This window comes from Longimicrobium sp. (assembly GCF_048594345.1).
Lineage (GTDB): Bacteria > Gemmatimonadota > Gemmatimonadetes > Longimicrobiales > Longimicrobiaceae > Longimicrobium.
Map to the genome: position 1 here is coordinate 1 of NZ_JBMDXM010000054.1, position 166,799 is coordinate 166,799.

A 166,799-nucleotide genomic window follows, 5' to 3' on the forward strand; every position below is an offset into this window, starting at 1 on the left:
CAGTTATCCGTAGCGCGGCGGTGCGTGTGTGCGAAAAACAAGCTTCCGGCGGAGTTATCCACAACCTGCTGCGGGGAGCAACGCGTGGGGGCACTCTCCTCGCAGCCCGTGGATAACTCCGGAATAACTATAAGGAACAGGGAAAGCCAGAGATGCAGAGGAAAACATCTCTCTCTGCATCTCTGGTTTTTGTCTGTTCCTCTGTACCCCCCAGCAGTTCGCCCGATTTTCGATGGGTACGCGTCGTCCGAAGCGGCGATGTGCTTCTGGCGTAACTCGTTTCAGGCACGGTAGATGCAAAACGCTCCCGCCCACGCCCGCCGCTGAATGCGGGCACCGGCAGACGCAGGAAAACGGGAGTGATCCGATGTATGCCAGACGCATCTTCGCCGCCGCAGCGATCGTGATCGCAACCGCGTCGGGAGCGGCCTGCGACGGGAACAGCCCCACGGCGTCCAGCAACCTGACGGACAGCGGCACGCCCCAGCTTCCGGACGTGCCGCCCACCGACACCACGGGGTTCGTTCCGCCGCCGATGTTCCCCTGACCGGGAGCACGGCGCGGCGGCGAGCTACTCCGAGGCGCCCGGCCCTTCGCCGGGCGCTTCGCGCGTAAGGTCCAGGGCGCGCAGCCGCTTTTGCAGGCTCTGGCGGTGCAAGTCCAGCGCGCGGGCGGTGGCGCTCACGTTGCCGCCGTGCCGCTCCAGCGCGGCCGCCAGAAAGCGCCGCTCCCACGCGTCCAGCGCCCGGTCGCGCGCCTCGGCGAACGGCAGGTTCGCCAGCGCGGCATCCACCGGACCCACGGGCGCGCGGCTCTCCGCCAGCTGCGCCGGCAGGTCGCGCGGCTCGATCTGCTCCCCCTCCGCCATCACGGCCGCGCGCTCCGTGGCGTTCCGCAGCTCGCGCACGTTCCCCGGCCAGTCGTACGACAGCAGCAGCCGGCGCGCGCCCTCGCTGAAGCCGCGGACCTGGCGCCCGTACTTGCCCGCGAAGTGCGCCAGAAAGTGCAGCGCCAGCGGCATCACGTCCTCGCGGCGCTCGCGCAGCGGGGGGATGTGCAGCGGAATCACCTGAAGGCGGTAGAGCAGGTCCTCGCGAAAGGCGCCGCCGGCGGCCATCTGCTCCAGCGGCCGGTGGGTGGCGGCGACCACGCGCACGTCCACGGCGACGGGCCTGGTAGATCCCAGCCGGGTGATCTGCCGCTCCTCCAGGGCGCGCAGCAGCTTGGCCTGCGCGGCGGGGGCCAGGTCGCCCACCTCGTCCAGGAACAGCGTTCCGCCGTCCGCGGCCTCGAACAACCCCTCCGCGCCGCGGTCGGCGCCCGTAAAGGCGCCGCGCAGGTGGCCAAACAGCTCGCGCTCCACCAGCTCGCCGGGGAGGGCGGAGCAGTTGAGGGCCACAAACGGGGCCGCACGGCGCCGGCTCTCGCCGTGCAGCGCCCGCGCGACCAGCTCTTTGCCGGTGCCGCTCTCGCCGGTCACCAGCACGGTGGCGTCGGTGGGCGCCGCGCGGCGGATGACGCGCACCGTCTCGCGCAGCGCCGCCGAGTCACCAATCAGCCCGCGGAACTCCCCCGCCACCTCCGTCCGCAGCCGTGCGTTCTCCGCCCGCAGCGAAAGCACCTCGCGCGCGCGGCGGACGAGCGCGCGGATCTCCTCGTTGTCGAACGGCTTGGGAACGTAGTCGTACGCGCCCTCGCGCAACGCACGCACCGCCGTGCGCTCGTCGCCGTGCGCGGTGACCAGGACAAAGAGGGTGGCGGGATGGCGGGCGCGCACCTCCTCCAGCAGCGCCAGGCCGTCCATGGCGGGCATGGTGAGGTCGCTCAGCACCAGGTCCGCCGGCGCCTCGTCCAGCGCGGCGAGCGCGGCCGGCGCGTGCTCCGCCTCACGCACGTCGTGCCCGTCGCTCTCCAGCAGCTCCGCCAGCGAAAACCGGATCGCCCGCTCGTCGTCAACGACCAGGATGCGCATCAGTGGGGGCGGAGTGAAGGGGTGTGGATGGACGAAAGCCCGCCGATGGCTCGACGGGCTGGCTGAGTGGGACGGAGCGCAAGCGCGGGCAGCTCGGCCGCGCGGCTGCCGCTCAGCGTGAGCCAAGCGATTGTCTTCGGCGGGCTTCCGCAAAGATTTCCTTAACGGAAAGATCGCGTTCATGAACATCGCGTTCTTCCGTATAATTTCCGTTGCCAGCGGTGAACTGGCTGAGGAAGCGCAGCGTATTCGCTACGCCCATCTCACGGCTGAGGATGGCGATCGCCTCCTCGGTGATTTCCGTCAGCGGCTTCACAGTCGTACTCATCGTTTTACCTCCTGAATCAACTCTAATGGACTTACCACGCGCGTCAAGCCGGTTTCCAACTTTCTCGCCCGGCGCAGGAACCTGTAGTCACAGGTGCACAAGAAGTCCACTCCCGCCTGCACGGCGCACGCCAGGTGTGCTGCATCAAGCTCCTTTAGCCCGAGCATCTGATACGACTCCGTGCGCTGATCTACGGCTTCGTCAATCTCAACGACTTCAGTGGCTAGCGCGAGCACCTGCGCACTTGCTCCTCGGCGCATACGGTTACGATTGCGCTCGTGCTCGATCTTCAACACGGCGGAGCTTACAAGTTGCACCTCACCAGCTTCAATGAGCGCAACCACTTCCGTGATCGCCTGCGCCTCCAGCCGAACGTTAGCTTCCTGCGTCTCGTCGGTCGGGCGCTGGATCGTGCATGTGTCAAGATAGATACGCATGCACCGAATGTAAACAAAGCATACAGGTGAGACAACGAGACTTCACCCGCCACCGCACGTACGGATCTGACCATCAGCGGCGTGGCAGAAACGGCTCCGCGATGCGTCCCACCTCCGCCTCCACGAAGTCGGCGGGGCCGTTGGCCAAGACGGCGATGGCGACGTCGTGGTCGGGATACAGGAGCAGAAAGGCGCGCAGCTGATGCGTGCGTCCGCCATGGTGCACGATGCGGCGGCCCGCGGCGTCGCGGCCCACGCGCCAGCCGATGCCGTAGCCCGTGTCCTCGCCCGCGGCGGTGCGCTGGGGTGTCCACATCACCTCCAGCGTTTCGCGCCGCAGAAAGCTCCCCTCCAGCAGCTGACCGCCAAAGCGCGCCAGGTCGATGGCGGTCGACGTAAAGCCGCCGCCCGCCCAGGTGCCTGCGTACTCCACGTACGGCGACGGCGCGCAGGCGGCGGGACACCCCGCGTACTGCACGGCGCGCCTGGGATCGAAATCCTTCAGCGGCTCCACGCCGGTACGCTCCATCCGCAGCGGGGCGAAGACCTCGTCGTGCATCAGCGGCAGGAAGCCGCGGCCGGCGGCGGACTCCATGGCGGCGCTCAGAAGCACGTAGCCGTAGCTGGAGTACGCGTGGCGCGTCCCCGGCGGCGCGACGAGTGGATCATCCGCGAAGATGGCGACCGCCTCCGTGGCCGTACGCGGCCGCGTGGCGCGCCCAAAGTCCCGCGGCTCGTAATGGCGGATGCCGCCCTGGTGCCCGGCCAGCTGCCGGATCGTGACGGGCGCGTCCTTGTCCGGAAAGGACGCGGCGTAGCGCTGCACCGGCGCGTCCAGCTCCATCGTTCCCCCTTCCACCAGCCGCATCAGCGCCGCGGCGGCCAGCGGCTTTGACACGCTGCCGATGCCGAAGACCGTCGACGGCGTCGCTCGGACGCTGTCCGCCACGTTCGCCCAGCCGAAGCCTGCGCTCCACGTCACCTGACCTCCCTGCGCGATCGCGACGGCCATCCCGGGCACCCCGGCCGACTGCCAGAGCGCGTGCGCCCGCTCCGCCGCCATCGTGTTCGAAGGGGGCAGGTGCGGCTGCGCGTGAATAGGAACCGCGGCAAGAGTGATCAGCATCAGCACGCACGCAATCCGGGGAGCGATTCCAACTACGGCACTCGTTCCCGCATCCAACCGCCTGTCCCGTGGCTCGTCGCGGGAGAGTGGCGGCCGCACGGCCCGATCCGTCCGTATCCTGACCTCCTTCTCTTCAATCGAATGATCCGACTGCTGATTTCCTTCTGCCTGCTCGCGCCCGTGGCTCTCCACGCGCAGACGCCCGCGGCCGAGCCTGACTATCGGACGGAGGAGGTGCGCTACGCGAACGGCGACGTGGCGCTTGCCGGGCTGCTGATGCTGCCGGATGCCCGGGGCCCGGTGCCGGGCACCGTCATCATCCAGGGTTCCGGGCGCAGCGACCGCACCAATCCGTGGGCGCGCGCCATCGCCGAGGAATTGGTGCGCGCGGGGGTGGCCGTGCTGCTCACTGACAAGCGCGGGAGCGGCGCCTCCGGTGGCGACTGGCAGATCGCCGGCTTCGACGACCTGGCTGGCGATGCGCTCGCCGGCCTTGCCGCGCTCCGCGCCCGGCCGGAGATCGACCCGGCGCGCGTGGGGCTGGCGGGGCTCAGCCAGGGCGGATGGATCGCGCCGCTGGCCGCCTCGCGGTCGCCGGACGTCGCCTTTGTGATCGACGTGTCCGGCGCAGCGGTGAGCTACGCGGAGCAAAGCTTTCACGAGATGGGCAACACCGCGCGGCAGGCCGGCCTTTCCGACGCGGCCGTCGCCGAGGTGCTGGCGCTGAACCGCGCCGCCGGCGAGTACCTGATCGACGGCGACTGGGCGGCGTACGAGCAGGCCCGCCAGCACGCGCTGGGCACCGACGCCCGCCCCGTGGCCGAGGGCTTTCCCGCCGCCCGGGACGCGCGGATCTGGACCTTCCTCCGCAAGTCGTACGCGTACGATCCCATGCCGTACTGGATCGTGCTGCGCCAGCCCGTGCTGGTGCTGCTGGGCGCGGATGACGAGCAGGACAACGTCCCCGTCGCCACCAGCGTCCAGCGGCTGCGGAGCGGCTTTGCCAGCGCCGGCAAGCGCAACGGCCGCGTGGTCGTGATCCCCGGCGCCGGACACTCCTTCATCGACGATTCCACGCGCGAGCTGATGCCCGCGTTCACGCAGGCGCTGGCGGAGTGGGTGCGGACGGAGGTCGTCGCCGCGCGCTGACGGCCTCATCGGGGGGCAGACACCGGGGCGGGATCCGTCGAGCGGGCGGCATCGGCGGGAAGGGCGGTGGGGATGACGATGCGGAACTCGGCGCCGCCGCCGGAGGCATCGTCCACATCCACCGTCCACCCCTCCTCCCGCGCGACGCGGCGCACGACGGCGAGGCCAAGCCCGGTTCCGCCGCCGCCGGTGTGGAACGGCTCCCAGATGCGCTCCCGCTGCTCGCGCGGCACGCCGGGCCCCTGGTCGCGCACGGCGATCGCCGTCCCGCCCTCCACCGGTCGTGCGGCGAGGGAGACCGTGCCGCCGGCGGGGGTGTGGTCGATGGCGTTCAGCAGCAGGTTCAGCAGCGCCTGGGCAAGCGGCTCGCGGGAGGAGTGCGCCGCCACGCCGTGCGCATCCACCAAAACGCGGACGCCGGCCTTTTCCGCGCGGCCCGTCACCAGCAGCGCCAGGTCGTCGAAGAGCGGGGCCAGCGGCGTGCGCGCATCGGCATCCCGCACCCGCGGCGCCCGCTTCGCGATGCCCAGCAGGTTGGCGACCAGGCGCTCCACGCGGCCGACTTCCTCCAGGATCACGGAGGCGTAGCGGCGGCGCTTGTCCTCCGGGATCTGCTCCTCCGCCAGCCGCTGGGCCAGCGAGCGCACGCCGGTGAGCGGGTTGCGGATCTCGTGCGCCAGCGACGCGCTCAGCTCGCCCACGATCGCCAGCCGCTCCTGCTCCGCCGCCGCGGCCGCCAGCTCGCCCGTGCGCACGGCGCGGATCTCGATGTCGTAGAATCGCAGCCGCGCCACGCCGTAAAAGAGCAGCCCCTGGATCCACACCATGGCCAGCGGCATGATAAAGACGCCGGTCTCGCCGCGCGTCAGAATGCCGCCCACCACGCCCACGGGCATCACCATCGTCATCAGGATCAGCACCGTGCGGCCGATGCGCTTTTCGCGCGGGGTGCCGGCCTCGTGCTTCATCTTTCGCACGAACAGCAGCGTGGCCACGCTCCACGCGCCCACCGTCCACGCCAGCAGCACCAGCTCCGACGCCCGTGCGTTCACGGACGCCAGGTCCAGCGGCAGCAGCGCCAGCGCCAGCAGGATGGCCGCCACCGCGCCGAGATTGGACGCGCGGTTCTCGTGGATGGAAAAGGCCAGGAACAGCCCCGGCGCCATGTGCACGGCGCCGCTGACGACGGGCCCCAGCCAGTCCCAGCCGTCCGTGGCGTACGCCCACCCCTGCGCCGCCAGCCACACCATCAGCGAGAGCTGAAAGAGGGAGAACCAGCGGACGGAGGATGCGCGCGGGTTGAAGAGCAGCAGCAGCGCCGTGCCCATGAAGGTGACGCCCAGGGCAAAGAACGCCACCGCCGCGGCGAGCGTGTTCATCAGAAGGTGAGCCCCAGGCCCAGGACAAGGGTGCGCCGCGAGAAGTACGAAAGCGTCGGGCGGCGCTCCGCGAAGCCGGCGCCGTAGGTATACCCCGCGACGTTCTTCGTGTCCAGAAGGTTCAGCGTCTCCAGGTACACCACGCCTACGCCGGCGCGCATGGGGACGTAGCGCGTGACCCGTGCGTCCAGGCGGCGGTAGGTGGGGAGCCGCGCCCCGTTCGGCGCGCCGTAGACGGGGACCACGCGGCCGTCCGCGTCCTCGCCGCCGCCGGTGATGGCGGTGAACGGCTTGCCCGATCCCACGCGCAGCGTGCTCCCCAGCTCCCAGCTGGGGCGAAAGCTCCAGCGCGCCACGCCCGTCAGCGAGTGGCGCACGTCCACCGCGCTGGGCGCCGTCCGCCCATCCGCCAGCTCCACCTGGCCGTCGAGGTACGAGTAGGTGATCCACCCGTTCAGCCGGCGCTGCTCGCTCCAGCGTACGATGGCGTCCACCCCGGCGACGCGCCCCGCCTCGATCCGCGGCCCGTCGCCGTCCGGCACGTAGTCCCCGTAGCGCTTCACGTACCCTTCCACCTTCAGCGACGGCTCGCCGCCCCGCTCCGCGCCGAGCACCAGGTGCCGCGCGCTCGTCGGCGTGCCGGCGGGGGAGCCGGCCTCGGGCACCCGGTACTTCGTGCGCCAGCGGCCCTGGTGAAACGCGCCGCCGCCCAGCCGCAGCGTCCAGCCGCCCGCACGATAGGCCAGCGCCAGCCGCGGATCCGCGCTCCACGCGTCCTCGCCCGGCAGTTGGTCGGCGCGCATCCCCGCGATCACCGCCAGCGACGGCGAAAGGGCGCGTTCCGCCTCCACGTAGCCGCCCACGTGCCGCGCGTCCTCGCCCCTGTCCAGCGGGTCAGCGGGCGAGCCGGGGGCAAGGCGGTCGGTGGAGGGGACGATGCCGGCCTGCGCGTTGTCCATCCAGGCCCCTTCCGCGCCAAAGGAGACGCGCCCGCCGCCCGCCAGCGACACGTCCGCATCCACCCGCGCCGTGGCGCCGCGGTCCGTGCGCTCGCGGTCCAGCACGCCGAAGCGGAACCGCGTCTGCCGCCGCGACGCCGAAAGGGCGCCGCGCAGGGCCACCCGCCCCTCGCCCAGCAGCGTGCGGCCGCTGAGCGCGGCCAGGCGGTTGGACCCGCGGCTGCGGAACGGGCCGGAGTAGCCGTACGCGTCCACCTCGCGGGCCAGCGCGTCCTCGTCCGCCATCGCCGTCAGCTTGACCTCGCTCCCCGCGCGCGGCTCCCACACTACGCCGGCCATCCCCTCCAGCGCGGCGGGTGCGCGCGCAAACTCGTCCGCGCGGCCGTGCATCGCCAGCATGAGCCCCGCGTCCGTGCCGCGGACGCTCGCCCACGCACCCACGCTGGGAGCCATCGGCAAGCGCAGGCTGGTGCCCAGCTGCACGGTGTTGGCGTTCAGCGCCAGCGTGCGCGTGCCCGGCCGGCCGATGGTCCGTACGTCCAGCACGCCGGAGAGCGCGTCGCCGTAGCGTGCCGAAAAGCCGCCGCTGCTGAAGTACGCCGCGTCCAGCACCTGGCTGTCCAGGATGCCGAACGTTGCCCCGTTCAGCGTCTCGTAGCGTCCGGGATAGAACAATCGCGCGCCGTCCACGAACACCGGCGCCTCGGCCGGGTCGCCGCCGCGCACGTACAGGTCGCTCCCCTCGGATGCGCGGGTGGCGCCGGGGGCGGTCTGGAACGCCTGCATTACGTCCGCCGTGCCGCCCGGCGTGGTCAGCACGTCCACACGCTTCAGGGCCACCGCGCTGCGCGTGTCGTCCATCCGCGTGCCGCCCTCCACGGTGATCGCCTCCATCACCACCACGCGGTTGCTGTCCCGCGCCGCCGGAGTGGATGCGGACGCGCCGCCGCCCGTACCCAGCTTCTCCGCGAAGCGTCCGTCCGCCGGAAACAGCGCCGCCCCGCGCCGCCAGAGTGCCGTCGCCTCGTCCACGCGGCCGGTGCGGCGGTACAGGTCGCCCAGGTACAGGTACGTCTCCGCGAAGTGCGGCTGCGCGGCGTCCCCCTGCTGGCGCAACAGGGTCTCCAGGTGGCGGATGGCGTCGGGTGTGCGCCCCAGGAACTCCGGCGTGTGAAAGTGGTTCATCGCCAGACTGAAGCGCGCCTCCCAGTGCGTGGAGTCGATCTGCAGCGCCTCTTCCAGCAGCCCGTTGGCCTGCCCGACCAGCGAGCCCGCGCCCATCATGTCGGTGAACGGGATCTCGCACCGCACGCGGACGGCAGCCAGGCGCACCCGCGGCTCCACCCCGCGCGGCTCCGCCTGCATCCACTCGCGCAGCAGTGCCGTTGCCTGCGTGATCGCCGGCCGCGCCGCCGTCTCGTCTTTGCGGGCGCCGGCCGCCGTGCACTCCGCCACCGCCGCGCGCACCTGCGCCGCCTTTTCAGCCGGGAACGCCTGCGCCCCCGCCTGTCCCGCCCAAAGCGCCAGCGCCGCCATCACGCCCGCCGCGCCAAGAATGGTCTTGCTCCGCATCCGTCCAGCTCCGGTTGATTTCGGTCGATGTCGATCGCGTCCTGCGCCGACCGACAAAGCAACCGCGGGACCGGATTCCATCAAATGCCAAGTTGTTGATATGGATACGTTTAGCGGATTGATGCGGACGGATGAGGTGCAGCCGATCGGCTCCAGGTGCAGCCGCGCGGCTGCACCCTGACGTTGCGCTCCGACGATTTAAGACGCAGCGGATGGATCTCGAGATCGCGCATCAGGTGGTGCATGCCGCCTGCTTCCGTGTGCCGCGGAAGCGCATCCACCGATCCGCATCCCTCCTCAAAAAAATGCGGATGGCCCCCTGCCGCATTCCATCTACCTCCCGTTCCCGACACCCTTACAAAAGATTGTGCCTCGTCGACATCCCACACCCGCACCCGACACCAGGAATCTGCCCTTCGAAGCGTGAGTCAGAAGAAACGCACGAGAAAACTCTGCTAACTCTGGTAACTCTGCGTGAAACCCATTCTTCTCCCGAACCGCGAGATCAGAGGAAACGCCACGAAAAAACTCCGTTAACTCCGTTGACTCCGTGTGAGGCCCAATCCTGTAATGCCGGCCCCTACAACGAACTCAGCCCCCTCGCGCACCAGGCGGAGGGGGCTGAGCGATGTAGCTGAAAGCGAGCGATCAGGCGCCCTGGGCGGCCATCGCGTCGCGCAGGCTCTTGGGACGCATGTCCGTCCACACTTCCTCGATCCAGGCAAGCACCTCGGCCTTCAGGCCGGGCTTGCCGACCGCCGTCCACCCCTGCGGCAGCTCGCGGTCCGCCGGCCAGATGGAATACTGCTCCTCGTGGTTCATCACGGCGGTGTAGATCGTGGTATCTTCGCGCTCTTCGCTCATTGCTGCCTCAGGTTGTGTTGAAAGCCGACGGGTGTGACCGCACGCCGGGTAATAGGTGCGGAATCGGTTCCACGAAAGTGGCGGGTTCCGGTACTTTAGCACATTCGGCGGCTTCTTTCAAGTCCCGCTCCCCATCGGGATGGTTCGCGCCAAGCGGAGCGCTCACCCCGTGCCGCGGTAGCGCCGCACCCGGCACCCTTCAACCATCCGGATGCGAAACCCGTCATCCTTCTCGGGACGACGGGCGCTGGCGCGAGGTTCGGGGATTCCGTTCACCGCCCCATCCCCCGCGCGGCAGAGGCGCACTCTGTCACCATCGCGCCCCGGCTGGTAGATTGCCCGCGAATCCCCCTGCAACCACAGCACGTCCGCTGGTGCACTCAACGTCATCGACGCAGCACGCCACCGGGAGCCGGGCCGGCGCATGAAGGTAGTCTACTTTACCGAGAGCCTGCTCCCGCACGTGGACGGCGTGTCGCGCACGCTGGCGCAGCTCTTCGGCTTTCTGGAGCGGAACGGGGTCGACTTTCGCGTCTACTCGCCCTTCGTCCCCGGTCCCGACGTGTCGTGGAGCGGACGCGTGCGGCCCGTGCGATACGTCCGTTTTCCCCTGTATCCCGACTATCGCGTCACCCTTCCCGTGCTGGGCTCCATGGGGCGCCAGCTGGACGAGTGGAAGCCGGACCTGGTGCACCTGGTCAGCCCCACGCCCATGGCGTCGCGGGCGCAGGGGTGGGCGCGCAAGCGGGGGATTCCCGTCGTCAGCAGCTTTCACACGCACTTTGTCTCGTACTTTCGCTACTACGGCGTACCCTGGGCCGAGGGGTTCGGCTGGCGGCAGCTGCGGAAGTTCTATGAAAAGTGCGAGCGGGTGTACGCGCCGTCGGACAGCATCATCGCCGAGCTGGCGGAGCACGGCATCACCAACACCGAGCTGTGGTCACGGGGGATCGACCTGGCGCGTTTTTCTCCTGATCACCGCGCCGCGGAGCTGCGCGCGCAGGCCGGCGCGGACCCCGATACGCCCGTTCTGCTGATGGTAAGCCGGCTGGTGAAGGAAAAGGACATGGCCGACCTGGTGGAGATGGACCGCATCCTGCGGCAGCGCGGAAACATGTACCGCCTGGTTCTCGTAGGAGACGGGCCGATGCGAGGCGAGCTGCAGGCCGCGCTGCCCGACGCGCACTTTGCCGGGCACCAGAGCGGCGAGGCGCTGGCACGGTGGTACGCCAGCGGCGACGTGTTCGTCTTTCCCTCGACCACCGAGACGTTCGGCAACGTGGTGCTCGAGGCGCAGGCATCGGGACTTCCCACCGTCGTCGTCGACAAGGGTGGCCCGCCGGACCTGGTGCAGCCGGGGCGGACCGGGTTCATCGCCCGCCCCAACGACCCCGCCCACCTGGCGCAGCAGTGCGAGCGCCTGCTGCGCGACGCCGACGAGCGCGCGCGGATGGGGCACCAGGCGCGAGACGCGGCCCGCGAGCGCGACTGGAGCGCCATCAATGGAAGGCTGACGGAAAGCTATCGCCGCGTTATCGACCGCCACCGCCCCACCCCGCGCCGATGAAGCCCAGCACCGCCCCACCCGACCCGAGCGACAACGGAGGCCTTGGCCGCAGCTTTGACCGCGTGCTGCGGACGGCACTGTTCCTGGTGCCGTTCGGGGTGCTGGGCAACCTGGCGCTGTCGTGGTTCGCCACCGACCACGACGTGCTGCGCAACCTGGGCGACCTGGACCGGCGCTACCTGTACCTGGCCCTTTTCCTGGCCCTGTTTCCGTGGGTCACCAACACGCTGCGCCTGCTGGTGTGGGCGCGCTTCATCGGGCACCGGGTCAGCTTTCGCGACATGTTCCGCGTCACCCTGGGCGCCGAGCTTTCGTCCAGCGTGTTCCCCACCAGCTCCGGCGGCGAGGTGTTTCGCTGGGGGATGATGGTGCAGAAGGGGATCTCGCAGGGGCACGCGGCGTCCATCGTGACGCTGGGCTACATCGAGGACATGCTGTTCTTCGCCACCGCCATCCCCCTCTCCATCTTCCTATCGCGCGCGTGGGAGCTCCCCGTGCTGCGCTCGCTGGGCAGCCAGCTGCGGGGGCAGGCGCTGCTGGTGATCGTGGTCGCCATCCTGGCCATCGTGGCGCTGCGGCTGCTGTTCAAGGCCGTGCTGCGCGGCTTTCTGGGCGAGGCGCTGCGCCGGCGGGGGCTGCGGATCGCGGGGCGCTTCAAGCGGCGCTCGCGCAAGACCTGGCACGACTTCAGGAGCGTGCACGAGCTGGTGATCAAGCGCGGCAAAAGCCGGTTCCTGCTCACCTACCTGATCACCGCGGTGCAGTGGACCTGCCGCTACTCCGTCGTCACGGCCCTGGCGTACTTTCTGGGCGCCCGTGTGGACCCGGTGCTCTTCTTTCTGCTGCAGTGGGTCATCTTTACGGCGATGATGTTCATCCCCACCCCCGGCGCGTCGGGCGGTGCCGAGGCGGCGTTCTACCTGGTGTACCAGGCGCTGCTGCCGGCCGGGGTGATCGGAATCGCCACCGCGGGATGGCGGATGCTGACCTTTTACTTTCAGCTGGCGCTGGGCTCCATCATCTTTCTCATCTTCAACATAGCCGATGCGCGCACCCGTGCCCGCAGGCGCCGCGAGCAGGTTGAGGCAGAGGCGTAAACACCAGATTAACAAGAAGTTAACCACTGCCGGGAGTTGATGCGGACCCTCGACAAACCGCGTTGCAACAGTTAGATTCATCGCCATGAAGACTGCTATCGATCTCCGCAGCACGGCCGCGCTCTTCGAGGCGCCGCGGCACACCCCGACGGGTGTGCGGCCGGACCGCATGCGTCTTGGCAGCCGCCAGCCCGAGGCGCCGGTGCTGCACGATATGGCGGACGAAGACCTGTTTCAGCGGTACACCAACGGCGAGGAGGCGGGTTTCCGCGTCCTGGTTGAGCGCTACGAGCCCCGCATTCAGGGGTTCCTGCGCAAGCGTCTGAACGACGAGGAGCGCGTGGCCGACCTTACGCAGGACACCTTCCTGCGCATTCACCGCGCGCGTGAAAGCTATGATCCGGGCCGCAAGTTCTCGACGTGGATCCACACGATCGCGAACAACCTGCTCAAGAACGAGTTCCGCAACCGCTCGCGCCGCCGCGAGACGGCGTTCAGCGAGCTGCGTCCCGACACCACCACCAGCGGCGCGCCGGCCCGTCCGGTGGAGTTCGCCAGCGGCGCGGCCGATCCGTCGCGCGAGGCGTACCGCAGCGAGCTGCGCAAGGCCATCGACGAGGCCATCGAAAAGATGGACGACCACCACCGCATCCCGTTCGTGATGCGCGAGGTGGAGGACCGCACCTACGAGGAGATCGCCGAGGAGATCGGCATTCCGGTGGGCACGGTCAAGAGCCGGCTGAACCGCGCGCGCAACTCCTTCCGCACGCTTCTGCCCGTCCCGGTGTGATCCGGCGGCGGCTGGGGATTCGGTAGATCGGTTCGGTTGATGAGAATGGCCCGCCTCGACACCCTGTCGAGGCGGGCTGTTTTTGTCCAATCACTGCTTCCGTGGCGACGGCGTTTCCCACCTGGCGCGTCCCAGGATGAACGCGGAGACCAGAGCGACCACGTCGAGGCCGAAGATGATGGTTCCTTCGACGCCGTGGCCGGTGGCGATCAGATAGGTTCCACACCCAAAGCCGACCAGGGCGATCAGGAGCGCGCACGCCAGCCCGAATCGTTCGCTCGTGATCGCCGCGTCCAACTCTTTCTGGTCCATGACTTGGCCGCGCTGCTCCATCTTTCGGCGGTGTGCCGCCTGCGCCTGGAACTCCGCAAGAATGATCGCCGGTGCGTCGGGATGCGCTTCGCCATACCGCACCAGCTCGTCGGCATCCGGAATGGGGCCGTGACGGAGCTCGAAGGACGGGACGTGCGCGAGATCTGTTCCCAGGCTGGCGGAATCAGAAACGGGGAGTGGCTCGTCGCCACCCCCCGTTCTCTTGTGCTCCCGCTCACCCACCGCCGGCGATCCGCCGGCGCTAGCAGGGCCGGGATCACCCATCACGCCTCCCGCGTTGCTTTACGCGTTCGTAGGCGCCGGCCAGGTCCTGGAACACCGCGGTCCAGTCGGAGGCCATCGCCGCACCGTCAGAGCGGTGCCATTCGCGGCGCGGGGAGTACCGCCGGCCACCGGAGCCCCGCAGGTCGAGCGCTCGCCCGAAGCCCCGGAAGAAGTATCGTGAGGTGAGGCCCTGGATCATGGTACCTGCTCCTGGAATCGGAACGGCTGCAATCACGAATGCCGTACCTGAATGGTAAACAAAGAGAACATCCCCGTCCAGTCCCACGGGCGTACTGGGGATCCGGTTGATCGGTTGGATCGATGAAACGGCCCGCCTCGACATCACGTCGAGGCAGGCCGTTTTCGTCTACGCGACTTCGGAGGCGGCGGTGTTCATCGCTTCGAACCGGCAACGTGCCGCCCGCCTGCAGGAGCGAATAAATTCGCCGCCATCAATCCACACCGGTTTTCGCTGATCACCCGCAAAGCTGCACCGCGCAATCGTTTCCGGGTTCCCATACTCGCTGCTGTTTCGAATGACGGAGACGGAGGTGGTCGTCACCACGTGCGTGCACTTCCGCCATCATCCACGGCACTGGCGAACCGATTGATCCGTATCGGGCGCAAAAAGCAAACGGGGGCTTCCATCAGCAGATTGATGAGAGCCCCCGTTTTGCACACCAAGCCGTGAATCAGTCGGGCGCGGCTTCGACGATCATTACGAAGCCCATGGCGCCGGCGGCGCAGACGGAGATCATGCCGAACTGCTTGCCGCGGCGGCGCAGCTCGTTCAGCAGGGTGATGGTCAGGCGGCCCCCGGTGGCGCCGAACGGGTGGCCAATGGCCAGCGAGCCGCCCATCACGTTGATCTGGTCCTCCGGCGGCAGGCCGATCGCCTTGTCACGCCCCAGCCGCTCCTTGGCGATCCTGTCGGAATCGAACCACTGCAGGTTGCTAAGCACCTGCGCCGCAAAGGCCTCGTGCACCTCCAGCAGGTCGATGTCCTTCATCGTCAGCCCGGCGCGGTCAAACGCGGTGGGCGCGGCGTAGACGGGGCCCTGCAGCAGCTGGTCGCCCGGGTCCAGCGCGGCGTACGCGTAGCTGCGGATGTAGCCCAGCGGCTTGTACCCCAGCGCGGCCGCCTTTTCCTCGCTCATCAGCAGCACCGCGCTGGCGCCGTCCGTCAGCGGCGACGCGTTGCCCGCGGTCACGCTGCCGTACTTGCGGTCGAACACGGGCTTGAGCGACGCCAGCTTTTCCAGCGACGAGTCGCCGCGGATGCCGTTGTCGCTGGTCACCACCTTGTCGTACTTGGGCGGCACGTAGAACGGCGCGATCTCCGCAGTCAGCCGGCCGTCGGCCGTGGCGGCGGCGGCCAGCTGGTGCGAGCGCAGCGCCCAGCGGTCCTGCGCTTCGCGGCTGATGCCGTTCTGCTTGGCCATCTTTTCCGCCGACTCGCCCATCGTCTCCCCCGTCGTGGGCTCGGCGATGGCGGGGGTGATGGGGGCCAGGTGGCGCGGCCGGATGGCGCGGAACGCCTGCAGCCGGTCGCCCAGCGACCGGGCCTTGCTGGCGCGCACCAGCGCCTCGCGCATCTCCTTGCTGAACAGGATGGGCACGTCCGTCAGCGACTCCGCGCCGCCGGCGATGACGATGTCCGCCATCCCCAGCGCAATCTGCTCGGCGCCGGAGGTGATGGCCTGGTTGCTGGACGCGCACGCCCGGCCCACGGTGAACGAGGGCACGCGCGGCGGGATCCCGGCGCCCAGCGTGACCTCGCGGGCGATGTTGGGCTCCTGCACCGACTGCACGACGGTGCCGTACACCACGTGGTCGATCTGCTCCACGTCCAGCTCCGTGCGGGCGATCAGCTCGCGCACCGCCGCCTTGCCCAGCTCGGTGCTGGTGACGTCCTTGAAGTCCGTCCCCGACTTGGCGAAGGGCGTACGGCACCCGTCGATGATGGCGACCCTGCGGCTGATGTTGTTCATGTGCACCCGTCGTTCGCGCGGCGTAAGTCGTTCGTGGGCGCGATAATCTCAGCCTGAACGGTGCTCATAACAAGGGATGCGGAGTTCGCGGCCGGCCGACGAGGTGCAGCGGCGACCGCAACGGCGCTATGCAACGGTGGATCGGAGCGATCCACAGGGCATCGAACTGGCGCCGGACGGTGCCCCTCCCCCGGCCCTCCCCGTTCGTTCCTCACGGAGAGGGGAGAAACCGATTTCGCTGCGACAGGCCTTCCGCCGTTCTCCCTCCTCGCGGACGCAGCTGAAAGGCGATCGGGCCACCCGTGTCCTCAGCCTCCCCCAGGGCTTTTTGGGGGAGGTGGGCGAGTGGTGCTCGCCCGGAGGGGGCGCAGCCCGGGCGCCCCCATCCTCCTGCGCGCGACCCAATCTTCCCCTCGCGAGTATCCATCCGCGACATGCGCCGGTGAACGCGGATGGGACCCGATTGCCTTCGCAGGCGTGAGAGGATACATTCCGCCGCCTTCACCACCCCCCGTTCAAGAGACGTAGATCGTGGATAGATCAGCACTTACCCATACGGATACCTTTGTCCGCCGGCACGTGGGCCCGGACGAGGCAGAGATCCAGCGGATGCTGGAGACCGTCGGCTACGGGTCGCTGGACGCGCTGGTGGACGCCACCATCCCCCGCAGCATCCGCCTGGACCGGCCGCTTGCGCTGGGCCCGGAGCGCAGCGAGTACGAGCTGCTGCGCGAGCTGCGCGCGATGATGTCGAAGAACCGCGTCTTTCGCAGCTGCCTGGGGATGGGCTACCACGACTGCATCACCCCGCCCGTCATCCAGCGCAACATCCTGGAAAACCCGGGCTGGTACACGCAGTACACGCCCTACCAGGCCGAGATCGCGCAGGGACGGCTGGAGGCGCTGCTCAACTTTCAGACGGCCGTGGTGGACCTGACCGGCCTGCCCATCGCCAATGCGTCGCTCCTGGACGAGGGCACCGCCGCCGCCGAGGCCATGGCCATGGCGTACGGCATCGGCGGCGGGGAGCAGAAGAACACGTTCTTCGTCTCCTCGCTCTGCCATCCGCAGACCATCGACGTGGTGCGCACCCGCGCCCGTGCCCGCGGCATCGACGTCGTGGTGGGCGACCTGGAGCAGTTCGACTGGGCGGCGCCCGTCTTTGGCGCGCTGCTGCAGTACCCCGCCACGGACGGCGAGGTGAGCGACTACCGGCCGTTCACGCAGCGGGCGCGCGAGGAAGGGATTGTCGTGGTGGCCGCGGCGGACCTGCTCTCGCTGGTCCTGCTCACCCCGCCGGGGGAGTGGGGCGCCGACATGTGCGTGGGCACCACGCAGCGCTTTGGCGTGCCCATGGGCTTCGGCGGGCCGCACGCGGCGTTCTTCAGCTGCCGCGACGAGTACAAGCGCCAGATCCCCGGCCGCATCATCGGGGTGAGCGTGGACGCCAACGGCAACCCCGCGCTGCGCATGGCGCTGCAGACGCGCGAGCAGCACATCCGCCGCGAAAAGGCCACCAGCAACATCTGCACGGCGCAGGTGCTGCTGGCGGTGATGGCGGGGATGTACGCCGTCTACCACGGCCCGCAGGGGCTGCGGCAGATCGCCGAGCGCGTGCACACGCTGGCGGAGCTGCTGGCGGCCGGCGCGGAGCGGCTGAACTACCGCGTGGTGCACGGCGCCTTTTTCGACACCGTGCGCATCGACGTGGGCACGCGGGTGGGCGGAATCCTGGCCGCGGCGCGCGACCGCGGCATCAACCTGCGCGGCTACGACGAAACCTCCATCTGCATCGCGCTGGACGAGACGACGAGCGTGGAGGACGTGGAGGAGATCCTGGTTTCCCTCAACCGCGGCTCCCCGCTGGGCTTTAGCGCGGACGAGCTGCTGGACGGGCTGCACTCCGGGATCGCGGACGGCTTTCGCCGCAAGAGCGACATCCTCACGCACCCGGTGTTCAACCGGTACCACAGCGAAACGGAGATGCTGCGGTACATCCGGACGCTGGAAAGCCGCGACCTGTCGCTCACCCACAGCATGATCCCGCTGGGCAGCTGCACCATGAAGCTGAACGCCACCGTGGAGATGATCCCGGTGACGTGGCCCGAGGTGAGCCGCATCCACCCGTTTGCCCCGCCGGAGCAGACCGCCGGCTACCAGGAGCTGTTCCGCTCGCTGGAGGCGGACCTGGCCGAGATCACCGGCTTTGACGCGGTGTCGCTGCAGCCCAACGCGGGAAGCCAGGGCGAGTTCGCGGGGCTGCTGGTGATCCGCGAGTACCACGAGGGGCGTGGCCAGGGGCACCGCAACGTGTGCCTGATCCCGCAGTCCGCGCACGGCACCAACCCCGCCAGTGCCGTCATGGCGGGGATGAAGGTGGTGGTCGTCGCATCCACGAACGAAGGCAACGTGGACCTGGACGACCTGCGCAAAAAGGCCGACCAGCACGCGGACGACCTGTCGGCGCTGATGATCACCTATCCCAGCACGCACGGCGTGTTCGAGTCGGAGATCCGCGAGATCTGCGACATCGTTCACCAGCGCGGCGGGCAGGTGTACATGGACGGCGCCAACATGAACGCGCAGGTGGGGCTGTGCCGCCCCGGCGATTTTGGCGCGGACGTGTGCCACCTGAACCTGCACAAGACGTTCTGCATCCCCCACGGCGGCGGCGGCCCGGGGATGGGACCCATCTGCGTGGCGAAGCACCTGGCGCCGTACCTCCCGGGCCATCCGGTCATCCCGGTGGGCGGCGGCGAGCACGGCTCGATCTCCGCGGCGCCGTGGGGAAGCCCCAGCATCCTTCCCATCTCGTGGGTCTACATCCACCTGATGGGCGGAGAAGGGCTGACGCACGCGACCCGGGTGGCCATCCTGAACGCCAACTACATCGCCCGGCGGCTGGACGAGCACTACCCCGTGCTGTACCGCGGCGCCAACGGCACCGTGGCGCACGAGTGCATCGTCGACATGCGCCAGCTCAAGGGGAGCGCGGGGATCGAGGTGGAGGACATCGCCAAGCGGCTGATGGACTACGGCTTCCACGCCCCCACGGTCAGCTTTCCCGTTGCGGGGACGATGATGATCGAGCCCACCGAGAGCGAGGCGCTGGCCGAGCTGGACCGCTTTATCGAGGCCATGGTGATGATCCGCGACGAGATTCGCGAGATCGAGGCGGGGATCGCCGACCGGCAGGACAACCTGCTCAAGAACGCCCCCCACACCGCCGCCGCCGTCATGGCGGATGCATGGACGCACGGCTACGGCCGCGAGCGCGCGGCGTTCCCCGCGGCGTGGGTGCGCGAGCGCAAGTTCTGGCCGCACGTGGCGCGCGTGAACAACGCCGCCGGCGACCGCAACCTGGTGTGCAGCTGCCCGCCCGTGGAAGAATACGCGCAGGTCTGACGCTCGCCGCTTTTTCGTTGGATGACGATCGGCCCGGCGCTCCCCGTGAGCGCCGGGCCGATCTGCGTCCGCGGGGGATGAAAACGCGCACGGATGTCTGGCGCCGCGACCATCTACCCACGATGATGGATCAGGTCGCCAACCCACCTCCACCCTGAGGGAGCGCGCGCATGAGCGTCGTCATCGTACGTGGTACCTACCGGACCGGAGGCGGGACGGTGCGGCTGGAGGTGGTCGTCGGCAACGGCCACCGCGGCGAAACCGACATTTCCCAGGGCGGCGCCGTCGTCGCCAGCGGAGGGAGCCGAACGTCCGCCGACGCGTTGACGGCGGGCGCGGTCGAGGTGGACACGACGGCCAACCAGACGGCCAAGCAGTCCATGACCCTGCTGGTGAGCTACACCTTCTCCGGCGGACCTGACGGGACCGTCACCTTCGAGGGCCGCCGCGTGGTGACCACCTTGGGCGAAGGCGCCGACTTCTTCGGCGACTTCGCGCTTACCTGAACCGGGGATCCCGATGACAACGTCGTTCTCGAAACGGGCCGCGGGATTCCTGTGGGCGCTGGCCGCGACCGCTGCTCCGCTGCACGCGCAGCAGTCGTTCACGCTGGAGAGCCTCAAGACGCCCACCTCTCCCGCATTCGTGATCCTGGGGATCGAGCCCACGTCGGTGGAGCGGCCGACGACGCCCCGCGCGTTCGCTCTCGGCCTGCTGGCGCCGGCCACGGAGCCGGGCGCGGGGCTGATTCCCCAGGACTATGCGGCGGAAGTGGCTCCGTACTGGATGGCTCCGCGACGGCAGCTCACCTGGGAGGAGTACTTCAACCCGTCCGTCATCCAGTCCATCCGCCAGACGATCAGCGTCTCGCTGGCTACGCATACGTTTTCAGCAGCCGACACCACCACCGGCATCGGGATCGGGGTGCGGCTGACCCCGTTTCCGGGGCACGCCAGCAGCACCGCCGACAGCCTGGCGCGAGCGCTCGGCACGTCACAGCGCGCCCGGCTCCCCCTGCTGCGCGCCCGGCGGCGGGCCACCACGCCGGACGACGTCGTGGAGGCCGATTCGGCGCTGAGCGTGAACGCGGCCGCATCGCAACTGATCGCCCAGCAGCTGCAGGCAAACGACGAGCGGGTGGGACTGCGGCTGCAGCTGGCCGGCGCGACGGCGGCGTTCTATCCGGGAAACGACTTCCAGGCGGGGAAGATCGGAAGCGTGGGCGTGTGGAGCACGCTTGGATACAGGCTGGAGCGACCCGGGGTGGATTTGCTGGCGCTGGGCCGGTACCTGCGCAGCCAGGAGGGCGCGCAGCAGGACGTGTGGGACGTGGGTGGCCGCGCGGTGCTCCTGGCCAGCCGCTTTTCGGCCTCGATGGAGTGGGTCGCGCGGTCCGCGTCCGATGCGGGCGGATCGGGTCCCGGCGGGCAGGCCGCGCTCGATTCCGGGAACCGGATCGTAGGCATGTTCGAGTATCGCGCGACCGACGACCTGTTCGTCAGCTTCAGCTTTGGACAGGACCACCCCAGGGCGGGGGACGATGGCCAGCCCCTGGTCGCGATCTTCGGCGGCCAGTTCAACTTCGGCGCCAAACCCCTGGTCTCGCTCCCGACGAACTGACCTCTCGCCTTTCGGCAACCCATCGGCCCGGCGCTCCCTCGAGCGCCCGGCCGATGCTCGTTTTGGGGGCTGGCGCACCTTGCACTATCTGTCTATCTTGATCTGTTCACTCTACACACTTAGCGTCTGCAGATCACTTGCGCTACAGGTAGCAGGATGCTACCATTGGAGGGCGGATGGGGAGAGGGGAACCGAAGTATGATCTGCACGAGCTTCAGCGGCTGATCGGGCAGGGGCCTGTTTCATCTACAGTTACGTTAACGGCTGAAGCGGGTGCCACTGAGCTGAGCTTTGCGCTAGAAGCCATCACGGAAGCTGTTCTGGAGCTGTCGCCAAGGCATTTCTACAAGAGTATGGAATCCGAAATGGTTCCCGGGTTGTGGCAGGATGTCTATCACATGGAGTTTCGGGGCAAATGGCTGTACATCAAACTGCAACTAGGTCCGGACGGACGCGCGGTAGTCATTCAATTCAAGCGGAAGTAGAGCCCGCTCGCGAGGTGATGTGCTCAATCTGTGGTGGACCTGCCGTGCTGGTGGAGGAGTCGCACACGTTGAAAATGGGCGACCGGCCTGTGACCTTCATGGATCGGTTCTACCGATGCGGCCGTTGCGGAGAGGGGTTCTTCCACGGCGAGATGATGGACGATTCGCTGCGCCGGGCGACGGCGGTCATCCGCGCGGAGGATGGGCTGCTCGCGCCGGACGAGATCGTGGCGCTGCGAAAGAAGTACGGGCTTACGCAGGCGCAGCTGGAGCGGCTGATCGGGGCTGGCGCAAAGACGGTGGTGCGGTGGGAGTGCGGAACGGTGGCGCAGAACAAGACCGCCGACACGCTGTTGCGCGTGCTGCTCGACCATCCCGACGTGGTTGCGGCGCTCAAGCGGCAGAACGGCCTGGTCAAGCCAGCCCGCCGCAGATCGTCCCCGGCAGCCGCCGCCCCGAAGTCGAAACGCGCCTCGGCGGCCGCGAAATAATCGCCCGCCATCCGCAACGAAAGCGCCGCCTCCAGCGTGGAGGCGGCGTTTCGTATGAAGATACTGACCTTCCCGTCTACCGCCGCAGCCGGTTGCGTGGCTCGTGATCCCGGGGCGGTTCATCCAGATCGTCGTCCGTATCGTCATCCAGGTCGTTGCCGGCGAACGCGTCCAGCCGCGGTGGAGCGGAGCGGCGCACCACCTTTGCCGCGGGCAGCTCGCCGCGCCGGTGGGCGGCGGCCTCTTCCAGTCCTTCGATCAGCAGCTCTCCGAAGTTCTCATCGGTCACCATGTGAGCTCCTTTGCGTGAAGGGTAAAGGCCCGGCTCAGCGCTCGGGCGCCATCATCATCACGGCTGCCATGGACTCGATGCCGTCCCACAGGTTCTGCAGGCGAAGGTTCTCGTCCTCGGCGTGCTGGTTGTTGTCGTGGTTCACCAGCGGGACGCTGATGGTACGCGTGCCCAGCGCCTCGCTGATGATGGAAAGCGGCAGGCTGCCGCCCAGCGTGGGCACGGCGTACACGGGCTGGGCGGGCGTGGTGGACTGCACCGCCTGAAGCACCGCGCGCGATACGGGAAGGTCCATGGGCGTGCGCTCGGCGTTGTAGCCGCCGCCGCGCACGCGCACCCACGCCAGCCGCGGATGCCTGCGCCGGTCGTCGAGCGTGGGCTCGCCCTCCAGGAGGTGAAAGCCCATCATCCGGATGTGGTCCACCAGCTTCTGCACCTGGCGCTGGTGGTCGTTGCCGCGCACCAGGCGCAGGTCCAGCACCGCCGTGGCCTCGGTGGGGATCACGTTGCGCGCGCCGGCGCCAATGCCGCCGCTTTCGAAACCGTTCACGTTCAGCGAGGGAAGCGTGATGAGCTCCGCCAGGGGCGGACCGCTGATCTCCGGCAGCGCGACCCCCAGCTCCTGCATGAGTTCGGCGTCATTGAGCGGCAGGTTGCGGATGGCCTCGCGCTCGGCCTCGCCCAGCGGCTCCACGTCGTCGTACCAGCCGGCGATGCTCACGCGGCCGTGGCTGTCCTTCATGGTGGCCAGCAGCTGGGCCAGCAGCATGGCCGGGTTGGGCGCCCAGTTGCCGTAGTGCCCGGAGTGCAGCGGCCGCACGGGGCCGTACACGGTCACGTCCACGTTCACGTCCCCGCGCACGCCATACGACACCTGCTTGTGGCCGCTCTGGTGCACCGGCCCGTCCGCGATGATCCACGCGTCCGCGCGCAGGACGTCCGCGTGGCGGCGCAGCAGGGCAGCCAGGTGCGGCGAGCCGTCCTCCTCCTCCCCCTCGAAGAAGAACTTGAGGTTCGAGGTGGGGGCCAGGCCGCTGGCCCGCAGGGCGTCGACGGCGGCAAGGATCGCCATCACCCCCGCCTTGTCGTCGGCGGCGGAGCGGGCGTACAGCCGCCACTCGGGGTCGATCGGCTGGCCGGGCGCGGGAAGGGGGACAATCTGGCCGCCGCGGTCCAGGCGCGCCGTGCGAAAGACGGGGCGCCAGGGATGGCTGCCGTGCCACGCCAAGCTGTCCGTGGGCTGGCCGTCGTAGTGGGCGTACAGCACCAGCGTGCGCGTGGCGCCCGGTACCGTCCACTCGCCGTAGACGGCGGGGGGCGAGCCCTCGGACTCCAGCAGCCGCGGATTCAGCCCGCGGCGCCGCATCATCTCCGCCAGGTGGGTGGCGTTGCGGCGGATGTCGGCCTCGCGGCTGGCCAGGTTGGGGATGGCGACAAAGTCCACGTACTCGCGCAGCAGGGCGTGCTCGTTGGCCTGCCGCCACTGGCGCACCTGCGGCGTCTGCGCCTGCGCGCGCGGCGCGAGGGCGACGGACAGGGCCATGACGAGCGGCGCGAAGCGAAGGATCGGCGAGCGGCTCATGGACGCGAATGGAAATGGGGATGGACGGGACCGCCGATGAGGAGCGGTCCGGACGCACGGGAGAATGGTCGCGCTGCGGGCGGCGTCGCGCAACGGCAGGGGCCCGAGGGTGTGGAACGACGGCGGAGGGAGGCCGTCAGCGCGGGCGGTGAAGCGGCCTCCGTCCGCCGTGCACGGCGCGATCAGAAGCCCAGCATCCTCCACACGGGCCGGGTGATGACGACGAGGAGCGCGATGCCGCCAACGAGCAGGAACCCCGCGCCCAGGCCGGCGATCGGGCAAGGCCCGTGGCCGCGGTCACCCATGCGTGCCGATAGAAGGGAACGCAGAAGATCGAACGCGTGAGGGATGCGCGCCCGCAGGGCCGAGAACCCGGCGCGCATGCACGGGCGCGGAGGAAACGCTTCGAGGCTGGTGAGCGCCGGGGGCTCGGCGCCGTTGGCAACAGTCGTATCGTTGCCGACGGCGCGCGCAGCCCGGCCCGGAGCGCAGCGGAGGGACACGCCCCAACCCGCCGTTCACGTTCTTTGGCTCAACCCACGCGGAAGATGGCGGTGCGCGCCTCGTAGCGGCGCGACGGCAGCCCCAGCAGCCGCACGAAGAGGCGCCGCACGCCGCGCTCCACGCCGCGCGGGTGGCGCCCGGCTTCGGCGGGGCGGGCCTCGCCGCGCAGCCAGCGGCGCAGCTCGTCGACCTCGTCCAGCGACAGCGTCTCCACGTTCAGCCGCACCAGGTAGTAGTGCCGCCCGCCCGTGGCCGGGTGCAGCGTGGGGGCCAGCGCGCCCTGCAGCGCCCGCTCCGCCGCCTGCATGCTGGAATAGCGGCGCTGCACGCGGCCGTCTTCCAGCGTGTACCCCTCGCCCAGCGGGGCGCGCAGCAGGGCGCGCGACATCTCCTGCACCCCCACCAGCTGGTCGAACGGCTCGGCCTTGAGCCACATCTCCACCCGGCAGTGAAAGCGCAGCGGCAGCCCGTTCTGCAGGGCGTCGCGCAGAGCCTGGTCGCGCAGAATGCCGTTCAGGCGCACCTCCGGCCGCCAGCGCACGGACGCGCCGCCCACCGACACGGTGAGCGGCCTGCGCGACTGCGCGTGGACCGGCGCCGGCTGAAGCAGCGCCAGCGCCAGGAACAGGGCGAACGCCAGGCGGGCGGCGAAGGTCAAAAGCGCGGTGCCAGCCGGATGAAGAAGCTGGGGCCGCCGCGGTTGTAGACGTCGCGTACCGGCGTGGCCACGTACACCCCCAGGTCGCCCAGCAGAATGCCCGCGCCCATGTCCACGGCGGCCGGCTCGTCGTGGTGGTTCTCCAGGCTGGTCCATCCGCCGGCCGCATCCACGAAGAACACCCAGTTCAGGTCGGCGTCGAACATCCGCATGCCGGCCCATCCGCCATCCCCCTCCCCGTCCCCCTGGCCCGCGCCGGACCGGGCGCTTCCGCCCAGCGGCAGGTGCAGCGAAAAGTCGCCGCGGTACTCGGCCTGGAACAGGGCAAAGCGGTCGCAGCCGTAGCCGTTGAAGAAGCGCGTTCCGCCGCCCCCCATGGTGCGCGTGCCCGCGTACAGCCGCGCACCGCAGTCCAGCGACAACAGCCCGTAGCCGGGAACGCTCCCCGCGCCGCCCAGCGCGTGCTGCCGCTGCGGGGGAAGCGGAAACACCGACATGGAGCCACCCACCGCGATGCGCATGTTCAGCCGCTGCGAGGGGCTGATGCGGTTGTAGCGGCGCAGGTCCACCAGCCCGCGCGTGTACTCGCCAAAGCGGTTGGAGGGGACCACGTACGCGTCGGGGTGCGACGACACGTAGGTGGGGCGGATCAGGTCGGACCCCAGCGTGTGCTCCACCTCGGCGCGCACGTACCAGCCGCTGGAGGGGTCCCACGCCTCGCTGCGGGTGTCGATGACGGCGGTGGCCATCAGCGCCCGCAGCGGCCCCTCGGCCACCAGCGGCTGCATTCGCCACGCCTGGTCGTTGTCCAGCAGTGCCCACGGGCTGGCCGGCGCCACGCTGCGGTGGTGCTCCCACAGCAGCTCGCCGGTCACCGTGACGGACGATCCGGGGGGGGTGACCATGGCGTACGCGCTCCACCCCTCGCGCACGTAGTGGTCGCGGTAGTCGCGGTGCAGCACAAAGGTGGAAAGGCTGTTCTCCAGGTCCGTCAGGTGCCACCCCTCGATGGGATCGACGACGGAGAACGCCCGCGCGCCCACCCGGAACGCCTGGTATCCGCCGATGAACTGCTCCACCCGCACGTCGTATCCCACCGTCTCCGCGCCGAGCGACGATTCGGGGTTCGCCGTGCGCAGGATCCCCATCGCCCGCACCCGCAGCGGGTTGCCGCCGCCCGTCCCCAGCTCCCCGCCCAGGTGAATCGGCAGCCCCTCCACGCGGTTGTAGCTGCGCCCGGGGGAAAGGATGAACTCCGCCGTCCCGCGCTTGGGACGCGTCTGGTCCTGGGCGCGGCGCTCGTCCGCCGCGGCCGCCCAGGGCCCGTCGGGCCGCACCGGGGCGGAGAAGGCGCCGCAGCCGCCGCTCACGTCCACGCGCCCGTCGCGCCGGCAGTGCGACACGGGCTGGTCGAACACCACCATGTCGCCGCTGACCCTGGCCTCCTGCTCCCCCGCGATCTCGCCGCCCACCACGATCACCCCGCCACCCACCTCCGCGCCCGGCACAAGCTGCAGGTTGCCGTTCACCACCACCACGCTGCCGTCCACGCGCCCGGCCAGCCGCAGGTCGCCCTCCAGCACGGCCAGTCCCGACGCGACGGTGCGCCCCGCCTCTACGGCGGTCTCGCCCTCGTGGCGCTCCGTGGCGGGGTCGTTCAGCACTTCGGTAATCCGCTCGGCCAGGTCCCGCGGCAGGGCGCCGGGTTCCTGCGCCCGCGCCGCCGCCGGGGCGGCGAGCGCCAGGACGGCGATAGCGGTCAGCGCATGGATGCGCATGGTTCCTCCAGAAAGGGATGTGCGGTGGCGTGCCGGTGTGCGGCACACGCCGCGGGGCGAAGCGCATGCCCGCGCCGCCCGATCCCGCAAGACGTTGGATGATGGTGACTTACCCGTTTCGCCGGCGTTCGGCGGACGGAGAGATGGCGTAGCGATGTGACACACTTTAACGCCGCCGGTGTCAACGCGCGACATCCAGGCGCCGCATGCGGCGGTACAGGTTGGCGCGGTCCGTCCGCAGCTTGCGCGCGGCCTCGGCCACGTTGCCGTCCGCGAACTCCAGCGCGCCCAGCAGCAGCTGCCGCTCGTAGTCGTCCAGCCGGTCGCTCAGCGAGCGGTCGTCGTTGTCGCGGTAGACGGCGGCGTCCACGGGGATCGGCCCGTCCGACGCCAGGATGGAGCGGATCTCCGCCGCGCCCACCTCCAGCCCCGCGTGAAGGATGCTCACGCGCTCCAGGATGTTGGCCAGCTCGCGCACGTTTCCCGGCCAGGGGTGCCGCACCAGCGCCTCCATGGCCCCGGGTGAGATGCGCGGCGGCCGCAGCCCGTGGCGGCGCTGGTTGCGGCGGAGAAAGTGCTCGATGAGCAGCGGCACGTCGCCCGCGCGCTCGCGCAGCGGCGCAAGGTGCAGCGGGATCACGTGCAGGCGAAAGAACAGGTCTTCGCGAAAGCGTCCCGCCGCCACCTCCGCGCGCAGGTCCTTGTTGGTGGCCGTGAGCACGCGCACGTCCACGGGGATGGGGCCGCTGCCGCCCACCCGCTCCACCTCGCCCACCTCCAGCGCGCGCAGCAGCTTGGCCTGCGCCTCCAGGCTCAGGTCGCCCACCTCGTCCAGAAACAGCGTGCCCCCGCTGGCCAGCTCGAAGCGGCCGCGGCGCCGGTCGGTGGCGCCGGTGAACGCGCCCTTCTCGTGGCCAAACATCTCCGACTCCACCAGGTCGCGCGGGATGGCGGCGCAGTTGAGCTTGATGTACGGCCCGCCCACCCGCTGCGAGCCGCGGTGGATGAGCGACGCCGCCACCTCCTTGCCCGTCCCCGACTCGCCGGTGATGAGCACGCGCGCGTCCGTGGGGGCTACGCGGGCGATCATCTCGCGCACCTTTTCCACCGCGGCGCTGCGTCCCACCATCTCCTCGCCGGTGCCCAGCTCCTCCAGCAGCACGCGGTTGATGTCGCGCGAGCGCCGCAGCTCCAGCGCGGACGCCAGGGTAAGGAGCACCGCCTCGGGGGTGAGCGGCTTTTCGATGAAGTGGTAGGCGCCCAGCCGCGTGGCCTGCACGGCGTCGCCCAGCGAGGCGCGGCCGCTCATCATGATCACCGGCAGGTCCGGCGCCGCCTCGCGCAGGCGGGGAAGCGCGTCCAGCCCGGTCTCGCCGCCCTCCATGTACAGGTCCATCAGCACCGCGTCGGGCTGTTCGCCCTGCACCTCGGAAAGGGCGGCGCGGGCGCTGCCAGCCTCGCGGGTCTCGTACCCCTCGGCACGCAGCAGGCTGCCCAGCATCCGGCGGATGTTGGGCTCGTCGTCAACGATCAGGATGCTGGCTGGCATCAGCGAGGCGCGGGGGTGCGGAAAGGCGTCGCGGTCCGACGGTGTGTCATGGTGACGCGCCTTGTACGCCACGCCCGCCGCCCAGGTTTCCCTCGGGGCCTCCGCCGCGCGGCGTTCCGGGCGATCACCGGCTAAAAGGTGTGAATGGCTGGATCGTGACGATGCGGCGGAGCGGGATCGGCCGACAACCCGCAGAGCGGCCGGGATCTGTCTCGGGCGGTTGAAACCGCGGCTGGAACGTCACGAAGTCCGCCTACGCGGAATGCAAGGCGGACCCTGGTGACCGGCGGACGATTCAGCGCGAGAGGCCGGCGCCCCCCTCCCCGGCCTTCCCCCACAAACTGCGTGGGGGAGGGAGAACGGCAGAAAGCTCGCCGTAGCGGGATCGAATTCTCCCCTCTCCGTGAGGAACGAACGGGGAGGGGCCGGGGGAGGGGCCCCGCGTCAGCGCCGCGCCTGCCCCTGCGCCGCGGGCGCCGTCACCGCCGGAGCCCCCGCCGGGGCCGCCGAATCCCCCGGCGCCGGGGGCGGCGCGGGGCGCCAGCGGATCGCCTGCATCACCGAGTCGATGGCGGCGGGATTCTTCAGCTCGCCGGTGCGGCTGTAGATGGTGCGGCCCTGCTCGTCCAGCACCAGCGTGACGGGCACGGTGCCGGCGCGGTACATCCCCGCCACCTTCTCGTCCGGAAAGCGCACCGTGGGATACGGCAGCGCGTGCTTGGCGATGTACTGCCGCGTCACGTCCACCGAGTCCAGCGACACGCCGTAGACCGCCGCGCGGATGGAGGTCATGGTGTCCGTGACGGCCTTGATCTGCTTCCACGCGGGGATGCTGCTCAGGCAGTACGGGCAGGTGGTGGTGTACATCAGCAGCACCTGCCTGCCCTCCCCCGGCACCTCGCCGATGGTGGCGGGTTGGCCCTCGATCGTCGGCGCCTGGAAGGCGGGCATCCACATCCCCCGCATGGGCTGGGTGCGGGCTTCCACCAGCTGGGACCGCGTCTTTTGCACCTCCTCGATCAGCGAGCGCTTCTGCTGGCCCAGCACCACCACCAGGACCGCCGCGGCGGCCAGGGCAAGGTAGGGAAGACTGCGAAAAAAGCGGTCCTGCATGGTCTTGGCTCCGTTCTGCCGTGAATGGGCACGTGCTTGCCATGCAATTTACGTCGGGGAACGAATGATTCAAGGTCCGCGCTTTCCGCTCCCCGCCCGCCGCGCTACAATGCGGCGCCGGTCCCGTAGCGAAGTTCACGTCCGCGGAAGCTCCCGATGCGCATGCACTCCCTCGCCGTCGCCCTGCTCCTGGCCTGCGCCTGCGCGCCCTCGGCCGGCGCGCAGACGGCCGTCCTGCGCCCGGGCGACGCCGTGGTGCGGGCGGAAACGGTGGGCGGCGGCGTGCAGGAGTTCGACCTGGTCGAGGAGGATGGTAGCTGGGAACCGGTCGGCCGCATGGTCATCCGCACCCGCATGGTGCCGGTGGACGGAACGCCCGTCATCGTGCGGACGGAGGCGATCTGGATGGACGACCAGCTGGTGCAGGTGGACTCGTTCACGCTCGACCGGCGGACGCTGGCGCCGCTGGCTTTGCTCTCCTCGTCCATCGAGACGGGCGTACAGCTGGATTTCTCCCCCCGGCACGTCCGCAAGGTGGACAATGGGGACTGGGGCGCCGACACCTGCGACGTCGCGCTACCGGAGCCCGTTTTTCTGGGCGGCACCACCGACCTGCTGCTGGGCTCGCTGCCGCTGGCCACCGGCTACACGGCGAAGCTCGCCGTCTTCGACGCGCAGGACGGGATCGACACCATTTCCGTGGAAGTGGAGGCGATGGAAGACGTCGCGCTCCCCGAAGGCGGCGGCGTGTCCGCGTGGCGCGTGGCGGTGACGGAGGGGTGGCTGGTGTCGACGTACTGGATGGACCGGGAATCGCGTACGCTGGTGCAGTTCGAAAGCGCGGACGGCAGCTTTCGCATCGTCCGCTCGCGAGGAAGCCGCAGCCGCGCCCGCCCCACCCGCTGAACCCCGGACCGCACCATGAGCGACGCCACGTCCACCGTCCGCATCTCCCTGAACGCGCCGCCGGAGGGCGACGTGGAGGAGCGCGACATCCGCGAAAGCCTGTCCGCCGTGGTGCAGACGGGTCCGCACCTGTGGCTGGGGTGCGACGAGACGGCCACGCTGGAGCGCGTCACGCGGCTGGAGGACGGGCGCTACGGCGACCACCGCACGTACCGCATCGAGGACGTGCTGGACCTGCCCGGCGGCGGCAGCGGCGAGGTGGACGTGGAGGGGCTGGCCTGGGCGCCGCCGTACCTGTGGCTGGTGGGCTCGCACGGACGCAAGCGGGGCAAGGCGAAGCCGGAAGAGGGGGTGGAAAAGGCGTTCGCGGAACTGGCGGACGTGGACCAGGACGACAACCGCTACCTGCTGGGCCGCATTCCGCTGGAGGAGGATCCCCAGGGCGGCGGCCTGGTGCCGCGGCGCGCCTGCGCGGATCCGCGCGACCCCTCCGCCACCCTCACCGCCGCGCGCCTCAAGGGCAAGGGGCGGCAGAGCGCGCTGATGCTGGCCATCGCCGACGACGAGCACCTGCGCCGCTACCTCAAGATCCCCGGCAAGGACAACGGCTTCGACGTGGAAGGCCTCGCCGCGTCCAACGGGCGGCTCTTCCTGGGCCTGCGCGGTCCGGTGGTCCGTGGCTGGGCGGTGGTGCTGGAGGTGCAGCCGGCAAAAACCAGCCGCCCCGAGCGCCTGAAGCTCAAGCGCATCGGCCCGGACGGGCGCCGCTACCGCAAGCACCTGCTGGATCTGGACGGCCTCGGCGTGCGCGAGATCACGGCGGACGGCGACGACCTGCTGGTGCTGGCGGGGCCCACGATGGCGGTGCGCGCGCCCGCGACGCTCTTCCGCTGGCGCGGCGCCGCGAAGCTGGAGGCGGATTCCATCACCGGCCGCGACCAGCTTGAGCACCTGCTGGACCTGCCGCACGACGTGGACGGCGGCGAGGACCATCCCGAGGGTATCTGCTGCCTGGAGACCGAGGGGTCGCGGACGCGGGAGGTGCTGGTGGTCTACGATTCCGGCGGACCGCGGCGCCAGGACGGCGACGCCGTGGTGGCCGACGTGTTCCCCATCGCCCCCGGCCGCGGCGGCAGCCCCATGGAAGCCCTTTTCCCCGCCCGCGACGGTGGGGACGGGGGCGGCAACGAAGAACGGGACGAACGGAACGGAGGACGGGGCGAGGAATGAGCGAGCCGTATCACGTGTTCATCAAGCCGGGCGATTCCGTGCGCGAGGTAGAAACCGCGCTGGACGCGCTCAAAAAGCGCGGCGTATCACGCAACGACGCCGGGCTGTACAAGTGCATGTACGTCACCCGCGCCAACCAGACGGTGCTGATGACGGAATCCCGCGACACCGCCCTGGCGGCCGAGATGCGCGGACGGCCCGGCTGGATGGAGCCGGGCGACGAGCCGCTGGACGCGTAGCCGCCGGTGCTGCACGTCACCAACGGCGACAGCGCCGCGGAGCGCATCCGCGCGGCGGGGGTGGAGGGGCCCATCCTCCCCTGGCGCGACGTCCTGCACGACGGCCCCGTCCCCCCCGGCCTGCCGCTGGAGGCGCTGAGCGAGGTGCGCGCCGGGTTCATCGCATCGCGCGGGTGGGGCGCGGCGGACGAGGTGCGCGCGTCCTTTGCCGAGCGCGACCGCACGCTCGCCGCTTCGCGGGATGAGGACGAGGTGGTGCTCTGGTTCGAGCACGACCTGTACGACCAGCTGCAGCTCATCCAGCTGCTGGACTGGTGCGCGGCCCATCCGCACCCGCGGCTCACGCTCATCAATCCGGCCGAGTACCTGGGGATGATGGATGCGGCGCGCATCCGCGAGCTGTTCGACGACCGCGCCACCGTCACGCCGGAGCAGCTGGCGCTCGGCAGGCGAGCGTGGGATGCGTTCCGCGCCCCGGACCCGCGCGGCCTGGAGGCTGTCATCGCGGGCGGCGGGGACGCGATGCCGCACCTGCCCGCGGCGCTGTTCCGGCTGCTGGAAGAGTATCCGGCGGTGGGCAACGGCCTGTCGCGCTCCCAGGAGCAGATCCTGATCGCCTTCGCCGGGGGGCCGAGCACGCTGAGGGAGGCGTATCCCGCGTCGCATCACCAGGTGGAAGACGCGATCTGGATGGGCGACGGGAGCTTCGCCGGGCTGGTCCAGGCGCTCGCGTCCGGCCCCACGCCGCTCCTGGCGTTCGAAGACGACGGAGACGGGGCGGATGGCGGACCTGGCGCGGCGATGGACCGGCGCGCGGCGCTCACGGACGCGGGGCGCGAGGTGCTGTCGGGAGGCGCGGATGCCGTGCGGATGAACGGCATCGACCGGTGGATCGGCGGCGTGCACCTGTCCGGCCGCGACGCCCGCTGGCGGTGGGACGCGGACGAAGAACGGCTCGTGGAAGCGGGCTGACGATCCATCCGCCGAATCCCGGAGCACCCCGTTCCGCGTAGAGTGGCACGCATCCTTCACGAAGCGGGGCAGATCCGTTTCCGCTGGGCATCATGCACTCGCAACCGGGCACGTTCGCTTGGATATCGGCCGGCTGACCCTTCCGCCGCTGCGCGACGAAGAAGAAAAGCGCACGCGGCTCATCAAGATGAAGCGCCTCGCCACGGGGCTGCTGGTGTTCGCCACGCTGGTGTTCATCGTCACCAGCATCCTGGAGCACCGCTGGCCCGGGCTGGGCTACATCCGCGCGACCGCCGAGGCCGCCATGGTGGGCGCCATCGCCGACTGGTTCGCGGTGACGGCGCTGTTCCGCTATCCGCTGGGGATCCCCATCCCGCACACGGCCATCATCCCTAGCCGCAAGGACAAGATCGGCATCAGCCTGGGCAACTTTGTCCAGAACAACTTTCTGTCGCCGCCCGTCATCGTCGCCCGCATCCGCTCCGCCAACGTGGCCCGCAAGCTGGCGGAGTGGCTGGCCAACCCGGAGCACGGCGACACCGTGGGCAAGCACGCGGCCGCCGGCGTGAGCGGCCTGGTCCAGGTGCTGCGCGACGAAGAGATCCAGGAGATCATCGAAACCAGCGTCGTAAGCCGCGTCCGCAAAACGCAGGTGGCGCCGCTGATGGGCAAGGTGCTTTCGCTGGTGACGGCGGAGAACCGGCACCAGGAGCTGCTGGACAGCGCCATCCGCCTGTTCGAGCGGCTGTTCGACGAAAACCGCGAGGCGCTGCGGGCCAAGATCAGCCGCGAAACGCCGTGGTGGATGCCCACCGCCGTGGACGACCAGATCTACCAGAAGCTGGTCCGCAGCGTGGAAAAGACGCTGCACGAGGTGACGGCCGACCCCGAGCACCCGCTGCGCCACCGCTTCAACGAGGCCGTGGGCGAGTTCGTGGAGCGGCTGCGCAGCTCGCCGGAGATGATTGCCCGCGGCGAAGAGCTCAAGGAAGAGGTGCTGCGGCACCCGGCCGTGCGCGAGTACTCCGGCAGCCTGTGGGCGGACGTCAAGGGCTCCGTGCTGCGCCACAGCGCCGACCCGCAGAGCGAGTTCCGCCGCCGCGTGGGCCACGCCGTGACCCGCTTTGGCGCGTCGCTGCAGCAGGACGAGGAGCTGCTGGACAAGGTGAACGGGTGGGTGGAGCAGGCGGTGCTGTACGTGGTGGACCAGTACCGGCACGAGGTGGCCGCGCTCATCGAAACCACCGTGTCCGCCTGGGACCCCGAAGACACCACGCAGAAGATCGAGCTGCAGATCGGCCGCGACCTGCAGTACATCCGCATCAACGGCACGCTGGTGGGCGGCCTGGTGGGGCTGCTGATCTACACCTTCGCGCAGCTGTTCGGGGCGTAGGAGAAGGACCGGAGGGGGCGAGTCGGCGGATCGGGGCCGCCGGATCGGGCCTCGTCGAACGGGATCGAACGGGCGTCCGACGGGGGGCCCCTCCCCCGGCCCCTCCCCGTTCGTTCCTCACGGAGAGGGGAGGAATCGATCGCGCGCGACAGGCGTCGAACGCGCCCGCCGGCATTCCTCCTCGGCCCCTCGCCCTCGCGAAGAGAAGGAGCCGGTCCGGGGCGCATTTACAGCGACTGGCCGAGCAGGCGCTCCAGGTGTGCCTTGCGGCTGCGGCTCAGCTTGAGGCGGGTGCCGTCCGCCAGCACCACCTCCCACTCCCCGCGGTGCAGCTCGCGCAGCTCCTTGACCCGGTCCAGGTTCACGATGGCGCCGCGGTGGATGCGCGCGAAGCGGCGGCCGTCCAGCCGTGACTCCAGCTCGTGCATGGGGGTGCGGATGAGGTACGACTGCGCGCCCAGGTGCAGCCGCGCGTACACACCGTCCGCCTCTACCCAGTCCACTGTCTCCGCCGCCGCCAGCCGCACCCGGTCGCCGGTCTTGAGGACGATGCGGTCCAGCCGCCCCGCCGGTGCCTCGGCCTGCGCCGACAGCGGCGCCGGGGTGCCACCGCCGCGCGCCAGCCCCAGCGCCGAGCCCAGCTGCGCCGCGGCCGCGCCCAGCCGCTCCTGGCTTATGCGCCGCCGCACGCGCGCCAGCGTGGCCGCGAACCGCTCGTCGTCGAACGGCTTGACCAGGTAGTCCAGCGCCTGCGCGTCAAACGCGCGCAGCGCGTGCTCCTGGTACGCGGTCACGAATACGATCAGGGGAAGCCCGTCGGGGCCCAGCTGCTCCAGCAGCGCCTGCACCACGCCAAATCCGTCGCGCCCCGGCATCTGCAGGTCCACGAACGCCAGCTCCGGGCGCTCCTGCACAATGCCGCGCACCGCCTCGTCGCCGTCGCGGCACACCAGCGTCACCTCCAGGTCCGGCTCGGCCTGCACCAGGCGCCGCAGCCGCTCGCGCGCCAGGCGCTCGTCGTCCACGATGGCCACGCGGATCGGCGCGCTCATCCCGCCCACCCCCCAACGGCGGCCGCGGACACCCCTGGCTCCGCCGGTGCCGTGCGGAAGGGCAGGCGCAGCAACGCTTCCGCGCCGCCGGCGGGCGCGGCGCGGAGCACCACGTCCTGGCGGTCGCCGTACAGCGTCCGCAGCCGCTCGCGCGTGTTGCGCAGCCCGATGCCGCCGGAGCCGCCCGGCACCGCCGCGTCCGGACCGGGACCATCATCGCGCACCACCAGCCGCAGCCACGCGCCGTCGCGTTCTGCCCGCACCTCCACCCGTCCACCCTCCGGACGCGGCTCCACGGCGTACCGGATGGCGTTCTCCACCAGCGGCTGCAGGATCAGCGGAGGTACACACGCGCCCAGGGTCTCCGGCGCGATGCTCATCTCCACCCGCAGCCGCTCGTCAAACCGGATCTGCTGCAGCTCCACGTACCCCTCCATCCACTCCACCTCGCGCGCCAGCGAGATCTCCGCCCGCTCGCTGGCCTCCAGCGCCGACCGCAGCAAATCGCTCAGCCGCGCCAGCATCCGCCGCGCCTCCGCCGGCTGCCAGTCCACCAGGGCCGCCACCGCGTGCAGCGAGTTGTAGAGAAAGTGCGGATGGAGCTGGGCCCGCAGCACCTCCAGCCGCGCACCGGAAAGCTGCGCCTCCAGCCGGCTGGCCCGCAGCGCCAGCGCCGCCGCCTCGCGCTCCCGCGCCAGCGCCCGGGCGTGACCCGCCAGCAGCAGCGCGCCGCCGGCGATCAGCGCGTAGATGGCGACGGTGCCGGGGAGGATGGAGGCCAGGCCGGGCCACCCGGGTGCCAGGTTGAACTTCAGCCCGGGGAGCGGCAGCCGCGTCCGCAGCGAAAAGTAGAGCAGATTGAACGCCGCCCCCGCAGCGATCTGCGCCGCCGCCCGGACGGCCGGGTGCGCGCGCCAGGCAGCGATCCGCACGACCACCAGGACGATGAGCGGGCTCAGCAGCGCCCACCAGGCGTACGCCGCCAGGTTGTCCACAAAGATCTGGCGGGCGGGGATCACCTCCACGCGCCCGTCGGCGACGATGGCCCGGCCGCCGCGCACCGCGGACAGCATCGACACCAGCACCCAGAGCACGGGAACCAGCAGCCACGCGGCCCGCGGGCCTCCCGCCTTGCTCTCCCCGTCCGGGTGCGTGGAATCCCCCGCGTCCGTCGTGCCGATCACCGCCAACGCTCAGCTCCCGTCCGCTTCGCCGCCGAACGCCCACGCCAGCGCGTCCGGAAAGTACGTCTGCCACATCGCCCAGTCGTGCCCCGCCACGGGCTCGCGCAGCACGTGCCGAATGCCCAGCGGGCGAAACACCTCCGCCCACGCCACCGCCTTCTGGTGGAACGCCGGCTCCAGGATGCCGCCCAGCAGGTAAAAGGCCGCCGCGCGTTCCGGCGTGGTGGCGCTCTCCACCGCGGCGTCGGCGCCGGCGGGCGAGAACGCCAGCACGCGTCCAAAGCGGCCGGGGTGGCGCAGCCCCATCTGCAGCGCGAACGCCGCGCTGTTGGAAAAGCCGAACACGGCGCGGCGGGCCGCCTCCCGCGGCACGTCGTACGCCGCCTCCGCCCAGGGAAGCACCTCGTCCACCACGAAGCGCTCGTGGGCCAGAAAGCGCGTGTCGCCGTCCAGAAATCCCGTCAGGTACTCCGCGGCCCGCCCGTCGTCTTCCGGCCGGGGGCCCCGCACGGTGTCGGCGTGCATCCCCACCAGCAGCACGCGCGGCAGCCGCCCGGCCGCGATCAGGGGGTCGATGGCCTTGCCCATGGCGTCCGCCGCGGCACCGTCGCCCATGAACACTACGCCCGCAACGGGCCGCGTGCCAACCGCGGGCGGCACGTAGACGGTGACGCCGCGCCAGGCGCCCAGGTGCCGGCTGCGGATGGAGTCGCGGATGATGCGTCCCGCCAGCGCCGCGGAGGTGTCGGGCAGGGGCGGCGCGAGCGGGCCGGTCCAGCGTTGCGGGACAAAGCGCCGGCCCCGCGGGTCGCCGCCCGTGTTGGGGATGAAGAAGTACGAAACCATCGCTTCGTCCAGGCGGGGCACGCGCACGGTCAGCACCCACAGGTCCGTTCCCACCAGGCGTGAAAGCGGCCCCTGGATTCCGCCCCCCAGCTCCACGCCGCGCGCCTCGCCCCGGTACGCAAAGGTCAGCTCCCCGCCGTCGCGGGAAAGGGCGTGGCCCGCGTCCAGCCGCGCGCGCAGCTCGCCGGCCGTCCAGCCCTTTCGCACCCGGCAGATCGTGTCCACGGCCGTATCCGCGAGGCAGTCGCCCAGACCGCGGTGCGGGTTCAGCCGCGCGTAGTCGATGGAATCCGCCGCCGGGGCCTGCAGCGGTGCCGCCAGGGCGTCGGCGGGGCGCGCCGCGCCGGCGGCGGCCATCGCGAGAGCGGCCACCGCGGCCGCGGGAAGACGACGGGTGAATCGAAACCGGTGCATCGGGTCCTGGCGGTGGAGAGGAATGGCCGCGGGGCAGGGATTCAGCCGCCGCGGACGCTAACGATGTCCCCGCCGCACCCTCCCGTACATCATGAGGATGCGAACGGCTCCCGGCGCGTCGCGAGCTGCGCATCCGCCGCATGAACGGGCGCGGGCGCATTCCCTTCCTCACATCACCCCGGCGAGGGATCCGGTTGATGCGATCCGCCCCGCCCCGCCGCGCCACGAACCCGGTGCAGACGGCACGGGAAACGGCCGCTGGCTCCGCGCGGTCCAACCTGGGCGCTCAAATCCCGTCACCTTGACGGGCACACGGTCCGCGCTCTAATCTCGCACCCCATGCACCCACAACCCGCGGCGGCGGCGCGCGCGCGCTGGCGTCTGGTGGACACGCCGCCCGCGCCCGGCGCGTGGAACATGGCCGTGGACGAGGCGCTGGCCGACAGCGTGCGCAACGGCGGCCCGCCCGTGCTGCGCGTGTACCGCTGGAGCCCGCCCTGCCTTTCGCTGGGCCGCAACCAGCCGTCGGACGGGTACGACCGCGACGCGCTCCGCCGGCGCGGGATCGACGTGGTGCGCCGGCCCACCGGCGGGCGCGCCGTGCTGCACCATCGCGAGCTCACCTATTCCGTCGCCGCGCGGGAAGACGAGCTGGGCACGCTGCGGCAGGCGTACGCCGCCATCAACCGGGCGCTGGTCGCCGGGCTGCGGCGGCTGGGGGTGGACGCGCGGCTGCACCCCGCCGGTCCGGAGCGCGCGCCGGTCCCGTCGCTGGCCCCCTGCTTCGAGCAGCCGGTGGAGGGCGAGGTGACCGCCGGGGGACGCAAGCTGATCGGCAGCGCGCAGCGGCGCGAGCGGGGGGTGATGCTGCAGCACGGCTCGCTCCCCATCCACGACGACCAGTCCGCCGTCCCGGAACTCATGCTCCCCGGCCACGCCGTCATCGCCGGGGACGCGCCGGCCACGCTGGCGGCGCTGCTGGGGCGCGAGCCGGCGTGGGACGCGCTGGTGGATGCGCTGGCGGAGGGGTGGATGGAGGTGTTGGGCGTGGCGCTGGAGCGGGGCGGGATGACGGCGGTGGAGGAGGAGCGCGCGAGGGGTCATCGGGCGCGGTACGAAGACCCGGCATGGACTTGGCATCGTGAGGCGCCCTCTGGGGGGCCGGCGGTGTAGCCGGCGGCAACGCACCGATCATTGGGGAGGGGGAGGAATGAACGCATCCATCGCCAGGCACCTGCTTGCGCTCGTCTGTGCCGCGGGGCTCGCGGCCTGCGGCGGGGGAGACGGCGGGGGCGGAGCGGGCGGCGACAAAGCGGGCGAAAAGGGCGGCACCCCGGTGGAGGGGGGCACCGTCGCCATCGACATGCTGGCCGACTTTCAGGCGTTCAACCCCGTCACCAACACGCACCTGACCACGGACGACGTGGTCAAGCACATGCTGTTCACCCCGCTCATCCAGTACGACGCCAAGCTGCAGCCGGTGCCCTGGCTGGCGGAGCGGTGGGAGCTCACCGACAGCGCCGTCACCTTCTTTCTGCGGCGCGACGTGATGTGGCACGACGGCAAGCCCGTCACCGCCGAAGACGTGAAGTTCACCTTCGACATGGCCAAGGACCCGGCCACCGCGTCGCTGCTGGGCTCCGCGTACATGAACATGGTGCAGTCGGCCACGGTGGTGGACCCGCACACCGTCCGCTTTTCCTTCGTGGCGCCGCACGCGCAGGCGCTGGACGGCTTCTGGTGGCCGCCGCTGCCCAAGCACCTGCTGGGCACCGTGCCCGCCGCCGAGCTGGGCCGGCACCCGTACAACCGCAACCCGGTGGGCAGCGGACCGTTCAAGTTCGTGGAATGGCGCGCCAACCAGTCGGCCACCTTCGAGGCCAACCCGAGCTTTCCCGCCGCGCTGGGCGGCCGCCCCAACCTGAACCGCGTCGTCTTCCGCGTCACCCCTGAGGCCACGACGATGGTCACGGAGCTGATCAACGGGACCGCGGACATGATCGGCTACACCCTGCTGCCGGACCAGGCGGCACAGATCAAGAACCAGAGCGGGGTCGAGCTGCGCCACTACCCGTCGCGCGAGTTCACCTTCTTTGCGTGGAACAACACCCGCCCGCTCTTCGCCGACGCGCGGGTGCGGCGGGCGATGACCATGGGGATCAACCGGCAGCAGATCATCGACGGCCTGCTGCAGGGCTTTGGCGTGCCGGCCAGCGGGATGATCCCGCCCTGGAGCCCCATGTACACCGAGCTGGCCCCGCTGACGCACGACCCCAACGGCGCAAGGGCGCTCCTGCAGCAGGCGGGGTTCGCCGACGCCAACGGCGACGGCATCCTGGAAAAGAGCGGGCAGCCGCTGCGCTTTACACTGACGATCAACTCCAGCAACCGCCTGCACGCCGACATCGCGCAGGTGGTTCAGCGGCAGCTGCGGCAGGTGGGGGTCGACGTGCAGATCCAGCCGCAGGAGTTCCAGTCCATGCTGCAGCGCTACAAGGCGCGCGAGTACGACGCGGTGCTCGCCAACTGGTCGCTGGACACGTTCAAGGTGGATCCCAGCCCGCTGTTCAGCTGCGCCCAGGCGCAGATCAAGAACTCCGCAAACCGCACCGGCTACTGCAACCCACGGGCGGACGCGCTGATGGAGCAGGGGCTGCGGGCGACGGACCCCGCGCAGGCCAAGGGAATCTGGGCGCAGCACAGCCAGGTGCTGCACCAGGACCAGCCCATCACCTTTCTGTACTGGTCCGAGGACATGGCCGGTGTGGGCCCGCGCCCGCGCAACGTGGAAACGGACGCGCGCAGCAAGATCGTAAACATCCGGGACTGGTGGATCCCGGCCAACCGGCAGCGCTGACGGAACTGGCGACGCCACAGGCAGGTACATCGAGGGATGGGCCCCGCTCCGCCGGGGCTCGTTTCCCGTGTTGTCACGCACTGCCCGGCGCACCGCCGGTTTCCCCGACGCACCGACCATACGCCATGAAGACCAAGCAGCACCTTGCCCTGCTGGCGCTCGCCCTGCTGGCCGCCTGCGGCGGCGGCGGCGACGCCCCCGCCAAGGGCGGCGCGGAAAAGCGCGCCGCCAACGAGCCCGACGTGCCCGAGGCGCAGCGCTTTGGCGGCACCATCGTCGTGGGCGCCATCGGGGCCATCCCCGACATGAACCCGCTCACCAGCTCGGACCACACGGCCAACCAGGTGCAGCAGTACGTGCTGTTCATGCCGCTGATCACCTACAACGAGAAGTTCGAGCCCATCCCCTGGCTGGCGCGCTCGTGGGAGGTGAACGCCGACACCAGCGAGCTTACGTTCCACCTGCGCAACGACGTCTTCTGGCACGACGGAAAGAAGACGACCGCGTACGACGTAAAGTACTCGTACGACATGGCGCGCAACCCGGAAACGCTGTTCCCCAACACCGCGTTCTGGACGCACTACCGCGACGCCACGGTGGTGGACTCGTTCACCATCCGCATCGGCATGCGGCCGCACGCCGACTTCATGGATCCCTGGCGCTCGTTCTCGCCCGTGCCCCGGCACGTGCTGGAAGGGACGGCGGCCTCGGCCATGAAGACGCACCCGTTCGGCACCAAGAGCCCGGTGGGGAACGGGCCGTTCAAGTTCGTGGAGCACCTGCCCGGGCAGCGCTGGGTGTTCGCGGCCAACGAGAACTTTCCCAAAGAGCTGGGCGGGCGCCCGTACGCCGACCGGCTGGTGTACCGCATCATCCCGGAGCCCACGACGCTCATGGCCGAGCTGCTGCGGGGAAACCTGGACTACTACATCGCGGCCACGGCCGACCAGGCCTCGCAGATCGAAGCGTCGCCCGCGTCGCGCATTCTTTCCTTTCCCGACCGCCAGTTCCTGATGGTGGGGTGGAACGAGAAGCGCGAGATGTTCAAGGACGTGCGGGTGCGGCGGGCGCTCACCATGGGGCTGAACCGCGAGGCCATCGTGCAGGCGGTGCGGCGCGGCTACGGCGAGCTGGGCAACACCACCATCCCGCCCATGTTCTGGAACCACGACCCGCAGGCGGGCGCGGAGCTCAAGCACGACACGGCGGCCGCCAAGCGGCTGCTGGCCGAGGCGGGATGGCAGGACCGCAACGGCGACGGCATCCTGGAGAACGCGCAGGGGCAGCCGTTCCGGTTCACCATCATCACCAACCAGGGCAACCGCGAGCGCGAAGACATCCTCGTCATCCTGCAAAGCCAGCTGCGGGCCCTGGGAATCGACGTGCGCACGCAGCTGATGGAGTGGGGCAGCCTGCTGGACAAGATCCAGGACGTGGAGAATCGCGACTACGACGCGGTGCTCATCGCCTGGGTCACGGAGTTCCGCATCGACGACACCGACCTGTTCCACTGCGACAAGCTCAAGGACCCGTACCAGTGGGTGTCGTACTGCAACCCCGAGACGGACCGGCTGCTGGACACGCTTCCCACCATCGTGGACCGCAACGCGTCGCGGCCGGTGTGGAACCAGTACCAGCGCCAGATCGCGCAGGACCAGCCGTACTCCATTCTGTACTTTACGCGACGCCTGGAGGGGGTGCACGAGCGCCTTCGCAACGTGAACCCCGACGCCCGCGGCGACTGGGTGAACATCAGGCAGTGGTACCTGCTTCCCAACATGCGCGCCAACCGCTGACACACGGACGGACCGGATGAACGCACGGGGCTGGAGGGGCGCGGCGGCGGGCCGCGCGGGAGTGCTCGCCCTGCTGGTGATGGCCGCCGCCTGCGAACGGGGCGGCGGAGGAGAGGAGCGCTCCGGCGGCACGCCGGGCAAGGAGGGCGAGCCCCGCCGCGGCGGCACCGCGGTGGTGGCCGAGCCCGCCGACGTGCAGCAGCCGTTTCCCCTGTTCTTTACGAGCGGGCTGGACTCGGACATGATGGACATCATGTACATGGGCCTGACCCGCGGCGCCTGGCGCGACGGGCGGCTGGTGGCGCTGCTCTCCGACCAGTCGCCCATGGCCATGGCCTGGCACTGGGAGTACGCCAACCCCGACTCCTCCAGCATCCGCTACCGCATGCGCAGCGCGCTGCGGTGGAGCGACGGCGAGCCCATCACCGCGCACGACGTGGTGTTCACCTACGGGCTGTACGCCGACACGGTGGTCGCGTCGCCGCGCCAGCAGAACGCGCAGCAGATCGACTCGGTGGTGGCCGAGAACGACTCCACCGTGACGTTCCACTTCAAGCGCCGCTACCCCGAGATGGTGTTCGACTCGGGACTGGGCATCATCCCGCGCCACGTCTACGGGGACGTGGCGCCGGGGGCGCTGAGCACGCACCCCAGCATCAGCCGGCCGCAAAGCCTGGTGGTGAGCGGGGCGTTTAGCATCGGCCAGCACCAGCCGGGGGCGCAGATCACCCTGGTGCCCAACCCGCACTTTTCCGTGCGCCCCCTGCTGGACCGCATCGTCATCCGCATCATCCCCGAGCCCACCACGCGGCTGGTGGAGCTGCGCAACGGCGCGGTGCACTGGTCGCGCGGCGTGACCTTCGACCAGATCCCCGCGCTGCGGCAGCAGGCGCCGCAGCTGCAGTTCGACGCCGAGTCGGGGCGCTTCTGGGAGTTCCTGGGCTACAACGCCCGCCGCCCCATGTTCGCCGACGCCAACGTGCGCCGGGCGCTGGGAATGGCGATCGACGTGCCGGCGATCATCCGCCAGCTGCGCATGGACGAGTGGGTGCAGCAGGCGTCGGGTCCGTTTCCGCCCATCCTGAAGGACTTTCACGACCCGCAGCGGCTTCGGCCGCTGCCGTACGACACGGCGGGGGCCAGGCGGCTGCTGGAGGCCGCGGGGTGGCGCGACACCGACGGCGACGGCATCCGCGAAAAGGACGGCAAGCCGTTCCAGTTCACGCTGCTCACCAACACCAGCAACCAGCGCCGCGCCGACGTGTCGCAGATCCTGCAACGGATGTGGCGCGAGGTTGGCGTGGACGCGCGGCTGCAGCAGATGGAGTTCGGCAGCGTGTCGGAGCGGCAGTTTGGCGATCGCAACTTCGACGTGATCCTGGGCAGCTGGGGGGTGGAGCTGTCCGGCGCGCTGGGCCCGCTGTTCGGCAAGGACACGCAGCTCAACTTCGTGGGCTTCGACGATCCCGAGGCGCTGCGGCTGATCGCCCAGGCCGAGGCGCAGCCCACGCTGGCGGCGGCCGCGCCGGTGTGGCGGAGCGTCGCGGAGCGGATCGTGCAGACGCAGCCCTACACCTGGCTGTACTACTACGGACCCGTCACCGCACGGGACCCCCGCCTGCGGGGCGTCAGGGCCGACGCGTACGGCGCGTACCAGGACATTTGGAAGTGGTGGCTGGCCGGCGGGGCCGCCGGCGCCGCGGACGACACCGCGAAGAGGGACACGGGACGGTGAGATGATCGGCTACCTGCTGCGGCGGCTCCTGGGCGCCATCCCCCTCCTGCTGGGGATCCTGACGCTCATCTTCTTCGTGATGCACCTGGCCCCGGGCGACCCCACGGACCGGATTTTCAGCAATCCGAACGTGAGCCCCGAGGTCATCGAGCAGATGCGCAAAAACCTGGGGCTGGACCAGCCGCTGCACATTCAGTACGGCCGCTGGCTCTGGTCCTTCATCCGCGGCGACTTCGGCTACTCGTTCGGGCAGATGCGCCCCATCAACGAGATCCTGCCCGTGGTGCTGTGGAACACGCTGCAGCTCACGCTGATCTCGCTGGTGGTGATCTTCGTGGTGGGGATGCTGATCGGCATCGTGCAGGCGGTGCGGCAGTACAGCATCGCCGACAACGTGCTCACCTTTCTGGCGCTGTTCTTCTACTCGATGCCCAGCTTCTGGTTCGCCCTGATGCTGATCCTGATCTTCTCGCTGCGCGCGGGGCAGGAAGGGTGGCCCATCCAGTTCCCCGCGTCGGGGATGACGGGGATCGAGTACGAGTACATGGGGGCCGGCGGCAAGCTGATGGACCGCGCCCGGCACCTGTTCCTGCCCGCGGTGGCGCTGGGCATCGGCTCGGCGGCGGGCGTCGCGCGGTACATGCGCGGCGCCATGCTGGAGGTGATTCACCAGGACTTCATCCGCACGGCGCGGGCAAAGGGGCTCAGCGAGCGCACGGTGATCTTCAAGCACGCGCTGCGCAACGCGCTCATCCCCATCATCACCCTGCTGGGCCTGTACCTGCCCTTCCTGCTGTCCGGCGCGGTGCTGGTGGAAACCATCTTTGCCTGGCCCGGGATGGGGCGTACCATCGTCGAGGCCATCCTGGCCCGCGACTACCCGCTGGTGATGGCCACCAGCTTCGTCATCGCGGCCATCGTGGTTCTGGGCAACCTGCTGTCGGACGTGCTGTACGCCGTGGTCGACCCCCGCATCCGGAACGAGTAGACAATGGTGCGCGCTTCTCCTGACGTTGAGTCCGTTCCGCCCGAGCCCATGCCGCCCGCCGTGCCCGAGGGCGGCGGTGCGCCCGTCCGCGCCGGGGGCGCGGCGTGGGCGCGCATCATCACGCTGGTGCTGGCGTGGGGGTTCCTGTTCTCCATCGTCTACCTGTCGCTGGCCAAGATCCGCGGGATCCCCGGGATGCGGCGGGTGGGGGTGGACATCTACCTCGCGCTGGCCACGCTGCTGGTGCTGGCGCTGCTGCTGCTGCGCTCCACCTGGCGGTCGGTAAGCCCGGCGCACCTGGCCCGCGGCCGGGTCAAGGGCGACAGCCAGTGGGCCATCGCGGCGCGGCACTTCAAAAAGAACAAGCTGGCCATCGCGGGGCTGGTGGTGATGGTGCTGCTGTACGTCATCACCCTCATCACCCCGCTGATCGCGCCGTTCGATCCGGCGGCGCAGGGCGACATCATCACCTCGCGCTACCTGCCGCCCAGCGCCGAGCACCTGATGGGCACCGACAAGTTCGGGCGCGACATCTTCAGCCGCGTGCTGTACGGCGCCCGCATCTCGCTGTCCATCGGCTTTGTGGCGGTGGGGATCAGCGTGACGCTGGGCACGCTGATCGGGGCGCTGGCCGGCTACTTTGGCGGCTGGGTCGATTCGGTGCTGATGCGTTTTACGGACATGATGCTGGCCTTTCCGCGCCTGGTGCTGCTGATCGTGGTGATCGCGGTGTTCGAGAACCAGAGCATCTGGCTGGTGGTGGTGGTGCTGGGCCTTACGGGGTGGATGGGCACGTCGCGCATCGTGCGCGGCGAGGTGCTGAGCCTGCGCGAGCGCGAGTTCGTGCAGGCGGCGCGGGCGCTGGGGATGGGCGACTGGCGCATCATCCTGCGCCACGTGGTCCCCAACACCATGGCGCCGGTCATCGTGTCGGCCACCCTGGGCATCGGCCTCACCATCCTGACGGAGGCGTCGCTTTCCTTCCTGGGCCTGGGCGTGCAGCCGCCCACGCCCAGCTGGGGAAACATGGTGTCGGACGGCCGCGACGCGCTTACGCAGGCGTGGTGGATCGCCACCTTTCCCGGCCTGGCCATCGTGCTGACGGTGGTGGCGTTCAACCTGCTGGGCGACGGCCTGCGCGACGCGCTGGACCCGCGCCTGCGGACGTGAGGACGTGATGGCTACGTACGCGCCGCCGGTTCAGGTCGACGGGCCTGCCATGTCGTTCGAGGAATATCTCGAGGCGTACGACGGGGTGCATGCGGAATGGGTGGACGGGAGGGTGTACGTCGTGAGTCCGGGAAACGAACCTCAGGGACGGCTGAGCCGCTTTCTGTCATCCATCATCCAGTACTGGTCGGACGTTCACGACGGGCTGGGCGAAACGTACGTCAACGCCTATCCGGTCCGCCTGAACGAGGAGACGGCACGCGAGCCCGACGTCTTCTTCATCCGCAGGGAGCACGCGGACCGGGCGCACGGCACGTTCGTGGAAGGCGCGGTGGACCTGGTGGTTGAAGTCGTCAGTCCTTCCACGCGCGCGGTGGACCGGGGCGTGAAGTACTACGAGTACGAGCAGGCCGGCGTCCCCGAGTACTGGCTGGTGGATCCGTTGCGGGAGCGTGTAGAAGCGTATCGCCTGGGTACCGGCGGCGTGTACGAACCCGTTGCGCTGGACGAGCCTCCGGTGCTGCGGAGCGAGGCCGCCCTCCCCGGGATGTGGATTCCGGTCGCATGGCTCTGGCAGAATCCGCATCCGCGACTGCCGTTGGTGATCGAGGCGTGGAGCAGCTCGCCGGGCCAGAAGGAGCAGCCATGACGTGGATGGGAGCCGAGCGCCCGGGGCAGTGGGCGGCGTACAGGGAATGGGGGCTGATTTGAAGGAACGGGACATCACGGGCTCGGCGGCGCGCGACGCGGCGGGCGGGCCCATTCTGCAGGTGGAAAACCTGCGCACCTGGTTCACCACCGACGGCGGCGTGGCGCGCGCGGTGGACGGCGTGTCGTTTCACGTAAACCCCGGCGAAACGCTGGGGATCGTGGGCGAGTCGGGAAGCGGCAAGTCCGTCACCTCGCTGTCGGTGATGCGCCTGATCCCCCAGCCGCCCGGAAAGATCCAGGAGGGGTCGCGCATCCTGTTCCGCGGCGCGGACGGTGGGATGGAAGACCTGGCGCAGGCCACAGAGGCGCGCATGCGCCAGATCCGCGGCAACGACATCGCCATGATCTTTCAGGAGCCCATGACCTCGCTGAACCCCGTGTTCACCGTGGGCGACCAGATCGTGGAGTCGCTGCGGCTGCACCAGGGGCTCAACAAGAAGCAGGCGCGCGACCGGGCCATCGAGATGCTGCAGCTGGTGGGCATCCCCATCCCCCACCAGCGCGTGGACGAGTACCCGCACCAGCTGTCCGGCGGCATGCGCCAGCGCGTGATGATCGCCATGGCGCTGGCGTGCGACCCCAAGCTGCTGATCGCCGACGAGCCCACGACGGCGCTGGACGTGACCATCCAGGCGCAGATCCTGGAGCTGCTCAACCGGTTGCAGAGCGAGCTGGGAATGTCCATCATCCTCATCACCCACGACCTGGGGGTGGTGGCGGAAACCTGCGACCGCGTGATCGTGATGTACGCCGGGCAGGTGTTCGAGGAGGGGCCGGTGGACGACGTGTTCCACAACCCCCAGAACCCCTACACCGAGGGGCTGCTGCGCTCCATGCCCAAGCTGGGCGGTGAAAAGACGCGGCTGGCGGTGATCCCCGGCGTGGTGCCTTCGCCGCTCAACTGGCCGGTGGGGTGCCGCTTTCACGACCGCTGCCCTTACGGCTGGGAAAAGACCGAGAAGGAGGCGCCGCCGCTGTTCGAGATCGGCCCCGGCCGCAAGAACAAGTGCTGGCTGGTGAAGTATCCCGAGCGGCGCGACGAGGTGCGGCGCGAGACGGGCGGCTTTACGCCCGACGGCGCGCTGACGGGGACGGGCGCGCACACGCCGGTGGCCGGTGACCCGGACTTGGCGCCCGACGTGGACGCGGGCGGGGAGGAGGTGGTCTGATGGCGAACACGCCGGAGGGGCGCACCCCCGCGGGCGGGCACGGCGCGGCGGACGGCCAGCGCAGCGGCGGCGAGCGGCCGCACACCGGCGCGGAGCCGCTGATCGGCGCGGGGATGGAGCGCGCCGGGGCGGACCCGGAACGGGTGGACGCGGCGGCGCGCGCGGTGGCCAGGGACCCGGGCGAGCGCGACCTGCCGCTGCCGCCGGCCAAGGGCGACAGCGACCTGCGCGGGCAGACGCCCGACGACATGGAGCCCCCGCAGGACGCGCTGCTGGTGGTGCGCGGGCTGAAGAAGTACTTCCCCATCAAGAAGGGATTCTTCAACCGCCACGTGGGCGACGTAAAGGCGGTGGACGGGGTATCCTTCTTCCTGCGCAAGGGCGAAACGCTGGGGATGGTGGGCGAGTCGGGGTGCGGAAAGAGCACCACGGGGCGCGCCATCCTCAAGCTGATCGAGCCCACGGCGGGGATGGCCCAGTTTGACGGGACCAACATCTTCGAGATGGGCAAGGACGAGCTGCGGCGCATGCGGCGCCGGGTGCAGATCGTCTTTCAGGACCCGTACAGCTCGCTCAACCCGCGCATGACCATCGCGGACATGCTGCGGGAGGTGCTGGCCATACACAAGATCGCGACGGGGCAAAAGGCCAACGACCGCATCGCCGAGCTGCTGCGCATCGTGGGGCTGCGGCCGGAGCACGCGGTGCGCTACCCGCACGAGTTCAGCGGCGGGCAGCGGCAGCGCCTGGGCATTGCCCGCGCGCTGGCGGTGGAGCCGGAGCTGATCGTGTGCGACGAGCCGGTGTCGGCGCTGGACGTGTCGGTGCAGGCGCAGGTGATCAACCTGCTGCAGGACCTGCAGAACCAGTTCGGGCTGAGCTACCTGTTCATCGCCCACGACCTGTCGGTGGTGGAGCACATCAGCGATCGGGTGGCGGTGATGTACCTGGGCCGCATCGTGGAGCTGGCGGACAGCGACGAGCTGTACCGCAACCCGCTGATGCCGTACACGCAGGCGCTGCTTTCCGCGGTGCCGATTCCGGACCCGCGGATCCGGCGCGAGCGCATCATGCTGCAGGGCGACGTGCCCTCGCCGGCCAACCCGCCGCCGGGATGCCCGTTCCACCCGCGCTGCCACCATCCGCTCAAGGACGCGGACTGCGCCCAGATCGTCCCGCCGCTGGCGGACAAGGGCGGCGGTCACTTCGCGGCGTGCATCAAAGTGCCGCTGGGCGCCGGCTTCGATGGAAAGGCCGCCGGCGCGCTGCCGGTGCTGCAGTAGCGAGACATCTGCCGGAAGAAGAAGCGCGGTCCACCTGGGCCGCGCTTCTTCTTTACGCTCCCGCCTGGGCCGGATCCGGAGACCGAAGATCTCACGCGGAGACGTGGAGGGTGCGGAGACACGGAGAATACACCCTTCCTCCGCGCCTCCACGTGATGATCATGATCATACCGAATCCGGAAGAACAACATCGGAAGGTACAGAGGGACGGAGAACAGCCAGAGGAACAGAGGTGATCCGCATTCCTCCTCTGTTCCTCTGGCTGTTCCCTGTTCCTCTGTACCCTGACCTCTGTTCTTGTAGTCCGGCTTGAGGTGAGGTGTTTTGCTGGATTTGGTATGAAAGCCGTTTTTCTCAGTTTGTCGCTGCAGCCGAGCCTGAGTTCTTCCGCAGAAAAGTGCACGATTGACAATCGATGTCCGCTTTGTCACCTTCATAAGCTTGGCACTGGGCCGCCCAAGCCCGTGCTGATCACCACACTGCGGCCGACTTTCTGCGACGTCTAGGAGCGTTGTAATGAGCGTACTCAGCCTCAGACTACGGGACTCGCTGCACAGACAGGTGAAGGAGCTCGCGTCGCGCGACGGGATCTCGATCAATCAGTTCGTGGCGACGGCGGTGGCCGAGAAGATGTCGGCGCTGATGACCGAGGACTACCTGCGCGAGCGCGCCGCCCGCGGCAGCCGCGGCCGGTACGAGGCAGCCCTGGCCCAGGTACCCGACGTGGAGCCGGACGAACGCGACCGCGTCTGACCCTGCCGCCGCCGCGCAGACGCAGGAGAGTGGCCGTCCCGTACGGGGCGGCCACGCTTGCTTGTACGCGGGGGCGAAGCCGGGGCGCGCGGCACGGAGATCGCGTGAATCATTTGTTTGAGCCCGCGGACAAACGCCTTGTCCGACCGGGCATTCGCCGCGTACTATCCTCGCCGCCACGCTGCACCGGCGCCCCGGACGGATCTCGCGTACGTCTCTCCACAGCGCGCTTCACCATCAGATCGGATCGGAACCATGGCCGAGCCCACCAGCGTCATTCCCGCCATCCTTGCCGAAGACGAAGCCGCGCTGCTGGAAGAGTGGATCGGTGAGCAGACGGCGGGGGTCACCACCCGCCGCGACCTGCTGTCGGAGGTAGAGCTGCGCCAGCAGTCGGCCGAGTTCCTTGCCCTGGTGCGCGCCGCCGCGGCGCAGGGGCGGCTGGACGACCCGTCCGGCGCCTCGTGGGAGCCCGTGCGCGACCTGCTGGACCGGCTTTCCCGCGCGCGGGCCATGCAGGGGTTCAGCCCGTCGGAGACGGCGATGTTCGTCTTTTCGCTCAAGCGCCCGCTGTTCGCGCGGCTGCGCGCCCGCGTCCCCGACACCGCGGCGCTGGCGCGCGAAACGTGGGCGGCCACCACGCTGCTGGACCGGCTGGGTCTCTACACCACCGAAGTGGCCCAGCGCAGCCGCGAGGACGTGATCGCGCGGCAGCAGCAGGAGCTGCTGGAGCTTTCCACCCCGGTGGTGAAGATCTGGGAAGGCGTGGTGGCCGTCCCCCTCATCGGCACGCTGGACAGCGCGCGGACGCAGGTGGTGATGGAAAACCTGCTCACCCGCATCGTCGAGACGGGGGCGTCGGTGGCCATCATCGACATCACCGGTGTGCCGACCGTCGATACCCTCGTCGCGCAGCACCTGATCAAGACGGTGGCGGCGGCGCGGCTGATGGGGGCCGAGTGCATCATCAGCGGCATTCGCCCGCAGATCGCGCAGACCATGGTGCACCTGGGGGTGATGCTGGAGAACGTAACCACCAAGGCCACGCTGGCCGACGCCATCGCCGTCGCGCTCAAGGTGACGGGGTACACCGTCGCCCGCGTGCGTGCCTGAGCCATGGAGCGCATCCCCATCCTCAAGATGGGCCGGGTGCTGCTGGTCACCATCCAGGTGGACATGCACGACCGGCTGGCCCTGGCGCTGCAGGACGATCTTACCGAACGCATCGTCAAGGACGGCGCGCGCGGCGTGCTGATCGACATCTCGTCGCTGGAGATCGTGGACAGCTTCATCGGCCGCGTGCTGGGCGACATCGCGGCCATGTCGCGCGTGCTGGACGCGGTGACGGTGGTGGTGGGAATGCAGCCGGCGGTGGCCATCACCCTGGTAGAGCTGGGCCTTTCGCTTCCCGGCGTGCGCACCGCGCTGAACGTGGAGCGCGGGATGGAGCTGCTGCGCGGGGTGATGGAACCCGAACCCGATCCGGTGGACGATGCGGGTTCGGAAGGATGAGTCGCGCCCGCTGCGCGCGGAGGACGACGTGGTGCGCGCGCGGCAGGCGGTGCGCAGCTGGGCGGTGGAGATGGGCTTCAGCCTGGTCGACCAGACCAAGCTGGTGACCGCGGCCAGCGAGCTGGCGCGCAACACGGTGGTCTACGGCGGCGGCGGCACGCTCCTCATGGAGGCGCTGGAGGACGGCGCCCGCAAAGGGCTGCGCCTGGTGTTCGCGGACCAGGGGCCCGGCATCCCCGACGTGGAAACGGCGCTGCGCGACGGCTACACCACGGGCGGCGGCCTGGGCCTGGGGCTGGGCGGGGCCCGGCGGCTGGTGAACGAGTTCGCCATCGAATCGGCGGCCGGACAGGGCACGCGCATCACGGTGGTGAAATGGAAGTGACGGGCGGCTTTGCCCTTTCGGTGACGGACCCCTCGGGGGCGGGCGACGTGCGCCGGCGCGCCGCCAGCCTTGCGCAGGCGCTGGGGCTGGACGAGACGGACGCGGGGCGGGCCGCGCTGGCGGCCACGGAGGCGGCGACCAACCTGGCCAAGCACGCGCCCGGCGTGGGCGTGGTGATCGTGCGCCCCTGCGGCCGGGGCGCGGCGCGCGGCGTGGAGCTGCTGGCGGTGGACCGCGGGCAGGGGATGCGCAACGTGGAGCAGTGCCTGGCGGACGGCTTTTCCACCGCGGGAAGCCCGGGAACGGGGCTGGGCGCGCTGTCGCGGGTGTCGGACGAGTTCGACGTCTTCTCCACTCCCGGCAAGGGGACCATCGTCCTGGCCCGGGTCTGGGGGGGCGAGCCGGGGGCGCCGGACACCGCCGTTTCCGTGGGCGGGGTGAGCGTGGCCAAGCCGGGGCAGACGGTGTGCGGCGACCACTGGTCGGTGGCGCACTCCGGCCGCCGCTGCATGCTCGTCTGCGCGGACGGCCTGGGCCACGGGCCCGACGCGGCCGTGGCGGCGCAGGGCGCCACCCGGGCGTTTGACGAACATTCCGCCGAGGCGCCGGAGCGGCTGCTGGAGCGGATGCACGGGGCGATCCGCCACACCCGCGGCGCCGCCGTCTCGGTGGCGGAGATCGCGCTGGACGCGGGCGTGGTGCGCTACGCCGGCGTGGGCAACGTTTCCGCGACCCTGTGGACGCCGGGGCAGAGCCGCACGCTGGTGACGCACGCGGGGATCGTGGGGAGCGAGATGCGCAAGGTGCAGGCGTTCGAGACCGCCCTGCCCAACCCCTGGGTGCTGGTGATGCACTCGGACGGCATCAGCGGGCGGTGGAGCCTGGACGCGTACCCCGGGCTGGCCCGCCGCGACCCGGCGGTGATCGCGGCGGTGCTGTACCGCGACTTTTGCCGCGGCAGCGACGACGCCACGGTGGTCGTGGCGCGGGAGGTGGGTGCGTGGTGAGCGCGCCGGCCGCCCCGCTCTGCACGTTGGAGCTGCGCGCGGACGCGGACGTGGTGTCCGCGCGGCAGCGGGCGCGCGAGGTGGCGGTGCGGCTGGGGCTGGACGGGCAGGACCAGGTGCGCTTTGCCACGGCCGTAAGCGAGGTGGCACGCAACGCCGTCCGCTACGCGCGCGACGGCCGCATCGCCTTCGACGTCCGCGGCGCGCCGGGGGAGCAGCACCTGGTGGCGCGGGTGTCCGACGCGGGGCCCGGCATCCCCCACATCGACGAGGTGCTGGACGGGCGCTACGTCTCGCGCACGGGGATGGGGATGGGGCTCATCGGCACCCGGCGATTGATGGACCGCTTCGAGGTGCGGACGGCGCCGGGCGAGGGAACCACCGTGGAGCTGGCCAAGCGGCTGCCGCGCGGCGGAGCCGTGGACGCGGCGGCGCGGGCGCGGATCGTGGCGGAGCTGGCGGGGCTGCGGCCGGCGGACCCCGTACAGGAGCTGCAGCGGCAGAACGCGGAGCTGGTGGCGGCGCTGGCGGAGGTGCGCGCGCGGCAGGAAGACCTGTCGCGGCTGAACCAGGAGCTTGAAGACACCAATCGCGGCGTGGTGGCGCTGTACGCCGAACTGGACGAGCGGATGGAGCAGCTGCGGCGCGCCAACAAGCTGCGCGCGCAGTTCATGTCGTACATGGGGCACGAGTTCCGCACGCCGCTGGACAGCATTCTGGCGCTGAGCGGGCTGCTGCTGAACCACGTGGACGGCCCGCTGGAAGAGGAGCAGGAAAAGCAGGTGGGGTTCATCCGCCGCAGCGCGCAGGACCTGCTGGGGCTGGTGGACGACCTGCTGGACACGGCCAAGGTGGAGGCGGGAAAAGCCGCAGTGCGCCCCACGCCGTTCACCGCGGGCGAGCTGTTCAACGCGCTGCGCGCCACGTTGCGGCCGCTGCTGGCGGGGGAACGCACGCAGCTGTGGTTCGACGACGCGTCCGCACTGCCGCCGCTGCTGACGGACGAGCCCAAGGTCGCCCAGATCCTGCGCAACCTGGTGTCCAACGCCCTCAAGTTCACCGAGGCCGGCGAGGTGCGCGTTTCCGCGCGAATGGCGGACGGGGACCGCGTCCTCTTCCGCGTGGCGGACACGGGGGTGGGGATCGCGGCCGAGGACCAGGCGCGCATCTTCGAGGACTTTGCCCAGGTGGACGGCCACGTGCAGCGCCGCCGCCGGGGCACCGGGCTGGGGCTGCCGCTTTCGCGCAAGCTTGCGGAGCTGCTGGGGGGGACGCTGGGGGTGCAGAGCGAGCCGGGACGGGGCTCCGTCTTTACGCTGGAGCTGCCGCGCGAGTACCACGAGCCTGCGGGGCGCAGCGGGGGAGAGGAGGGGGATGATGACGGACGTTGAGCCGCGCGCCGCCGCTCCCGTGCGGCGCCACGCGCTGGTGCTGAACGTGGACGACTACGAGGCCGGCCGCTACGCCACCTCGCGCGTGCTGCGGCAGGCGGGCTTCGAGGTGGTGGACGCCGCCACGGGCGAGGAGGCGCTGCGCCTGGTCCGCAGCCAGGACCCGGACCTGGTGCTGCTGGACGTGAACCTGCCCGACCTGGACGGGTTTGAGGTGTGCCGCCGCATCAAGACGGCGCCGGAAACCGCCACCATCCCCGTCCTGTACCTTTCCGCCGCCTACCGCACCCCCGAGCACCGGGTGCAGGGGCTGGACCTGGGCGCGGACGGCTACCTTACCCAGCCGGTGGAGCCGCGCGTGCTGGTGGCCACGGTGAACGCCCTCTTGCGCGCGCGCGAGGTGGAGGCGGCGGTGCGCGAGAGCGAAGAGCGCTTCCGCTCGCTGGTCGCGGCCACCAGCGCCATCGTCTGGACGGCGTCGCCGGAGGGGATGTTCGTCACCGAGCAGCCCGCGTGGACGGCGTTCACCGGGCAGGCGCCGGAAAAGTCCCTGGGCGGGGGGGCGATGGCGTGCGTGCACCCCGACGACCGTGAGCGCGTCCGCGCCGCGTGGTCGCGCGCCAGCGAGGAGCGATCCCAGTTTGCCGCGGACTATCGCCTGCGCCGCCACGACGGCGAGTACCGCCACGTCTCCGTGTCCGCCATCCCCCTTCTGGACGGCGATGGCCGCGTACGGGAGTGGGTGGGGATGCACACGGACGTCAGCCATCGGCGGCGGGCCGAGGCGTGGCAGGCGTTGTTCGCCGACGCCGGCGCCGCGCTGGCCTCGTCGATGGACATCCCCTCCACGCTCCCCCGCGTGGCCGAGCGGCTGGTGGACACGCTGGCGGACTGGTGCGCGGTGGACCTGGTGGACGCCGAAGGGCTGCGCCGCGCGGCCGTGGAATGCTGCCGCGACGCGGAGCTGGCGAAGCGCGCCGCCGCGTTTGACGCCGCCTTTGCCGCGGACCACCCGCGGTCGGCGCCGTTCCAGGCGGCCCGCACCGGCCAGACGGTGCTGGTGCACGACACCGCGCGGGCGGAGGGCGAGCTGGCGGAGGCGCTGCGCGCGGCGGGGGTGCGCTCGTACCTGTCCGTGCCGCTGTTCGCGCGCGGCCAGGTGGTGGGCGCGCTGACCGCCGCCGCGGGCGACGGTCTTCCGCGCTACACCGCCGACGACGCGGCGCGGCTGGAGGAGCTGGGCGGGCGCGTGGCGCTGGCGGTGGACAACGCGCGGCTCTACGCCGAGGCCATCCACGCCAACGCGGCCAAGGGCGAGTTCCTGGCCGTGATGAGCCACGAGCTGCGCACGCCGCTCAACGCCATCATCGGCTACGCGGACCTGCTGGACGCCGGGGTGGCCGGCGACCTGAACGCGGCGCAGCGCGAGCAGCTGTCCCGCATCCGCGTGGGCTCCAAGCACCTGCTGCGGCTGATCGAAGAAGTGCTGCTGTTCTCGCGGCTGGAGGCGGGGCGCGAAGAGGTGCACCTCGAAGCGCTGGACCTGGGCGGCCTTACCCGCGAGGCGGCCGAGCTGGTGGAGCCGCTGGCGCGCGAAAAGGGGCTGGCGTTCCGCGTGCAGGTCCCCGCCCACCCCGTCCCGGTGGAGACGGACAGCGGCAAGGTGCACCAGATCGTGCTGAACCTGCTTTCCAACGCGGTCAAGTTCACCGACGAGGGCGAGGTAGCCGTCTCGCTGGCCGCGCACGACGGCCACGCGGTGCTGCAGGTGCGCGATACGGGGATCGGCATCGCGCCGGAGAACCTGGAGCGCATCTGGGACGCGTTCAGCCAGGTGGAGCAGGCACCCACCCGGCGCGTGGGCGGCACCGGGCTGGGGCTTAGCGTGACCCGCAACCTGGCGCGGCTGCTGGGCGGCGACGTGGTGGTGGAGAGCGCTCCCGGCCAGGGCAGCGCCTTTACCCTGCGCCTGCCGATGCTCGCCCCGCCCCGCTGAAGGGTGAGCGGCCGGGGCGAAGCGCGTCTTTTCGGCGGGTGGATGAAACTCCTTGCCCGGCGGGCGCGTACCACGCTTCGACAGTAGCCGCGGAGGCGCTTCGGGATTACGTTTACGTGCCCGCCCCATCCGCAGGCCCCCGTTCCGGAAACTTCCGCAGGAGTTCATCTTCCATGACCAACGTCCTCGCCGCGCGCATGCCGCGCGTGTTCGTCCGTGTGCTGGCGCTGGCCGGCCTGTCCCTTGCCGCCGTCGCGGCCGACGTGTCCACCGCCGCGGCGCAGCCGGGCCAGGGCATGGAAGCCATCCAGCAGATGTTCCGGGATCCGGCGCTGGCCAACTACCGCCTCACCAGCGGCAACCTCGACAAGTTCGTCCGCGCCACCAACGCGCTCAAGGAGCTGGAGGACGAGGACATCGACATCGAGGACCATGTCGACATGGACAACCCCTCGGACATCGACCTGGGCGAGATCGCGGCGGCGTTCGACAACGAGCCGCGCATCAAGAGCGCCATCAACGGCGCGGGGATGACGAGCCGCGAGTACGTGACCTTCCTGTTCTCCATGATGCAGGCCATGTTCGGCCACATGATGGTGCAGATGGGTGGTGAGCAGGCGCTCGCGGGGATGCCTGGGGGCACGCTGAAGGAGAACATCCAGTTCTTCGTCGCCAACCAGGCCGCCTTCGAGGCGCTGGACGACAACTGACGCTCGGCGGATCGGATCACCTGGATCCGAAAAGAGCAAAAGAGGATGGGGTACAGAGGGACAGAGAAAGCCGGAGGAACAGAGGATCTTCTCTGTTCCTCCGGCTTTTCCCTGCTCCTCTGTACCCCCTCCTCTTTGTTTTCGTACCCGAGCGTAAACGAGCGGATCAGGAGCCGCCGAGCGCCTGGCGGGCTTGGTCCAGCGCGGCGGCGGCGGCGGTAAAGCGGGTGGCCAGGTCGGTGATCTCGCGCTCCGTCAGCGCACGGTCCTGGGCGCGGATGGCCTCGGTGACGGAGGGAAACACCACGTTGCTGTAGCCGTTGTTCTCGTCCGCGGCGTAGATCAGGCCGCGGAACCAGGGACGCGTGCGCAGGCCCTCGGGACGCGTGAGCGCGCGCTCCACCCGCATGAGCGCGGCGTTGGTGCGCGCCAGGACGGCGGCGGCGGGGGCACCGGAGGCCAGGCGCGCATCCCGCGCCTGCTGGAACGCCGCCGCCGCCGTCTCCATCCGCCCGATCGCGTCCGACAGCGGCTGCATCGACACGTCCCAGCCGTGGCGGGTGGCGGCGGTCTCCATCGCGGGGACGTAGCGCCGCATGGTGCGCGCGAACTCCGCGTAGTCATACGGAAGCACGTCGGCGTTGGCCAGGCGCAGCATCAGCGCGGCGCCCACGCTGGCGGTGGCGGCGTGGCGGGTGAACTGCGGATCGCCAAAGCGCTTCATCCAGGTGAAGTTGTCGTACTGCGAGTGGTACACGCCGTACGGGCCGCCAAAACCCCAGTCCAGGTGCGGAATGCCCAGGTGGTTGTAGAACCCGGCAAAGTCCGACCCGCCGCCCGGATCGCCCATCTCCGGCTCCAGCGAGTCCGCCGCCACCGCCTGGTTCCGGCGCCACGCCTGATAGACGCTTCCCTCCCCGCCCGGATCGGGGACCACGCGCGCCACGTCGCGCAGGGTTTCGCGCAGTGACGGCGACCCGCCTCCGCCAAAGTCGGGGCCGAACGCCGAGGCGTCTTGGTTAAGGTACGCCACCCCGCCTCGCGTGAGCCGCGCCGAGTCGTCCTCCACGTACTCGGTGCTGCCGATGAGCCCCCACTCCTCCGCGTCCCACGTGGCAAACACGACGGTGCGGCGCGGCCGCTGCCCGGCGCGCGCCTGCTCCGCCAGCGCCTGCGCGGCCTCCATCACCGCCACGGTGCCGCTCACGTTGTCCACGGAGCCGGGACCCCAGGCGTCGCGGTGACCGCCCATCATCACGATCTCGTCGGGAAACTCCGTCCCGCGGATGATGCCGAAGGTGTTGTGGATGTCCTTCCATCCGCCGGTTGCCGCGTCCGTGGTCACCTGAATGCGCGCCGTGACCGGACCGGGACCGATGTGGTAGCGAAAGGGAAGGCCGCCCTGCCAGTCGCCGGGCACGTCGGTGCCGCGGACGCCGCGCAGCAGCTCCGCCGCGTCACCGTACGCCATGGGGACGACGGGGATGTGCGGGATGGTCATCTGCTCGACCGGGACGTGCCGCGCGTCGGCGTGGCTGGCCCATCCCGGCGTGGCGGGGTCGCCGTTGGTGTTCATCACACTCCCCCGCTGCACCGCACCGTCGGGCCGCATGGGGCCTTCGGGATACACGTCGCCCGCCATGTACCCGTCGTCGCGCGGGTCGCTGTAGATGATGAGCCCCACCGCGCCGTTCCGCTCCGCCTCGCGCGCCTTGATGCCGCGGAACGACCGCCCGTAGCGCGCGACGGCGATCTTGCCGCGCACGCTGATCCCCAGCGAATCCAGCCGCCGGTAGTCCTCGATGAGCCCGTAGTTGACGTAGACCACCTCGCCCGTGGCATCGCCCGCCGCGGAGTAGCCGTTGACGGTAAGGTACTGCTCCATCGCGCTGAACGGATCGCCCGCAATGGCCGGCTCCGCCAGATCAAGCTCGACGGGATCGGGGGAGATGCGCCAGGCGCGGACGGAGGTGGCGTGGGGAAGCCAGATGCGGTACGTGCGCACCTCCGTCTCCAGCCCCATCTCGCGCATCTGCGCGATCACGTAGTCGGCGGTGCGGCGCTGGGCCGGGGTGCCGGCCACGTGCGTCTCGGCGGAAAGGACGCGCGCGTGGCGCTCGGAGCGCTGCGGGCTGGGCGCGGCGACGGCGGCGGCCTCGGCGGCGCGCTCGCGCGCGGCGGCCTGCGGCGCGTAGCCCGTCATGGCCTTCTGCGCGCCGAGCGCCGCCGGAAGCAGGAGCGACAGAGGAAGGATGCGTCGGAGCACGGTGGTCTGCCAGTGGAGGAAGACGGGTTCGAGCGGATGGCGCAAACTACGCCGCCACGCCCGCCACGCAAAGCCGCCTTCCCGACACCACCCCCATCGGTCGTACTTCCGGCGCGGAGCAGGTCGGCCAGCAACATCGGTCCGGCTAGCAGGCCCAGCAGCTGGTACGAAGCCGATCAGAACGTGTCGCAGCTTACCTTTGCGGCCTGCAGCGCATCCAACAGAAAACGTCCCGCATCGTTGGCTCGACGCGGGACGTTCGGTCGGCTAGCGTAGTCTCACACTCCTGGAAGGCTAGGCCGCGGACTTGCCCTCAGGCCGGTGATCGTGCCGGCTGATCAAGCGATCAGCGAACTGCTTCTGATACTCCAGATAGTACGCCAGCACCTTGGCTGGATCACGGTCACACCGCTCGAAGATGCGCCTGCGCGCTTCATCCAGCTCTTCCAGGAGCGGATCCTTGTTTTCAGGCACGATCATCCTGCCCTCCGAGTAGCTGGCGTGGCGTTGCGATAAAAGGCACCGGCAGCCCCAGTCCGGTATTCACCATGCGAATGTGCTCCAATTTATTCGCATTCGCGAGATGGTTGTAGTTCCACGTAGCCAGCACATCGCAATTGTAATGCGAGGCAAGGGCGAGGTGCAGCGCATCACTGGGTGGATTGGACGGCATCAGCTTTCGATGCATGTATACGTCAGCTGTGCTGTAGACCGCCGGGGTTAGGTCCAGCAGATCGAGGTTTCGCACAAGCGATAGCCGAAACGGCACATGCTCCGAGGTGCCATCCCGCAACTCGCCGAGAACGACGGCACTTGCGACGAGTTCACAATTACCGACTGCTTCCTTCCACCACCTCCGCGTGATCTCACGGCGCTCAACCATCTCGGGAGCCGTTCGATTGGTATAGTACGCGCTGGGGATCGTGGTCTCGACATAGATTCGTTGGCTTGGCATCCCGCAAGATAATCGCTTCCGTCCAGAGTGGAAGGTTGCGTGCGAACTCCGCCAACTGCGGCACGCGCGTGACCACCTGTGGCTCAAACTGCCTGAGAAGTGAACACAAAAACGCCCCGCATCGTCGGTCGATGCGGGGCGTCGCTCGTTCGGTGGATCTCAGTAGCCAACGTACGGCGGCGCGACGAGGCGGCGGCGGGTGAGGCGGGCCATCACGAAGCTGGTCACCACCTGCATGCCGAACATGGCTGTCAGGATGATGGCGGGATCGGTATCACGCCCCACGTAGTACACGGCCGTCGCGGTGGCGATGATGGAGCCGAAGAGCACGAAACCGTAGCGCCCGCGGCGGCCCGTCAGCCGGTGCACGGCCAGCGGCGTGAACAGAACCGAGGCCGCGGCGCCCGCGTACACCTGGTCCTTGCGCCCCTGCATGACCCCGTTGGCCGCCAGCGCCCACGCACCCACGAACAGCGCCATCACCGCCGTGGTGACGGTAAAGTTCCACAGGCCGCGGAAGAAGCGGCGCGCCATGCCTTCCTGCGGCGGCCGCGTCATCCCCGCCGCGGCGGCCTGTGCGGGCGAGGGGGCGAACGCCGCGGGAAGCTGCTGCGCCAGCGGCTGCACCGGCGCGGGCTGGGGCGGAACGCTGGCCGCGCGCGGAGCGGCGAATGCGGGGAGCACGGTAGGCTCGCGCACGGCGGACTTGCGGGGCGGCTGCGCGGTCTGCAGGCGCGTGCCCTCGTCCGGCTCAGGCTCCACCGAAACGGCGCCTAGCGACGGACGCACGTGACGCATGGGAATCTGCGCCGACGCGGCAACGGCGGCGGCTGCGGCCGGCGCGGAGGAGGGCGCGCTCTCGTTCGTCAGCGCGTCGGCCAAGGCGGTGGCGTCGGAGAAGCGCGCCAGGGGGTGGATGGCGAGCGCGCGCACCAGCGCGTCGCGCACGTGCGGCGCAAGGCCGGGGGCGCGCCGCGGCAGCGCGGCCACGGCGTCCGCCGTCTCCTCGGCCATCCGCATGGGATCGGACGAGGTGAACGGGCGCACGCCGGTGAGCAGGTTGTAGCCCACCGCGGCCAGGCTGAACACGTCGGACGCGGGCGTAAGCCGGTCCTCCCCGCGCATCTGCTCCGGCGAGGCGAACGCGGGCGAGAACGGCGAGCGGCCGAACTCCGTCAGGTGCGTTACGGTGCCCTCTTCGCCCGACACCTGCGCGATGCCGAAGTCCAGCACGCGCACGTGCGGCTCGTCGGGGTGGTCGCTGGTTTCCAGGAACAGGTTGCCGGGCTTTACGTCGCGGTGCACCAGCCCGGAGCGGTGTCCGGCCGCCAGCCCGCGCGCTGCCTGGCGCAGGATGCTGAGCGACACGTGCATGGGCGGCGGACCCGTGCGCGCCAGCCGCACCGCCAGGTCCTCACCCTGCAGCAGCTCCATCACCAGAAAGTCCAGCCCGACGTCCGGATCCGTGCCGAAGTCGTACACCGACACCACGTTGGGATGGTGCAGCGCGGCCGCCGCGCGCGCCTCGCGTAGAAATCGTGCGAGCAGGCGACCGTGTTCCTGCGAGTCGGCCGCGGTGATGCCGATGACCTTTACGGCCACGGCGCGGCCCAGGCGCTCGTCCGTCGCGCGGTACACGGCGCCCATACCGCCGCGGCCGATCACCGCTTCGATACGATAGCGCCCACACAGGGTGCGTCCGGTCAGCAGGCCCGCGATCCCGTACATCTGGGATGGTTTACCGCGTTCAGGTGGATGAGTTGGATGCGATTGCGCAGACTGAACTTACGAGAGACGAGGCCGATGGGTTTCGGCACCGGCTACCAGATGGTTTCCACCTGCGCGGCGGCCATAATCTCATGGTCGCGGGTAATCAACGGGTAGCCGAGCTCAAGGGCTGTCGCCGCGATCAACCGGTCGCCCCGCTCCGGGATTGCGTACAGTTCTTCCGCCCGTTGTACAATGGCCCACGTAAGGTCTACGGGGAAAAAGCGCCCGGATGCAAACAAACGTTCAACCCAAACGGCAAAGCCGCCCGGAGGGTCCACGTCACCATCATGCGCCGCCTCGGCCAGTTCCACGAGGGCAAGCGCGGGAACAAAGATGGCGCCGTTTCCCTCCTCCACACGCTCCAGCACACGCCGCGCATCTCTCCCAAGCCGGTTCAATCGTCCCGCGCAGAACCAGATGAGCGCATGCGTATCGATGACGGCGAGAACCGCCATCAGAGCTCTGCCCGCTTCGCCGCGGCAAGTTCCGCCTGCCGCCGTCTCCTGGCGGCAATGCGCAGTTCCAACTCGTCATCCGAAACCAGGATCTTCAGGCTGCCCACGACCTGAAACGGCTCGCCAGGCGGGTGATCAACCAGATCGGCTTTGCGCATCAGGATCTCGTAATGCGCGGCGTCCACGAGCACAGCTGCATTCTTGCGGTCCCGGCGAGCGATGTAGATCGCTCTTCCCGGGTGGACGCTTACCTCTTCCAGCAGCGATGAAAACTTTGCCCGTGCCTCGGAAGCCAGCAGTTTCTTTCCCGAGCCGAATCTGACCATCGTAGCCTCCCGATTTGTACAATTCAGTTGTACAAATCTACCCGGAGATGCCAATCCACTCAAGTCCCGGTCTTCACGTCCACCTCATCGGACGCCAGCGCATCCCGCAGGCGCGCGGCGGCTTCGGGGGGATCGGAGGCGCGGAGTTCAACGCGCGGGGTGCCGTGCCAGCGGGCGCATTCCTGTATCGCCGCGGCGACCTCGCGGATCAGGCGATCGGTCAGGCGCACGCCGGGCTCGAAGTGGATCTTCTTCACCTCGAACACGCCTTCCTTGCGGTGCGCCTTGGGATCCAGCCGTCCTACCAGCTTGCCGCGGTGCAGGATCGGCAGCACGTAGTAGCCGTAGACCCGTTTGGGCGCGGGCGTGTAGACCTCGATGCGGTACTCGAAATCGAACATCTCACTTGCCCGCGTCCGGTCCCACACCAGTGGGTCGAAGGGCGAGAGCAGCGTGGTCAGCACGGGCTTGATGCGGCCGGCGGCGGCGGCGCGGGCGGTGTCCGCGTGGTCGGGATGCACGTAGCCGGGTTCGCTCCATCCATCCACCGGCACGCGCAGCAGGTCGCCGGCATCCGCCAATCGCTCGGGCAGCTTTTTCGTCGACGTCTTGTCCATGCGAAAGTAGTCCGCCACCCACTTTGCCTTGGCGACGCCCAGCGCGCGGACGGCGTTGAGAACCAGCGTGCGCCGCACCTCATCCGCCGTCGGCAGGCGGGCGTCGTCCCAGGAAGGGAGGACGCGCTCGCGCAGGTCGTAGATGCGCTGGAATCCCTCGCGCCGCGCGATCATCAGCTCGCCGGCGGTGAACAGGCTTTCCAGCATCCGCTTTTCGGGCTTCCAGCTCCACCAGCCGCCAGGAGTGCCCGCGCGCTCAAAGTCGGTGGAGCGCGCCTCGCCGTGCTCGCGCACGTGTTGCAGCAGGCGCTCGGCGTCCTCACGGTGCGCGTCCATCCACTTGTGCGCGTACCGCCAGCCGGCCCACGAGTGGTCCAGCATGCGGTGACGGTAGAGCGGATAGTCCTCCACGGGAAGGAAGCAGGCCTCGTGCGACCAGTACTCGAAGATCTTTCCCGATGCCAGCAGCTCGTCCAGCCAGCGCGGCTGGTAGTCGCCCACGCGGCTCCACAGCACCAGGTACGGGCTGCGCGCCACGACGCTGATGGTGTCGATCTGCAGCGCGCCCATGCGGCGGATGGCGGCCAGCACGTCCGCCTTTTTTGCGCGCCGCCGGGGCCGCCGGTCCAGCCCCTGCGCGGCGAGCATCAGGGCGCGGGCCGCCGGGAGGTCGAGGTGAAGGTCGGGGGTCACGGGTGGGGGAAGTGCGTGAGTGCGTGAGTGCGAAAATGCGAAAGTGCGAAAGTGCGAAAGTGCGAAAGTGCGAAAGGAACTTCGGGTGATGTACGGGCGAGGGGAAGATGGCGACAAGGTGCGGTGCGCGCGAGGTCTGCGGCTCGCCGGCAGGCATCGAACTGCGGCCGCGGCGCCCCCTCCGGGCGAGCACCACAACCAACCTCCCCCCAAAAACCCTGGGGGCGGTTGGTTGTGCGGGAGAGATCGGAGGGGCGTCGATTCCCTTCCCAGGAAATTACAGTTCCGATGCGATCAGGTTTGCGGCGGCGCGCGGAGGGCGTAGGTTGCTGACGGATCCCGATCATCCACCCGACCAACGACCGCGCGAATGATCCGCAGAACCTCCGTCTCGATCGCCGCGACGTGCGCATGGCTGGCCGGCGCGGCAGCCGGCTGCACGGGCTCACGCTCCCTGCCCGATCCGGTGCTGTATCCATCACCCGCGATCGCGGATTCGCTGTCGACGCGGCCCGAGCGCACCGGCTTTCGCGAAACCAGCAGCTACGACGAGGTGGTGGCGTACATGCGGCGAGCAGCCGCGCTGTCGCCCCGGATCATCCACCTGACCACCTTTGGCACCACCAACGAGGGCCGGCCGCTGCCGCTGGGCGTCGTGGGGCGCGTGACGGACGCGTCGCCGGCGGCGGTGCGGGCGAGCGGAAAGACGGTGGTCTACCTGCAGGGCAACATCCACGCGGGCGAAGTTGAGGGAAAGGAAGCGCTGCAGATCCTGCTGGGTGACATCCCGGTCGGCCTGTACGACAAGCTGTTCGACGAGCTGGTGCTGCTGGTGGCGCCCATCTACAACGCGGACGGCAACGAACGCATTGACGCCGCCAACCGGCCGCGGCAGCACGGGCCCATCGGCGGGATGGGGATCAGGCCCAATGCGCAGGGGCTGGACCTGAACCGCGACCACACCAAGCTGGAATCGCCCGAGGCGCGCGGGCTGGCGCGGATGCTCACGGAGTACGATCCGCACGTCATGATCGACCTGCACACCACCAACGGCACCTACCACGGCTACCACCTGACGTACGCGCCGCCGCTGCACCCCAACACGCCGCCGGAGATCGACCGCATGCTGCGCCGCGAGTGGCTGCCGGCGGTGACGGCGGGCGCGAAGGACGCGGGCTGGCTGCTGTACTACTACGGCAACGTGCCGTCGGCGGAGGATGGAAATCCCGAGGTGGAGCGCGGCTGGTACACGTTCGATCACCGGCCGCGCTTTGGCACCAACTACGCCGGGCTGCGCAACCGCTTCGGTATCCTGAGCGAGGCGTATTCGTACCTTACCTTTGAAGAACGCGTCCGCGTCACCAGCGACTTTGTGGACCGCTCGCTGGCATGGGCGCGCACGCACGCCGCCGACATCCGCCGCGCGACGGAAGCCGCGGACCGCGAGGACCTGCGCGGCCGTCCGCTGGCGCTGAACGCGCGGCTGCGGCGCGAGGGGCCGGTGACCATCCTGATGGGCGAGGTGCGCGAGGAGGCCAACCCCCTCACCGGGCACATGATGCTGCGCCGCGTCGATACGGTGCGGGAGGAGCGGATGCCCGAGTGGCAGTCGTTTGACGCCGGTGAGACGGAGCGCGCGCCCGCCATGTACCTGCTGCCGCCAGGGATGGACAGCATTGTGGACCGGCTGCGGATGCACGGGGTGCGGGTAGATTCCGTCTTCGACGTGCCGGCGCAGGTGGAGGTGTTCCGGATCGATTCCACCAGGGTCGCCGAGCGCGCGTTCCAGGGCCACCGCGAGCGCCGCGTCTGGGGCCGGTGGGAAACGCAGACGCCGCGGATGGCGCCGAGGATGATGGGCGTGCCGATGGACCAGCCCCTGGCCCGCCTGGTGTTCACCCTGCTGGAACCGCGCTCCGACGACGGCTTCGCCGCGTGGAACCTGCTGGACCGCTGGATCGAGCCGGATCGCCGCTACCCCATCATCCGCGTTCCCGCGCAACCCTGACCGGGTGCTCCTGTCCCCTGCCTCGTGATCGCGGAATCCCAGTCATCCTGAGGGAGCGCACCCGGGGAACCGCAAGAAAGACAACCGCTTGCGCGCGACCGAAGGACCTTCTCTCCGCTCGCGAGGGGCTGGCGATCCCGTTGGCATCCAGCCCCGCGGCTCTGCCGGCAAGGTCCTTCAGCCGGCGTCAGGCTGCATCGTACCGGCAGGGTACGAGGCGGCGCCTCCTTCAGGATGACTGCTCGCGCGTGCGTCCGGCGCCACGCTCCAAGGCACGCCAAACCGGGCCGCCGCTTGCGCGCGGCGGCCCGGCGGACGAAGCTTCCTCCATCCGCAGCAACCGAATCCATCCCTCGCACGCCATCCAAACATCCATGCAGGATCATACCACCGCCGCGCCCGAGGCACGGCTCATCCGCGCGCTGGGCGTGTGGGGGCTGGCAGCTGGCATCATCAACGTCACCATCGGCGGCGGCATCTTTCGCCTTCCCTCCGCGGCGGCCACGCAGCTGGGGACGGCGGCGCCCATGGCCTACATCGTCTGTGCGGTGGCGATGGGGCTGATCGTTCTCTGCTTTGCGGAGGCGGGAAGCCGGGTGGAGCTGACCGGCGGGCCGTACGCCTACGTAGAGGTGGCGTTCGGGCCTTTTGTCGGCTTTCTGGCGGGGGTGCTGCTATGGGTGGTGGGGACGCTGGCGCTTTCGGCCGTGACGGCGCTGTTCGCGGACTCCGTGGGCGCACTGGTGCCGGCGCTTACGGGCGGGGCCGCGCGCGTCGTCCTGCTGGTGGCGGTGCTGGGGATGTACGCGGCGATCAACGTGGCCGGCATCCGGCAGGGGAGCGCGGTGAACACGGTGGCGACGGTGGCCAAGCTGCTGCCGCTTCTGCTGCTGGTGATCGTGGGCGTGTTCGCGGTCAAGGGCGGCAACCTGGCGTGGACGGACGCGCCGGCCGCGGGCGACGTGGCGCGCGCATCGGCCTTTCTGATCTTCGCGTTCGCGGGGATCGAGAGCGCGCTGGTGCCCAGCGGCGAGGTCAAGGACGTGGCGCGCACCGTCCCGCGCGCCATCCTGATGGCGATGGTGGGGATCACGCTGCTGTACATCGCCATTCACCTGGTGGCGCAGGGGCTGTTGGGCGGTGCGCTGGCGGGGCATCCCACGCCGCTGGCCGAGGCGGCGGGGCGGGTGATGGGGCCCACGGGGCGCACGCTGCTGCTGGTGGGCGCCTCCATCTCCATGTTCGGCTACGTGGGCGGGATGACGCTGGCGGTGCCGCGCGCGCTCTTCGCGCTGGGCCGCGACGGCTTTCTTCCCCGCGCGCTGGCGTCGGTGCATCCGCGGCACCGCACGCCGCACGTGGCCATCTGGACGCAGGGGGTGATCGTGATTCTGCTGGCGCTGACCAGCGGGTTCGAGCGGCTGGCGATCCTGGCCAACCTGGCGACGCTGCTGCTGTACGGGGCGTGCTGCCTGGCCGCCTGGGAGTTGCGGCGCAAGAACGTGCAGGCCGGTGGCATCCCGTTCAAGGTGCCGGGCGGCGCGGTGGTGCCCTTTCTGGCGCTCGCCGCCATCGCCTACCTGCTCTCCAGCATCACGCTGGGCGAGTGGGCGACGGCGGGCGCGGTGCTGGTGATCGCCGCCATCCTGTACTTCGTCACCGCGAACGCGCGGAAGGCGAACCCGGCCGTGCGGTAGCTTGAAATCGCCGGCGCGCGCCGGGGAACGAGCCAGCCCCTTTCACCCGGAGCCCGCGATGACTGGCTTATCCCGCCGAGGCAACCTGCGCCGATGGTTGGGCGCGGCGCTCGGCGCCCTTCTCGTCTGCGCCGCGCCCGCCGCCGCGCAGACGCGATACGCGCCCGAGCCCGTCGTCGTGCTGGTGGTGCCGGACTCCTCGGGCGGCGAGCAGCCGCCCCGGCTGCACAGCCTCACGCGCCATCCTTCCGGGCGCATCTATCTCACCGCGTCGGGTGTTCCGGCCGTCGTCTTTACGCCGGGGACGTCCGTGGGGTCGTACCTCCGCACCACGTCAGGATACGGGGTGTTCGGTGGGTCCCTGAACTGGCTGGGTGATACGCTCGCCGTCGGTGGCTTTCACACGTGGCAACTGTTGCACGCGGACGGGACTCCCCTGGAATGCCGTGCGTTCGAGCAAATGCACAGCGAATTCGCCACGCAGGTGTTCCCGCGCCACGCCCTTGCCGGCGGGTTGACGCTCGGCGAGCTCACGCCGCCCTATCCGGATCCACGGTTTACGGAAAACCTGGTTGTCTCGCGCGGCCAGACGGTCATCCGCACGCTGCACCGGCGGCCGTCCGGGCCGTATTACGTGGACGTGCCCTTTCCCTGGGGCGGGGGAGCGTCGTCGGTCGTGGTGCCGTACACCGCCGGGACCCTCTGGACCGCGTCGGACGACGGCCGGCACGTGGTCGTGGTGGAGTCGCAACAGCCCGCTGGCCCCGACCCGCACCCCGTACGCGTGCTGCGGATGGATCTGGAGGGAAGGACCGCGTACGATGTGCGGCTTCTCCTTCCCACGCGTCCCGTTCGCGAAGACGAACGGGAGCGGCAGATCGCCGAGTGGGCGGCCCACATGGCGAGCGGCACCATCCCGCGCGACACCGCGGCAGCCGCGCGCGCGTTCCGCGAGAAGATCCAGTTCCCCGCCTACCACCCCGCCGTGACGGAGGTGCAGGTGGCGCGGGATGCTGCCGCGTGGCTGCGCCTGGCGGATGAGGACGGCGCGGTCTGGCTTCGGCTGGGCGCGGAGGGCGCCGAGCAACTGCGTCTGCAGGTAGACGCCTCGTTCCAGGCGGCGTACGCGGATGCGGATGCGCTCTGGGGCGCGTTGCGCGGGGCGGATGGAAGCCTGGGGGTGGTCGCGTACCCGCTGCCCGGCCGGCCGCCGATCTTCCCAGCCGGGTTCGCTGGCTTCGCGCGTCCCACCGTACAGCCCTCTTTCCCGACTACCATCATCCGCGGCGAATGCTGATCCGATCGCGCCCGGCATTTGCCACGGTACGCCGGGTGTTCGACGTGACGACGGCGGAACGTGAAGAGGAGATTGGATGGAGGCGGTAATCCTGGTAGGGATCCAGGCGTCGGGAAAGTCGACGTTCTACCAGCAGCGGTTTTTCGACACGCACGTGCGCATCAGCCGCGACCTGCTGCGGACGCGTAACCGCGAGCGGCTGCTGCTGCAGGCGTGCCTGGAGTCGAAGCAGCCGTTGGTGGTGGACAACACCAACGTGCTGGCGGAGGAGCGGGCGCGGTACGTCGCGTCCGCGAAGGCGGCGGGGTTCCGCGTCGTTTGCTACTTCTTCCGCACCGAGACGCGCGCGGCCATCGCGCGCAACCGGTTGCGGCAGGGCAAGGCGGTGGTCCCCATCCCCGGCATACTGGGCACCTACAAAAAGCTCGAGGAGCCGCGGATGGACGAGGGCTTCGACGAGTTCTACACCGTCACCCTCACCCCCTCCAACGAGTTCATCGTGGAGCCGTTCGTCAGCGCGGCAGATGGATAGGCGGAATGAGCATGCTCACGTCCCCGTGCCTGGCTCCGCAGGGTTCACCGGCAATACCTTGGCGTAGATCCGCCGCAAGGGGATCTTGATTCCCAACGAGGTGAGTTCCAACGAAGCATCGAGATCATCCACGGAGTTAAACTGCCAGAAATCCCCGTCGCGGACGTATCGCTCGACCAAGCATTCCTTTTGAGAGAAAAGCACGTACTCCCGCAAGGATTCGATACGACGGTAGTGCGTGAACTTCTCACCCCGGTCGTATTTCTCCGTGCTCTCCGAAAGGACTTCAATGATCAGCACCGGCGTAAGGAGCACATCCGCGTTACCATCTTCAAACCGAGGAGCGCAGGAGACGCAGAGGTCCGGATATACGTACCGTCCTGATGCACCGACCTTGACCTTCATCTCAGTCGGATAGGTCTCACACGGGCTGTCCAGCAACCGCACCCCGATCTCGCGATCCAGGTTGTGTACGATCAGTATGTGCGGACGCGGAGCGCCCGCCATCGCGATGATGCGGCCGTCGATGTACTCGCTGCGGAACTCCGCGTGGCGCTCGAGGGCGAGGTACTCTTCCGGGGTGTAGCGGTTCAGGGCTGCCGTGGCCATGCTCTCCTCTCGGGCCGGGTGAGGCTCCGAGTGTAAGGTTGCAGCGCGCAAACGCACAAGTGGCCTGGAGTTGGGCGCTACGAATGCGCCAGCCGCGTGCACAAAGTGGTGAGCGCCATCCGATGTACGATACGTAGACGCCAAGTTCAGCGGAAGTGCGGCGTTGCGGCGCACGAGCCCACCCAAAGAAGGAGGCCGCAGACGCCAGTGCGTCCGCGGCCTTCGATTGCAATGCGCCAGATCGGGATTTACTACCCTTCCTGCCCGGGGCGAGCCCCGCCTGCCGTCATCACTCCGGGGCCTCCAGCACGTCCTCTACTACGAAGTCCGTCCGGCGATAGATCTCCCGTATCGGGAAGGAGCACGCGACCGATTGGAAGTCGATCACCGCGTTCAGGTCGGTGATGGCGGTACATCTCCAGAAATCGCCCTCCCGCTCAAAGTGCTCGACCAGCACTTCGTCCTGGGCGATGAGCACGTACTCACGCAGCGTTTCGATGGCCTTGTACCGCTCGAACTTTTCGCCGCGATCGTACGCTTGCGTGCTCCTGGAAAGCACCTCCACGATGAGCGCGGGATTCGTCAGGACGTCCGCGTGCTCGTCTCCGCGTGCCGGCCTCCCGCACAACGCCATCACGTCCGGGTACGTGTAGTTGGTGCCCCAGCCGAAACGGACTTTTACGTCGGCGAAAAAGACATGGCAAGGCCGCGCGGCAAACCTCGCAAGCAGTCCCGCGTAGATGTTCCCCACGATGTAGTTGTGCGTAATGCTCCCGCCCGTCATCGCGATGATGCGGCCGTCGATGTACTCGCTGCGGAACTCCGCGTGGCGCTCCAGGGCGAGGTACTCTTCCGGGGTGTAGCGGTTCAGGGCTGCCGTGGCCATTCGCTCCTCTCGGACCGGGTGAGGCTCCGAGTGTAAGGTTGAAGCGCGCAAACGCATAAGTGGCTTGGAGTTGGCCGCTACGAATGCGCCAGCCGCGTGCACAAAGTGGTGAGCGCCATCCGATGTACGATACGTAGCCGCCAAGTCCAGCGGAAGTGCGGCGTTGCGGCACACGGACCCACCAAAGGAGAGGCCGCAGACGCCGGTGCGTCCGCGGCCTTCGCTTGCAATGCGCCACTGCGGTGCTATCGATCTCGCGCTCTCGCAACACCGCCGCTCTGCGACTGCGCCCTACCACACCGACGTCGTCACGTTGGCTTGTCCGGCAGTCCAGTGCGTCCGTCACGCCTGTGGATGCTACTCCCCCGCCTGCACGGCGCGCGGAACTCTGCGGGTAGGCGTCAGCGCCTTCCGATAGAGCCGCCGCAGTGGGATCTTCAGCCCGAGAGACGCGAGTGCGATCGAGCTTTCCAGATCAGTGACCTCGGTCCGGGCCCAGAAATCACCCTGGCGGACGTACTGCTCGACGAGAACATCCTTTTGCGAGATCAGCACGTATTCGCACAGCGTGTCGATGCGCTTGTACAGCGAGAACTTCTTCTCCCGATCGTGGCGCGCGGTAGAATCGGAGAGCACCTCGACGATCAGCACGGGCGTGAGAAGGTTGTCATTGCCCCCTGCTTCGAACTGCGGATCGCAGGATACGACCACGTCCGGGTAAAGGTAATCTCCCGACGCGCTGACCTTGACCCGCTGGGTACTTGGATAGACCTCGCACGGGCCGTCCATCAGGTGTCCCTGCAGCTCATAAACGAGGGCCGCCACGATCAGGTTGTGCGGACGCAGCGCGCCCGGCGACATCGCGATGATCTGGCCGTCGATGTACTCACTGCGGAACTCGGCGTGGCGCTCGAGGGCGAGGTACTCTTCCGGGGTGTAGCGGTTCAGGGCTGCCGTGGCCATGCTCTCCTCTCGGACCGGGTGAGGCTCCGAGTGTAAGGATACGGTGCGTAAATGCGCAAGCGGCTTGAATTTGGGCGCTACGAGTGCGCCAGCCGCGTGCACAAAGCGCTCAACGTCGCCGCAGGTACGATACGCAGCCGCCAGGTGCAGCGGAAGTGCGGCGTTGCGGCACGTCGATCCCCAAAAGGAGAGGCCGCGGACGCTTGTGCGTCCGCGGCCTTCGCTCGCAATGCGCCACAGCGGCGCTACTCGCTCTCGCAACGATACCGTTCCGCGACCAACGCGCTTACCACGGCGACACCGTGACGTAAACGGTGGCTTGTCCGGTAGCGCCCAGCGCATCCCTCACGCCTACGACCAGGATTCCGTTTTCATAGAAGGAACCCTCCCACACCGCTCCATCCGCCGTGCCAGACCCGGACAGGGTGTGGAACCATGAGTACTGGTACGGTGGCGTGCCGCCGTAAACCACCGTTTCCCAGCTGTTCCAGTCGGTGGACCGCACCGTGGTGGGACCCATGAGGACGACTCCCAGCGCATGTGCCTGCGCACTTGCCGTTGCCGCTTCGACCGGCGTGGGCGGCGCGAAGCCCGGTGCGGCGAGCAGCAGGAACAACAGGGGGATCAGACGCTTCATGTACAGCCTCCGGGAGAGAGGTGTTTGACAGCCGTGGGAAGAACGCCGTTGTCAATACCTTAATACGCAATTTTTTAGCCATAGAAAATACATGACACCGTGTCCACTGGCGTGCTCAGCCGATCTCGATTCGCTTCGTTTAAGGCTTTACAGTGTATCGGTGAGGATCGGTGTAAAAGACTGCGAAGATCCTGCGTCCATGACCTTCGCATGCAGATGCGCCTGCTTGTCGACTGCCTGCTTTCGCGCACGATGGGTTCCGCGCCTCCGCTTCACGCGCGAGAGGCGCATCAGCCCCCAACGGGGTTCCGCCGCCGATCAGGTGTTGCAGGCGGGAGCGAGCGAGTAGACGGTCACCGCGTGTGTGTCGGTCGCCGTCTGCCCCAGCGCATCCGTCACCGTAAGCGTGATCGTGGCGTTGTTGGAGAACGACCGGAAGTACCACGAATTGTAGGTATGAACCGTCGTACGGCTGTCGGTCCAGTCGTACGCGTACGGCGCGACGCCGCCCCACACCACGGCGGACCACTCGCACCCGGCATCGTAGGATTGAACCTGGGTGCGCCCGCCGATCGAAACCGAGAGTGTGCTGGAGACAGTCGTGTTCGACAGGTCGGAGCGACTGCCTGCCAGCGTGGGCGCGTCGCCGCAGGCCGCGGCCAGCGTGGCCAGCGCGAGTGCCGCAAACGTACGTGTGCGCTTCATTGCTTTACCTGCGCGTGATGATGGTCGGCTAAGGTAAGCTGAATTTGGCGCCGGAGGATCGGCCGGACAAGAGAAGCCGGAACCGGCAGTCACCGGTCCCGGCTCGTTTCATGTCATCGCCGGACGGTTTCGCGCGGATCCGTCCTTTACGTCTAGACTCCGACGGGCTCCGCGACGGCCGGACGCGCCGGGTAGTGGCTCTCCACGTAATCGTCCAGGATGCGCTTGAACTCTTCGGCGATGTGGTCGCCCTTGAGGGTGACGGTGTGCTCGCCATCCACGTACACGGGCGCCTTGGGCTCTTCGAAGGTGCCGGGAAGGCTGATGCCCAGGTTGGCGTGCTTGCTCTCGCCCGGCCCGTTCACCACGCACCCCATCACCGCCACCTTCATCTCCTCCACACCCGGGTGCGTATCGCGCCAGACCGGCATCTGGTCGCGCAGGTACCCCTGGATGCTCTCCGCCAGCTGCTGAAAGTACGTCGACGTCGTTCGCCCGCAGCCGGGGCAGCTGGTGACCTGCGGGCTGAACGAGCGGATCTCCAGCGACTGCAGGATCTGCTGCGCCACGTGCACCTCTTCGGTGCGGTCGCCGCCCGGCTTGGGGGTAAGCGAGACGCGGATGGTGTCGCCGATCCCCTCCTGCAGCAGAATGCTGAGCCCGGCGGCGCTGGACACGATGCCCTTGGTGCCCATCCCCGCCTCGGTGAGGCCCAGGTGCAGGGGGTAGTCCGAAAGCGGCGCCAGCTTGCGGTAGACGCGGACGAGGTCCTGAACGCCGCTTACCTTGGCGCTGAGGATGATGCGGTCGTGCGGCAGGCCGCACTGCTCGGCGAAGGCGGCGGAGCGCATGGCGCTTTCCGTCATCGCGTCCATCATCACTTCCTTGGCGTCCTTGCGCTGGAACTCGGGAAGGAGGGCGTTGGCGTCCATCATCTCCGTGAGCAGCGCCTGGTCCAGCGAGCCCCAATTTACCCCGATGCGCACCGGCTTGCCGAACTCGATCGCCCGCTCCACGATGGCGCGAAAGTTCTCGTCGTGGCGCTTGGCGCCCACGTTGCCGGGGTTGATGCGGTACTTGGCCAGCGCCCGCGCGGTGTCGGGGTACTTCGCCAGCAGCTGGTGGCCGTTGTAATGGAAGTCGCCCACGATGGGAACGTCCACGCCGCGCGCCTGCAGAAACTCCACGATGTACGGCACCGCGCGCGCGGCCTCGTCGTTGTTGACGGTCACGCGCACGATCTGGCTGCCGGCGCGCCACAGGGCGGCCACCTGGCGTACGGTGCCCTCGACGTCGGCGGTGTCGGTGTTGGTCATGGACTGCACCACCACCGGGTGCGCGCTCCCCACGGGAACGCCCCCCACGTTCACGGTGACGGTGCGCCTGCGCTGTATGCTCTGCATCTGCTTGTCGGCTGCATGGTTGCGACTGCGGTACCAATCTAACCGCACCGCCACTTTGCGGTAAAGAGCGGGTGCGGCTCCTCGCCCAAACGTTTGCGTCCCCGGATCGGCGGCGGTAAACTGGCGGGGTTTCCCCTACGCGGCGTACCCGGCGCGCCCGCATCCGCTGTCCCGATTACATCATCCATCCCATGACGTTCCCACTTCGCCGGCTGATGCTGGCCGCGCTGCCGCTCGCCCTGGCGTTCGCCCTCCCCCGCTCCGCCGCCGCGCAGACGGGCACGGTGGCGGTGGCGGCGGACAGCCTGTACGTCATCACCCTTACCGACGGCTCGGTGCTGCACGGCCAGGTGGAGGACGCCGGCGCCACCGTAATCGTGCGCACGCAGGCCGGGGTGACGGTGCGGCTGGAGCGGCAGCAGATCCGCTCCATCGAGCGTGCGCGGCCGGGAGCGGTCGCCAACGGGTTACCCAAAGATCCCAACCACACGCGGCTGTTCTTTGGCCCCACGGCGCGCGCGGTGGGCGGCGGGCGCGGCTACCTGGGCGTGTACGAGGTGTTTTTTCCGTTCCTCACCTATGGCGTCACCAGCAAGTTCTCCGTCTCCGGCGGCACGCCCATCCTTCCCGGCGCCGTAGGCGAGCTGTGGTACTTTGCGCCCAAGCTCACGCTGCTGGAGACGGAAACGCTGGCGGTGGCCACGGGCGTGCTGGCGCTGGCGGTGGAGAACGAGACGGCCGGCATCGTCTACGGGGCCGGCACGTTCGGCGGCAGCGACCAGGCGGTGACGGCGGGGATCGGCTGGGGGTTCAGTGACGGCGACCTGCACAACCAGGCGGTGGTGATGGTGGGCGGCGAGCTGCGCGCGGGCCGCAACACCAAGCTGATCACGGAAAACTACCTGATCCCCGGATTCGACGGGAGCGACGGCTCCATCCTGTCCGGCGGCATCCGCTTCTTTGGCGAGCAGCTGTCCGCGGACCTGGGGATTGCCGTGTCGCCCACGGACTGCGAAAGCGACTTCTGCTGGATCCCGCTGGTGAACTTTGTCTACAGCTTCTGACGGGGACACGAACTCCGAAAGCTCGTTGACATCCCGGGAAGGGTGTTGCCAGACCTCACCGGATCGCGCCTGTGGCCAGCTGTCATCCTGAGGGAGCGCACACCCATAAGCTTCATAGACACAATCACTTGTGCGCGACCGAAGGATCTTTGTCGGGTCGCGCAAGGCCCAGCCCTCGCGAGCTGTTCAAGTCCGTCGATCAGGCAGACGAGATCCTTCGGCCGGCGCAAACCCTTTGCGTGTGCAGCACTTTATGCAGCGGCGCCTCCTGCGTGAAAGCAAGGCCTGGGGCGATTTTTCGACACGCTCTGCCTCCGCGGGAAGGCCGCGGCTTTGCATCGGCCACGCCTTCTGACGCACGGCGGGATGGAACGGTAGATTGGGAGCGGGAGGGCACGGTGCCGTCCCGCTCGTTTCGTTTCTCCGCTTTACCGAGGGTGCTCATGCAGGTGGATTTCGACGGGATGGTCCGCACGCTGGGCGAGCTGGTGCGCATCAACTCCATCAACCCCGCATTCAGCGGCGGCACCACGGACGAGCGGCAGGTGGCGGCGTACGTGCGGGACGCGATGGAGGCGCTGGGGATGGAGACGCACGTGCACGAGCCGGTGCCGGGGCGCGCCAGCGTGGTGGGTCGGCTGCGCGGAACCGGCGGCGGCCGCTCGCTGATGCTGTACGCGCACCACGACACCGTGGGGATCGAGGGGATGCCGGACCCCTGGTCCGCCGAGGTGCGCGACGGGCGGATGTACGGACGCGGCGCGTATGACATGAAGTGCGGGCTTGCCGCGTGCCTGGCCGCCGTCCGCGCGCTGGCGGAATCCGGAACCCGCCTGGCCGGTGACCTGATGATCGTCTCCGTGGCCGACGAGGAAGAGGCCAGCCTGGGAATGATGGACGTCCTTCGCCACCACACGGCGGATGCGGCCATCGTCACCGAGCCCACGGAGCTGGCGATGGTGGTGGCGCACAAGGGCTTCTGCTGGATCGAGGTGCAGACGGAGGGGCGGGCGGCGCACGGCAGCCGCTGGCAGGAAGGGGTGGATGCCAACCTGCGCATGGGCCGCGTGCTGCGGCAGGTGGAGGAGTTGTGCGCCAGCCTGGTGCACACCGATCCGCACCCCGTCGTAGGGGCGCCATCTCTGCACGCCGCCACGCTGCAGGGCGGCAGCGGGTGGAGCACCTACGCCGCCAGCTGCCGCCTGCAGATTGAGCGGCGGACGATCCCCGGCGAGACGGAGGCGTCCGTCGTTGCGCAGATCCAGGAGCTGGTGGATGCGCTCACGGCCGAGGATCCCACCTTCCGCGCCACCGTGCGTCCCGTGCTGACGCGCCAGGCGTGGGAGGCGCAGCCGGGGTCGCGCATCACCGAGACCGTGGGCCGCGCGGCGCGGGGGGTGCTGGGGCGGGCGCCGGAGCGCATGGGCGCGCCGTACTGGATGGACACCTCGCTGCTGGGTGCTGCGGGGATCGACACCATCGTCTTTGGCCCCTTGGGCGAGGGGGCGCACGCGGCGGTAGAGTGGGTGGATCTCGATTCGGTGCGGCAGACGGCGGAGGTGCTGGCGCGCGCCGCGATCGACTTCTGCGGCGAGACGGCGGGCGGCTGAGAGGGTGTTGCCAGACTCACCGGCTCCAAACGGAGGCGCGGTGTCATCCTGAGGGAGCGCACACCCGTAACTTTCAGAACCATAGAAGCTTGCGCGCTACCGAAGGATCTGTGTCGGGTCGCGCGAGACCCAGCCGCCGGGAGCCATTCAAGTCCCTCAGTCAGGCAACCAAGGTCCTTCGGTCGGCCCCAACCCTGTTCGTGAAAGCAGCTTGCGGAGCGGCGCCTCCCTCAGGAAGTCAACGCCGTGGCAACGATTCAGCAGCACCTTCCGCAGCAAGCCGCCCCCGCTGGCGCATCTCGTGGAATTTGAACAACTTTGGGGCAGACGGCCGCTCGTCCCCCGAAACCAGCGCGGGCCGGCTGCCGTAGCCGGGACCACGCCGGATGAGCGGCGTATATCAATCGAACTCCAGCAGGACTGAACTTTCGATGAAGCGTTTCAACCGGATCGCCGCGGGGCTGCTCGCGGCCGGCTCCCTGGCCAGCGCCAGCGGCGCGGTGGCGCAGGACGCCCGCACTCTTCTTTATCGTGTGGAAGGCGCCAGCGGCGCGACGGTGTACATGCTGGGGTCCATCCACCTGCTCAGCCCCGACGCGTACCCGCTGCCGGCACCGGTGCAGACCGCCTACGCCGACGCGGAGCGCGTGGTCTTTGAAACCAGCCTGGACAGCCTGATGGCGCGCCAGCAGGAGATGGCCATGCGCGGCATGTACCCGCAGGGCAAGTCGCTGCGCGGCGAGATTCCGGCGGATCTGTACGCGCAGGTGGAAGCCGCGGCGCCCGCGCTGGCCGCGCTGGGGCTTAGCATGCCGATCCTGGACCGCATGGAGCCGTGGCTGGTGGCGCTGATGTTCCAGTCGGTGGAGTGGCAGAAGGCGGGCCTTACGCCGGAGCACGGCGTGGACATGCACTTTTCCGGGCGGGCCAAGCAGGACGGCAAGCCCACGGGCGGGCTGGAGTCGGTGGAGTTCCAGCTGGGGATGTTCGACGGGATGACGCCGGACGCGCAGATCGGCTTTTTGCGCCAGTCGCTGGAAGAGGCGCCGCAGACGGCGGAGCAGATGCGGCAGATCGTGGCGGCGTGGCGGGCGGGCGACGCGGCGCGCATCGACGCCATCATGAACGAGTCGATGGACGAGTCGCCGGCGCTGTACGCGCGCATGCTGACGGACCGCAACGCCGCCTGGGTGCCGCAGATCGAGCAGATGCTGCGCGGCGGCGACGACGTGCTGGTGGTGGTGGGCGCCGCGCACCTGGTCGGCGAGCAGAGCGTGGTGAAGATGCTGCGCGACCGCGGCTACACGGTGGATCAGCTGTAGGGGATTCCCACACCCGCGGCGGCCGTAGACGTAGCCGCCGCGGGCGAGGCGCGAGGGTAGCAGAGACGCCCAGGAGGTTTTCCGGGTGAGCCACCAGTGGGCGCGAGGCCGGGTAGGAGGACGTCCCGCGCCACATCTCCCGCGCAAGCCACCCCGGGAAACGCGAGGGTGCAACGGCAAGCCCCGCCCTTGGCCACCACGGGTTAAACCCGCGGCTGGAACGGCCATAAGCCCCGCCCTGGGCTCGCGGAGCTCGCCCGGCCGGGCTTCACCTGCTCGTGTGGGCCACGCCCGGCGTGATGGGAAGCCTCCACGTGCACCACAGCCCTCCTCACCTCCTGCCCGCCAATCCGCGAAGGCGGATTTCGTGTAGTTGTTGCCGCGAATTTATTCGCCCTTCCCCCGCCGCGGTTCCGAGCGACACCCTCACACCCTCACGCCCTCACACCCGCTCACCCGTTCACCCTCACACCCTCACACCCTCACACCCTCACACCCTCACACCCTCACACCCTCACACCCTCACACCCTCACACCCTCACACCCTCACACCCTCACACCCGTTCACCCGTTCACCCGCTCACCCTCACACCCGCCCCACCTCCCGCGACGCACCGCGCCGTGCTATCTTCCCGCCCTCAAACAACCTGACCGGGGCCTGCGTTCGCCCCTGACCGACATCCAGCCGACCCGGACTGATGAGCAATCTCGATACGTCGCGGTTCATCTACGTGATGAAGGAGCTGCGGAAGGTGGTTCCGCCCAACCGCGAGATCCTCAAGGGGATCTGGCTCTCCTTCTACCCCGGCGCCAAGATCGGCGTGGTGGGCAGCAACGGCAGCGGCAAAAGCTCGCTGCTGCGCATCATGGCGGGCGTGGACAAGGACTTCAACGGCGAGGCGTGGGCGGCCGAGGGCACCCGCATAGGCTACCTGCCGCAGGAGCCCGTGCTGGACCCCGCCCTGGACGTGCGCGGCAACGTTGAAGAGGCGGTCCGCGCCCAGCGCGACCTGCTGCGCCGCTTTGACGAGGTGAACGCCAGGTTCGGCGAGGTGAGCGACGACGACGAGATGAACAAGCTCCTGGAAGAGCAGGTAAAGATCCAGGACGCCATCGACGCCGCCGACCTGTGGGAGCTGGACCGCAAGATCGAGATCGCCATGGAGGCCCTGCGCCTGCCGCCCGCCGACGCCCGCGTGGAGAACCTGTCCGGCGGCGAAAAGCGGCGCGTGGCCCTGTGCAAGGTGCTGCTCGAAGAGCCCGACATGCTGCTGCTGGACGAGCCCACCAACCACCTGGACGCCGAGTCGGTGGCGTGGCTGGAGCACCACCTGGCGGAGTTCAAGGGCACCATCGTGGCCATTACCCACGACCGGTACTTTCTGGACAACGTGGCGGAGTGGATTCTGGAGCTGGACCGGGGCGAGGGCATTCCCTGGAAGGGCAACTATACCAGCTGGCTGGAGCAGAAGCAGGAGCGTCTGCGCAAGGAAGAGAAGCAGGCTTCCGCCAAGACGCGCACGCTTGAGCGCGAGCTGGAGTGGGTGCGCATGGCGCCCCGCGCGCGGCAGGCCAAGAGCAAGGCCCGTCTGGACGCCTACGAGCAGATGCTGGGGGAGGACCCGCGCGAAAAGCTGAACCGCGCCGAGATCGTGATCCCCAACGGCCCGCGCCTGGGCGACGATGTCGTCATCGCCGACCACCTGCAGAAGGCGTTCGGTGACCGGCTGCTGATGGACGACATGAACTTTCGCCTTCCCCGCGGCGGCATCGTGGGCATCGTGGGGCCCAACGGCGCCGGCAAGACCACGCTGTTCCGCATGATCACCGGGCAGGAGACGCCGGACGCCGGCACCCTCAAGGTGGGAAGCACGGTGGAGCTGGCGTACGTGGACCAGAGCCGCGACGCGCTGGACGGTGAAAAGACGGTGTACCAGGAGATCAGCGGCGGGCAGGACAGCATCAAGCTGGGCCGCGGCGAGGTGAACGCGCGGGCGTACTGCTCGTGGTTCGGCTTCAAGGGGAGTGACCAGCAGAAGCTGGTCAAGGTGCTCAGCGGCGGCGAGCGCAACCGGGTGCACCTGGCCAAGACGCTGCAGCGCGGCGGCAACCTGATCCTTCTCGACGAGCCCAGCAACGACCTAGACGTGGACACCCTGCGCGCGCTGGAAGACGCGCTGCTGGAGTTTGCCGGGTGCGCGGTGGTCATCAGCCACGACCGCTGGTTCCTGGACCGCATCGCCACGCACATCCTGGCCTTCGAGGGCGAGAGCGAAGTGGTGTGGTACGAGGGCAACTACCGCGAGTACGAGGCGGACAAGAAGCGCCGCCTGGGCTCCGCCGCCGACGTCCCGCACCGCATCAAGTACAAGAAGCTCGTGCGGGCGTGAGAACATTGGGAGGGGCAGCATCTGGATGCTGCCCCTCCTTTACTTTTTGCTCCCCAGGTTCGAATGGATGCTTGGAAGGAGCTAGAGCAGATCGTCGCCTATACAACAAGCAGTTCCGGAAGGGACGGAGATGAGATGCGCGACGAATACGATTTTCACCCGTGAGCAGCTGCGCAACGCGCTTCGCGGGATAGATGCGGCGCGCTTTTGCGAGGGCGTGAACCTCGTGCCGATCAGTCCAGACCTCACCGAAGTATTTCCGGATGCTGAAGCCGTCAATCAGGCGCTCCGCGCGCGGGAAGCGGCAGACTGAGTCGCGAGTGAATACAGGAGCGATGAAGAGCCGACCCCGCTGAGGCGAGGTCGGCTCTTTCGCTTGCCTGGACGCATTTACCCGCGCGGCGAGACCAGGGGGACGGTCCACTCGCGGAACATCAGGCCGACGACCAGCAGCACCAGCGCGAGCACGGCGAAGATCATGATGGCGTACATGCAGCCGGTAAAGCCGCATCCGCCGGGGCCTTTGTACATCTCCGGCGGGATGGGCTTCATCCCGGGCGACAGGTCCGTCCACTCGCCATCCTCGCCCGTCCCGTCCTTCCGTTCCTGCTCCGCCATCTACGCTCCGCCCATCCCCGGGATCTCCTCGGACTCCACGACGCGAATGCCGCGTGTCCGCTCCTTTGCCAGCCGCACCATCGCGCGGGCCACGTTGCGCGCGTCCACGGCGCGGGCGCGGCGTAGCGGGCCCACCAGCATCCACGCGACCGCCGGCGCCACCCGCTGAAACAGCGCCTCGCTGGGCCGCCGGTCTTCGCGCGGGCCCAGGATGAGCGACGGACGTAGGATGACGATGCCCTCGAACGGCTGCGCGCGCACTCCCGCCTCCGCATCCCCCTTGACGCGGCTGTAGAAAAAGCGCGACGTGGGGCTGGCGCCGGCGGCGGTGACCAGAAGATAGCGCCGTGCGCCCGCGGCCGCAGCCACGCGCGCCGAACCCACCACGTAGTCGTGGTCCACGCGCCGAAACGCGTCCTGCGATCCGGCGGCGCGGATGGTGGTGCCCAGGCAGCAGAACACGTCGTCCACGGCGAACAGCGCGGCGTGCTCGTCCAGCCGCCCCAGGTCGGCCACGTGCTGCTGGAGCTTGGGATGCTGGCGGTCGACGGCGCGCCTTCCCAGCACCACGACCCGGCCGTACGCCGGATCGCCGAGCAGAAGGTCCAGCACGTGGCCCCCCACCAGCCCCGTGGCGCCCAGCAGCAGGGCGCTCGCGAGGCCGGCGGACGGCGCGGCGGTATCGGTCACGTGGCTCCTTAGTTGGCCGGTGCGGCGGCGCCCAGCTGCGGGCGCGCCTCGCCAGGCTTCTTGTCGGCTTCCATCCCGGCGGTGACCCGGTTGGCCAGCGCGTCGGTGTACACCTGCCGCCACTCGTTCAGCTGGCGCTGCGCGGTGGTGTCGTCGGGATCGGAAAGGCCGGTCAGGCCCAGCAGCCCGCCGCTGGCAAAGGCCACGGCGGTCCACATGTGGTCGGTCACGTTGGGCCGGGCGCGGTGCAGCACCTCCAGGTTGCGCGCCACGGCGCCGGTGCCGCCGCGCAGCTGCTCCCGCGCCTGCCGCTCGCTTTCCTCCGCGTTCTTCAGCATCTCGTCGACCGTGGCGTCGTCGAAGCCGGGCTGGCCGCGGTACTGCTCCGCCTGCTGGCGGATGGCCTGCGCCGAGGTGACGGATGCCTCCAGCATTGGACGCATGGCAAGAAAGCCGGCCACCTCGCCCATCCGCTCGCGCACCCACTCCATCTCCGCGGGGTTCTGGCCCTGCGAACGGGCCGCGCGCACGTAGCTGCCGCCCACCAGGTCGGTAAAACCCACCACCAGCCCGCCCGCGTCCACGGCGTTGCGCAGCCCCGCCACCAGCCCGTCGCCGCCCTTTTCCGCGCGCTGGGCCATCTGCGTGGCGCGCTCGTGGTACTGCCTGGATTCGGTGCGGATCAGGTCGTACTGCAGCAGCGTCACGCGCAGAAACGCCTGCACCTGCTGCGGCGTCAGCACGCTGTCGCGGGGCGCCTGGAAGCTGGCCAGCTCGCGCTCGGTGGCCGTGGGTGACGTCGTCTGGTCTACCTCCTCCACGCGGGCGGCCTGGGTTTCCTCCGCCGCGTCACCGCCGCCGCAGGCGGCCAGCACGATGAGGGCGGCCGCGGAGACGCGGCGAACGGAGCGGGTGCGGGGAATGGAATGCTGCATTGCTCGCCTCGCTTCGGATAAGCGTGGGGATGGGCCGGCGCGGGACCGCGCCGTGGAAGGAAGTCCGCCTTCCGTGGCCGGAGGGCAGGATGCACACGGTGCATCGCGAGCCGGGCGCTGTCAAGCGTTTCGGCGCATAATCCCTTGACTCGCTTCGCTTTGCGTCCTGCCCGGCGCCTGGATACGAGTGATGTGCCGAATCAGTTTCGATCGACCTCGATCGTCGAAGTTCTCCCCTCTCCGTGAGGAACGAACGGGGAGGGGCCGGGGGAGGGGCACCCCCGCGGCCGCGGTTCGATGTCCGTCGTCGACCCCATCACCCGTTCACCCGTTCACCCCATCACCCGTTCACCCCATCACCCGTTCACCCCATCACCCGTTCACCATCACCCCTGCGGCAGCCGCACCGTGAACACGCTGCCATCCCCCGGGGCACTGGCGACGTGGATGTCGCCGCCCAGCAGCCCCGCAAGGCGCCGCGCGATGCTCAGTCCCAGGCCGCTGCCGCCCGCGCGGCGGATGAGCGGGTGCTCGGCCTGCCAGAAGGGGTCCCAGATCTTCTCCATGTGTGACTCGTCGATCCCGATCCCCGTATCCGTGACCGTAACCGCCACCCACCCCACCTCGCGCCGCACCGCCACCTCCACGCGGCCGGCCTCGGTGAACTTGGCGGCGTTGCTCAGCACGGCGCGCAGCAGCTCGCGGCAGCGGCGTGGGTCCGTCTCGGCGGTGGCGCCGTCTTCGCGCAGCACCTCCAGCTGCACGCCGCGGCGCCCCAGCGTCCCCGCGAACTCGCGGGCCACCTCGTCCGCCACGGCGCACACGTCCACGCGCTCCAGGTTGATGCCGCTGGCGCCGGAATCCAGCCGCGTGTAGCCCAGCACGTCTTCAACCATTCGCTGCAGCTGCCCGCTGTTGCCGCGAATGCGGTCCAGGTGCTTGCGCTGCACGTCGGACAGCTCGCCGGCCTCGCCGTCCAGCAGCAGCTCGGAAAAGTTGACGATGGCGTTCAGCGGCGTGCGCAGCTCGTGGCTGACGATGGAGAGAAAGTCCGTCTTGGCCTGGTTGGCCGCCTCGGCCTCGGCGCGGGCCACGCGCTCGCGCAGCAGCAGCGAATCGCGCTCCGCCGCCGCGCGCAGCCGCTCGCCGATGTCCTCGCCAATGCAGTACACGCCCAGAATGCCGCCCTGCACCACGATGGGCACCAGCGTGACCCGCACGTCCACGCGCCGCCCGCCGCGGTGCACCAGCGCCGTCTCGGCGCCACCCGGCTCGCCCTGCGCCGTGCGCGCGAACAGGCCGCGCATCCGCTCGCGGTCGTCGGGCGCCACCAGCGACCAGAACGTGGCGGAGCGCAGGTCGTCGGCGTCATAGCCCGTGAGCGACTCGGCGGCGGGGTTGGCGGTGCGCAGGGTACCGTCCAGATCAAACGAAAAAACGGCGTCGGGGTTGTTGTCGAAGAGCGAGCGGTAGCGCTGGCGGCTTTCCTCGTAGCGCTCCGCCACCTCCTTGCGCTCGGTAAGGTCGCGGGTTATCTGCCCCAGGCCAATGAGTTTTCCGCCGGCGTCAAAAATCGCGGTGAGCACCACGCTCACCCACAGGCGCGAGCCGTCCTTGCGCACGCGCCAGGCAACCGTCTCGCACCGGCCGTCGCGGGTGACGGTGCGCAGGTCGCGCACGGGGGTTTCGCGCTCCACCTCGTCGGGCGGGTACAGGATGGCCAGCGGCTGGCCCAGCACCTCGTCCTCGTCGTAGCCGAACATCCGTCCCGCACCTTCGGTCCAGGTGGTGACCCGGCCCTCGGGGCTGAGCAGGATGATGGCATAGTCGGTGACGTTCTCCACCAGCAGGCGGTAGAGCTCGTCCGTTCCGGGGAGCGCCTGCGCGCGGGCTCGGGTGCGGTGCGGCATGAGTGCTCAGGATCTCGCGGGGAGCGCCGGCGGCGCGGTGCGGATGTGGACGCGTGCAAAATGTCCGCCGGGAGCGTGAGGTTTATCCTGCTTCGTGGCGCGGGCGGGGGCAAGGGGCGGGGACGGCAGGGACAGGGACTAGGGAACAGGGACTAGGGAATAGCCTGCGGACGGAATACATTGCCGCGTGCGGCCCGCCTGCGGATCCACACCGGCCGCGGACGGCTGGATCCCCGGAACGCCGCACACGGCCGGGCGGCCGAGCCCGCGCAGGCGGACTTTGTGAGGTTCCAGCCGCGGTTTCAACCGCCCGGGATGGCGTCGGTCGCGCGCGCGGCTGCGGACGGCCGGATGCCTGGGACGCCGCACACCGCCGGGCCGCCGAGTCCGCGCAGGCGGACTTTGTGTAGTTGTTGCCGCGAATTTATTCGCCCCGGCGACGGCGCCACGCCGGCTTCGGCGGATCCACACCGGCCGCGGACGCGTGGATGCCCGGGACGCCGCACACCGCCGCGCCGCCGACGTCCGGATGGACGAACTTGGTGACGTTGTAGCAGCGGGGATTTCGCTCCCTCGGCGGATTTCGTGATGTTTGCCGCCGCGGTTCCAACCGTTCGGAGGGAATCCGGGTCCAAGCGATGGGGGGAGCGGGTTCACCGGCGGAATTACTTCTGGAGATGCATATGATCCGGATCGGCGTGACCGGAACGGACACCGGCGTAGGCAAGACGTACCTGAGCACCCTGCTGCTGGCCATGCTGCGCCGCAAAGGGCTGAACGTGGCCGCCATGAAGCCGGTTGAAACGGGGGCCAACGGCGACGACCCGGCCAGCGACGCCGCACGGCTGCGCGCCGCGGCCGGGGCGGCTGACGCGCTGGATCTGGTGCGCCCGGTGCTGCTCTCCGAGCCGCTGGCGCCGTGGGTGGCGCTGTCGCGCGCGGGCGGCGGCGGGGTAGACGTGGGCGCGCTGGACGCCGCCTTTCACGCCCTCTCCAGCGGTCGCGACGCCATCCTGGTGGAAGGCGCCGGCGGACTGCTGGTGCCGTTGACCCGCGACCTGGCCTACGACGGGCTGTTCGTGGGATGGGGGCTGGACCTGATCGTGGTCGCGGGGAACCGGCGCGGCACGCTGAACCACACCATGCTCACCGTCCGCGCCGCCCACGACGCCGGCCTGCGCGTGCGCGGTGTGATCCTCAACGCGCTGGGCCCGGACCGCAACGGCATCGCCGAGCGCACCAACCTGGAGGCGCTCACCGATCTGCTGGAGCCCGTGCCCGTGGTCCATTTCCCCTGGATCCGCAAGGACCGACCGCTGGAGTACGCGCTGGAGATCGCCGAGGAGAACGGCTTCGACCGGCTGATCGCGGACCGCGTGGCGCCCAGCCTGACCCCCGAGCCGGAAGCCGCATAGCGCGGCCTGCATCTTCTAAACAGATGGATATCGCGTGGGGACGAACCAAAGGAGCGGACAAACCGGGATACGCCATGCGTTCTGCATCCCGGTGCTACAAGCCAGCGTATCACAAGCGGATTCGCCACCCTCACGGCCATGACGGAGCGTCACAATCCAATCCGTTTTGGCCGCGGCGGGGCGTAAAATCTCCGAAGTAGCGACGCGAAATAGTTCTTGCACATCCCCGGGTGCCCGATTATCGTACGGGCTCCGGTGGAGGTCTTCGCCGGCTCCCGGGAATCTCCTTCCCTCTCCGGGACACACCCACACAGCTCTGGCACGGCACCCTGGTGCCCAAGCACCTGCCGCGTCCAGCACGCAGCAGCGGCGGCTTCTCTCCGCGCCGCAACGGGAGGATCTTCCTCCCCCGATTACGCGAGGTGAGACGGATGCCTACGAAGAAGATGGACGAGAGTTCCGAGCAGCAGGCCCCGGCGGCGGTGGATCGCCGCGCGTTCCTGGGCAAGGGCGCGGTGATGGCGGCCGCGGCGGTGGGCGCCCCCGCGCTGCTGGCCGCCTGCGATGCCGAGGCCACGGCCCCCGAGGCCAGCCGCACCCCCACGGCCGCCGGCACCGCGCCGTCCGAGGTATCGGGCACCATCGGATCGTGCGTGATGCACGTGAGCCGCCAGCCGTGGTGGGCGCTGCATTACACGGTGGCCGGAACCATCGGCTCCACCACGTACGTCAAGGTCCCCACCCTGGAAAAGGGCACCTACGGCTACATCCAGCGGGTGATCACCGACGACTCGCGCATTGGCACGGCGCTGGCGACCATCCTGCGCACGGACTACAAGTGGGACAACGGCAGCGCCACGGTGGTGGTGCAGGACAGCCGCGGCAAGCGCTGGACGCGCCGCAGCATCGCCACCAACGCCGACCTGGCGTACGCCATGAAGGACGCGCTGGCCACCAACACGCTGGCGTACGGCGTGCTGCGCGACAGCCTGACCAAGGGCAACAAGGTGGTGGCGATCGTCAAGAGTTCCATCATCCAGTACCAGGACAGCGTGGCGAGCGACTACTGGGGCAACCGCCTCAAGCCGTCGGCGTGCGCGTTCTCCGGCATCTTTGCCAGCGCCGTGAGCGACATCGCCATCACCACCACCATCTACGACCGCACGCGCTGCTGATCCGTCGCGGATGATCGGACGCAGCAGAGCCCTCCAGGTTCCGCGCCTGGAGGGCTCGTCGCATTCCTCCGAAAAAATGGGCTCACGCAGAGTTACCAGAGTTAGCAGAGTTGCTTGGAGGTGCAGCCGGCTCGATTCCGTTCATCCACACAAAGAGGCGGAGAAACAAAGAGCTGGTTCTTCTCCATCCCTCCTCTTGTCTGTTTGAGCAATCTGGCGGACGCTGAGATAGTCTGCTTCACGGCAAGAGAAAACTCTGCTAACTCTGGTAACTGTGCGTGAGGCCATCGTTTCCTGTGCCCACGTCGCGGATGGCGTTGACGACGAGATTGAGATGGGGCTCGTGCAGGATGGTGCCGTGGTTGCCGGTCACGGGAACCACGGTCACGCTCCCCGCGCGCGAGCCCCAGAACGCGTCCGCGGACGCCTGCAGCGGCGCCTCGGCGGAGCCTTCCGTACGGAAATAGGTCAGGTGGCCGTCCCAGGGGCGCAGGTCGTACGTGGCCTGCGCCTGCAGGTTGCCGCTGCGCACGCGGGTAAGGGAGAGGATGACGTCGGCGCGCGACTCGGGGAGCAGGCGCGCGTCGTCCACCTGGCGGATCATGGCGATCGCCATCTCCCGCGGCGGCAGGTGGCGCACCTCGTCCATGCGGATGCGCTCGCCGGCCATCCACCCCGCGTATCCGCCAATGGTCTGCATCATCACCTCCGCGGGGTCGCGCGGATCGGCTTCCATGGCCTCGGCGGTCAGCGGCGAGGTGTCCAGCATCGCCAGCAGGTCCACCGTCTCCCCCGCCGCGGTGAGTTGGCGCGCCATCTCCCACGCCACCACCCCGCCGAACGACCATCCCCCCAGCCGGTACGGCCCGCGCGGTCGAAAGCGGCGGATGGCGTCTACGTAGAACGCCGCCATCCCCTCCAGGTCGCTGATCGGCTCGTTGCCATCCTCCAGCCCCCGCGGCTGCAGCCCGTACACCGGCTGGTCCGGCGCCAGGCTCACCGCCAGGCCGCGATAACAGATCACGTGTCCGCCAGCCGGGTGCGCCAGAAAGAGCGGCGGCCGATCGCCAAAAGTCTGCAGGGCGACCAGCGGCAAGCGGACCGATCGGTCTCCCGCTTCCACCGCGCGGGCCAGCGCCTCCACCGTGGGCGCCTGCATCAGCATCCCCACCGGCACCTCGATCCCCACTTCCCCGCGCAGGCGCGCGACCAGGCGCGTGGCCAGGATGGACTGGCCGCCCAGGTCAAAGAAGTCGTCGTGCGCACCCACGCGCTCCACCCCCAGCACGTCCTGCCACACGGCGGCGATGCGCGCCTCCAGCCCCGGCTTCGGCGGGACGAACTTCGCGCCGTCCGTCCCCCCGTCGATCGCCGGCAGCGCGCGGCGGTCCAGCTTGCCGCTCCCCGACCTCGGCAGCGCGTCGATCCAGGCAAAGACGGCCGGAACCATGTACTCCGGCAGCCGCTCGCGCAGCCAGGCGCGCAGCTCCGTCCCCGCCGGCGTCTCCGCACCGGCGCGCGCGACCAGGTAGCCGGCCAGCCGCTGACCCGCCGCGCCATCGCCGCGCACGGCGACGGCGGCGTGGACGATGGACGGATGCGCGGCCAGCGCCTGCTCCACCTCTTCCAGCTCGATGCGGTGGCCGCGTACCTTTACCTGCGCGTCCATCCGCCCCAGGTACTCCAGCGTGCCGTCCTCGCGCCAGCGGCCGCGGTCCAGCGTGCGGTACATCCGCGACCCCGGCGGGCCATGGGGATCGGGGATGAACTTCTCCGCCGTAAGCGCGGGCCGCGAGGCGTATCCCCGCGCCACGCCGGCGCCCGCCGTCCACACCTCCCCCGGCACGCCGATCCCCGCGTGGCGCAGCGCGGGATCCAGCACGTACACACGCCCGCCGGGGATCGGCCGGCCGATGCCCACGCGGTCGTTCCCCGGCTCCAGTTCCGTCCAGGTGGTGTACGCCGTGTCTTCGGTGGGGCCGTACAGGTTCACCACGCGCGGCACCCCCGCCTCCACCAGCGCGCCCACCAGCGGCGGGGGCAGCGCCTCGCCCGCCAGCAGCAGGGCGCGCACCCCGGCGGGCAGGCGCCCCTCGCGCAGCAGCTCGGCCGCCGCCGTGGGCGTCATGGGGGCGGCGCGCACGGTGCGGCCGCGGGGGAGCGCGGCCAGCGCGTTCTCCACCAGCACCAGCGTGCCTCCGCGGCACAGCGTGCCCCACAGCTCCGCCACCGAGACGTCGAAGGTGACGGGGGTGGAAGCCAGTACCGCCGCGCCGTCTTCACCCAGCACCGCCGGCATCCACGCCGCCACGGCCGCCAGCGAGCGGTGCTCGATGGCCACGCCCTTGGGGCCGCCGGTGGAGCCGGAGGTAAAGATGACGTACGCCAGGTCGCGCGGGCCGGCGCGCGGCGCGGGATCGTCGTCCCGCTCCGCCTCCAGTTCCGCGACGGTGAGGGCGATGGCGGAGGACAGCTCGCCCAGCGCCGCGCGCGACGCCGCGTCCGTGATCACCCGCCGCGCGCCGGAAAGGGCGAGCGCGGCGCGGTGGCGGGGGGCCGGATGCGCCGGATCCATCGGCACGTACGCGGCGCCGGCCTTGAGGATGCCCAGCATGGACGCGATCAGCGCCGGCGTGCGCGCCATGCAGATGCCCACGCACTCGCCACGCTCCACGCCGGCGGCGATCAGCCCGTGCGCGATGCGGTTGGCGCGCCCGTTCAGCTCGCCGAACGTCACCTCCGCGTGCCCGTGGACGAGGGCGGCGGCGAACGGCCGCTCCCTCGCCTGCGCTTCGAACAGGTGATGGATGACACCATCCTCCAGCACCGCCGGTCCGCCGTCGCTCCACGCCGCGACCTGCGCCACCTCCTCGTCGTCCGCCAACTCGACATCAGAGACCGATCGGTCGCGATCGGTGGCGATAGCGGTGAGGAGGGTGCGGAGGTGCCGCGCCATCCGCCGCACCGTCTCCTCGTCGAACAGCGCTTCGGGAGCCTGCAACGCGGCGGCCAATGCGTCGCCGTGGCGCTCCACCTGGAGGGTGAGGTCAAAGATGGCGGTGCGCGAATCCATCTCGATCCGCTCCACCTCCACGCCCGGGAGAGCCAGCGACGCCGCCGGCCCGTCGGCGAAGGTGAGGATCGCCTGCACCAGCGGCGGTCGGCTGAAGTCGCGGCGCACGTCCGCCAGTTCTACGATGCGGTCGAACGGCAGCGCGCCGTGCCGCTGCGCATCCGCCACCACGCCGTGCACCCGCCGGATCAGCTCGCCCACGGTCGGATCGCCGTGCGTACGCATCCGCAGCGGCACCGTGTTGGCGAAGAATCCCACCACCTCCGCCAGCTCCGGGCGCGGCCGGTTGGCCAGCAGCGTGCCGATCAGAAAATCCTCCTGTCCCGCGTAACGCGACAGCAGCAGCGCGTACGCCGCCGCGAATACCACGTACGGCGTGGTCCCCTCCGCGCGCGCCGCCGCGTCCAGCGCCGCCGTCAACTCCGCGTCGATGCCGAACGGGTGCTTGAAGCCCTCCCAGCTCTGCAGCGCGGGGCGCGGATGGTCCGTGGGCAGGTCCAGCACGTGCGGCGCACCACGCAGTTCCGCGCGCCAGAACGCCTCGTCCGCATTCGCCCCCTCGCGCGGCTGCCGCTGGAACGCCGCCCAGTCGCGGAACCGCACCGCCTGATTCGGCAGATAGGCGGATTCCGCCGCGACGCGGGCTGCGTAGAGGGCGCTCACCTCGCGCAGCAGCACCGCCGCCGACCAGCCGTCCGCCGCCAGGTGGTGCAGGGCGATCAGCAGGTGATGCTCGTCCTCCGCCACCCGCACCAGCGTGGCGCGAAACGTCTCTCCCGCGCCCAGGTCGAACGTAGCCAGCGCCAGCTCGTCTGCCTGCCACCGCGCCTCCGATGCGGCCCACTGGTCGTCCGCCACCTCCACCCGCCGGGGCTCGAACGACGAGCCGTCGTGCACCGTCTGCACGGGCTCGCCGTCCTGCTCCGCGAACGCCACGCGCAGCATCTCGTGCCGCGCCACCACCTGGCGCAGTGCGTCGATGAGCGCGTCCACGTTCAGCGTGCCACGCAAGCGAAAGCCGAGCGGGATGGTGTAGACGGGGTAGCCGGGCGCCAGCTGCAGCACGTACCACAACCGCCGCTGCTCCGCCGAAAGCGGCGCGGGGCCGTCGGGAGCGCGGGGGATGGGCGGGGCGCCGCGCAGCTTTTCCAGCAGGGCGCGTTTGGCCGGGGACAGCGTGGCCAGCCGGTCGGACAGCTCGCTCATCGGACGGATCGGAGCGCCCGGGCGGGCGCGGAGCGGAGGGTGCTACGGAGGCAGAGGACCCGAAGCTCAGAGGATAGCGCGGCACACGCGCGGGGTCAATCGCCGGGAGTTGGCCCGCGGAGCATGTGGTAGATCAGCCGCCATAAGGATCTCGCGATCCCACTCCGACGGCAGACCGGTTGCGAACGCGCAGTCGCATGATACCGAATCCGCAAAAGCATTGGGCACGCAGAGGGAGCAGAGGAAGCAGAGAACTGCATGTAGAAACCTCTGCTTCCTCTGCTCCCTCTGCGTGAGAAGCAGTTGGGAGTACGCAGTGTATTTGCGGATCAGGTATGAGGATGAGACGCCGCACAGAGCCGGGCCGCCGAGTCCGCGCAGGCGGACTTTGTGCCGTTTTAGCCACGATTTCACTCGCCCCAGGCGGAGCCGCCGGGTCGCTCTCTGTCGCGCCTATGCCGCGCCCACAATCCGGATGCCGGGGACGATGCGCGCCGCCTCCGCCCCGGCGGCCGTATCGTCCGCATCGTCCGAAGACCAGGCGGCGGTGAGCTCGCGCAGGCGCAGGCAGTCGCGGGTGGCGCCGGCGGCAAAGAACTCGGCGCTGGCTTCGGCCAGGTGCACGCGCGCCTCCTCCAGCCGCCCCGCGTCGTGGTGCAGCAGCGCGATCTGCTCCAGCGCCTCTGCCCGTTCCAGCCGCAGCCCGGCGCGCGTGGCGAGCAGAAGCGACCGGCCCAGGTGGCCGGACGCGGCCGCCTCGTCGCCCCGGCGGCGGGCAAGGATGCCGCGAAAGCGCGCCGCCTCGGCCAGCTCGGGGGCGTTCTGAATGCGCTCGGCCATGGCTTCGGCGCGGTCCAGCACCTCTTCGGCCGCGTTCAGCTCACCCACGTGAATCAGCGGCTCAACGCGGTTGATCAGCAGCATCGCCGTAATCCCCGCGTCGCCCGTCTGCTCGGCCAGTTCCAGCGCGCGGTGAAACAGCAGGTCGGCCTGCATCCACTCGCGCACGTCCGAGGCCAGCAGCCCCAGGTTGTTGTAGCCCAGCAGCGAAGCCTGCACGCTCCCGGTGCGCACCGCCGCCGCGATGCTCTCCAGGTAGTAGGTGAACGCCGCGTTCAGGTTGCCGCGGATGTTGGCAACCACGCCCAGGTTGGCGCAGGCCAGGCCGATGAGCTCGTCGTCGCGGACTTGGCGCGCCCGCTCCAGCGCCTCTTCGTACAGGTCCGCCGCCTCGTGGATGGCGCCGGCCACGTGCCGGATCATCCCCAGGATGTTGACCGCACGCGCGGCTTCAAGCGGCAGGCCGCAGCGGTCGGCGATCTCGCGGCTCAGCTCCGCCTGCTCCTCGGCCTCCTCCAGCAGCCCCATCTCGCGAAGCATGCGCGCGGCACCGCGGGTGGCGACGGCCATCCCGTGTACGCCGCGCGCCTCCCACGCCACCGTGAACGCGTGCGCATACGCGTCCCGGGCCTGCTCACACTCCCCGGCCCGCTCCAGCGCGGCCGCTTCCGCGATCCCGTTCTGCACTTCCATGGCGTACAACCCCCGTGCTGCCTACTGCTCTTGCCGGTTCCCGCCGATCAGGTATCCGCTCAGGTGCGGGATCTCCGCCGTGACGGTCATGTTGATGCTGTCCACCCCGCTGCGCAGCGGCTCACCGACGATCTCCGTCCTTCCCGTCCGCACCTCCACGATCCGCAGGTTCCTGAACCCCGCAGCCTCGGCTTTGCAGCGGGCGTAGCTCAGGGTCAGCCGCGCCGGGGCGTCGAACCGGGTGCCGTGGGGCCGGATGTCGACGCCCGCGTAGCCGTTCGCCCGGTCCTCCACGCGAAAGCGGGTGATGCGGCGCACAGAGCCCGGCCGCAGGTCGAAGGTGTGGCCGCGCACGGTAATCCGGTCGCCGGACGCGTCCACCGAGGCCTCGGCCGCGGCGGGGTTGGCCGGCCGGCAGGGCATGAGCACCAGCGCGCCCGGCTGTGGCGACGGCGCGCCGCTGGCACAGGCGACCACCAGCAGCGGCACGGCGCGTAGCAGTGTACGGCGGTATGAAGGGAGGCGCATGATGAGGTTCTTCCGGCGTTCACGAGAAGCGCCGCGACGTTCGCCGCCGGCGCGGACGCGTCCGCGGTCGTTCTACGCGTCCATCTCCCTGTCCTCCTCATGGCAACGGCTACTCCTCCGTGCGGTTGCCGCCGATCAGGTATCCGCTCAGGTGCCGCAGCCCCGTGGTGGTCACGGTGCGCTCCTGGACGTTCACCGTGCTGGGCATCACCCGGATGATCTCCGTGCGGCCGTTGCGCTGCACCTCGACCACGCGCAGGTCCTGGAACCCCGCCGGCGGCCCGCCGCAGCGGGCAAAGCTCAGGATGAGCGTGGCGTTCTTCGCGAACGGCGTCCCGTGCGGCTCCACCTCCACGCCGATGTGCCCGGCCGCGCGCTCGGTGATGGTAAAGGTGGTGCGGCCGCTGAGCGCCTGCGGGGGCACGATGAGCGTGTGCGGGCCCACCGCGACGCTGCCGCCCCCCTCGCCGATCTCCGCGGCCCTGGACTGTCCGTTCCCCTGGCCGCACTCCACGGGCACGTACGCGCTGGTCGCCGACGGGGCCTTGCTGCACCCGGCCACCAGCAGCAGCGCCAGGGCGCAAAGCGCGGGGGAACGGAGCGGATGACGTGTGATGCGCATGAGGGAGCCCTTCACGTAAGGAGAAGGACCGCCGGCTCGTCCGCGGCGGGCGCGGCGGTAGAGGCCAGGGGAAGGCGAAGGATGAAGGTGGAGCCCACGCCGGGCTCGCTTTCCACGCGCAGCTCGCCGCCCAGCAGCTGCGCCAGGCGGCGGGAGATGGGCAGCCCCAGCCCGGTGCCGCCGCGCGTGCCGGTCACCTGCTCGAACTCCACGAAAATGCGGTCCTGGTCCGCTTTTGCGATCCCGGGCCCGGTGTCGCGCACCCGCAGCTCCATCCAGCGCACCCCGCCCGCGTCCGCCACCGGCGCCGCGGAAAGGGTCACGCCGCCGCGCTCGGTGAACTTGATGGCGTTGGACAGCAGGTTCAGGACGATCTGCCGCGTGCGGTCGGGGTCGGTGCGCACCGGCGCCGTGGCGTCGTCCAGCTGCGTCTCCAGCGTGATCCCCTTGGCCGCCGCCTGGGGCTCCACCGTCGCCATGGCCTCGGCCACCACGCCGCGCAGCCCCGCATCCACCAGGTTCACCGCCATCTTGCCGGCTTCAAGGCGGGCGTAGTCCAGGATCTCGTCCACCAGGTGCAGCAGCGTGCGGGCGCTGGCGTTGGCCTTTTCCAGTTGCGTGCGCACGGCCGGCGACACGTCGCCCGAAACGCCGTCCAGCACCAGGTTCTGCCGCCCCATGATGCCGTTGACGGGCGTGCGCAGCTCGTGGCTCATGGCGGCGAAAAAGCGCTCCTTGAGCTGCGAGGTGCGGTGCAGCTCCTCGTTGGCGCGCTGCAGCTCTTCCGAGCGGTCGGCCAGCGCCGCGTGCAGGCGCGCGTTGTTGATGGCCACGGCCGCGTGCCGCGCCAGCGTGAGCGCCAGCAGCGTGTCGCGCGCGCTGACCGGGTACGGGTCGCGGTACCCCACCACCAGCGCGCCGAACGTTTCGCCAAAGAGCGTCAGCGGCACGCCCAGCCCCACCTGCATCCCCTGCGCGTGGTGCAGCGGGCATCCCTCCGCCGTCACCTCGGTGCCGGCCTGCCCCAGCACCACGGGCTTCTCCGAGCGGATCACCCGCGCCGCGAACGGGTCGCCGTCCGGCTGCACCGCGCACGGGCGCAGCCCCACGGCCGCGGGGCAGCGCAGCTCGCCGTCCTCCACCGTCTGCACCACGGCGTAGTGCGCGCCCAGCAGCGTGCGCGCGAAGCGGGCGACCAGCGACACCACCTCGTGCGGGTCCAGCGTCTGGTTGGCGGCCAGCCCCAGCACGTCCAGCGCCTCCATCTCCTGCGCGCGCTTGCGGTAGCTTTCGCGCTCCTCGCGGGCCTCGCGCAGCAGGCGCTCGCGCACGGCCGCCTGCCCCAGCGCCGTGGCCGCCTCGTCCCACGCCTCCAGGTCCTCGCCAAAGGCGCCGGCCTCGGCCACCAGCAGCAGCGCGCCGGCGTGCGTGTCGCCCAGGGGCAGCAGCAGTGCCTCGGCCCCGGGATAGCGGCTCCCGGCCGTGGGGCTGAGCGCGGCGACGGGGAACACCTCGGGCTGGCTTACGTGCAGCGCCATCGCGCCCAGCTCCGCGGGAAGCTCGGCGCCCGCCGGGTGCTCGCACACCTGCAGCGCGGCGTCGCCGCCCATCCACACGGCGCAGTGCAGCGCCACCTCGTCGCTCACCGTGCGCACAAGCGCGGCGAAGGCAGCCTGCTGGGTAGGGCTGCGGTGGATGTCCAGGGCGAGGCGGCAGAGGTCCATCGGAGTGCGCGGGTGCAAAGGGAAGACTGCGTCGCACCCGCGAAGACGGGCACGGCACACGGCACGTTTTCTTCGCGTCCAGCAACACGAACTATGCCGCTCTGCACACTTCCGGAAAGCCGCTCCGTTGTTGGCTTCGGGCTATAAAGACGGGATAGGAGAGGGCGCGGAGGGGCCAATGTGGGACGTGTTTACCCCGATCGGTGATGAGCCTGGTGGGCGGAAAGCGACTGAAGTCGCGGCTACAAGGTCACGCTGTCCGCCTTCGCGGACACGGCCCGGGACGCATCCTGGGGGAGGTCCAGGCCGGTGCAGAACTTCAGCAGCGCCACGCGTGACCTGTCACGTTCTCGCCACCCCAAGGATCAACTCGAGCATATCTGACGGGACCGGCAACGTCACCGTTTCCGAAGGCGCGGCCGCCGATGAAGCGTCCCGGGTTCGGCAGGATCGCTCATGGCTGGTTGGTTACCGAGCTAAGACAAGACTGCTCAAGGCTTCCCCCTGGATACACCGAACATCGCTTCCAGGCGCTTGGTCAGCCTGGTCCTCAGATCAACGATCGTGGAGTAGAAAATGTGATTCAGAGACTGCAGGTCGAACGGAATCTTCTCACCCTGCCGGCTGATCAGAATCGTCGGTTTGTCTGATGCATGAGCATATCCGACCTCGTAGAAAACATTTGGATTCTGCGTCGTCGTATCCGCGATGACTACATCAGCCGTGCGAATCTGGTCCTGGAGAACGGCCAGAACATCCTGGTTGTGCTCGATGTCATCGGCCCGTTCCACCACATACCCCAGCTGTTCCGCGACTTCTCGGATTCCGATGATGTAGACGTCGTCGAATGCTTCGGAAAACGGCATCAGTACGAAGATCTTCTTCGGCCGGTGGCCCGCCGCGCTGGCGGGCGCTTGCTCTTTGTGAGGTACGCCACCGGGGGCTTTGACGTCTGCCCCTTCGCCGCTTACGCGCTTCTCGAGTTCGTCGGGGTCTACCAGCTCGATGGAGTACTTACCCGCCTCTTCACGGGCCTGTGCCGTGTACCCTGCGGCAGCCACGAGCACGCCGCGGTCGACCAATCCGCGTTGCTTTAGATGATTGACTACAGCTGCGAAGGAGTGGAGCTGCCTCGCCCCCAGGGGCTTCGAGTACATCTTGGTTTCGATCGCCGTCCGGATGATTTCACCCGACGGCGTCTTCTCCCGGGCAAGAATATCGATCGCGTTACCGGCCAAAGCGGCCTCTGTTTCAACCTCTGCTCCCAACGAGCGGTAAAGCGTTGCGATGTAGTGCTGGAACGCAAATCCCCTGGCAGACGCACCGCCCGCTGATTCCATTGTTTTTGAACTTGGCAGAGGGTAGGTAAACGTCTCAGTCGCGGAAGATGCCTACGGTCACGTTGCCGGCGGCGTCGATGCGGCCGCGGTACATGCCGGTGCTGTTGAAGGGCATGGCGACGTTGCCCTGGCGGTCCATGGCGATGATGCCGCCCTCGCCCTGCTGCGCCACCAGCTGCTTCATCACGATGCTGTCGGCCGCGGCCTGCAGCGGCAGCCCGCCGTACTCCATCAGCGCGCAGATGCTGTGCGCCACCGTGTTGCGGATGAAGAACTCGCCGTGGCCGGTGGCGCTCACGGCGCAGGAGCGGTTGTTGGCGTACGTTCCCGCGCCGATGATGGGCACGTCGCCCACGCGGCCAAAGCGCTTCATCATCATCCCGCCCGTGGAGGTGCCGGCGGCCAGGTTCCCCCGCTGGTCCAGCGCCACCGCCCCCACCGTGCCCCACTTGCGCTCGTCCGGCACCGCGTAGCCGCTGGTGCGCCCGGCGCGCGCCGCGCTGTCGGCGCGCAGGCTGTCCTGCATGCGCATGCGCTCCCACTGCGCGCGGCGGTTGGGCGTCCAGAAGTAGCTTTCCTCCACCATCTGCAGCCCGTTTTGCCGCGCGAAGGTCTCGGCCCCCTCGCCAATCATCATCACGTGCGGCGAGCGCTCCATTACCGCCCGCGCCAGGTCGATGGGGTTGCGCACCGTGTGCAGCCCCGCCACCGCGCCCGCCTTGAGCGTGGCGCCGTCCATGATGGCCGCGTCAAGCTCGATGCGCCCGTCCGCCGTGATCACCGCGCCGCGGCCGGCGTTGAACAGCGGGTTGTCTTCCATCACGTTGATGGCCGCCTCCACCGCGTCCAGGCTGGTGCCGCCGCGCGCCAGCACCGCGTGCCCCGCCCGCAGCGCCTCGGTGAGCGCCGCGCGGTACTCCGCCTGCCGCTCCGGCGGCACGCTTTGCGGCGTCATGGCGCCCGCGCCGCCGTGAATCACCATCCCCCAGCGCGGCGGCGCCGCCATGCTGCCCCCCACGTCCGTGGGCCGCACGCCGGACAGCGGCTGCGGCTGGGATTGTGGCTCCGGCGCCGGCGTGCAGGCGGGGATCGCGGCCAGCGCGGCCATCCAGAACAAGCGTGCGGTGCGGCTCATCGTGCGTCCTGTGCGGAGTGGATGTAGTCGCTCCCAATCTGCGCGGCGCGCGTGGCAGGCACAACGCCAGGTCGATACATCGTAAAGGCGGGATGGCGGGCCGATAAAGTCGCGTACACCAACGCAGAGGGCGCGGGGGAGCAATCTCCCCCGCGCCCTGCACCGCGTCCCTGGATCCCCGCAGGCTCGCGGCGCTCCCGGTCAGTCTTCCTCGAACGTGACGTCGATGAAGTAGCCGCTGCCGCTTCCGGTCGTGGGAAAGTACCCCGCAGTGCCGTAGTAGCTGTAGTCCGCCACCAGCGCGCCGTTGGTGATCGCGCCGTTGTCGAAGAAGCCTCCGGTTTTGGCCTGGTAGGTGTTGGTGTTCACCGACACGCGGTAGTACGTGTTGGCGCTGATGCACACGCTGCTGTCGATGGGCGGACCCAGGAGAGGCTGCAGGTCCAGCGTGCGCCAGCCGGAGCCGTTGAAGCTGTCGGCGATGCGATCCGTGTAGAGCGCCGTTCCGCTGTTCGTCCAGACCGTAACGTAGTTGGTCCCGGTTTCACCTACCGCCTTGTAGAAGTGGAGTTTGCGGATGCAGCCGGGGGTGGTCGCGTAGAATCGCGTGGCCACCTCGTAGCCGGGTGACGCGCTGACCGTCTGCGCAGGCGTCCCGAAGCCGAAGATCTGCCACCGCTGACCGGAGGAGAAGCTGGGCGCTCCCGGTTCGACGGGATTGTGGCTGGTGTCGGCGCAGGCGCTCAGCACCAGCGCGGCGGCTGTGATGAGGAGGATACGTTTCATGATCTGTTCTCTCCTGTGATGGATGGTCCCTGAATCCGGGCCCCCACCCCAGCCGCGCCCCCTCCCGGCCCGTCCCCGGCACACCGGGTGTATTCGTACAATAAATGCGAAAATCCACAACTGCAACAGTCTCAGAAAACGATTCAGCGCATCGGCTCGTGGACAGCGACACGGATTGCACACCGAGACAGAGCGCACCAGCGTGCCCACCCCGTTCACCCGTTCACCCGTTCACCCGTTCACATCGTCTGGCGCCCCCCACGGTGGAGCGTAGATTGTGCTTGCGTTCCGCGGGAACTTCGTGCTTCGCGGACTGGTAGCAGCTGCCCGCGTCCGCCGCCGCTGCGACGGCGCGGCGCAATCCGGCACTCACGGCTGCCCCCGCGGCCGGCGACGCGCCCATCTCCCCTGCATCCCAAGGCGAGTCCCATGAACCAGCTGCACCGCGCCGCGCTCGCGGCCTGTCTGCTGTCCGCGCTTCCTCTGAGCCTGCACGCGCAGCCGGGCACCGAGCCCATACAGGTGGGCCAGAGCGTCAACGGCTCCCTGAGTGCGGGCGATCCGCACGTGTTTGGCCGCGGCGCCTTTCGCGCGTACCGCTTTCAGGGCACCGCCGGGCAGCGCGTGGTGGCCACGCTCAATTCCACCGACTTCGACACCTACCTTATCGTGGGGCGCGTCGTGGGCCCGCTGATGGACGAGCTCAAGAGCGACGACGACAGCGGCGACGAGACCAACTCGCGGCTGCGCGTTACCCTGCCCGAGGACGGCACCTACCTGGTGGTCGCGCAGTCGTTCTCCGAAGATGGCGCCGGCGCCTTCAGCCTGGGCCTGCAGGCGGCGCCGGAGCCCACCACCGGCCAGGCGCGCCCCATCACTCTGGGCACCCCCGTCACCGGCGAGCTCACCGAAACCGACCTGACGCTGGAAGACGGCGGCCGCATCTACGACGTGTGGACCTTCCGGGGCCGGGCGGGCCAGCGCGTCAGCGTGCAGATGGGGTCGGGCGAGTTCGACACCTACCTGGACCTGGGGCGGATGGAGAACGGCCAGTTCACCTCGCTGAACACCGACGACGACAGCGGCGAAGAGGGCACCGACTCGCGCCTTAGCCAGCTTCTTCCGGGCGACGGCGAGTACGTGATCCGCGCCAGCTCCTTTGGCGACCAGGGCGGCGCGTACACGCTGAGCGTGGAGGAGCGCGTGATGCGCGCCCCCGCCAACGCGCGCCCGCTGCAGCCCGGCCAGCAGGTCACCAGCCAGCTGGATGAAGACGATGCCGTGCTCGAGGCCGACGGCTCGTTCTACGAGCTGTGGAGCTACGGGGGCCGCGCGGGCGAGCAGCTGCGCATTCGCATGGACTCCGAGGCGTTCGACACCTACGTGGCCATCGGCCGCACCGACGGCGGCGAGTTCGACGAGATGGCCACCATGGACGACGGCGGCGACGGCACCAACACGCTGCTGGAGATCACCCTCCCTGAAGACGGCGAGTACGTGATCCGCGCCAACTCCTTCAGCGCCGAGCAGACCGGCGACTACACCCTCGTCGTCGAGTCCACGCGCGACCCGTGACGCCGCGGACGGTTCCGCATTGAGACGAGGCCCCCGTCGCGGCTGCGGCGGGGGCCTCGGTGTTTTCGAGAGAAGGAAGAACGGCGGGTGTGGGCGTGTCCCCCGCGAGCGGGGGCCGGGCTGCGCGCGCACCAGGGCACGATACAACTGTGCCCAGGTGCGGCGAGCCCCCGGCGCGTCCAGCTGTGCCCCGTCCCCGCCGCCGCGGTGGTGCGCCGGTGTCTCGCCCCTGCGGGCGCGCATCCCTCACGCAACGGCCGCACGCTCGACGCTGTCGGCCATCCAGCCGATACCTCAGCCCTGAAACCACTCGCGTGTGCGGATGGAACGACGCGGCCGGGACTCGCAATGACAATCATCCCCACAATCCAGCCATCTCCCTCGCATGGAACCAAGCCCAAGCGCGAAGAACCAACTCCGTTGACTCCGTTAACTCCGTGTGAGGCCATCTTTTCAAGAACCCTCAGCACGCCACGATGCCAGCCACGACAACAACGGCCCTCCCCGGGCAATCGGGAAAGGGCCGTCATCAAACGAAAACGTTCGTGCGATCAGCCGCCTTCGGACGAGGCCAGGCTCAGCGTCCAGAGCCAGTCCCGGCTGGCGCGCGACACCGCGATGGTGGTCTCGGGCTCGCCGCCGATCTTTACGCGGATGTAGCGGTAGTTGGTGGGCACCGTCACCGTGTAATCCGCGCGCGAGGCGGACGTGTTGCGCAGGCGCAGCCCGTCCTCGAGCGGCACCAGCGTTTCACCCGTGCGCCCGGCCACGATCTGGCCCTCGGCCTGGGTGGTGTTGCGCACCCAGATGGTAACCGCCCCCACCCGCTGGCGTGAATCCACCTGCAGCAGCACGTAGTTTCCCGAGGGGTTGAAGCGCACCGGCGCCGACATCCCCGGCGGCAGCCCGGGCGTCCGTGCCCGCCCGCCCGACGCCGTGGCCGCGCCCGGCTCCGTCTCCGCGCCGGCCGCCGAATCAGCCGGGGGCGCCGCGGCGGTGCGCTCCAGCGCGGGGGGCACCACCGGCACCGTCTGGGCGGTGCGTTCGGACCCGCCCAGCCCCAGCCGCTCCGCCGCGCGTCCCATCCAGGCCCGCCCGGGAAGGGTGCCAAAGGCCACCGTAAGCAGCATGGCGATCATGGCCGCCGCCGCCAGGCTGCCGCGGCTTCCCCATCCACGCGACGCGCGGGTGCGGAAGCGCGCGCGCTCCACCGCCGCCATCGCCAGCGCACGCCGCTCGTCGGCCACCGGCTCGTCCACCGCGCTCACCCACGCCGAAAGCGCGCCCGCGCGGGCCTGCATGGCGGCCATCCGGGCCGTGCAGTCCGCGCAGCTTTCCAGGTGGCTGGCCGCCCAGCGACTTCGGGCGCGGTCCATCTGGTGGTCCATGTATGCAATCAGGTCGCCGTCCTCCAGGTGCTGGGGGCGGGACCCTGCGGTCAAGTTCATTTCAGGCTCTCCGAGTTCGGGGCGAGCTCGTTCGACAGCTTGTTGAGCGCTCTCGCCAGCATGGTGCCCACCGAGCCCGTCGTGGTTCCTACCGCGACCGCGATCTCGTGGTGGGCAAAGCCCTCCTCCCTCATCAGCAGCACAGTCCGCTCCTTCCACGACAGCCGGTCCAGCGCGGCGCGCACCAGCGTGCGGCGCTCGCCACGCTCGGCCTCGGTGTCGGGCAGCGCCGGCACGTCCCCCAGCGGGGCGCGGTCCGGCGACGCACTCAAAAGCTTCAACCAGCGCGCACGCGCACGGGCCGTGTCGCGAACCACGTTGGTGGCTACCGCGAACAGCCACGCGCGCAGGTGCCGGTCCTGTGGCGGCCGTTCGACCAGGCGGACAAACGCCTCCTGGGCGGCATCGGCCGCCAGGTCGGAGTCGCCCGTAAGGCGCACGAGGTACCGATACAGCGCGTCATAGTGCTCCGTGAAGAGCTGCGTGACGTTGATCCGCTGTTCCGGCGAGGGCGTAGCAGGGGACAAAAGTTTTATCCGTCCTTGAGCCGTGCGCTCAACTGGCCGGGGTGGAACGACCGGGCCGGCCCGATTCTGACCGGCGGGTAGACGGGAGGGTCCCAAAGGGCCCCGGGGAGGCGGGGCGCGGGGTTTTCACCGCGCCCGGACATCAACCTAACGCCCCGCGCCGCCCGGCGGGAGGGGATGCGCACCGCGCCGCGCACGTTCCCCATCCGACGTTTCGCGCGCGGTCATCCGGCAGCGTCCGCCCGGCGCAGCTCGTTCACCCGGCCGTGCGCCAGCCGCGTGGTCTCCGGCTGCCGGTAGCGGTCCGCCAGTCGCAGCACCGTCGCCACGGCGGTCGGAAGGTCCATCCGGTGCCCGGCCGAAACGTACAGCGGCTTGGTCCTGGACCGCGTCCGCACCACCATCCCCACCGTCTCGCCCTCGTGCACGATCGCCTCGGTCGCGCCGCGCTCGTCGCCCAGCGGCGCGTGGCTGCCGATGAACGGGTTCTTGGCGCAGCCGATGCTCGGAACGTCCCACAGCACCCCGCCATGGCACGCCAGCCCGAAGCGGCGGGGATGCGCATAGCCGTGCCCGTCGAAGACCACCAGGTCGGGGCGCACGCGCAGGGCGTCCCAGCACGTCTGCAGCGGCGGCAGCTCGCGAAAGGAAAGGTAGCCGGGAACGTAGGGAAAGCGCAGTTCCGCCGCCGCCGTCGCCTCGTCCACCGTCCGCATCGTCTCCATGTCGATGACGACGATGGCCGCGTAGCCGTAGTGCTTGAAGCGCTCCATCGACACGTCCGCGCCGGCTACGAAGCGCGGCGCGAAGTTGGCCGGCGGCTGCATCACCAGCCGCTCGCGCAGCGACTGCTGCACCGCCCGCGCCTCGGCCACCGTCATCTCCCAGCGCGAGGGAGCCGAAGGTGGCGTATCCGTGTCGCCCATCCATGCACTCCGTTTACCGGGGGAGGGAGAAAATCCACGAAAATCATGGCATCCTTCCGCCCCCGCCGGCAAGCAGGCGAAGCACCATGCTGGCCGCTTCGTCGCGCACCGGTAGACGGGACGCAACAAGGAATTATCTTGCGGAATCGGCCCTGCTACACGCTGCCACGCCCTTACGCGGGAGACACACCCATGGAGCGAACCCGGTTCATCGAGCACCAGGGAAAGCGGATCCTGCTGCTGGACTACTCCGGGGTGCGCGACCCCGCCGAGACGCTGCGGGAGATCGAGCACTCCCGGGCGGTGGTGGCCGGCCAGCCGCCGGCGTCGCTGCTGGTGATGACGCTGGTGCGCGATGGCCGGTACAATGCAAGCGTGCTGCAGGGGATGAAGGACCTGGCCGCCCACAACGCTCCGTTCGTCAAGGCGAGCGCGGTGGTGGGGATGTCGGGCCTGCACCGCATCGCCTACCAGGCCGTCATCCTGTTCTCCAAGCGCAACATCAAGGTGTTCGAACAGGAGTCCGAAGCACTGGACTGGCTCGTTACCCAGGCCTGAGCGGCCGCCGAAGGAACGCACTCAGGGTACAGAGGAACAGGGATCAAAAGAGAGGAACAGAGGAAGAATGAGGGGATGCCGATCGATTCCCCCCCTTCATTCCTCTGTTCCTCTGGCCCTTCGCTGTTCCTCTCTGTACCCTTCCTCTGTTCTGCCTCGTTCGGCACTGTCTCGCCACGGGACGAGGTGGAGCGGTCAGGGCACGCTCCCTGCCCGTCGAGCGAGCAACATCCACCGAAACCCATCCACCCGAAAGGAGCCGGACGTACGATGGCGGAGATCGACGTGACGCGCCGGGGCCCGGGGCCGCGGCCCTGGATTCTAGGCATTCTTCTGCTGCTGGCGCTGGCCGCGGCGGGCATGTGGCTGCTGGACGAGCGCGGCGACGACCGCACGCTGGACGGGGTGTCGGCAGAGGCGGGATAAGGGGCGCGGGCGGGGTCGCGTGTCATAAGGACGGCAGCCGGAGCGTTGGCTGTCACGGCCGCCCAAAGCCTGTGGGGGCAAGGGTACAAGAAGTGCGTAACCTTGGCCCCCGGAAAACACCTCAGCGTTCCCAGCCACCGGCGCACCCCAGTGCACGCCGGACGGACCGCTGTGCAAGGCGGTTCGACCCATTCACGGCAGGCACGAGGAGTCACCATGTCCGCACCCGCACGCCCGTTGGCCCGCCTTGCCGCCGTACTGGCGCTGGCGGCCGGGGCGATTGCCCTGAGCGCCGCACCCGCGCCGGCGCAGTACTTTGGAAGAAACAAGGTCCAGTACGAGACCTTCGACTTCCGCGTGCTGCGCACCACGCACTTCGACGTCTACTTCTATCCCGAAGAAGAGCAGGCGGCGCGCGACGCGGCGCTCATGATCGAGCGCTGGTACAGCCGGCTTAGCCGCGTGCTGGAGCACGAGTTCGAGGAGCGCCAGCCGCTCATCCTGTACGCCAGCCATCCGCACTTTCAGCAGACGGTCGCCCTGGGCGGCGACATCAACGAGGGCACCGGCGGCGTGACCGAGGCGTTCAAGCAGCGCATCATCATGCCCGTGTCCAACTCCTACGAGGAAACGGACCACGTCCTGGGCCACGAGCTGGTGCACGCCTTTCAGTACGACATCAGCGGGTTCGGGCGCGCGGGCGCCGGGCTTGAAGAGGCGGCGCGGCGGTTCCAGGTGCCCGGCTGGTTCGTGGAGGGAATGGCCGAGTACCTGAGCGTGGGCCCGGTAGACCCGCATACGGCCATGTGGCTGCGCGACGCGGCGCTCACCGGCCGCATTCCCACCATCGAGCAGCTTACGTACGACCCCAGCTTCTTTCCGTACCGCTGGGGACAGGCGTTCTGGGCGTACGTGGGCGGCCGCTGGGGCGACGCGGCGGTGGGGCAGATCCTCAAGCAGGTGGGCCAGGGCGTTCCCTACCCCGACGCGTTTCAGCGCATCCTGAACGCGTCGCTGGAAGAGATCGTGGACGACTGGAGCACCAGCATTCGCCGCACCTACCTGCCGCTGCTGTCGGAGCGCCGCGAGGCGCGCGAAGAGGCCACGCCGCTCATCACCTTCCGGGGCGAGGGCGGCCGGGTGAACATCGCGCCGGTGGTTTCGCCCGACGGCAAGCTGGTAGCGTTCCTGTCGGAGCTGGAGTTTCTGGACGTGGAGATGTACATCGCCAACGCCGAGACGGGTGAGATCGTCCGCCGGCTGGTGCGGGGCACCGCGTTCGACCCGCACTACGGCAGCCTGCGCTACATCAACTCGGCGGGCACCTGGTCGCCGGACTCGCGGCGCTTCGCCTTTAGCGCGCTGCGCAAGGAGCGCGACGTGGTGGTGATCATGGACGTGCAGCGGGCCGACCGCCTGAGGGAGTTCGAGATCCCCGACGTGAGCGAGATCACCAACCCCACCTGGTCGCCGGACGGCAACACCATCGTGGTGTCGGGGCTCAAGGGCGGGATGAGCGACCTGTACGCCATCGACGTGAACACGGGGAACACGCGGCAGCTCACCAACGACCGCTTCGCGGACCTGCAGCCCATGTTCTCGCCCGACGGGCGCACCATCGCGTTTGCCACGGACCGCGGCGAGACGGACTTCAACACGTTCACCTTTGGCGAGTACCGGCTGGCGCTGATGGACGTGGCCAGCGGGCAGATCCGCACGCTGGAGTCGGCCGGCGGCAACCAGCGGGTGGTGGGCAAGAACATCAACCCGCAGTGGAGCCGCGACAGCCGGGCGCTGTACTTTATCAGCGACCGCACGGGCATCTCCAACGTGTACCGGATGGACCTGCAGTCGGGCGCGCTCACCCAGGTGACCGACCTGTTCACCGGCGTGAGCGGCTACACGGACCTGAGCCCGGCGCTTTCCGTGGCGCAGAACGCCGACCGGCTGGTGTTCACCGCGTACGAGCGCAGCGGCTTCAACATCTACTCCATCAGCAACCCGGCGGAGCTGGCGGGGACGGAGCCGGTGCCGCTGCAGACGGCGCAGGCGGGGGTGCAGGGCATTCCGCTGGCGGCGCTGCTGCCGCCCGTGCCGCGCCCCGAGGAGGCGCCGTACAACCGGGTGCTGCTTGCGGTGAACGAGTTCCAGACGGGGCTGCCCGACACGGAGACGCAGTCCACCTGGGCGGTGATCCCGTACCGCCCCCGCGTGTCGCTGGACTACCTGGGGCAGCCCAGCGTGGGCGCCACGGTCAGCACGGGCGGCTTCAGCCGCGGCGGGCTGTACGGCGGCATCTCGGGCATCTTCAGCGACATCCTGGGATACCACAACATCTTCGGCACCATCCAGGCGCAGGGGCAGATCGACGAGATCGGGTTCAGCGCGCTGTACCTGAACCAGAAGCACCGCTGGAACTGGGGCGTGGCCACGCAGCGCATCCCCTACATCTACGGCGGCTACGGCGAGGGGCTTACGCAGGACCGCAGCGAGTACGTGGTGCAGCAGGTGCTGCTGCGCTACTTCGACACCAGCCTGAGCGGGGTGACGCAGTACCCGTTTTCGCAGGTGCAGCGGATGGAGTTCACGGCCGGGGCGCGGCGCATCAGCAACGACCGGCAGGTGATGGAGCTGGTATACCGCCCGGTCTTTGACGCCGACAGCAACCTGGTGGGGCTGGAAGGCCCGTCGGGGCAGCGCCGGCGTGAGATCGAGGGAAGTGCGTTCAACATGGCCGAAAGCTCGGCGGCGCTGGTGTACGACGCCACGCTGCAGGGGTACACGTCGCCGTTCGCGGGGATGCGCTACCGGTTCGAGGTGGCGCCCACGCTGGGCAGCCTGCAGTTCACCACGCTGACGGCCGACTTTCGCCGCTACCTGTTCCTGCGTCCGTTCACGCTGGCCTTCCGCGGCATGCACATTGGCCGCTACGGCCGCGACGAGCACCAGGTGGGCGCCATCTACCTGGGGTGGCCGTTCCTGATCCGCGGCTACGGCCGCGACAACCTGGCCGATTCCTGCCGGCCCACCATCGACACGGGCGGCGGAACGGAGTGCGACCTGTACTTTGACGAGCTCAAGGGCAGCCGCATCGCGCTGACCAACCTGGAGCTGCGGATGCCGCTCATCAGCCAGCTGGTGGTGGGGAACCGGCTGGGCCTGCCGCCGGTGGAGGGCTTCGTGTTCGCCGACGCGGGGATCGCGTGGGGCAGCGTCGAGGGCAACCAGGGCCAGGTGATCGAAACGAACTTCAACTTCCGCCGCGGCGTTCAGCCGGAGATCAGCGAGCGGGGGATCGTGACCAGCGCGGGCGTGGGCGCGCGGGCCAACCTGTTCGGCTACTTCGTGATCGAGGCGGTGTACGTAAAGGCCTTCGAGCGTGAGAAGGGCTTCCACTGGCAGTTCTCGATGCAGCCCGGGTTCTGACGGACGGAAGCGCGAGAGTGCGAAAGTGCGGGAGTGCGAAAGTGGCACTACCGCACGTTCGCGTTTTTGGGGGATGGGAGAAGGAGCAGAGGCGACCGTCAAAAGCCCGGCGGAGGGATGGCGGTTGGATGAGCGGACGGGTGGCGGATGGATGGATGAGCGGATGGATGGGTGAGCGGATGGATGGATGAGCGGGTAAACCCGCTGCTGGGAAAGCGATAAGCCCCGTCCGGCTCGTTACACTCGCCGGACGGGGCTTCAACCGCTAGGGTCAGCAGGGGCCTGCGCGCGTGGTGGGTGCGGAGGTGTGGACGGGCACCGTAGCCGCAGAGGCGCATCGCACGAGGGAACGGCCGCCGTTTCGCCCCACCTCGGGCTAAAGCCGGGGCTAGAACAGCCATAAGCCCCGCCCTGGGCTCGCGGAGCTCGCCCGGCGGGGCTTCACCTGCTCGCATCATCGAGGGCCTTCGCGCGGCGTGGGTGTGGAGGCGACGACAAACACCGAACAGCGCAGGGCATCGAGGGGTGTGGGCGACGTTTATACCCTCTCCCGCGTGCGGGAGAGGGTGCGAGCCTAAGCGAGCGGGTGAGGGCCCCCGCGGGTGCGGCGCAATCCCTCCCCTCGCACTAACGCACTTCCGCACTCACGCACTTTCCTTCCCCACACTTTCGCACGTTCGCACTTTCGCACTATCTTCCCGCGCATGACTGAGCGCCCATTCACCGAAAGCCGCGAGCAGCGCCGCCGGGCAATCCTGGAGTCGGCGGTGCGGGTGTTCGCGGAGCACGGCTTTTTTGCGGCGCGCATCCGCGACATCGCCGCGGGGGCGGGCGTGGCCGAGGGGACCATCTACCTGTACTTCGAGGGCAAGGACGACCTGCTGCTGACCGCCTTTCGCGAAAAGGTGAACGAGTTCGTGTCGGCGGCGCAGGAGGTAATGGGGTCGGACCGGCCCTTTGAGGAGCGGCTGGCGCGCTTTGTCCAACTGCAGCTGGAAAGTATCGAGGGCGAGCCGCAGCTGGCTACGGTGCTGCTGCTGGAGTCGCGGCAGAGCAGCAAGTTCTACGGCGGTGCGGTGCGCGACGTGCTGCGGACGTACGCGCAGGCCATCGACACCCTGATCGCCAGCGGCGTGGAGCGCGGCGAGCTGCGGCGCGACACCGAGATCCCTTTGGTACGGCGGATGCTGATCGGCGCGCTGGAAGAGGTGGAGCTGGAGTGGCTGCTGGGTGAGCGCACCCGCCCGCTGACCCCCGTGGCCCCGCGCTTCGCGGCGGCGTTCCACCGCGGGATCGCCGCGGCGGGGTAGGCGCTGGACAGGCGGAGCCCGAATCGCTAGGTTGTTCGCCCTGACCCGGCAAAACGCGGGCGGACGCAATCGGAACCAGCCCGCGCGCGGGCGTGGCGGAGCAGAACGAGCATGGCTGACCTGAACGTCGAGCGCACCACCACGCACGAGGTGGTCGAAGAAGACTACGAAAACTGGGAGATCGCCCTCTGGCTGGTGGGCATTCTGGCGATTCCCGGCGTGCCCATCCTGATGGTGGTGTTCCTGACGCCCTGGAGCGGCCTGTAAGCCGATCACGCGCAAGAGGTTCGAGGCCCCCGCTCGTCGTGACGAGCGGGGGCCTTTCCTTGCCATCGCGGGCCGCGGGGTCCGCGGATGGAAAGAAACCGTGGGCGTCCCGTGATGCGGCACGTAGATTGATGGCCTGGGGAATGGCGGCCGGATGGCCGCCGGATGCCTCCCTCCAGGAGGAGGTGAACCATGAAAACGCGGCATTGGACGCTCGTGGCCGTGCTGCCGGCGATGCTGCTGGGCGCGTGCTCCGGGCCCGGAAAGCCGTCGCTGGGCAAGCCGGTGCAGCCCGCGGTGGTGAACGTGGCCAACAACGGCTTTGCGGACGTGACGGTGTACGTGCTGCAGTCGGGGATGCGCTGGCGGCTGGGGACGGTGACCGGTCTGTCGCGCGGCCGCTTTCCCCTGCGCTTCTCCCACGACGTGGGCGACGTGTACCTGCTGGCGGATCCGGTTGGCGGGGCGCGCGGCTACCTGAGCCCCGCGGTGCGCGTGCAGCCGGGCACGGCCGTGGACCTGCGGCTTCACACCACGCTCAGCATGTCGAGCGTATCCGTCTGGGGCCACTGAGCACGGCGGCGGTTCCTCTTCCGGGGCGGGCGCGTACCCTCGCGCCGCCCCGGACCCTTTTGCTGACCTGGTCCATCGAATCGCCCGCCTTGCTGCGCCTGGACGACGTTCTCGCCCGCATCCCCGCCCGCCCCGACGCCGCCGGGCTGGTGGCCGGCTTCATCCCCCCGCCGCGCTTTCGGGCCAAGCGCTTCAGCGACTACCGCCCCGACCCGCGCCACCCGTCGCAGGCCGCGGCCGTGAAGCGGCTGCGCGCCATCGCGGCGGAGCTGGAGGGCGCGGGGGGTGGATGGAAGCGGCTGCGCGCGGCGTTCGGAGGGGTGGAGCGCGGGTCGGGGGTGTACCTGGATGGCGGATTCGGGGTGGGCAAGACGCACCTGCTGGCGTCACTCTGGCACGCGTCGCCGGGGCCCAGTGCGTACCTGAGCTTTGACGAGCTGGTGTACGCCATCGGGCTGCTGGGGGTGGACGGCGCGCGGCAGGCGTTCCAGGGCATGCGGCTGGTGGCGGTGGACGAGTGGGAGCTGGACGATCCCGGCAACCTGAAGCTGGCGATCGCCTTTCTGCGCGGCGCGCTGGCGGACGGCATCCGCGTGGCCACGACGTCCAACACGATCCCGGACGAGCTGGGGCGCGGGCGCTTCGACCAGAAGAACTTCAAGACGGAGATCGAGGAGCTGTCGTCTGCGTTCGAGGTGCTGCGCGTAGAGGGCGAGGACTACCGCCACCGCCGCTTCGAGGCGGACCCCGGCCGCGCGTACTTTCTGGACGATGCCTCGATGGACCGTGCCCGCGCCGCCGCCGGCCCGCGGTCGCTGGCCGTGTCGTTCGATGAGTTGATGCGCGGACTGGGGGAGATCCATCCCATCCGCTTTCACGCGGTGATCGACGCGATCGACGAGCTTTTGCTGGAGGGCGTGCGGCCCATGGCGAGCCTGTACGAAGGCCTGCGCTGGGTGCACTTCATCGACAAGCTGTACGACAACGCCGTCCCCTTTGCCGCTTCGGGGGACGCGGGGCTGACGGAGCTGTTTCCGGCGGAGTGGCTCACCGGATCGTACGGCAAGAAGTTCTCGCGCTGCCTGTCGCGCATGGAGGAGATGCTGGGCGAACGCCGCGCCGGGCTGGTGGCCGCTTCGTCCGGCTGAGGTGCGGGGCAGAGCTTTAAACAATTGCCTCACACAGAGTTAACAGAGTCAACAGAGTTTGATCATCGCGCCGAACAAACTCCGTTGACTCCGTTAACTCCGTGTGAGGAATTCCTTTTCTACTTACGCAGCGACTTGGGTGGGCCCAGGATCTCTGCCATCAGCAGCGCGCGGCGCAGGGCCCCGGGGTCGCGCATCTCGTCCAGAAGGCCGTGGCGCGCGGCGGAGCCGGCGGAGTGGCCGTCGACGTACTTGCGGTGAAATCGCTCGTGCTCGGCCTCCCAGTCCACCTCGTGCTCCAGCGAGACGGCCGCGCCGGGAAGGGGCCGCACCGCCACCGACCGCTCCTCGATCACCTCCAGCGCCACCACCTCCACCGGCGCGGTGCCGCCCGCGTCCAGCTCCGTGTCGCCGGCCAGTTCGTCCCACAGCAGCTCCGACGAGCTTTCCTCGGCGGCGGTGCGCGCGGGGAGCACGGCGGCGGGCGCGGGGCCCACCATCCGCACCTGTTCCGACTGCGACAGCGCGTACCAGTCCGTCACCGTCGGCTCGCCGGGAGGCGGAAGCTGCTTCGCCTTTGCTCCCTGCGCGGTTTTGACCACCGACCAGATGAACCAGCCGATGAACAGCAGGACCAGGAACTCCATGGATCAGCTCCCGCCCGACCCGGCGTTGCCCGAGGCGGGTCCCGCGGGGGCGGCCAGCGCGCGGCGCATGGAGGTGTCGCTCTGCATGTTCTGGATGCGAGTGTAATCCATCACCCCCAGGTTGCCCTTGCGGAACGCCTCGGCCATGGCCAGCGGCACCTGCGCCTCGGCCTCTACCACGCGGGCGCGCATCTCCTCCACCCGGGCGCGGTTCTCCTGCTCCAGCGCCACCGCCATGGCGCGGCGCTCCTCGGCGCGGGCCTGCGCGATGCGCTTGTCGGCCTCGGCCTGGTCCGTCTGCAGCTCGGCGCCAATGTTCTTGCCCACGTCCACGTCGGCGATGTCGATGGACAGGATCTCGAACGCCGTTCCCGCGTCCAGCCCCTTGCTAAGCACCGTCTTGCTGATGTTGTCGGGGTTCTCCAGCACCGCCTTGTGGCTGGACGCCGAGCCGATGGTGGACACGATCCCCTCACCCACGCGCGCCAGGATGGTTTCCTCACCCGCGCCGCCCACCAGCCGGTTGATGTTGGCCCGCACCGTCACGCGGGCGATGGCGATGAGCTGAATGCCGTCCTTGGCCATGGCCGCCACCCGCGGCGTGCTGATGACCTTGGGATTCACCGAGGTCTGCACCGCCTCCAGCACGTTGCGCCCGGCCAGGTCGATCGCCGTGGCCTGCTGAAAGTTGAGGGTGATCCCCGCCTTTTGCGCCGCGATCAGCGCCTGCACCACCCGCTCCACGTTGCCGCCGGCCAGGTAGTGCGCCTCCAGCTGCGTCACGTTCAGCGGCAGGTCGGCCTTGTGGGCGGTGATGAGCGGATGGACGATGCGGGCCGGGTTCACGCGCCGCAGCTTCATGGCGAACAGCCGCGTAAGCCCCACGTACACGCCCGACGACACCGACTGGATCCACAGCCCCAGCGGGATGAACTGCAGAAAGATCACGATGCCGATAAAGGCAAGGAAGATCAGGAACAGCGTGGATGCGAGGGGATCCATCGTCGTGTCTCGGTCCGGGGGATCAGGGCCTGCGCCGGGTGGCGAAAGGCGGCGCCGCGACGGTCGCTCCGCCGGGTGCGGAGGCGTCTACGTGCGTGGGATGAAATAAGTTGCGAGTTGCTGCTGCTCCTTCTCCGTCCACCGAAGGAGCGCTACTCCGTGGGCGCCTCGTCCGGCGGCGGAGGGAGAGGGATGGCGCGCACCACGTGGCGGTAGCCTTCCGCGCGAAGGACGCGGACCGGCGAGCCGGCGGTGATCCATCCCGCCTCGCTCACCACGTCCAGCCGCTCGCCCGCGATCTCCGCCGTCCCCGCCGGGCGCAGGTCGGTAAGCGCGATGCCGTCGATCCCTTCCAGCTCCGGGCGCGGCAGCGCGGCGATGTACCCCTCGTCGCGGCGCAGCATGCCGCCCAGCAGCGGGTCGCCGGCCTTCATCCGTGAATACAGCCCCCACCCCGCAACGCCCACCAGCGTAGCGCTGGAGATGACCGCCCCCACCGCGATGGCCACGTCCGCCACTCCGGGAACGGGTCCCATCAGGGAGAGTGCGATGCCGGCAAGCACGGCCAGCAGCCCCAGCAGCGCCGCCAACCCGTGCCCGGGGATGAGAAAGACCTCCACCGCCAGAAAGAGCAGCCCGGCGATCACCATCAGCACGGGCATCCACGACGCCAGGCCCAGCGCGCCGGCAAAGCGGACCGGGCTGGCGTGCGCGGCGGCGGGGACCATCGAGAGCAGGGCGGCGAGGGCGAGGATCGGTCGCATGGGTGCGGTGCGGAACGGAAAGCGTTGCGAAAGACAAGTCTACACCGGCGGAGCGCCGCTTCCAAGTGCCGCGCTCAGCGCTCCGCCGGCTCGATCCACTTTTCCGCATCCGGAGGGACGAAAGCGTGCATTCGCTCCACCAGCGTGGCCGGGTCCGTGTCCTCCAGCACCATGGCGCGGTGGTGCGGGCGGATGAAGCCCTCGTTCACCCCGTGGTCGAACATCGCCAGCAGCGCGTCGTAGTAGCCCAGCACGTTCAACAGGGCGCACGGCTTGGGGTGAATGCCCAGCTGCGACCAGGTGATCACCTCGCAGAACTCCTCGAACGTGCCGTAGCCACCCGGCATGGCGATGAACCCGTCGGAAAGGTCCGCCATGAGCTGCTTGCGCTCGTGCATCGACCGCACGACGTGGAGCTCGGTGAGCCCGTGGTGCCCCACCTCGCGCCGCAGCAGCGCCTCGGGGATCACGCCGATGGCCTCACCGCCGTGGGCCATGATGGCGTCGGCCACGACCCCCATCAGCCCCACGTGCCCGCCGCCGTACACCAGGCCGATCCCCCGCCCGGCCATCACCCGCCCCAGCGCCTGGGCGGCGGCGGCGTATTCGGGACGCAGGCCGGGGCTGGACCCGCAGAACACACAGATTCGCTTCACGTTCGTTTCCCCGCGGTAGATCGTAAAAGGCCCCGCCCGGAGCGCGTCCGAGCGGGGCCCCTGTGCACCACCCCCGGAACGGCTTCAGTGGGCGCCGGTGTGGCCGGAGTCGGCGTGAGCGGCGTGGCTGGTGTCCGTCGCCGGCGCGGTGGCGGGCGCGGCCGTGGGCGCGGTGGTGGATGGAGACGCGGGCGTGGTCGTGGCCGGCGCCTGCGTGGGTGCCACGGCCGGCTGCACGGCCGGATCCGATCCGCCCACCATCTCGGTGGTCAGCGGCGGGGGCGGCGCGGCCGCGTCGTTGACGGGTGCGTCCTGCTGCGCGGGATCGGGCTCGCGGGCGCACGCGCCGAGCGCGGCAAGGCTCAGGGCGGCTGCGCAAACCAGGGCAAAACGGGCCATACGTCCTCCGGTACGAGATGATGCGGGTCAGGAGCGGCACAGCATACGACCCGCCGCCTCACGCTGGCAACCATCCCCATTTATCCGCGTCCGAAAGTCCGCAGTCCTCGCGATCCGCACAGCACCCATCAGGGCAGACTCCACCAGAAGAATGCCTCACACGGAGTTAACGGAGTCAACGGAGTTTTTACGTGGTGTCTTCCTTCACCTTCCTCGTGAGGTAACGCATGGTTGATGGAGACTCACGCAGAACAAACTCCGTTGACTCCGTTCACTCCGTGTGAGATCCAGTCAGAAATGCTCAACGCCTGCACACATGCATCGGCCCCGCTCCGAAGATCCGGAGCGGGCCGATGTTCATCGAGCGAAATGCGCAACTAGCGGGCGGCCGCCAGCTCCTCGCGCTCCTTCTTTGCCGCTTCGACCAGCTTGGGCACCTCGTGCTGCGGCACCTCCTCGTACGCGTGGAAGGTGCGTGTGTGGGTGGCGCGGCCCTGCGAAAGCGAGCGCAGCGTGGTGCTGTACTTGTACAGCTCCGACTGCGGCACCAGCGCGCGCACCCGCTGGTTGCGCCCCGCCGGCTCGATGCCCAGGATGTGCCCGCGCCGCTGGTTCAGGTCGCCGATCACGTCGCCCAGAAAGTCGTCGGGCGTAAAGACGTCCACCTGCATGATCGGCTCGAGGATCACCGGCTGCGCCTTCTCGGCCGCGGCGTGAAAGGCCAGAATGCCGGCCATCTTGAACGCCTGCTCGCTGCTGTCCACCGTGTGGTAGCTGCCGAAGTATACCTCGGCCTCGAAGTCTACCACCGGGTACCCGGCCAGGATGCCGCGGGCCGCCGCCTCCTGCACGCCCTTGTCCACGGCGGGAATGTACTTGCCGGGGATGACGCCGCCCACGATGGCGTCGGTGAACCGGTAGCCCTCGCCGCGACTCAGCGGCTTGATGCGCACGTGCGCGTCGCCAAACTGGCCACGCCCGCCCGTCTGCTTTTTGTGCTTGCCCTGGGCCTCGCTGGGCGCGCGGAAGGTTTCGCGGTAGGGAATGCGCGGCGCCTTGACCACCACCTCGACCCCGTTCTTGCGCTTCAGGCGCTCCAGCTGCACCTCCAGGTGCAGCTCGCCCAGGCCGCGCGCGATGGTCTGCCCCAGCTCGGCGTTGTACTCGGCGCTAAAGCAGGGGTCCTCCTCGTGCAGCTTGTGCAGGCCCACCGCGAGCTTGTCTTCTTCGCCGCGGGTAGAGGGCTCCACCGCCACGGCGATGTCGGGCTCGGGGAACCGCACCCCGGCCAGCACCAGCGGATGGCCGGCGGAGCTGAGCGAGTCGTTGGTGTGCGTGTCCTTGAGCTTGGCCACCACGCCGATGTCGCCCGCGCGCAGCCCGTCCACCTCCAGCCGCTCACGGCCCTGGGGGATGGAAAGGTGCGACAGCTTTTCGGCCTTTTCGCGCGTGGCGTTGTACACCTCGGCGCCGTTGTTCACCGATCCGCCCAGGATGCGGAAGAACGACAGTTCGCCTACGTGCGGCTCGCTGGTGGTCTTGAAGACCAGCGCGGCAAACGGGTCGCTGTTCAGGTTGCGGATCTCCACCACCGTGTCGTTGCGGCCCTGCGCCAGCTCGGCGGGGCGCTCCTGCGGGGACGGCATCAGCTCCACCAGCTTGCTCAGCAGCGCGCGCACGCCCCACGTCTTCGTGGGCGCGCCGCAGAACACGGGGACCAGGTCGCCGCGCAGCATGGCCTGTTTGAGCGCGTGCAGCGCCTCGTCGCGGGTGATGGTGTCGCCTTCCAGGTAGTGCTCCAGCAGCGTGTCGTCGGTGCTGGCGATGGTCTCGATCAGGTCGTCGTAGTACCTGTCCACCATGGGCTGCAGGTCGGCGGGAACGTCTTCCTCGTCGTAGTCGCCGGTCTGGGTGTTCTCGTGGTAGAAGTGCACCTTGTCGCTGAACAGGTTCACGATCCCCCGAAAATCCTCGGCCGTGCCGATGGGCACCTCCACCGGGATGGCCTTGGGGGTAAGGTGCTCGCGGATGTCCTGGTATACGCGCTCGAAGTCGGCGTTCTGGCGGTCCATCATCGACACGAACAGGATGGCCGGCAGGTTCCTTTCCTGCACCAGCTCCCACACCCGCTCCGTCCCCACCTCCACGCCGTTTACCGCGCTCAGGCACACCAGGGCGCCGTCGGCCACGCGAATGCCGGCGCGGGTTTCGCCCAGAAAGTCCAGGTAGCCGGGGGTGTCGATGAAGTTGATCTTGGTCTCCATCCAGGCCGCGTGGGCCACGGAGACGTTCATGCTGATGCCGTGGCCGGTTTCTTCGGGGGTGAACATGGTGAGGGCGGTTCCGTCATCCACCGACCCCTGGCGCTTGCTGCTGCCGCTGGTAAAGCAGCACGCATCCACCAGGGTCGTCTTTCCCGATCCGCCGTGTCCCACCACGCACACGTTGCGGATGCGGTCCGTTGTGAAAGAGGGGGCTGACGCCATGTTCACCTCCGGAGCTTGGGGGAGGGTTGCGGGGGCCGGCCCGTTCCATAACGCGGGGCGGCCATCGTCACAGATGCGCGGCGGGCGCGCGGGCGTCAAGGGTTTCCCTCCGGGCTGGGCCACGGAGCAACGCGCTCCCCACGGCGGGCGCTGCGGAGAGGGGCGAACCCCATTCGTCACACATCGGTGACTGGATACCGGGCGACGCAAAAAACGTACGGCAACGATCGCGGTGGAACGTGTATCCTGTTCTGTCACGCCTGGAGAGACACCGGCCGCTGCAAGCGTCCCGCTCCTTCGGATCCTCGTGGTGGGGATGGTTCTCCAGATCGCGCATCAGGTGGTGTGATGGGCTCGCCGCGGTGCGCTGCGGAAGCTCATCCGCCGATCCTCATCCCTCCCCAAAAAACGCGGATGGCCCCCTGCCGCATTCCACCTTCCTCCCCGTTGCCGACGCCCCGACGAAAGAGTGTGCCTCGCCGACAGGGCCCCCTGCACCCGACATCACAGATCCAGTCTTCACCGCGAGAACTGAGGAAGCGGCACGACACAACTCTGTTGACCCTGTTGACTCTGTGTGAGGCCAAATCTTTTTGCGGACTCAGGGGACATCGGGATGGCTCCGCGTGACGCCCAAGGCTCTGTATCGTCAATGCGTATCACGTGCTGGGAACGGTGGATGAAAGACGGATGTTGCGCGGAACGGATACCGCGATCATCTTTCCGCCGGGCCACTCCCAGACACTCCGCACCCGGCCCGATCCCGCGTAGCGTCTTGCGCGCACCGGACGGCCGCTCGCAGTCCGCTAGCCCCTTCCCTCGCCCTCCGCGCCGATCCGCCCATTTTTCGTTCCGGACGGCCTGTACTTCCCCAGCCATCGAGAATCAACGTGCGCCGTATCCACTCGTTCATCGTCCTCCTTCTGCTCGCCGCCGCCGTGCCGGCCGATGCCCAGCGCGCGGGCGAGGCGCCGCGCCGCCCCCGGCTGACCGCCGGCGCCGACAGCAACGACGCCCGGGCCTACATGCAGCTCGCCGAGCGCAGCCTGGCCGACCGGCCGCGCGAGGCCGCCGACGCGTTCTACTGGGCGTCGCAGCTCAACCCCACCCTGGCCGACGCGCTGTACGGGCGGTACACGGCGCTGCTGATGGCCGACCCGCGCCTGCTGGTGCCGTACTGGGATGGGGAGCGGCGGCTGGCGCGAAACCCCCAGGTGATCATGCTGGACTCGCTGTACTTCCGGGCCCTGACCCTGGACCCGCTGCTGTACCGCAAATACGAAAGCTCGCTCTTTCGCCTTTACACGGACACGTGGATCCGTGAGGCGTTTGATCGCGGTGGCCTTCACAGCGCCACTGACGCCGACAAGGCCCGCTTTGTCCAGCAATGGCTGCAGGAGTCGGGGCCTTACGTCCGCGCGCGTGAGGCGTACGCCGCCGGCCGCTTTGCCGACGCCCTGCGGCTGTACAGCGACGCCATCAGCCAGGCCCGTCGCAAGTCGTACCTGCGCACCGAGCGGGCGCGGCTGCATGCGCACATGGGCAGCATTCCCGCCGCGCTCACCGACATGGCCGAGGCGCTGCAGGAAAAGCGGCGCGAAGACGACAACCAGCGCGAGCTGGTGCACCTGTACGAAAGCAAGGCGCTGCTGGAGCACGGGATCGGGATGCTGCACGAGCGCAACAACGACCGCGCGGCCGCCCGCGAGGCGTACGGCCGCGCGCTGACGGAGGACCTGAGCTTCTATCCCGCGCACGTGCGCATGGGTGCGCTGGCGCTGGCGGAAGGCAACGCCGAGACGGCCGAGGCGGAGTACGCACTGGCGGCGCAGACCAGCAACGAGCCTTCGGTGATCTACACCTACGGCGCCGTGCTGGCGCAGACCGGCAAGTTCGACGAGGCCGCCGCGCAGTTCGAGCGGGCGAGCCAGGCGGCGCCCCACTACCCCGACCCGTACTTCGGGCTGGCGATGGTGCGCGACGCGCAGGGCAACGCCACAGCCGCCGCCGAGGGGTACCGCAACTTTCTGCAGCGCGCCAGCCGCGCCCACGGACGCCGCGCGCACGCGGAGCAGCGGGTGCAGGCGCTCGCGGCCGGAGCCACGCCGTGAGGGCGCGGATGAGGGCGCTGGTGGCCGCGGCCGCGCTCCTGGCCGCCGTCCCCGCCGCCGCGCAGCCGTCGGGAGCCACACGCCCCCGCACGGCGTACGAGGACCTGCAGATGTTCAGCCAGGTGCTCAACCAGATCCGGGTGAACCATCCGGACTCGGTGGACCAGCACCAGATGTTCATGGCCGCCGTGCAGGGGATGGTGAACGCGGCGGACCCGCACTCGTACGTCATCCCCGCCGCGCGGCTCTCCCCCGAAAAGGAGCAGCAGCTGCGCAGCCGGCGCCTGCACCCGGTGCCGCTGAACTTTTCCTACGTGGGCGGCCTCCCGGTCGTAGCCAGCGTGGCGCCGGGGACCGCGGCCGCGCGGCAGGACATTCTGCGCGGCGACGTGCTGGTGGCGGTGGATGGCGCCGCGGTGCTGGCGGAAAGCCCGGTGGAGCTGGAGGTGTTCCTGGCCGGCGCCCGCGGCTCGCAGGTGCGGCTGACGTTCGAGCGCGAGCGCGCGGACGGCACGCGGGTGGAGCTGGAGCGCACCGTGCGCCGCGAAGAGGGCGACGCCGAATCCGCCGTCCCCGTGGTGATGATGCTGGACGAGCAGACGGGCTACATCCGCGTCACCACCTTCATGAACGAGCGCACGGCCGAGGACCTGCACGCCGCGCTGGGCAAGCTTGAGGGCGAGGGGATGCGGCGGCTGCTGCTGGACCTGCGCGACAACGGCGGCGGCTCGGTGGCCGAGGCCACGCGCGTGGCCAGCGAGTTCCTTCCCGCCGGCGCCACCGTGTACATGAGCGACGGCCGCAAGGCCGAGGTGCGCGACAGCGTGGTGGTGCGCCGCTCGTTCTGGCGGCGCGAGCGGGTGTACCCCATCGTGGTGATGGTGAACGAGGGGACGGCCAGCGCGTCGGAGCTGGTGGCGGGCGCGCTGCAGGACCACGACCGCGCGCTCATCGTGGGCCGGCGGACGTTTGGCAAGTCGCTGCTGATGCAGGGCTTTCCGCTCTCCGACGGGTCCATCATCATGATGACCATCGGCCACGTCAAGACGCCGTGCGGACGGGTGATCCAGCGGCAGTACCGCGAGCTGCGAGGCGCGGACTACTACCGGATGGCGCGCGCCGCCCGCGACACCGCCGGGCTCCCCAGCTGCCGTACGGCGGGCGGGCGCACCGTGTACGGCGGCGGCGGCATCTACCCCGACGTGGTGATGCCCGAGGCCGAGCCGGCGCCCCTGTGGCTGGCGCGCCTGGCGGAGAACGCCGTACAGACGCGCTGGATCGGCGCGCACCTGACCGAGAACGCCGGGGCCTACACCACGGCGGAAGCGCTGTCCGCCGCCCCGCGCCTTCCCGACGCCGCGCTGGCGCAGTTCCGCGCCTTTGCGCAGCAGCAGGGCCACACCGTCCCCGCCGGCGCCGAGGCCGACCGCGCCCTGCAGCGCCTGCTGGTCCCCGAGATCGCGGGGACCAAGTGGGGCTCCGCCGGCTACTACCGCGTCCTTGCCGCCGTCGACGAGCAGATCGGCGCGGCCGTGAGCGAGTTCGAGCGCGCGAACGCCATCCTGGGCACCCGCAGCGGCCAGCAGTAGGCAGACGAACAAAGGCCAGGGTACAGAGGAACGGAGAACAGCCAGAGGAACAGAGAAAGATCAGGATCGGCACCTCTGTTCCTCTGGCTTTTGCCTGTTCCTCCGTACCCCATCCTTAGTTCCATGTACGAACGCGAAAAAGCCCGCCCCTCATCTTCAGGGGCGGGCCTTTCCAACGTACTTTCGTACCCTCGTACTTTCGTACCTTCTTACAGTCCGAGCATCCGCTCCACGCGCGCTTCCAGCGACGGCTTTGTGGCGCCGGAAAGCGCGCTCTCCAGCAGGTCCGCCAGCTCCTCGGCAAAGTCCGAGGGGTGGCGGCGCTTGATGCGGACCAGGGGCGCAAAGGCCAGCATTACCGTGCGCGGGCGGTCCTCGTCGTCGTCCGCGTCATCGCCCTTCCACGACTCGGTTACGCCGCCGGTCTGCCAGGGCTCCAGCTCCTGCTCGCCGCCCTCCTCCGCCTCGGCCACCATGCCGGGGGGAAGCGCCTCGACCGGAATGGTGAGCCCCACCATCGCCTGGATCTCCTTGTCCGGATCTTCCGGCTCCTCGGCCATCAGCCCCAGGCGCACGGGGCCGCGGATTACCTGGTGCAGGATCACGATGGTCTCGGGCGGCAGAAACGCCCGGAACGACGGGCTCTCGTTGCCATCCGCGTAAAAGGCGACCGGGATGAGGGAAGAGTCGTCGGACAGCAGTCCTTCGGGCTCTACCTCGCGCATCTCCAGGTCGACCGCCTCGTCCCGAAGGTAAACGTGCATCTTGTTTCCCGAAGCTCCCTTACGCTAACGCCGGCCCGGCCGGTTTCGGTGAATCCGCATCTGTTGCACGGTTTGCTTGGTACCCTGAACCGCCCGTTGGTTCCGCCCCGATGGTGACACAGGCGCGCTCGCGTGTACCACCTGTGGCGGGATCAGTCCGGCCGGACCGCGACGATGCCGTACATCAGCGGCAGGTCGGGCACGCCTTCGGGCGTCCGAAAGCGCCGTCTGGACTCGCCGCGCATCCCGCGGAACGGCGTCCACCCGTTGGCGTACGGCCACTCCCGCAGCCGCTGGATGCGCAGCCCCGCATCGATCAGCGCCTGCGCCACCTCGTACACGCCCCACTGAAATTCCACGGAGCGGTGCGGGTTGGCGAACTCCGTCACGCCCTCCACGAACCCCGAAGGCGCCAGCGCTCCGGCGGAGTCACCCACGTAGTCACCCACGCCCGCCTCCGTAACGATCGGCTCGCCGCCGCTGGAATACGGCCAGGCGAGCCGCACTTCCTCGTCGAACATGGTGGCCGCAGGGTGAAAATCCACCAGCACAAAGCGCCCGCCCGGCGCCAGGATCCCGGCGATCCCCCGCGCCCACGCCGCCAGGTCCGAGATCCAGCACACCGCGCCGTAGGATGAGAACGCCAGGTCGAAGCGGCGCCCCTCGCGCGCGGCGGCGTCCATCCACGCGTACACGTCCGCGCGCTCGAACTCCCCCGCAATCCCCGACTCCGCCGCCAGCCCCCGCGCGAACTCCACCGCCGTGTCGCTGATGTCCACGCCCGTCACGCGCGCGCCCAGCCCCGCCAGGCTAAGCGTGTCCTGCCCGGCGTTGCACTGCAGGTGGACGAGCCTCTTTCCGTTTACGTCACCCAGCAGCTCCACTTCCTCCGGAAAAAGCGTGCTGCCGCCGGCGCGCAGGAACGCCGCCTGATCCGCCTTGTGGCTGTTGTGCGCCTGCGTGGCGGCGTTCCAGGAGAGGCGGTTGGTTTCGTGGATGTCGGTGCGGATCACGGCGGTGAACGGGTGAGGGGGTGAACGGGTGAAGGAGATGACGCGATGAGGTGCGTCAGCCTTCGTGCGCCGGGCGGCGGCCAATGACGAGGGGCTGATAGAAGGCGCCGTCCAGCCGGCGGACGTCGTCGAAGCCGGCTTCGCGCATCAGTTCGATGAGGCGGGGGACGGGGAGCGCGTAGTACGTCGCGCGCATCACCCGCGTCTGCGCACCGGCGCCGCCACGGTCTTCCACCACGTACATGCTGGTTTCGTACAGCGGCGGGCGCGGGTCCCACACCTGAAAGAGCACCCACCGCGCGCCATCCTCTTCCCGCACGCCGTGCGGATGCATCCGCGCGGTCTGCAGGTCGATGGACTCGTAGTCACGGATGGAGACCAGGCAGATGCCGCCGGGCGCGGTGCAGCGGCGAAAATCGCGCAGCGCGTCCAGGATCTCGCCGTCCGTCAGCAGGTGCGGCAACGCGTTGTCGGCGCAGAGCACGATGTCGAACACGCGGCCGTGCGCATCCCACGCCCAGCGCATGTCCGCCACCTTTGCGTCGATGGTCAGCCCGCGCCGCGCAGCCTCGTCGCGCAGCCGCCGGACGGCACCGGGGGACAGGTCCGACGCGGTGACGCGGTAGCCCAGCGCCGCCAGCCCCAGCGCCTGCGTGCCGATCCCGCACGCCAGGTCCAGCACCGTCCGCTCGCCGCCCACATCTGCTTCCGCGCGGATGACCTGGTCCAGCGCCGCCGCCTGCCGCGCGATGCTGGCCTCCCAGTCCGGAAAGATGAGGTGATAGAACGGCGCCAGCGCGTCGTAGAAGTCTTCCGGACCGGGCATGGGATCGGCGGCGGCGGGATGAGAGTTCCGCGTGCAAGGTAGCCCGCGCGTCGGCGGGCGCAAACCTTTGCGTGGCCCCCGCCATTGCGCGAACCGCGACGGGGGGAGAGTGTATCCGCACGCGGAGCGACCGACGCTCCGCCTGACGGAACATGAGAACACGACGATGATCCAGCTGACCGACGAGGCCCGCGCCCGAATCCAGGACCTGGTGGATGCCGGGGCCGTGCGCGACCCCGCGCTGCGCATTACGCTGGCGACGGGCGAGGACGGCGCCGTCCGCAGCCCCATGGACCGCGAGTACGCAATCTCGCTGGTGGAGCGCGAGGACAAGCAGAAGACGGAGATCGCCATCAACCTGGAGGGCATCCGTGTGCTGCTTAACCTGGACACCAGCACCCTGCTGAGCGGCGCCACAATCTCGCTGTCCCAGGAAGACGGCGGGTTTCGCGTGGAGACCCCGCGCCCCAACCGCCCCGCCGCCCCCGCGGCCTCCACGGGCGGCGCCGGCCTTTCCGGTCCGCTGGCGGAGCGCGTGCAGGCCGTGTTCGACGAGTTGGTGAACCCGCGCATCGCGGCGCATGGCGGCGCGGTGGAGCTGGTGGACGTGGCCGACGACGTGATCTACGTGCGGATGACGGGCGGCTGCCAGGGGTGCGCCGCCTCGGCGCTCACGCTGCGGCAGGGCATCGACCGCATGGTGCGCGAGGAGATCCCCGAGGTGCGCGACATCGTGGACCTTACCGACCACGACGCCGGCGTCAACCCGTACTATTGACGTATCTTCTCCATCGAAGTCTCGAAGCGGAGGGCGACGGCACCGAGCCGTCGCCTTTCTTTTGTTCGTGCCACGAAGGGTTGGGTCGTTCAGTGATATCAAAAAGCCCGCGGTCCGCCCTCAGGAGCGAATGAATTCGCCGCTGGAAAAGCGCGAAGTCCGCCTGCGCGGACTGTAGCCGCGAGTGCGGAGCGCCGCGACGTAAGCGGAAGTGGCCGAGAGTAGGTTTTTGGTCGCGCGCACGGTTCCGGAGTCGCGTACAGCACAGTGCGGCGCTTCCTCGAAATGACAGATCGAAGCGCGGCGGGACAAACCCGACGCTCCCACCTTCGTACCTTCGTACCTTCGTACTTTCGTACCTTCGTACTTTCGTACTCAAAAGAACGGGGTGCCGGCCCAAGAGCCAGCACCCCGTTCACCCATCCCCACACCACCCGGTACTCCCCACTTCCCCATCCCCGCCCCGCCGCTCCGTCAGCTGGCCATCGCGCGCTGCGTTACCGCGGCGGCCTGACCAAGATACTGCTCCAGCGCGCCGCTCTCGGCGTTCTCCCAGTCCGCCGGGATCGGCGAAAGCCGCCGCTTTTCTCCGGAGTTCTCAAAGCAGAGCCAGCCACCCTGCAGCCCCGGCGTCATCTGCTCCTCATCGCGGCCGGTGGCGTACTGCGGAACCACGTTCCACACCCGCCACACGTGACCTTGCGAATCGGTGAAGTTGCGTAGTGCCATGTCCCTGGTCCCTCGGGTCAATCGCCTGGAATGCGCCGCCTACGCAGGGAGTGTGCCAGTTTCGTCGCAAATCGTATCTGCTGCAACAACTTACAACATGCGTTCCGCGATCACAGCCCCCGCCGCGCCCACGGTTCGTTGGCTTCCAGGCAGTCGATGAGCTCGATGTAGATGCGCCGCGCCGCCTCGGTGAACGTCTCGTCGTCCGCCTGCGCGAACGGGGCCATCTCCGCGCGGATGCGCTCGGACAGCGTCCCCGCCTCGATCATCCGCGCCACCAGGTCCAGGTACCCCGCCTCGTCCTTGCGCACCGTGCGGCGCGCGCCGGCCAGCAGGTGGCGCAGCGCCGTCCGTGCGTCCGCCGAGCCGTCCGCGTCGCGGTCCACGTCCAGGTGCGGTGCACGGACGCGCGCCTCGCTCCCCGCATGGATGCAGGCGCGAAAGTCCTCCACCAGCACCGTGTGGTCCGGCAGCTCCACCCGCCCCGCCGCCGCCCGCGCCGTCAGGTGCTTGAGCGCGGCACGGACGAAGACGGCAATCGCCACGTCCATCTTTACGCACTCCTGCGTATCCAGCACCCGCACCTCCATGGCCCGCCGCGCAAAGCGCAGGATGGCGCCGCGGGTGTTGAAGAACTCGTGGCGGATGGCCCCCGTGTCCGGCAGCCGGTCCAGCGCCCGGTACATCGGCGCCAGTATCTGCTTCCGGTAGTCGCCAAAGCTGTCCACGTACTCCGGCACCAGCTGCCCGCACGATTCCGGGATGCGCGCCTGGTGCTCCAGGATCCACGCCAGCCGCCCGTCCACCGCGGGCTGCAGGTCGCCGTCGTACATCGGCGAGCTGGCGGCCAGCGCGGGAAGGTAGGGGATCAGCAGCGCGGCGGCCGTGTGCATGGCCATCGCGTCCACCTCGCGCCCCATCGGCAGGTTCAGGTGCGCCGCGTGCACGTTCATCCACCCGTGCGTGCGCACGTCGAAGAGCCGCGCGTAGGTGGTGTAAACGCGCAGCCCCGAACGCGTCCACAGCTTTCCGTTCCTGGGATCGAACCAGGGGTGCATCCCCGTGGGCATGAGCCGCGCGCCGAACTCCGCGTGCAGCACCGCGCTGAAGCGCTGCACCCCCTCCGCCAGCATCCGCTCCGCGTCCGCCAGGCTGCGCACCGGCTGCTGCGTCTTGATCTCGAACACGTGGTCCGCGATCTCGTTGCTGAACCCGACCGCGCCGAGATCCACGTCCGACGTCCCCCGGCCGGCCAGGACGCGGAACGCCGGCTCCACCAGCGAGACCACGTTCAGGTCGCGGTCCACCGTGGGGTACTCCAGCTCCATCCCCGCCACCTCGAACGGCTTGTAGTGCCGCTCCCCCCGCGTCGCCTTGGCCGGGATCGGCGTGCGGGCGCGCTCCACCAGCCGCGTCTCCGCCGCCTCCGCTTCCGCCGGCTCGTCCTCGGCCGGCCCCTGCTCAATTCGCCTCACGAAAAAGTCTATCAGGTCCTCGTAGATCGCCGTCCCGTCGGCGGCGTCGTCATATCCCACGTCCAGGTTGGGATTGTCGTTCACCTCGATGACGACGGGCCCGTCCGCCGTCTCCTTGAGGTCCACCCCGTACAGCCCGTCGCCGATGAGCCTGGCCGCCCGCAGCGCCGCCTGCACCACCGCCTCCGGTGCCTGCTCGCGCGGCACCGCCTCCACACGCCCGTATCGCTCCTTTCCCGCGGTGCTCTCCGCGCGGATCTGCCAGTGCCCGCGCGCCATGTGGTAGCGGCAGGCAAAGAGCAGCCGCCCGTCCAGCACCGTGATGCGCCAGTCGTAGTCCGTGGGCAGAAACTCCTGCGCGATGATCAGCGGCGAGCGGCGGAACATGTCGTCCGCGTAGCGGCGGAACTCGTCGGCCGAGCTCACCTTGTGCACCGCGCTGCTGAACGAGCCGTCGGGGAGCTTGATGACCAGCGGCAGCCCCAGCCCCGCCACCTCGTCCCACGGCGTCTGGCGGGTGACGATGCGCGAGCGGGGCATGGCGATCCCCTCGCGGCGCAGCAGCTCGTCCAGAAACACCTTGTTGCCGCAGCGGATGATGGACTGCGAATCGTCCACCACCGGCATCCCCAGCGCCTCGGCCCGCAGCGTGAACTGAAAGGCGGGCTCGCTCACCCCCGTCAGCGCGCGGATGAACAGCGCGTCGTACTCCGGCAGCCTGTGCAGCTCGTCCAGGCCGATGCGGCGCACGTGCACGTTCATCCGCTGCGCGATGCGCTCCAGCCGGTCCAGCGTCTCGGGGCTGCTGGGGCTGAAGGCGTCGTCCGGGTCGACGAGGACGGCGATGGACGCGCGCCGCTCTTCGCGCGGCGCCTCGCGGCCGCGGCGCACGATGCGCTTTTCGTCCGCCAGCGTCCGGCACAGCTGCTCGCGGTCCTCGTCGCTCAGCCGGTGCGGCGGCACGGGGGTGACGGCCGTCACCTTCCACTCGCCCTCCTCGCGCACCAGCTGCAGGCGCAGCACCGGCGCCGGCCACTCGCGGTAGACGGCGAGCGCTGTGTTGCGAAAGCGCGCGTCCGCCGCCCCGCCGAGGAAGACGAGCGTCTCCGCCGCCTCGTCCGCCTCCGCCGGGCGGCAGGTCCACCCGTCCTCCTCCTGCACGCGGACGATGGGGACGGATGGCGCGCGCGGCGCCTCGTCGTCCTCCGCCTCCTCGTCGCCGGCGGACGCGGCGCGGGCGGTGCGGCGGCGGGCGCGCATCTCCTCGGGGTCCACCGTGGCGACGCCCGCCTCCTGCAGCGCGCGAAACAGCGCATACGCGTCGCCGAACACCTCGCTTACGTCCACGCTGGGGATGGGCAGCTGCCCGCGCGCGTCCGCCAGCAGCGAAACGTAGTAGCCCTTGCTGCCGTACTTCCACGAGCGGCACAGGTTCACGACGACCGCGCCGGGCTCCGTCAGCCCCTCGCCCCCTTCCAGGTAGCGGTCGGCGGTAACGTGCATTCCTCCGGGAAGGCCCCGGCCGTCGGTTTCGTAGCTGACGACGGCGATCACGCGGGTGCGGCTCACGCGGCGGCCTCCCGGGGCCACATCTCCAGCAGCACCGCGTCGTACGTCACGTCGCCCAGCAGAATGGAGTTGATGAGGCGCTGCCCGTCCACCACCTGCCGCCCGTCGGGCGAAAGGGGAACGTGGTGCGAGGGGTCGCGCACGGAAAAGCGGCGCCCCCAGTGCTCGTAGCCCACGATGACCACAAAGTGCCCCGTGGGCTCGCCGGCCACGTCGTCTTCTACCATGCGGTCGTCGTCCAGCTGCCGCTCGCGGGCAAAGTGGTACAGGTAGGTCGCGCTGAGCCCCGCCAGCACCGGGTGCTCGCGGTCGATGATGGACTTGAGCAGCGCCGGGGTAAGCTCGTCGAACGCCAGCTCGCCCCCCATCTCCAGAAAGTCCAGGTACGCCCGCGCCGCGCGCAGCCGTTTGGAATCAGGAAGGTGGGGAAAGCGCGCGTGGATCTTTTCGGCCAGCTGGTCGCGCGGCAGCCCGTACCAGGTGGGGTCAAAGATGCGCAGGTCGTACGAGTAGATGCGGGCGCCAAAGCCCCTTTTCAGGGCAGAGACGCCCAAAAAAACGGCAAGCGTGCCCCCATCCTCGTTGCGGTCGATCTCGCCCAGCACCTCGTCGGCCCCCACGCTCAGGCCGTAGAAGTCGTAGACCTTGCGCAGGCAGGTGGGCCCGCAAGTTACGTCATCGGGTTGCAAAAAGCGTTGAACGCGCAGCTCGTGCGCAAAGCGGTCCTCCTGCTCCCGCCGGTCTTCCGGCAGGGTGTGAACCGCGTCGGGAATCTCCGTCATCTGCTCCGGCACATCGCGAAATGGGCGGCCTCGCAAGGATTGCGGGCCGGCGGCGGCTCCGAGCAACGCCCGTACCACGTGACGTGGGCGGTGTACGGTTCGTCTGATGCGGGACGGGAACTGGCGTCTGGACGGGGTCTTGCGTGGTGTGCTAACTTGTTAGCCGCTCCGGAAGCGGACAGGGTTCTCGGCTGCGGCGGGGAGCGTCCACGCCCCGAACGTTGGCGGGCGGCGGAAAACAGCGAGCACGGGCGCGAAGTTCAGCCCTGGTGCGGGTTCCCGCGGGTGCGGCGGGCCAAATCCGGTGGCAAAATTATGGCGCACGTTTTGCGCCCTGTAACAAGAGTGTTGCAGTTCTGGACCGTTGTCCACATACTTGGTGTATACGGAATGTTTGCTGCGAGCACAGGCCCGGTGCGACGGCGCGTTCCGAGGGCAACACTTCGTAGCAGCTGGAGATTCTGCGGCCGTCTCTGCTCCACCGAATTGGCCGCAAACCTGAACAAATTGTGGCGTTACGGTCCCAACCTGCATATAGTATACAGGTAGGCCTCACAACGCATAACAAGGCACACGTTTAAAAAGGAGATGCAGGGGATGAAGAGCACACGGTCCAAGGCGGCCGCGCCGCGTCTTCCCCGCCGTTGGCGCACTCCTCCCCCGCTTACCCGCGGGTCGGAGTCGCTGGAGGGAATGGAGATCCTGCGTGAGGTGGGCGGTGAAGTCGGCGTACTGCTGTGGCAGGCGTACCGGAACGTGATGTTCTGGGCCGGCACCGACCAGGGTGAGCGCGGACGCCTGTTCTCGCCCGAGGCGGGGCGCAAGCGCGCGGCCGAGCTGGCCGAGTCGCGCATCCCCGACGAGCTGGCGGGCCCGCTCTCCACCTTCGCCGAGATGCTGTCCGCTCCCGACAGCACCAGCGGCGAGGCGATGGCCCAGGCGTGCACCGGCATCGCCCGCTGGGCGGACGGTGAAGGCCATACCAACACCGCCCTGGCGTACACGCAGGCAGCGTCGGTGGCCTCGCAGCGCAACCCGCGGCTGGCGCTGGCGGTGGGGCAGCTTGCCCGGCGCCGCGGCGAGCTTCCCCGCGCCGAGACCTGGTTCCGCCACACGGTGATGGTGGCGCGCCAGACGGGCGACTGGGAGTCGTACTCCCGCGCCTACATCGCGCTGGGCAACATGCTCATCCGCCGCGGCAACTTCCCCGGCGCGCACCGCATGCACATCAAGGCGCTGCGTGCGGCCCGCCGCAAGGGGCTGCAGCAGATCCAGGGCATGGCGCTGCACGACCTGTTCGTGATCGCCCTCGAAACCGGGCGTAAGGAGCAGGCCGAGGAGTACGCCCGGCAGGCGTACCGCGCGTACGGTCCGAACCACCCGTCGCTCCCGGTCCTGGCGCACGACGTGGCGTACTTCTGGGTGGAGCAGGGCTACTTCGCCCGCGCCCAGGAGGTCTTCCAGGCCCTGGAGACGCACCTCACCACGCCGGCGGACCGGCTGAGCCTTACCGCGTCGATCGCGCGTGCCGCCGCGGGGACCGGAAACCGCGACCTGTTCCGGCGCGCCTGGACGCAGGTGGTGCGGCTGAACAAGGACCCCGATGTGCAGGTCGTGGTGCCCGCGTGCATGCTCGACCTGGCGCTGGGCGCGACCAGCCTTGGCGAGTGGGACCGTGCCGAGAGCGCCGCGGAAGAGGCGTATGAGCTGGCGACCAAGCTCGCGCAGGCGAAGGTCCGGTTCCGTGCGGAGTCGCTGATGGACGCCATCCGCAACGGCCGGCAGGCCGAGGCGCGGCAGCAGGCTTCGCGTAGTGCGTCGCCCAGCCCCAAGTCGGAGACGCTCGCGAACGAGTTCGTCCGCAGCCTGGAACACGGCCGAGCTACCGCAGGGGTCTGATCACAAACAAACTCCCCGCGCTTCGGCAGGAAGCGCGGGGAGTTTTGTATCTATACCCGAACGATTGGTTCAGCCGCCCGAGCCGATCACGGCGCCGCGGCAGATGACGGAGCCGTCCGCCAGGCGCTCGGTGTCGCACTGGATGGCGTCCTCCGACGGGGCGGCGGCGGGCGCGGCCTCGGGGGCGGTGACCGAGTCGCCGCAGGCGGCCAGGGTGGAGATGGTGAAGACGGCCAGGAAGAGCCGGGCGAGTTTCATCGTCGCTCCAGAAGGTGTGGGATGTGTTGGTAATGCTGCGGGGCGGCCAGCCAGGATGGTGATGCCCGAGGGGATGCCGTAAGATGTACGCGGGCGTTGCGGTGCGCCCAATCTCTTGCGGTCTCCTACCGAATATTTCCAGACAGGTCATGCCACCACACCCCCGACCCCTGCTGATCATGCACTCAAACGGTGCGTTCAGGGACCGTGTGCGGCGGCTGGGGGCCCGTGGGTACGCCTGCAGCTTCATCCCCACGTGGGAGCAGCTGCGCGCCGAAATCATCGCGTCGCCGCCGGCGGCCATCGTGGTGGTGGACCCCTACGCGGGCTCCAGCCTGGAGCGTCCGCAGCTGGCGGGGGACCTGCGCACGCTGCTGTGGGAGTTCCCCTCCGCCACGGTGCTTGCGGCGGTGGAGCTTCTCCCCGGCCACTCGCGCGACCTGCGCACACTGGGGGAGTGGGGCGTCACCGACATCATCTCCCTGGCGGAGGACGACACCCACGAGGCCATCTACCGCCGCCTGCGCTCCATCGAAGGGCGCTCGCTGCAGCGGCTGCTGGAGCGCACCCTGCCCCCCATGCTCTCCGGCCGCACGCGGATGCTGATGATGACGGCGGCGGAGGTGGTGGCGGTGGGCGGCAAGGGGCGCGACCTGGCGCGGCGGCTTCACCTGTCGGAACGCACCGTGCTGCGCTGGGCGGAGCGCGCCGGGCTTCCCCCGCCGCGGCGCATGCTGGCGTGGATGCGCATCCTGCTGGCCGCGTCGCTGCTGGACGACCCGGGTCGCTCGGTGCTGTCGGTGGCGCACGCGTGCGGCTACGCGTCGGACAGCAGCCTGCGGCGCGCCATGCAGGACTTTCTGGGCGCCGGTCCGTCGGCGCTGCGCCGCCAGGGCGCGTTCCCCGCCGCCTCGCGCGTGTTCCTGGATGAGCTGGCCCAGACCCGCGCCGCCGGCCGCGACCGCCACTCGCTGCGTTTTTAGCGGCGCTGCTCCACGAGCCGAATCCGGGAAAAGACCTGGTTCACGCGCAGGGCGCGGAGAGGATGCTTCTCCGCGCCCTCCGCGTCTCCGCACGTCGCCGGACTTCGTGGATTCGGCTCAGCCGGCGGCGTCCCAGTCAAAGAGCACGGGGCGCCAATCGCCGCCTTCCACCGCCAGCGCGCCCACGTAGCCGGAGCCGGGATCCAGCGAAAGCATGGTCCAGCGCTCCGCCTCGGCGGGGTTGCCGCGGGTGCGCAGGATGCGCGCGGGCTCGCCGGGCGCGAACGCCACGTCAAAGCGGTCCAGCGGCATGGACAGTCCCTCGCCCACGGCCTTGATGTACGCCTCCTTGCGCGTCCAGCAGCGAAAGAACGCCAGGTCGCGCACGTCATCCCCCAGCCCCGCGAACACCTCGTTCTCGGGCGCCGAGAAGAAGCGTTGGGCGATGTCGATGCCGTCGGGCATGGGCTTGATCAGCTCCAGGTCCACCCCGATCTCGCGGCGCAGGGTCAGCGCGTAGAGCGCGAAGTCGCCGGAGTTGGAGACGTTGAAGCGGATCCCCGCCCCGGCCGAGGCGCCGTCCAGCTCCGGCTTGCCGTGCGAGCCCTCGCGGTACGCCAGCGCGGCGGGAGGGAGGCCGGTGTAGCGGCTGAGGATGCCGCGCTGCACGCCGCGCCCGGCGACGAACGCGATGCGGTGCTCGTCGAAGCGAAAGCGGGCCGCGCGGGCCCGCTCGTCCGCGGAAAGCGTCGCCTCCAGGCGCGCCAGCACCGATGGCGGCGGGCGCAGCGAGGCGCGCCAGACGTGCACCTCGTCGTGCGGCAGCGCCAGCGGCCCGGCGGGCGCGGGCACCCAGACGTCACCAGCCACGGGTGCCGGCCGGGAAGAGCGTGCTAAGCAGCGGCCGCAGCTCGCGCGAAAGGTGCTGCAGCACCCCGGCCCGGTTGCCGTTGATGAAGAAGTGGTCGCCGTCGAACATCTGCAGGCGAAACTCGCGCGAGGTCTGCTCACGCCACGCTTCCAGCTCCTCGATGTCCACCTCGTCGTCGCGCTCGCCGCCGTACGCGCTGATGGGCAGGTCCAGCGGGGGCTCAGGGGTGTAGGCGTACGTCTCGCCCAGCGAAAAGTCGGCGCGCAGCATGGGCTCGATCAACTCCATGATCTCCGCGTTCTGCAGGATCTCCTCGGGCGTGCCGGCGTAGCGCCGCAGCGCGTCCAGAAACTCGCCGTGCGGCAGCGCGTGGATCACCTCCTCGTCGGGGTCCATCTGCGGCGCCGGGCGCCCGCCCACGAACAGGTGCAGCGGCATGGGCCCGCCCGTGCGGCGCAGCGTGCGCGTCAGTTCGAACGCCATCAGCCCGCCGTTGCTGTGGCCGTAAAAGGCGAACGGCTTGTCCATGTGCGGCAGCAGCTGCGGATGCATGGCCTCCACCAGCTGGGCAAGGTCGCCGTACGGCGTTTCGGCGAGGCGCGCTTCGCGTCCGGGGGGCTGCACGGCGACGACCTCCACCTCGGGCGGCAGGGCGCGCGGCCAGGGAGAATACACGGTGGCACCGCCGCCGGCGTACGGAAAGCAGAACAGCCGCAGGCGGGCGTTGGGGTTGCGGCTGGGGTACACGGCCCAGCCGTTCAGCGGGGATCGGTTCACGGGACTCCGGCTCGGATTGAAAGCTTCTCGATGGCTCGGGCGATGTAGCGCGGCGGCCCAGCCGGTTGCGTCACCCATCCAGGGGCAAACAATTCGCCGCTGGACCGACGCAAAATCCGCCTTCGCGGCTGCAAGGACAAGTCTCGGCGCCCAACAGGCCTGATGCCGTGACTTCCTCATCCGCGCGGGCGGACGCCGGACTCCCCATGGGGATCGGGATTTCGGGCCTCAGCTCAGCCCCGCGGCCCAGCGGCCGATGGTCACCTGCTGGATTTGCGTGCTCCCCTCGATGATCTCCATCACCCGCGAATCCCGCAGGTAGCGCTCCACGGGATACGCGTCCGTCAGCCCGTTGGCGCCGTGAACCTGCACGGCGGCCAGGGCGGCGCGGGTGGCGGCCAGGGAGGCGAAGTACTTGGCGTGGAACACCTCGCGCCCGGCATCCGCATCGCCCTGGTCGCGCAGCCAGCCGGCGTGCAGGCACAGCAGCCGCGCGGCGCGGTAGTCCGTGGCCATCTCCGCCAGCATGGCCTGCACCAGCTGGTGCTCCGCGAGCACCGAGCCGCCCTGCACGCGCGTGGAGGCGTACGCGGCCGCGGCGTCCAGGCAGGCGCGGATGATCCCCACGCTGCCGCAGGCCACGCTGTAGCGCCCCAGCTCCAGCACCGACAGCGCGATGGCCAGGCCAAAGCCCGGGCCCGCCAGCCGGTTCTCCTTCGGCACGCGGACGCCGTCGAAGGCGATCTCCGCCAGCATGGACGCGCGTGTCCCCGCCACCTCCAGCGGCGTCGCCGTCACGCCCGGCGCGTGCAGATCGACGAGCAGCGCCAGCGGCTTGCCGTCGGCCTTGGCGAAGCAGAGGAGCACGTCGGCGATCTGGCCGTAGGTGGTCCACTTCTTACGCCCGCGCAGCACGTACGCGTCGCCGTCCAGCTCCGCCGTGGTCTGGATCGCCCCCGCGTCGCTCCCCACCTCCGGCTCGCTGAGCCCGAACGCGCCGATCACCTCCCCGCGCGCCATGCGGGGGAGCCACGCCTCCTTTTGCGCGCGGCTTCCCCAGCGGACGACGGAGTGGCACGCCATGGAGTGCACCGTCACCAGCGAGCGGATGGACGAGCAGCCGCGGCCCAGCTCTTCGTTCAGCAGGCCAAAGGTGACCGCGTCCATCCCCGTCCCGCCGAACTCGGCCGGCACCACGGCGCCCAGGAAGCCCTCTGCCGCCATCCGCTCCACTACGGAGGGCGGCGTGCGGCCTTCGCGGTCCCACGTGCCGGCGAAGGGGGCCACCCGGGCGTCCACCCACGCCGCGAACCCGCGGCGCGCGGCCTCCTGCGCGGCACCCAGGCCGGTGCGCAGGCGGTCGTCCGCGGGGGGGTGCACGGGCGGGACGGCGGAGTCCGGCCCGGTCGGCGGCGGGATCAGACGCCGGCGCCCTGCTTGCGCTCCACCAGCGCCGAGATGGCGTCGATCGAGCGGAAGTTGTCGATGTCCAGGTCGTCGCTCTCCACCGCGATGCCGAAGGTGGATTCCACGAAGTTCACCAGCTGCATGGCGAACATGGAGTTCACGAAGCCGGTGGCGAAGATGTCTTCGCCGTCGCCCAAGGCGTGGCCGCGGACGAACTTGGAAACGAACTCGCGGACCTGCTGCTTGATGTCCATCGGAACGGCCAGGGAATAGGGAACAGGGAATAGGGAATAGCGGGCCCGCTCGGCTGGGTCCCTGCGCTCCCTCGTACCTTCCTTCGTCTTACACCGCCGCCGTCGCGCCCGCCGGGGGGACGCCGTAGTCGAAAAAGCCGCGTCCCGTCTTGCGGCCGTGCAGCCCCGCGTCCACCATCTTCCGCAGCAGCGGGCAGGGGCGGAACTTGGGGTCGTTGTAGCTGTCGTACAGCACCTCCAGCGAGTACAGGATGGTATCCAGCCCGATCAGGTCGCCGGTGGCGATGGGCCCCATCTTGTGCCCAAAGCAGGTGACGAAGATGCGGTCGATGTCCTCGGCGCTCGCCACGCCGTCCATCACCTCCCAGATGGCCTCGTTGATGGTGAGCATCAGCACGCGGTTGCTCACGAAGCCGGGAAGGTCGTTGACGACGATCCCTTCCTTGCCCATCTGCCCCAGAAAGCGCAGGGCGGTGTCGATGGTCTGCTGCGAGGTGTAGAAGCCGCGGATGGTTTCCACCACGGGCTTGAGCGGCACCGGGTTCATGAAGTGCATTCCCAGCACCCGGTCCGGCCGCCGGGTCCACCCGCCGATGCGCGTGATGCTGATGCACGAGGTGTTGGCCGCAAAGCAGGCATGCGGCGGGCAGACCTCGTCCAGCACGGGGTAGATGCCTTCCTTGATCGCCACCTTTTCCGTGGCGTTCTCCACCACGAAATCCGCGCCGGCGAACGGCGCGTAGTCGGTGGTAAAGGTAATGCGCGCCATCACCTCCGCCGGCGGCGGGCCGCCCTTCTGCTGGGTGAAGAAGCCGTGAAAGCGCAGGTTGCGCTCCATCTCGGCGCGGGCGTGGGCCAGCACCTGGTCGTTCAGGTCCAGCAGCACCACGCGGTGCCCCGTCTGCGCCAGGTTCTGCGCCACCCCCACGCCCATCACCCCCGCCCCCACCACGCCGATGGTGGCCAGCGGCGTGGCCTGCGCCCCCGCCTGTTCGATGTTGGGCATTCGACTGGTGCTCGTGGTTCTGGATGTGGCCGGCACCGCGCGCCGGGCATCGAGCTGCGTCCGCGGGATGCCCCTCCCCCGGCCCCTCCCCGCTCGTTCCTCGCGGAGAGGGGAGAACTCAGTGCCGCGGGCAGGCCGTGACTCGTTTCACCCTTTCCCGTGCGTCCGGGAGAGGGGTATGGGAACCGGCGCGCCGCGGCTTGAAGGCCGCGGCGCCGGCCGGCCGCTGCTACGACTGGCCGCCGGCGTTGGCGGCGTCGGCGTCCATCTTGTCCCGGAGGCTCTTGGGACGCATGTCGGTCCACACCTCTTCGATCCACGCCAGCACCTCGGGCTTCAGGCCGCTCTTGCCGGCCTTGCTCCATCCCAGCGGCAGCTCGCGGTCGGCGGGCCAGATGGAGTACTGCTCCTCGTGGTTCATGACCGCCTCGTAGATGGTCGTGTCCTCGCGCTCTTCGTTGCTCATCGTTTCACGGTGTGAGAAGGTGAAAACACGGTCAGGCGCCCGCCGCCGCCGGCCGCGGCCCGGACGCGGGTGCCGGCTCCGGCGCCGCGGGGCGCGCGGCGACGGCGTCGGGAATCTCGTCTTCGAGCCGGCGCACGCGCGGGCTCAGGTACAGCAGGGCCGTCGCCACGATCACGAACGCGCCCACCAGCACGAACAGCAGGGCGATCCCCCGCCCCGGCCCCACGCCCAGCACGCGCCCCGCGCTGTGCTCCAGCACGCCGCCGGGCATCATCAGCGGGTTGAAGACGCGTTCCGCCAGCGGCCCGCACGCCAGCGCGGCGACCGGCATGGTCGACATCGCCAGCATGCGGCGGATGGCGAACACGCGCCCCATCATGTGCCGCGGTGTCTTGCTGAGCCATATGGCCTGGCTGGACGACCCCGCCAGCGGCGAAACCAGCAGCATCAGGAACATGAACACCGTCACCGGCACCACCGACGGACGAAGCGCCACGCCGATCAGAAGCAGCGAACACAGCGATTGGGCCAGCAGCAGCCCCCGCACCTTGCCGGCCGGTCCGCCCCACGCGCTCAACGCCAGGCTCCCCACCAGCAGCCCCACGCTGGAGACGGAGACCACGGCGCCCAGCTGCGCCGGGTTGGCGAACGAAAGCACCATGGGGCCAAACAGCGGGTTCACCATCCCCTGCCCCAGGTTGATGAGGGGAAAGTAGATGAGCAGGGCCAGCAAGCCCGGCCGCTGGCGAACGAACACCCAGCCGTCGTGCGCCTCGCGCAGCAGGTGCTGGCGCGGCCGCGGCGAGGGCGGCGGGTTGGGGATGCGGACGGCGGCCAGGGTGGCCACGGCGATCAGAAAGGTGATCACGTCGATGGCCAGGATCCCCCACAGCCCGATGGACGTCACCAGCACGCCCGCCACCAGCGGCGTAAGGATGCCGGTGATGGCGTCGCTGGTCTGCATCATCCCCGCCGCGCGGGAAAAGTGCTTTCCGGGCACCAGCATCCCCATGGACGCGGTGAACGCCGGGTTCTGAAAGGTGCCCACCGCGGAGCTCAGCCCCGACATCACCACCAGGTGCCAGACCTGGAACGCCCCCGTGTACAGCAGCACCCCTATGGCCAGCGTCATCAGCGCCGCCAGCGCGTCGCTCACCAGCAGCACCCTGCGCCGGTCCCAGCGGTCCACCAGCGCCCCGGCGAACGGGGAGAGGAGCACCGCGGGCACCGTGGCGGCAAAGAACAGCAGGCCGAACGCCTCGGCCGAGCCGGTCTTCTGGTAGATCCACACGGGAAGCGCGAATCCGGTCAGGCCCGAGCCCAGCGACGACACCAGCTGGCCCAGCCAGATCACCGAGAAGGAACGCATCTCGGCCAGCACCCGCGTAACGGGCTCGCGCGCCGGTGCCGCGGGATTGTCGCTCACGCTCGATCGCAGAAGCAAGGCAGGCGCCGCCCCCGGCCTTCAGGACCGTGCCCGCTGATCCGGGACGTCCGCCGCGGCCAAACCGGTGCCGTCGGCGGGGAGAGCCGCCAATCTAACACACTTGCCGCACATTTTGGAACACCCAAAAGCCAACTCGCACGGCGTTTCCGCTCATAATTCCAGCATGGACGCCGTCTGCCACGCACCGCAGTCGCACCCACGGATCACGTAAGCGCCTTTCGTGCCGAATCGAGAACAAGCGCGGTGTTATCCCTCCTGCTCCTCCAGCAGCGCCAGCACCTCTTCTTCCGACAGCGAGTCCAGCCAGTCCAGCCGGCTCCCCAGCCCGGGATCGCGGTCCCGCTCCAGCACCACGCGCTCCGCCAGGCCGCGCACCGTGGGCGCGTCGAAGAGGGCCGAAACGGAAAGCCGCACCCCCAACGTCTCGTCGATGCGGTTGATGATGCGCACGGCACGCAGCGAGTGCCCGCCCAGCGAGAAAAAGCCGTCCGTGGCGCCCACGCGCTCGATCCCCAGCACCTCGGTCCACACCGCGGCGATCGCCCGCTCCTCCGGCGTGGCGGGAGGGACGAACCCCTCGCCGTCGCCGACCGGTCCCGCCACGGAGGCGGGATCGGGGAGGGCGCGGCGGTCCACCTTGCCGCCGGGCGCCAGCGGCAGCGCGTTCATGGGGACGATGAAGCCGGGGACCATGTACGCCGGCAGCCGCTCCTGCAGCCGGCGGCGCAGGGCGGCTGCGTCCGCGGCCCCGTCCCCGCGCGGGACGACGTACGCCGCCAGCACCCGCTCGCCCGACGCGTCCGCGCGGGCGACGACGACGGCGTCGCGCACGCCGGGGTCGGCCACCAGCACGGCCTCGATCTCCCCCGGCTCGATGCGAAAGCCGCGCACCTTTACCTGCTGGTCGGCGCGGCCCAGGAAGTCCAGGACGCCTTCCGGAAGCCAGCGCGCCCGGTCGCCGGTGCGGTACAGGCGCGATCCGGGCGCGCCAAACGGGTTGGGGACAAAGTGCCGGGCGGTGAGCCCCGGGCGGCCCAGGTAGCCGCGCGCCAGCCCGTGGCCCTCCACGTACAGCTCGCCGGGCACGCCCACGGGCGCGGGGCCAAGCCGTTCGTCCAGCACGTACGCGCGGCTGTTGGCCACGGCGCGGCCGATGGGGACGGCCAGCGCGTTGGCGGGAACGGATTCCACCACGTGAAAGGTGGAATACGTGCTGTTCTCCGTGGGCCCGTAAACGTGGATGACGCGGGTGTGCCGGCACGCGCGGCGCATTGCGTCGGGCGCGGCCGCCTCGCCGCCGGACAGCACCTGGCGCATCCCCGCGAACGTTTCCGGCGCCTCGCGGGCGAGCTGGTTGAACACCGCGGTGGTCAGAAACGCGCTTTCGATGCGCCCCTCGCGAATGCGCCGGGCCAGCGCCGCCGGCGACAGCATCTCGTCGCGCGTGATGCCGACCACGCAGCCGCCGTTGAGCAGCGTGCCCCACACCTCCCACGTGTACGCGTCAAAGTTGGGCGTGCTGCCCTGGCCCACGCGCTCGCCGGGCCTGGGCGCGTACGCCGGCTCGCCGATCAGCCGCACCACGCCGCGGTGGGTAATGCCGATCCCCCGGGGCGTGCCGGTGGACCCGGAGGTGTAGAGGATGCACGCCAGCGACTCCGCGTGCTGAAAGCCGCTCGCGGAAGACCGGTCGGTTTCGTCCTGCGACCGGGCGGTCTCGGCCATCGACAGGACGGGGCCGGCAAAGTGCGCGAGCGGGTCCGGCACCGCGTCCTGCACGATCAGCGCGGAAACACGGCCGTCCTGGAGCATGAACGCAAGGCGCGCGGCGGGATAGTGCACGTCCAGCGGCACGTAGGCGCCGCCCGCCTTCAGCACCCCCAGCACGGCGCAGATGACCGCCGGCCCGCGCTCCATCGCGATCCCCACGTGCGCCTCCGGCCCCAGCCGCAGGGCCAGCAGCCGGCGCGCGACGGCGTCCGACGCCGCGTCCAGCTCCGCGTACGTCATCGTCCGCCCGTCCCAGTCCACCGCGGGGGCGTCCGGCGCGCGGGCGGCGTGCTGGGCAAAAAGCTCCGGCACGGTGGCGTGGGGAGGGAGGCCCGTCTCCGCGGGATTCCACGCCTCGATCACCCGCCGCCGCTCCGCCTCGTCCATCATGGGCGCGGCGGTGACGGGGCGCGCCGGCGCGGCCAGCAGCGAGGCGAGCAGGCGCTGGTAGTGGCCCCAGATCCGCTGCACGGTGTCACGGCGAAAGAGGTCGGTGGCGTACTCCCAGATCATCGCCACCTCCTCACCGGCGGCCGCGTTCTGCTGCGCGCGGGGGATGACGATCACCTGCAGGTCGAACTTGGCGGTCTGATTCCCCAGCGCCTCCGTCACCTCCAGCTCCAGCCCCGGCAGCCGCAGCTCAGGATACGGCGCGTGGTGCATGTTGAAGGCGTGCTGAAAGATGGGAAGCCGGTCCATGGTCCGGTCCGGCTGCACCGCGTCCACGATGCTGGCGAAGGGGACGTCCTGGTGCGGATACGCCTCCAGCGCCGTCCGCCGCACGCGATCGACCAGCGTGAGAAAGTCCGGGTCGCCGCCCAGGTCGGCGCGCAGGGGGATGACGTTCACGATCATCCCGATCAGCTCCTCCGACTCCCGCAGCCGCCGCCCCGCGGATCCGCCGCCGAGGACGAAATCGTCCTGCCCCGTGTAGCGGCCGATGAGGGCGTGAAAGGCGGCCAGCAGCGTCATGTACAGCGTTACGCCGTGCGCCCGGCTGAACGCGTCCGCCGCGTGCGCCGTTTGCGGATCCAGCCGCACGTGCAGCGACTCGCCGCGAAAGCTGATGCGCGGCGGTCGGGCAAAGTCCAGCGGCAGGTCCAGCACGGGGGGCGCGCCGGCCAGCCTGTCGCGCCAGAACGCCACCCCGCGCGCCGCCTCGTCGCCCTCCATCCACCCCCGCTGCCACACCGCAAAGTCGCCAAACTGCAGCGCCGGCTCCGGCAGCGGCGACGGCTGGCCGCGCGAAAACGCGTCGTACAGCGGCACAAGGTCGCGCAGAAAGACGCCGAACGACCAGCCGTCGTGCACCAGGTGGTGCTCCACCACCAGCAGCACGTGCTCCCCCGCGGCCACATGAAAGAGCGTCCACCGCACCAGCGGCAGCGCGCCCACCTCGAACGGCCGCGCGAACTCCTCCGCGAAGCGCGCATCGAGTTCTTCGGCCGACAACGGGCGCGCGTCGGCGACGGGGAGGTCGACGGTCCAGGGCGCGTGCACCGTCTGCATCGGTTGCCCGCCGATCTCGGCGAACGTGGTGCGGAAGATCTCGTGGCGGCGGACGATCTCCGTCAGCGCGGCGCGCAGGGCGTCCACATCCAGCGTGCCGCGCATGCGCACGGACGCCTGGAACTGGTAGGAGCGCATCCCCGGCGACAGCCGCTCGAAGAACCAGACGGCCTCCTGCGCCGGGGAGAGCGGGAGCGGCCGGGTGCGGTCCACGGGCTCGATGGTCTCCGCCCGCGCCGGGGCGCCACCCATCCCCCGCTCCACCTGCGCGGCCAGCGCCTGCACCGTGTGCGCCTGAAAGATGGCGGGGAGCGGCACGCTCACCCCCAGCGCGTCGCGCAGCCGCGCGACAATCTGCACGGCGCGCAGCGAGTGCCCGCCCAGGGCGAAAAAGTCGTCGCGCACGCCCACGCGCTCCACGCCCAGCACCGCCGCCCAGATGCCGCAGAGAATCTCCTCCACGGGCGTACGCGGCGCCACGTACTCGTCCCCCTCCCCGCGCTCCAGCCCCTCCGGCGCGGCGAGGGAGAGGCGGTCGATCTTGCCGTTGGGGGTGCGTGGCAGCGCGTCGACGGAGACGAATGCGGAGGGCACCATGTACTCCGGCAGCCGCGCGCGGAGGAAGGCGCGCAGCTCCGCCCCCCCGGCCCCGGCGGGGGCGATCCACGCCACCAGCCGCGGCTCGCCCACGCCGTCCGGCCGCGCGGCGACGGCAGCCCCCTCCACCGACGGATGCGCGGCCAGGGCGGCCTCCACCTCCTCCGGCTCCACGCGAAATCCGCGGATCTTCACCTGCCGGTCCATGCGCCCCAGGCAATCGTACTCGCCGTCCGCGCGGCGCCGGCCCAGGTCGCCGGTGCGGTACATCCGCGCGCCGGGAACGGAGGAGAGCGGATCGGGAAGGTAGCGCTCCGCCGTGAGGGCGGGGCGCGCCAGGTAGCCGCGCGTGACCCCGGCGCCCGCCATCATCAGCTCCCCCTCGCCGCCGTCCTCCATCGGCCGCAGCGACGATGGATCGATCACCCGCACGGCGGACCCGGAGACCGGCCGTCCCACCGTCACGGGATGATGGGGATCGCGCGGGATCAGCGCGCAGGTGGAGTAGGTCGTATCCTCCGTGGGGCCGTAGAGGTTGAGGATGCGCTCCACGCCTGTCCCCGCATACAGCGCGTCGGCCAGCGCGCGCGGCACCGGCTCGCCGCCCAGGGCCAGCGTGCGCAGCGTGGCCGGCAGGGCGCCCTGCCGCAGCAGCTCGGCCGCGGCGGTCGGTACCATGCTGGCCAGCCGCACCGGCTCGCGGACGGAAGCAAAGGCGAGCGCATCATCCACCAGCACCAGCGTGCCACCCCAGCACAGCGTGCCGAAGATCTCCGCGACGGAGACGTCAAAGCAGACGGAGGTCGCCGCCAGCGCGCACGCCCGCTCCGCATCCGGCACCGTATCCCGCAGCCAGTGGAGAACGGCGGAGGCGGTGTGGTGCTCGATCAGCACGCCCTTGGGCCGCCCCGTGGATCCGCTGGTGTAGATGACGTACGCCAGGTTCTCCGGCCGCGCGAGGGGATGCGGATCATCGGCCGATGCCGCGGCGACCGCCTCGTCCGCATCCACCACCACCGTGATGCCGCCGTGCGCCGGCAGCCGGTCCGCCACGGCGGAGTGGGTGAGGATGACGGGGGCGCGGGTGTCGTCCAGCATCGCCGCCACGCGCTGGGGCGGATAGGCGGGGTCCAGCGGCAGGTACGCGCCGCCCGCCTTCAGCACGCCGAGAAGGGCGGCGACCAGCTCCGGGACGCGGGGAAGGAAGAGGGCGACGGGCACCTCCGGCCCCACGTCCAGCCCCCGCAGCCGGTGCGCGACACGGTTGGCGCGGGCGTTCAGCGTGGCGTAGGAGACGGCGGTGCCGGCGTGGACCAGCGCGGTGCGCTCCGGATGCGCCGCCGCCGCGCGCTCGAACAGCGCGTGGATGCAGGCGGGGGCGGCCGGGTGTTCGTCCGATGGCGGATTGGGGAAGGATGGTTGGGTCATCTCCGTTGCGGGGCGGAGGTGAACTGGCGGGAACGGCGAGGGGCGGACCGCGACGGCGGCCCGCCCCTCTACGTTATCGGCGCGAGGGCTTCGCGGAAAGCGTTCAGCCGTTCTCGCGCAGCACGCGGCCCAGGCGGGCCATCCCCTCGCGGATCTGGTGCGGCTGGCAGTACGAGAAGTTCAGCCGCATTCCGCTTTGCCCCGCCGTGCTGCCGGGGACGGCGAACGCCGCGCCGGGGACGTACGCCACCCCGGCTTCCATCGCCGGATCCAGCAGGGCGTCGGTGTCGTATCCCGGGGGAAGCTCCGCCCAGACCAGCGCGCCGTTGCAGGGGATGCTCCACCGGGTGCCGGCCGGCAGCTCGCTGCGGACAAGCTGCAGCATCAGGTCGCGGCGCGCGTGGTACTCGGCGCGGACCGTGGCCAGGTGCGCGGGAAAGCCGCCCTGGGCCAGGTACGCGGCCGCCACGCGCTGGCTGAAGCTGGCCATGTCCAGGTCCGCGCCGTCCTTGGCGCACCCCAGCATGGACACCAGCTCCCGCGGCGCCACGATCCAGCCCAGGCGAAAGCTGGGCGCCAGCACCTTGCTGAACGAGCCCACGTACAGCACCCAGCGCTCGTCCAGGGCGCGCAGGGGCGGCTCGGGGTGCTCGTAGTACAGCATGCCGTACGCGTCGTCCTCCACGATGGGCACGCGGTACTTCGCGGCCAGCTCCACCAGACGGCGGCGCTTTTCGGGGCTCAGACTGCACCCCAGGGGGTTGTGGCCGTCGGTGATGCAGTAGATGTAGGCCGGGCGCTCGCCGGCCTCCAGGTACCGCTGCACCGCGTCCACGTCCATCCCGGTCCGCAGGTCCGTCCCCACCGACAGAATGCGCGGCCGGTACGACTCCACCACCTGCTTGAAGCCCATGTACACCAGCTCGTCGCACAGCAGCGTGCCGCCGGGCTCCAGCAGGATGCGCGAAACCAGGCTGAGCGCCTGCTGGGCCGCCGTGGTCAGGAACACCTGCTCCGGCCGGCAGTCCACCCCCCGGTCGGCCATGATGCGCACCACCTGCTCCTTGAGCGGGTGGTGCCCCGCCTTGTACTGCAGCGCGTCCGCGTCGCCGCGCAGCACCTGCTCCGCGGCGCGGGCCAGGCCGTCCACGGGAAACAGCTCGGGCGCGGGCAGCCCCAGCGCAAACGTCACCAGGTCGTCGCGCCCGCTGAACGACAGCATGCGCTGGATGATCGACGGCCGCACGTCGCGGGTCCAGGCGGCAAGCGGCAATCCGGGTTGTTCGCCGGGAGGCGCGATGGGAACGGCGGGGATGCGGGTGTCGGGAGGGTCGATCACGCTCATCGGATGCCACGGGAAGCGCCGCGCCACGGCCGACGGCGCCGGCCGAGTGAAGCGTGCGGGGGAGCAGGGAGGAGAATCGCGACTCGCCCAAGCTAATGGAAAGAAGTCGAAGCAATCAAGAGGAAGGCGTAAAACGTGTAGGCGTAGACGGATCTTCTCGACCGTCTTGCGTCCACGCGGGTCCCCAAAGGAACTGCGTGGAGCCACCGTGCCGCCTGAAGAAACCGGTTCTTCGGGCGGAGGATGTCGCCAGACCTCCCGCAGAGAGCCGCCATCCTGAGGGAGGCGCCGTCCCCAGTCTGCTGATACAAAACGCGTTGGCGCCGACCGAAGGACCTTGTCGGCCCTAACTGAGGAGCCTGAACGGCTCCCGGAGGCCGGGTCTCGCGCAACCCGACAACGATCCTTCGGTCGCGCGCAAGCTTATGTGGTTATGAAAGTTATGGAGGTGCGCTCCCTCAGGATGACACCGTGGCCCCGTTGGAAGCAGGTCAAGCAGATGAGGGTGGGCAGCACCGTTCGGGATGACGGCGCGCCGTGGGCGCACGTGAGCTTTGGCAACACTCTCCAGACGCATTGGTCGGTGCAACGATGCATTCGCGGGGCGGAGGGGACAAGGACGGTGGGATGAACGGCGTACGGAAGGGAGAGGAGGGCGTACCACCGCGGTCGCCAACGGCGCGCTCGCACGGGGCCCGGGACCGAACACGCAGTACCGCGCTCGGCGGCATACGTGAGCCGCCACCGATCCGGACGCCGATCGGACGAAAAGCTAGACAGAACCGCGAAAGTTGATTAGTATAGACGCAAGCGAACACATACGTGAGACGACACCGCGCTACATTCGACGCAACCGGAACCGGGACACGCCATGCAACCCATCGCCCGTCCGCTGATCGTTCTGCACTCCGACCAGGTTTTCAAGGAGCGGGTGCGGCGCGTGGGCAACCAGCGATTCAAGACCCAGTTCGTGGAGGACTGGGATGCCTTGCGCGCGGCGCTCAACGAGTCGCCGCCGGCGGCGCTGGTGGTGGTGGACCCGTACACGCGCACCTACGGCACCGAGGCCGAGCTGGCGCCCGAGCTGCGCTCCATCCTGTGGGAGTTCCCCACGGCGACGGTGATCTCGGCGCTGGAGGTGCGGCGCGGCCGGGTGCGTGACCTGCGCACGCTGGGCGAGTGGGGGGTCAAGGAGGTGATCGCGCTGGACGAGGAAGACACCGTCGAGGCCATCTCCCGCCGTTTGCGCAGCGCCCAAGGGCGCCCGCTGCAGAGCCTGCTGGAGCGCTCGCTGCCCAGCAACCTTTCCGGCCGCGCCCGCGCGCTGCTGATGGCCGCCGCCGAGGTGGTGGCCGAGGGCGGCCACGGCCGCGATCTGGCCGCCAGCCTGAAGCTTTCCGAGCGCACGCTGCTGCGCTGGGCCGAGCAGGCGGACCTGCCGCCCCCACGCCGGGTGCTGGCGTGGATGCGCGTGCTGCTTGCCTGCGAGCTGCTTGACGATCCGGGCCAGACGGTGCTGAGCGTGGCGTACACCTGCGGCTACGCGTCCGACAGTTCGCTGCGCCGCGCGGTGCAGGAGTTCACCGAGGTCATGCTCACGCAGCTTCGCAAGCAGGGCGCGTTCGCCACGGCGTCGGAAAAGTTCCTGACCGAGCTGAACGCGGCGCGCGAGGCGGGCCGCATCCGCCGCCAGGAGACCAAGCTGAGCGACGAGGAAAGCGAGCTGGACCTGCCCCACTCGCGCATCCATCCGCCGCAGGAGGAGATGACGCTGGCCGCGACGCTCGACGCGCCGCCCCACGTCCCCCGTCGGCGCGGACGCCGCAAGGCCAACGCGGCCTGATCCCGGCCTGGCCGGTTGGCGAGCTACGGGCCCGCGCGATGTTCGATCGCGCGGGCCCGTTTTTCGTCCCTGGGCGACGGACAGAAAAAGAATGCCTCACACGGAGTCAACGGGGTCAACGGAGTTTGATCGTGCCGGTTCGTCTGTTCTCGCCGTACGAACCGGGGAAAAGAATGGGTCTCACGCAGAGTTACCAGAGTTAGCAGAGTTTGCTCGTGCCGGTTCCTCTGCTCTCCGGTTGAAGCCGGATTCCCATGTGTCGGGTGCGGGTGAGGGATGTCGACGAGGCACACACTTTTGTAGAGGTGTCGGGAACGGGAAGCAGATGGAATGCGGCAGGGGGCCATCCGCGTTTTTTTGAGGAGGCATGCGGATCGGTGGATGGGCATCCGCAACGCACGAAAGCAGGCGGCCAGCACCACCTGATGCGCGATCTTGAAAACCATCGGCCCCCTCCACGGTCCGGGCACGTGGCGGAGAAGCAGAGCCGCGCGCAAACTCCGTGACCTCCGCCAACTCCGCGAGAGGCGGTATTTTGATCGACCGTACAAGAAAAGCCCGATGGACCGGCGAAGCAGGCTACGTGAGGCTTGCGCGCCAGCTCCCGACACGGTTCAATGCAGGCGCGGCGTAGTTCCTGCTTCTGCGCGGATGGCTCCGCGCGCAACGGACGCCGCGCGGACTCTCGCCACACGAAACGAATGCCTCGCAACCGCGACAAGGAGCCCCTGCCCCGCGCCCCCGGCCCGAACCCGGTGGTGGAGGCCGGCGAGTCGGAGACGCTGCTGGCCCGCCCCGAGCCGCCGGCACCCCGCCCCACGCCCGTGTATCCCGGCCCGCCGCCGGTGCGCGCGCACCACGAGGACGGCCGCGGCCGCCGATTCGTGGAGCGGCTGATGGAGGCGCGCGGCCGCCCGTTCCTGCGGCTGGCGGGCTACTACGTGGTGCTGATCACGGTGATGTCGCTGCTGGTCTACTACGTGCCTGCCGTGCGCGAGGCGTTTCTTTCGTCGCAGGCGCTGGCGCTGGAGGAGGGCGGCGGCTTCGTGGGGCCCGTGGGCGAGGACTTTGGCGCGCGCGTGTCGCTGAACGAGGCGCTGCGCCGGGCCATGGGCACCCTGCTGGTGATCCTGGGCGCGCTGTCGCTGGTGGTGCCGGTGGCGTGGGTGTACATGCTCACCAAGCGTTTCAAGTACGATCCGGCGCTGGTGTCGTCCGTCATCATCCTGCCCATCGTGGTGGCGGGGATCGCGCTGGTGGTCAAGAACAGCGTGGCGCTGGCGTTTGCCCTGGCGGGGATCGTGGCGGCGGTGCGGTTCCGCAACACGCTCAAGGACCCGCGCGACGCCGTGTACATCTTCCTCACCATCGGCATCGGCCTGTCGTCGGGCGTGCAGGCGCTGGACGTGGCGCTGGCCATGTCGCTGGCGTTCAACTACGTGGTGCTGCTGGTGTGGAAGTTCAACATCGGCAGCATCTACAGCGGCCGGTACGCGCGCACGGGGATCCTTTCCTCGGGCCCGCAGCGGCTGCTGCTGGCGCAGGAGCCCGAGGGGCAGCGCGAGGTGCGGCGGCGAATGCTGGAGCAGGCGCAGGAGATTCGCACCGACGGCATTCTGCTGGTGCACTCGCACCAGCCCGACATGGCGCGGATCACCGTGCAGGAGGCGCTGGCCGACATGGCCAGGGACTGGCAGCTGGTGGACGTGGTCAAGCGCGAAGAGGAAGACCTGTTCACGCTGGAATACCTCGTGCGATTGAAGGGGAGCGCCTCGGCGCCGGAGCTGGTGGGGGCGCTGGACGAGCGATGGGGCGCGCAGGTGGCGGCGGCGGAGTACGTGCCGTTTCGCGCGCGGCGCAAGAAGCGGAAGAAGCGGGCCTGACGCCGGGGTGGGCGCGGCCCGGGGCGTGTACCGGGGAGATTGTGCGGTGAAGAGGATCGACTGGACGCGGCGCGCGGCGGCGGGGCTGGCGTGCGCCGCGCTGCTGGCGTCGGCGGCGTGCGGGGCCCGCGAAGCGGGGGTGGGGCGCACGGTGGGGCCCGTCCCCATGGACTCCGTGGCGCTGAACCTGGTGCTGATCGGCGACGCGGGGCTCCCCAACCCGGCGGGCGAGCCGGTGCTGCAGGCGCTGCAGCGCGAGATCGCCGCGGCGCCGGAAAAGAGCTTTGTCGTCTTTCTGGGCGACAACCTGTACCCCGTGGGCCTTCCCGACACGCTGACCGAGCCGGGGCGCGAGGGACTGCGCATTCTGCGGGCACAGATGCAGCCTTTGCGCGACACCAACACCCGCGGCCTGTTCGTTCCCGGCAACCACGACTGGGCGCAGGGCGCGCCCGAGGGGTGGAGCAACGTGGTGCGGCAGGAGCGCATCATCAACACCGAAGGCGCCGGCCTGTTCGGGATGGAGCCGCGCGACGGGTGCCCCGGACCGGTGGTGGTCGACGTGGGCGAGGTGCTGCGGGTGATCGCCATCGACACCCACTGGTGGCTGCACCCCAGCACCAAGGGCGGCCCGGGCCGGTGCAACCCCGGGACCGAGGACGGCGTGGTCGACTCGCTGCGCATCGTCCTGGCCACGGCGGGCGACCGGCGCACCGTGGTGGTGGCCCATCACCCCATCATCTCCGGCGGAAGCCACGGCGGCTACTTTGACTGGCCCACCTACCTGTTCCCGTTTCACCCCTGGGCGCGCGTGGCGGGGCTCTTTGCCCGGCAGGACGTGACGGGGCGGGAGTACCGCCACATGACGTCGCAGCTGGCCCGCGCGTTCGTGGTCGATACGCCCACGGTGTACGCGGCGGGGCACGAGCACAACCTGCAGGTGTTCCGGGGCTCGGCCGAGCGGCGCGACCCCGCCAACTACCTGCTGGTAAGCGGCACGGGGATCTACGGGCACACCACACCCAGCCGGCGCATCACCGGCACCCGCTACGTGCGCGAGGCCAGCGGCTACCAGCGCATCACCTTCCTGGCCGACGGGCGGGCACGGCTGAGCGTGATGGTGGTGGACGCACAGGGGAACGCCACGGAGGATTTTTCCATCTGGCTGGACGTGCCCGTGATCGGCGCGGCGGAAGCCGCCCCCGCGGGCGCGGGGGACGGCCGATGAGGCGTGTCCTGCTGCCGCTGGCGGCCGCACTGCTGGCGGCGCCACTTGCCGCGCAGGGCGGCGAGACGCGGGAGGTGGCGGCGGGGCCGCAGTACCGCGCGGGCGCCCTGAAGCGCGCCCTTCTGGGCCGCAGCTACCGGGAGTTGTGGACCACGCCGGCCACGGTCCCCGTGCTGGACCTGCGCACCTTCGCCGGCGGGCTTACGCCCACGGAAACGGGCGGCGGCAACCAGACGCTCTCGCTGCGCTTCGAGGGTGCCGACGGCAAGGAGTACGCGTTCCGCTCGGTGGACAAGGACCCGGGGCGCGGCGAGGGAGGGGCCCGGGGGATCGCGGGGGCGGTGCTGAAGGACCAGGTGAGCTCGCAGAACCCGGCCGGTGCACTGGTGGCCGGGCGGGTGATGGACGCCACGGGGCTGCTGCACGTGGACCCGCTGCTCTTCGTGATGCCGGACGATCCGCGGCTGGGGGAGTTTCGCGAGCAGTTCGCGGGGATGCTGGGGCAGCTGGAGGAGCGGCCGGATGACGGCTTTGGCGGCGCGGCGGACGTGGAGGATACGGATGACTTCCTTCCCCTGATGCAGCGCGATCCCGCCGCCAACCGGCTGGCGGCGGAGGAGTACCTGACCGGCCGGCTGATGGACTTTGTCCTGGGCGACTGGGACCGGCACGAGGACCAGTACAGCTGGGCCCGCTTTGACCGCGGCGGCGTGCGGGTGTGGCGGCCCATCCCCCGCGACCGCGACTACGCCTTCGTGGACTACGACGGGCTGGGGATCGACATCGCCCGTCCCTTCGTCCCCAAGGCGGTACGCTTTCGCCGGGAGTACGGCAGCCTGTTCGGGCTCATCCAGCAGGCGCAGTACCTGGACCGGCGGCTGCTGGGCGGGCTGGACCGCGCGGTGTGGGACTCCGTTGCCGTCGCACTGCGCGCGCGGCTGACGGACGCGCTGATCGACGACGCGGTGCGGCGGATGCCGGCGGAGTACCAGGCGCTGGTGGGCGCGGAACTGGCCGCCACCCTGCGCGCCCGCCGCGACGCGCTTCCCGCGGCGGCGGCGGAGTACTACGCCATGATGGCGCGCGAGCCCGAGGCGTACGGCAGCGACGGGGCCGACTTCGCCGTAGTGGAGCGGACGGCGGAGGGGGTAGAGGTGCGCATTCACGCCGGAGGCGACGAATCGCGCGCGCCCTTCTTTCGCCGCCGCTACGTGGACGACGACACGCGCGAGGTGCGCGTCTTTCTGCTGGACGGCGCCGACCGGGTGGAGGTGCGCGGCACGGGCGGAATGCTGGTGCGGGTGATCGGCGGGGCGGGGGACGACCGGCTGGCGGACGCCGGCCGCGGGCGCACGGCGTTCTACGACGCGGCGGGGGACAACCAGTTCGTCCGCGGGCCGGGGACCACCGTGGACACCCGCCCGTTCGACCGGCTGGAGTCCATCACCGGCGAGCAGGTAGATGCCAAGCCGCCCCGCGACTGGGGGACCAGCGGCGGCGCGCTTACGCCGTTCGCCGCCTTTCGCCCCTTCGCCGACCTGGTGGTGGGGGTGGGCCCCTCGTACACGCGCCACGGCTTTCGCCGCTTTCCCTACGCGGAGAGCTGGTACGTGCGCGGGCTGTGGGCGCCGCTGTACTCCCGCTTTGGCGCGGAAGCGCGCTACACGCGGCGGCACACGGGGGACAACGGCTTCGGCTACGTATTTGGCCGCGCGTCGGAGATCGAGGGCGTCTACTTTACCGGCTACGGCAACGAGACGAGCGACGACGAGGGGCTGCGCCACTACATCGTCTGGGAGCGGCAGGCGCTGCTGGAGCCGGGGATTGTCCTGGACCAGGGCGGCGGCCTTCTTCTCTCCCTGGCCGGCGTGCTGCGCTACACGGATCCGGAGGTGGATCCGCTCACCCCTGCGGACGTCGTCCGTCCGCTGGGGACCGAGCCGTACGTGACGGCGGGGGTGCGCGCCGGGGCGGCGTGGCTGCGCACGGACGACATCGCGTATCCTACCCGCGGCTGGACGCTGGCGGCGGAGGGCGGCGCCTTTCCGTACCTTTCCGAGTCCGCCGCGGGAGACGGCACGCGGGACGGCGAGTTCTTCCGCGCCGGGGCCCGGGGCGCGTACTACCTGCCGCTGGGCACCTCCGTGCTGGCCGTGCGCGCCGGGGGCGAAAAGGTGTGGGGAGACTATCCCATCCAGTACGCGGCGCTCCTGGGCGGCTCGCCCACGCTGCGCGGTCATTCGTGGCAGCGCTTCGCGGGCGACGCGTCGGCGTTCGCGGGGGCGGAGCTGCGCGCGCCGCTGTTCGGCAGCATAGGCGCGCTGGCGCTGGCCGACGCGGGCCGCGTGTGGTACGACGGCGACAGCGACGGCGGGTGGCACACGGCCGTGGGAGCGGGCGCGTACTTGCGCGCGGGGGCCCAGACGCTCAGCGTGTTCTACGCGCAGGGCGAGCGCGGTATCGTGTACCTGCGCCTGGGTCTCCCCTTCTGACGTCTTGATGTCCATCACCACCTGGCCCCCTTCCCAGCCCGATTCCACCCACGGACCCGAGGCAAGGCGCACGACCCTCGTGCGCTTTGAGCCCGGCGCGCCCGGCGTGCTGCGGGCCGTGGCCACGGGGCCCGCGCCGGAAGGCTTCCGCGCCGGCTCGCCCGTCACCCAGACCTTCCGCGACGTCTACCACGACACCGACGACGGCGCCCTGGCCAAACGGGGTGCCTGGGTGTGCCTGCGCCACCACGCGGACGGCACGCGCACGCTCGTCGTCCGCACGGGGAGCGAGGCGGAGGGCGGCACGCTGGCCTCCGCGCTCCTGCCGCCGGGAGGGGACGAGCCGCTGACGGGCGCGTCGGACCCCGCCCGGATGCTGCGGGCGATGGTGGACCCGGCCCGGCTGGTTCCGCGCGTGGAGCTGGAGACGCACCGCATCGTCCGCTCGCTGCAGTCGCTGGACGGGCGGCCGGCGGAGGTGGCGTGCGACGCGATCGTGGTCCGCAACGGCGAGATGAAGGCGCGGCTGGAGGAGATCGAGCTGCGGCTGCCACCCGGCGCGGACGCGGACCATCCAGTCGCGGCGGCGCTGCGCCACGCGCACGGAATGCGGCTGGTGTCGGAGGACCGGCTGGAGCGCGCGCGCCATGCGCTCAAGGAGCGCGCGCTGGACCGGATGGAGAACGCCGTCCGCGCCGCGCGCCGGGTGGCCGTCGTCGCGGTGGAGGATGGGCGCATCGCCCTGCGGCGCGAGCGGACGGCGCTGCGCATCCCCGCGGGCGAAGGCGGCGGCGAGGAGAATTGCCGCCGCGTGCTGCGCGCGTGCTTTGGACACGACGGGGCGCGGGTCCGCCTTCTGGGCGTGGGACCCGGGCCGGCGGACCGCGCGGCGGTGGAGGTGTGGCTGGCGGAGGGCGCGTACACGCAGACGGAGGACGCGGTCTGCGAGATCGTCCGCATCCCCCTGGACGAAGTGCTGCACTCGGTGGGCTCGCCCGCGCTGCGGGACCGCGATACCCTGGCGGCGCTGCACGTGGTCGCGCGCTCGGAGCTGCCGTCGCGCGTGCGCGGCGAGGGGAGCCGCGAAGAGCTGGCGGCCGCGCGCGCCACCCTGGCCAGCGCGCCGGAAGCGGAGGGGACGGAGACGCTGCCGCCGGGCTCCATGCTGAACATGGAGCTCAGCATGCTGGCGTTCAACCGCCGCGTGCTGGGGCTGGCGGAGGACGAGCGGGTGCCGCTGATCGAGCGGCTGCGCTTCGTCTCCATCTTCGGCGCCAACATGGACGAGTTCTTCCGCGTGCGCGTGGCGGGGTTCAAGCGCGCGGTCACGCTGGGAAGCACCAAGGCCACGATGGACGGCGCCACCCCGCAGGAGCAGCTGGACGCCATCGGGGTGCGGGCGCGGCGGCTGCTGGACCGCGCCTACGCCCTCCTCGCCGGCGCCATTCTCCCGGAACTGGCGGAGCACGGCATCCGCGTGGTGCACCTGGACGACCTGTCGCGCAGCGAGCTGGAGATGGTGCGCGGGTTCTGGGTGAACGACGTGCATCCCCTGCTCATGCCCCTGACCGCCGGGCCCGGCCACCCCTTCCCCCACGTCCGCAACCTGCGCCCCGCGGTGGCGGCCCTGGTGCGCGACCCGCGCACGGGGGAGCGGCGGCTGGGGATGGTGGAGCTGCCGGACGGGCTGCCGCGCTTCGTCCGCCTGCCGGAGAGCCGCCGCTTCATCCCCATGGAAGAGGTGGTCCGCGCCTCCTTCTCCGCGCTGTATCCCGGGATGGAGGTGGAGCCGGCGCACACCTTCCGCGTCACGCGAAGCGCGGAGCTGCACCTGGACCGCACCCAGGTGGAGGACCTGCTGCACGCGGTGGAAGAGCAGGTGCGCAAGCGCCGCTTTCGCCCCGTGGTCCGGCTGGAGGTGGAGCGCGAGATGCCGGAGGCCGTGCGCACCATGCTGCTGCGCGAGCTGCAGTACGAGGTGCCCGAGCAGGTGGCGGCGCTGGGGGAAGAGGACGTGTACCCGGTCGACGGCTTGATCGACCTGCGCGGGCTGCGCGAGCTGGCGGACGTGGACGCGCCGCCGGAGCTGCTGTATCCCCCCGCCCCGCCCCCGCACGAGCCGCTGGACCCGGAGCGCGGCGTCTTTGACCAGCTGCGCGCATCGCCGGTGCTGGTCTCGTTTCCCGGCGACTCGTTCCAGGGTACCGTGGAGCGGCTGGTGCTGGACGCGGCGGAAGACCCCGACGTGGTGGCCATCAAGCTGGCGCTGTACCGGACGAACTCCCGCTCCAAGATCGTGGACGCGCTGTCGCGGGCGGCGGCGCAGGGCAAGCAGGTGGTGGCGCTGGTGGAGCTTACGGCCCGCTTCGACGAGCTTAGCAACATCCAGTGGGCGCGCCACCTGCGTTCGTTCGGCATCCACGTGATCTACGGGATGCCGGGGCTGAAGGTGCACGCCAAGATCGCGCTGATCGTGCGGCGCGAGCCGGCGGGGATCCGGCGCTACGTCTACATCGGCACGGGGAACCTGAACGCCAGCACGGCGGGGTTCTACACGGACCTGGGGCTGATGTCGGCCGACCCGGCGCTGGGGGCGGAGCTCAACGAGGTCTTCAACTCCCTGACCGCCGGGGTGCTGCGCGACGACTACCAGCAGCTTCTGGTCGCACCGACGACGATGCGCAGCCGCTTCGTGGGGATGATCGACCGCGAGGCGGAGCACGCGCGGGGCGGGGGCGAGGGGCACATCATCGCCAAGTTCAACGGCCTGGCGGACCGCGAGATGATCGCCGCGATGTACCGCGCGTCCGCCGCCGGGGTGCGGGTGGAGCTGCTGGTGCGCGGCATCTGCTCGCTGCGGCCCGGGGTGGCGGGGCTCTCGGAGAACATCCGTGTGTACAGCGCGCTGGGCCGCTACCTGGAGCACGAGCGCATCTTCCGCTTCAACAACGGGGGCGCCGCGGAGTACTACATCGGTTCCGGCGACTGGCGCACGCGCAACCTGAGCCGGCGCGTGGAGGTGGCGGTGCCGATCGTGGATGCCGCGCACCGCGAGCGGCTGGACGCCATCCTGGCGCGCGACCTGGCGCGCCCGGACCTGTGGGAGCTGGGCGCCGACGGCACCTACTACCAGCGTCCCGAGCTGGCGCCGCGCGACACGCCCGCCGCCCGGCGCGACCCCGAGCGGCCGCCGATCATCATCGTGGAAACATGACCGCTTTTCGATCGATGCACCTCGTCCGCATGCGGGCCGCGCTTTCCCTCGCGGCCCTTGTGCTGCTCACCGGCTGCGAACGGCCGGGCGACGAGCCGGAGGCGTCCGCGAAGGGCGATTCGCTGCAGACGTGCCGGATCATCCGCAAGGAGGTGGCGCTCCCCGCGGACGTGGGCGAGAGCAGCGGCGTGGCGTTCGACCCGCGCACGGAGGGCGTGTTCTGGACGCACGGCGACAGCGGCGCCGACCCGGTGATCTTTGCGTTCGGGCCCGACGGGCAGCCGGCGGGGCGGGTGGTGGTGGCGGGTGCCCGCAACCGCGACTGGGAAGACGTGGCGGTGGGACCGTGCGAGGGCGGCGAGTGCGTGTTCCTGGGCGACATCGGCAACAACACCAGCCGCGAGCGCGAGATCACGCTCTACCGCGCGCCGCTCCCCGCGCTCACCGACACCGTCACGCGGCCGGCGCAGGCGTTCCGCGCCCGCTTTCCCGGCGACGGCCGCGACACGGAAGCCCTGTTCGTGACCACGGACGGAAGCGTGTACCTGATCAACAAGGGCCAGCACGACGAGATCGAGCTGTGGCGCTGGCCCACGCCGCTGCAGCCCGGCCCCGTGGACCTGGTGCGCGTTCGCACGCTGGCCCCCGAGCCCGGCAGCCCCGGCGACGCGGTGACCGGCGCCGGCTCGTCGCAGGACGGGCGCTGGGTGGCCGTGCGCACCTACGCCCGCCTGCTCCTGTTTCGCACCGCCGACCTGCTGGGGAACGGCGAGGCGGCGTTCAGCATGGACCTTACCCCCCTGGCCGAGCCGCAGGGCGAGGGCGTGGCCATGCGCGCGGACGGCACGGTGGTGCTCACCAGCGAGTCCGGCGGGCACGGGCTGGCCGCGCAGGCGACGCTGCTGCAGTGCCCGCTTCCGTGAACGGGTGAACGGGTGTGAGGGTGTGAGGGTGTGAGGGTGTGAGGGTGTGAGGGTGTGAGGGTGTGAGGGTGTGAGGGTGTGATTATGAGGGTGATGGCGGAAAGGATGGCGCGACCCTCGGGGGCCCTCTCCCCCGCCAGGCCTTTCGCTCGTTCCTCGCGACGGCTGGCGACCCCTCCCCCAACTTCGGGGGAGGGGTGGTGTAGCGGCGAGGGGGGTGCGATACGGCGGTGATTCGCGAGGCAGGGGCCGGCGGCACACCGTGTCCGCGAAGGCGGACAGCGTGAGGTCGTTGCCGCGATTTCAATCGCTCTCCCAAGGCCTGCCACGCCCTCAACCCTCTCCCCTCGCATCCCGCCCCGCCAATCCGCGAAGGCGGATTTCGTGTCGTTGTTGCAGCGAATTCATTCGCCCTTGCGGCCCAACGGCACCACTTGTCCCACATCCCTTCAACCCTGCTGCTCTCCCACCCCAACGTCCCTCGATCCGCAAAGAATCATCCCATCATCCACCGATGTGAAACAGGCCGCATCTCCCTCCGGCCCAGTGTTTCGCTCGCTGCTGGGTTCGCCCTGCCTACCTGCCGGCAATGTGGAAGTGCAACCATGGCAATGCATTACACGGCAAACGCAATGATGCGTGGGTGGATGCGGCGCTTCGTTTCCCTGGCAGGCGCAAATTGCTGGGGCGCGGCGGGTTAGAAACAAGGTGGCAATTGGGCACGGACTCTGCATTCCCCGCGACACGACGGCGGCTCCAATTGGGGAGCCTGTCCGAGTTCCACCTTAGCGTGGGGGTTGTCATGGGTATTCTGTGGATGATCATCATCGGCCTGATTGCCGGTGCGATCGCGAAGTTCATCATGCCGGGGCGGGACCCGGGCGGCATCATCGTCACCATTCTGCTGGGCATCGCCGGCTCCGTGGTGGGCGGCATGCTGTTCGGCGGCAGCGACAACCGCGTGGGCCTGATCGGCAGCGTGGTGGGCGCCCTGATCCTGCTTCTGCTGTACCGCCTGCTGGTGGGCCGCCGGCGCACCAACATCTAACCCCTAACGGTTTCGGAGGCGCGCCATGTCGGTCAGCACCATGAAGGACCTGCTCAAGCACGAGCTGGGCGATCTGCTCTACGCGGAGCAGCTGATCCTCAAGATGCTCGGCTCCCTCACCCGCGAGGTGAAGAACCCCGAGATGCTGAGCCGGGTGCAGGAGCACATCGGCGAAACCGAGGAGCAGATCCAGCGGCTCCGGCGCGCCTTCGAGGCGATCGGCGAGAGGGCCAAGGCCGAGACCTGCCATGCGGCGGTGGGCCTGAAGGAAGAGCACGACTCGTTCAAGAGCGAGGAGAGCCCCTCCAAGCAGCTGCTGGAGGCGTTCGATCTGGGCAACAGCCTGCGGGTAGAGCACTACGAGATCGCGGGGTACCGCTCCGCCATCGCCGTGGCCACCGCCATGGGCGAGCGCGAAGTGGCCGCCCTGCTGGGCGAAAGCCTGCGCGAGGAAGAGGCCATGGCCTCCTTTATCGAGCGCAACTCGGTGCGCGCGCTGCGGATGCTGGGCACGGGGGTCGACCTGGCCACCGGCGCCGCCGAAGTGCAGTTCACCCCGGCCTCTGAAGGCGGCTCGTCGCGCGGCGGCGGCAGCAAGTCGTCGGGGAGCAAGTCTTCCGGCAGCAAGTCGTCGGGGAGCAAATCCTCCGGAAGCAAGTCGGGGAGCAAGTCGTCCGGAAGCAAGTCCGGCGGCAGCAAGTCGGCAAGCAAGTCCGGCGGATCGTCGGGCGGACGCACCACGGCGGATCGCTCGTCGGGGAGCAAGAGCGGCGGATCGTCCAGCAAGTCGGGCGGCTCGTCGTCCAAATCCTCCAGCAAGTCGTCGGGGAGCAAGTCGGGCGGCAGCAAGTCGTCGGGCAGCAAGTCCGGAAGCAAGTCGTCCGGCAGCAAGTCGGGGAGCAAGTCCGGCGGCTCGCGCTAAGGCACTCCGCCGGCGCTTCGAGGCCCCTTCCCGCGGTTCGGGGAAGGGGCCTCGGTCGCTTCGGAGGGGAGTCCCCCGTAGAGGACATTCAAGCGCACTTACGCGATTTCCAGCGGCCGCTCCGTCTGGTTTGATGGCGCTACGGCGGTGGAATCAGCAATGTAGATCCATGTCGGCATGCGGTTGAAAATCGGGGGTTTAGGCCAAATTTCGGCATTCCTTCGCTTAAGTCGTTTGTTTGCAGCAGAAAGCCAGCAGCCATGCGGGTTTTTGGCCCCACACGAGGGCAAAAACAGCTATCTTCAATTGACACAACACTTTGGGAGGATTACATTGAACGGAGTTGAATGCCCCTAGCATGGCGGAACGCGGCGGTCCCGGAATGACGGCCGCGTTTGTCGTGTGAAAGACAGGAGACGGAATCTGGTGAAGGAAAACGAGAGCCGTTCGCCGCGAGCCAAGCAGAACGTCCCGCTGCGAAGTGACTTCCGTTCGCTGGTTCGCTCGCGTCCCGTGCAGGCGCTTTTGCTGGGCTGCGCGGTGCTGCAGGGTGTGGCCACCGCCACGGGCTCGGGCCCGGTGGGCGAGGATGGCAAGCCGCGCCGCGGGGTGGTGCAGTCGGCGGTAAAGAGCGCCGTGGCCATCAACGTGGCCCCGGTGGTGGTGCGGGCGCCGCAGCGCGTGGCGGCCGCCGAGGCCGACCGCCTGGCCGACGAGTACCGGGCCCGTGGGTACGACGTCCCGGCCCCGCTGGCGCAGCTCATCTACACCACCGCGGTGGAGAACGACATCGAGCCCGAGATCGCGTTCGGGCTGGTGCGCACGGAGAGCGAGTTCAAGGATTACGCGACCAGCCACGTGGGCGCCATCGGCCTTACGCAGCTCATGCTGCCCACGGCCCGCTGGTTCAAGCGCGACGCCACGGAAAGCGACCTGCGCGACTCCGAGACCAACCTGGAGATCGGCTTTCGCTACCTGGGCGAGCTGATCGACCGCTACGACGGCGACGTGCAGCTGGCGCTGACCGCGTACAACCGTGGCACCGGCACCGTGGACCGTGTTCTGGAGCGCGGCGGCAACCCCGACAACGGATATGCCGGCAAGGTGATGGGCCGCGGCTGATCTACCTGGTCTGGATGATGAGAGGGGCGCTCCCAATGCGGGGGCGCCCCTCTTTCGTTTCCGACATTCCCAGCAAGCGGACAGAAAAGATAGGCCTCACACGGAGTTAACGGAGTCAACGGAGTTTGTACGAGGTGTGCGGAAGGTGAGTGCCACCATCCATCCTCCTGATGATGGAGGGTTGGCAGGAAGATTGGAAGAATGCACGAGATCCGTACTCCGTTAACTCCGTTGACTCCGTGTGAGGCCCCCTTCTGTGGGATCTCGAGAAGAAGCAAAGGGGCCGCCTCCCAGCATGTGGAAGGCGGCCCCCGGTGCGTCCGGCGCGAGCGGCTTACTTTTCCGACATCACCCGGTTCTTTTCGATGTAGTCGGTCCACTCCGGCGGCACGTCCGTGTCGGGAAAGATGGCCTGCACGGGGCACTCCGGCTCGCACGCGCCACAGTCGATGCACTCGTCCGGATTGATGTAGTACTGATCGTCCGCCTCGTAAATGCAGTCAACCGGGCAGACCTCGACGCAGCTCGCGTCCTTGGTGCCGATGCAGGGCTCCGCGATCACGTAGGGCATCTGGTTCTCCAGCAGGGGTCAGGGCCAGGGATTGTAAGCTCGCATTCGGCCGGAATGCGGTATCTTAACGACGAGTCCGGCGCTTGTCCACACCCTCTTCGAACGCTCGTTCGAAACGCTTCAGTCCAGGTGCGTTTCGAACCACTCCAGGGTGGCCTCGGCGGCCACGCGAAGCTCGGGGGTGGCGCCCGCGTACGGGTGCTTTGCGTTGAAGCCGTGGTCCGCGCCCTCCACCACCAGCAGCTCGGTATCCTCGCCCGCGGCGTCGAACAGCTGGCGCCCCTCGTCCACCGGCACGGATGCGTCCGCGTCGCCGTGGACGATCAGCCAGGGCACGGTCACGCGCGTGGCGGCGGCGAGGATGTCCAGCCGCGCGCGGTTGGCGTCCAGGTCGCGCCAGTAGTCGGGGCCGATGGGCATCATCTGCTTCGTCCGCGCGTTCTCGATCTCCACGTTGCCGCCGGCGTTCCACGCGGCCACCTGCTCCGGCGTCCAGCGGTCCACCCTGGCGATGGCGGCCCAGGTGACCAGCGCGTTCACCCGCGGGTCCGCGGCCGCCGCCAGCACCGCCTCGCCGCCGCCGCGCGAGTGGCCAAACAGGCCGATGCGCCGCGCCGGCCGGTCCAGCAGCGCGCCGCGCGCCAGCACGTCCGTCACGCGGCGGATCTCGTCCAGGTTGCGCGTGTGCGTGTGCTCGGTGAACAGGTGCATCGCCGAAAAGGTGTCGGCGCCGTCGGGGCCAATGCCGTTGCGCGAGAAATCCACCGTGACCGCCGCAAAGCCCCGCTGGGCCGCCGCGCGCGCCAGGTTGGGAAAAAAGCCGAAGCGGCGGAATCCCTTGAAGCCGTGGCAAAAGACGATGGCCGCGTCCGCCCGGTGCCCCTGCCGCACGCGCACGTCGCCGCGCACCGGGGGCCCGCCGTCCGGCGAGGGAAGCTCGAATGTGGTGCAGGTGATGGCGGTGGTGGAATCGTCAGGCATGCGTCCGTCGTGCTGGTTGGGCCCCGCACCGGTCTGGGATGGCGGGAGCGGATGCGCTTCATCATCATAACCCGGGCCGCGTCGTTCCACCTCCCCCGCGACGCGTTCGTCCCGCCGGAAGCGGCGTTCGTGGCGTCCGACTTGCCCCCGTGGCGAACGAGCGTGTATCCTCCCGCACCCGGGACCGCGCCAGCACGTGCGCTGGCGGTGCCGAACCGCACCCATGGATGGAGACGATGAAGCGGATTCTGACCATTGCAGGCCTCGCGGCGCTCTCCGCGTGCGCCAGCGGCACCGCGGGAAGCGAGCCCGCCACCGGCCCCGGCACCGGGGCCGTCACGCCGCCGGCCACGGGCGTGAGCGCCGCCGGCTCTGGCGCCGCCGCGACCGCCGCGGCCACCATCACGGCCGACGACATGCGCCGGCACGTGGCCTACCTGGCCTCGGACGCGCTGCGCGGCCGCGACACGCCCAGCCCGGGACTGGACTCCGCCGCGGCGTACCTGTCCCGCGAGTTCGCGCGGCTGGGGCTGCAGGGCGGCGCCGGCGAGGGCGGATTCATCCAGCGCTACCCGCTGCGCGGCCGCGGCGGATCCGGCATCGCGCCCAACGTAGTGGCCGTTTTTCCCGGCGGCGACCCCACGCTGCGCAACGAGTACGTGGTGCTTTCCGCGCACATGGACCACGTGGGTGTGGGGCGCCCCGTGCGCGGCGACAGCATCTACAACGGCGCCGACGACGACGCCAGCGGCACCAGCGCCCTGGTGGAGGTGGCCGAGGCCTTTGCGTCCATGCCGCGGCGGCCGGCACGCTCCATCATCTTTCTGGCGGTGAGCGGCGAGGAGAAGGGGCTGCTGGGGTCGGAGTACTACAGCAACAACCCCACGGTGCCCATCGGCAGCATCGTGGCGAACGTGAACATCGACATGATCGGCCGCAACGACGGCGGTGACGTGGTGGTGATAGGCAAGGACTACTCGTCGCTGGGCCCGCTGGTGGACCGCCTTGCGGGCGAGCACCGCGGCATCGTGGGCATTACCCCCGCCAACGACCGCTGGCCCGAAGAGCGCTTCTTCTTTCGCAGCGACCACTACAACTTCGCGCGCAAGGAGATCCCGGCCATCTTCTTCTTTGCCGGTGTGCACGACGACTACCACCAGCCGTCGGACGAGGTGGAAAGCCTGGACGTGGACAAGGCCGCCCGCGTGGCGCGCCTGGTGTTTCTCACCGCGAACTCCATCGCGACCACGCCGCAGCGCCCCGAGTGGACTGCATCCGGCCTGGCTGAGGTGCGGCGGATGACGCGGGGCGGCCGCGACTGATCGGTCGCTGAACCCAGCGCAAAGAAGAAGGCCCGCCACCCGGCGATCGGGTGGCGGGCCTTTCCGCGCGTGGTGGATCCGCGTTCGACCTACTGGATGCGCAGCCCCAGCCCGAATGCCGTGTAGCTGAGCGTCTCCCCCTCGTACCGCGGGAGCAGCGAGCCGCGCACGGAGGCGATCACGGCGGTGTGAAAGAACAGCGGCCGGGCCACGTCCAGCCGCCCCTGCAGGCCAAAGGCATCTTTGGTCTCGGCTCCCTGAAAATACGCCGGCCCGGCAAGCGCCCGCGCCGAGAACCCCGCGCCGATCGCCTGCTGCACGCCCGCCACCGCGCCCAGCGTAAAGAACACGGGATAGTCAGGCATGCACGTGTCGTTCGGACCAACCCTGCAGATGTCGGTCATGGAGAGCGGGCCGCTGATTCCGGCCGTGACGCCCCCGACCAGCGTTCCCGACTCCATCCTGCCGAGCGGGAGCGCCACGCTCATGTCCAGCGCCGGCCCCCGGCGCGCGTCGAAGGTTCCGCCCGCGCCCGCGAACACGCCGAAGCTCGCCTCCAGGGCGGGCCCGAACATCTTCTGCGCCGCGGCGTTTGCGGGACCAGCGGCCACGCATGCGGCGGCAACAAGGCCAAGCAGGGCTCGATGCATCATCATCGCGTGATCCTGAAGAAATCGGGAAAGAGTGCGGGCTGCCGGCGCAGGGAAGCAAATCGTGCAGCCGAAGAACGCACATCCCGCCCAAACCGGGACACAGGATCGATCATCACCGGGTCCGGAATGAACCGGCGATTCCTGAACCTCAGTCTCGGAGCCCCCGTCCACCCCCACCTGTCATTATCATCCGCCTGTCATCCTGATACCATTTCTCGCAGTTCGTTGTGCAATCAGAGGAACGACGGAAAGACATCACGCGGAGGCGCGGAGGAACTGATGAGGCGCGGAGGCGTTTTGGGCGTTCCCTCCGCGCCTCTTCTGTTTTCTCCGCACCTCCGCGTGAAAACCGTTCCCCTCACTGCACATCGAAATCCGAGAGATGGTATGAGAGAGGCGCCGCCCTGAACCGTCGGTGACACGCGACAGCCCGTGCGCCGACCGAAGGATCTCCATCCGAAGCGCAATGAAGCCCGGCCTTGCTCCCAGGCTCCTCAGAGGATGCGCCGACCCAAGGACCCTGTCTGGCCTGACTGAGTGTCTTGAACGGCTCCCGGGAGCTGGGTCTCGCGCGACCCGACAAACCTGTCATCCTGAGAGAGGCGCCGCCCGGAACCGTCGGTGACACGCGACAGCCCGTGCGCCGACCGAAGGATCTCCATCCGAAGCGCAATGAAGCCCGCCTTACTCCCAGGCTCCTCAGAGGATGTACCGACCCAAGGACCCTGTCTGGCCTGACTGAGTGTCTTGAACGGCTCCTGAGGGCTGGGTCTCGCGCGACCCGACAAAGATCCTTCGGTCGCGCGCAAGCTTATGTGGCTATGAAAGTTACGGGCGTGCGCTCCCTCAGGATGACAGTGTGCTTCTGGAGGAACAACTGAGGTTTCTCAAGGATGACAGTGTGCTTCTGGAGGAACAACTGAGGTTTCTCAACGCCCTCTCAGGCTCAAGATGGGAGCGCGCTTCTTGTTTTGGCTGCGTTGCAGCCAGAACGCGAAACAGCCTGCAACCGCGAAGGCAGTTGCAGGCTGTTCCCTATTCCCTATTCCCTATTCCCTGCCGTTCCTACCCGTCGAACCGCCGCATCACCAGCGTCGTGTTCGCGCCGCCGAAGCCGAACGAGTTGCTGATCACCACGTCCAGTGCCGCCTGCCGCGCCGTGTGCGGCACGTAGTCGAGGTCGCACTCGGGGTCGGGGTCGGTCAGGTTGATGGTGGGCGGGATGATGCCCTCGTGGATGGCAAACGCGCAGACGCCCGCCTCGATGCTGGCGCTGCCACCGAGCGCGTGGCCGATCATCGACTTGGTGGACGAGACGGCCAGCTTTTGCGCGTGATCGCCGAACACCGACTTGAGCGCCCGCGTCTCCGCCAGGTCGCCCACCGGCGTGCTGGTGCCGTGCGCGTTGACGTACGTCACCTCTTCCGGCACGATCCCGGCGCTGCGCAGACCGCGCTTCATTGCCAGCGCCGCGCCCTCGCCGTTCTCCGGCGGCGCGGTGATGTGGAACGCGTCGGCGCTCATGCCAAAGCCGATGATCTCGGCCAGGATGGGCGCGCCGCGCTCGCGGGCGCTCTCCAGCTCCTCCAGGACCAGCACGCCGCCGCCCTCGCCGTGCACAAAGCCGCTGCGCTTTACGTCGAACGGCCGCGACGCCGTCTCGGGCGAGTCGTACGTGGTCGCCAGCGCCCGCGCCGCCGCGAAGCCCGCGTACGAGATGGGCGTAAGGCACGCCTCGGTGCCGCCGGCCAGCATCATCACCGCGTCGCCGCGCTGGATGGCGTGGAACGCCTCGCCGATCGCGTGGTTGCTGCTGGCGCACGCGCTTACCGGTGCGTAGCTGGGCCCCTGCGCGCCGGTGCGGATGGCGATCTGCCCGCTGGCCAGGTTGATGATGCTGGCGGGGATGAAGAACGGCGACACGCGGTTCAGCCCTTTGTCCCGCGCCATGTCGCTGGTCTCCATGATGGAGATCAGCCCGCCCATCCCGGAGCCGATGATGGTACCCGTCTCCTGCGGATTGGGCACCGGCTGCAGGCCGCCCAGCCCCGCGTTGCGCATGGCGTCGTCCGCGGCGACCAGCGCGTACTGGATGAACCAGTCCATCCGCCGCGCGTCCTTGTGGTTCAGCACCGGCTCGGGGCTGAAGTTCTTCACCTCCGCCGCGATGCTGATCTCCGGCGCGATCCCCGGCAGCTCGCACTTGGTGAGCGGCCCCACGCCAGACCGGCCGGCCTTTACGCCGTCCCAGGTCGCCGCCGCCGTATTCCCCAGCGCCGTGACCATCCCCACGCCCGTGATGACGACCCTGCGTGCCACCGTTCTATCTTCTTGCTGGTGATCGACTGTCTTGCAAACGGTTCGACTGCTCCCCGTACGCCGAAAGAGACCTATCGGTCCGCAAAACCGGGATCGTGGCTCGTCGACGAAGATCGACACGGCGTCCGCGGGCGCCCCCTTACTCGCTTAGGCTCGCACCTCCCCCAAAAACCCCTGGGGGAGGTGGACTTCAGCCCGCCGACGAAGATCGAACTGCGTCCGCAGGGTGCCCCCTTACTCGCTTAGGCTCGCACCTCCCCCAAAAACCCCTGGGGGAGGTGGACTTCAGCCCGGCGACGAAGATCGAACTGCGTCCGCGGGGCGCCCCCTTACTCGCCTAGGCTCGCACCTCCCCCAAAAAAACCTGGGGGAGGTGGACTTCAGCACGCCGACGAAGATCGAACTGCGTCCGCGAGGCGTCCCCTTACTCGCCTAGGCTCGCACCTCCCCCAAAACCCCTGGGGAGGTGGACTTCGATCGCGCTTCGACAAGGTGCGTCGCACCCCCTCCCCCACGCAGTTTGTGGGGGAGGGCCGGGGAGGGGGGCGGGCCACCAAACCACCCCCCACCCCCCCAAAAACCCCACCC

At 69.7% G+C, this 166,799-nt stretch carries 139 protein-coding genes; 66 read left to right on the top strand and 73 right to left on the bottom strand.

The features are described from left to right. Positions 1 to 367: 367 nt before the first annotated feature. Positions 368 to 547, top strand: coding sequence for a hypothetical protein (locus ACOJUJ_RS06270; RefSeq protein ID WP_420125996.1), 180 nt, complete (start codon positions 368 to 370; stop codon positions 545 to 547). A gap of 24 nt (positions 548 to 571) precedes the next feature. Here ACOJUJ_RS06270 and ACOJUJ_RS06275 read toward each other — a convergent pair whose 3' ends face one another. The 4 genes from ACOJUJ_RS06275 to ACOJUJ_RS06290 all read right to left on the bottom strand — a co-directional run bounded on the left by ACOJUJ_RS06275 (position 572) and on the right by ACOJUJ_RS06290 (position 3,863). Then, complete coding sequence (locus tag ACOJUJ_RS06275; RefSeq protein ID WP_420125997.1) at positions 572 to 1,972, bottom strand: sigma-54-dependent transcriptional regulator; 1,401 nt, start codon at positions 1,970 to 1,972, stop codon at positions 572 to 574. Between the two features lie 112 nt (positions 1,973 to 2,084). Then, positions 2,085 to 2,288 (bottom strand): hypothetical protein, encoded by a 204-nt coding sequence (locus ACOJUJ_RS06280; RefSeq protein WP_420125998.1) that lies wholly within the window; start codon positions 2,286 to 2,288, stop codon positions 2,085 to 2,087. 8 nt (positions 2,289 to 2,296) lie between these two features. Continuing rightward, positions 2,297 to 2,737 (bottom strand): PIN domain-containing protein, encoded by a 441-nt coding sequence (locus ACOJUJ_RS06285; protein ID WP_420125999.1) that lies wholly within the window; start codon positions 2,735 to 2,737, stop codon positions 2,297 to 2,299. 73 nt (positions 2,738 to 2,810) lie between these two features. Continuing rightward, positions 2,811 to 3,863, bottom strand: a complete 1,053-nt coding sequence (locus ACOJUJ_RS06290; protein ID WP_420126000.1) for a serine hydrolase domain-containing protein — start codon at positions 3,861 to 3,863, stop codon at positions 2,811 to 2,813. A gap of 141 nt (positions 3,864 to 4,004) precedes the next feature. On the opposite strand from ACOJUJ_RS06290, the gene ACOJUJ_RS06295 reads away from it, so the two are divergent. Further along, complete coding sequence (locus tag ACOJUJ_RS06295; protein WP_420126001.1) at positions 4,005 to 5,012, top strand: alpha/beta hydrolase family protein; 1,008 nt, start codon at positions 4,005 to 4,007, stop codon at positions 5,010 to 5,012. A 5-nt stretch (positions 5,013 to 5,017) separates the two neighbouring features. On the opposite strand, the gene ACOJUJ_RS06300 is transcribed toward ACOJUJ_RS06295, so the two are convergent. From ACOJUJ_RS06300 to ACOJUJ_RS06310, 3 genes are all read right to left on the bottom strand, one after another. Beyond that, a complete protein-coding gene (locus ACOJUJ_RS06300) occupies positions 5,018 to 6,391 on the bottom strand; it encodes a sensor histidine kinase (RefSeq protein WP_420126002.1) in 1,374 nt (457 codons plus the stop codon). After that, positions 6,391 to 8,922, bottom strand: coding sequence for a hypothetical protein (locus tag ACOJUJ_RS06305; RefSeq protein WP_420126003.1), 2,532 nt, complete (start codon positions 8,920 to 8,922; stop codon positions 6,391 to 6,393). The genes ACOJUJ_RS06300 and ACOJUJ_RS06305 overlap by 1 nt, the downstream gene beginning before the upstream one ends. Positions 8,923 to 9,570: 648 nt before the next feature. Then, positions 9,571 to 9,786, bottom strand: coding sequence for an MbtH family protein (locus ACOJUJ_RS06310; RefSeq protein WP_420126004.1), 216 nt, complete (start codon positions 9,784 to 9,786; stop codon positions 9,571 to 9,573). A gap of 424 nt (positions 9,787 to 10,210) precedes the next feature. Here ACOJUJ_RS06310 and ACOJUJ_RS06315 point away from each other — a divergent pair, with 424 nt between their 5' ends. The 3 genes from ACOJUJ_RS06315 to ACOJUJ_RS06325 all read left to right on the top strand — a co-directional run bounded on the left by ACOJUJ_RS06315 (position 10,211) and on the right by ACOJUJ_RS06325 (position 13,240). Further along, a complete protein-coding gene (locus tag ACOJUJ_RS06315) occupies positions 10,211 to 11,353 on the top strand; it encodes a glycosyltransferase family 4 protein (RefSeq protein ID WP_420126005.1) in 1,143 nt (380 codons plus the stop codon). Further along, complete coding sequence (locus ACOJUJ_RS06320; protein ID WP_420126006.1) at positions 11,350 to 12,450, top strand: lysylphosphatidylglycerol synthase transmembrane domain-containing protein; 1,101 nt, start codon at positions 11,350 to 11,352, stop codon at positions 12,448 to 12,450. The genes ACOJUJ_RS06315 and ACOJUJ_RS06320 overlap by 4 nt, the downstream gene beginning before the upstream one ends. Positions 12,451 to 12,535: 85 nt before the next feature. Further along, positions 12,536 to 13,240: an RNA polymerase sigma factor gene (locus tag ACOJUJ_RS06325; RefSeq protein WP_420126007.1), complete on the top strand. Its 705-nt coding sequence runs from the start codon at positions 12,536 to 12,538 to the stop codon at positions 13,238 to 13,240. A 90-nt stretch (positions 13,241 to 13,330) separates the two neighbouring features. Here the strand turns inward: ACOJUJ_RS06325 and ACOJUJ_RS06330 are convergent, their stop codons facing one another. The 3 genes from ACOJUJ_RS06330 to fadI all read right to left on the bottom strand — a co-directional run bounded on the left by ACOJUJ_RS06330 (position 13,331) and on the right by fadI (position 15,828). Continuing rightward, positions 13,331 to 13,837 carry a hypothetical protein gene (locus ACOJUJ_RS06330; protein ID WP_420126008.1) on the bottom strand — a complete coding sequence of 169 codons (507 nt, stop codon included), beginning with the start codon at positions 13,835 to 13,837 and terminating at the stop codon, positions 13,331 to 13,333. Further along, entirely contained in the window at positions 13,830 to 14,036 is a 207-nt protein-coding gene (locus ACOJUJ_RS06335; RefSeq protein WP_420126009.1) for a hypothetical protein, read from the bottom strand. The genes ACOJUJ_RS06330 and ACOJUJ_RS06335 overlap by 8 nt, the downstream gene beginning before the upstream one ends. Before the next feature lie 493 nt (positions 14,037 to 14,529). Then, positions 14,530 to 15,828: an acetyl-CoA C-acyltransferase FadI gene (gene fadI, locus ACOJUJ_RS06340; RefSeq protein WP_420126010.1), complete on the bottom strand. Its 1,299-nt coding sequence runs from the start codon at positions 15,826 to 15,828 to the stop codon at positions 14,530 to 14,532. A gap of 531 nt (positions 15,829 to 16,359) precedes the next feature. Here fadI and gcvP point away from each other — a divergent pair. The 5 genes from gcvP to ACOJUJ_RS06365 all read left to right on the top strand — a co-directional run bounded on the left by gcvP (position 16,360) and on the right by ACOJUJ_RS06365 (position 21,829). Further along, positions 16,360 to 19,233, top strand: a complete 2,874-nt coding sequence (gcvP, locus tag ACOJUJ_RS06345; protein WP_420126011.1) for an aminomethyl-transferring glycine dehydrogenase — start codon at positions 16,360 to 16,362, stop codon at positions 19,231 to 19,233. 170 nt (positions 19,234 to 19,403) lie between these two features. Further along, entirely contained in the window at positions 19,404 to 19,739 is a 336-nt protein-coding gene (locus ACOJUJ_RS06350) for a hypothetical protein (RefSeq protein ID WP_420126012.1), read from the top strand. A 13-nt stretch (positions 19,740 to 19,752) separates the two neighbouring features. Beyond that, positions 19,753 to 20,853, top strand: coding sequence for a hypothetical protein (locus ACOJUJ_RS06355; RefSeq protein ID WP_420126013.1), 1,101 nt, complete (start codon positions 19,753 to 19,755; stop codon positions 20,851 to 20,853). Between the two features lie 176 nt (positions 20,854 to 21,029). After that, complete coding sequence (locus ACOJUJ_RS06360; protein WP_420126014.1) at positions 21,030 to 21,338, top strand: type II toxin-antitoxin system MqsR family toxin; 309 nt, start codon at positions 21,030 to 21,032, stop codon at positions 21,336 to 21,338. Between the two features lie 17 nt (positions 21,339 to 21,355). Then, a complete protein-coding gene (locus tag ACOJUJ_RS06365; protein ID WP_420126015.1) occupies positions 21,356 to 21,829 on the top strand; it encodes a type II toxin-antitoxin system MqsA family antitoxin in 474 nt (157 codons plus the stop codon). A 76-nt stretch (positions 21,830 to 21,905) separates the two neighbouring features. On the opposite strand, the gene ACOJUJ_RS06370 is transcribed toward ACOJUJ_RS06365, so the two are convergent. From ACOJUJ_RS06370 to ACOJUJ_RS06395, 6 genes are all read right to left on the bottom strand, one after another. Next, positions 21,906 to 22,121 carry a hypothetical protein gene (locus ACOJUJ_RS06370; RefSeq protein WP_420126016.1) on the bottom strand — a complete coding sequence of 72 codons (216 nt, stop codon included), beginning with the start codon at positions 22,119 to 22,121 and terminating at the stop codon, positions 21,906 to 21,908. A 34-nt stretch (positions 22,122 to 22,155) separates the two neighbouring features. Then, entirely contained in the window at positions 22,156 to 23,703 is a 1,548-nt protein-coding gene (locus ACOJUJ_RS06375; protein ID WP_420126017.1) for a M20/M25/M40 family metallo-hydrolase, read from the bottom strand. Positions 23,704 to 24,235: 532 nt separating this feature from the next. Next, complete coding sequence (locus ACOJUJ_RS06380; protein ID WP_420126018.1) at positions 24,236 to 24,865, bottom strand: hypothetical protein; 630 nt, start codon at positions 24,863 to 24,865, stop codon at positions 24,236 to 24,238. After that, entirely contained in the window at positions 24,862 to 26,643 is a 1,782-nt protein-coding gene (locus tag ACOJUJ_RS06385) for a hypothetical protein (RefSeq protein WP_420126019.1), read from the bottom strand. Before ACOJUJ_RS06385 ends, ACOJUJ_RS06380 begins: the two co-directional genes overlap by 4 nt. Positions 26,644 to 26,824: 181 nt before the next feature. Continuing rightward, positions 26,825 to 28,192 (bottom strand): sigma-54-dependent transcriptional regulator, encoded by a 1,368-nt coding sequence (locus ACOJUJ_RS06390; protein WP_420126020.1) that lies wholly within the window; start codon positions 28,190 to 28,192, stop codon positions 26,825 to 26,827. A gap of 444 nt (positions 28,193 to 28,636) precedes the next feature. Further along, positions 28,637 to 29,305 (bottom strand): peroxiredoxin family protein, encoded by a 669-nt coding sequence (locus tag ACOJUJ_RS06395; protein ID WP_420126021.1) that lies wholly within the window; start codon positions 29,303 to 29,305, stop codon positions 28,637 to 28,639. Between the two features lie 156 nt (positions 29,306 to 29,461). On the opposite strand from ACOJUJ_RS06395, the gene ACOJUJ_RS06400 reads away from it, so the two are divergent. The 5 genes from ACOJUJ_RS06400 (at position 29,462) to ACOJUJ_RS06420 (ending at position 34,045) form a co-directional block, all read left to right on the top strand. Continuing rightward, a complete protein-coding gene (locus tag ACOJUJ_RS06400; protein ID WP_420126022.1) occupies positions 29,462 to 30,211 on the top strand; it encodes a hypothetical protein in 750 nt (249 codons plus the stop codon). Between the two features lie 15 nt (positions 30,212 to 30,226). After that, complete coding sequence (locus ACOJUJ_RS06405; RefSeq protein ID WP_420126023.1) at positions 30,227 to 31,441, top strand: DUF3616 domain-containing protein; 1,215 nt, start codon at positions 30,227 to 30,229, stop codon at positions 31,439 to 31,441. Then, positions 31,438 to 31,680 carry a hypothetical protein gene (locus tag ACOJUJ_RS06410; protein WP_420126024.1) on the top strand — a complete coding sequence of 81 codons (243 nt, stop codon included), beginning with the start codon at positions 31,438 to 31,440 and terminating at the stop codon, positions 31,678 to 31,680. Before ACOJUJ_RS06405 ends, ACOJUJ_RS06410 begins: the two co-directional genes overlap by 4 nt. A 6-nt stretch (positions 31,681 to 31,686) precedes the next feature. Next, the gene (locus tag ACOJUJ_RS06415; protein ID WP_420126025.1) at positions 31,687 to 32,652 is read left to right on the top strand and encodes a DUF1835 domain-containing protein; all 966 of its coding nucleotides are present in this window, start codon (positions 31,687 to 31,689) and stop codon (positions 32,650 to 32,652) included. A 118-nt stretch (positions 32,653 to 32,770) separates the two neighbouring features. Then, the gene (locus ACOJUJ_RS06420) at positions 32,771 to 34,045 is read left to right on the top strand and encodes a DUF445 domain-containing protein (RefSeq protein ID WP_420126026.1); all 1,275 of its coding nucleotides are present in this window, start codon (positions 32,771 to 32,773) and stop codon (positions 34,043 to 34,045) included. 227 nt (positions 34,046 to 34,272) lie between these two features. Here ACOJUJ_RS06420 and ACOJUJ_RS06425 read toward each other — a convergent pair whose 3' ends face one another. The 3 genes from ACOJUJ_RS06425 to ACOJUJ_RS06435 are packed head-to-tail and all read right to left on the bottom strand — an operon-like array spanning position 34,273 to position 37,541. Continuing rightward, the gene (locus ACOJUJ_RS06425; protein ID WP_420126027.1) at positions 34,273 to 35,097 is read right to left on the bottom strand and encodes a LytR/AlgR family response regulator transcription factor; all 825 of its coding nucleotides are present in this window, start codon (positions 35,095 to 35,097) and stop codon (positions 34,273 to 34,275) included. Continuing rightward, a complete protein-coding gene (locus ACOJUJ_RS06430) occupies positions 35,094 to 36,281 on the bottom strand; it encodes a sensor histidine kinase (protein ID WP_420126131.1) in 1,188 nt (395 codons plus the stop codon). The genes ACOJUJ_RS06425 and ACOJUJ_RS06430 overlap by 4 nt, the downstream gene beginning before the upstream one ends. A 9-nt stretch (positions 36,282 to 36,290) precedes the next feature. Further along, positions 36,291 to 37,541 carry an alpha/beta hydrolase gene (locus tag ACOJUJ_RS06435; protein ID WP_420126028.1) on the bottom strand — a complete coding sequence of 417 codons (1,251 nt, stop codon included), beginning with the start codon at positions 37,539 to 37,541 and terminating at the stop codon, positions 36,291 to 36,293. 339 nt (positions 37,542 to 37,880) lie between these two features. On the opposite strand from ACOJUJ_RS06435, the gene ACOJUJ_RS06440 reads away from it, so the two are divergent. The 17 genes from ACOJUJ_RS06440 to ACOJUJ_RS06520 all read left to right on the top strand — a co-directional run bounded on the left by ACOJUJ_RS06440 (position 37,881) and on the right by ACOJUJ_RS06520 (position 57,004). Next, on the top strand, positions 37,881 to 38,714 hold the full coding sequence (locus ACOJUJ_RS06440; protein WP_420126029.1) for a lipoate--protein ligase family protein: 834 nt from the start codon (positions 37,881 to 37,883) through the stop codon (positions 38,712 to 38,714). A 37-nt stretch (positions 38,715 to 38,751) separates the two neighbouring features. Further along, positions 38,752 to 40,398 carry an ABC transporter substrate-binding protein gene (locus ACOJUJ_RS06445; protein ID WP_420126030.1) on the top strand — a complete coding sequence of 549 codons (1,647 nt, stop codon included), beginning with the start codon at positions 38,752 to 38,754 and terminating at the stop codon, positions 40,396 to 40,398. A 125-nt stretch (positions 40,399 to 40,523) separates the two neighbouring features. Further along, positions 40,524 to 42,194: an ABC transporter substrate-binding protein gene (locus tag ACOJUJ_RS06450; protein WP_420126031.1), complete on the top strand. Its 1,671-nt coding sequence runs from the start codon at positions 40,524 to 40,526 to the stop codon at positions 42,192 to 42,194. Between the two features lie 16 nt (positions 42,195 to 42,210). Continuing rightward, positions 42,211 to 43,929 carry an ABC transporter substrate-binding protein gene (locus ACOJUJ_RS06455; RefSeq protein WP_420126032.1) on the top strand — a complete coding sequence of 573 codons (1,719 nt, stop codon included), beginning with the start codon at positions 42,211 to 42,213 and terminating at the stop codon, positions 43,927 to 43,929. Position 43,930: 1 nt separating this feature from the next. Continuing rightward, positions 43,931 to 44,917, top strand: coding sequence for an ABC transporter permease (locus ACOJUJ_RS06460; RefSeq protein WP_420126033.1), 987 nt, complete (start codon positions 43,931 to 43,933; stop codon positions 44,915 to 44,917). Positions 44,918 to 44,965: 48 nt separating this feature from the next. Next, complete coding sequence (gene opp4C, locus ACOJUJ_RS06465) at positions 44,966 to 46,087, top strand: oligopeptide ABC transporter permease (RefSeq protein WP_420126034.1); 1,122 nt, start codon at positions 44,966 to 44,968, stop codon at positions 46,085 to 46,087. A gap of 7 nt (positions 46,088 to 46,094) precedes the next feature. Next, positions 46,095 to 46,736: a Uma2 family endonuclease gene (locus ACOJUJ_RS06470; protein WP_420126035.1), complete on the top strand. Its 642-nt coding sequence runs from the start codon at positions 46,095 to 46,097 to the stop codon at positions 46,734 to 46,736. Between the two features lie 58 nt (positions 46,737 to 46,794). Continuing rightward, on the top strand, positions 46,795 to 47,967 hold the full coding sequence (locus ACOJUJ_RS06475) for an ABC transporter ATP-binding protein (RefSeq protein WP_420126036.1): 1,173 nt from the start codon (positions 46,795 to 46,797) through the stop codon (positions 47,965 to 47,967). A gap of 248 nt (positions 47,968 to 48,215) precedes the next feature. Next, on the top strand, positions 48,216 to 49,250 hold the full coding sequence (locus ACOJUJ_RS06480; protein WP_420126132.1) for an ABC transporter ATP-binding protein: 1,035 nt from the start codon (positions 48,216 to 48,218) through the stop codon (positions 49,248 to 49,250). Between the two features lie 516 nt (positions 49,251 to 49,766). Next, positions 49,767 to 50,003: a toxin-antitoxin system HicB family antitoxin gene (locus ACOJUJ_RS06485; protein ID WP_420126037.1), complete on the top strand. Its 237-nt coding sequence runs from the start codon at positions 49,767 to 49,769 to the stop codon at positions 50,001 to 50,003. Positions 50,004 to 50,258: 255 nt separating this feature from the next. After that, positions 50,259 to 51,116: an STAS domain-containing protein gene (locus tag ACOJUJ_RS06490; RefSeq protein ID WP_420126038.1), complete on the top strand. Its 858-nt coding sequence runs from the start codon at positions 50,259 to 50,261 to the stop codon at positions 51,114 to 51,116. Positions 51,117 to 51,119: 3 nt separating this feature from the next. After that, entirely contained in the window at positions 51,120 to 51,515 is a 396-nt protein-coding gene (locus tag ACOJUJ_RS06495) for an STAS domain-containing protein (RefSeq protein WP_420126039.1), read from the top strand. Beyond that, positions 51,496 to 51,900, top strand: coding sequence for an anti-sigma regulatory factor (locus ACOJUJ_RS06500; protein ID WP_420126040.1), 405 nt, complete (start codon positions 51,496 to 51,498; stop codon positions 51,898 to 51,900). Before ACOJUJ_RS06495 ends, ACOJUJ_RS06500 begins: the two co-directional genes overlap by 20 nt. Next, complete coding sequence (locus ACOJUJ_RS06505) at positions 51,891 to 52,907, top strand: SpoIIE family protein phosphatase (protein WP_420126041.1); 1,017 nt, start codon at positions 51,891 to 51,893, stop codon at positions 52,905 to 52,907. Before ACOJUJ_RS06500 ends, ACOJUJ_RS06505 begins: the two co-directional genes overlap by 10 nt. Beyond that, positions 52,904 to 54,298, top strand: coding sequence for an ATP-binding protein (locus ACOJUJ_RS06510; protein WP_420126042.1), 1,395 nt, complete (start codon positions 52,904 to 52,906; stop codon positions 54,296 to 54,298). Before ACOJUJ_RS06505 ends, ACOJUJ_RS06510 begins: the two co-directional genes overlap by 4 nt. Beyond that, positions 54,285 to 56,294 carry an ATP-binding protein gene (locus ACOJUJ_RS06515; RefSeq protein ID WP_420126043.1) on the top strand — a complete coding sequence of 670 codons (2,010 nt, stop codon included), beginning with the start codon at positions 54,285 to 54,287 and terminating at the stop codon, positions 56,292 to 56,294. The genes ACOJUJ_RS06510 and ACOJUJ_RS06515 overlap by 14 nt, the downstream gene beginning before the upstream one ends. A 173-nt stretch (positions 56,295 to 56,467) precedes the next feature. Further along, a complete protein-coding gene (locus ACOJUJ_RS06520; RefSeq protein ID WP_420126044.1) occupies positions 56,468 to 57,004 on the top strand; it encodes a hypothetical protein in 537 nt (178 codons plus the stop codon). Between the two features lie 166 nt (positions 57,005 to 57,170). Here the strand turns inward: ACOJUJ_RS06520 and ACOJUJ_RS06525 are convergent, their stop codons facing one another. From ACOJUJ_RS06525 to ACOJUJ_RS06555, 7 genes are all read right to left on the bottom strand, one after another. After that, positions 57,171 to 59,270, bottom strand: a complete 2,100-nt coding sequence (locus ACOJUJ_RS06525) for a M20/M25/M40 family metallo-hydrolase (protein WP_420126045.1) — start codon at positions 59,268 to 59,270, stop codon at positions 57,171 to 57,173. A 294-nt stretch (positions 59,271 to 59,564) separates the two neighbouring features. Then, a complete protein-coding gene (locus tag ACOJUJ_RS06530; RefSeq protein WP_420126046.1) occupies positions 59,565 to 59,750 on the bottom strand; it encodes a hypothetical protein in 186 nt (61 codons plus the stop codon). Continuing rightward, complete coding sequence (locus tag ACOJUJ_RS06535; protein ID WP_420126047.1) at positions 59,737 to 60,225, bottom strand: type II toxin-antitoxin system VapC family toxin; 489 nt, start codon at positions 60,223 to 60,225, stop codon at positions 59,737 to 59,739. The genes ACOJUJ_RS06530 and ACOJUJ_RS06535 overlap by 14 nt, the downstream gene beginning before the upstream one ends. A gap of 159 nt (positions 60,226 to 60,384) precedes the next feature. Next, complete coding sequence (locus ACOJUJ_RS06540) at positions 60,385 to 61,953, bottom strand: serine/threonine-protein kinase (protein ID WP_420126048.1); 1,569 nt, start codon at positions 61,951 to 61,953, stop codon at positions 60,385 to 60,387. Between the two features lie 92 nt (positions 61,954 to 62,045). Next, positions 62,046 to 62,450, bottom strand: coding sequence for a PIN domain-containing protein (locus tag ACOJUJ_RS06545; RefSeq protein ID WP_420126049.1), 405 nt, complete (start codon positions 62,448 to 62,450; stop codon positions 62,046 to 62,048). Continuing rightward, positions 62,450 to 62,776, bottom strand: coding sequence for a type II toxin-antitoxin system prevent-host-death family antitoxin (locus ACOJUJ_RS06550; protein WP_420126050.1), 327 nt, complete (start codon positions 62,774 to 62,776; stop codon positions 62,450 to 62,452). The genes ACOJUJ_RS06545 and ACOJUJ_RS06550 overlap by 1 nt, the downstream gene beginning before the upstream one ends. A 59-nt stretch (positions 62,777 to 62,835) precedes the next feature. Next, the gene (locus tag ACOJUJ_RS06555) at positions 62,836 to 64,041 is read right to left on the bottom strand and encodes a winged helix-turn-helix domain-containing protein (protein WP_420126133.1); all 1,206 of its coding nucleotides are present in this window, start codon (positions 64,039 to 64,041) and stop codon (positions 62,836 to 62,838) included. 415 nt (positions 64,042 to 64,456) lie between these two features. Here ACOJUJ_RS06555 and ACOJUJ_RS06560 point away from each other — a divergent pair, with 415 nt between their 5' ends. The 4 genes from ACOJUJ_RS06560 (at position 64,457) to ACOJUJ_RS06575 (ending at position 69,620) form a co-directional block, all read left to right on the top strand. After that, positions 64,457 to 66,094: a M14 family metallopeptidase gene (locus tag ACOJUJ_RS06560; RefSeq protein WP_420126051.1), complete on the top strand. Its 1,638-nt coding sequence runs from the start codon at positions 64,457 to 64,459 to the stop codon at positions 66,092 to 66,094. Between the two features lie 374 nt (positions 66,095 to 66,468). Then, complete coding sequence (locus tag ACOJUJ_RS06565; protein ID WP_420126052.1) at positions 66,469 to 67,791, top strand: APC family permease; 1,323 nt, start codon at positions 66,469 to 66,471, stop codon at positions 67,789 to 67,791. A gap of 58 nt (positions 67,792 to 67,849) precedes the next feature. Continuing rightward, positions 67,850 to 69,088: a hypothetical protein gene (locus tag ACOJUJ_RS06570; RefSeq protein WP_420126053.1), complete on the top strand. Its 1,239-nt coding sequence runs from the start codon at positions 67,850 to 67,852 to the stop codon at positions 69,086 to 69,088. A gap of 76 nt (positions 69,089 to 69,164) precedes the next feature. Then, positions 69,165 to 69,620: an AAA family ATPase gene (locus ACOJUJ_RS06575; protein WP_420126054.1), complete on the top strand. Its 456-nt coding sequence runs from the start codon at positions 69,165 to 69,167 to the stop codon at positions 69,618 to 69,620. Between the two features lie 15 nt (positions 69,621 to 69,635). Here ACOJUJ_RS06575 and ACOJUJ_RS06580 read toward each other — a convergent pair whose 3' ends face one another. From ACOJUJ_RS06580 to ispG, 6 genes are all read right to left on the bottom strand, one after another. Continuing rightward, positions 69,636 to 70,229: a Uma2 family endonuclease gene (locus tag ACOJUJ_RS06580; protein ID WP_420126055.1), complete on the bottom strand. Its 594-nt coding sequence runs from the start codon at positions 70,227 to 70,229 to the stop codon at positions 69,636 to 69,638. Positions 70,230 to 70,518: 289 nt separating this feature from the next. Continuing rightward, positions 70,519 to 71,115, bottom strand: coding sequence for a Uma2 family endonuclease (locus ACOJUJ_RS06585; protein WP_420126056.1), 597 nt, complete (start codon positions 71,113 to 71,115; stop codon positions 70,519 to 70,521). 357 nt (positions 71,116 to 71,472) lie between these two features. Continuing rightward, entirely contained in the window at positions 71,473 to 72,078 is a 606-nt protein-coding gene (locus ACOJUJ_RS06590; RefSeq protein WP_420126057.1) for a Uma2 family endonuclease, read from the bottom strand. A 286-nt stretch (positions 72,079 to 72,364) separates the two neighbouring features. Beyond that, positions 72,365 to 72,715: a hypothetical protein gene (locus tag ACOJUJ_RS06595; protein ID WP_420126058.1), complete on the bottom strand. Its 351-nt coding sequence runs from the start codon at positions 72,713 to 72,715 to the stop codon at positions 72,365 to 72,367. Between the two features lie 318 nt (positions 72,716 to 73,033). After that, positions 73,034 to 73,420 carry a hypothetical protein gene (locus ACOJUJ_RS06600; protein WP_420126059.1) on the bottom strand — a complete coding sequence of 129 codons (387 nt, stop codon included), beginning with the start codon at positions 73,418 to 73,420 and terminating at the stop codon, positions 73,034 to 73,036. 152 nt (positions 73,421 to 73,572) lie between these two features. Then, positions 73,573 to 74,823 carry a flavodoxin-dependent (E)-4-hydroxy-3-methylbut-2-enyl-diphosphate synthase gene (gene ispG, locus ACOJUJ_RS06605; RefSeq protein ID WP_420126060.1) on the bottom strand — a complete coding sequence of 417 codons (1,251 nt, stop codon included), beginning with the start codon at positions 74,821 to 74,823 and terminating at the stop codon, positions 73,573 to 73,575. A 191-nt stretch (positions 74,824 to 75,014) separates the two neighbouring features. Between ispG and ACOJUJ_RS06610 the strand changes: the two genes are divergently transcribed. The 5 genes from ACOJUJ_RS06610 (at position 75,015) to ACOJUJ_RS06630 (ending at position 81,522) form a co-directional block, all read left to right on the top strand. After that, on the top strand, positions 75,015 to 75,887 hold the full coding sequence (locus tag ACOJUJ_RS06610) for a hypothetical protein (protein ID WP_420126061.1): 873 nt from the start codon (positions 75,015 to 75,017) through the stop codon (positions 75,885 to 75,887). 443 nt (positions 75,888 to 76,330) lie between these two features. Then, a complete protein-coding gene (locus ACOJUJ_RS06615) occupies positions 76,331 to 77,497 on the top strand; it encodes a M20/M25/M40 family metallo-hydrolase (protein ID WP_420126062.1) in 1,167 nt (388 codons plus the stop codon). A gap of 431 nt (positions 77,498 to 77,928) precedes the next feature. Continuing rightward, positions 77,929 to 78,819 carry a TraB/GumN family protein gene (locus ACOJUJ_RS06620; RefSeq protein ID WP_420126063.1) on the top strand — a complete coding sequence of 297 codons (891 nt, stop codon included), beginning with the start codon at positions 77,929 to 77,931 and terminating at the stop codon, positions 78,817 to 78,819. 698 nt (positions 78,820 to 79,517) lie between these two features. Beyond that, positions 79,518 to 81,209, top strand: a complete 1,692-nt coding sequence (gene ettA / locus ACOJUJ_RS06625; protein ID WP_420126064.1) for an energy-dependent translational throttle protein EttA — start codon at positions 79,518 to 79,520, stop codon at positions 81,207 to 81,209. Between the two features lie 130 nt (positions 81,210 to 81,339). Next, complete coding sequence (locus tag ACOJUJ_RS06630) at positions 81,340 to 81,522, top strand: hypothetical protein (RefSeq protein WP_420126065.1); 183 nt, start codon at positions 81,340 to 81,342, stop codon at positions 81,520 to 81,522. A 77-nt stretch (positions 81,523 to 81,599) separates the two neighbouring features. Here ACOJUJ_RS06630 and ACOJUJ_RS06635 read toward each other — a convergent pair whose 3' ends face one another. The 4 genes from ACOJUJ_RS06635 to ACOJUJ_RS06650 all read right to left on the bottom strand — a co-directional run bounded on the left by ACOJUJ_RS06635 (position 81,600) and on the right by ACOJUJ_RS06650 (position 85,362). Next, positions 81,600 to 81,827 carry a hypothetical protein gene (locus tag ACOJUJ_RS06635; protein WP_420126066.1) on the bottom strand — a complete coding sequence of 76 codons (228 nt, stop codon included), beginning with the start codon at positions 81,825 to 81,827 and terminating at the stop codon, positions 81,600 to 81,602. Beyond that, positions 81,828 to 82,517, bottom strand: a complete 690-nt coding sequence (locus tag ACOJUJ_RS06640; protein WP_420126067.1) for an NAD-dependent epimerase/dehydratase family protein — start codon at positions 82,515 to 82,517, stop codon at positions 81,828 to 81,830. Between the two features lie 8 nt (positions 82,518 to 82,525). Next, entirely contained in the window at positions 82,526 to 83,452 is a 927-nt protein-coding gene (locus ACOJUJ_RS06645) for a hypothetical protein (RefSeq protein ID WP_420126068.1), read from the bottom strand. Between the two features lie 386 nt (positions 83,453 to 83,838). Next, a complete protein-coding gene (locus ACOJUJ_RS06650; RefSeq protein WP_420126069.1) occupies positions 83,839 to 85,362 on the bottom strand; it encodes a PAS domain-containing sensor histidine kinase in 1,524 nt (507 codons plus the stop codon). A 683-nt stretch (positions 85,363 to 86,045) separates the two neighbouring features. Between ACOJUJ_RS06650 and bioD the strand changes: the two genes are divergently transcribed. Both bioD and ACOJUJ_RS06660 read left to right on the top strand, forming a co-directional pair. Then, positions 86,046 to 86,777, top strand: coding sequence for a dethiobiotin synthase (gene bioD / locus ACOJUJ_RS06655; RefSeq protein WP_420126070.1), 732 nt, complete (start codon positions 86,046 to 86,048; stop codon positions 86,775 to 86,777). A gap of 431 nt (positions 86,778 to 87,208) precedes the next feature. Beyond that, entirely contained in the window at positions 87,209 to 87,952 is a 744-nt protein-coding gene (locus tag ACOJUJ_RS06660; protein ID WP_420126071.1) for a hypothetical protein, read from the top strand. A gap of 259 nt (positions 87,953 to 88,211) precedes the next feature. Here ACOJUJ_RS06660 and ACOJUJ_RS06665 read toward each other — a convergent pair whose 3' ends face one another. From ACOJUJ_RS06665 to ACOJUJ_RS06700, 8 genes are all read right to left on the bottom strand, one after another. Continuing rightward, positions 88,212 to 92,231, bottom strand: coding sequence for a non-ribosomal peptide synthetase (locus tag ACOJUJ_RS06665; protein ID WP_420126072.1), 4,020 nt, complete (start codon positions 92,229 to 92,231; stop codon positions 88,212 to 88,214). A gap of 453 nt (positions 92,232 to 92,684) precedes the next feature. Continuing rightward, positions 92,685 to 93,764, bottom strand: coding sequence for a hypothetical protein (locus ACOJUJ_RS06670; RefSeq protein WP_420126073.1), 1,080 nt, complete (start codon positions 93,762 to 93,764; stop codon positions 92,685 to 92,687). A gap of 21 nt (positions 93,765 to 93,785) precedes the next feature. Beyond that, positions 93,786 to 94,292: a hypothetical protein gene (locus tag ACOJUJ_RS06675; RefSeq protein ID WP_420126074.1), complete on the bottom strand. Its 507-nt coding sequence runs from the start codon at positions 94,290 to 94,292 to the stop codon at positions 93,786 to 93,788. Between the two features lie 109 nt (positions 94,293 to 94,401). Beyond that, entirely contained in the window at positions 94,402 to 94,914 is a 513-nt protein-coding gene (locus ACOJUJ_RS06680; RefSeq protein ID WP_420126075.1) for a hypothetical protein, read from the bottom strand. A gap of 11 nt (positions 94,915 to 94,925) precedes the next feature. Further along, positions 94,926 to 96,638, bottom strand: a complete 1,713-nt coding sequence (locus tag ACOJUJ_RS06685) for an ATP-binding protein (RefSeq protein WP_420126076.1) — start codon at positions 96,636 to 96,638, stop codon at positions 94,926 to 94,928. A 491-nt stretch (positions 96,639 to 97,129) separates the two neighbouring features. Further along, positions 97,130 to 97,978 (bottom strand): restriction endonuclease, encoded by an 849-nt coding sequence (locus ACOJUJ_RS06690; protein WP_420126077.1) that lies wholly within the window; start codon positions 97,976 to 97,978, stop codon positions 97,130 to 97,132. Positions 97,979 to 98,012: 34 nt separating this feature from the next. Continuing rightward, on the bottom strand, positions 98,013 to 99,113 hold the full coding sequence (locus ACOJUJ_RS06695) for an isoaspartyl peptidase/L-asparaginase family protein (protein WP_420126078.1): 1,101 nt from the start codon (positions 99,111 to 99,113) through the stop codon (positions 98,013 to 98,015). Between the two features lie 201 nt (positions 99,114 to 99,314). Beyond that, positions 99,315 to 99,899 (bottom strand): DUF4082 domain-containing protein, encoded by a 585-nt coding sequence (locus tag ACOJUJ_RS06700; RefSeq protein ID WP_420126079.1) that lies wholly within the window; start codon positions 99,897 to 99,899, stop codon positions 99,315 to 99,317. A gap of 429 nt (positions 99,900 to 100,328) precedes the next feature. Between ACOJUJ_RS06700 and ACOJUJ_RS06705 the strand changes: the two genes are divergently transcribed. Further along, positions 100,329 to 101,474, top strand: a complete 1,146-nt coding sequence (locus ACOJUJ_RS06705) for a PPC domain-containing protein (protein WP_420126080.1) — start codon at positions 100,329 to 100,331, stop codon at positions 101,472 to 101,474. Positions 101,475 to 102,025: 551 nt separating this feature from the next. Here the strand turns inward: ACOJUJ_RS06705 and ACOJUJ_RS06710 are convergent. The 3 genes from ACOJUJ_RS06710 to nfi all read right to left on the bottom strand — a co-directional run bounded on the left by ACOJUJ_RS06710 (position 102,026) and on the right by nfi (position 104,375). After that, on the bottom strand, positions 102,026 to 102,922 hold the full coding sequence (locus tag ACOJUJ_RS06710; protein ID WP_420126081.1) for an anti-sigma factor family protein: 897 nt from the start codon (positions 102,920 to 102,922) through the stop codon (positions 102,026 to 102,028). After that, on the bottom strand, positions 102,919 to 103,449 hold the full coding sequence (locus ACOJUJ_RS06715) for a sigma-70 family RNA polymerase sigma factor (protein ID WP_420126082.1): 531 nt from the start codon (positions 103,447 to 103,449) through the stop codon (positions 102,919 to 102,921). Before ACOJUJ_RS06715 ends, ACOJUJ_RS06710 begins: the two co-directional genes overlap by 4 nt. A gap of 224 nt (positions 103,450 to 103,673) precedes the next feature. Continuing rightward, positions 103,674 to 104,375 (bottom strand): deoxyribonuclease V, encoded by a 702-nt coding sequence (gene nfi / locus ACOJUJ_RS06720; protein WP_420126083.1) that lies wholly within the window; start codon positions 104,373 to 104,375, stop codon positions 103,674 to 103,676. Positions 104,376 to 104,567: 192 nt separating this feature from the next. Here nfi and ACOJUJ_RS06725 point away from each other — a divergent pair, with 192 nt between their 5' ends. From ACOJUJ_RS06725 to zapE, 7 genes are all read left to right on the top strand, one after another. Continuing rightward, entirely contained in the window at positions 104,568 to 104,933 is a 366-nt protein-coding gene (locus ACOJUJ_RS06725; RefSeq protein ID WP_420126084.1) for an STAS/SEC14 domain-containing protein, read from the top strand. 270 nt (positions 104,934 to 105,203) lie between these two features. Beyond that, complete coding sequence (locus tag ACOJUJ_RS06730) at positions 105,204 to 105,359, top strand: hypothetical protein (protein ID WP_420126085.1); 156 nt, start codon at positions 105,204 to 105,206, stop codon at positions 105,357 to 105,359. Between the two features lie 216 nt (positions 105,360 to 105,575). Then, positions 105,576 to 108,785 carry a peptidase S9 gene (locus ACOJUJ_RS06735; RefSeq protein ID WP_420126086.1) on the top strand — a complete coding sequence of 1,070 codons (3,210 nt, stop codon included), beginning with the start codon at positions 105,576 to 105,578 and terminating at the stop codon, positions 108,783 to 108,785. A gap of 704 nt (positions 108,786 to 109,489) precedes the next feature. Next, positions 109,490 to 110,095: a TetR/AcrR family transcriptional regulator gene (locus ACOJUJ_RS06740; RefSeq protein WP_420126087.1), complete on the top strand. Its 606-nt coding sequence runs from the start codon at positions 109,490 to 109,492 to the stop codon at positions 110,093 to 110,095. A gap of 111 nt (positions 110,096 to 110,206) precedes the next feature. Then, positions 110,207 to 110,362 (top strand): hypothetical protein, encoded by a 156-nt coding sequence (locus ACOJUJ_RS06745; protein ID WP_420126088.1) that lies wholly within the window; start codon positions 110,207 to 110,209, stop codon positions 110,360 to 110,362. 192 nt (positions 110,363 to 110,554) lie between these two features. After that, positions 110,555 to 110,935, top strand: coding sequence for a hypothetical protein (locus ACOJUJ_RS06750; RefSeq protein WP_420126089.1), 381 nt, complete (start codon positions 110,555 to 110,557; stop codon positions 110,933 to 110,935). A 59-nt stretch (positions 110,936 to 110,994) separates the two neighbouring features. Next, entirely contained in the window at positions 110,995 to 112,083 is a 1,089-nt protein-coding gene (zapE, locus tag ACOJUJ_RS06755) for a cell division protein ZapE (protein ID WP_420126090.1), read from the top strand. Between the two features lie 119 nt (positions 112,084 to 112,202). Here zapE and ACOJUJ_RS06760 read toward each other — a convergent pair whose 3' ends face one another. The 6 genes from ACOJUJ_RS06760 to fusA form a co-directional block, all read right to left on the bottom strand. After that, positions 112,203 to 112,730: a hypothetical protein gene (locus ACOJUJ_RS06760; RefSeq protein WP_420126091.1), complete on the bottom strand. Its 528-nt coding sequence runs from the start codon at positions 112,728 to 112,730 to the stop codon at positions 112,203 to 112,205. A gap of 3 nt (positions 112,731 to 112,733) precedes the next feature. Next, entirely contained in the window at positions 112,734 to 113,732 is a 999-nt protein-coding gene (gene floA, locus ACOJUJ_RS06765; RefSeq protein WP_420126092.1) for a flotillin-like protein FloA, read from the bottom strand. A 152-nt stretch (positions 113,733 to 113,884) separates the two neighbouring features. Beyond that, positions 113,885 to 114,496, bottom strand: coding sequence for an NfeD family protein (locus ACOJUJ_RS06770; RefSeq protein ID WP_420126093.1), 612 nt, complete (start codon positions 114,494 to 114,496; stop codon positions 113,885 to 113,887). 74 nt (positions 114,497 to 114,570) lie between these two features. Continuing rightward, positions 114,571 to 115,152 carry a TIGR00730 family Rossman fold protein gene (locus tag ACOJUJ_RS06775; RefSeq protein ID WP_420126094.1) on the bottom strand — a complete coding sequence of 194 codons (582 nt, stop codon included), beginning with the start codon at positions 115,150 to 115,152 and terminating at the stop codon, positions 114,571 to 114,573. 84 nt (positions 115,153 to 115,236) lie between these two features. Beyond that, complete coding sequence (locus tag ACOJUJ_RS06780) at positions 115,237 to 115,551, bottom strand: hypothetical protein (RefSeq protein WP_420126095.1); 315 nt, start codon at positions 115,549 to 115,551, stop codon at positions 115,237 to 115,239. Positions 115,552 to 115,928: 377 nt separating this feature from the next. Continuing rightward, positions 115,929 to 118,037, bottom strand: coding sequence for an elongation factor G (fusA, locus tag ACOJUJ_RS06785; RefSeq protein WP_420126096.1), 2,109 nt, complete (start codon positions 118,035 to 118,037; stop codon positions 115,929 to 115,931). Between the two features lie 890 nt (positions 118,038 to 118,927). Here fusA and ACOJUJ_RS06790 point away from each other — a divergent pair. Further along, the gene (locus ACOJUJ_RS06790) at positions 118,928 to 120,148 is read left to right on the top strand and encodes a tetratricopeptide repeat protein (protein WP_420126097.1); all 1,221 of its coding nucleotides are present in this window, start codon (positions 118,928 to 118,930) and stop codon (positions 120,146 to 120,148) included. A gap of 8 nt (positions 120,149 to 120,156) precedes the next feature. Continuing rightward, the gene (locus ACOJUJ_RS06795; RefSeq protein ID WP_420126098.1) at positions 120,157 to 121,737 is read left to right on the top strand and encodes a S41 family peptidase; all 1,581 of its coding nucleotides are present in this window, start codon (positions 120,157 to 120,159) and stop codon (positions 121,735 to 121,737) included. Between the two features lie 209 nt (positions 121,738 to 121,946). On the opposite strand, the gene ACOJUJ_RS06800 is transcribed toward ACOJUJ_RS06795, so the two are convergent. The 3 genes from ACOJUJ_RS06800 to ACOJUJ_RS06810 form a co-directional block, all read right to left on the bottom strand. After that, positions 121,947 to 122,501 carry a hypothetical protein gene (locus ACOJUJ_RS06800; RefSeq protein ID WP_420126099.1) on the bottom strand — a complete coding sequence of 185 codons (555 nt, stop codon included), beginning with the start codon at positions 122,499 to 122,501 and terminating at the stop codon, positions 121,947 to 121,949. Positions 122,502 to 122,653: 152 nt separating this feature from the next. Next, entirely contained in the window at positions 122,654 to 123,511 is an 858-nt protein-coding gene (locus tag ACOJUJ_RS06805; RefSeq protein ID WP_420126134.1) for a class I SAM-dependent methyltransferase, read from the bottom strand. Positions 123,512 to 123,569: 58 nt separating this feature from the next. Beyond that, positions 123,570 to 124,340 (bottom strand): class I SAM-dependent methyltransferase, encoded by a 771-nt coding sequence (locus tag ACOJUJ_RS06810; RefSeq protein ID WP_420126100.1) that lies wholly within the window; start codon positions 124,338 to 124,340, stop codon positions 123,570 to 123,572. Positions 124,341 to 124,506: 166 nt separating this feature from the next. Here ACOJUJ_RS06810 and ACOJUJ_RS06815 point away from each other — a divergent pair, with 166 nt between their 5' ends. Continuing rightward, entirely contained in the window at positions 124,507 to 125,118 is a 612-nt protein-coding gene (locus ACOJUJ_RS06815) for a NifU family protein (protein WP_420126101.1), read from the top strand. Positions 125,119 to 125,592: 474 nt separating this feature from the next. Here the strand turns inward: ACOJUJ_RS06815 and ACOJUJ_RS06820 are convergent, their stop codons facing one another. From ACOJUJ_RS06820 to ACOJUJ_RS06830, 3 genes are all read right to left on the bottom strand, one after another. Next, on the bottom strand, positions 125,593 to 125,847 hold the full coding sequence (locus ACOJUJ_RS06820; protein ID WP_420126102.1) for a hypothetical protein: 255 nt from the start codon (positions 125,845 to 125,847) through the stop codon (positions 125,593 to 125,595). 110 nt (positions 125,848 to 125,957) lie between these two features. Continuing rightward, a complete protein-coding gene (locus tag ACOJUJ_RS06825; RefSeq protein ID WP_420126103.1) occupies positions 125,958 to 128,891 on the bottom strand; it encodes a glutamate-cysteine ligase family protein in 2,934 nt (977 codons plus the stop codon). Then, the gene (locus ACOJUJ_RS06830; protein ID WP_420126104.1) at positions 128,888 to 129,673 is read right to left on the bottom strand and encodes a hypothetical protein; all 786 of its coding nucleotides are present in this window, start codon (positions 129,671 to 129,673) and stop codon (positions 128,888 to 128,890) included. The genes ACOJUJ_RS06825 and ACOJUJ_RS06830 overlap by 4 nt, the downstream gene beginning before the upstream one ends. Positions 129,674 to 130,270: 597 nt before the next feature. Here ACOJUJ_RS06830 and ACOJUJ_RS06835 point away from each other — a divergent pair. Beyond that, positions 130,271 to 131,572, top strand: coding sequence for a tetratricopeptide repeat protein (locus ACOJUJ_RS06835; protein WP_420126105.1), 1,302 nt, complete (start codon positions 130,271 to 130,273; stop codon positions 131,570 to 131,572). Between the two features lie 69 nt (positions 131,573 to 131,641). On the opposite strand, the gene ACOJUJ_RS06840 is transcribed toward ACOJUJ_RS06835, so the two are convergent. Beyond that, positions 131,642 to 131,830, bottom strand: coding sequence for a hypothetical protein (locus ACOJUJ_RS06840; protein WP_420126106.1), 189 nt, complete (start codon positions 131,828 to 131,830; stop codon positions 131,642 to 131,644). 179 nt (positions 131,831 to 132,009) lie between these two features. Between ACOJUJ_RS06840 and ACOJUJ_RS06845 the strand changes: the two genes are divergently transcribed. Then, positions 132,010 to 132,813: a helix-turn-helix domain-containing protein gene (locus tag ACOJUJ_RS06845; RefSeq protein WP_420126107.1), complete on the top strand. Its 804-nt coding sequence runs from the start codon at positions 132,010 to 132,012 to the stop codon at positions 132,811 to 132,813. A 117-nt stretch (positions 132,814 to 132,930) separates the two neighbouring features. On the opposite strand, the gene ACOJUJ_RS06850 is transcribed toward ACOJUJ_RS06845, so the two are convergent. From ACOJUJ_RS06850 to ACOJUJ_RS06890, 9 genes are all read right to left on the bottom strand, one after another. Continuing rightward, positions 132,931 to 133,683: a 4'-phosphopantetheinyl transferase family protein gene (locus tag ACOJUJ_RS06850; RefSeq protein ID WP_420126108.1), complete on the bottom strand. Its 753-nt coding sequence runs from the start codon at positions 133,681 to 133,683 to the stop codon at positions 132,931 to 132,933. Further along, positions 133,673 to 134,461, bottom strand: coding sequence for a thioesterase II family protein (locus ACOJUJ_RS06855; RefSeq protein ID WP_420126109.1), 789 nt, complete (start codon positions 134,459 to 134,461; stop codon positions 133,673 to 133,675). The genes ACOJUJ_RS06850 and ACOJUJ_RS06855 overlap by 11 nt, the downstream gene beginning before the upstream one ends. 228 nt (positions 134,462 to 134,689) lie before the next feature. Further along, positions 134,690 to 135,841 (bottom strand): acyl-CoA dehydrogenase family protein, encoded by a 1,152-nt coding sequence (locus tag ACOJUJ_RS06860; RefSeq protein WP_420126110.1) that lies wholly within the window; start codon positions 135,839 to 135,841, stop codon positions 134,690 to 134,692. 38 nt (positions 135,842 to 135,879) lie between these two features. Continuing rightward, the gene (locus ACOJUJ_RS06865; protein ID WP_420126111.1) at positions 135,880 to 136,122 is read right to left on the bottom strand and encodes an acyl carrier protein; all 243 of its coding nucleotides are present in this window, start codon (positions 136,120 to 136,122) and stop codon (positions 135,880 to 135,882) included. An 88-nt stretch (positions 136,123 to 136,210) separates the two neighbouring features. Beyond that, positions 136,211 to 137,128 carry a 3-hydroxyacyl-CoA dehydrogenase family protein gene (locus tag ACOJUJ_RS06870; RefSeq protein ID WP_420126112.1) on the bottom strand — a complete coding sequence of 306 codons (918 nt, stop codon included), beginning with the start codon at positions 137,126 to 137,128 and terminating at the stop codon, positions 136,211 to 136,213. Positions 137,129 to 137,357: 229 nt separating this feature from the next. After that, positions 137,358 to 137,594 (bottom strand): MbtH family protein, encoded by a 237-nt coding sequence (locus ACOJUJ_RS06875; RefSeq protein ID WP_420126113.1) that lies wholly within the window; start codon positions 137,592 to 137,594, stop codon positions 137,358 to 137,360. Positions 137,595 to 137,625: 31 nt separating this feature from the next. Next, positions 137,626 to 139,020: an MFS transporter gene (locus ACOJUJ_RS06880; protein ID WP_420126114.1), complete on the bottom strand. Its 1,395-nt coding sequence runs from the start codon at positions 139,018 to 139,020 to the stop codon at positions 137,626 to 137,628. A gap of 267 nt (positions 139,021 to 139,287) precedes the next feature. Beyond that, on the bottom strand, positions 139,288 to 144,345 hold the full coding sequence (locus ACOJUJ_RS06885; RefSeq protein WP_420126115.1) for an amino acid adenylation domain-containing protein: 5,058 nt from the start codon (positions 144,343 to 144,345) through the stop codon (positions 139,288 to 139,290). 103 nt (positions 144,346 to 144,448) lie between these two features. Further along, positions 144,449 to 145,690 (bottom strand): PLP-dependent aminotransferase family protein, encoded by a 1,242-nt coding sequence (locus tag ACOJUJ_RS06890; RefSeq protein WP_420126116.1) that lies wholly within the window; start codon positions 145,688 to 145,690, stop codon positions 144,449 to 144,451. An 871-nt stretch (positions 145,691 to 146,561) separates the two neighbouring features. On the opposite strand from ACOJUJ_RS06890, the gene ACOJUJ_RS06895 reads away from it, so the two are divergent. The 9 genes from ACOJUJ_RS06895 to ACOJUJ_RS06935 all read left to right on the top strand — a co-directional run bounded on the left by ACOJUJ_RS06895 (position 146,562) and on the right by ACOJUJ_RS06935 (position 160,365). Further along, on the top strand, positions 146,562 to 147,533 hold the full coding sequence (locus ACOJUJ_RS06895; RefSeq protein WP_420126117.1) for a helix-turn-helix domain-containing protein: 972 nt from the start codon (positions 146,562 to 146,564) through the stop codon (positions 147,531 to 147,533). 701 nt (positions 147,534 to 148,234) lie between these two features. Further along, positions 148,235 to 149,416, top strand: a complete 1,182-nt coding sequence (locus ACOJUJ_RS06900; protein WP_420126118.1) for a DUF4956 domain-containing protein — start codon at positions 148,235 to 148,237, stop codon at positions 149,414 to 149,416. A 46-nt stretch (positions 149,417 to 149,462) separates the two neighbouring features. After that, positions 149,463 to 150,644, top strand: a complete 1,182-nt coding sequence (locus ACOJUJ_RS06905; RefSeq protein ID WP_420126119.1) for a metallophosphoesterase family protein — start codon at positions 149,463 to 149,465, stop codon at positions 150,642 to 150,644. After that, the gene (locus ACOJUJ_RS06910) at positions 150,641 to 153,136 is read left to right on the top strand and encodes a hypothetical protein (protein WP_420126120.1); all 2,496 of its coding nucleotides are present in this window, start codon (positions 150,641 to 150,643) and stop codon (positions 153,134 to 153,136) included. Before ACOJUJ_RS06905 ends, ACOJUJ_RS06910 begins: the two co-directional genes overlap by 4 nt. A gap of 7 nt (positions 153,137 to 153,143) precedes the next feature. Continuing rightward, positions 153,144 to 156,350 (top strand): polyphosphate kinase 1, encoded by a 3,207-nt coding sequence (gene ppk1, locus ACOJUJ_RS06915; protein ID WP_420126121.1) that lies wholly within the window; start codon positions 153,144 to 153,146, stop codon positions 156,348 to 156,350. Beyond that, positions 156,347 to 157,273, top strand: a complete 927-nt coding sequence (locus ACOJUJ_RS06920) for a hypothetical protein (RefSeq protein ID WP_420126122.1) — start codon at positions 156,347 to 156,349, stop codon at positions 157,271 to 157,273. Before ppk1 ends, ACOJUJ_RS06920 begins: the two co-directional genes overlap by 4 nt. An 802-nt stretch (positions 157,274 to 158,075) precedes the next feature. Next, on the top strand, positions 158,076 to 158,321 hold the full coding sequence (locus ACOJUJ_RS06925; protein ID WP_420126123.1) for a GlsB/YeaQ/YmgE family stress response membrane protein: 246 nt from the start codon (positions 158,076 to 158,078) through the stop codon (positions 158,319 to 158,321). Between the two features lie 25 nt (positions 158,322 to 158,346). After that, a complete protein-coding gene (locus tag ACOJUJ_RS06930; RefSeq protein ID WP_420126124.1) occupies positions 158,347 to 159,243 on the top strand; it encodes a ferritin-like domain-containing protein in 897 nt (298 codons plus the stop codon). 426 nt (positions 159,244 to 159,669) lie between these two features. After that, positions 159,670 to 160,365, top strand: coding sequence for a lytic transglycosylase domain-containing protein (locus tag ACOJUJ_RS06935; RefSeq protein WP_420126125.1), 696 nt, complete (start codon positions 159,670 to 159,672; stop codon positions 160,363 to 160,365). Between the two features lie 334 nt (positions 160,366 to 160,699). On the opposite strand, the gene ACOJUJ_RS06940 is transcribed toward ACOJUJ_RS06935, so the two are convergent. Both ACOJUJ_RS06940 and ACOJUJ_RS06945 read right to left on the bottom strand, forming a co-directional pair. Next, positions 160,700 to 160,936, bottom strand: a complete 237-nt coding sequence (locus tag ACOJUJ_RS06940; protein WP_420126126.1) for an indolepyruvate ferredoxin oxidoreductase subunit alpha — start codon at positions 160,934 to 160,936, stop codon at positions 160,700 to 160,702. A 120-nt stretch (positions 160,937 to 161,056) separates the two neighbouring features. Beyond that, the gene (locus ACOJUJ_RS06945) at positions 161,057 to 161,917 is read right to left on the bottom strand and encodes an alpha/beta hydrolase family protein (RefSeq protein ID WP_420126127.1); all 861 of its coding nucleotides are present in this window, start codon (positions 161,915 to 161,917) and stop codon (positions 161,057 to 161,059) included. A gap of 236 nt (positions 161,918 to 162,153) precedes the next feature. Here ACOJUJ_RS06945 and ACOJUJ_RS06950 point away from each other — a divergent pair, with 236 nt between their 5' ends. Further along, positions 162,154 to 163,239: a M28 family peptidase gene (locus ACOJUJ_RS06950; protein ID WP_420126128.1), complete on the top strand. Its 1,086-nt coding sequence runs from the start codon at positions 162,154 to 162,156 to the stop codon at positions 163,237 to 163,239. 89 nt (positions 163,240 to 163,328) lie between these two features. On the opposite strand, the gene ACOJUJ_RS06955 is transcribed toward ACOJUJ_RS06950, so the two are convergent. Next, positions 163,329 to 163,895 carry a hypothetical protein gene (locus ACOJUJ_RS06955; protein ID WP_420126129.1) on the bottom strand — a complete coding sequence of 189 codons (567 nt, stop codon included), beginning with the start codon at positions 163,893 to 163,895 and terminating at the stop codon, positions 163,329 to 163,331. A 1,062-nt stretch (positions 163,896 to 164,957) separates the two neighbouring features. Then, on the bottom strand, positions 164,958 to 166,211 hold the full coding sequence (gene fabF, locus ACOJUJ_RS06960) for a beta-ketoacyl-ACP synthase II (protein WP_420126130.1): 1,254 nt from the start codon (positions 166,209 to 166,211) through the stop codon (positions 164,958 to 164,960). Positions 166,212 to 166,799 lie beyond the last annotated feature (588 nt).

Excerpts from the sequence above, each read along its gene's own strand:
- ACOJUJ_RS06505 (WP_420126041.1), top strand. The coding sequence starts at position 51,891 with ATGGAAGTGACGGGCGGCTTTGCCCTTTCGGTGACGGACCCCTCGGGG.
- ACOJUJ_RS06540 (WP_420126048.1), bottom strand. The coding sequence starts at position 61,953 with ATGTACGGGATCGCGGGCCTGCTGACCGGACGCACCCTGTGTGGGCGC.
- ACOJUJ_RS06365 (WP_420126015.1), top strand. The coding sequence starts at position 21,356 with ATGTGCTCAATCTGTGGTGGACCTGCCGTGCTGGTGGAGGAGTCGCAC.
- nfi (WP_420126083.1), bottom strand. The coding sequence starts at position 104,375 with ATGGGCGACACGGATACGCCACCTTCGGCTCCCTCGCGCTGGGAGATG.
- ACOJUJ_RS06360 (WP_420126014.1), top strand. The coding sequence starts at position 21,030 with ATGGGGAGAGGGGAACCGAAGTATGATCTGCACGAGCTTCAGCGGCTG.
- fusA (WP_420126096.1), bottom strand. The coding sequence starts at position 118,037 with ATGGCGTCAGCCCCCTCTTTCACAACGGACCGCATCCGCAACGTGTGC.
- floA (WP_420126092.1), bottom strand. The coding sequence starts at position 113,732 with ATGGATCCCCTCGCATCCACGCTGTTCCTGATCTTCCTTGCCTTTATC.
- ACOJUJ_RS06920 (WP_420126122.1), top strand. The coding sequence starts at position 156,347 with ATGACCGCTTTTCGATCGATGCACCTCGTCCGCATGCGGGCCGCGCTT.
- ACOJUJ_RS06285 (WP_420125999.1), bottom strand. The coding sequence starts at position 2,737 with ATGCGTATCTATCTTGACACATGCACGATCCAGCGCCCGACCGACGAG.
- ACOJUJ_RS06425 (WP_420126027.1), bottom strand. The coding sequence starts at position 35,097 with ATGAGCGCGCCGATCCGCGTGGCCATCGTGGACGACGAGCGCCTGGCG.
- ACOJUJ_RS06890 (WP_420126116.1), bottom strand. The coding sequence starts at position 145,690 with ATGAGCGTGATCGACCCTCCCGACACCCGCATCCCCGCCGTTCCCATC.
- ACOJUJ_RS06555 (WP_420126133.1), bottom strand. The coding sequence starts at position 64,041 with ATGCTCGCCGCGCAGGGGCTGGACCGGCGGCCCCGGCGGCGCGCAAAA.
- ACOJUJ_RS06695 (WP_420126078.1), bottom strand. The coding sequence starts at position 99,113 with ATGAGCCGCACCGCACGCTTGTTCTGGATGGCCGCGCTGGCCGCGATC.
- ACOJUJ_RS06290 (WP_420126000.1), bottom strand. The coding sequence starts at position 3,863 with ATGCTGATCACTCTTGCCGCGGTTCCTATTCACGCGCAGCCGCACCTG.
- ACOJUJ_RS06840 (WP_420126106.1), bottom strand. The coding sequence starts at position 131,830 with ATGAAACTCGCCCGGCTCTTCCTGGCCGTCTTCACCATCTCCACCCTG.
- ACOJUJ_RS06295 (WP_420126001.1), top strand. The coding sequence starts at position 4,005 with ATGATCCGACTGCTGATTTCCTTCTGCCTGCTCGCGCCCGTGGCTCTC.
- ACOJUJ_RS06355 (WP_420126013.1), top strand. The coding sequence starts at position 19,753 with ATGACAACGTCGTTCTCGAAACGGGCCGCGGGATTCCTGTGGGCGCTG.
- ACOJUJ_RS06530 (WP_420126046.1), bottom strand. The coding sequence starts at position 59,750 with ATGATCGTGCCTGAAAACAAGGATCCGCTCCTGGAAGAGCTGGATGAA.
- ACOJUJ_RS06590 (WP_420126057.1), bottom strand. The coding sequence starts at position 72,078 with ATGGCCACGGCAGCCCTGAACCGCTACACCCCGGAAGAGTACCTCGCC.
- ACOJUJ_RS06885 (WP_420126115.1), bottom strand. The coding sequence starts at position 144,345 with ATGACCCAACCATCCTTCCCCAATCCGCCATCGGACGAACACCCGGCC.
- ACOJUJ_RS06515 (WP_420126043.1), top strand. The coding sequence starts at position 54,285 with ATGACGGACGTTGAGCCGCGCGCCGCCGCTCCCGTGCGGCGCCACGCG.
- ACOJUJ_RS06845 (WP_420126107.1), top strand. The coding sequence starts at position 132,010 with ATGCACTCAAACGGTGCGTTCAGGGACCGTGTGCGGCGGCTGGGGGCC.
- ACOJUJ_RS06875 (WP_420126113.1), bottom strand. The coding sequence starts at position 137,594 with ATGAGCAACGAAGAGCGCGAGGACACGACCATCTACGAGGCGGTCATG.
- ACOJUJ_RS06780 (WP_420126095.1), bottom strand. The coding sequence starts at position 115,551 with ATGGCCCGTTTTGCCCTGGTTTGCGCAGCCGCCCTGAGCCTTGCCGCG.
- ACOJUJ_RS06670 (WP_420126073.1), bottom strand. The coding sequence starts at position 93,764 with ATGGAAGTGCAGAACGGGATCGCGGAAGCGGCCGCGCTGGAGCGGGCC.
- ppk1 (WP_420126121.1), top strand. The coding sequence starts at position 153,144 with ATGTCCATCACCACCTGGCCCCCTTCCCAGCCCGATTCCACCCACGGA.
- ACOJUJ_RS06820 (WP_420126102.1), bottom strand. The coding sequence starts at position 125,847 with ATGGCACTACGCAACTTCACCGATTCGCAAGGTCACGTGTGGCGGGTG.
- ACOJUJ_RS06325 (WP_420126007.1), top strand. The coding sequence starts at position 12,536 with ATGAAGACTGCTATCGATCTCCGCAGCACGGCCGCGCTCTTCGAGGCG.
- ACOJUJ_RS06480 (WP_420126132.1), top strand. The coding sequence starts at position 48,216 with ATGGAGCCCCCGCAGGACGCGCTGCTGGTGGTGCGCGGGCTGAAGAAG.
- ACOJUJ_RS06535 (WP_420126047.1), bottom strand. The coding sequence starts at position 60,225 with ATGCCAAGCCAACGAATCTATGTCGAGACCACGATCCCCAGCGCGTAC.
- ACOJUJ_RS06945 (WP_420126127.1), bottom strand. The coding sequence starts at position 161,917 with ATGCCTGACGATTCCACCACCGCCATCACCTGCACCACATTCGAGCTT.
- ACOJUJ_RS06575 (WP_420126054.1), top strand. The coding sequence starts at position 69,165 with ATGGAGGCGGTAATCCTGGTAGGGATCCAGGCGTCGGGAAAGTCGACG.
- ACOJUJ_RS06570 (WP_420126053.1), top strand. The coding sequence starts at position 67,850 with ATGACTGGCTTATCCCGCCGAGGCAACCTGCGCCGATGGTTGGGCGCG.
- ACOJUJ_RS06545 (WP_420126049.1), bottom strand. The coding sequence starts at position 62,450 with ATGGCGGTTCTCGCCGTCATCGATACGCATGCGCTCATCTGGTTCTGC.
- ACOJUJ_RS06650 (WP_420126069.1), bottom strand. The coding sequence starts at position 85,362 with ATGCCGCACCGCACCCGAGCCCGCGCGCAGGCGCTCCCCGGAACGGAC.
- ACOJUJ_RS06310 (WP_420126004.1), bottom strand. The coding sequence starts at position 9,786 with ATGAGCGAAGAGCGCGAAGATACCACGATCTACACCGCCGTGATGAAC.
- ACOJUJ_RS06305 (WP_420126003.1), bottom strand. The coding sequence starts at position 8,922 with ATGCGGAGCAAGACCATTCTTGGCGCGGCGGGCGTGATGGCGGCGCTG.
- ACOJUJ_RS06315 (WP_420126005.1), top strand. The coding sequence starts at position 10,211 with ATGAAGGTAGTCTACTTTACCGAGAGCCTGCTCCCGCACGTGGACGGC.
- ACOJUJ_RS06395 (WP_420126021.1), bottom strand. The coding sequence starts at position 29,305 with ATGCAGGACCGCTTTTTTCGCAGTCTTCCCTACCTTGCCCTGGCCGCC.
- ACOJUJ_RS06275 (WP_420125997.1), bottom strand. The coding sequence starts at position 1,972 with ATGCGCATCCTGGTCGTTGACGACGAGCGGGCGATCCGGTTTTCGCTG.
- ACOJUJ_RS06610 (WP_420126061.1), top strand. The coding sequence starts at position 75,015 with ATGACGTTCCCACTTCGCCGGCTGATGCTGGCCGCGCTGCCGCTCGCC.
- ACOJUJ_RS06410 (WP_420126024.1), top strand. The coding sequence starts at position 31,438 with ATGAGCGAGCCGTATCACGTGTTCATCAAGCCGGGCGATTCCGTGCGC.
- ACOJUJ_RS06630 (WP_420126065.1), top strand. The coding sequence starts at position 81,340 with ATGAGATGCGCGACGAATACGATTTTCACCCGTGAGCAGCTGCGCAAC.
- ACOJUJ_RS06550 (WP_420126050.1), bottom strand. The coding sequence starts at position 62,776 with ATGGTCAGATTCGGCTCGGGAAAGAAACTGCTGGCTTCCGAGGCACGG.
- ACOJUJ_RS06385 (WP_420126019.1), bottom strand. The coding sequence starts at position 26,643 with ATGCGCATCCATGCGCTGACCGCTATCGCCGTCCTGGCGCTCGCCGCC.
- ACOJUJ_RS06565 (WP_420126052.1), top strand. The coding sequence starts at position 66,469 with ATGCAGGATCATACCACCGCCGCGCCCGAGGCACGGCTCATCCGCGCG.
- ACOJUJ_RS06405 (WP_420126023.1), top strand. The coding sequence starts at position 30,227 with ATGAGCGACGCCACGTCCACCGTCCGCATCTCCCTGAACGCGCCGCCG.
- ACOJUJ_RS06585 (WP_420126056.1), bottom strand. The coding sequence starts at position 71,115 with ATGGCCACGGCAGCCCTGAACCGCTACACCCCGGAAGAGTACCTCGCC.
- ACOJUJ_RS06300 (WP_420126002.1), bottom strand. The coding sequence starts at position 6,391 with ATGAACACGCTCGCCGCGGCGGTGGCGTTCTTTGCCCTGGGCGTCACC.
- ACOJUJ_RS06390 (WP_420126020.1), bottom strand. The coding sequence starts at position 28,192 with ATGCCAGCCAGCATCCTGATCGTTGACGACGAGCCCAACATCCGCCGG.
- ACOJUJ_RS06900 (WP_420126118.1), top strand. The coding sequence starts at position 148,235 with ATGCCTCGCAACCGCGACAAGGAGCCCCTGCCCCGCGCCCCCGGCCCG.
- ACOJUJ_RS06435 (WP_420126028.1), bottom strand. The coding sequence starts at position 37,541 with ATGCACCGGTTTCGATTCACCCGTCGTCTTCCCGCGGCCGCGGTGGCC.
- ACOJUJ_RS06930 (WP_420126124.1), top strand. The coding sequence starts at position 158,347 with ATGTCGGTCAGCACCATGAAGGACCTGCTCAAGCACGAGCTGGGCGAT.
- ACOJUJ_RS06595 (WP_420126058.1), bottom strand. The coding sequence starts at position 72,715 with ATGAAGCGTCTGATCCCCCTGTTGTTCCTGCTGCTCGCCGCACCGGGC.
- ACOJUJ_RS06485 (WP_420126037.1), top strand. The coding sequence starts at position 49,767 with ATGAGCGTACTCAGCCTCAGACTACGGGACTCGCTGCACAGACAGGTG.
- ACOJUJ_RS06815 (WP_420126101.1), top strand. The coding sequence starts at position 124,507 with ATGATCCAGCTGACCGACGAGGCCCGCGCCCGAATCCAGGACCTGGTG.
- ACOJUJ_RS06685 (WP_420126076.1), bottom strand. The coding sequence starts at position 96,638 with ATGGACCTCTGCCGCCTCGCCCTGGACATCCACCGCAGCCCTACCCAG.
- ACOJUJ_RS06635 (WP_420126066.1), bottom strand. The coding sequence starts at position 81,827 with ATGGCGGAGCAGGAACGGAAGGACGGGACGGGCGAGGATGGCGAGTGG.
- ACOJUJ_RS06795 (WP_420126098.1), top strand. The coding sequence starts at position 120,157 with ATGAGGGCGCTGGTGGCCGCGGCCGCGCTCCTGGCCGCCGTCCCCGCC.
- ACOJUJ_RS06490 (WP_420126038.1), top strand. The coding sequence starts at position 50,259 with ATGGCCGAGCCCACCAGCGTCATTCCCGCCATCCTTGCCGAAGACGAA.
- fadI (WP_420126010.1), bottom strand. The coding sequence starts at position 15,828 with ATGAACAACATCAGCCGCAGGGTCGCCATCATCGACGGGTGCCGTACG.
- opp4C (WP_420126034.1), top strand. The coding sequence starts at position 44,966 with ATGCCGCCCGCCGTGCCCGAGGGCGGCGGTGCGCCCGTCCGCGCCGGG.
- ACOJUJ_RS06330 (WP_420126008.1), bottom strand. The coding sequence starts at position 13,837 with ATGGGTGATCCCGGCCCTGCTAGCGCCGGCGGATCGCCGGCGGTGGGT.
- ACOJUJ_RS06560 (WP_420126051.1), top strand. The coding sequence starts at position 64,457 with ATGATCCGCAGAACCTCCGTCTCGATCGCCGCGACGTGCGCATGGCTG.
- ACOJUJ_RS06350 (WP_420126012.1), top strand. The coding sequence starts at position 19,404 with ATGAGCGTCGTCATCGTACGTGGTACCTACCGGACCGGAGGCGGGACG.
- ACOJUJ_RS06580 (WP_420126055.1), bottom strand. The coding sequence starts at position 70,229 with ATGGCCACGGCAGCCCTGAACCGCTACACCCCGGAAGAGTACCTCGCC.
- ACOJUJ_RS06645 (WP_420126068.1), bottom strand. The coding sequence starts at position 83,452 with ATGCAGCATTCCATTCCCCGCACCCGCTCCGTTCGCCGCGTCTCCGCG.
- ACOJUJ_RS06865 (WP_420126111.1), bottom strand. The coding sequence starts at position 136,122 with ATGGACATCAAGCAGCAGGTCCGCGAGTTCGTTTCCAAGTTCGTCCGC.
- ACOJUJ_RS06705 (WP_420126080.1), top strand. The coding sequence starts at position 100,329 with ATGAACCAGCTGCACCGCGCCGCGCTCGCGGCCTGTCTGCTGTCCGCG.
- ACOJUJ_RS06370 (WP_420126016.1), bottom strand. The coding sequence starts at position 22,121 with ATGGTGACCGATGAGAACTTCGGAGAGCTGCTGATCGAAGGACTGGAA.
- bioD (WP_420126070.1), top strand. The coding sequence starts at position 86,046 with ATGATCCGGATCGGCGTGACCGGAACGGACACCGGCGTAGGCAAGACG.
- ACOJUJ_RS06735 (WP_420126086.1), top strand. The coding sequence starts at position 105,576 with ATGTCCGCACCCGCACGCCCGTTGGCCCGCCTTGCCGCCGTACTGGCG.
- ACOJUJ_RS06690 (WP_420126077.1), bottom strand. The coding sequence starts at position 97,978 with ATGGAATCAGCGGGCGGTGCGTCTGCCAGGGGATTTGCGTTCCAGCAC.
- ACOJUJ_RS06835 (WP_420126105.1), top strand. The coding sequence starts at position 130,271 with ATGAAGAGCACACGGTCCAAGGCGGCCGCGCCGCGTCTTCCCCGCCGT.
- ACOJUJ_RS06895 (WP_420126117.1), top strand. The coding sequence starts at position 146,562 with ATGCAACCCATCGCCCGTCCGCTGATCGTTCTGCACTCCGACCAGGTT.
- ACOJUJ_RS06760 (WP_420126091.1), bottom strand. The coding sequence starts at position 112,730 with ATGGAGTTCCTGGTCCTGCTGTTCATCGGCTGGTTCATCTGGTCGGTG.
- ACOJUJ_RS06460 (WP_420126033.1), top strand. The coding sequence starts at position 43,931 with ATGATCGGCTACCTGCTGCGGCGGCTCCTGGGCGCCATCCCCCTCCTG.
- ACOJUJ_RS06870 (WP_420126112.1), bottom strand. The coding sequence starts at position 137,128 with ATGCCCAACATCGAACAGGCGGGGGCGCAGGCCACGCCGCTGGCCACC.
- ACOJUJ_RS06495 (WP_420126039.1), top strand. The coding sequence starts at position 51,120 with ATGGAGCGCATCCCCATCCTCAAGATGGGCCGGGTGCTGCTGGTCACC.
- ACOJUJ_RS06940 (WP_420126126.1), bottom strand. The coding sequence starts at position 160,936 with ATGCCCTACGTGATCGCGGAGCCCTGCATCGGCACCAAGGACGCGAGC.
- ACOJUJ_RS06440 (WP_420126029.1), top strand. The coding sequence starts at position 37,881 with ATGCACCCACAACCCGCGGCGGCGGCGCGCGCGCGCTGGCGTCTGGTG.
- ACOJUJ_RS06725 (WP_420126084.1), top strand. The coding sequence starts at position 104,568 with ATGGAGCGAACCCGGTTCATCGAGCACCAGGGAAAGCGGATCCTGCTG.
- ACOJUJ_RS06675 (WP_420126074.1), bottom strand. The coding sequence starts at position 94,292 with ATGCGCCTCCCTTCATACCGCCGTACACTGCTACGCGCCGTGCCGCTG.
- ACOJUJ_RS06620 (WP_420126063.1), top strand. The coding sequence starts at position 77,929 with ATGAAGCGTTTCAACCGGATCGCCGCGGGGCTGCTCGCGGCCGGCTCC.
- ACOJUJ_RS06950 (WP_420126128.1), top strand. The coding sequence starts at position 162,154 with ATGAAGCGGATTCTGACCATTGCAGGCCTCGCGGCGCTCTCCGCGTGC.
- ACOJUJ_RS06445 (WP_420126030.1), top strand. The coding sequence starts at position 38,752 with ATGAACGCATCCATCGCCAGGCACCTGCTTGCGCTCGTCTGTGCCGCG.
- ACOJUJ_RS06750 (WP_420126089.1), top strand. The coding sequence starts at position 110,555 with ATGAAAACGCGGCATTGGACGCTCGTGGCCGTGCTGCCGGCGATGCTG.
- ACOJUJ_RS06450 (WP_420126031.1), top strand. The coding sequence starts at position 40,524 with ATGAAGACCAAGCAGCACCTTGCCCTGCTGGCGCTCGCCCTGCTGGCC.
- ACOJUJ_RS06810 (WP_420126100.1), bottom strand. The coding sequence starts at position 124,340 with ATGCCCGGTCCGGAAGACTTCTACGACGCGCTGGCGCCGTTCTATCAC.
- ACOJUJ_RS06660 (WP_420126071.1), top strand. The coding sequence starts at position 87,209 with ATGCCTACGAAGAAGATGGACGAGAGTTCCGAGCAGCAGGCCCCGGCG.
- ACOJUJ_RS06600 (WP_420126059.1), bottom strand. The coding sequence starts at position 73,420 with ATGAAGCGCACACGTACGTTTGCGGCACTCGCGCTGGCCACGCTGGCC.
- ACOJUJ_RS06745 (WP_420126088.1), top strand. The coding sequence starts at position 110,207 with ATGGCTGACCTGAACGTCGAGCGCACCACCACGCACGAGGTGGTCGAA.
- ACOJUJ_RS06520 (WP_420126044.1), top strand. The coding sequence starts at position 56,468 with ATGACCAACGTCCTCGCCGCGCGCATGCCGCGCGTGTTCGTCCGTGTG.
- ACOJUJ_RS06400 (WP_420126022.1), top strand. The coding sequence starts at position 29,462 with ATGCGCATGCACTCCCTCGCCGTCGCCCTGCTCCTGGCCTGCGCCTGC.
- ACOJUJ_RS06680 (WP_420126075.1), bottom strand. The coding sequence starts at position 94,914 with ATGCGCATCACACGTCATCCGCTCCGTTCCCCCGCGCTTTGCGCCCTG.
- ispG (WP_420126060.1), bottom strand. The coding sequence starts at position 74,823 with ATGCAGAGCATACAGCGCAGGCGCACCGTCACCGTGAACGTGGGGGGC.
- ACOJUJ_RS06955 (WP_420126129.1), bottom strand. The coding sequence starts at position 163,895 with ATGATGATGCATCGAGCCCTGCTTGGCCTTGTTGCCGCCGCATGCGTG.
- ACOJUJ_RS06730 (WP_420126085.1), top strand. The coding sequence starts at position 105,204 with ATGGCGGAGATCGACGTGACGCGCCGGGGCCCGGGGCCGCGGCCCTGG.
- ACOJUJ_RS06830 (WP_420126104.1), bottom strand. The coding sequence starts at position 129,673 with ATGACGGAGATTCCCGACGCGGTTCACACCCTGCCGGAAGACCGGCGG.
- ACOJUJ_RS06770 (WP_420126093.1), bottom strand. The coding sequence starts at position 114,496 with ATGCGACCGATCCTCGCCCTCGCCGCCCTGCTCTCGATGGTCCCCGCC.
- ACOJUJ_RS06470 (WP_420126035.1), top strand. The coding sequence starts at position 46,095 with ATGGCTACGTACGCGCCGCCGGTTCAGGTCGACGGGCCTGCCATGTCG.
- ACOJUJ_RS06740 (WP_420126087.1), top strand. The coding sequence starts at position 109,490 with ATGACTGAGCGCCCATTCACCGAAAGCCGCGAGCAGCGCCGCCGGGCA.
- ACOJUJ_RS06910 (WP_420126120.1), top strand. The coding sequence starts at position 150,641 with ATGAGGCGTGTCCTGCTGCCGCTGGCGGCCGCACTGCTGGCGGCGCCA.
- ACOJUJ_RS06925 (WP_420126123.1), top strand. The coding sequence starts at position 158,076 with ATGGGTATTCTGTGGATGATCATCATCGGCCTGATTGCCGGTGCGATC.
- ACOJUJ_RS06320 (WP_420126006.1), top strand. The coding sequence starts at position 11,350 with ATGAAGCCCAGCACCGCCCCACCCGACCCGAGCGACAACGGAGGCCTT.
- ACOJUJ_RS06455 (WP_420126032.1), top strand. The coding sequence starts at position 42,211 with ATGAACGCACGGGGCTGGAGGGGCGCGGCGGCGGGCCGCGCGGGAGTG.
- ACOJUJ_RS06615 (WP_420126062.1), top strand. The coding sequence starts at position 76,331 with ATGCAGGTGGATTTCGACGGGATGGTCCGCACGCTGGGCGAGCTGGTG.
- ACOJUJ_RS06375 (WP_420126017.1), bottom strand. The coding sequence starts at position 23,703 with ATGAGCCGCTCGCCGATCCTTCGCTTCGCGCCGCTCGTCATGGCCCTG.
- ACOJUJ_RS06335 (WP_420126009.1), bottom strand. The coding sequence starts at position 14,036 with ATGATCCAGGGCCTCACCTCACGATACTTCTTCCGGGGCTTCGGGCGA.
- ACOJUJ_RS06665 (WP_420126072.1), bottom strand. The coding sequence starts at position 92,231 with ATGAGCGAGCTGTCCGACCGGCTGGCCACGCTGTCCCCGGCCAAACGC.
- ACOJUJ_RS06500 (WP_420126040.1), top strand. The coding sequence starts at position 51,496 with ATGCGGGTTCGGAAGGATGAGTCGCGCCCGCTGCGCGCGGAGGACGAC.
- ACOJUJ_RS06700 (WP_420126079.1), bottom strand. The coding sequence starts at position 99,899 with ATGAAACGTATCCTCCTCATCACAGCCGCCGCGCTGGTGCTGAGCGCC.
- ACOJUJ_RS06800 (WP_420126099.1), bottom strand. The coding sequence starts at position 122,501 with ATGCACGTTTACCTTCGGGACGAGGCGGTCGACCTGGAGATGCGCGAG.
- ettA (WP_420126064.1), top strand. The coding sequence starts at position 79,518 with ATGAGCAATCTCGATACGTCGCGGTTCATCTACGTGATGAAGGAGCTG.
- ACOJUJ_RS06710 (WP_420126081.1), bottom strand. The coding sequence starts at position 102,922 with ATGAACTTGACCGCAGGGTCCCGCCCCCAGCACCTGGAGGACGGCGAC.
- ACOJUJ_RS06270 (WP_420125996.1), top strand. The coding sequence starts at position 368 with ATGTATGCCAGACGCATCTTCGCCGCCGCAGCGATCGTGATCGCAACC.